Here is a 228916-nt window from a genome sequence, read left to right as displayed (position 1 = left end):
ACACTCAGTAATGGTGCGCTCACCCTGCAGACAGCTGCCTTCAGGATCAACGATCATGCGACCTGACATTGCCTCACGACCCAGCAGCATTCTGTAACCCATAGAGTCGCGGTTAGTGAGTGTTAACTCAGCCTCGAACGTTTGATCTGCCAAGGTAATATTGGTTTTTACAACGTAACGTCTCTCCGCTGTTCCGCTTGATGACTTTACAGTACGGCGATCAACCACCTGAGCTTCACAACGAACCACTAGCTCATCATTTTTCTGCAGAGGGTGGATCTCGAAAGAGACCCAAGTGTCTCGATTACGAGTGAATTTACGAATGTTAAACGCATGCAGTGATGAGGTTTTCGCCCCCGAATCGACACGAGCTTTAACAGCGGGTAGGCCCAATAGAGGAAGGCCACACCACTCCTCAGAACCAACGATCAGTTTGTCCATAATGTTCTCCATTTAATGGGGCGAACCATAGCTCATAAATCCCCAATCACGTAGCTTTTTATAGCGACGATTGGTGAAAAATACTCAGCCTTTATCTGTATATTTTTTAGCCATATTTAATACCACTTTCAAAAAATAGGCCTATATTGAAGGAGATAGAGTTAAGTTACTGAATTCAGGAGTTGTAAATTGCGACGTAGGCAATTTATTAAAAACGCTGCGGGTATTGCTCTGCCTGCTGCAATTGGGGGCTTCCCTGCGATTTTAAAAGCAGAGAATGCTCGCCCGACCATTCGTGTCATGGGAACTCACGTTACCCTGCAGGAAGAGCTACGTCTGCGTGCCGAAAAAGAGCTCGGGATTAATATTCAGTTCTACCCAGGCGGTAGTGCTGAAGTACTCATGCGTGCAACAACCAACCCCTCCTCATTTGATCTGTATGAGCAGTGGTCAAACTCCATAAGAGTTCTATGGAATGCCGGTGCGATTCAATCAATCGATACAAAACGAATTCAGTACTGGAATGAGATCAACAACCTCTCGAAAACCGGTCAGATTTCAGAGGACGCCAAGATCGGCCGCGGCGATGCACCACACCGTATTCTCTATGTACAGAAGGATAAAACTTTAGGCCGTGAGCCTAGCCAAAACGTTAGTTTCCTACCCTATGTGCACAACACCGACTCCTTTGGCTATGACTCACGCTACATTGATGTTGGCAAACCCTACATCACAGAGAGCTGGGGCTGGCTCTTAAACGATAACTATTCCGGTAAGGTCGCCATTGTGAACGAACCTACGATCGGCATATTTGATTTAGCCTTAGCCGCTCAAGCTAAAGGACTTATGACCTTTAATGACATAGGTAACATGAGTATCAGTGAGATCGATCAGCTGTTTGAGATCGCAATAGATTATAAAAAACGCGGCCACTTCAGGGGGGTATGGTCATCCGTCCCCCACTCCGTCGAGTTGATGGCGAACAACGAAGTCATCATTGAGAGCATGTTCAGTCCTGGTGCTTCTGCACTCCAAGGGCAAGGGATCCCGTGCATTTACGCTGCGCCGAAAGAGGGCTATCGAGCATGGCATGGGGTCATGTGTCTCTCTAGCCAAACGCAGGGTGAGCAAGAAGATGCAGCTTACCAATTTATGAATTGGTGGTTATCGGGTTACCCAGGAGCCTTTATTGCAAGACAGGGGTATTACATCTCCAACCCAGAACGCTCTAAACAGTTTATGAGTCCAGAGGAGTGGGACTATTGGTACGCGGGCAAACCCGCCGCTACATCGCTAAAAGGGACAGATGGCTCGATTTCAGTAGCAGAAGGTTCCATAAGAACGGGCGGATCCTACGAACAACGCTTCAGTAATGTTGCCGTTTGGAACAGTGTCATGGACACCTATGACTATACACTGCCCAAATGGAAAGAATTTGTGCTGAGTTAGGGGATTTGAATGCCTGCTCAAAGAGTTCCTTTTACCACTCGAATTTATACCGGTTATTTTTTAATGGGGCTGATTACCCTTGCGCTGGGGATTATTGCTTTTATCGGGCTCACAACCCTTAACAAACAGTTTGATCAACAAAACGATCTATCGAGCAATTTAAAACATGCAACGCAATTAGGTTTTCATGCAGCCGAGATGCAGAGCCGCGCTGAAACCTTTTTAAGAGTTGGTCAGACCCAAGCAGCCGACTCTGTCGACATTGCCTACCGATCTGCACTGTACGAGCTATCAACGCTCTCGTCATTAGAGAGCGAAACAGCCAAACCGATCATAAAACGAGTGGATGAACATCTTCATACTTTTCAAAAGGCGTTTAAGGCAGCTAAAACTCAGCGATCGCGCCGACAACAGCTTGTAAAGACAACACTTCCCAGTGTCACGAATAGTTGGGGCGCTCTAATCGAAGCCTATCAAAAGCAGACCATATCGGCCGGCTCTTTAGCGATTAGCAACAATATTTGGCGAGACCTATTAATCATCGAAAAACACATGGGGCAATATTTTGAGTCACTCAACCCAGCCGAGCTGGAACTGGTGGATGAGTACTATCAACACGTAATGGGGTTGATAGAAGATCTCTACATTCTAGAGAGCTACCCCCCACAAATCACCCGTTTAGATATCATCCATGACTCATTGGCTCGTGGTTACTCAACATTCAATGAGGGTGTTCAAACCACCCGAAACTATCTCTTTTTAATTAATGTTGTCATGGCGGCCGAGAGTTATGAAATTAAATATCTTTCTGAGAAATTAACTCAAGAGTTCAGGCAGGCCCTAAGCAGCACTCAAGAACAATCTTCAAGCATAGTCAGTTCTTTATCACAGCAGCTAATTGCACTCTGCATTCTCTTCATCTTGATGACGGTCATTATCGGAATGGTCGTCGGCAGAAGTATAGAGAGACCCATTGCCAGACTGAGAGAGATTTTTGATCGACTATCCAATGGCGAGCGAAAAGTACCCATCCCAACTTACCACTCTAAAGACGAGATAGCGGCCCTGGCTGTTTCAGCAGAGGCATTTAGGGAGGCCAACGAAAACACACAGAAGTTGCTCGATAAGTACCAAGAGCTCAGTTCGCAACTCGATGAGAAGGTCAAACAACGAACCAAAGAGCTCGAGAAAGCGAATCACCGATTAAAAGATCTATCAGTAAAAGATGGACTTACGCAGATCTATAACCGACGCTTCCTCGATGCAAGCTTGGTCGAAAACTTTAATCGTGCCCGACGCAGCGCCCTTCCACTATCGGTTATTATCTTAGATATCGATTACTTCAAAGCGTACAACGATACCTACGGCCATCAGGCGGGCGATACCTGTATTCAACGTGTCACCCAAGCGATGAGTCATATATTTCATCGCTCTACTGATACCGTCGCTCGTTACGGTGGAGAAGAGTTTGTTGCTCTCCTTTTCGACACGCCTGCACCAGCGGCACAAGCGCTTGCTGAAAAACTGCGTAAAGAGATTGAATCGAAAAACATTCCGCATCGTGCATCACCCATTGGTTGTGTCACGGTGAGTTTGGGCTGTTGCACCTGGACACCTGATACAGAATTCATGAGTGGCGAAGAGCTTTTAAATCAGGCAGACAAAGCGCTGTATCGATCTAAAGATAGCGGGCGAAACCAATTAGGCATCTGTTCTACAAAACCGCCATCAGAAGGGAGTAGCTGAGTATTCCTGCTAGTAATGAGTAGAGTAGGCTTCGCGTCCAAGCGCCAACCAACAAGGTTAAACACGCAGCGATCAGTCGAGTCGGCTCTAACTCTCCGCTGCTGCTACTTAACACCATAGGCATAGCTATACCCGGCAAAATAGCCACCGATGTATAGCCCAAAGCTCGCTCAACCGGTTTGGGAAGTTGACGATCACCAATTAGCCCTAAGAAAGAGAAACGAATCGCAAAGCTGCCCAGACTTAAGCCCGCTATGATCATCCAAACATACAGATCAGAGTGAATCATACAGCCTCCTTCGAACGGCGCTTTTCAAGCCAAACTTCCGATAGATAGCCCACCGCCAACGCCATGACTCCGGCCACCAAAAGTCCTGAACTGAATGGGAAATCTGCAAATAACAAGGTAAACAGGACTGAGGTAAATGCTGCAAGTAGGTGTGGAATACTTCTTAAAAGTGGTGCAACCAAGGCTAAAAAGGTGACGGGGACCGCAAATTCTAGCCCTAATTCGGATGGAATTTGATTGCCCACCACCGCTCCAAGATAAGTGCCGAGATACCATAGAGAGGAGACCGGAATCGCAACCCCAAAAAAGACACCTAACCGCTCATCCAACGAAAGGTTGGGGTTTTTATTGTGCTCTAGCGCTGTCACAGCGTATGACTGATCAAAAATCCAATAGCTTGCTAGGACTCTCTGCCAGAGTTTCGCTTTCCCAATCAGTGGCACTAGGGCAGCTGAGTACATGCCCATCCTCAGGTTCACCGCAAGCGAGGTGGCTAGAATAATGACGGTAGGGGCATTCTCCTCCATAAGTGTCACGGCTGTAATTTGCGCAGCGCCTGCTAAGACCGCAAAGCTAAACCCCATCACTTGAAGCACATTTAAACCTGCTTCTGTGGCTAAAAGCCCAAACAGTGTGCCAAATGGAACCATGACGATATAGAAAGGGAGCGACGAGATAAAACCACGCCTAGCGCCTTGCCAAAATAGCTTATTACGACCAAACAACAGAGGTTTCCTTATGGGACGGAAAAAGTGAGAATAGTGTTTCAGTTAGGTCCACTATTGTGATCTTTAGCCAACGCGACAACAAGTAAAAAGAGGAACTAAGTGCTCGACAAAATCCTGAATGCATTTCGCAATTCAAAATGGCGAGGCTCAAGTTTCATTATCGTGGGTATCGATTTTGTAGAACATCAACTCGCCCAAGCACTGATTGAGAGAGGTGGAAAAATAATAGCCTTTGTCGATGATGAGCCATGGAGCCATAAAACCGAGATGCTTGGAGCCCCGCTTCGATATCCAAGCGAAATAGAAGCACTGGCTCAGCGACATCATGTTCAAGCTGTGGTTACATTCAACCAAAGATCTGAGCTGCTGCCTGATGAATGCGTTAAGCAACTTAGCTCAATGAACATACCCACTGTCCAAATGGACCCAAACCTGAGTTTGGAAGAACAACTGAATACGATCTCTTCAACGCTGGACTCATATGAACAGAAGTAACGCGACACTGATTGGTTTTTCAGCCATAGCGCTCTGGGGTGCCTTGGCTCTGTTAACTCGGTTAACGGATAACCAGATCCCACCCTTTCAATTAATGTCGATGACCTTCGCCATTGCTTTTCTACTGATGCTTACCAAATGGCGTAAAGAGGGTCACTGGGGTGTCCGTTACGCAAAACAGAAAAAGCCTGTCTGGCTATTAGGCGTAAGTGGCTATTTTGGTTACCACTTCTGCTACTTTTTAGCGATGTCGAAAGCGCCGGCTGTGCAGGTCAGTCTATTAGCCTACCTTTGGCCCCTACTGATTGTTCTATTCTCTACCCTACTTCCAGGCCACCGTTTTAGATGGGCGCATCTAGTCGGCGCTCTATCAGCTCTAGCGGGCTGTTGGTTATTGATTGGGGGTGGCAGTGACGCCTTCGAACCGCAATACACGTCAGGCTATCTAATCGCCCTAGCCTGCGCTCTAATCTGGTCTAGCTTTTCTGTCACCAGCCGTTTGGCCGCCAATGTACCGACCGATGCGGCTGGCTGGTTTTGTGGTGCCACAGCGGTATTGGCCTTCTTCTGTCACCTCGCCTGGGAGACAACCGTCATGCCAGCCAATCTGATTCAATGGATAGGAGTGATTGGCCTTGGCCTGGGGCCAGTCGGCATCGCCTTTTTCACTTGGGATTACGGGGTAAAGCACGGCAATATTCAACTGCTGGGGGTACTAGCCTATTCGGCACCGTTGATCTCGGTCGTGCTGTTGGTTCTGTTTGGATTAGCGGAACCGAGCTGGACTCTTGCCTGGGCCTGTCTGGCTATTGTCGGTGGGTCACTGATTGCAGGTTTTGAACGCAACAAAAAAGCCGCTTAATAGAGCGGCTCTTCAATCACTTAGCGGAACTTAAAACGCTGTACCCGCTTTACCGCCTAGCTTCTTCAGGATAATTGCCAATGGGCAGAATCCAGTAAAGGCTGTTTGGAATAGGTTCGCACCAACAAAGGCTGTGAACCACAACCAGTACTCACTGACAAACAGTGGGCTAGCCGCTACGCCCAGTGCCAAGCTCAACAAAACCATAAAGCCAGCAAAGGCAAATACCATACGTTCTACAGACATGTTCCGTCCCTCTCAAAATTGAAATTAGGTGGTTCAACTCGAACCAATTTCTATATATTAGTTTTTACTAATTAAACAAGCAACTAATTTATAAAATGCACAGCGACCTCTAACCAAACCGTGTAAAATATTCAGATCGAAAATTTTTAAGGAGTGGGCGATCCCATGAACGAAATCACCATCAAAACACCCGATGATTGGCACCTTCACTTTCGTGATGGCGATATCCTTGCTGAGACAGTAGCAGCAACCGCTCGCTGTTTTGATCGTGCGATTGTCATGCCCAACCTTGCACCACCGGTTCGAAACGCTGCTGACGCAGAGGCCTACAAACAGCGCATTCTAGCTGCACGACCAGAGGGTTCGAACTTTGAGCCTTTAATGACGCTTTACCTCACCGACAGAACCACCGCTGAGGATATCAATGAAGCGGCTAAAGCGGGCATTAAAGCCGTTAAGCTATACCCTGCCGGTGCGACCACAAACTCGGATGCTGCAGTAACAAACATCGATGGCTTAGCCGATGTGTTCGCTGCGCTGGAAGCGAACAACATGCTTCTACTGGTCCATGGTGAGGTCACTGATTCGCATATTGATATTTTTGATCGTGAAAAAGAGTTCATCGATCAACGCATGGGTCCAATCACTCAGAAGTACCCAACGCTTAAAATTGTATTTGAACACATCACCACTAAAGACGCAGCTGAGTTTGTGCTTGCTGCGGGCGGAAACATTGGTGCCACCATTACACCGCAACATTTGATGCTGAACCGAAATGACTTGTTAGTGGGTGGTATTCGCCCACACAACTACTGTTTACCTGTCTTAAAGCGCAACATTCACCAGCAAGCGCTACGTGATGTCGTTGCATCAGGGTCAGATAAGTTCTTCTTAGGCACTGACTCAGCACCTCATGAACAGGCTAAAAAAGAGACCGCCTGTGGCTGTGCAGGCTGTTACAGCGCTTGGGCAGCCATTGAGCTATACACCCAAGTGTTTGATGAGTTAGGGGCACTGAACAAACTAGAGGGTTTTGCGAGCCTACACGGCCCTAAATTTTACGGCCTACCGGAAAACAGCGGCACCATCACACTGTTAAAAGAGTCCTGGACACTACCAGAGAGCATCACTCTACCGAATGGCCGCCCCATCATCCCATTCATGGCCGGAAGTGAGGTTCAGTGGAAGCTGAAAAGCTAGAACTCACTTGCAAAGCGAGGCGGTATCAGTAAGATTCACGCCTCAAGATAAAGCGCCCGTAGCTCACCGGAGCGCCGGCCGGCTAGATAAAGTAACAGCTTCAGATCCTGTTGGTCGGGGGTTCGACAAATTGTGGCAAGAATTTGGACCGCTGTAAGCGCCCGAAGGGGCGTTGAATCGCTTAAGCGATTCAACGAGTCTATCCCGATGATGGATAGCACTATACAATTCAACAACTCAACGCGCCCGTAGCTCAGCTGGATAGAGTAGCAGGTTCCGATCCTGTTGGTCGGGGGTTCGAATCCCTCCGGGCGCGCCATCTTTACCTGAAAGGCCGAGGTCAGGATTGACCGAGTAATCCCGGGCGCGCCATCACACCAAATCACTCCCTACCGACGCTTACCTCGACCTCCCGTCGCACTAGAAGGCTTACCATTTTTAGAAGCGCCACCGCGTTTTGCTCCTCGATCAGGATGTTTGGTTGTCGGTTTACGCACGATCGGTTTGCCTGCAGCATTTCGTTTTGGTCCGTTGGAATTGGGTTTTTTACCCTCTCCGTGGCTATTACGATTTGCATGCCCTTTCTTGTGTGTGGATTGAGAGGGCTTTGATCTGTTCGGGCTGCGTGACTTACGTGTTCCGGGCTTCGCCTCTGACGAGGAGTGCTCTACTGATTTTAACAGTGTTGTTAACTCTTTTTGTGTCAGATCTCGCCAATCGCCAAGCGCTAGGCCCTTCAGGTCGACGTTCATAATGCGGGTACGCTCTAGCTTTACGACCTCATAGCCAAAATGTTCACACATACGGCGAATCTGTCGGTTAAGCCCTTGAACAAGCGTTATGTTGAACACACGAGTATCTAACTTTTTCACGGGGCACTTTTTGGTCATTGTGCCAAGAATGGGGACTCCGCCCGCCATCCCTTCTATGAACGCCGGAGTGATCGGTTTATTAACCGTGACCACATACTCTTTCTCGTGGTTATTACCCGCGCGCAGGACTTTGTTAACCAAATCGCCATTATTGGTCATAAAAATCAGACCCTGAGAGTCTTTATCTAGACGGCCGATTGGGAAGATACGCACACCGTGATTAACGAAATCAACGATATTGTTGGGACGTGAGCTCTCTGTAGTCGATTCAATCCCTACAGGTTTATTCAGGGCTATAAAGACGAAGTCATCGGGCTCTGGTGGGTCGATCATCTGACCATTGACGCGAACCTGATCTCCAGGGTGTACTTGGTCTCCAATCTGAGCCCGTTTACCGTTAATAAAGACATTACCCTGTTCAATAAAGCGATCGGCTTCTCGTCGAGAGCAGATACCACTCTCACTGATAAATTTATTGAGTCGCTTTGCTGAACCGTTGAACATGGCTTAGAGTAATCCTGATTAATTGATCGTCTATTGTATCGATCGAACCAGGCTTCACCAACTTAGACCGCAGATTCATAAGTGAAAAAATGACAAACATAACCGCTTTGCTCTTGGCCCTGTCTGTAACAGCACCGGTATTAGCCGATACAGATAACTACACCTTTATATCGGGAAGTGATATTTACGAAGCTTTATCACAGGAGTCGATGGTCGTTCAGGGGTATGTGTTAGGCGTGACCGATGCACTGAAGCACAGCACAGATTCCAGTAGCTGTTTTGTGATTCCTATGCGTCCCGATGCGGATGCCGTTATCTATTCAACCTATTTAGACTATTGGCAGAACCGCCAAATTCCCGACAGTGGAACTGAGGCAATCACTCAGATGATGCTAAACAACTTCCCTTGTGCGACCAACGTCGAAAATAACTGATATCTCTTAACAATTTACGTTAATTACTAATCAATATACGTTTTCAGGCCGTAAACTTTGAAAATTGATAAATATCAATCTATTGTTATGGGAGAAGTCAGAAATTGACTGCAAAGTTAATTCTGATACTTCTAAAAATGGAGAACATCATGAATCTTAAATTTCTAGCCGCAATCCTTACATCGTTGATGATGGCTTTCGCATTTGTATCACCAGCTCATGCAGCTGATGAGGGCGAAGCAAAGTCTATCTACTGCGATGACGGTTCACTTTGTGTACCAGAGGGTGAGCCAGAACCAGAGTGTGATTAATTTCAACACTCAATAATTATTAAAAAAGAAACATCACTGAGGAATCAAACATGATCCGTAAATCTCTTGTAATGGGCCTAGTTGGCGTAGTTGCTACAGGTATGGCGAGTCTTTCAATGGCTGGCTCTCACTCGGACGACAAACCAGTCGGCATCACTGGCGACCTATTGTCGATTGAAGTCATGCACAACGGCAGCAAAGTGACTGTTGAGCGTAACGCTGACAACCAGAACACTGTAAACCCATCATTCGCATTGACTTCACGTCCTTGTCCTCCTTTCTGTATCCAACCAATGAAACTTGCACCTGGTGTCGAAACCATTGGTGAAGTAGAGATGATTGGCTACATGGAGAAAGCGTCTGCAGGTGACGACTCTATCCTAATCATCGACTCACGTACTCCAGACTGGGCTGCGCGTGGCATGATCCCTGGTGCGATCAACCTACCATGGACAGCACTATCAACTCGTAAAGGTGCTGACCCAATCTCTATTGGTGAGATCTTCACTGACACATTCGGTGCTGAAGAGTTCGACGGTCTTTGGAAGTTCGGTAACGCTAAAACTCTAGTAATGTACTGTAACGGTATGTGGTGTGGCCAGTCGCCAACTAACATCAAAGCACTTCTAGACTTCGGCTACCCAGCGCACAAAATCAAGTGGTACCGTGGTGGTATGCAGAACTGGGAAAACCTTGGCCTAACAACTGTTAAGCCTTAATTGGGGTTTTATACCTAGTTGAACAAAAAAGCGTAGTTATTAACGACTGCGCTTTTTTTTGCCTAAAAATAAGGAAGATACAATGAAAAAAATTCTAATCGCGTCACTGGCCGCTCTCACACTGGCTGGCTGTAACTCTGCAGCAACTAAAACAGAGTCGGCTGCAGCAACCAAGCCTGTGGGTATCACTGGCAGCCTAATGTCGGCTGAGGTCATGCATAAGGGTGAAAAAGTAACCGTCATGCGTAACCAAGATACTAAAAACACCGTGAACCCTTCTTTCGCAATGACATCACGCCCTTGTCCGCCATTCTGTATTCAGCCAATCGTACTGGCACCCGGTGTTGAGACCATTGGTGAAGTAGAGATGGTCGGCTATATGGAAGCGGTCTCTGCAGGTGATGACTCAATCCTTATCATCGACTCACGCACCCCAGACTGGGCTGCTCGCGGCATGATTCCTGGAGCAGTAAACATTCCATGGACTAAGCTGTCGACTCGTAAAGGGGCAGACCCTATCTCTATCGGCGAGATCATCGTGGAAGATTTCGGTGGTGAAGAGTTTGATGGCCTATGGAAGTACGGTAAAGCTAAAACTCTAGTGATGTACTGTAACGGTATGTGGTGTGGCCAATCGCCAACCAACATCAAAGCGCTGCTTGATTTCGGTTACCCAGCTGACAAGATCAAGTGGTACCGCGGTGGTATGCAGGATTGGGAAACACTCGGTTTCACAACCGTTAAACCCTAAGTCGTGCGTCCCTAAGGATAAGGATAAGAGAGCTTCGGCTCTCTTATCCTTTCACCTTTAATCTTCTCATCTTTTAGTCTAAAGCCAATCCCACCGATCATCTCTGATCCTCGATAAAGCACTAAAACAGTCACAAGTTGCCCCTATATGCTAGTTATACCAACCCCTTACATCTTTAAACGATAAGAACCAAAGATAGCGTTATTTCGAATAAAACTAATAATCGTTATAATGCGCGCAGAATTTTTAGCCTTCGGTCTAGGTTACCCACAAGGTAGCAAGTAGAGCCGACTTCAATACAGAGAGGAGCAGCCAATGAAAGCAATCATTTCTAAGGCTTCAACAGCACTATGTACTCTAGGTCTAACGTTTGTAGCTCTATCAGCGCAAGCCGTTACTTCTGAAGATGTCATCGCAGAACGTCTAATGCCAGTAGGCAAAGTGTGTCTACAAGGTGATGAAAGCTGTGGTTCAGCTTCTGCAGCACCAGCGGGTGGTGCCCGAACTGCAGCGGATATCGTCGCGGTTTCATGTAATTCTTGTCATGGTGCAGGTGTATTAGGCGCTCCTAAGATCGGCTCTGGTGAATGGGCTGCACGCCTAGATGCTAAAGGTCTAGACACCTTGGTTAGCAATGCAATTAATGGCATCGGTGCAATGCCTCCCCGCGGTACATGTTCTGACTGTACTGATGATGAGATCAAAGCATCAATTGAGTACATGATCGCTCAATAAGCGATACTCGATAAAAAACAGCGCCTGAGGGCGCTGTTTTTGTGTGTACTATCAGAAATCATCCAATAGATTTTTTAATCCAGCCAAGGTCTGTTTGCCTCTGACTCGGTTTCGTTCTGGATCGACTTCGCCATGCCCTTCACGCTCAATATCCTCATCGGGCAGTTCGTCTAGGAATCGACTCGGTTCACAACTCTGCCACTCCCCAAACTGTTTACGCTTCTTCGCTAACGTCATCGCTAACGTGCGCTGCGCTCGGGTGATGCCCACATAGGCGAGACGACGTTCCTCTTCGATGGTGTCCGACTCGATGCTATTTCGGTGCGGTAACAGATCCTCTTCCATACCCATTAGGTAGACATGGGGGAACTCCAATCCCTTAGAGGCGTGTAGCGTCATTAACTGAACACGATCGGAGTCATCCTCCTCCTCTTGGCGTTCTAGCAAGTCGAGCAGCACAAGTCGCGCAATCGCCTCTTCAATGCCCGCATCTGGATCATCTTCTTGGATACGCTCCAAGGAGGCACGAAGGGAGTCGACTAGGAACCAGACATTCTGAATACGCTTTTCCGCGATAATATCGCTTGAGGCGTTAGCGGTAATCCACTCTTCGTAGCCAATTTCGGCGATCAGTTCACGAATCGCCCCAATGGGATCCGACCCCAAACAGAGTGAGTGCAAACGCTCTATCATCTCAGTAAAGGCACGCAGCCGAGCCAGCGCGTTGGGCTTCATAACCTGCTCGATACCCAACTCATCGACCGCTGCAAACATGCTGATATGTCGCTCGGTTGCATACTCCCCGAGCTGCTGCAGTGTGGTAGGTCCGATCTCTCGACGCGGCAAGTTGATGATACGAAGGAAGGCGTTATCGTCGTCGCGATTGATCAACACTTTGAAGTAAGCCATCAAATCTTTGATCTCGGCGCGAGCAAAGAACGAGGTGCCGCCGCTGAGCTTATAAGGCACCTTAAAGTTCTGCATTTTAATCTCGAGCAACCTGGCTTGGTGATTGCCACGATAGAGCACAGCAAAATCTTTAAAGGGTGCGCGCTCTCGCAGGTGTCGTTCCAGAATCTCGGTCGCGATGCGCTCACACTCCGCATCTTCACTGGGTAGGTGTATCAGACGCAGCGGATCACCCATGCCCATTTCGCTCCACAGCGTCTTATCAAACACGTGGGGGTTGTTCGCAATCAAGGTGTTAGCCGCCTTGAGTATGCGGCTTGTAGAGCGATAGTTCTGCTCTAGCTTTACTAGTTTTAAACTTGGAAAGTCGTGCTGCAGTTGGGCCAGATTCTCTGGACGAGCACCACGCCATGCGTAGATCGACTGATCATCATCACCTACGACGGTTAAACCTGTACGATGCCCCACCAGCTGTCGAACTAGACGGTACTGTGACAAGTTGGTGTCTTGGTACTCATCGACTAACAAGTAGCGAATGCGGTTTTGCCAACGCTCTAACACCTCTGGCTTTTGATCAAACAGCCGCACAGGCACCAAAATAAGATCATCAAAATCGACCGCGTTATAGGCACGAAGGTGGCGCTCATATGCCTCATAGGCTCTGGCGCAGAGAATGTCGATCGGCTCTGAGACAGTCTCCAGAGCCTGTTGAGGCGTGATCATCTCATTCTTCCAAGAGGAGATTTGGCTCTGAACGACATTGATCTTATCCGTGTCCTCATCGTGATGGACTAGAAGATCTCGAATTAAGATGCGACTGTCTTGGTCATCAAACAACGAAAAGCCTGGCTTCATTCCGAGCGCTTTATGCTCACGGCGCAAGATGGTTAGACCAAGATTGTGGAAGGTTGAGACAATCAAACCGCGTGCCGCTTTACCCTCCACCAGCGACATGACTCGCTCTTTCATCTCACGCGAGGCTTTGTTGGTAAAGGTAACCGCCGCAATGTGGCGCGCCTCAATGCCGCACTCTTCAATGAGATAAGCGATTTTTCGCGTGATGACACTGGTTTTACCTGAGCCAGCGCCAGCCAATACCAGCAGTGGACCACTGATGTATTCGACGGCTTCTTTCTGACGGGGGTTAAGGCGTGACATGTTTGATGAGCAGACTCGATATTAGGGCGCACAGTGTACACCCTGACATCAGCAAGCCCAAGATCTGCTCATCAGTTAAAGCTGTCGATAGCTGAGCGCCTCCATAATGTGGCTGTTTTCGATCGCCTGATCTGCATTCATATCCGCCAGTGTGCGAGCCACGCGAAGTGCTCTATGGCAAGCCCTAGCGGAGAGCTGTAAGCGTGTCGCTATCACCATAAACTCTTTTGATAATGACTCTGAAGCATTCAGCTCTTTTTGGACTTCACTGCCTGTTAGCTCAGAGTTGAGCTTGCCCTGCCGATCATACTGTCGCTGCTGACACTGACTAACTCGCTTACGAACTGCGTCAGAGCACTCCTCATGCGATTCGCCCAGTAATAGCTCCTCTGTGGGCACCGCACTCAAAGCCAGACGCATATCAAATCGATCCAACAATGGGCCAGAGACTCGACCCTGATATCGATCGATTAGAGCCTGAGAACACTGACATCGCTCAGTCCCATCAGCGTAGTAACCGCAGGGGCAAGGATTCATCGCCGCCATCAAAGAGAAACGCGCAGGGTAGGTCAGCGTGCCCGCCACTCTAGAAATACTGACCTCACCGGTTTCAAGCGGCTCTCGCAGAACTTCCAGAACAGAACGGGGAAATTCTGGCAGCTCATCCAGAAATAGAACCCCTTGATGCGCCAGTGAGATCTCACCCGGCCTAGGGGAAGATCCACCCCCCACCATCGCCCGTGATGATGCACTGTGGTGCGGTGCTCTGTAGGGTCGTTCACCCCGAAACAATCGCTCGACCGGCAAACCCGAGACCGAATAGATACTGGCCGTTTCGATACAACTGGATTGCGAAAGTGGCGGTAGGATCGATGGCAGTGCTTGGGCCAACATACTTTTACCACTGCCCGGAGGACCGCTCAAAAGCAGGTTATGCATTCCACTGGCGGCCACTTCCAAGGCACGACGGGCCATCGGTTGTCCCCGAACTTCTGAAAGATCTACGGGGTAACTCGGCGGATAATGAACTGGGGGTTGAGGGTCTATTTCAGGTAGCTTTTCAGCACTCAACGCCTGACATAGATCGTACAGCGTCTTAGCTGAAAGTTGTTGCTTAGCACCCGCGAGAGAGGCTTCTTGGCTATTATCGGGGGCAATAACAATCAGTGAATCCGCTTCAGCACAGGCATAGGCGGCCGGAAATAGGCCTCTAATAGGGTGCAGTTTGCCGTCCAAGCCCAATTCTGAGTAGAGCTCTGCCTGCTGCAGGTGAGTTGTTTTAAGCTGATTGGATGCCAACAGAATGCCAAGCGCAATGGCTAGGTCATAGCGTCCGCCCTCTTTGGGGAGATCGGCCGGTGATAAGTTAACGGTGATTCGTCGTTGCGGGTATTCAAAGCCGGCGTTTAACAGTGCACTGCGCACACGCTCGCGGCTTTCACGCACCGCGGTCTCTGCCATACCCACAATTGCAAAGGAGGGTAAGCCTCCTGAAAGGTGCACTTCAACGCGAACGCGAGGTGCCTCGATACCGAGCTGAGCTCGGCTATAAAGAGTTGCCAATGCCATGACGCCATCCTTGGGTCCTGCAGTTGGCCTAGCGTTGCTTTAGGACTCTTTTGACTCCAACTCAGCAACCATCGCTTCCAACTGCTCTAATTTTTCTCGAGTTCGCTGAAGTACAGCGGCCTGAGCGTCAAACTCCTCCCGAGTGACTAAATCCAGTTTAGCAAAACTTGATTGAAGTACAGTTTTAATTTGCTGCTGCATCGCCTCCTGACCTGGAAGTGATGAGTTACCCTGAAGGAATTGGGTCATCGTCTGACTTAGGTTTTCAAACATCTTAGGATCAAGCATCTCAGCCCCCTTTAACATCGATATGCGTCTCAATAGATGCACTATACCAGAACCCTTTTAAGACAAGCGTCTATGATGACTATTTTAGCCTCAATATGGCGCACCAAAGTAGTGCATGCACTTTTGTGGTGCATACTGGCGTGCACTATAAAGGTTGATAAAACGGTAAAGAGACCCATGAAAAATTTATAAGTCAATGTTTTATAAGTTATTTTTAAAAGTTGGCACAAGTTTCGCAAATAGAGTTCACAGGAAAAAATTAATCCTCCCTTTTCACATTAAGGAGAAATCTGATGAAACTAGTGTCAGCCGTAATTAAGCCATTCAAGCTTGACGACGTGCGCGAAGCGCTATCAGAGATCGGTGTACAAGGTATCACCGTGACTGAAGTTAAAGGCTTTGGCCGTCAAAAAGGCCACACCGAACTCTACCGTGGTGCAGAGTATGTTGTGGACTTCCTACCTAAAGTTCGCCTAGACGCTGCTGTCTCTGATGAGATCGTAGATCAGGTTATCGAAGCGATCACCAATGCTGCGCAAACCGGCAAAATTGGCGACGGTAAGATTTTTGTTTCAGCGCTTGAACAAGTGGTTCGCATCCGTACCGGTGAGACCGGCGACGAAGCTCTATAACGTTTTGATTTTTGGCCTTATTGGAGGGCATAACAATGGAAGAACTTTTGAATACAACAGCTGGTGATGTTACCCAGCTGAAGTACGCACTCGATACCTTCTACTTCTTGGTGTGTGGTGCGCTGGTTATGTGGATGGCGGCAGGCTTCTCAATGCTAGAAGCAGGTCTTGTTCGTTCTAAGAACACCACTGAAATTCTAACTAAGAACATCGCGCTATTCGCGATCTCTTGCATCATGTACTTCGTTTGCGGTTACGCGATCATGTACGGCGGTGACTACTTCCTATCTAGCATCACGGGTGACGGTGTTGCCGATGAGTGGACCTACGCGCCATCAGCTGACTTCTTCTTCCAGGTGGTATTCGTTGCAACAGCAATGTCTATCGTATCGGGTGCAGTGGCTGAACGTATGAAACTATGGGCGTTCCTAGCGTTCGCGGTTGTGATGACAGGCTTCATCTACCCAATGGAAGGTTCTTGGACTTGGGGCGGCAACGCTGTATTCGGCATGTACACTCTAGGTGATCTTGGTTTCTCTGACTTCGCGGGTTCAGGTATCGTCCACATGGCAGGTGCTGCAGCAGCACTAGCAGGTGTCCTAATGCTTGGCGCACGTAAAGGCAAATACGGTAAGAACGGTGAGATCAATGCGATCCCTGGTGCTAACCTACCAATGGCAACACTGGGCACATTCATCCTTTGGATGGGTTGGTTCGGCTTCAACGGTGGTTCGGTTCTAGCAACGTCTGACGTTGAGAACTCAAACGCAGTTGCCGTTGTCTTCATGAACACTAACGCAGCTGCGGCTGGCGGTGTAGTAGCAGCACTAATCACAGCGCGTCTACTGTTCGGCAAAGCGGACCTTACAATGGCACTTAACGGTGCACTAGCAGGTCTAGTAGCGATCACAGCAGAGCCTTCAACCCCTTCTGCACTACAAGCTCACATCTTCGGTGCGATCGGTGGTGTTCTGGTTGTCTTCTCTATCCTAACGCTGGATAAACTAAAAATTGACGATCCTGTCGGTGCGATCTCTGTACACGGTGTTGTAGGTCTTCTTGGTCTACTACTGGTACCAGTAACTAACGACGGTTCTACTTTCTCTGGCCAGATCATCGGCGCCCTAACAATCTTCGTATGGGTATTCGTTGTCAGCCTAGTGGTTTGGGGCATCATCAAAGCTGTGATGGGCATCCGAGTGACTGAAGAGGAAGAGTACGAAGGTGTCGATATCTCTGAATGTGGTATGGAAGCCTACCCAGAGTTCGTCACTTCACGTAAGTAATAGGAAACTCAGTTTCTGTTGAAACCCGGGGTGTAGCGATACACCCCTCTTCTCAGCCCTACCCCCAGGTAGGGTTTTTTTCGTTTCTGGACAAACAGGTTGATCAGGAAACTTGAAGGTTAAACCATCCATGTACATAATGGATGAAAATTTACAGCGAATTGGGACAGTTTTGCCTGCCCAGTTCAACAAGGAGAAACTATGAAACTGGTATCGGCAGTTATCAAACCGTTCAAACTGGATGATGTGCGCGAAGCGCTGTCTGACATTGGTATCCAAGGTGTTACAGTGACTGAAGTTAAAGGCTTCGGTCGTCAGAAAGGTCACACAGAACTTTACCGTGGTGCCGAGTACGTAGTGGACTTCCTTCCTAAGGTAAAAATTGAAGTCGCGATCGACGACGACATGCTAGATCAAGTCATTGAAGCGATCAGCTCTACGGCCAATACTGGCAAGATCGGTGATGGTAAAATCTTCGTTATGCCAGTTGAGCAAGTGGTACGTATTCGTACTGGCGAGACGGGTTCAGAAGCGCTTTAAGCTTCGATCCATTTCAAAAATGCCGCTACCGATCAGTTCGCTAGCGGCATTTTTATATCTACTTGAAGCCCCGTTGGCGCGAGGTTTTGGAACTGAACCTCCCCACCGACGCGTTCAGTCGCTCGAGTCACGATACTCAAACCCAAACCGTAACCGCCTGAGTTGGCCCCACGTCTAAATGGCTGCCCAATCGAATCTAGAATCGATTCTGGTAATCCGGGTCCATTATCAACCACTCGAATCGTTAGCCTGCCGTTATCAGTAGCGACAGATACCTTAATCAACGTACCCTGTGGCGTGTGATTGATGGCGTTATTCAACAGATTGCTGACGACTCGACTCAGTGGTTCACTCCGAATGGTTGCTCCATCAGTGACATCAAGTGATAGGTCGAATTGATGCTGTGGGCCGCTGACACGGGCGTCCTGCACCAGATCCCGACACAGCAGTGCCAGATCCAAAATTGGTGCAGTCGCTTCGGCATCTCGAGCTCGGGCCAGTGTGAGTATTTCAGAGATTAAACCGTCTAATTTAACGCACTCTTTATTAATGCGTTGCAGGGTACGATCATCCTCACCCCACTTCTGCTCTGCCAAACCTGCTGCCGCCTGAAGACGGGCTAAAGGTGCTCGTAGCTCATGAGAGACATCCTGCAGAAGATGCCGTTGGCTATCGAGCGTCTGCTCAACGTAATCAACCATCTGGTTAAACTCACGTGCCAGCTGGCCCAGCTCATCGCCTCGTTTGACGAGCTTACCCTCGGCTCGACTGCTTAAATTACCCTGTTGATGAAGGCGGCGAACAAACCCCTTCAAGTCGTTAATCGGTCTGACGACTAACCACGTGACCAGAAGGCTGCTGCCAAAGGAGACCGCAATGACCCACAAAACTTGGAAGGAGAGTAAGAACCCCCACATCCGTTCAAACAGCTCTTCATTTCGTTCGGGTGGGAAGTAGACGAGGTATGGGGTGCCATCAGCAGCGATGATCTCTGTCACCATTGCATCCTTGGGTTGTGACCGTCTACCTGACGAGTAGATCAGTTGATTGGATCGCTTCTCATAGATCCAAAGCGGTAGACGTCGGCGCTGCTCTTTACGTTGCATCCCATACTGATAATCGGAGATTAACTGCTCTGCGATGATGGTCGCTTTCTGCTTTTGGCTCTCGGTGCGATCGGGAGTATCAGTGACAGAGATGAACAGGGTCAAGCTGATAAGAATACCAAGCGTGCTGACCAGCCAGACGGCGCCGAAGATGCGCCAGAATAGATGTTGATACCAGCGCATTAACCCTCCACCCCAACGACCATCTGGTAGCCTTCACCACGGACTGTTTTAATCATCTCGGCTAAGCCAGGCTTTGCCTGCTCAAGCTTCTGTCTAACACGGCTGACGTGGACATCGATCGATCGATCGTAAGCCGTTAATTTGCGGTGCAGTACCTGTTCGGTCAGCCACTCTTTTGACGCGACCTGCCCAGCACGCTCCATCAACAAAGCCAGCACATTAAATTCAGCTGCGGTTAGCTGTAACTCTATCTCATCAACACAAGCCACTCGACGAGCTGGGGTAAGATTCACTGCCCCAACCGAAAGCGTCTGTTTGTTAGTCTCCTCTTTAACGGGAACAGACCTGCGTAACACGGCACGAATACGCGCCAGCAGCTCGCGCGGGTTGGCCGGTTTAGACAGGTAGTCATCAGCCCCCATCTCTAGTCCCAGGATGCGATCAATATCATCCCCTTTACCGGTCAACATGATGACAGGTGTAGAGACCTTAGGACGAACCTGCTGCAGCAACTCAAGTCCAGATAGGCCAGGCATCATGATATCGAACACACAGAGATCAAACTGATTGCCAGCATCAAACAACTCGATAGCCTGCTCTGCTGACCCTGCTTGAGTCACTGAGAACCCCTCATTCTCAAGGTATTCACCCAGCATGTCCGTCAGATCAAGATCGTCATCAACTAACAGTATTTGTGTGCTCATATTCACTCCTATTTGGGCCCAGTTTACGCTTGGCTGCGTCAAACTCCCAAAACTTTACGCAACTTTACGAACTCGCAACCCAACTTAGCATTGCCATCATCAATAATGGATACATCGAAACGAACAACGAACGGAGAGTTCACATGAAAAAGACAATCATCGCTTCAATTACTGCTGTAACACTAACAATCGGTGCACTATCAGGCGCGGTATACGCACATGAAAAAGGGGGTAAAGGTGGCCCAAAAAGCGCTGAAGATCGTGTTGAGAAACTGACTCAGCGTCTGGATCTATCAGCCGACCAACAATCACAGCTTTTAGCTATGTTCACAAAACGTGATGCGGATCGTGAACAGATGCAAGCGACCCTAACGGCAGAGCAGCGTGAAAACATGAAAGCCAATGCGCGTGATGGCATGCGTGACCAGATGCACAAAGATATAAAATCGCTGCTGACAGAAGATCAAATCGCTAAGTTCGAAAACATGCACTCTGGTAAAGACGGCCACGGCAAAGGTGGTAAAGGCGGCAAACACTAAGAGACACCACTGCAGGCTCTGAATGAGTTTTTGAAACCAACAATAGGTTAGAACCTTTTGCAGTGTGGGGAGCTTCGGCTCCCTTTTTAGTTTCTCTTGACCTGACTAGGTCCGCATAGTTAATTAGGCCTAAACTATAAGGAGCTCCTAATGAAATTGTTACGAGTCGGCGCCATAGGGCAAGAGAGACCTGCCATTCTGGATAAAGATCAACAGATTCGAGACCTCTCTTCTGTTGTTCCAGATATCAACGGCGATCTATTATCGAATCAAGCGCTCGAGAGATTAAGAGCGGTAGATCTCGATTCACTTCCCATTATCGATTCATCAGAAAGAGTCGGCCCCTGTATTGGTGAGGTTGGCAAAATAGTCTGTATCGGCTTGAACTACTCAGATCATGCCGCAGAAGCGGGCATGGAGCTTCCCTCAGAACCCGTTCTCTTTATGAAAGCCACCAGCGCGATTTCAGGCCCAAATGACCCTATACAAATTCCACGTGGTGCCGATAAAACAGACTGGGAAGTCGAGCTGGCCATCGTCATTGGCAAAAAAACAAAATACATTTCAGAAGATCAATCGATGGATCATATTGCTGGCTTTTGTCTTGCCAACGACCTATCCGAACGAGCTTTTCAACTTGAGCGTTTAGGCAGCTGGGACAAAGGGAAATCCCATGACAGCTTTGCTCCTATCGGGCCCTACTTAGTGACCAAAGATGAAATCGTTGATCCGCAAAATCTAAGGATGTTTACAGAGATTAACGGTGAGCGTTTCCAAGACGGAAATACCAATACGATGGTGTTTGATGTCAAAACGATCGTCGCCTATTTGAGCCAATTTATGACCTTAGAAGCTGGCGACGTCATTATGACGGGGACTCCCCCTGGTGTCGGTATGGGTCAATCACCCCAAAAGTATCTTATGGCTGGTGATAGGGTGCGAATTGGCATCGAAGGGCTCGGTGAGCAGCACCAGCTCTGCATCGATGCTTAAAACGCGTAACTAATGACCGACTCACCTGAGTTACTAACCGCTAACACGGGGAAGCGCTCAGGGTGAGTTTTGGCCTCATTAAGCTCTGACTCACTGGTGGGTAGTAGATTCGCCTGCAAAAAGTAACCGATCAGCGCTTTACGAATCTCAAACGCTTCAAGCTGCTCCAGGTCAAAATCATCGATGACCAGTCGTTGTTGTGCCGCTGTAAGCGCGTCATTAACGACCAGTCGAACAGAGAGTGATTCATTCCACGCATTGTCGACCGGCAGCTCATCTCCACCCTCTTTAAGAGTCAGAGCACCGCGGAAGCGACTTAACACAAAGTCACGATAAGCTTGTCGCTCCCAACAATAGGCACGTACATGCAATCGATTGCTGGCACTGATGATGGCACAGGGTGTAATCGATCGAAGTGAACCCTCTGGATTCTGCATCGAAACATAGACCGCCTCTATACGGCTTCGATTCTCAATGCCTGCCAAAATAGTGGCTAACGCGCCGGGCGCAGTCGATCGATTCAATACGGGTACAGAGAAGAAGTCGGGGTTCGCCGGAGTCGATAGGCGGGAGATGGTGATCAACGAGTCAGCCGAATCTGGAATCAGCTTAGGCTTAAACCCCTGAGTGGGTTTGTAACTGCGATCAGATGGCGAATAGGAGCGAACATTTTCAGGCGCGAACTCACAGTAGGTATTAATCGCCTCTTGCGCCTCTGGACGAGCAATACCAAAGGCCCCAACCAACATAGGCGCGGTGACTTCACGCTCCCACAACAGCTGACGCTCAATAAACCTTAAGCGCTGCAGCTGCGGCCAAGATGTCTCGTTAATTGTGACTGCCATTTTATCTATTCCATCCCATTTTAGGTAAAGTCTAGCGCATTCAGAATCAAAGTTGGGGATATTCTAATACCCTCTCAGATCTCCTGTTAGCATGGTAATATGGAGTAAAAATTTTAGGAGTCAAAAATGTTAGGTACCGCTCTTTGTAACAGCGCAACACGCGTCATGATGTTGGGTTCTGGTGAACTCGGTAAAGAGGTTGTCATCGAACTTCAGCGCTTGGGTTTAGAGGTGATTGCCGTAGATCGATACGCAAATGCGCCTGCTATGCATGTCGCTCACCGAAGCCACGTCATCAACATGCTGGATGGTGGTGCACTGCGTGCCGTTGTTGAGAGCGAAAAACCGGACTATATCGTGCCCGAGATTGAAGCCTTAGCAACCGAGACACTGCTTGAGCTTGAAAGCGAAGGATTCAAGGTAGTCCCTACCGCACGGGCCGCGCGTCTGACAATGGATCGTGAAGGTATTCGTCGCCTAGCGGCTGAAACACTAGGAGTACCGACTTCAGCTTATCGCTTCGCAGATACTGAGGCTGACTATCAAGAGGCTATCAAAGAGATTGGTATTCCCTGTGTCGTGAAACCGATCATGAGCTCATCCGGCAAAGGGCAGTCGTTGGTTCGTTCTGAAGCGGATGTGGCACCGGCCTGGCAATATGCTCAAGAGGGTGGCCGTGCCGGGAAAGGCCGTGTCATCGTTGAAGGGTTTGTCGATTTTGATTACGAGATCACACTGCTGACGGTCAACGCCGTTGATGGCATCCACTTCTGTGCACCGATTGGCCACCGTCAGGAAGGGGGTGACTACCGTGAATCTTGGCAACCACAAGCGATGTCAGATCTTGCACTACAACGCTCACAAGAGACCGCTCGCAAAGTGGTCGAGAACTTAGCGGGTTTTGGCATTTACGGTGTCGAGCTGTTTATCAAAGGCGATGAGGTCTACTTCAGCGAAGTGTCACCCCGACCACACGATACGGGATTGGTCACACTGATTTCCCAGAATCTCTCTGAATTTGCGCTGCATGCCCGTGCCATTCTCGGCTTCCCTATCGGTAACATTCGCCAGCTTGGTGCTTCTGCATCAGCGGTCATCTTGGGTGATGGACACTCTACAGACATTCAATTTGATGGGGTTAGGGAAGCGCTGAGTGATAACGACACGCAACTGCGTCTATTCGGAAAACCCGAAATCGCTGGAAGTCGCCGCCTAGCTGTGGCGCTTTGTCAGGCTGACAGCGTTGAAGCGGCCATCGAGAAGGCGGTAACCGCTGCCGGCAAAGTTAGTATCAACTACTGATCAGAGACTCAATATGTCACGACACGGCGGCGGCCGGCACTACAAGAGCGACTCCAATAGCAGCAACACTGTTGGCATGAGCGAGGCTTGGTCGGTCATTAAAATGATCTGGCCATACTTATGGGAGTATCGCCGTCGCATGGCGGTCGCGTTTCTGTTGTTGATCTCCGCCAAGCTTGCAGTGGTTGCTATGCCACTGGCTTTGAAGCAGATCGTTGATGGTCTAGATGCCTCTCTGAATCCATTGATTACAGTGCCCATTGCGATGGTCGTAGCCTATGGGATGCTCCGCTTTGGCTCGGTCTTCTTTGCAGAAGCTCGCGATGCGGTGTTTAGCCGAGTCACAGAGAGAGCGATGCGCCGGATGGTGCTCAAAGTCTTTCGCCACCTCCACTCATTAGAACTCGATTTCCATCTCTCTCGGCAGACCGGTGGTATCTCTCGCGACATTGACCGTGGCAGTAATGGCTTCAGCTTTTTGATGAGGATGATGGTCTTTAACATCGTACCAACGCTGATTGAGATCAGCCTCGTTGCTGCCATTTTGCTGTTCAACATCAGTGTCTGGTACGCATTGGTGGTTGTGGTCTGCGTTGGTATCTACATCTACTTCACCATACTCACTACCGAATGGCGCAACCGCTACGTGCGAGAAACCAATCAACTCGACTCTCAAGCCAATACTCGAGCCATTGATAGCCTGCTCAACTATGAGACCGTAAAATACTTTGGCAATGAGGAGTATGAGGCCAGCCAGTACGATAAAAACCTAGCCAGCTGGGAAACGGCTCGTTTAAAAACGCGCATGACGTTGATGATCCTCAACAGCGGTCAGGCATTCATCATCTCGCTAGGGATCATCTTAATGCTCTGGCTGGCCGCAGAGGATGTTGCAAGCGGAGCCATGACCCTGGGTTCGTTAGTCATGATTAATGCCTACATCTTACAGCTATTCATGCCGCTTAATTTCCTTGGCATGGTCTACCGTGAAGTGCGCAAAGCCCTGACAGACATTGAGAATATGTTTGGGTTGTTGAAGAAGCAGCCTAAGATTGTCGACCGCCCCGATGCAACCGACTTGATAACTCAAGGGGGCGCCATTTGCTTTGACTCCGTCAACTTTGCTTACCACCCCGACCGTCAAATTTTGAAAAGTGTCAGCTTCAAAGTAGAAGCGGGTAAAAAGGTCGCCATCGTCGGGCCAAGTGGATCGGGCAAATCGACCTTAGCGCGACTGCTGTTTCGATTTTATGATGTTCAGTCGGGGCAGATCAGCATAGATGGCCAGCCGATCGACCAAGTGACTCAGCACTCATTACGACAAGCGATTGGCGTGGTTCCGCAGGATACCGTCCTGTTTAACGATACGATCTACAACAACGTGGCTTATGGACGCCCAGGTTCAAGCAGAGAAGAGGTTCTCAAAGCGATTGAGCTGGCCAACCTAAACGACTTCATTGCGGCACTCCCTGAGGGGGTGGATACCCTGGTTGGCGAACGTGGCCTAAAAGTCTCTGGCGGTGAAAAACAACGCATTGCGATTGCCCGCGTGATTCTGAAACGCCCACCCATTTTGCTCTTTGATGAAGCGACCTCAGCGTTGGATAGCGACAATGAGCAGGCGATCCTTAACGCCTTTACATCACTCTCGAAAAACCATACGAGTTTGGTGATCGCGCACCGTCTGTCGACGATTATCGATGCCGATAACATCCTAGTGATGCGCAAAGGCGAAGTGGTGGAACAGGGTACTCACACAGAACTCCTTGCCCAACAGGGCGTTTATGCTGGTATGTGGTCTCTACAGCAACAATAGAGAGCAATCGCCTCATCTTCGATAAGGCTCCAATCCAGTGCTGGAGAACTATTGGCGCTCTGTTGGAGCGGTCTTAAAAAGGCCGCGATAAATGCACTCAGGCACCAAAACGAATCTTAAAGCTTTCCATCAAAGATTAATCTGAATCTATGTACTATGCTAAGTAAAACAGTATCAATTTGGAGTGATCAATGAACGGTGAATTCCTTAGTGGCGGCATGATCGTCACCTTAGCTTTTGCAATCTTCTTCCTCGTACTCGCCTGGTCTGCCGTTAAGGTTGTTCCACAGTCACAGGTATTTGTCGTTGAACGTTTTGGTAAGTTCTCCAAAACCCTGAACGCAGGGATCAACTTTATTGTCCCTATGATCGACCAAGTGCGTCACCGCATCTCTATACTTGAACGCCAGCTACCGGCCTTTGAGATCAGCGTCATTACCAAAGATAACGTTGAAGTGATCCTAGAGGCGACCAACTTCTACCGTATTACCGATGCGGCCCGCTCGGTCTACCGTATTCAGAACATCGATCAAGCCATTCAGACGACAGCCGAGTCGATTGTTCGCTCTGCAGCGGGCAAGCTGGACCTTGATGAGCTGCAATCATCACGCGCTCAGATGAACGAAGAGATCCTGACCAATCTGCAAAAAGCAGCTGAAGTCTGGGGAATTGAGATTACTCGTACTGAGATCACCGATGTTCAAGTGGATGAGCAGACCAAAGAGGCGCAACGTCAGCAACTCAATGCAGAACGTCAGCGTCGGGCACAGGTTGCGCAGGCAGAAGGCCAAAAACGCTCTGTGGAGCTGAATGCAGAGGCACAACTCTACGAAGCACAAAAGCAAGCTGAAGCGGTAAGAGTCGCGGCCGATGCAGATGCCTATGCGATAAAAGTGAAAGCCGAAGCGACCGCCGAGCAGACGCGCATGATAGCCGATGCTATTAATAACGGCGGGCAATCGGCGATCAACTTCGATATTCTACAGAAACAGGTTGCAGCACTGTCTGAGGTTGCAGCAGCTGATAACAGCAAAACAGTGATCATGCCGACAGACATCACTAAAGCAATTGGCTCATTAGAGCTATTAGCACAGACCGTTGGCGACGGATTAAAGAGTAAATGATGGATTTTTTTACAAACGGAAACGGCTGGCTGATTCTTGGATTGGGGCTCATCATCATTGAGATGGTGTTGAACCTCGCTTACATCTCTATCAGCTTCGGTATCGGGTCAATCCTAACGGGCCTATTGATTAAGTTGAATCTGATCCCGACCCTATTGGATTCTGGCGTAATCGATGAGCTACTGATCGTCGGTATTATCTCAGTGATCACGCTGATTGCTCTGCGCGCACTGTTCAATAAAAAGAGTGATCAGGATATCAACCAGTACTGATCTATCGCCTCATCCTCGATAAGGCTCCAACCCAGTGTTGGAGCTCTGTCGGCGCACTGTTGGAGCGGTCTTACAAAGGCCGCGAATAAGACTGATCAGAAATCATCTTCTGAGTGCGGTGTAATGTAATAATCGCCATACCCATCCACTGAGACAGAAAAGTGGATGGGGTGGCAACAGACCGTACAATCACAGACAAACATCTCAGCCTCATCGGGCTCGTAGACAATCTCGATCATCTCCCAACAATAGGGACACTGTACATTTTGACTGGGCAGCATGGGCGATCTCAGCTTAAAGAGTTAACTTCTATAAGTGAGCTTTAACCCGTTGGATCACCCAATGACTACTCGGAATCTTTACTGCGCTTTTTCGCAAAGCTGGCAGAGACGTAGTAGATCAGCAGCAGAAAGGCGCCAATACCGTACTGAAGCAGGGACACATCAAAGCGTGGCGGACCGCCGTTAGCAATGGCGTAACCCCCAGCAATTGAGGCCACCATCCAAGCTAATGGTAGCGAGAAGAGCTCTTTTTGCGGCGAGCTCTTTTTCTTAAACAGCAGATTACCAATTAACCATACCAACACCCACACACCAATTAACGAAGAGAGTATTGAGAGGAGTATTGCTGTCATATCGGCTCCTTAATTAAGTTGAGAAGTGACTCGAGCGATCAGTCCGCTCTCTCTTCCGCTTTTTTTACACGAATCATATTACGGCCAACCAGTGTGTGGTTTAGATTTTTAACCGCCGCTTTCGCTTCACCTGGCTTAGGCATTTCAACAAACCCAAAGCCCTTCGATGAGCCCGTTTTCTCGTCCATCACCAAGGTGCAGTACTGAACGCTACCGTAACCTTCAAAGAGCTCTTTAATCTCAGCTTCTGTGGTTGAACGATCCAAATTACGGACTAACAATTTCATAATTAACTCTCTCTATTCAGCAGAAGGTATCAATGTAGAGCTGCTCTACCTTATCGCGAGCCCACTGCTGTTTGCGTAAAAATTTTAGGGATGACTTAACGGATGGATCGATCTGAAAGCAGTTAATATCGATCCGCTCGCCCAACTCATCCCAGCCGTAATGATCCACAAGACGCTCGACAACATCAGCCAACTTAACGCCGTGCAGTGGATTATTCGGTTGATTGTCCATCTTAGTTGACGCGCTCGAACATCAGATCCCAAACACCGTGACCTAGCTTTTCACCCCGTTTTTGGAACTTAGTCACAGGGCGGAAGTCTGGCTGTGGCGAAAACTGACCTTCGCCCATCTGGTTTTGATAGCCCTCTGCCGCACTCATCACTTCCATCATATGCTCTGAGTAGGGCTCCCAGTCAGTCGCCATATGGAAGACACCGCCAATCGCCAGCTTTTGACGAATGGTTTGAGCAAATTCAGGTTGTACAATGCGGCGTTTATTGTGCTTCTTCTTATGCCAAGGGTCTGGGAAGAAGAGCTGCACACCCGCCAAAGAGCCATCCGGTATGCACTGTGCCAGTACCTCGATCGCATCTTCACAATAGACGCGAATATTGTCGACCCCTTCGGCACGTGCATCAGCTAACAAACGACCAACACCGGGAGGATGCACTTCGATTCCAATAAAGCCCTTCTCAGGTGAGCGGCTCGCCATCTCTACCAGCGACGCGCCCATACCAAAACCGATCTCTAGAGTGACGGGGCGATCATCGCCAAACAGAGTTTTAAAGTCGACCATGCCATCTTCAAGTTCTAGCCCATACAGAGGCCAGTTCTCTTTCATTGCACGCTCTTGCCCTTCTGTCATGCGTCCAGCGCGTACGACAAAACTTCTAATCGTACGGTGTGGGCGCTGCTGTTCTGTGTCACTCATTGTTCTATCCGTAAGGTTCGTAACGACCAGGCAAACAGTGCCCAGCCAATAATCATTAATATACCACCGATGGGGGTGATCGCTCCTAACCAACCAGTATCAGTTGCGATTAGCAGATAGAGGCTGCCACTGAAGATCAACGTCCCTGCCAACAGCGAATACCCAGCAAGGCGCCAGCTTTTACTATTGAGTTTAAAACCGGTAATACCGACCACCATCAAACCTAGAGCCTGCCAAAACTGGTAATCCACAGCGGTGCTGAAGGTTTCAAAGCGAGCAGCTGACAGGGTGCTTTTCAGTAAATGGGCACCAAAAGCGCCAAAAATCACCGAAAACATCGCTAAAAGCGCACCAATCATCAAAAAACGTTTCGCGTGCATCATCACCTCATTTGGGCCGCAAGCATACACAAAAAAAGCCGCTAATGCGGCTTTTTCACAACACTTTCATCCGTTAGATAACGACTAAAGCGTTTTTAATTTTCTTCATCGCGTTCTTTTCAAGCTGACGGATACGCTCTGCAGAGACCTCATACTTAGCGGCCAACTCGTGCAGCGTTGCTTTTTCATCAAGCAACCAACGCTGCGCCAAGATATCTCGACTGCGCTCGTCCAACTGGCCCATCGCTGCGGCTAACTGGCGGTTAGAATTATCTTCCCAATCCTGCTCTTCAAGTAGCTCGGCTGGATCGGCAGACTTGTCTTCCAAGAACAGTGCCGGTGCAACAGGCGCACTCTCTTCAGAATCATCAGCAGCAGGCGCATCAAAGGCCATGTCAGTGGCGGCCATGCGACCCTCCATCTGACGCACTACTGCAGCATCAACGCCTAGATCTTCTGCGATCGCTTCAACTTCATCGTTGTTCATCCAACCTAGGCTCTTCTTCTGTGAGCGTAGGTTAAAGAACAGCTTACGCTGAGCTTTGGTCGTCGCAACTTTAACAATACGCCAATTGCGAAGAATGAATTCATGCATTTCGGCTTTGATCCAGTGAACAGCAAAGCTCACCAGACGAACACCGACGGTTGGATCAAAACGTTTAACCGCTTTCATCAAACCAACGTTACCCTCTTGGATCAAATCACCGAGAGGAAGGCCGTAGCCTTTGTAGCTGCGCGCAATGTGCACAACAAAGCGCAGATGTGACATAACCAACTGGCGAGCCGCATCAAGGTCTTGCTCAAAATGCAGACGCTCGGCAAGCTCCCGTTCTTCCTCTGGAGTGAGGATAGGGATAGTGCTGACATTCTGAACGTAAGCGTCAAGATCGCGCCCCGGAGTCAGATGTTCAACTAATTGCAAGCTAGTGCCCATTTCTCTTTAAACCTCAAAAACTTTCGTTTTTTACACTGTTTTAAATCGTTTTAACTGTCTAGTTAGACCCAGTTTTGACAAAAAAGTTCATTAGGAATTACTAATATTTACCAACACTGGACCCAAAAAGATACCAGAGTGACAGATAAACGCAAATCCGGCTAAATCCGATCAATCAGAGCCTTGATTTAACTGCCCCATCTGTCTGGATACAGCAATGAATGCCCCTATCCATCCTAGTATAGTCCCGCCCACTAACAGCGCCATGATTAATGACAAATCAGGTCCCTGAAGATCAAAACGACCAATATAGAGCTCTGTTAACTCAGCCAATGGCGCTTCGACAAGTGCCAGTGAGAAGTAAACCAATACTAGGCTCAACAGTGCACCAAAGAGTCCGTACAGCAGTCCTGCATAGAGGAATGGGCGTCTCACCCAAGCAGCGGTAGCGCCTATCAACAAACTGACCTCAATCTCCTCTTGGCGACTGCTGATCATGGTACGAATGGTGTTAGCGATCACCAGAAGCACGGTCATACCCAATAACAGCGCCAGCACAAAACTGATGCTGGAGAATGAGCCTAAAATCACTTCGAGACGCTCTAACCACTCTACGTCTAACTCGGCGACATCCACCTCTGGCAAGGCTGCCATGCTTTCACGCAGTGCTTTCATGGTCGCAGGATCTTGATCACGCGGCGTCGCGAGCACAACCGCTGGGAGTGGATTCTCATCCAATAGGTTGATCAGCTCACCCAGTTCAGAGTGGCTTTTAAACTCGCTGGCACCTACATCGCTACTGATCAATTCAACCGAAAGTAGATCATCACGCAGCAGGAGTGAACGGCTGAATCGATCTAACTCGTCGGCTTTGAGTTCTGGGCTTAAATAGAGTGCAAGCTGAGGCTCAAAGTCAGTACCCGGTGTCAGCTGTTTCAAATTACCCAACAGCGAATACATAAAGGTTGGCACAGCGAGTACAACCGCCAATAGCAGCAGTGTCACCAGCGTCGACAGTCGATTATGTAGAAGACGCTTAACGGCATCGGCACTCTCTAGACGGTGCTGTACCGCCCAGTGTTTAACGCGTTGCCAACGGCTGACGCTGATATCAGAGGCGCCGCGTGATCGAGTCTCACTACTGGACATGACGCAGTCGCCCCTTATCTAAAATCAGCACTCTATGACGCATTCGCTTGATCAACGCCACATCATGGGTCGCGATCAAGACGGTCGTTCCAATGCGGTTGAACTGCTCGAATAGACTCATGATGTCGAGAGAGAGTCTAGGGTCGAGGTTACCGGTCGGCTCGTCGGCAATCAGCACCCTAGGCTTATGAACAATGGCACGCGCAATACCGATACGCTGCTGCTCGCCACTCGATAACGCCTGTGGGAGCTTCTGCTCTGACTCCAACAGTCCTACTCGATCGAGTGCCGCGCGTACGCGACGACCAATATCCTCTTCGTTATAGCCTGCGATACGCAGTGGAAGTGCAATGTTCTGGTAAACAGTGCGATCTTCTAACAGACGATGATTCTGGTAGACCACACCCAGGGTTCGGCGATATTGCGGAATCTCGCTGCGAGACAATTCAGATAGATTTTGATCACCGACCCACACATCACCACGGCTAGGTTGCTCAACGCGCGTCAGCAGTTTTAACAGGGTACTCTTCCCTGCTCCCGAGTGGCCTGTCAAAAAGGCCATCTCGCCCGACTTCAATGTAAAGTCGACAGACCTTAGGGCCTCTTGACCAGAGTCATAGCGCTTACTGACGTTAGTGAATTGAATAGCCGCCATAGGAGTTAGTCGAACAACGCCTCAACAAAAGCTTTCGCTTCAAAAGGACGTAGGTCATCAGCTTGCTCACCGACACCGATGAATCGAATAGGCAGACCAAACTGTTTGGCGATGGCAAAGATAATACCGCCCTTCGCTGTGCCATCGAGTTTCGTTAGGGTAATGCCCGTCACGCCCACCGCCTCTTTGAACTCTTTAGCCTGGCTGATGGCGTTCTGACCCGTACCCGCGTCGAGTACCAACATCACTTCATGTGGCGCCGAAGGATCTAACTTCTGCATCACACGAACAACCTTCTGTAACTCTTGCATCAGGTTATCTTTGTTCTGCAAACGACCCGCTGTATCTGCAATCAATACATCAACGTTTTTCGCTTTAGCTGACTCAAGCGCATCAAATAGAACAGAGGCTGAGTCTGCACCGGTATGTTGAGCAACCACTGGGACGTTATTTCGCTCACCCCAAACCTGAAGCTGTTCAACCGCCGCGGCACGGAAGGTATCACCCGCCGCTAACATCACCGACTTACCTTCACCCTGATACTTCTTGGCCAGTTTACCGATGGTCGTTGTTTTACCGACACCGTTAACACCCACCATCAGAATCACCATTGGGGATTTGTCACTCTGTAATTCAAGCGGTTGATCAACGGGTTCTAATAGCTCGGCCAGCTCCTGTTTCAGAGCCGCCTGCAGAGCGTCGCCATCCGAGAGCTGTTTACGCTCTACACGATCGGTTAAACGTTCGATAATCTCTGTCGTTGCCTCAACGCCAATATCGGCCATCAGCAACAAGGTCTCGATCTCTTCCATAAGATCTTCATCGATCTCAGGGTTACCGGCGAAGAGGGTTGTAATCTGCTCAGTCAGGCCGGCTTTCGTGCGACTTAGACCGGATTTAACACGATCGAAGAAGCTTTTTGTTGGCTCTGGCTCTGGCTCTGGCTCTGGCTCTGGCTCTGGCTCTGGCTCTGGCTCTGGCTCTGCAGGAGTCTGTTCAACCTCCACTTCGGTCTCAACAGCTTCTGGCTCAACCGTCTCTTCTGCAGCTGCTGGCTCAACTACCTCTTCGACTGCGTCTTCAGCAACAGGCGGCTCTTCAACGGGCGCTTCGTCAACCGATGGTGTTTCAACTGGGGCCTCTGTAACGCTCTCTTCAACGCTTTTTTCTGAAGCAGAATCCTGAATAGCCTCAGTTTTATCCCCTTTCAGATAACGCATCATCACAATCAAAATGACGACGGCAAAAGCGGCCGCAACGTAAGGGATAATGGCTGGATCATAGCCGTTATCAAGCATCCAGTTGTAGAGAGATTCCATAGTCTAAACAGTCCTAATCAGAGGGAACTAAACAGTCAAAATATAAGTCCAGAATTCTACCACATCAGACGCTGTGAAAGCCTATCTATTAGCCTAAGCTGAGGTTAAAATTTCTGTTTACCTAAAACTGCTTTGGCAGAGACCTTTTTCAATGAGCCCTAGACGCAACAGAAACAGCAAACCCGCCCCTCATAATCGAGCAAATGACTCGTTCGTTCGCATCATCGGCGGAGATTGGCGCTCACGAAAACTGACCTTTCCAGAGAGTGAAGGACTTCGCCCAACACCGGATCGGGTTCGAGAAACGCTATTCAACTGGTTACAAGCTTACACACCAGCAGCCAAATGCCTGGATCTGTTTAGCGGCAGCGGTGCGCTGGCGTTTGAAGCGCTGTCGCGCGGTGCAGCTCACGCCACACTGATTGATGCATCGCGCTTGGTCTGCAATTCACTTAAACACAATCTGCAAGAGCTGAAGGCACAAAACGCTGAAGTGCTCGAAACAGACGCTACTCAATGGCTCCTGCAGCAAGCGAGCCGTGAATTTCGATACGACCTGGTCTTCTTAGACCCCCCCTTCAACAAAGACTTAGTTTCAGGCATCTGTCAGCTACTTGAGGAAAATCAAGTTCTTGCAGATGGATCGATGATATATATAGAGACTGAGAGATCGCTAAGTACCCTATTAGTTCCAGATAACTGGCAACTGTATCGCGACAAACAGGCAGGTGACGTCAGCTACCGCTTGTATAAAAGAAATTAATTTTAGTTATAGATAAATAATTTAATATATCTATTAATTATTAAAAGTTTCTCCTATAATTTGTCGCCTTGACGCAATTCCGTTACCATCCGCGGGAATATTACCGCTATTAGGAGTAGCTGGGATGAAAAGGGTAGCTTACCCAGGAACGTTTGATCCTATTACGAACGGCCATGTAGATTTGGTGGAGAGAGCCTCCAAACTGTTTGGTCAGATTGTAGTAGCTGTGGCAGAGAGCCCAAAAAAACGTCCCCTGCTGGATTTGGATGTTCGAGTAGAACTTGCACGCGAATCCTTGGCACACCTCGACAACGTAGAAGTGGTTGGCTTTAACAGCCTACTGATCGATCTTTTGAAAGATCATCAATGCGACGTCATTTTACGAGGTTTGCGAGCGGTTTCAGATTTTGAATATGAGTTTCAGCTTGCCAATATGAACCGAAAGTTGGCTCCACAAGCTGAGAGCCTGTTTTTAACACCGGCTGAACACTTGTCGTACATCTCATCGACGCTGATTCGCGAAATCGCGTCATTAGGTGGAGACGTGACAGAGTTTGTTCATCCGGCTGTCGATGCGGCATTGAAACGACATTTTTCTAACTAGTTTAGATTTGAGCCTAGAGTGAGGTAGACACGATGGCACTAATGATTACCGACGAATGCATCAACTGTGATGTGTGTGAACCAGAATGTCCTAACGAGGCGATCAGCCCAGGGGATGAGATCTACGAGATCGAGCCAAGTAAATGTACTGAGTGTGTAGGCCACTACGACACGCCACAGTGTGTTGAGGTTTGTCCGGTTGACTGTATTCCAAAAGATCCTGATCACGTTGAAACTGAAGAGCAACTGATGATCAAGTACGAGAAGCTGGTTGGCTAATCGAACTCAAAGACAAAAAAACGCGACCTTGGGTCGCGTTTTTTTGTGCCTGATTAACCTAAAACTCCGGCGCCAGCTCGTTCATCTGAAACTCTTGATCAAGACGCTGGCCAACCACATTGGGCTCCACCAAGTGGTAGGCGTAGTTCATGTGCAGACAACGAACTTTGTCCCAGTTAGCAATACCGCCAATGCCTACCTCGTTGAACATCTTAGTGAACCCAAGAGTTTCGATTCGCTGTCTGTCCTCCGGACGCATCAGTTCCCAGCGGCGCTCCATGTAGTGTTTCTGCTGCGCCATGTAGGTATCACGAAGCTCTGCATCCTCTTGCAGCTCCTCCTCAAAACGCTTAATCCAGCCCGTCATCTCGACACGACTGATCTCAACACTTAAATCCTTACTGCTCAGCCAATAGAGGGTTGGGAAAGGCTTATCATCGATCAGGCTTCGCATCTGTAACACCAATGGCACACCACTAGGGGTTTGTGCCGCTATCGCCTCGATACCGCGAGGCTCGCGACCGATCTGCTGGCGTACTATTTGAAGCTGTCTCTCTGTTGGTTGCATCTTAAACCTGTGCGTATTGATCAGCATTGAGGATCCATCGATCACACAGCTGACGGGTTAATTCTGTTGATGTCTCTATGCGCTCTGCTGTCTGCTGGACACTGTCGAGCATGTCAGCGTCACGTTGCAGATCGGCGATTCTGAAACTCATCATGCCTGTCTGGCGGGTGCCTAACACCTCACCCGGGCCTCGCAACTCAAGATCACGCTCTGCAATACGGAAACCGTCACTGGTCTCACGCATGATTGCCAAACGGTCGCGACCCTGCTGCGAAAGAGGCGCATGATACATCAAAACACAAAAACTCTCTCGCGACCCTCGACCTACACGGCCGCGTAACTGATGCAACTGTGATAATCCCAGTCGTTCGGGGTTCTCGATGATCATTAAACTCGAATTCGGAACGTCTACGCCGACCTCAATCACCGTCGTAGCCACCAAAAGATCCAACTCATGCGCTTTGAATTGCGCCATCACATCCGCTTTTTCGGCCGGTTTCAGACGACCATGCACCAGACCAATTCTAAGATCGGGCAGAGCCTCGCGCAGCTCTTCGGCAGTCGTTTCGGCTGCCTGACACTGCAGCGCTTCGGACTCCTCTACCAGCGTACAGACCCAATAAGCCTGCAGGCCCTGTTTGCAGTTCTGTTCAACGCGCTCAACCACTCGATCGCGACGACTGTCATCAATCACGACCGTTTGCACTGGCGTTCGGCCCGGTGGTAGCTCATCGATGATGGAGCAGTCCAGGTCAGCGTAAGCACTCATTGCTAGTGTACGAGGGATGGGGGTAGCGGTCATTATGAGCTGATGAGGTATTTTACCGTCATTTCGCCCCTTTTCACGCAAACTTAGCCTCTGATCGACGCCAAATCGATGCTGCTCATCAATCACAACCATCGCCAGATCATGGAAGGCGACCTCATTTTGAAACAGGGCGTGGGTTCCGACAACCACCTGAGCCTCACCACCACTGATCTCAGCTAATGCCGCTTCCCGTGCTTTACCTTTTACCTTACCCGCCAACCACGAGACCTTTATCCCAAGCGGCTCCAGCCAACTTTTAAAGTTGATTAGATGCTGTTCGGCCAGAATTTCTGTCGGAGCCATAACCGCCGCTTGTTTGCCGTTTTCAACCGCTTGTAACGCGGCCAATACAGCAATCATGGTCTTACCTGAGCCCACATCACCCTGCACCAACCGCAACATCGGCAAAGGGCGCCCCATATCACGGGCCACCTCTCGTGCCACACGAAGCTGAGCCTCTGTAAGTGAAAAAGGCAGCCGATCTAGAAACGGCAGCGTGAGTCGACCCGTCGATTTCAGCGCTGGCGCACCTTGCGTCTGCATCTGATGACGTACCACGCGAAGCGATAGGTTATGTGCCAATAACTCTTCGAAAGCTAAGCGTCTCTGCGCTGGATGCTGCCCTTCAAGTAGCGACTCCAAATCCACACCAACAGGAGGCTGGTGAAGAAAGCGCACGGCATCGATTAGTGAGGGGTAATGGTTGCGCGCTAGCTCAGAGTCCGGCAGCAACTCATCTAAGGGTTCAGAACCCAAAGCGGAGAGTGCCTGCCCTACCAGGCTTCTAAGGCGCGGTTGAGTCAAACCTTCAGTCAATGGATAGATTGGGGTCAGCGTCTCTTCCAACTGATCAAAGCCATCGCCCTTCATCAGCTTGTACTCGGGATGAATCAGTTCTAAACCATTTGCACCAGGGCGCACCTCGCCAAAACAGCGAATATCCGCATTGATCAAGCCGCTCTTTTGCGCAGCGCTGAAGTGGAAAAAACGCAGAGTTAGGGTACCCGTGCCATCCTGAATACGGCAGACCAGGCTTCGGCGGCGCCCCATCACGATGTCACACGCGATTACACGCGCCTCAACCACCACCTCATCACCGGGGCGCATCGCTCCTATCGCAGTGATGCGCGTTCGATCTTGGTAGCGCAACGGCAAGTGAAACAGCAGATCCTGAAAGTTATGAATACCTAGCTTGCCAAGTTTGGACGCTAGCGCAGCGCCAACACCCTTTAGCTCAGTGACCTTTCGATGGGCTACCTGAGAAGACACGGCCAGTTAACTATCCAACGCTCGGCACTTAGCGATGGCATCAACCAACACATCAATCGCCTGTGGACGAGGGAAGCTGGCACGCCAAGCAACAGCAACCGATCGCATCGGTTTGGGATCATTGAACGGCACAATATCAACCAACGCATTGGAGGGGTGGTTCGCTAAAGCCGACTCTGGTAACACGCTGGTTCCTAAGCCAGAGGCGACCATCATACGAATGGTCTCTAGTGAACTGCCTTCAGTGACTCTGTGTTGATCATGGAACGACTGATTCAAGCTTGGGCATGCCTCTAGTACCTGATCCCTGAAACAGTGCCCCTCACCTAGCAGCAGCATATCCAGCTCGTTCAACTTCTGAGAGTCCACTGAGCCCGCTTTGCTCAGCTCATGCCCTTTTGGAGTAATTAAACTGAAGGTCTCATCATAAACCGCCCGAGTCAGCACATCGGGCTCATGGAAAGGCAACGCGATGATGATCGCATCCAACTCACCAGTGCGTATTTTGCTTCGAAGAACTTCGGTCAAATTCTCCTCGATGTAGAGAGGCATTTGCGGAGCAATCTGCTGAACTTCGGGAATTAGACGAGGGAAAAGGTAGGGACCGATGGTGTAAATCGCACCCACACGTAACGGGGTAGCCAGCTGATCTTTACCTTCACGGGAGAGCTCTTTAATCGCTTCAGCCTGCTCTAATACGCGCTGTGCTTGACGCACTACTTTGTCACCTATGGGCGTCACGCGTACGGCGTTTTTACTGCGTTCAAACAACGCGACACCGAGCTCATCTTCCAGCTTTTTAACGGCGATAGAGAGCGTCGGCTGACTGACAAAGCATTTTTCGGCGGCATGGCCGAAGTGCTGTTCACGAGCTAGCGTGACGATGTAGCGAAGTTCTGTAAGCGTCATTTTCGATCCTCTGGTAATCTTTAACGACTAAAGGGAGAACACTACCGTGTCGAAACGTTTTCTAATCATTGGCTGTGGTGACTTGGGCAATACCATTGCAACCAAGCTCATCAGTCAACAACATAAGGTCTATGGTCTTAGACGTAATATAGACCAGCTATCGGAAGGCGTACAACCAATAGCGTGCGACTTTTATGAAATTGAAAATCTCCCGCCCCTTCCAGAAGTCGATTACGTCATCTTCTCGGCCGCCGCAAAATCACGCGATATTGAGCACTACCGACAGATATACGTCGATGCCCCGGCTGCCATATTAAAAGCACTGCCAACTGCACCGATACGCTCTTTTGTGGTTAGCTCAACCGGCGTCTATGCTCAAAACCGTGGTGAGTGGATTGATGAATTCAGCGCTGCTGAACCTAACACGGCGCACTCCGTTCTACTTTTGGAAGGCGAATCACAGTTTAAACAGCGATCAGCTTGCACCCTGATCCGCAGCAGCGGCATATACGGCCCTGGCCGTACCCACCTTCTAAAACGCATCCTCAGTGGAACCATTGCGTTAGAGACGCCGACTCATTTTAGCAATCGTATACACAGTGACGACTTGGCCGATTTTGTTGTGCACTTAATTGGCAAAGCGATCGACCAACAACCACTGAAAGAACTCTATTTAGCCAGCGACGGTCACCCAGCACCGATTCATGAGATTACCAAGTGGCTTGCAGAGCAACTGGGCGTGGCAGCCCATCATCAGGAGCCGATACAGCGTGGCGGGAATAAACGCATCGCTAACAGAGCGATGAGGGAGAGTGGCTTTGTCTGTCGATACCAGGACTACAAAGCCGGATTTGCGCCTCTGCTGGATGATTTCAAATCGCAACAGAGGCAGATCACTTAACAGCGGTTAAGCCTTCGATTTAAGCAGGCGTGCCGCTTTAACGGCAAAGTAGGTCAAGATGCCATCGGCACCTGCTCGTTTGAATGCCAGCAGTGACTCCATCATCACCGACTCCTCATCCAACCAGCCATTTTGAAACGCCGCCATGTGCATCGCATATTCGCCGCTCACTTGGTAAGCATAGGTAGGCACACGTAGCTCAGTTTTCACACGGCGCACGATATCAAGATAGGGCATACCCGGTTTTACCATCACCATATCAGCACCCTCAGCTAGATCGAGAGCAACCTCGTGCAGGGCTTCATCGCTGTTAGCAGGGTCCATCTGGTAGCTGTATTTATTGCCTTTGCCAAGATTACCGGCAGAGCCTACTGCGTCACGGAAAGGACCGTAGTAAGCACTTGCATACTTGGCAGAGTAGGCAAGGATGCGAGTATTGACATGACCACCGGCCTCTAGCGCTTCACGGATCGCCTGAATACGGCCATCCATCATATCACTCGGGGCCACCACATCAGCGCCCGCTTCAGCGTGTGAGAGCGCCTGCTTCACCAATACATCAACAGTGATGTCATTGAGTACGTAACCCTCTTCATCGATGATGCCGTCCTGTCCATGGGTAGTAAATGGATCCAACGCAACGTCAGTAATCACACCCAGTTCTGGTAATTTTGCTTTGATCGCTCGCACGGCACGCTGTGCCAAACCCTCTGGATTGAATGCCTCTTCGGCCATTTCAGACTTAGCGGATGCAGGTGTGACTGGGAATAGAGCCACGGCAGGAATACCTAGTTCATAAGCTTCCTGACAGGCATCAACAAGCAGATCAATGCTGAGTCGCTCAACACCCGGCATAGAGGGGACCGTTTCACGCTCACCTTCGCCCTCAATCACAAACATTGGGTAGATCAGATCTTGGGCTGTCAGCTGGTTCTCACGCATCAAATCACGAGAGAAAGTGCTAGCACGCATACGACGCATGCGAGTGAGTGGAAAAATGCGTTGGCTAGGATCGAATGCCACGAGACACCTCATTAGTAGATGATTTTTAACAAGTATAACGCTCAAGATGGCGGCAAGACTAACCCGCCGACCAACAAATCGACACAAAAATGGCTTTGGTTATTTACATATAACTAAATAATATCTAAATAACCTCTTTTTAGCTGTTATGACTATATACAAACCCTATCTCAATCCCTAAAGTACGCACCACGGAATAACTGAGGTCATGGATTGACCCGGTGAGACCAAGGATTGGTTTCAATGGAAGTAAAGCAACACAGGGACATCGCAGGACGCGACTAGGTTGCAAGGAAAGTCTTCCAACAGGGCGTGCCATGGAGTGGCCGCCCTATTTTTTTGCCTGCTATTTGCCCAACAGCAATGCGATGCGATGCGCCAGATCCTCGGGATCATCCCAGGGCATCATATGCCCAGCCCCTTCAATGAACTCCAAATGCATCGGCTGCTTAATCCTATTAGCCACACGTAGCGCATACTCTTTGGATAACACCTCATCATGATCACCTTGCAGATTGATCAATGTAAATGGGAACACCGAATCAGCAATCCCAGCTTGATGGGTAAACAGTGAAGCAAGCGTTGCCAGAGGGTAGTCAAAGATAATCAATGGATCGTCATTGATGTAGGGCCCTGCGGGGTGATCACCCAGAAGCGACTCAAAATCGATAAAGCTCTTAAGTGGCAGGCGCATATTGGGAAACCACAGAGCGCTGAAGCGAGTCCAGCTCCAACCCAAGGCATACATCATATCGGGAGGCTCTTGCCCTAACAGCAGCGTGGTACAGAGCACCGATTGAATGCGCTGATCTAGCTCAGCCAACGCAACCGCCGTGACAGCCCCTATCGAGTAACCATAGACGGACCATGGACCGGTAAAGCGGGATTCAAGGGCATTCAGCACATGGGAAAGGTGATGCTGGAACTGTTCAACAGTATATCGACCGCGATTACCTGCAGAGTAGCCGTGTCCCGGAGGATCGACCGCAATCACATTAAAACCCTGCTGATTAAGGGCTACAGCTAATTCAGCATAGAGCTCGACATAGGTGCCGATCCCTGCGAGAAACAGAATATTGGGGGCGCTGTGCGAGACAGGGTAGATCTCGACATTAATGCTGGCATCCAATCGCCACACTTCACGATGTGTCAGCGCATCCGAAATACCCAACCCCTGACGACGAGCCTTCTGCTCTACCGTCTCAACGGGGAACGCCTGCCTAAAGCTCATTAACGCTGACACCTAGGACAAAATACCGTCGCCCGTTGACCCTGACGAATCTCTTTAAGCGTCGAGCCACAGGATTTACAGGCCTCACCGCCTCGACCGTAGACCGAGAGCTCTTGCGCAAAATAACCTGGCTTGCCGTCACTGGAGAGGAAATCCCTTAAGGTAGTACCACCGCGCGTGATGGCGTACTCAAGCACGCTCTTAATCTCGCCGACCAAACGCTCATAACGCTGTTTTGACACCTTACCCGCCGGCTTACGCGGATCGATACCCGCTCTAAAGAGAGACTCATTAGCATAAATGTTGCCAACACCGACGACGACTTCAGAGGTCATGATGAACTGCTTGATGGCTAGAGAGCGATTACGTGACGCCTTAAACAGATAATCCACGTTAAATGCATCGGACAGAGGCTCTGGGCCTAGCTTCTCCAATAACTTGTGCGTCTCACCTTTGGGTTGCCAGAGCACAGAACCGAAACGGCGAGGATCGGTTAGGCGCACCAACAAGCCATTTTCCATCACGAGATCCACATGATCATGTTTGGCCGGTTCTGTTCCTTTGGGAAGAACTCTCAAGCTACCTGACATACCCAAGTGCACCATGAGATCGCCCTCATCAAAACGTATCAGGATATATTTTCCTCGACGTTCGACGCTATTAACCTTTTTTTCAACGATGTTTTTAGGAATTTCACTAGGCACAGACCAACGCAAACGAGGCTCACGCACCACAAAATCGGCCACACGCTGCTGATCAATGTGCGGCTCTATGCCTCGTCGTGTTGTCTCTACTTCGGGTAACTCTGGCACTTAACTCACCTTAGCCGCACGTTGGGTTAAAAAGACACCTAGCACCGTCACAGCCACACCCACCAAGGTTAGCATCGACAGACGCTCATCAAACAGATACCAAGCTTCTAGCGCTGTTGCGGGCGGAACAAGATAGAAATAGCTGGCTACTTTGGCTGACTCACCTTCACGAATCATCAACATCAATAGCAAAATAGCAGAGAGCGACAGACCAAGCACCAACCAGGTCAACGCGCCAATTAACTCAATGTGCCAAACCACCTCTTGAGTCTCAAAAGCGAAGGTTAAAGCGCCCATGATAATCGCCGTCATCACGTATTGAATGAACGATCCAGTAAGAAGATCCGCCCCCCCACCAAAACGTTTCTGATAGAGGGTGCCAATAGAGATCGCAAAGAGTGCCACCAAGGCGGCCGTGATCGCTCCCGCCGTAAGGGTAATCTCCTCATCCGCCACACCTGACCAGAGCACTGTCACGACGCCGATCAAGCCAAGCCACAACCCAACCCAACCCATAGGGCTCAACTTCGACTTGAGCCATATCTGTGAGATAAAGGCGGTCAGTAGCGGCTGCAGACCGACAATAATCGCCGTTACACCGGCCGGCATATCCAACTTGATGGCTGCAAATACGCCACCCAAATAGCCTGCATGAATCAACGATCCCGTAACCAACTGATGTTTAGCGACATCCCAGCTCGGCCAACGTCCACGGAAGATCTGAATCAATAAAAAGAAGACCGCCAACGTGAACAGCATACGGATAAATAGGTAGTTAAACGGTTCAATATAGGGCAAACCGTATCGAGCACCGATAAAGCCGGTGCTCCAAAGCAGAACAAATGCAAAAGGTACAACACTCATCCATGACTTAGTCATGCGAACATCCTTAAATGGGTAAACGCTGGGCAAAAAAATACCCGCATCAGTGTAACCGAATGCGGGTATCTTTGGGATGCTGTATCAATTACTTGATCTTAGCTTCCTTGTAGATAACGTGCTTACGAACAACCGGATCGTATTTCTTGAATTCGAATTTGTCCGGAGTGTTACGCTTGTTCTTATCTGTAGTGTAGAAGTGACCAGTACCTGCAGAAGAGACTAGTCGGATCTTTTCGCGTGCGCCTTTAGCCATGACTTAGCTCCTTATGCTTAGACTTTGTTGCCATTTTTACGAACGTCAACAAGAACAGCGTCGATGCCTTTCTTGTCGATGATGCGCATACCTTTAGAAGATACGCGTAGACGAACGAATTTGTTTTCGCTCTCTACCCAAAAACGGTGCCAGTGCAGGTTTGGTAGGAAGCGACGACGTGTTTTACGTTGTGAGTGGGAAACGTTGTTTCCTGTTACTGGGGATTTGCCAGTAACCATACATACTCGAGACATTTTAAAACCTCAGTTAATAGTGTTTTCTTTTACTCTGTCAGATATTTATTGAATGCCACTTTCATAACGAAAACCTTGGCAATCTCAGGCGGAGCGTCCGAAAACGAGACAGAAATCCCGTACCAATGAGACAGAGGCGCGTGATATTACAGAAGAACCACCCCAAACGCCACCTTTTTGTCTGTTTTTTGTTCAATCTTAGGAGTGATGTGAGATCGTGGTTTTGCGGTTTTGTTCGCGGTTTTTAGATTTCGCGGTTTTTCGCTTCGCTCAAATTCGCTCCTACAACGCCACCCCGTAAGAACGAATTACCGCAGGTAAACCGTGACACATGATCGCAACCCCCACCCCGCAAGAACGAATTACCGCAGGTAAACCGTGACAAATCATCGTAACCCACACCCCGTAGGAACGAATTGCCACAGGCAAACCGTGACAAATGATCGTAACCCACACCCCGTAGGAACGTATTACCGCAGGTAAACCGTGACACATCATCGTAACCCACACCCCGTAGGAACGAATTGCCGCAGGTAAACCGTGACACCCAATCGAAACCTCCACCCTGTAGGAACGAATTGCCGCAGGCAAACCGTGACACATCATCGTAACCCACACCCCGAAGAAACAAATTGCCGTAGGCAAACCGTGACACGTCTAATCAAGCCATATGGCATCCCAATGCGGATATTCTCTGACTGTTGTTACCAAACCCGCTCTTACTGGGTTCATCACAATGTATCTAGCAATACTCTCAATATCATCCGATCGCCTAATCGCTCGATCATAAAAGCCTTTTTCCCAGCTGATACCCTGACCTTTAACCAAACTCAGCTTAACTTTTCTCATCACATGTGAAATTGAACCTGAGTGTTCATTGAGTTGAATTAGCCAATGGAAATGATCGGGCATTATGACATAGGCCAGACTCTCAATCTGTTGACTGTGCAGGCATTTAACTAGAGATCGAGCCACATGAAAATCTTCAAAAAAGCACTGGCGCCCCAGCGTCACCGTGGTTAGATGATAAATCTGCCCTGGAATCGAAACACGGCCTTTTCTTAACGAACTGTAACCTGGTTTTTTAATCATGACTCATCCTTGAGTTATGTAATTTATGTTTGCGGTATTTGTTTGTGTTTTGCGATTTTATGCGCGGTTTTTTATTTTCGCGGTTTTTCGCTTCGCTCAAATTCGCTCCTACAACGCCACCCTGTAGGAACGAATTGCCGCAGGCAAACCGTGACACATCATCGCAACCCACACCCCGAAGAAACAAATTGCCGTAGGCAAACCGTGACAAATGATCGTAACCCACACCCTGTAGGAACGAATTGCCGCAGGTAAACCGTGACACATCATCGCAACCCGCACCCCGCAGGAACGAATTGCCGCAGGTAAACCGTGACACCCAATCGAAACCTCCACCCTGTAGGAACGAATTGCCGCAGGCAAACCGTGACCTACAACAAACCCCGCTCTGCAAAGCTCATCGATTGGCTGCCCGCTATGATCAGATGATCGAGCACTTTGATGTCGATCAGAGCTAGCGCTTCTGAGATTCTTTGGGTAATGGTTTGATCGGCCATCGAGGGCTCGCAGACGCCTGAGGGGTGGTTATGGGCGAGGATAATGGCTGAGGCGTTGAGCGACAGCGCCGCTTCAACAATAACTCTGGGGTAGACCGCAGCCGCATTTAACGTACCAGAAAAGAGCACCTGCCATTTAATCACTCGATGCTGTGCATCCAGAAACAGACAGCCGAAGTGCTCTCGGCTGGCGCCGGCCAGCTCATGGCTAAGATAGGCCTTAACCGATTCCGGACTCTCGATCACCGAACGTTGTGCTATTTCACTGGCTAGGTAGCGTTTCCCCAGCTCCAGAGCTGCCTGAAGCAGAACGTACCGAGCAAGGCCGGCGCCGGCCAAATCGATAAAGCTTTCACACTCTCTATTGAGCAGTGCATTTAAGCTACCCGCTTGATCCAACCATTGACGGCCAAGATCGACGGCATTGCAGCCCGGTAACCCCTGCCCTACAAAAACGGCCAGGAGTTCAGCATCACTCAGCGCCGATGCGCCCTGTTGTAATAGCCTCTCACGCGGCCTCTCTGAACTTGGCCAATCCAAAATTTTCATATCACCTCCCTGTGATGAACGATATTTCGCTATACTCTGATCCCAGTATAGAAGATAATTCAATTTAAACATTGTCACTGTTTATAAGGCTTTCGAGGTATGCATAGACTTACTAACCGCCACATTTTGATCGGTATCACTGGCGGTATTGCAGCGTATAAAGCAGCTGAATTGACGCGTCTATTCAAAGGAGTCGGCGCGGATGTACGCGTTGTTCTAACGGACGCTGGTGCCGAGTTCATCACCCCGCTGACCCTACAAGCGCTATCGGGCAACCCTGTGCATCAGTCTCTGCTCGATCCGGAAGCTGAACAGGGCATGGGGCATATTGAGCTGGCCCGTTGGGCGGATCTCATCATCGTAGCGCCAGCGACGGCTGACTTTATGGCTCGATTTGCAGGCGGCATGGCAAACGACTTGCTGACAACCCTCTGTCTAGCGACGGACGCGCCTATCGCGTTAGCGCCAGCCATGAACCAGGCTATGTGGCGTGACCCTCGCACCCAGCAGAACTTAGAGACGTTGCTATCTCAAGGCGTCAATATCTTTGGACCTGGTTCGGGTGAACAGGCCTGTGGTGACACTGGGCCTGGTCGCATGATTGAGCCCACTGATATCCTAGCCAGTTGCGCCAATCTAATTGCGAACGGTCCGCTCAATGAGAAGAGCGTTGTGATTACCGCTGGTCCTACCCGTGAACCGATCGACCCTGTTCGTTTCATCTCGAATCACAGCTCAGGCAAAATGGGATTAGAACTGGCTTCAGCAGCCGCTAAAGCGGGTGCCAATGTCACCTTGATCGCAGGGCCTGTATCACTGCCAACGCCTAAAGGGGTTCGACGAGTTGATGTCGAGTCAGCAGAGCAGATGCTTGAAGCCGCTTTGGTTGCTTCAGAACAAGCTGACATCTTCATTGGCGCCGCTGCTGTGGCCGATTACCGTCCGCAACTGGTCGCAGAGCAGAAGATCAAGAAAGGGGCCGAAGAGGTGATGGAGATTCTATTAACCAAGAATCCAGACATCATCGCTACCATTGCCGCGCAACCTGAGCGCCCACTGATGATTGGCTTCGCTGCTGAGACTGAAAATCTTGTTGAGTACGCTCGCAGCAAACTGGTTCGCAAAGGGCTGGATCTGGTGATTGCTAACGATGTTTCGCAAGCCGATATTGGTTTTAATGCTGATCAGAATGAAGTCATTCTGGTCGGACCTAACGGCGAGCTTCCTCTACCCAAAGCCGGTAAGAGCGAATTGGCCGAACAACTCATTTCACACATTTCACAATTGATGGATTGATATGCAAAAGCTACAAGTAAAAATCCTAGATAAGCGCCTAGGTGACTCGATTCCCATGCCAACTTACGCCACCACAGGATCAGCGGGTCTGGATCTACGTGCCTGTGTTGAAGCACCGCTGACTCTAGAGCCAGGCCAAACCGAACTTATTCCGACTGGCATGTCGATCTTTATTGAGGACCCTAGCCTCTGTGCGATGATTCTTCCACGTTCTGGCTTGGGACATAAACACGGCATCGTGCTTGGCAACCTGGTTGGTTTGATCGATTCTGACTACCAGGGCCAGCTATTTGTATCGTGCTGGAACCGTGGTCAAACCAGTTTCACTGTTGAGCCAGGCGAGCGCATCGCACAGTTAGTTTTGGTTCCTGTGGTTCAAGCTGATTTTGAATTTGTTGAAGAATTTACTGAAACGGATCGCGGCGAAGGCGGCTTTGGCTCTTCGGGTCGTCACTAATTTTTATATTTGATTTAGAGGTTTTTTCACCATGCCATTAACACGCCAACAAGCGATCTCGACCGCCACCGTCCTTTCTGAAGCGCTTCCCTATATTCAACGCTTCGTCGGTAAAACCATCGTCGTTAAATACGGCGGCAACGCCATGACCGATGAGAAGCTAAAAGCCAGCTTTGCACGCGACATCGTTATGCTGAAACTGATTGGCCTGAACCCCATTGTTGTGCACGGTGGTGGCCCGCAGATTGGTGATCTACTCGACAAATTGAAGATCGAATCTCACTTCATTAATGGCATGCGTGTCACCGATACGGCAACCATGGATGTGGTTGAGATGGTTCTCGGCGGCATGGTCAACAAAGAGATTGTCGGCCTCATCAACTCCGCCGGCGGTAAAGCGATCGGCCTGACCGGTAAAGATGGCGACCTGCTTCGTGCACGTAAGCTGAAAGTGAAACACAAGACGCCTGAGATGGAAGCACCTGAGATCATCGATATCGGTCACGTCGGTGAAGTTGAGCGTGTTAACGTCAGCGTTCTAGAGATGCTGGTGGATTCGGACATCATTCCAGTCATCGCCCCAATCGGCGTAGGTGCTGACGGTGCCTCATACAACATCAATGCGGACCTAGTCGCGGGTAAAATTGCAGAGGTTCTTCAGGCAGAGAAACTGATCCTACTGACCAACATTGCAGGTTTGATGGACAAAGAGGGCGAAGTGTTAACAGGCCTCTCAACCCAACAGGTCGATGCTCTAATTGCCGACGGTACTATCTACGGCGGTATGTTGCCTAAAATCGACTGTGCATTGAGTGCGGTAAAATCAGGCGTGACTTCAGCGCACATCATCGACGGTCGTGTCGAGCACTCCTGCATGCTGGAGATCTTCACTGATGAAGGTGTCGGCACTCTGATCTCTAACAAATCGTTGAAGGTGGAAGCATGAGCGAGACCAAAATTTCACGACGCGACCAGATTCTCCAGGCACTCGCCCAGATGCTGGAGGTCAATCCAGGACAACGCATTACAACGGCGGCCCTTGCAAAAGATGTTGGGGTATCAGAAGCGGCTCTCTACCGCCACTTCCCAAGTAAAGCGCGCATGTTTGAAGGGCTAATCGAATTTATCGAACAGACCCTATTCACACGCATTAAGACCATCACACAATCCGATGTCAGCGCCGTTCGTCAGGTTGAGCAGATCATTACCCTGCTACTCGTCTTTTCAGAGCGCAATCCAGGGATGTGCCGACTGCTTGGTGGTGATGCTCTTTCGGGCGAAAATGAGCGCCTGCGCGGTCAAATTAATCAACTGTTCGAGCGTATAGAGACGCAAATCAAGCAGACCTTACGCGAAGCCGAGTTGAAAGAGGGTATTCGCACCCAGCTGCCAGCCGGCTCTACCGCCAACTTGATTTTGGCAACGGCTGAAGGTCGCATTCGCCAGTACGTTAGAACGGACTTCAAGAAACGCCCCACGGAGTTCTGGCCAGAACAGTGGTCCCGCATGTCGATCGGTCTCTTCAGAAGCCCATCGAACTGATGGGTAATAACTACTTCAAAGATCGCCTCAGTTTTTTTGCGGCGATCTTTGCATTGATGCTGGCCGCAGCCAACCTTCGCGGCGGCTTAGTCGTTATCGGTCCGCTGGTCGAAGATATTCGGTCGGACCTGGGGATTTCAGCTGCCGCGTTCGGCTTCTTGATGACACTCCCTTTGCTCTGTTTTGCCTCATTCTCTCTGGTCGTGCCCTGGGTTGCTAACCGTTTAGCACCGATGAAAGTCGTGGCACTTGCTCTGCTGACTCTTGGCATAGGCGCAGCGGCGCGCCTCTTTGGCGACTATGGGATGATGGTCTCTGGCACGCTAGCACTAGGAGCCGGCATCGCCATTTTGAATGTACTGATTCCATCACTGGTTAAGGGACTCTTCCCAGAGAACGCGAGCTCACTGACCGGTGTCTATACACTGGTGCTAACCACAGGGGCCGCGTTTAGCTTCTACTCCGCGATTCCGATGCGAGATGCCTTTAATGATTGGCATGTGCCTATGATCGTCTGGGCCATCTTGCCGATTATTGCTCTATTGGTCTGGCTGCCGATGTTGCGGGTTAAGTTTAAACCGGCTGCACCGACCAGCGTCAGCAGCAGCGTTTGGCGTTTACCACGAGCTTGGTCTTTGGCCTCTTTCATGGGACTGCAGTCTATTCAGTTCTATGTATTGGCTACCTGGCTTCCACGCATCTTTATGGATGCAGGGTTAAGTGATGCAGAAGCGGGATTGATGACCGCCATCTTCACCATGATCGGTATACCGGCTGCACTGTTAACCCCGATGATAGCGGCTAAGTTGCCGACGCAACGCAGCATTGTCGCGATCATCACCTTAATCGGATTGGTGGGCGTTTTTGGAATATGGCTAGCGCCCATTGAAGGTCGCTACTTGTGGGTCGCTTGTTTAGGTACCTATGGTGGGGCTTCGCTCTCACTTGCGTTGGCTCTGATCGCGATGAAATCGCATGATATGCGCCAAGCAACCGCTCTGTCAGCCATGGTCCAAGGGGTCGGTTATCTGCTCGCTAGCATTGCACCGAGTTTGATCGGCGCTCTTTACGACTGGCAACAAGCTTGGACTCTGCCGATGCTCACGCTTGTCTTGCTGCTCATTGCACAAGCGGTAGCAGGTTGGCCCATCAGTGGCACCGGCAAGGTCGATGAAACGCGTTAAATGTTGAAGGCTTCGATCTCATGGCAGAGATCGAAGCTGTGATGCAGTGATTTAGAGCATTCAGAAAACTCTGCAATGATTTGATCTTCCACCCCAGGTTTTAGGTGCATGATATGCACCTTGCTGGGCTCGTCTAACTTGGCCAAATCCTCTGCCAAAGTAACCGATGTGTAGTGCTTACTGATTCCAGCCAGTTCGGCAGAGTCATTTCGGTAGGAGAGCTCTATGAAGATATCTGAGACCGGCTGCTGATTCAGGGTTTGCCACACCAGCTCGGTTGGTCCGGTATCACCAAAAAAGCAGAAAGCACCCTCCACTCTGCTGATCCGGTAGGCAAAACTCGGCACCGTATGCGACAGAGGGATCGGCATCACCTGATAGCCGTTTAACTCCAATGTTTGAAAAGGTTCTAGCTCTAGATATTCAAGAACCGGTGTCTGCTCGTTGGGTATTTTTGAAAAGTCTGGCCAGATCACCCAGTTCAATATGTGCGCCTTAACCGCCTCTAAAACCTCTTTAGGTGCCGCTAAGATAACTGGCTTTTTTCGATGCTCGGAAACAGAGGCGAGCATCATGGCGACACCGGCGATGTGATCCATGTGAGCATGGGTCAGCAGCACCGTTTCGATCTGGTTCATCTGCGCTAAGCTAAGCCTACCAACCCCAGTGCCACCATCTAAGAGTGTGCGCTCATCCAATAGAAAGCTGGTGGTGAACAGCCCCTCTGCCAAGCCTCCTGAACAACCTAAGTTTCGAACCTTCATCGCTGATCAATCATCGATTAAGGATGTTCAACGCTTTGAGCATGGTCAGCGCTTGATAGAGCTGGAAGTCATCACCCGCTAAATCGGTCTGCACCGAGGATTGAACCGTCTCTTCTGACTCGTTCTCAAGGTGTCCTGCCAAATCCACTTCGCGTACCTGATCTAGATTAGGGGCTTTGCGATCCAACTGAAGGTCTTCGACTACCACATCAGGGCTAATCCCTTGCGCCTGAATGGATCGTCCATTGGGCGTAAAGTAGCGTGCTGTCGTAATCTTAACGGCACGATCTTCTGACAGCGGAACAACCGTTTGTACAGAGCCTTTACCAAAACTCTGAGTACCCATAATTACCGCGCGTTTTTGATCCTGTAGAGCCCCTGCGACGATCTCTGATGCTGAAGCGGACCCGCCATTAATCAGCACGATTAACGGCACATTACCGATCGCCACATCATCCGTGGCATTAAACTCCAACTCAGATCGAGCAATACGCCCCTCTGTATAGACAATCAGACCTTCATCCAAGAATGCATCCGACACCGCAACAGCCGCCTGAAGCACGCCACCAGGGTTATTTCGCAGATCCAAGACAAGCCCTTTAAGCGCCTCATCTTTTTGCAGCTTAGCCAGAGCATCTAACAGATCCTGACCTGTATTGGCTTGAAACTCGCTGATACGCACATACCCAAAGCCAGGCTCTAACAGGCGGCTTCTGACGCTTCGAATCTTGATTGCTGCACGAACCAACTCAACTTCAAAAGGAGCATCGACGCCTTCACGCATGATGGTGATGCGAATCGACTCACCAATTTTGCCGCGCATCAATTTCACTGCGTCACTGAGAGACATACCTTGAACCGGCGTATCACCCAATTTAGTAATTAGGTCACCCGCTTTGATACCGGCCTCTTGAGCAGGGGTATCGTCCAGCGGCGTAATGACATGAACAAAGCCATCCTTCATGCCAACTTCGATGCCCAATCCACCGAACTCACCGTTCGTGTGTTCTTGCAGGTTATCGAACGCCTCTTTAATTAAGTAGTCCGAGTGCGGATCTAAGCCACGTACCATGCCGGCAATGGCATCTTCTAATAACTGCTGATCGGTAACAGGCTCGACGTAACTCTTTTTGATACTGCTAAACACCTCCGCAAAACGGCGCAACTCATCAAGAGGCAACTGATTCTCGGAGGACTCTTCACTGGTCTGTTCTGTCGGGTAGGCAAAGACGTTCAATGATAAGAGGCTTGAAAGGAGCAGAAAGCTAACGGAACGGAACAACATAAAACCACCTATCACTGATTCGAATTATCTCTTTTTATTTAGCCAGGGAACCGGGTTAAAACTCTTACCATTATGACGTAATGAGAAGTAGAGACCCGTCTGATCATAGCCACCACTGCTACCGGTGAGTGATATGGTCTCGCCCGCTTGCACCCAATCACCTGTGTTACGCAATAGACTCTGATTGTGACCATAGAGGCTGAGGTAGTCATCCCCATGATCCACAATAATCAACAGCCCATAGCCTCTTAACCATTCAGAAAAGACAACACGACCTGGATGAACCACTCTAACAGCCTTACCTGAATCGGAACTGATGAAGATACCATCGGTCGAAAGCGTGCTCTTTTTACTGCCGTATTTAAGTGCCAACTTACCCGACACCGGCCAATCTAACTTCCCTTTGCGCTTGGCAATCTGCGGCGTATCGATATCGACGAAGTTATCTTTGAGCGACTGCTCTATCTCAACGAGTAGAGACTCAAGCTGTTTGCGATCTTGCTCGAGTTTGGCCAACTGATTTTTCTCACTACCGATGTCTCGCTTGATCTCATCCAAGGTTTTTAAGCGCTGCTGGTAGGCTTGTTTTAAGCGATCTTCCTGCTCAACTAGCGCCTGCTTTTCAGACACTAGTTGTGACTCTGTTGCACTGAGGTCGGCGCGATTCTGATCAAAGTCACCTAATAGCCTTTGGTAGTTAGTCACTCGCGTTTTTAAAACATCGCTGAGGTGATCGTAGTAGCGCAGCATGCGATCAACCGTCTGTGGCTCTGTACCACTCAAAATCATTTTCAGTCTTGGCTGACGACCTTTACGGTACTGCTCTTGCAGCAGCGAGATTAACAACGCCCGCTCTTTTTCGACCGCCTGTTTTAGACGAGTCTGATCACTGGTTAGCGTATTCGCTCGACCGGTTAGTTTATTGATAGATAGGGAAACTTCGCGTTTTTTCGAGGAAATTTCAGCAATTTTACGCTCATCTTCACGAAGTTTTTTCTGAAGCGCTTGCTGGTCGCCCTGTTTTTTAGCGACACTTTTTTGCAGTGACTGCATCTGTGCAGTCAGCTGTTTGATTTTCTTCTCTGTCTCTTCCGCTGTTCCCGCCAATACGGGGGAACTACAGAAGAGGCAAAGTAACAGCCAGTGGCGCAACACGGATTAGAGTGACGCCAAGCTAGAACCGGTCATTTCAGACGGCTTATCAATATCCATTAGATCCAGCAGCGTCGGTGCCAGATCACATAGCGCGCCATCCGCTAGGGTTAGCGACGCTTTGCGTGGACCATCATAGATCAAAGCGACTGGCCAGTTGGTGTGTGACGTATGAGGTTGCCCAGAGTTTGGATCGACCATCAACTCAACGTTACCGTGATCGGCTGTGATCAGTGTCTCACCGTCCACTTCTGCCATCGCCGCCAGCACCTTAGCAAGCGCTTCGTCGACCGCTTCACAGGCTTTAACCGCCGCATCGAATTTACCAGTATGACCTACCATATCACCATTGGCGAAGTTGCAGACAATCAGATCGTATTGACGGCTTCGGATAGCATCACACAGTTTCTCACTCACCTCTGGCAAGCTCATTTCAGGTTTCAAATCGTAAGTGGCCACATCAGGAGAGGGCACCAAGATACGCTCTTCACCTGGGTAGACCTCCTCCTGACCACCGTTAAAGAAGAAGGTGACGTGTGCATACTTCTCGGTTTCAGAGATACGCAACTGAGTTTTACCCATACCTGAAAGGTACTCACCCAAATCGTTACTGATCTTTTGTGGAGGGTAAGCACAAGACGCCGGTATGTCAGCTGCATACTCGGTCAACATAACAAAGTCGGCAAGTGCTGGACGTTTAGCGCGTTCAAAACCATCGAATGAGTCATCCAGAACAAAGGCACGCGTAATTTCACGAGCACGATCCGGGCGGAAATTCGCACAGATTAGGGTATCACCATCATTGATCGTACCCACTGGCGCACCTGATGCATCAGTAATCACAGTGGCTGCGACAAACTCATCGTTCTCATCACGAGCGTAAGCAGCAGAGAGCGCCTCTTGAGCGGACTCAGCCGTTTGAACACCTTTACCCATTGTCATGGCATCGTAAGCCATCTGCACACGATCCCAACGGTTATCACGATCCATTGCGTAGTAACGACCAACAACGGTGGCGATGGCGCCTACGCCAAGATCTGCAAACGCCTTCTCAGCGACGGCAATCGACGGCTCTGCAGAGCGAGGCGGCATATCACGACCATCCAAAATAGCGTGTAGGTAAACCTGCTTCGCACCGCGTTGAACGGCCATTTTAGCCAACGCAACAATATGATCTTCGTGGCTGTGGACACCGCCAGGGGATAACAAGCCAGTAATGTGCACAGCATTACCCTTTGAAATTGCGGCATCCATCGCGTTAACGAGTGCGCTGTTCTCGAAGAAATCACCATCGGCAATCGCTTTGGTAATACGCGTCAGGTTTTGGTAAACCGTTCGGCCTGCACCGATATTCATGTGCCCTACTTCAGAGTTACCCATCTGACCATCTGGAAGGCCCACGGCCATGCCCGATGTTTGAATACGTGAGTTTGGATTATTGGCCAATAGACCATCCCAAACAGGCGTATTAGCAGCGGCTACAGCTGATGATTCAGTGGCTTCGACTCCGTACCCATCTAGGATAAGAAGCGCTCTTGGGGTGCGCATATCACTCATAGTTATGAATATTCCGGTTATAAGACTTTAGATTGATAGAGATTTTAACCGCTGAGGCCCGTTAAAACCATTAAACATTGGTGATTTTTCAGTCAGCCCCCTTATCCCTTGAGGCTCTGCAATGTATACTTTCGCGCATTAATTTTTATTGCATACACAGGTCTGAAATGGAAAACGTAATCGAATTTATCGGCAATCACACCATGATGGTTGTTGCTTGGGCATTTACCCTAGCCATGCTGATCTTTACTGAGCGTATGAAAGGCGGTAAATCAGTAACAGCTGCTGAAGCAACGCGCCTAATCAACAAAGAGGATGCTGTTGTTCTTGATATCCGTGCACACAAAGATTTCAGCACTGGCCACCTAACTAACTCGATCAACATTCCACTGGCAGATTTCGATCGCCGCATGACTGAGTTGGATCAGTACAAAGAGAAGCCGATCATTGTAGTGTGTAACATGGGTCAGACAGCGGGCACCGCGTGTCGCAAAATGAAATCGGCTGGATTCACCCAGGCGATGCGTCTTACGGGAGGCATCTCTGAGTGGCGCCACCAAAGCATGCCAGTGGTAACAAAATGACAGTAGAAATTTACAGCTCAGCTCTATGCGGTTTTTGCACACGTGCAAAGATGTTACTTGATCACAAAGGTGTTTCATTTAACGAGATCAGCGTAGATCAGGATCCAACGAAACGCGCTGAAATGATGGAACGCAGTGGTCGACGTACCGTTCCTCAAATCTTTATCGGCGAGCACCACGTTGGCGGATGCGACGATCTGTTCGCACTTGAGCGCAATGGTGAACTGGACGGACTGCTGGCGAACAACGCCGGCGAATAATTAGAACGATTAAAAGTAAGGAAGCAACATGTCTGAAGAGAATCAGCAACCAGCACCACAGTTTGGTATGAAACGTGTCTACCTAAAAGACGCATCACTTGAAACACCTGCTGGCCCAGAAATTTTCAACAAAGCTTGGCAGCCACAGGTTGGTCTAGATGTTAATTCGGCTAGCCGTGTACTGGGCGATGATCACTACGAAGTGAACCTAACACTGACTGTGACCGTTAAGACAGAAGATGAAACAGCCTTTCTGATCGAAGTACAGCAAGCAGCTATCTTCCAGATCAGCGGCTTTGAGCCAGCACAGCTGCACCACACTCTAGGTGCATACTGCCCAACGCTTCTATTCCCATACGCACGTGAAGCAGTAGACAACCTAGCGACTAAAGCTAGCTTCCCTGCACTGATGCTTGCACAGGTGAACTTCGATGCTTTGTACGCACAGAAAGTTCAGCAAGTAATGGAACAGCAGAAAGCAGAGCAAGGCGAAGCTGAAGCGGCTGAATAAGCACGCACTGCACACAATATAAAAAGGAGGCGAATGCCTCCTTTTTTGTTGTCTAAAGATCGGTGTTTTACGATCGATGCTCCACCCAATACTCGAACATATCATTCATCGTTTCAGAGAGTGGACGATACTCAATACCTAATACCTCCCGACTCTTACTGTTGTCCGCTCGCCATTCGATGTTGACGTTGTTAGCAATAAACTTTCGATCCAATTTAATGAACGGAGCAAGCAACCAAACCAACCATTTAGGTGCAGCTCTCTTGGGAAGTTTGTAGTCCTTTCCGAATCGCGCTTGCAGTGTCAGTAGTGCGGTTAGTAGGTCGCTACAGTGTCCAGAAAGAATAAAGCGCCCTACTGCCTCAGGGGTGAAGGCTGCACGTAGATGAGCTTCTGCGACCTCTCGAACATCAACAAAACCAATACCTAAACGTGGCGCACCCTGTTTGAACTCACCCGAACCCACACGTTCGATGATCGAGAAACTCTCTGACGTTGGAATGCCACCTATCGCTGGCCCCATCACTAAACAGGGATTGATCGTCACCAAGTCAAACGATGCATCCTCAGCGATGCGCCAGGCTTCACGTTCGGTCACAGTTTTTGAATACGAATAGGGCTGATAGTCTATGGATGCGGTTTCATTCCAGTTTGCTTCCGTTAGCACGCCGCCCTCGACCGAGTCACACTCTGTCGCATCAGTATAGATTGCAGCACAAGAACTGGTGACCACCACCCGCTTAACGGTTTCGAAGGATTTAGCCGTCTCGAGCACATTGCGGGTACCGATCAACGCAGGATCAATAAGTTCCCGCTGCGGGTCTTTAAAATTTGAGGTAAAAGGCGATGCGGTATGAAATACAACACCACACCCCTCGATCGCATCGGCAAACCCCTCTTTGGAGAGCAGATCGGTTTTGAAGAATTTAAGCGTACCCGGGCTTCCATCAGCTAAGGCGTTCAACGCTTTAAGTTTATCGGTGGCCTCGGGATCACGCACCGTGGCATGTATAGTTAACCCCTCTTCCAATAAGCGCTTAATAATCCAACCAGCAACATAGCCTGTAGCACCCGTCACTGCGACGGAAAGAGAACGATCTATGTTCATATAAAGGACTCTTCTAAATTTTAATTAATGTATCACGTACGCTAGTGTTTTAGACCTAGACCGCTTTAATCCTATTAACTGCCATCAATCATTGATAAGCTGTTTCTAATATAAACTAAACATTAGGAGAGCAACATGGCGGTTATTGAGCTAAACCAAGAGAATTTTGAATCGACCATTACGCAAAACAACTTTGTGATTGTCGATTACTGGGCGCCTTGGTGTGGTCCTTGTAAAGCCTTTGGCCCAACCTTTGATACCGTCTCTGAAGAGTTCCCAGACGTTGTCTTTGGTAAGGTGAATACTGAGGTTGAACAGCAAATTGCAGCAGAGTTCCGCATTCGCTCGATTCCAACACTGATGATCTTCCGCGACAACATTCTGATCTACAACGAAGGCGGTGCACTGCAAGCGGGACAGCTTCGCGAACTGCTGACCAAAGCGGCTGAACTTGATATGGATACCGTTCGTGCAGAGATTGAGCAACAAGCCGCAGCTAAAGCTGAATAGTCTTCAGGCTCAACAGGCGTCCAATTTGGGCGCCAGTTCTTTCTAAATTTTCAGCGCCATTAGCAAGCGCCTCTTCCAAGCTACAAACACCTGGAACCACTGAGAAAAGTGCATCTATCCCCACGTCATGCACGCCCTCTGCCCCCTCACCAATTGAGCCACAGAGTGCAATCACAGGCAGGTCGTGCTGTTTAGCCCAACGTGCAACGCCAACCGGGGTTTTACCGCTTAGACTTTGACCGTCCATGCGTCCCTCACCGGTAATCACCAGATCGGCACCCTCAAGCGTTTTATGGAAATCGACCGCCTCCAGCACCAGATCGATACCTGGTGCTAAGCGAGCATCTAAAAACTGAACCAACGCGTAGCCAAGGCCACCCGCTGCGCCAGCGCCGGCACGATCTCGTAAATCCTTACCCAACAAGTCAGCACTCACGTCGGCCAATCGAGTTAGGGCGTCATCCAACTGTTGAACCTGTTCAGGTGTCGCCCCCTTTTGCGGACCAAAAATAGCAGAAGCCCCCCGCTCACCTAACAGCGGATTATCAACATCACAGGCGACTAAGAACTCTGTCTCGGCTAAACGTGGGTCAAATCCGGTTAGATCTATACGATCCAGATCAGCCAGTGCCGCACCCCCTTCGGCAAGTTCATGACCTGCCGCATCAAGAAACTTAGCACCCAGAGCCCTTAACAATCCCGTTCCACCATCATTGGTGGCACTGCCTCCTAAGCCCATAATGATGCGACGCGCGCCTTGATCCAGGGCTTTAAGGATCAGCTCACCCGTACCATAGGTTGAAGCTGTTAGGGCATCACGCTGTTCAGGCAGTATCTTATCCAATCCTGAGGCTGCCGCTGTTTCGACCACCGCTGTCAGTGGCACACCCTCTTGGTGACCCAGTACGCCCCAGATAGCATTGAGGGAGCCCCCTAATGGCCCCGTCACTTCGGCCGTGTGTTGCTTCCCAGAGGTTGCTGCAATCAGCGCTTCCGTCGTTCCCTCGCCACCGTCCGCCACAGGTACGCAGTGAATGTCGACATCCGTTAGCGTTGACTCAATGCCTTTGGCAATCGCACGTGCGACGCCTTCTGCATCTAGGCTCTCTTTGAACGAATCAGGGGCAATGACTAGCTTCATCAACAAGGCTCCAGAAGTTGGGACTCACCCAACTATCGCATTGTGCACTGCATCAAGCAATAAAAAACCCAGCACATGGCTGGGTCTTATTACAGAACCGGTCTTAAGAGGGCTGCTTAGTGGTGCGTAGGTAAGGCAGCTTGATGTCTACATCGCCAAAACGCTCTTTAGCCTCTTCATCGTTAAGTGATAGAGCTACGATGACGTCCTCACCTGGCGCCCAGTTTGCTGGCATCGCAATTGGCACACCGTAAGAAGCTTGAAGTGCATCTAGGGCACGCAAAACCTCAGCAAAATTACGACCTACAGACATAGGGTACGTCATCGAAAGCTGTAACTTTTTATCTGGGCTAAAAATGAAAACAACTCGAACACTAGCAGAATCAGCTGCTGTTCTGCCATCAGGGAGGTATGCTTCCGCTGGCAACATATCCAGTGCTTTAGAAACCTCTAGCGACTCATCAGCAATGATTGGGAAATTAGCCTTTGCATTGGCAAAGCTCTCGATATCGCACTTCCACTCTTTGTGCTCATCAACACCGTCAACCGATAGACCGATCACTTTTGTGTTGCGCTTAGCCCATTCATCAGCCAGTTGAGCAACTGCGCCAAATTCAGTTGTACATACTGGAGTAAAGTCTTTCGGATGGCTGAAAAGGATTGTCCAGCTATCACCAATGAAATCATGAAGCTTGAATTCACCCTAATCAGTGACAAGATCAAGATTTGGAACAGTATCATTAATACGTAAAGCCATGGTTTATCTCCATTGTTAATTTAATTTCGACTTGTCTTCAGTCGATATGGTTATAGTTACATAACAAAAATACATAATAAATTTTATTATGTTTATGGCCTTGATAAATTATATCTATGTTGGTCATCGAAGAGCTTGGCGAAAAAAGAACTTAAACCAGTTCGCCTGTGTCACGATCACGCTTGGCTAATCGACCACGACTGGCAACGTAGTGCTGATTAAAGCGTTTGAAATAGGCATTGAGGTGGTTAGCGGCAGGTTCATCGCCAAGCTGCTCAAGCAGTGCGATGGCCACTTCGGCGGTGCAGAGTTGTCCTTCATGAATCGCTTTGCGCAATCCATAACTCGACTCGCGCACTTCATCCAGACTGATCACTGGAAGATGTTGTAGGTAGTCTGAGTGGCGGAAGATTCTGCGCGCTTGTCGCCAGGTACCATCCAGCAGAATTAAAAGGGGCTTAGCCGAATTCTGTTGTACCTGAACGGGCGTTGTCATTCGCTCGAGGTAGTCCTCTGCGGGTGGGAAGACAATGATAGGCTGGTAACTGGGATCGTTCAGCAAAGCCGTTAACTCGTCACCGGGCTCTTTACGACCTTGCCACTCTATGACGCGGGTTTTAGCGATGCTGTCGGCGATTAGCCTACCGGTATTGGTGGGTTTATAGGTTTCGTAACGATGCATCAACACCACAAATTCAACCTGTGATTCCACTTCAGATCGGTACTCACAGATACAGGCGGTGATTGGCAGACGGCACTGTTCACAGCGCTTTACATTAGCACCACGCGTAACAAAGGGTTTACGAGGGGGATTGTCGACCTGAGGCATTGAGCAGCGTTAAAACTTAGCTTTTAGCGCTGCTATCAGTCTCTTCTGAGTCTGAACGGTTTGCGTCGTCTTCCGCTTCAGCCGCAGCGAACTCATCTTCAAACTCCTCCTCATCCGTGTTGCGGACAAAGACACGGCCCATAATCAGACCCACTTCGAACAGCAGCCACATTGGCAGTGCGAGCAGAGATTGAGAGATGATATCTGGGGGTGTCAGCAGCATGCCGACAACAAAACAGCCAACGATCACATAGGCACGTTTTTCACCCAGTGATTGCGCCGTTGTCGCGCCTGACCAGATCAATAACAGCGTCGCGATAGGGATCTCGAAGACCACACCAAAAGCGAAGAACAGTTTTAGTACGAAGTTCAAATAGCTGCTGATGTCCGTCATCACCGCAACGTTCTCTGGACCTACGCTGGTAAAGAAGCCAAATACCAGTGGGAAGACCACAAAGTAGGCAAAGGCAATACCGGCGTAGAAGAGGAAGATCGATGAGATCAGAAGAGGCACGGCAAGGTGCTTCTCATTTTCGTAAAGACCTGGTGCGATGAAGCTCCAGATCTGATGCAAAATGTAAGGGATACCGATGAATACCGCTAACACCAATGCCAATTTAAAGGGCGCAAAGAACGGCGACGTGACGTCTGTCGCGATCATGCTGGTCCCTTCAGGCAGCAACGCAGTCAGCGGTGCCGATAGGTAGGCATAAAGATCATTCGCGAAGTAGAAAAGCCCCGCAAAAATCACCAACACGAACAACACGATGCGCATGACGCGCTGGCGTAACTCGATTAGGTGGGCAATTAATGGCTGCTCTTTATCAGCTGTGTTTGTTTGGCTCATTCTGCTCTGTATTGTCCGCTAGCTGCTCAGCTGGTTCAGCAGTTACCGGCTCGGCAACATCTGATTCAGCGACTTGGGCAGCGCTCTCTTCTTGAGCGTTCTCTTCGGCTACGGCGGTTGGCTTGTAAGCTTCGTGAACGGAAGGGTCACTGGTAAATGAAGTTGGGTCAAAGTCGGTTTTGGGGGCGTCAGGTGCTGCTTTTTCTGCAGGCGAATCCTCACCAAAAGGACGCTGGAAAGATTCGGTAACATCACCAAGCTCTTTCTCTAGCTGATCTTTGCTCATCGCCGTGGTGCGTTTTAGCTCGTCAACGCGCAACTCTTCATTGATCTCGCGTTGAATCGAACCGATAGAGCGGCGAATACGACCTACCCATAGGCCAACCGTGCGAGCTGCTGTCGGCAGTTTCTCTGGACCAAGTACGACCAGACCTACTACACCAACGATGAGCAGCTCGGCAAAACCGATATCAAACATCTTAAATTAAGACTTAGATTCGGTTTTATCTTCAGTTTTTTCAGCGTCTGCAGCTTTGAACTCTGCATCACTCTCTTGAGCGATTGATTTAGGCTCTTCTTTTGCGCCTTCATCAGACATTGCTTTTTTGAAGCCTTTTACAGCTGAACCTACGTCACCACCCAGGTTACGAAGTTTCTTAGTACCGAACAGCAGAATGATAATGCCGAGTACGATAACCAATTGCCAAATGCTGATACCACCAAAACCCATTACAGTTCTCCTAACGCGTTGTTGTTCTGTTTTAGTTTGTTATACACCTATTATTTGGTGCGATTTGCTTTTTCTTCAAGGCCTGACAGACCAAAACGTCGTGCCAGTTCCTCTAAAACCTGTTCCGGTGACACATCTAAGTGCTTTAACGCCACCATGGTATGGAACCAAAGATCAGCAGTTTCGTAGATTAGCTCCGAATTGTCACCACTCTTTTCTGCATCTTTAGCCGCAAGGATGGTTTCAGTCGCCTCTTCGCCCACTTTCTCTAGGATCTTATTTAACCCTTTAGAGTAAAGACTGGCTACATAACTCGAGTCAGCTGACGCCCCTTTACGTTCTTCAAGAATAGCGGACAGTTCGCCAATAACGTTATTCACCTTTGGTATCCTCTTTCGCATACAGCAGCGCTGGATCCTTCAGCACGTCCGTTTCAACTTGCCATTCGCCGGTCTCACTATTGAGCTTACGGTAAAAACAGCTGCGGCGACCTGTATGACAAGCCACTTCGCCAATTTGTTCAACGCTCAACTGAATGACATCTGCATCACAGTCCAAACGGATCGCGTGCAGCTGCTGAACATTACCCGACTCTTCACCTTTACGCCAAAGCTTTTGACGCGAACGCGACCAATAAATGGCACGCCCTTCGGCCACACTCAACTCTAATGACTCGCGGTTCATCCAAGCGACCATTAGGTTTTCACCGGTTTTGTAATCTTGAGCGATCGCCGGTACTAAACCACGATCATCCCACTTAATTTCATCTAACCAAGACATCTCTCTTTCCTATGCCCGCCACACAAGCAGCCAAGCCAAACCGGCTGGCAGCCAAGCATAACCGGGTAGGGATTCTACCCAAGCCAATACGGTTGGCTCTGCCAATGCTGTCGCAGCTGCTAAAGTGGCTGCCAACAGTAGGGTACGGCGTGTATTACGTGATCGCTGCTCTTGCGCTTGCTGCAAAGCCAGCATGCGTTGGTACTCTAACTCACCCGCTTGACGGTTTTGTTGCAAGTTATCAAATACCAGTTGTGGAATTTGCGGTAACTTCTCAATCCAATCCGGTGCCTGCTGCTTGATATTCTTGATCATCGCTTTGACACCCATACGCTCTTTCATCCAGTTCTCTAGATAGGGTTTACCCGTTTTCCAAAGATCCAATTCTGGATAGAGCTGCCGACCCAGCCCTTCAATATTGAGCAAGGTTTTTTGTAGAAGAATCAGCTGAGGTTGCACGACCATATTAAAGCGACGCGCCGTCTGAAACAGTCCTAACAGCACCATTCCAAAGGATATGTCCTTCAATGGCTTTTCAAAAATCGGCTCGCAGACACTGCGAATCGCGGTCTCGAAAGCGTGAACATTGGTATCAGCAGGTACCCAACCGGAGTCGATGTGTAGCTGTGCCACCAAACGGTAGTCGCGCTGGAAGAAGGCCAAAATATTACGGGCCAGGTAGCTCTGATCTTCAGGTGAAAGCGATCCCACAATACCAAAATCAACGGCAATGTATTGTGGGTCGTCAGGATTTTCACGCGACACAAAGATATTGCCTGGGTGCATATCAGCATGGAAAAAACTGTCACGGAAGACTTGGGTAAAGAAGATCTCTACGCCACGTTCAGCCAGCTTCTCCATATTGGTACCCTGAGCTTGCAAAGCGTCGACATCCGCTACAGGAATACCGGATATACGCTCCATCACCATGACGCTTTGACGCGTGAAGTCCCAATAAACTTCGGGCACGTAAAGAATATCTGAGTCGGCAAAGTTACGTCTTAGCTGAGTCGCATTGGCCGCCTCTTTACGCAGATCGAGCTCATCAAAGATGGTCTGTTCGTACTCTTCAACCACCTCAACGGGGCGCAGGCGCTTACCCTCGGACCAAAGATTCTGCACCATGCGTGCCATGACATAGAGCAGCGCAACATCCTGGCGTATGACACGTTCAATGCCAGGGCGAATCACTTTAACAACGACAGCACGGCCATCTTTCAGTCGGGCTGGATGAACTTGGGCAACGGATGCCGAGGCTAAGGGTTCGGCATCGAACTCTGCAAAAAGCTCATCAACACTGGCACCCAGTTGTTTCTCTATCAACTGACGCGCTTGCGCGCCTTCGAATGGAGGCACTCGATCTTGCAGCAGGGCCAATTCATTGGCGAGATCTGGCGGTAGTAAGTCACGTCGGGTTGATAGAGTCTGTCCAAACTTTATAAATACAGGGCCTAAAGCGATCAATGCGCCGCGTAAACGCGCCTCAGAGCTACCCTTAGCTCGGAAGAAGAGACGCCAAGGCAGAAGCGTAACCACAAGGCGAAGGTACCAGGGCAAGCGGGTCGTGTTGATGAAGGTATCAAGACGAAAACGGGCAATAACCCAATAAATTTTGATGATTCTAAGAATGCTTTGCACGAAACGGCCGCCAGCACTGATCGATAATGAAGCGGCTATTATGCCACCTTAGAGGAGCACAAAAAACAACTGCTCCAAAAGGAGCAGCTGTTAGAAGGTTATTGTGCCTTTATTGAGCGTTGCGCTCTTTCTCGATTAGGTGTTCTGCCACTTTCAACATGTTGGCGTGTGAACCCGTTAGAGTAGAGGTGACTAGGTATTTACCGTTAACGATGATGCTTGGTACACCCTGAATCTGGTATCCACGGACACGCGCATCACTCTGCTTCAACTGCATGCCAACCGCAAAGGAGTTGTAGGTCTTAAGGAAGTCCTGCTTCGACACGCCATGCTCTTCAAATACTTCAGCGATATCTTCTGGACTACGGAAGCGACGACGCTCAACATGAATCGCATCAAACATCGCTTGGTGAACCTTATCTTTAACGCCCAATAGCTTACCTACGTAGTATGCACGAGCGAGTGGCTCCCAACTGCGGCCAAACACAACTGGCATGTTTTCAAACGTCACGTCGTCTGCAAGCTTCTGGCTCCAAGCGTGAAGCATCGGCTCAAAGGCATTACAGTGCGGACAAGAGTAACCAAAGGCCTCAACCACCTCGATTTTGCTCGCATCCGCTGTGGGTACAGGCTGTTTAAGAACGGTGTAGTGCTCACCCGCCTTCCACTCTGTCGCATGAGCAAGTGTGGCGCCAAGCGACAAAACGGCAACAGCAAACAGATTGAATGAACGTCTTAACATGGTTTAGTTCCTTGGAAATTATCTTTAATAACTAAAGTAATGGTCATGGCTGAATTGAAGCTGAAATCAAAAAAGGCAGCCGAAGCTGCCTCTTTATAGAAGTCTACGATTACTCGTAAAGACCCTGGATGTAAGCGGCTACCGCTTTCATTTCGTTCTCTTTCATCTTCGCAGCGATCGTACGCATCATCGCGTTTGGATCGTTGTTACGCTCACCTGAGTAGAACTTCTTAAGTGTGCTCTCAGTGTATTGAGCGTGCTGACCCGCTAGAGCTGGGTAGCCTGCAGAGGTAATGCCTTTGCCTACAGGACCGTGACAGGCAGTACACGCTGCAACACCACTCTCTGGGTTACCTGCGCGGTAGATCTTCTGACCAAGCTCAACCAGTGCTGGATCTGCCTGACCACCAACCATCGTTTTACCTGCGTAGTGAGCGGCAATCGCAGCAAGCTCATCATCGCTCATCGCATCAAGAAGACCAGTCATTTCAGGAATAGCACGTGCACCTGACTTGATCTCTTTAAGCTGCTTTAGCAGGTATGGCTGGCCTTGGCCGGCAATCTTAGGAAAGTTACCCACCATGCTGTTACCATCTGCACCGTGACAGCCAGCACAAACAGCCGTTAGTTGAGCGACATCTGCCGCATTCGATCCGCTAACCAGACCAACGCTGATCAACATTCCGAGTAATACTTTTTTCATGCTCTCTACCCACATTTCATCTTTGAAAAGTTTGAAACCAGTGGTACTGGCTTCGTCGAATCCGTTCAACGCGCTCGTTTTTTTCACTTTTGGTGGTTACGAGTTGACGACAGCGCTAAAATTGCGGTGCATTATAAACCTAATCATCTATAACGAAAACCGATAAACCCCGTACTTATATAGTACTAAAGGCCAGATATGACTGAAGAGTTAGAACAAATTCATTACAACACAGCACGTTTTCTTATAAGCGCGGCAAAACTCAGTCAATGTCCAGAAGATGTCGGTGCAGAAGTTGCCTTTGCTGGACGTTCCAATGCGGGCAAGTCGAGTGCCATTAACTCGCTAACCAATCAAAACAGTTTAGCGCGCACTTCTAAAACGCCAGGTCGCACACAGCTGATCAACTTTTTCGATCTGAATGTCGAAGGTGTGCGCATTGTCGACCTTCCAGGGTATGGCTATGCGAAAGTGCCGATCGCGATGAAAGAGCACTGGCAAAAGCATCTCGATGACTACTTACAGCGCCGTCAATGTCTGCGCGGGGTGGTATTGGTGATGGATATCCGCCATCCGATGAAAGAGTTCGATGAGATGATGATCGACTGGTGTGAATCTACGGGCGTGCCACTGCACATCCTTCTCACCAAAGCCGACAAGCTAAAACGCGGCCCAGCTCAGGCAACACTGTTGAAGATTAAGAAAGAGACCAAAGAGCGTCTGGCCGACAAAGTCAGTGTCCAGGTCTTTTCAGCACTAAAGAAAACGGGCGTCGATCAGCTACGTAACCGTCTAGACAGCTGGCTACTGCCTGAGCCGTTCGACGCAGAATAGAGCTATTTGTGTCAACGGGAGCACGCTTAGTGCGCTTGCTCCCAGTTATCACCGACACCCACTTCGACCAACAGCGGCACACTCAATTCAGCGGCCGACTCCATCAGACGTTTAATCTCTGCATTAAATGCATCAACCTGATCTTCAGCCACTTCAAAGACCAATTCATCGTGCACTTGCATGATCATTCTGGCATCAAAGCCGCTCTCTGTTAGCCAAGCATCCACCGCCAACATCGCGCGCTTAATGATATCGGCGGCGGTACCCTGCATCGGAGCATTGATCGCAGTTCGTTCAGCCCCCTGGCGCAACATTGGGTTACGGGCGTTGATCTCTGGCAAGTAGAGACGGCGACCAAAGATGGTCTCAACGTAACCCTGCTCGCGAGCCATTTCGCGGGTGCTCTCCATGTAGTTTTGGACACCTGGGTAGGTTTCGAAATAGTGCTCAATGTAGGTTTGCGCCTCTTTACGCGACGTACCCAACTGCTTAGCCAAACCAAACGCAGACATACCGTAGATCAAACCGAAGTTGATCGCTTTAGCACTGCGGCGCTGATCGGTGCTGACTTCATCCGGTGAGACCTTAAAGACCTCGGCAGCCGTCGCTTTGTGAATGTCATCGCCATTGGCAAAGGCATTGACTAACCCCGCATCACCAGAGAGGTGAGCCATAATGCGCAGTTCGATCTGTGAATAGTCTGCTGCCACCATGCGGTAGCCCTCTGGAGCGACAAAGGCGTGTCGAATGCGTCGACCTTCGGCCGTTCTAACCGGAATATTCTGCAGGTTAGGGTCGGTCGAAGAGAGACGTCCTGTAGCCGTCACCGCTTGATGGTATGAGGTATGCAGACGACCCGTATTGGGATCAACCATCGTCGGCAGCTTGTCCGTGTAGGTCGATTTCAATTTGGTTAGACCGCGGTGCTCAATAATCAGCTTGGGCAGTGGGTACTCCAGCGCCAACTCTTGCAGCACCTCTTCTGCCGTCGACGGGGCGCCTTTCGGAGTCTTCTTAATCACCGGCAGCCCCTGCTTTTCAAACAGAATGGTCTGCAGTTGTTTAGGTGAGGATAGATTAAACGGCTCACCCGCCGCTTCAAACGCGTCGTTCTCTAACACCTTAAGGCGCTGCTCGATCTCAGCACTCTGTTGCGCCAGCAGTACCGATTTAATCAGCGCACCGTTGCGTTCAATGCGTGACAGAACCGGAATCAGTGGAATCTCGATCTCGTCTAGAATCGGTTTCACCGAAGGCACTTCATTTAGAGCTTGCTGCAAGGTCTCATGCAGACGCCACGTAATATCGGCATCTTCAGCGGCATAAGGGGCGGCCTGCTCTATCTCGATCTGATTAAAGGTCAGTTGCTTCTTGCCTTTACCCGCCAAGGATTCAAAGCTGATGGTACTCTCATCTAGATAGAACTTAGCCAAACTGTCCATATCATGGCGTGTCGCGGTGCTGTTCAGTACATAGGATTCCAGCATGGTATCGGCTGATACGCCTTGAACATTAATGCCATATCGCGCCAGCACATTCATGTCGTACTTAATGTGCTGACCCACTTTATTGAGGGAGGCATCCTCGAGCAGCGTTTTAAGCTCAGCTAACGCCCAATCAAAATTAACTTGCTCCGGCACGCCGACGTAATCATGGCCCAGTGGCAAGTAGGCCGCTTTGCCCTCTTCACAACAGAATGAGACACCCACTAACTGAGCTTGCATGTAGTTTAGGCTGGTCGTCTCGGTATCAAAGGCAAAGGTGCCCGCAGCGCGCAGTTTGGCAAACCACGCAGAGGCCGTCGCCTGATCCAAAATGGTTTCGTAGTGGCGTTCAACACTGGGCTTAGGAGCAACGGGCTCGTTTGAAGGCGCAGAGTCTTCAACAGCTTGCCCATCGGGGCCCTCTAATAGCGCCACCCATGAGCGGAACTCGTAATCCTTAAACAGCTCAATCAACGAAGCGTTATCAGGTTGCGGAAGGTGCACATCCGATAGAGAGATCGACAGTTCAACATCCGTTTTAATAGTCGCTAACAGATAAGAGAGCTCAGCCGCTTCACGATGCTCTTCAAGTTTCTTGGCCATGGTTTTAGAGCCACGGAAGGTTAGATCGGCAATCTTATCGAGATTTTGGTAGAGGTCACTGATACCGCCAATACCTTGCAGAAGCGCCAGTGCTGTCTTCTCGCCCACGCCAGGCACACCTGGAATGTTATCGACCTTATCGCCCATCAGAGCCAGATAATCGATGATCAATTCTGGGGGAATACCAAACTTTTCGACCACCCCGTCGCGATCCATCTTAGTGTCAGTCATGGTGTTGATTAGGGTGACCTTATCATCGACCAACTGCGCCATATCTTTATCGCCCGTTGAGATCACAACCTCTAAATTGTGCGCTTCGGCCTGGCGCGCCAGTGTACCGATCACATCATCCGCTTCGACGCCCTCTTCCACCAACAGTGGCAATCCCATTGCCTTAATAATGTTGTGAACCGGCTCAATTTGCTCACGCAGATCATCGGGCATCGGAGGACGCTGTGCTTTGTATTCAGGATAGATCTCATCACGGAAGGTTTTACCCTTAGCATCGAAGATGACCGCCACAGGAGAGTTTGGATAACTCTTTAGCAGACTGCGCATCATTGAGGTGACCAGTCGCACCGCACCGCTTGGACGTCCGTCGGATGTTCTTAAATCAGCCTGTTGTGACGCAAAGAAGGCGCGGAACAGATAAGAGGAGCCATCAACGAGAACTACGGGGGCTTTTGTGTCGGTCATAATAAGATATCTATTGTATTTTTAAGCAAGGCACACAATCATAGACAAAAGCGCTGCTGCACCCAAGCTTTAGCAGCAGATAGCCCCTGATCATTGAGAACCAACCATGGCTGTATACACTCAGGTGTCTGACACCGACCTCGACAAACTGCTCGCTGATTTTGATATTGGCCAGGCCGTGGCACTTAAAGGCATTGACGGTGGTATTGAAAACACCAACTTTTTCTTAACAACAGAAAAGAGCGGCCAGCAGGCGGAGTATGTACTCACTCTCTTTGAAGAGCTTGACAGAGATGAGGCACCTTTCTTTGTTGAACTGGGCAGCTGGCTAGCGAAACGTAATGTTCCCGTCTCTTATGCCATCGAAGATCGCAATGGCATTGGTCTGAAACAGATCTCAAAAAAACCGGCCATTATTCAACCGCGATACCCCGGTGCACACCTAAAACGCGAGCTTATGACGGCCAATCATTGTGCTCAAATCGGCACAGCCCTTGCACACTACCACCAAGCCTCTAAGGATTTTTATCTAAAGCGTCAGGCACACCGTGGGGTATTTTGGTGGCGCAGAGAGAGTGAACGACTCGCGCCTTTTATCGATTCAGAGTCTCGTGATCTGCTATCCGAAGAGGTCGCTCGGTTTGATGAGCTACGCGACACCTACACCAACCTGCCGATGGGCATTACCCATGGCGATCTTTTCCATGACAACGCGCTGTTCCATGAGGATAAGCTGACGGCAATTCTGGATATCTACAATGCGGCAACCGCCTACTGGCTCTATGACCTTGCGATTGTCGCCAATGATTGGTGTCTGGATGAGAATCTGCAGATTGATCCGGTGAGAGAGCAAGCGCTGTTAAAAGCCTATTCAGCGATTCGCCCCTTTAGTGCAGAAGAGCATGAGGTTTGGCCGCAGCTGACTCGTACCGCCGCGATGCGTTTTTGGCTATCACGCCTTGAGCCTTGGGTTGATGCCCAGCAAGGCAACGGCAGCGATAAGACACTGAAAGACCCTGATGAGTTTAAACAGGTGCTGATGCACCGAATTAAATCGCCGAGTCAGCTGTAGGAACGAATTTCTACATTTAAAAGATAGTGGTGTCAGACCGGAGGTCAGACACCTGTGAGGAACCGGTGGGTCTGACCTCTGGTCTGACCCATCTATCTATGCCAGTGATAATAAAGCTTCCGCCAACTTAATCTCGTCGTAGCGATCTGTGCGTTCAGGATTAGCCAGATCAACATCCAAAAGCTGAATGCCACGCTTACCAAGCCAGTTTAGAAACTCTGCATCAATGCCACTCAACAGTGTGGAATCGGTCAGCAGAATATCGATACAGCGCTCCGATCCACCTTGAAAACCACCGCCTGCATCTCGAGCAACAAATCGTTCCAACTGCTCAACCTGCTCCTGCAAGGTCATACCAAACTGCTCAGGATCCATACCTAAATTTGGGACATACACTTTGCTGGCAGGGTTATCCATGATCGCTTTACCCACCCCTTTGGGGAGTAGGTTAGCCAGAATACTGCTATAGAAACTACCGGGCGGGAAGACGACCAGATCTGCTGAATTGATCCAACCTCTCTCTTGATCAGCCAAATGCGATTCCGTGCCCTGCGGCAAATGCAGATCAAGTAAGGCGATACGCTCATTTAATGGCTGGGACTCTTTTCCTGTCATCCGATGCTGCCCGATGATCTCTCGCCCACTCTCTGTCGTCACTTTCAGTTCACCGCACTCGTCCGTAACAGTGCGTACTTGGCCTCTAACATGAACCAGACGACTAAACAGCAGAGCAATAGGATCTAATGATCGATTATGGCTCAGGTAGCCCCCCGCCAATATCAGATTACCAATACTGGCTCGCCTGAAGTCAAAATCCTTGGGAGCTGACTCAAGAAAGTAGTTTAAAAAATCACAAATAATGCTCTGGACAGGCTCGGGGATGGACTGGACGCGCTTGTCGTTGCGTTGTTGCATCGCCTCGACCCTTGCACGCAATAGCAACTGCGACTCATCAGTCGGCAGGCGGTACGCAAACAGCTCGATCACTTCAGGGTGACCGGCGAGTGAAGCGTCAGCTAACGCCATCATGCGGGAGCGCAAATCGCCAACAGCAGGCATATCAAATGCGTTTCGCAACACAGCGGAGCTGCCGCCAGAGTCATAGGGAGTCACTAAATGAATAGAGTTATGGGTATAGCGTTTGAGAATCTGCGAAAAGCCATTCAACGCAGTGCCACCGCTAAAAAAAAGCAACTTAGGCCCGGTATCAGGGTTGGCTTGATACTCAGCCAAACGGGCAGTCGTATGGTCAGCAGATAAGGGCATTCACTACTCAATAAAGGTGGATATGTCATCCCAGTGTAAGTTTGCTGCGTAGGAATGCCAAGACTCCCATAATAATTATGCGTATACTGTACGCCCATTCAGTAATTTCTCTTTTTGAGCAGTGCGGCACTATGGATGTAACTCACATTATCGACTCCCTCAACGATGCGCAGCGTGAAGCGGTTACCGCGGATATCAGCAACCTTCTGGTGCTGGCCGGTGCAGGATCAGGCAAGACGCGTGTCTTGGTTCACCGAATCGCTTGGTTGATAGAAGCCGAGCAGATTTCACCCTATTCGATATTGGCGGTTACCTTTACCAATAAAGCGGCTAAAGAGATGCGTGGACGTATCGAGAGCCTGCTCAACGTCAATGTGCATGGCATGTGGGTCGGTACTTTCCACGGCTTGGCGCACCGACTGCTTCGCTCGCACTGGCAAGAGGCCGGGCTGCGTGAGAACTTCCAGATCATGGACTCCGATGACCAGTTACGTTTGGTTAAACGCATCTCTAAGGAGATGGGATTAGACGATTCACGCTGGCCGCCGAAACAGATTCAGTGGTACATCAATGCACAGAAAGATGAAGGGCTACGCAGTAAACATCTAGAGCGCACCGGTGACCTGGTACAAGACACCTTAATACGTGTCTATGAGGCGTATGAACAAGCCTGTGATCGCGGCGGCATGATCGATTTTGGTGAACTCCTGCTGCGCTGCCTTGAACTGCTGCGTGATAAGAACCCACAACTGCTGCAGCACTACAAAGAGCGCTTCCGTTACGTCTTAGTAGACGAGTTCCAAGACACCAACGCCATTCAGTACGCTTGGTTGCGCCTGCTCTGTCAGGGTGAACACAAACTGATGGCCGTGGGCGATGACGATCAGTCGATTTACGGCTGGCGTGGCGCACGTATTGAGAACATTCAAAACCTTGAGGCACACTTTGGTGGGCTTAAGACCATCAAGTTAGAGCAGAACTACCGCTCGACAGACAACATTCTGTCTGCGGCCAATGCCGTCATTCGCAACAACTTTGGACGACTGGGTAAGGAGCTGTGGACCGAGGGCAATCAAGGCGATCCTATCAGCCTCTACGCAGCCTTTAATGAACAGGATGAAGCGCGATTCATTGTCGATCGCATCGCACAGTGGGTATCGGATGGTAATCGTCGTGACGAGAGCGCCATTCTCTACCGTTCCAACGCACAATCCCGTGTGCTTGAGGAGATGCTGATCCGTGCCGCAATTCCCTATCGCATCTATGGCGGCCAACGATTCTATGAGCGTTTAGAGATTAAAAATGCCCTCGCCTACCTGCGCCTAATAGCCAACCGCGATGACGATACGGCGATGGAGCGCGTCATTAACGTGCCAACCCGAGGCATCGGCACCCGCACCATTGAAGAGGTACGCGATTACGCGCGAAGCCAAGGCATATCAATGTGGCGAGCCTCGAACGAGATTATCGAGCATAAGAAACTACCTGCACGTGCCGGCAATGCACTGCAGGCCTTCTTAGATCTGGTCAATCAGTTGACGGTTGATACAGAAGAGGCATCCCTGCAGGAGCGGACAGAACATACCATTCGCTTCTCTGGACTGATTGCTCACCATGAAAAAGAGAAAGGTGAAAAAGCTCAATCACGCATCGAAAACTTAGAAGAGCTAGTGACCGCAGCGCGCCAGTTTGAGCAGCAGTGGTCCCAAGAGGAGAACCCTGAGTTCCCTTCCGTGCTGGCAGCCTTTCTTGATCAAGCTGCACTGGATGCCGGTGAATCACAGGCGGATCCCAATACCGACAGCGTACAACTGATGACTCTGCACTCAGCGAAAGGCTTGGAGTTCCCGCTGGTCTTCCTATGCGGCATGGAAGAGGGGCTATTCCCGCACAGCATGTCGGCCGAAGAGCCTGGACGTTTAGAAGAGGAGCGCCGCCTCTGTTACGTAGGTATTACGCGTGCCATGCAGAAACTCTACATGACCTACGCTGAGTCCCGCCGCCTTCATGGCCAAGACAACTACAACCGCCCTTCACGCTTCATTCAGGAGATTCCATTGGAGTTGATAGAAGAGGTGCGCCTGAATGCTAGCGTTCGCCGACCGCTTTCGAGTGGCTCGGATATGGAGGTCAGCTTCACACCACAATCCGCTTTTGCCAGCGAAGTGCCCGACACTCAACTCAGTCTAGGCCAGAGGGTCAACCACCCTAAATTTGGTGATGGCATGGTCATAAACTTCGAGGGGTCCGGACCGAAAGCCCGAGTACAGGTGAACTTCGACTATGAAGGCACCAAATGGCTGGTCGTTGGTTTTGCTAATCTTACGACGCTGTGAGCAAAACATTTCAGTTTGTTTAAAGAAAAATTACACCTGTGTAACATTCTTGTAACAAAAGTGTATTTAAATAGCGTCAACTTAAATTAGCGACTACTTTAAGTAGTGGTAAATCAATGAACCAAGCAAGAGGAGCTTCTCTTGGAAATCAAAGATATGAATAAGCTTGATAAAGCGACAGCATCTAACCGTGGCGATGTTATGCGCATCGGTTACGCCCTACTCTTCCTAGTAGGTATTGTTCTCTTTATCTCAGCACAAGTTGGGGATATCCCAGGAAGTTACATCCTTGTCATTGCCGCAATGATCGGTGGTTACATGGCAATGAACATCGGCGCTAACGACGTAGCCAATAACGTCGGCCCAGCAGTAGGTTCAAAGGCGCTTACCCTAACAGGCGCTATTATTATCGCGGCTATCTTTGAAGCATCTGGTGCTTTAATTGCAGGCGGTGACGTAGTCAGCACAATTAAAAAAGGGATCATCAACCCTGAAGTGATTGGCGATGCCGATACTTTTATCTGGTTGATGTTAGCCGCACTACTCGCCGGTGCGTTATGGCTTAACCTAGCAACGGCTGTTGGTGCTCCTGTCTCTACTACTCACTCTATTGTTGGTGGTGTATTGGGTGCTGGTATCGCTGCAGGCGGTTTTGGTATTGCTAACTGGGACAAGATGGGCGCGATCGCAGCAAGCTGGGTGATCTCACCTGTACTTGGCGGTCTGATTGCAGCTGGTTTCCTATACCTAATCAAACGCACCATTACTTATAAGTCGGACATGCGTGTTGCAGCTAAGAAGATGGTACCTCTGCTGATCATGTTGATGGCTTGGGCATTCTCGACTTACCTAGCACTTAAAGGCGTTAAGAAGCTGATCAAACTCGATTTTGTGACAGCTCTTCTAATCGGTCTAGCCATTGCGGTTGTTATCTACTTCATTGTTAAAGGTCTGGTTGCTAAAGCAGCTGACCGCTTGGATAACGACAAAGCGGGTGTTAACAAACTGTTCACCATTCCTCTAATCTTCGCTGCAGCACTTCTAAGTTTCGCACACGGTGCAAACGACGTTGCAAACGCCATTGGTCCACTAGCGGCGATCAACGATGCGATCGTTAACCACGGCATTTCAACGAAAGCAGCAATCCCACTTTGGGTCATGATGATCGGTGCTCTAGGTATCGCGTTGGGTCTAGCACTATTTGGTCCAAAACTGATCAAAACTGTTGGTTCTGAGATTACTGAGTTGGATCAGACACGTGCATTCTCTATCGCTATGGCGGCAGCGATCACGGTTATCATCGCTTCTCAGCTAGGTCTTCCAGTCTCTTCAACTCATATTGCTGTGGGCGGTGTATTCGGTGTGGGCTTCCTTCGTGAGTACTTGAAATCAAGCCACGCACGCATGATCAACGAGATCAAATCGCACCACCAAGGCGCCGATCAAGAGGAAGTAGAAGAGTTTCTTGCTAAGTTTGAAAGTGCATCAATCGATGACAAAGCTAAAATGCTTAAGCAACTTAAGAAGAAAACAGCCTCTGCAGAGCTGAGCAAAAAAGAGCGCAAGCAGCTTAAGAAAGCTTACAAACAGGAGTTGGTTAAGCGTTCAGCTGTTTACAAAATTGCCGCTGCATGGATTATTACAGTTCCAGCATCAGGTACATTGGCTGCGATTCTGTTCTACGTAATCCGTGGAATCATGGTCTAATAAACGCCAAACTATCCATCAAAAAGCCCCTTCGTGGGGCTTTTTTGCGTCTTATATCTATCATTAAATTGTCATAAACGCTTCACAGAGTTGTAACAAAGCAAACGTCTAATAGTTATCAAAGAGGTAAGCGACAGCCTACCGACTGATTTAAAAACTAAGGAGTTTGAAATGTTCCTACGACTCGCAACAACAGCTGCTACTTTAACCGCTCTAATGAGCACTCCAGCAATGGCTCGTGATAACGTGAGCATTGCTGGTTCATCAACCGTTCTTCCATTCGCAACAATCGTTGCTGAGCGTCTAGGTCGTAACCCAGCGTTCAACACACCTGTTGTTGAATCAGGCGGTTCTTCTGTTGGTAAAAAAGGTGTTTGTGACGGCATCGGTACTGAATTCATCGATATCGGTAACGCTTCTTCACGCATGAAGACTGGCGAACTAGAGTACTGTGATGCAAACGGCGTGAAGATCACTGAGATCAAAGTCGGCTACGACGGTATCGTATTTGCTAACTCTAAAGACGCTGCTCAACTTGAGATCTCTCGCTCAGATCTTGGTAAAGCGCTAACAGCTAAAGTAGCCGTTAACGGTGAGCTAGTTGATAACCCATTCAAAACTTGGAAAGACGTTAACCCAGCGCTTCCAAATGTTGCCATCCGTGTCTACGGCCCACCAACGACTTCTGGTACTCGTGCATCATTCGCTGAAATCATCAACGAAAAAGCGTTCTGTAAGAAAGACGACGAGATGAAAGCAGCGCTAAAAGCAGCAGGCAAAAAAGCAAAATCTTGCCGTGCAATGCGTACTGACGGTGCATACATCGAAGCTGGCGAGCAGGACAACCTGATCGTTCAGAAGCTACAAGAAGACTCAGAAACTTTCGGTATCTTCGGTTTCTCTTACCTTGATCAGAACTCTGACACTCTACAGGGTGCGAAACTGGATGGCGTAGCACCAACATTCGAAGCGATTGCTGACGGTTCTTACAAAGCATCACGCGCACTGTTCATGTACGTTAAACACCAGCACGTTGGTGTTGTACCAGGCATTGCTGAGTACATAACTGAGTGGACTAAACACTGGGACGAAGATGGCATCCTAGCGGACGCAGGCATGATCCCAATGCCAACTGCAGAACGTGAAGAGATGGCTGCTCGCATGACAGCACTGCCAGTTCTTACTGCTGATGCTCTTAAGTAACCCAATCCTAGATTGAAATTAATCCGGCCTGTATTACAGGCCGGATTTTGCAGCATTTGAGATACTGAAATGACACTGACTTCGTTGCTAATTATTTTAACAGTCATCAGTCTCGCCTTTTACTTCATAGCTAAAAGGACGGTTCTTATCGCTCGATCAAATGGGCAGGTATTCCACTCACTTCCGAACTACTATGGCCTTTGGGCTGGCTCTTTAGCCTTCTTCCCAGCGGTTGTTGTATTGATTCTCTGGTCTATCATCGATATTCAGCTGTTCCAGAGCTGGGTGCGTGATTTCTATCCTCCTGAAATCCTTGCTGCCGGTGGCTCACAAGCCATTGTGGCGCTCGCCAAGGTAGAAAACATAGTCGCAGGCATCCGTTTTGGTGAACCTGAAGCATGGGTTCTGCAAGCAGGAGATGCTTGGATTGGCTGGGCTGCAACCTCTACGATGCTGAAATCAGCCGTGGTATTAGGCCTAGCAACTGTGTGTGGTCTAATCGCTTACCGTCAGATCGATTCCGATTTTCGTGCACGTAACGGTGTAGAAAAGCTGATCTCATACGGTCTGATTGCAGCATCGACTATCGCGATACTAACAACCATTGGTATCGTACTGTCTGTACTGTTTGAAACCATTCGATTCTTCCAACTGGTACCGCCAACTGATTTCATCTTTGGTACCGAGTGGAACCCTCAATTCGAAGGCGCAGAGCGCGCTGGATCGGGTGGAGGTGAAGCTAAATACGGTATGCTTCCGATGTTTGCCGGCACCTTATTAATCTCATCTATCGCGATCATCGTTGCAGTGCCTGTCGGTCTAGCCAGTGCGGTCTATCTAGCAGAGTATGCATCACCCAAAGTACGCTCTACTGTTAAACCGCTTCTTGAGATTCTTGCCGGCGTACCCACTGTGGTTTATGGCTTCTTCGCAGCCTTAACTGTTGCACCTGCTATCAAAGGGTTGGGGGAATCATTAGGTCTTACTGTTGCGTCTGAATCAGCACTCGCGGCAGGTCTCGTCATGGGCGTTATGATCATTCCATTCGTCTCATCACTTTCAGATGACGTGATTAACGCTGTACCTCAATCACTTCGTGATGCAGCTTACGGACTGGGCTCAACAAAAAGCGAGACGACTCGCCAAGTAGTTCTTCCTGCGGCCCTACCGGGTATTGTTGCGGCCGTCATTCTTGCGGTGTCTCGTGCAGTCGGTGAGACCATGATCGTAGTAATGGCTGCGGGCCTAGCGGCTAACCTTTCGTTCAACCCTCTCGATGCTGTCACAACGGTGACATCTCAGATCGTTACAATTCTGGTCGGTGACCAAGAGTTTGAGTCGGCGAAAACACTATCAGCATTTGCGCTATCTACGATGCTGATTATTTTGACCTTGGGTCTAAACTTCTTCGCCCTTCAAATTGTTAAGAAGTACAGGGAACAATATGACTAACAAGGCATTCAAAGGCCTCTCACCTCAAGAGGCGACTGCGCGCGTTGAAGCGTCACTTAAACAACGTCGCAAGAAAGAGAAGCGCTTTCGTCTGATGGGCTTATCGGCTGTTGGCTTAGCGTTAACATTCCTAGTCATTCTGTTCTCGGGCATCTTAACGAAAGGCTTGCCAGGTATGTTCCAGCACTACGTTCAGCTGGATGTGGTATTGGACAAAGCGCGTCTTGACCCACAAGGTGATATGTCAGATGCCTCGCTTTTCTCGGGCGATGCCGACAAAATTATTTTGGAAGCCTCACTGGCCTCTATTGGTGAAGAGGGAGGCCGAAAAACCAAGAAGGCCCTTCGTAAGATGGTCTCTTCGGGTGGCTCACAGCGCCTGATCGATTTCGTAAAGGCGAACCCTGAACTGATGGGGACAACCCAAACGATTAAGTTTGCTGTGGATGATGATATCGACTCGTTCCTGCGTGGATTCATTAAACGTGAGACCCCAGAAAAGGATCGTCGAATCAACGACTTCACCATTGAGATCGTAGATAAGTGGCAAGAAGCCGGTTTAATCAGCTACGAGTTAAGTGACTACCTGTTCTTCGGTTCTGCATCGCGTGATGCAGAGATGGCAGGCATCAAAGGAGCGCTTTTTGGATCGCTCCTGACCCTGGCTATCTGTGTCAGCATCGCCTTCCCTCTTGGGGTTGCAGCAGCCGTCTATCTTGAAGAGATTGCTCCGAAAAACCGCTGGACTGAGATCATCGAGATCAATATCAACAACCTAGCGGCAGTGCCTTCAGTGGTGTTCGGTATCATGGGCTTGGCGATCTTCATCGTCACCTTTGGTATGCCACGATCTATTCCGCTAGTGGGCGGTATCGTACTGGCACTGATGACTCTGCCGACGATTATCATCTCCTCGCGCGCGGCGATTCGTGCAGTACCGCCGAGTATTCGTGATGCCGCACTGGGTATTGGCGCGTCGAAAATGCAGACCATTTTCCACCATGTCATCCCATTGGCGATGCCGGGTATGCTGACGGGTACCATCATTGGTATGGCGCAAGCTCTAGGTGAGACCGCACCACTGTTGATGATTGGTATGGTCGCCTTCATTGTTGATATTCCTGGTGGCTTTACCGACCCTGCGACAGTATTACCGGTTCAAATCTTTATGTGGGCTGACTTTGCAGAGCGAATGTTTATTCAGAAAACCAGTGCTGCAATCATCGTACTACTGGCCTTCCTTATCACGATGAATGCTGCTGCAATCTTGCTTCGTAAGAAGCTAGAGCGTCGTTGGTAAGCGAAAAAATGAACGAATCTAAAGACTTAAACAATTCAACGGACAAGAAGATGGAAAACAGTAATATCAAAACGACGGGTAATGTGTTTGTTGAAAACCCGCGCATGACTGCTCGTAATGTTGACGTTTACTACGGCGACAAACATGCCATCAATGATGTCACCATCGATATTGGTGAGCAGGAAGTCATTGCTTTCATCGGCCCATCCGGCTGTGGTAAATCAACCTTCCTTCGTACCTTGAACCGTATGAACGATACCATCGATATCTGTCGAGTAGAGGGTACTATCGCATTGGATGGCCAGGATATTTACGCGCCATCCGTGGACGTTGTACCACTTCGTGCGCGTGTCGGCATGGTTTTCCAAAAGCCAAACCCATTCCCTAAATCGATCTACGACAACATTGCTTACGGTCCTCGTATTCATGGCTTAACGAAAAGCAAAAGTGAATTGGACGACATCGTAGAGTCAGCACTAGAGAAAGCGGGCCTTTGGAACTAAGTTAAAGATCGTCTAGATCAACCGGGTACAGGCCTATCGGGCGGTCAACAGCAGCGTCTATGCATCGCACGCGCTATTGCGGTAAGCCCAGAGGTCATTCTTATGGATGAGCCTTGTTCCGCACTGGACCCTATTGCGACAGCAAAGGTTGAAGAGTTGATCGAAGAGCTTAAAAGTCAGTACACCATCGTTATCGTCACGCACTCAATGCAACAGGCAGCGCGTGTCTCTGATCGTACAGCCTACTTCCACCTGGGTGATCTGATTGAGGTGGGTAATACTGAACAGATCTTCACCAACCCATCACACCAGCTAACGCAGGATTACATTACAGGCCGTTTTGGTTAGAGCAGAAATTCAATTCGCATATCGATGCCGTACTGTTTACAGAAAGACTCTTCCCGCTCCAGATCCGCAATCAGGAGTGGATATTCATCACTGACCTCTGCATCTAATGAGAGGGTGAGTCGTTCGCCATCGAATTCAATTTTAGGTACTTCAGGGTACTCGCTGCTTCGACTTAGGTGCCAGATAACAGAGATACGTAAAATCAGAATCAACGCGATGGCATGTTTTTTGGATAGCATGCCAAGGTTGGTCACTAGGGACTTTTTAATCTTTTTACGATGCAATCGAACCATTAGCGCGACCAGCTTTTGCTGGTCGAAACTAAAACCGGCTAGGTTTGAATGCTCTAAAATATAGGCTGAATGCTTCTGCAAACCACTTGAATTTAGGTTTAGTCCTACCTCATGTGTCAGTGCCGCATATTGCAGGTAACGACGAGTAAAAACCGGAAGTCGTAATTCTGGAGCTAACTGCCGCCAAAGTTTCGTTGCGGTATCACTGACTCGCTCCGCATGCTTGGTATCAACGTGGTAACGTGCCATCAATGAGCGAATCGCACGCGTTCTAGTATCCTGCTGATCACCCGATGACGCCGTAAACTCTCCCAGCAAACCTTCACGTAACGCACCAGAGGAAAACTTGGCTTGCTCAATCTCGAGGCTAGAGAAAACGGCATCTAGAATCGCCAAACCACCAGCGAAAATCTGCAATCGTTGCTCACTAATGCCTTTTACAACTTTACTGGATAACTCATTTTTGACGACTAATTTACGTAAGGCTTTTATCGATTTAGCGGAAATCTCTTTCGGATCATAGCCCAAGTTTTCACTGGCTGTCGCTATCGCTTGTGCTGAACCTGAAGTACACCGGACTTGATTCCAACCGATGGATGCAAAGAGGGCAGAAAAGCGTTCCAGCTGCTGTTGCGCATAGAGCTTCGCTTTTTTATAAGAGGCCTTATCAACGCCTTTACTGAAGAAGGCCTCGGTAAAACTCACCGAACCCATAGTATGAGAGCGACCTAATTCCAAGCTATTCTCACGACCGAGTGCAACCTCAGTGGACCCGCCACCAATATCAATGACCAAGGTGTTACCCGCTAAGTGCTCTGAACTTGAAACACCCAAATGAACCAGGCGAGCCTCTTCTTGACCACTGATAATCTCGATGGGGTATGGAAAGACTTGTCTAGCAGAGGCAAGAAATTCACTGCGATTCTTAGCAATTCGCAAGGTGTGTGTACCGACCACGCGCACAGTACAGTTTGGAAAGGGCGTTAGTTGTTCAGCAAATGTCTTGAGTACTGCGACTCCTCGTTCGATAGCCTCTTCAGAGAGGTTATTTTTAGCGTCTAAACCCTCAGCCAAGCGAACACGCTCTTTGTGTTTAAAAAGGGGCTGCACATCATCGTGAAGTTGACGCACGACCAACATGTGAAAACTATTAGAACCTAGATCAATCGCTGCAAAGTGTCGTGATTCAGAGTTATGCTTGTCGTTCACGAGAGCGCTCCAGCTGTTTTAAGTAGTCGTAAATCGCCATCTGTGAGCGTATTTTCTTACGATTGCCACGAGTTACATAATGATTGGCCTGCTCCGGGTCTAAGGCTCTAGCCTTAGTGTTATCTCGCCATTGTAGGTCGAGCTGGTCCTTAATGAGCTTACGAACATTTTTATCCAAAATTGGGCAACCGACTTCAATTCGGTGGTCGATGTTGCGAGTCATCCAGTCAGCAGAAGTTAAAAACATCTTTCGTTTACCACCAGCATAAAACAGTGACACACGAGCATGCTCAAGATAGCGATCGACAATACTGATGATTTTGATATTGTCACTCACGCCTGGTATACCGGCTAAAATGTTACACATTCCGCGAACAATTAGACGTATTTTGACTCCCGCCTGGCTCGCTTCATAAAGTTTATTAGAGAGTCCTTCGTCGACTAGATTATTCACTTTCAAAAAGATCTCGGCACGGTTGCCATTGCGTGCCGCTTCAATCTCATCATCAATCAATTGATTGATTGGGTCACGGCTGTAATTTGGACTAACTTGAAGATGTTTGAACTTGAAATTTTTGTAAGGATTGATAATAAAATCAAAGACTTTATCGAGCTCTTCTGTAATCTCAGGTCGTTTAGTAAACAGACCAAAATCAGTGTAAATTCGAGCAGTTTTCTCGTTCAAGTTACCGGTACTGATGTAACCATAAGCAACCTCTTCACCCTCCTCTTCTCGGACGACGTGAATTATTTTTGCATGACACTTAAGTGAGGCAACACCAAACTCAACAACAACCCCTGCCTCAGTAAGTTCACGTGCCCATTCAATATTCGCCTCTTCATCAAATCGTGCACTGAGCTCGACAATGACAATCACTTTTTTACCGTTCTTAACAGCCTCGATCAGTGATTTGAGAATCTGACTATTGTTCGCTACTCGATAAACCGTTACCTGTATCTGCTTAACAGCGGGATCGAACGACGCCGCACGCACAAAATCAGTCAAATAACGAAATTTATAGTAGGGGTAGTGGAGCAGAATGTCCTCTTTAGAGATCGCTTCGAATACATTCGATGCACTATCAAATTGATGACTATTCAGAGCCGAGAGCTTTTCGTTCTCTAGATAGCGAGGACCAACATTTGGAAAATTAATAAAGTCTTTAAAGTTTCGATAACGTCCGCTCGCAGTGGTTTCCGCATCGGGTTGTAGCCCCAAATTCTCACACATGAAGTCAAACATGTAATCAGGCATCATTTCGTCATAGACCAGTCGCACAGGCCTATTCGTATCACGCTGTTTGATGCCTTGAGACATTTTCTCTAGTAGGGATAACTCAACATCACGCTCTAAGTCATAATCCGCATCTCGCGTCACCTTAACGGCAAACATTTCGGTCGAGTCAAAATCGATAAAACCATCAAAGATATCGTCAACGCAATAGCGAATGGCGTTATCGAGCACGATGATTGGCTTTCGCCGCTGACCTTTGATTCGAGGCAGTTGGATAAATCGGTTGGTTTTATCAGAAGGAATTTCAAGAAGTGCATACTGAACTGAAGTCCCTTTTTTTAGGGCACACATCAGGTACGCATCTTCGTCATTCATGACGCTAGCAAGCTTGGTGTTCTCATTCACTAAGATGGGTGTGATGTGGTGCAGGACCTCATCTCGGAAGTATTTCCGTAACCAGCCACCCTCTTTCTCGTTCAACTGATCGTTATTGATCAGAAAGATATTGCGACGGGCGAGTCCCTTGATGACATCAATGTGGATGTCATTAAAACGATCTGCGAGAGTTTGTACCTTCTCATTCACTAGATGTAACAGGTTTTCAGCCGACATCCCTTTGGGTTCGACCTTGCCTAGTTGCTCAAGACGTAGGCGACGGTGCAAGTCTGCAACCCGAACTCTGAAAAACTCATCTAAATTGCTGGAGTAAATACCCAAAAAACGGACACGCTCAATGATGGGTACGTTTACATCCGCAGCTTCCTGCAGTACGCGTTCATTGAACGATAACCAACTTAACTCTTTTTCAATTAACTGCATTGCGTGTCCATTGGGCTTATCTCAACAGCCTAAAAAGCTTATTTCTTTGATAATCATAAGTTTTATCGCAAGGTAAGCCTACCCTTTAGAGATATATTTTCCTTTAACCAAATCGACACGAAACTGTCACAAATCTCTAACATTCTTTTGAAATACTAAAGGTAATTAGACCTATTTGACCTAAAAAGAGGGTTTGTAATGCGCGACAGTGGCGAGATCTATTCGCAACACACATCAAATAAGTTCAACGAAGAGCTTGAGAGGCTTCGTTCCGAATTTTTAGAGATGGGCAGAACCGTTAAGCAGCAAGTCACTGACTCTTTGCATGCACTGCTCAATCAAGATATCTCACTGGCTGAATCAACTCGTGAGCTGGATCGAGAGACCAATCGCTTCGAAAATCAGATAGATAAAGCGTGTGAACAGATCATTGCGCTTCGCCAGCCAGCAGCCGTTGATTTAAGGCTGGTTCTGTCAATCAACCGTGCCATTGTTGATCTGGAGCGTATCGGAGATGAAGCCTCTCGCGTTGCCAAACAGGCCATCGATCTGTCAAATAATGAATCGAGTAGCAAAAGTCTTCATGAGGTCAGCCACATTGGTGAGATGGTCACAGACATGCTCAACTCAGTATTAATCGCTTTTGAAAATCGTGACATCGAATTAGCGTACAAAGTGGTCAAGAGTGATAAACATGTTGATCGTGAATACCAGTCGACCATGCGAGCTTTAATCACTTTCATGATGGAAGACTCACGCTCTATCAGTGGTGTGCTAAATATAATCTGGATCCTTCGTGCACTAGAACGAATCGGTGACCATGCCTGCAATTTGGCTGAGCAAGTCATCTACCAAGTCAGCGGTACCGATGTTCGTCACATGAAGACTAAAGAGATCAAAAAGATCGTTCGAGAGTAAGCTTGCGACTCTGCTTCTAACAAAGCCACCTTCAGGTGGCTTTGTTGTTTTAAGCACTCCCTCACTTCATACTACCACCTTAATTTAAAGATACTTGAGTCACTTGTGATCACTGCAGATAAACTCCATGCCGCATGGCAATTGATGCGAGCAGACAAACCGATTGGCACCTATCTCTTGTTATGGCCAACTCTCTGGGCTTTATGGATCGCCGCAGGTGGCTTACCCAGTTTGGATCTACTGTTTATCTTTACCTTTGGGGTATGGGTGACTCGTTCAGCCGGCTGCGTCATTAACGACTTTGCAGACCGCAAAGTGGATGGCCATGTAAAACGCACCTCCGAAAGGCCGCTACCAACGGGCCGCATTACTAGCAAAGAAGCCATTGGCTTGTTCGTCGGATTAATGCTGATCGCGTTTATCTTAGTGCTATTCACGAACAAAGCCGCGATCTTGCTATCGCCCATCGCTCTGTTATTAGCCTTCAGCTACCCCTTTATGAAGCGCTACACCCACTTCCCCCAAGTCGTTTTGGGTATGGCGTTTGGTTGGGGAATTCCGATGGCCTTTGCTGCAACCTTAGGCGAAGTGCCATTAGTCGGCTGGTTAGTCTTCCTTGCTAAAATTTTATGGACGGTCGCTTATGACACCATGTACGCCATGGTCGATCGGGATGATGATTTAAAGATAGGCATCAAATCGACAGCTGTATTTTTTGGCCAATACGATCGCATGGCTATAGCCGGCCTACAGATTGCTGCTCTTGCTGTACTGGTTTGGATTGGAATACTGGAATCCCTTGGAATCTATTTCTATCTTGGACTGATAGGTGCTGTAGGGTTCTTTATCTACCAGCACTGGCTGATAAAAGATCGTGAACGCATGCCCTGTTTCAAAGCATTTTTAAATAATCACTATGCTGAACTAGTTGTTTTGGTGGGATTAGCTGCTGATTACGCACTGTAAAACGTCATTGTCATCTTTTTGTAACGAAAGCATCATTTAATGAGGTCAATGAAACAGATGAGAGAGTTACCATGAGTCGTTCCAGACGCATACTGATCGTTGATGATGAATCCGCTATTCGTGAAATGATTGTAATGGCACTAGAGCTCGCCGGCTTTGAGACACTAGAGGCCTGTGATGCAAAAACAGCCCATGCCATGGTCATTGATGAAAAGCCTGACATGATGCTGCTCGATTGGATGATGCCTGGTACCAGCGGAATAGAGCTAGCCAAACGCCTTCGCAGCGACCCTACCACCAAAGACCTACCGATCATCATGCTGACGGCGAAAGCTGATGAAGACAATAAAATTCAGGGCCTTGAAGCGGGTATAGATGATTACATTACTAAGCCTTTTTCACCCAAAGAGCTGATCGCTCGCTTAAAAGCGGTTCTTAGAAGAAGCCTTCCCGAGAGTGATGAGGGCGCCATCTCAATCGGTGGGATTATTTTAGATCCAGTCTCACATCGGGTTTCGGATGCTTCCGGCCAGTCGCTCAATCTAGGTCCAACAGAGTTCAAACTGCTTCATCTGTTTATGACACATCAAGATAGAGCCTATTCCCGGGGCCAATTATTAGATATGGTTTGGGGCGGGAATGTCTATGTGGAGGAGCGAACAGTGGATGTGCACATTCGACGTCTTCGCAAAGCACTAGGGCCAGACCTTGGTAATTTAATCCAAACAGTTCGTGGTACAGGATACCGTTTTTCAACCAAACTCTAGGATAGATTTGTGACCGAATCGATAGCACGCCAACTACTTGGCCTTCTCAGCTTTACTCTTGCTGGTGCAGTTCTCGGTTTTTTTACAAGTCACAACCTAATACTGGGTGCATTATTTGGCTCTTTGCTTTGGTCGATATTGAGTTCGCTGCTGAACGCAAAGTTAGTCACTTGGCTAGACCAAAATCTCAGCTCGCCAGATCCTAAATTACCCTTTGAACAGGGGCGTATTGTTCGCTCGATAGCCAACTATCGGAATAAGACGGAAGCAGAATACGATGAGATCCATGCCGATATGGATCAGTTTCAAGCAGCCACCTCTGCCATGAAAGACGCCATCGTCATCATTGATAATCAAGACAATATTGAGTGGTGGAATAATGCCGCTGAAGAGATATTAGAGATAACCATTGAGCAGAAACATAAAAGGGTACAGGAGGTCTTTTCTGAACCTAATTTCTTAGAATTTTACTCTCAATCGTCTCATATCGCTTCATTCAAAGCAGACTCAGCAGACCAGAAAAGAGTGCTTGAGTACCGTGTAGAATCCTTTGGTGAAGGTGACAAAGTTCTCATTGTTAGGGATATCTCTGAGAGCGAAAAAATTGGCCTTATGCGTCATACCTTCTTAGCCAATGCGTCACACGAACTGAGAACTCCCATCACAGTAATTCACGGCTACCTAGAGACTCTGCAAGAGCAAGAACTTCCTAATCCGATACAAAAAGCGATCCACTCTATGCAGTCTCAGAGCAGTCGTATGGCTGCTCTGATTGCTGACCTTCTAACCCTTTCTCGCTTGGAAACCAGCTCAGAAAATAAGAGCCGAAAGCCCATTTTCATTAGAGAAATGCTAGAAAGGATCACAGAAGAAGCAAAAGAGGTGTCAGGGCCAAAACAGCATCAAATCTCACTCGAAATGGACCAAGGCTTTGAGATTCTTGGTAATGAGGGCGAGGTACGCAGCGCTCTATCCAACCTCGTGTTCAATGCGGTCCGATATACTCCGGCTAACGGAGTAATTGATATAAAACTGAAATCCGTCGACACCAGTGTACTGTTTTCGGTGACCGATACCGGTGTCGGTATACCAGCAGAGCACATTCCAAGAATCACTGAACGCTTCTACAGAGTGGATGAAGGGCGATCCCGCGACAGTGGTGGTACAGGACTTGGACTGGCCATAGTGAAACACGTGTTGGTTCGGCACAATGCTAAGTTGGGAGTTACTAGTAAACCGGGTGAAGGCAGCCGATTTAGTGTGACCTTCCCTGAAAGTCGAGTGGTTAAGATTTAGCTGCGCTTACTTTAAACGCCCCTGCTCACCATCAGCTTCATACTCTTCCACCCAAAAGATCGTCGCACCAATCACGGCCGCCGGCATCAAAATCAGATTCAATAGCGGCACCAACATACCAAGCTGAATCACCGAGCCTAGACTTAACGCAGACCAACGGCGCTCTTTCAATAACCCCTTCATTCGCTTGAAAGTCAGACCGTTATTATCCATCGGGTAGTCGATGTACTGAATCGCCATCATCCACGCACTGAAGATGAACCAAAGCACTGGGGTCGCTAGGTTGATGAGCGGTATAAAGCCTAGAATCAACAAGAGCAAAACCCTTGGAATAAAGTACGCCAACTTAGCTAACTCACGCGCGAGGGTGCCGGGAATCATCTGCAATAGGCTGAGTTCATTGCTGATCGCATCGCCTCGCAGACGCTGCTCAACCCGTTCTGAAAGGATACCGTTGAATGGCGCGGCTATAAAGTTCGCAACAACCGAGAAGCCGTAATAGACCATCAGCACCAAGACCAGTGCGAAGATAGGCCATAAGAAGTAGATCAGATAATCCAACCAACCCCAATCAGGTAACCAGAGCGCGATTAGAGCATCAACCCAAGCAGAGAAGTTGGTCACCAGAAGATAGATCGCCCCAACAAAGATGACTGTATTGATCAGCAAAGGTACCAATACAAAGGCGCGAAGACCGGGCTCCGACAGCATTTTGAAACCGCGGCCTAGATAGGCCAACCCTGAGAAAGGCGAGTTCGTGCGCATGGTGAATTACGCTAGGAAGTTTAGGTAGACTCGAATCACAACCGCCAGAATCATGCCGCTCAGACCGATGCGGTTGATACGAAACTCGGTTGGGTTAAGTTTGAGTAGCGGCTCCCAAAAGCGAATGATCGCTTTCCAATCGCCACTGCGAGTTCCATACATGGCCAGAGAGATGATGTAGATGCCCAAGCCACCCCAGAATAGGAAGGGCTCCATCGCTGCTAAATAGTAGTTCATTCAATTGTCCTTATTGTGTTGCGCAGTGCTGCTGCTTTTGACGCATCAGAAGACGGCAGCCATCGCCGCGACTGTTCAGATCGTAGCAGGCAAAACGAGCCCACTCTTTCTCATCTTCAGTCTTCTCTTCTTGGAACTCAGGCACCCCATCACAGAAGCTCTCTGCACGTTCGGCAACGCCCCAACAACCGCGTAGATACTGACCGGCATCGACCGTACACGAGATGCTTAAGCACTCAGCAATCTGACCAATGGCATCATCAAAACAAGCTGCGTCCGTTTTTACCCTACCCTGCTCTTCACCTTTAGCAAAGAACTCGGCAGCCGCCTGTTGTCGCTCTGAGTTAAACGCTTCTAGCCAATCATCACCGGCAAACTCTGCCCAGAGGTAGAAGCCGATGCCTGACATTAAAATAAGAGCCCAGATGATCTTTTTAATCACGCAACGTCTCGCTTATTGGGTTTATAGAGGCCAACGATGGTTAACAGAAGACCCAACACACTCAACAGCATGCCGCCGTTCACCAACAGTGGGTAGCGCACCATAAAAGGAATAAAAGGTTGTTCTGTCTGTGGATCACACTCTGAGAGAGCATAGTCGTAGAAACCACCGGTCGCCGTGCAGCTCTCGATCAAGTGCTGCTCGTACATGTAAGCCCCCATCAGTGCGAGGCTTGGAACAATCAGAAGAATAAGACCCAGTCTAAGCATTACTCTTCGTCGCTGATCCCTATGTTTGAGATGCCTTGGTTTTCACCAAGCTCACGCAGTGCTGTGATGGTTGCAGCATTCTGTTTAGCGCCGTTTAGCTGTTCCAGAACTTCGCTCTGAAACGCATCTTCATCCAGCATCATGTCGTGTGAGTTGATCATGCGGATCAGCTCTTCATCAGACATCTGATCGTCCGCTTCAGCAAACTCAATGTAAGCCGATACGGTCTCGTAAGAGAGGTTCGATACCGCAACCGCGTCGCTCGCCTCTTTCTCTAGCTTACACATCAGCGTTGAGTAGAGCGCCAGCATTGCATCGCGGGCAGGAATGGCACCAAAGGTGTCGAACTCATCGAGATCCACCAGGTTATCGTCAACATGGCCAAGCTGAACGTCGTAGTTTAGCTTGCTGCCGTTTTGAGCCAATTCACCCCATACGCCATCAAGCACTGTGCGCATGCGATCTAAATCGCCAAACTCCATCAACTTGGAGAACAGCGCGAAGTTATTGAACATACGCTCGGTCAGCGCAGCAGAGAAGGCAACCTGCTGCCAGTGCTCAAGGTTACGAATCTCAGTTTCTAGTTCATTGGGATCTAGCATCGATGCCTACCTTTGCCGTTGATTAAAGACGTACTTCAATACCGCGCTCACGCATGTACGCTTTCGCTTCGGGTACTGTGTATTCGTTAAAGTGGAAAATAGAGGCGGCCAGCACTGCGTCGGCTTTGCCTTCGATGCAGCCATCAACCAAATGATCTAGGTTACCAACGCCACCTGATGCGATGACAGGAATGGTCACCGCTTCAGACACTGCGCGAGTCACGCCTAAGTCATAACCACTTTTCACACCGTCTTGGTCCATGGAGGTCAGTAGAATCTCACCCGCACCAAGCTCTTCCATCTTTTGCGCCCATTCAACAGCATCTAGGCCGGTAGGCTTGCGACCACCGTGGGTAAAGATCTCCCAGCGGCCTTCTTCATCTGGAGCAGAGACTCGTTTCGCATCAATCGCCACAACAATACACTGGCTACCAAAACGATCCGCGGCCTCTTTGACAAACTCGGGGTTAAATACGGCCGCCGTATTAATAGAGACCTTATCAGCGCCAGCATTTAACAGCGTACGAATATCATCACAGGTACGAACACCACCGCCAACGGTCAACGGGATAAACACTTGCGACGCCATACGCTCAACCGTATGCACCATCGTGTCACGGCCTTCATGGCTGGCTGTGATATCCAAAAAGGTGATCTCATCAGCCCCCTGTTCGTCGTATCGACGGGCGACCTCAACTGGATCACCAGCATCACGAATATCGAGGAACTTAACGCCTTTAACGACGCGTCCGTTTTCGACGTCCAGACAAGGGATAATGCGCTTCGCTAGTGCCATCTATAAATCCTTACTTAGCCGTCAGCTGATCGCTAAGAGCCTGTGCTTCAGCCACATCCAGTGTGCCTTCATAAATAGCTCGGCCAGTAATCGCACCCAAAATGCCTTGGTCAGCCACTTCCGCCAATGCACGGATATCGTCGATGTTCGTGACACCGCCTGAAGCGACAACAGGAATACCGCCCTGTACCGCCAGATCAACGGTAGCCTCTACGTTAACGCCCTGCATCATGCCGTCACGAGCGATATCGGTGTAGACAATTGAAGAGACACCGTCATCACGGAAACGTTTAGCCAGATCAACCGCCATTACATCAGTCACTTCCGCCCAACCATCAATCGCAACGCGGCCATCTTGCGCATCAAGACCCACAATGATGTTGCCTGGGAAGGCTTTACACATCTCGGTAACAAACTCAGGCTCTTTAACCGCTTTAGTACCGATAATCACGTAAGAGACGCCGGCATCTAGGTAGGCTTCAATGGTCTCTGCAGAACGGATACCGCCACCGATCTGAATCGGTAGATCAGGGTATGCTTTAGCGATCTCACGAACGATACCACCATTGACTGGCTCGCCTGCGAACGCGCCATTCAAATCGACAAGGTGCAAACGTCGACATCCCGCATCGACCCACTTTGCCGCCATATCAACGGGGTTGTCAGAGAATACGGTTGAGTCATCCATACGGCCCTGACGCAGGCGCACACATTTACCGTCTTTAAGATCAATCGCAGGGATAATTAACATTGAAGCTTTTCCTATGGGTGAACGACTTATGCTTGGCCGTTCCAATTTACAAAATTCTTTAGAAGCTGAAGGCCCGCTTTCGAGCTCTTCTCTGGGTGGAACTGCGTAGCAAAGACATTGTCTTTTGCCAAAGCCACATCAAAGTCGACACCGTAATTTGCGGTACCGGCAACCAATGACTGTTCCGCCAACTTAACGTAGTAGCTGTGCACAAAGTAGAAACGTGTGTCGTTTTCGATGCCCTGCCAAAGTGGGTGATCAATGCTCTGCTGAACCTGATTCCAACCCATGTGCGGCACTTTGAGCTTGTCGCCATTGTCGTCTTTAAGATCTTTACCAAAGAAGTTAACACGGCCTTCAAACTCGCCTAAACACTCCACACCGCCATTCTCTTCAGAGAAGTTAGTCAGTGCTTGGTAACCCACACAGATACCTAGGAAGGGCTTTCCAGAGCTGATCGCTTCGCTCACCTCTTGATCCACACCCAGACGGCGCATCTCTGCTACACAATCGCGAATAGCGCCAACACCTGGCAGAAGGACGCGATCCGCATCGCGAACCTTCTGTGGATCAGCCGTCAACACGACCTGAGTGCCGTCGTCGGAAACCAGTTCAAGCGCTTTGGCAACCGAGTGCAGGTTACCCATACCGTAATCAATAACGGCAATCGTGCTCATAACTTATAGACACCCTTTAGTTGAAGGCATCATGCCAGCAGCACGATCGTCAAACTCCAATGCCATACGCAGAGCGCGGCCAAAGGCTTTGAATACAGTCTCCGCTTGGTGGTGAGTGTTCTTACCGCGCAGGTTATCAATGTGCAGCGTGACACCCGCGTGATTCACAAAACCGTGGAAGAATTCGCCAAACAGATCAACATCAAAACCACCCACAGAACCACGCACGAAATCGACGTGCATCTCTAGACCTGGACGACCTGAAAAGTCGATTACAACACGTGACAAAGCCTCATCAAGTGGCACGTAAGCGTGGCCGTAACGACGAATGCCTTTCTTATCACCAACAGCCTGCTTAAACGCTTGGCCCAGTGTAATGCCGATATCTTCGACCGTGTGGTGATCATCGATGTGTGTATCGCCATTCGCTTTGACGTTGATATCAATCAAGCCGTGACGCGAAATTTGGTCCATCATGTGTTCAAGAAAAGGGACGCCAGTATCGGCTTTAAACTCGCCGGTACCGTCCAAATTGATCTCAACACTGATCTGAGTTTCTAGCGTATCGCGTGATACGTTTGCTGTGCGTGCAGCCATGTTTCTCTCCGCTAGTCATGCGCAAAGCGCAAGTATAGCGAAATCGCGCTGGAAACGGCAGGTTAACTGGCTTTTTTTAATTTTCGACTACACTGAATGTAAATCCCTAATTTGGAAAACACTATGAAAGTCGCTATTCGAATAATCGTCGCCCTACTATTGCTGGCTGTTTTAATGGTTGGTGCACTGGCAGGCTACATGGCCTACCTGTTTGATCCCAACGAATACAAAGCCGAAATCGAGCAGCAAGCCAAAGAAAAAGCCGGCATTGAACTGGCAATAAATGGCCCGATCGGTTGGTCGCTCTACCCTACGCTTGCGGTTGAGCTGAGCGACATCTCTGCACAAACGAACGACTCACAACAACAGGCCACCCTCGAAAACGCACGAGCCGTTATTAGTATCCCAGCACTGTTGGGCGGCAAAATTGAAGCGGACAGCATTCAAATCACTGGGCTGATGCTCTCTATGCCCAATCAAGATCAAGGCAACCTCGATCTAGCCATCGATCTGACAACCGCCCTGCAATTCGATACCGAGAAGCAGATTTTGACTCTCTCCAACATCGATCTACGATTTGATGAAAGCCGCTTTAAAGGGTCAACAACCGTCGATCTGAACAGCTTTGCCATGCAAGTCAATTTAGCAGGGGACAGCATCGATTTGGATCGCTACCTCCCATCAAGCGACACTGAAGCAAATAGTAGTTCTTCCGAAAAAGGCTGGCCAACAGATCCAATCGAGATATCACTGCCCATTGCTGATAACTCTTCTTACCAGCTATCGCTCGATACCCTTATCGTGAAAAAGCAGACCATTTCTGACATAAAACTCAGCGCCAAAACCAAAGGGGGCGTGCTGACCGTCGATCAGTTAGATGCTAAAGCCTTTGGTGGCTCTTTAAATGCCACTGCCGAGATTCGAGCAGATAACAAAGCGCCAACCTTAACGTTCAATCCAAGGTTTAAAGACATTGCCGCTGAACAACTGATGGCACTGGCTATGGAAGATCCCATACTCTCGGCCAAAGTCGACCTAGCAGGAACGCTGAGCACTAAGGGGACATCCGTTAAGGCATTCATCGAAAACCTCAACGGCAAAATGACACTGACCGCTGAAGAAGGGGTAATCAAAGGGATCGATATGGCACAAGAGCTTTGCCAAAAGATCGAGAACATCACTTCGTTCGGCTTCAACCCTGACCAGGTCGACAAAACCACCCCGATTGCTAACCTGAGCAGCGATTTCATTATTAAAAATGGCGTTGTGACCAATCCTGAACTTCTAGCTAGTGTCGATGCCGCCAACCTAGATGCCAACGGGACCGTTAACCTGCCCAAACAGTCACTGGATTACACCCTTGGGCTTACCATAAAAGAGGACCTCTTCCAGAAGAGCTGTGGCATCAATCCAGCACTGCGTGGCACCCGTATCCCCGTCAATTGCAGAGGCACATTCGACACCGACCCTGTTAAACTCTGCAAACTGGATACCCGCTTTGTTGGTGACATGCTGAAGAAAGTAGCTGGCGAGAAGCTGCAAGCAGAGATCGACAAGAAAAAAGAAGCACTCGAACAGCAAGCCAAAGAGAAGCTACAAGACTCTCTTAAAGATAAATTGGGCGAACAGCTGAAAAGCCAAGACGCCAGATCTCTGATTAAAGGGCTGTTCGGTAATTAATAAAGAGACCGAATGGATAACAGTCACTTCTCTGCGATCGTGTTGAAATGGTTTGATCAACACGGTCGCAAACACCTCCCTTGGCAACAGACAAAAAGCGCATACAACACTTGGATCTCTGAAATCATGTTGCAGCAGACCCAAGTAGCGACTGTGATTCCTTACTACAACGCCTTTATGGAGCGTTTCCCCACAGTCGAAGCCTTAGCCAAAGCACCGATTGATGAAGTTTTGCATCACTGGACCGGTCTGGGTTACTACGCCCGCGCCAGAAACCTGCACAAAGCAGCCAACATGGTCGTTAATGAGTTTAAAGGTCACTTCCCGCAAGACCCTCACCTGCTCGAGCAACTTCCAGGTGTAGGACGATCAACCGCTGCCGCGATCAGTTCCATTGCTTATGGCACCAAAGCAGCCATTCTGGATGGCAATGTAAAACGCGTCTTAGCACGATACTTTGCTGTCGAAGGTTGGCCCGGCAATACCCAAGTCGCTAATCGGCTTTGGGATCATGCCGATTCATTGACCCCGAATAGCCGCAATGCCGACTACACCCAAGCGATGATGGATCTTGGTGCGACACTCTGCACTCGCTCCAAACCCCGTTGTGCAGATTGCCCAATTAGCGACGGTTGTTTAGCTCTAAAAGCAGATCGCGTTACAGATTTTCCTGGATCAAAACCCAAAAAAGAGAAGCCCACAAAACAGACCTTTATGTTGTTGATAAAAGAGGGTGAAAAGTTCCTTCTCGAGCAACGGCCTGCGGCAGGCATATGGGGTGGACTGTGGAGTTTTCCAGAAGTCACAGACCTACGGGATATAGAGATGCACTGGGCGATTGATCAAGAGAAACTTGAGATCCTAGAGCCGTTTAGACACACCTTCTCGCACTACCACCTAGAGATCACACCCGTCGTCATCAATGCAGACTACCTGCAAGTCGAACACGTCATGGAAGAGCGAACCACACTCTGGTATAACAGCGTACAACCTAGCGAAGTTGGCTTAGCGGCGCCTGTTAAGACACTGATTGATACACTCAGCGCCGCACACAAGGAGAGTTAAATGTCACGCACTGTATTTTGTCGTAAGTACCAAGAAGAACTAGAAGGCCTAGAGCGCGCACCCTACCCCGGCCCAATCGGCCAAGATGTGTTCGACAACATCTCTAAAAAAGCATGGCAAGAGTGGACCGATCACCAAACCATGTTGATCAATGAAAAGCACCTCAACATGATGGATGCAGAATCGCGCAAATTCTTACAAGGCGAAATGCAAAAGTTCTTCGCTGGAGAAGATTTCGAGAAAGCCGAAGGCTACGTACCCACTAAATAAAGATTTTTTAAATCAGACTGTTGACACCCAAAGCAGATCTCGGTTTAATACGCGCCTCCAATGAGTTGCCTCGATAGCTCAGTTGGTAGAGCAGAGGATTGAAAATCCTCGTGTCGGTGGTTCGATTCCGCCTCGAGGCACCAATATTAAAGGCTTGCAGAGATTGCGGGCCTTTTTTATTTCTCCCTTGCGGGAGTTTTGCGGGACCTACCCCACTAGCCTCAACCTTCTCATCACGACCAAATCTGGCTTATCGCTCTTAGAGCAGACCTTATTAGCCGCCTCGATAAGTGACGTTAACTCTGCTGCCGAATAATGTGTTGTTATACGACCAGAGCGATGACCTAAAAGATCCTGTCGATCCTCAAAGCTCACACCTGCTGCTCTCAATCTTCTGCCAAAGGTATGCTTCAGGTCATGTACCCTCACCATATCTAAACCAACTGATTTTCGAGCACGCAGCCAAGCTCCATTGAGCATGCGTTGTACCGGTCTATCTTGGTATGGAAACACATAGGTGTTATTCAAACCTCGCTGTTCCTCTACAACACTCTTAGCCACGTCGTTCAGAACGATGAGGCGCTCATCTCCGTTCTTTACGTGCTCGCTGGGGATAATAAATACTGAGGTTTTGAGTTGAGGCACCTGAACTTCCCAATCCCATCTGAGATTACAAACCTCAGCGTCTCGACAACCCGTATTCACTGTAAACAGTGCCATTTGCTTAAGGTGCTTAGGTAAAGCCTCAAACAACTTCTCCTGCTCATCCCAGCTAAGTGGATAAGGCTGGCGCTTATCAACATCTGGCAACAACTTAATTCTAGGTGCTGTCAGAAGCCAACTCAGGCCATACTCATCTACCCATTCGTGTGCCGCAAGGTTGAGTATACGACGCACGACTTTTAAGCCGTGGTTTATGGTGCCAGCGGCAGCACCCTCTGCTCGTCTGTGGTCAATCCACGGCTGCAAAGATCCTAGATTCAGACGGCTGATTGATGTATCACCAATCCACGGCATAAGCTGTTTCAAACGGCTGATATCATTCTTCAGACTCCGCTTGTGAGTGTTTTCCAACACATACTTAGCAGCAGCTTGCTCAAATGACCGCTCAGGTCTTACACCGTATATTTCCGCCTGGCGAGCTTCTTCGATCACTCGCGCTAGGAGTTTTTCGGCCTCTACAAGTTGATCTGTTCCAGTGCTGCGGCAAATGCGCCGCCCTGAGATTTGCTTGTCGATGTGCCAGACACCGGCTCTTTTGATGAGTCCGGGTATTTTTTTACGTCCCATATGGCCTCTCCTTTCGGTTGACCAGGACGCCCGTTGCGAGCCTTATATTGCTCCGCCCAGGCATCTAGTTCAAGTCTGTCGAACGCTACTCCTTGCACCCCCATCTTTATTTCAGTCACAAAGGGCCGCACTTCGGCACTGAACCTATTGCGATCCATACCTAGATAAAACGGAGCATCCCGTAACCTAATTAAACGAGGGAGGAGGATTTGTTCAGCAGACATCTGAACACTCCAATACTGTTACAACAGGGCTTTTGCCTCGGCCTTGCTCTACAGATATCAAGTCAGCACTTATAAGTTGTCTAAGTGCTCGTCTTTTAGAGTATCGATTGACCCCAAATTCGCTCAGCAACTTGTTCGACAACTGAACAGAATTTGTATTCTTTACTCCAGTTAAGAACCAGATAGCTATAGCCACATGAAGCGCCTGACCAGACAGCTGGCTGGCTTTCATAAGCCATTCCAAGGGGATAGGCCCTCTTAGAAAACGCCCTGTGATTCGCTTCCTTGATGCCTTATCGACAACCTTCTCCTTAGTCGGAGCTGATTCGGGGCGAAGCCCATCAGGTAAAGCAATCTGTTTAGGGTCAATCGACATGCCGCTACCCTCAGCCTTCGACGTCAGCCGCTAGCCCAATAATGGTCTCCCACAAATGAGCTCCGCGTTCGTCGGTATAGCGTTCGGGGTATTTCACAACATCCACGTCCGAGCTCAGCCGGAATCCACTCAAGATGTAGTCACTTACATCCGCCATGATGACTTGAGCCTTGCTGATGACTTCATCTAGTTCATCGAGAGGCGCTTCGATAAGGACAGCGTCATGAATGGGGGCACATACCTTGATACCCTCATCAAGCAAGACACTAACCGCCATCCGTAGCATCTCAGCTCCGTTTGCTTGCATGGGGAAGTTCCTCAAAAAACGAGGGTTCGGGTTTGTGCCAACGTTGATCTTCCATCCAAAAACGGTGTGGAGCTGATTACTGAGCATCGCTCTATCCACAGCCGCGTCTGACCATGCCCAGAACTCTCTGTAGGTCTCTCTGTGAAGTCGAAGGAGCTCTCTTGCCCTAACAACCGGTTGATTAATACGAGCCGCTAGTGACTCAGCTCCCATGCCATACTGGACGGCCAAGACACATGCCTTAAACTGGTCTCGTTCTGATTTGTGACTTTGTTTAGTCGCACTTTCCGGAACGGCGCCAGCTTGCTTGGCAAAGGCCAGGTATGGATCTCCGGACTTGTAAGCCGCTTTCATCTTCTTGTCACCTGAAAGAGCAGCAGCTATGCCAAACTCTTGCTGCGACCAGTCGATGTAAGCAATACCAAATCCTTCTTTAGGCTTGATGAGGCTTCTTAACCAAACCGAGGGCCCAAATATGAACCGAGAATTGCTGGGCTGATTGCGGCCTGTTCGAGCACTAAAAGGCGAGAGCAGGCAACGATTGCGACCATCTTCTCCTACAGGTAGGTCCGACAGCCGCATCTTGGAAAGCAGATACCTAAGCTCACGAAGTGGCGACACCTCAGGGTATGACTTAGCCATATCTCTGAACGTGTCATCACTTAGGTCAAGATTACCTGTCGGTAAGCGAGGCCAAGGTATTTCGCGATCAATCAGGAACTGAGCGAATCGATCTTGTTTAAATGTCCGCCCTTCATAGATTCCTGTTTCACCGGCAATTCGTTCGATAAGTGCATCTTGAATGGATTCCCAAGAGCCTTTGAGAAGGTCAAGGGACTCTGTATCTATGGGCACCCCATTGAACTCCATGCGGGCTACAGACTTCATGTAAGAACCGCGTATGAAGGCATAAGGTAGCTCTAGATCAGACTCCATTGCTGGATATAGTCTTTTAAGCGCTTGAACATCAGACTCGCAATACGCAAGAATCTGTCGGCGCTGGAATTCACTCCAAGGTCCACCGCTTAGAATAAGCTCACGCATAGAATCCTTCTCAGAACCCTCTAAGGCATCCAGGCCATAATATGACAGTGCGCCTATTAAACCCCTCCCACAGGGCGTATCTAGGCCGTTAGTAAGGTTTCTGAATTCAACATACAGGTCAACCACCCTTTCCGGCATCTCCCAGCCTAGAGCAAGGTGGCAGTTCATCTCTGCAGACGCATAATAGGCAACAAAGACCGAGTCTTTACCTATGTCATAAGGAGGCTCTTCCATCTGTGCGAGCTCATCCTGCCAGTAGCGCAATGTTCGCCCAGAGAGGTATTCATGAGCAACTAGGCAAACCACCTCAGGGTTGTTGCCGTTGGTTGCGATGAACTCAAAATCAACAAACCAAATAGACTTGATGGGCGTCATGAACTTGCTCATAGCTCACCTCCTAGCAAGTCACGAATCACTGCATGGTCAGTTGATTCGATGTACTTACCCTTGAACGCAATCTTAAGGATCTCCTCAAACGAGAGGTCGGGCCATTCTGGAGGAGGGATATCACCTAATGCAGTAAACGTATCGTATGCACCCAGTGACATATTCGCCGACACACGCACCCAAGAGTCTTGAGCGAGTTGAGCAGCAACACGAGCGGAATCATTCCAACTGTTTGTGCGCCCCTCTGCATTAGGAAGTCCGATTGGCCAGAGTGCTAAAACGCCCTGCCTGTTTATGAAGGTGATTAAAGATTTAGCCACCCATTCAGATGGAAGCTCTGGTAGCAGATGAGGAGCGAGAAGGTAGATCTCGCGCTCTTCTTTTAGCTCGATAACAGCTGTATCAACGCGATACTCCTGGCTTGGATGGACCCTAACAAAATCCTGTTTACCAGGTTTTCGGACGGGTATGGTTGTAAGGTGCTTTTTAACTCCTGTGTTCTCTCGAAAGTTCTGAGATAGTTTTAGTAAATTTGGATCAAAGCAAGAAGGCTCTTGCTGGCTCTCTCCATTACCCTGGATTGCTGATTCTTGAATTGTATCTGTAGGCATAAGTGTGTCCTCCATTTACAAGCAGCACCGCGCCACTTGTTACACACTTAAATTCGGTGAGCAATTTTAAGAACACAAGCCAGACAAATCCTAGACCTTGCTATATAAAACAATGACTTAAAGTGAGCAAAACTTTATTCTTTTGCGCAAATTTATTACCCCTTTTTGCGCATGCTAAACAGTTCGTGCATTCCAGACACAGTAATCTTTGCTCATCCCTAATAAAGATATTTGCGCAACTTTTTTACGGTTTTTTAACAGAACGACCACCTATTTGCTTTCTTATATAAGAATCAGTGGCACCTTCCGCGATATCCTCTTTGGAAATTTTACGCGAATACCATACATTGCCCATGCCTGGAAACTCTTGTCGTAAGGCATCCGCCCTTTTTCTCCAACGCGTGTATTTCAATTGCGTTTGAGCCTTGCTTTTGTCTCTTACGCTTTGAGCCTTCTTCTTTTTTTCTGGAAGAGATTGCCTAGGCGGCCAAATCGAAACCGCCTCCTCAACTGAGAAAAGTAGATTTTCATATCGGGACTTCGAAACGCCTGAATCAAGCACTTCAACTGCGACATCCGGGGAAAAGTTAAACTCCCTCCCGATCCAGCCTTCTGGAGGAATAGATACTCGCCCCTCCCTTCTGTTTGGGATATTAACTGGAGCATTAGGGCAACGGTCAAATTTGTTAGAGATCCAACCTTCTGAACGACTAATTTCATGCCTCTCCATACTGTTAAGGCTAGCAAAAGCGCTCAAATGACCTTTCACTAATGCACTTAATACCTCGGAAACAGCTTGCTCAAAATCCACAATGCAGTCTAATCCAGTTAGCCAATTAGAAGTTATGAGGCCTACTTCAACCGCCGAACCACGGTAATCCGCTTCACCATCTGCAAAAATCTGATCTCGGTGCATAATCCAAACTAGTAAACCAGTAAGGTTCCAATAAGTCTTATCGGTTTTCATATATCCCACCTATACTTATTAAAGATATACATAAATATATTGCACGGGAGGGCATGGATGCACGGGTTATGTTGCACCTGTGCACAGGTAATGGATTGACTATTTAATCAATTAGCTCTTTTAGAATGGCCTCAAGCTCACGCAGATCAGCACTGTGAGCGCCTGTTTTTAGGGCATTCATTGAACTGACAGTCTTACCTTCATCAGTCTTAGGACCTGTCGACTTCAACCAAGGCTTCCACGTCTTGATCCGCACTGCCTGCTTTGCGCGAGCTTCTTCTGTCCATCTCATGAATATCACCAGTGTTTAGTTCGTTTTCGAGGTTTGTTTCTGAATAGTTGATCTGCTGATTGGTTGCCACGTTGGCTGTGTCAGTACGGATGTAGTTGTTGGCCACCTTGGGGTGGGTGAGATCGTTGATCGTGCTAGCCGTTCGACGAGTATTATTTTGAACCTTCAGAGCCATATCCATAAGCGCCAGCATTCGCTCAGGAGTGCTTTGGTTAACAGCGAGTTGCATTGTGCGTGTAAACAAAACATCTAAAAGGTGAACTTGAGAGGCTAACTTATCAACGAGAGGCTGGCTGTCGCCGGACTTTAGCTGCTGAGCCATTTGGCGGGCTTGTGAAGCGAATTCGCAGACATCTAGGGTAGTTTTATCCTCAGTACTAAAAAGCTCCTCAGCGAGCTTTGCAGAGGCGAACACACTGCCTTCACCAGCGATGATGGATTGTTCTAGTTTCGGATTCTTGGACCCCATAGCGGCACACCATTAACTGTTTAAATATACAGTTAATGGTAGCATACATCGGTGCTGACTAAATTAGCCTCAATGTCTCATTACGGCACATAGCGGACACTTATTGAAGGATAGCAAAACTAAGACCTGAAGAACCCTGTCTCTTGAAGACAAGACAACATGTGCTCACGCTTTTTCTGCTGTAGAGCTACAGCAACCGACTCACTCCAGTTCGTTGTAGATGATGGATCTCTATTCAAGTAGTACTGCGACATCATTTCATCGAAGTCATCAACTGAGCTTGGAATTTTATCAAGGTCGTAAGTATCCGTATGAAGAACCGCGTTGATTGGTAATCTTGGTTTCAGTTCATTTTTATTCTTTGGGATACCCAGACACATACCAAAGAGTGGAAAAACAAACTCTGGTAGTTCCAACTGAGCAATGACTTTGTCTGGAGCGTTTCGTATACCACCGATGAAAACGCCACCAAACTCTAACGACTCAGCCGCCAGCAGCACGTTTTGAGCAAAAAGTGCCGCATCGATACTCGCAGCTAGCGAATGTTCAGTAATGCCATCAAGCTCTCCCATCCCTGCTTTCAAACAGGCATAATTGAGACGGCGAAGATCCGCGCAAAATACCAAAAATTCCGGCGCACTGTTAACCCACCTCTGTCCACCAGCCGCTTCACTAATCGTCTGGCGTTTTGCCGGATCGGTAACACGAATGACCGAATAGGCTTGGATATGACTGGAAGTTGAAGCAGATTGCCCCGCTTCAATAATTTTGATCAGAGACTCCTCAGGTATAGGGTCATCCAAAAATGCTCTAACCGATACATGCGACTTCATCAGTTCTGTCACTAGGTTCATCTACAACGACTCTCTTTTTGAAAAGTTATAAAAGGCCCCGACGGTCCCAAAAACCGACTTAACCGCTCAACCAAACCGGTTAGACGCGCTCCAACGAAATTGCTATTCAATGTCCGACCCCGACGCACATGGTGGACAAGGTCTTCTCACCGACTTTGGCCAGAAGCGCTGCGTTACCCGTATTTCACGTACCCGACATACTCAGCGGGTGGCCCAATGCGAAGGCGCCACCATTTGGATTTAAAGGCAGATCTTAATTGACAATGCCTAGGTTATGGAGAGTCTTCAGACCTTGCGAGGCAAAAATTTCATTTTTTTCATTAGGTTAAACTTGGCAATTTAAAAATTCAGCAACAAAATGACCGCTTTGGGTCTCCTTTGAGCACTAAATTAGTACTTGGCTATATAGGCACACAGCATTTTAAATGATTAGATATAACCTAAAATATTTAACCAAAAAAAAGACGGACTGCTCAGCAATCCGCCTTAAAAAGGACAAGGAACTTAATCCTCCATATGTCCCCCAAGGAACAGTTGACCAACCTTTGGATCATTTAAAAGTACGTCAGCTTTGTCATGCATTCGAGTTTGGCCTAGTTCAAGAACCAATCCATAATCTGAAATTCCTAGAGCAGACTTAGCATTCTGCTCAACCATTAGAATAGTCACACCATCATCTCTTAAAGCTTGCAGAGTTTTAAAAACATCTTGAACAAGGTTAGGAGAAAGACCAATTGAAGGTTCATCGATTAAAATTAGTTTAGGGTCAAGTAGAAGCGCTCTAGCGACCTCTAACTGCTTCTGCTGACCGCCAGACAGCTCAATCGCTTTTCGATCCTTGAATTCACGAAGAATAGGAAATTGGTTCATTACCTCTTCAATTCGACTCTTCACTTTTGCTTGGTCCGGCGACGTAATCCCCCCCATTTCCAAGTTGTGGTAAACAGAGAGCTGAGGTACTACGTTTCGCCCCTGAGGCACATAAGTAATGCCTTTGTTAATAAGCTGTTTGGGTGTCATTCCTACAATATTTTCACCGTTAAGAAGGATTTCTCCTGAGTGAATATTGAGCAATCCAAAAATAGCTTTGAAAAGGGTCGACTTACCTGCGCCGTTTGGACCAATTACGGTTGTAATCGATGCCTTTTCTATTTCGCAGTTGGTGCCGTTTAGAATTGTTGTTTTACCATAGCCGCCATAGAGGTCTTTAATTTCTAACATGTTTACCCCCCTAGGTAGGCATCGATAACTTGCTGATTATTTCTAATCTCGTCAGGTGTACCCTCGGCGATGATCTGACCTTCAGCTAAAACTATAATTCGTGTGCACAAAGACATTACAAATTCCATATTGTGCTCAATAACAACAAAAGTGGTGTTATGCGTCTTGTTGTAAGCAATTAAACGCTCTTTCAAGTTACCCAACATGGTTAGGTTTACACCACCAGCTGGTTCATCCAATAGCACTAGACGAGGTCCGCCCATAAACGCCATTGCGGCATCTAGTAGTTTTTGTTGCCCGTATGATAGAGACCCTGCCAGCTCATCTATCAAGTGCGACAAACGGAAGAACTCAATCATCTGTTTGGCCGCCTCTGTCAAACCTGCATCACTCGGTCCAAATAACCGTGAAAGCATAGTGCCCTGGTGTTCTTGACCCGCAAGAATGACATTCTCTAGCACTGTCATGTTCGGAAACACTGAAAGCTGTTGGAAAGTTCGAGCGACACCCTCTTTATTGAGTTTGGAGGGCGGCAAACCAGTAACATCATGACCGTTGATTTCGACGCTACCATTGGTTGGGCTGTACTGACCCAGAACACAGTTGAACAGGGTCGATTTACCAGAACCGTTAGGCCCGATCAAACCAAGAACTTCACCTTCAGCCACATCAAAAGAGACGTCTTGTACGGCTTTAATACCACCAAAATGTTTGCTGATATTTTTAACAGAGAGTACTGCCGAACTCATAGCTGTGCTCCTTGTTCAAAATCTTTTCGCTGCTGCTTCTTAGAGCTAAAACGTTCTGTAGTTTTCTTGGCAAAACCAATTAGACCTGAAGGTGAATAGACCATCAGCACGATGACCAAAATCGCGTAAATCATCAGGTAGTACCCTTCTGTAAAACGCAGGAACTCTGGCAAAATCAAAACTATCGCGGCTCCAAGAATAGGGCCATAGAAGAACCCTGCCCCACCTACTACCACCATCAAGAGTAGCTTTAACGACAAAACTAAGTTAAACGAATCTGGGTCAATGAATTGAACCAGTGGAGCCATTAAAGCACCAGCCAGGCCAGCAAAAGCGGAGCCTATTGCAAACGCTAACAAGGTTATTTTAGTAGTATCGACACCAAGGCTTGAGGCACGTACTGCATTCTCACGAAGACCTTTAAATGCTCTGCCCCAAGGCGAATTTATTATCCATGCAAATACCGCCGCTGATAGGACGAAAACGATCAAAACAAAGTAGTAGAAGGGTAAATTCTTCATAGTACTAATGCCGAAAATTTCCGGCCGAGGCATTCCCACTAGTCCAAAAGAGCCACCTGTTAACCAATCTTCATTACGCAGTACTAGAAATACCAAACCGTTAAAAGCTAGGGTAACAAACGCCAGAAAGTGGTGCTGAACTCTTAACGCTGGATAACCCAACAGAAGACCGATGAAGAAAGTAACAACCATCGCTATAGGTGCGGCGGCAAGCCAGTGCAGCCCTAATCCACCAATGCCTGAATCTGCCGGCGGCAACGTCAACAAAGATGCAATGTAAGCGCCTATACCCATAAAAGCAGCCTGCGCTAGTGAAACCTGACCTGCATATCCAAGCGTCAGGTTAAGGCCCATCGCCGCGATTGAGAAAACCAACCAAGAGGCAAGAAGATAGATGATGTAGTTACCTTGACCAAGAGGTGCAACGATAAGTAGTACGATAAAAATCGCAAAAAATATGATGTGCTTGTTCATACCGTGCGCCCCTCAGATTGGCCCATGATGCCTTGTGGACGCAACATGATAATTAGAATAAGTAGAATCAGCGGGACAGCTTGTCGATACTCAGCTGAGAAATAAGCAGCAGACAAATTATCAACTACACCAATGATTAACCCGCCCACTAATGCGCCTTTGATCTGGTTAAATCCACCTACAATTGCAGCAGTAAAGGCAACAAGTCCTAATATTTCACCGTTTGAGAACTTAGCGAGATAAACCGGCGTAATAAGCAGAGACGCTATTGCTGCTAAAGCACCGTTGATAAGAAATGTGTACATAATCATTTTCTTAATATCGACGCCTAAAACCTGAGCAACTTCAGGGCTTTGTGCCGTTGCCTGCATGCATCGCCCGGTTTGGGTTCGATTTAGAAAAAGTTGGAGAGCAACGATTGTGCCGATAGCTATGACGAAATTCACTAGGTCGCCAATAGAGATCGCCGCTCCAAAAATAGAGATAACGTCATGAGAGAACATGGTTGGAAACGGCTGCCCTAGAGGAGAGTAAAACTCTTTAGCCGCCTCTTTAAGTAGAATACCCAGCGCGATGGTTGTGATAACCAGAGGCAAAACACCGTGCGAAAGCATAGGCTCTACAATCAATTTCTTGAATATCGCACCCAACAAAAAGATGGATAGAACGACACCCAATGCGAATGCGATCCACATAGGCAGACCCAATTTGGTCATTAACGCCAGCACTATGAATGCCGGAATCATCACAAACTCACCTTGTGCGAAATTAATTGTTTGAGACGCTTGCCACAGCAAGGTAAAACCTACTGCAGCCAGTGCATAGATTGCGCCTGCAGACAGACCAGACACAATGATCTGAATAAACTCAACCATAAGAAAATACCATTATAAAAAGAGGAAGCGGGCTGAAATAGCCCGCTTTGGTAGTGCAGTTTTAGTTAGCAGGAAGTTCTTTTGTGATCTTCTGCTTACCATCAACGACTTCGACTAGGAAGCTCGCACGAGACATTTCACCGGAATCATCCCAACAAACATCCATAAGGACGCCTGGGTGATTAGCTACATCTAGACAAAGACCGTGCATAGTATCTGCGAATTTTTCTTGATCAAACTCGCCAATCTTCTCAGTCACATACTTAACAGTGTAAGCACCTAGGTAACCTTTGATGGCATTGTGGTCAGCGCCGTAGCCGTATTTAGCTTCGAACTTAGCCGCCATCTCTTGGATCGCAGGAACCGGAGCTTCAGCTGTAAGGCCTACGTGACCAAAAGCACCATTTGCAGCACCGCCAGAAAGGTCAATTACTTTCTGAGAGATCAATACTGTGTCACCAGCGATTGGGACACTCAGACCTTGTTTCTGAGCTTCGATTAGGAAGCGAGCAGACTCTTCCTCTGTCATGTAAGCAAATACAGCATCAACACCTGAGGACTTAATCTTCGCAACATCTGCAGCAAAGTCCACCTGACCTTGTTCAGTCGGAAGATCCACAGCAACATTGATTCCTGAGTTGCCAGCTACTTTAACAAATGCGTCATGACCGCCTTTACCAAATTCAGTGTTCGCCCAAATAACAGCGATGTTTTTAACACCAAGGCCATCTTTTAAGTAAGAACCGATTTTAGGCATACCCTTTTGAGCACCGAATGCGGTGCGGAAAATATAAGGGTTGCCTTTAGCCGTGATGGTTGGGGACTCAGAACCTGTGATCTGTGGTACACCATTCTGCTGAGCAACCAACATATTCACAACGGTTGAAGATGAGTAAACAGTACCCATCAAAACATAAGCGCCCTCATCGATGGCTTTTTGAACCATTGCGCGGGAATTCTGTGGGTTTGTCTGACTGTCATAAGCAACTAGGTCAACCTGTTCACCAAGAATACCGCCAGATGCGTTAATCTCTTCGTAAGCCATTTTGAGGCCATCGTGCCATACAGCACCAGCAGCAGCACCAGCACCTGATAGCTCAGCCACGCTTGCAATACGAACATCTGCACTAGCCATTGATGAAGCAGCAATTGCAACTGCTGCTGAGAGAGTCATTGTCTTAAACATAATTTCCTCCCGGTTATACCGGTTTTATTGTTATTCCTTAAGGAACTATTGCCGCCTTAAAAAGACGTCGGAATCAATCTAATACGTAATCGAAAAGATCAATTAAGAATATTTAGCTGTATTTAGAGATTTGTTGAAATGGATATTCTGTACCAATAACAGGACAAAACGAACATTTCAATTTCAAAGAAAAACACAGAATCAGAGCATGATTCAATTGAAACGCAGGTTCTATAAGAATTTTTACTAAAAGCAAAGAACACTAAAACAGGACTATTTTTATCTAATCTTCTAAGCCAACCGTTCTGATGAATTCTCTGAACTGGCTGGGCGTCTTGCCGGAGTGTTTTTTAAAGAATCTAGAAAAGTAGGCTGAATCATCAAAACCCAACATATAAGCGATTTGTTGCACACTCATTGTCGAATAGGCCAGCTCTCTTTGGGCAACTACAATCAATCGTTTGTTAATTACACTTAGTGGACTTTGGCCAAGCACCTCATGACTCAACCTACGGAGGTGACTAGGGGTTACACCTAGTTTTTCTGCATAGTCATTGACTGAAAGTGCGCTGGTGCTTGATTTATTAACTAAAGTCCTGAACTTTTCCACCAGATCAGTTTTTCTATTTGCGGATACGCTTTCATCCGCTTGTTGATTTTCTGCAAGACGAGAGATCAGAACAAAAATTGACGCCACTAAATGTATTGAAGCATTGTTCAAATAGCGTTCAGCGAAACGGCTTTCAAAAATCACAACCTCAAAAAGCTCTTTCAAATGAGCCAACAACGAGCTGTCACTTCCTCCGGCTATTACTGATCCTTTATGGAGAATCGATGCAACAGAGTTACCAGAAATTGGCAGAGCTGCCTCCACTTGCTCTTGAGGGATAGTAATGACATATCCATCAATACCTTCATCAAAAGTGAAACCGTGAACGATCCCTGAAGGGATCACGATAAAGCAAGGCGCATCGAAACCTACTTGCTGCCCATCAAAAAAAGTGACACCGCCTTTTCTTTCGACAAACAAGAACTGCAATAAGTTTTCATGCTGATGTGGTTGAATATTCCATCCATTAGGCTGAGCGCGCTTTTGAATTCTTTCGATATTAACAGGAGGAAGTCCTTTAGAATCAAATACTTCTCCATAAAGCGCGTAACTTGGAATATTATTCATAGCAATATATCTGAGTTTTTATGTTCATTTTGTCCAACTATAGGCTCGTTTTTTAACTTTGCAACTAGCCTTTTGAGGCATAACGTAAACAGCCTAATAAAAAACAGACTCAAGAGCTTTTATCATGACTTCAGATCCAGTCGATTGGCTAAAAATTTCTAATAAAACCTTCATAGTTACCGGGGGCGGTAGAGGCATTGGCAAAGCTATTGTGGACACACTTTTAGCAAGTAATGCAAAAGTGGGGGTGATTGATAAAGATGTTGAAGATATTGAAACGATCACTGGCCGACTTTCTGCTCAAAGCGCAGACATAACCGATATAAAATCAATAGAGCAAGCTGCTGAGCATTTCCAATCCACTCTTGGTTTGGCAGATGGCTTAGTTAATTGTGCAGGCCTTTTTTCACCTGGCTCAATTAGTGAAGTCGATCTGAGCGAATGGGATCGTGTCATTAATACCAACCTCAAGGGCGCTCTGATTTGTAGTAGAACTTTTATTAAACAAATGCTGCAGAAGGGTCATGGCTCAATTGTTCACATCTCATCGATTGCTGCTCACTTCCCACAAACAAACTCTGGAGCTTACAGCGCAAGTAAAGCTGCAATACTACAACTGTCGAAACAGATTGCAGTTGAACATGGGGCAAATAAAATTCGAAGCAATGCTGTATGCCCAGGGATGATCCGAACCCCTCTTTCGGAACCATTCTATTTAGATGACTCCATTAGAACCGCACGAGAATCTATGACCGCATCTGGCAGAATTGGTGAACCTGAAGACATCGCCAATGCTGTAGCATTCCTGCTAAGCAGCCGTGCTGAATATGTTAATGCAACAGAAATGGTCGTGGATGGTGGATTTGAAGCAACGCCTATGCACTTGGTTCCAAGACCAGGTTACAACGCCAAATAATTTGAGAGCATGACTATGAACATTAAAAAAGAGTGTGATCTACTTGTTATAGGTTCAGGAGCTGGAGGCCTATCCACAGCTATTACAGCCAAACACAACGGTTTGGATGTACAAGTCATTGAAAAAGCAGATGTTTATGGTGGAACTACAGCGTTTGCTGGGGGCGTTCTTTGGATCCCGTGTAACCACCACGGGTTGAAGCAGAATCCAAACGATACGCTTGAAGCTGCTGAAGAGTACATGAGAACCGAAGCCGGCGAAGCATTCGATCAAAAATCTGCCAGAGCTTTCCTCGACAAAGGCGCTGAAATGGTCGATTTCTTTGAACAAAACACCAGTGTTCAATTTATACCAACTCTCTACCCTGATTATCATCCAACCTACTCAGGTGGCGTAGATATTGGTCGTTCGATTCTAGCGAAACCCTTTAATATCACCGAGCTTGGCAAGGAGATGAAGCGTCTTCGTCCGCCACTAAGAACCATCACGTTTATCGGCATGATGTTCAACTCTTCCAATGCTGACCTTAAACACTTTTTTAAAGCGACGAAGTCATTCACCTCGTTCATATACGTATGCAAGCGCCTCGCTAACCATATGGTTGAGCTTATTCGCTATGGAAGAGCAATCAATGTAACTAGTGGTAATGCTCTAGCTGCTCGATTAGCTAAAAGTTCATTTGATTTGAATATCCCTATTCACACCTCAACAGCGGTCGAAAAACTTCTCATTGAAGAGGGCAAGGTTGTTGGTGTTTTAGCGAAAACTGCGGGAGGGACTGTAGAACTTAAAGCACGCAAAGGCGTAGTGCTTGCTGCAGGTGGTTTTGCTCAAGAAATTGAACGTATCAAGAAGGTTTATCCGCACCTACAGCGCGGCGGAGAACACCATTCACCTGTACCCGTCGATAACACTGGGGACTCAATGCGAATGGTAGAAGAGATTGGTGTTGAGATCTCCTCCGATTACAAAGAACCTGCAGCTTGGATGCCTACTTCGGTAGTACCTTTTAGTGACGGCACTAAAGGCATGTTCCCTCACCTTTTAGACCGCTATAAACCAGGTGTCATTGGTATTTCTCCTAAAGGTGAACGATTCTGTAATGAGAGTGAGTCATACCATGATGTAGGTACATCGATGACTAATGCTTGTACTGATAGTAAAGAAACCTACATGTGGCTAGTATGTGATAGCACCTGTCTTGGTAAATATGGTCTTGGCTACGTTAAACCTGCCCCGCTTCCTTATGGCTCTTTTGTTAAGAATGGATATCTTAAAAAAGGTAGTAGCCTAGAAGCACTGGCGGCTGAGATCGGTGTAGATACTGACACATTAAAGTCAACAATCGACACATACAACAAAGATGCTGTGAATGGACAGGACCCGATGTTTAACAGAGGCGCCACTAGCTTTAACCGATATTTGGCTGACCCAGATAACCAACCAAACCCTTGTGTAGCTCCTATACTTAAAGCACCTTTCTTTGCACTGAAAGTGTACATGGGCGACCTTGGCACATTCAGTGGCATTCCAACTGACAATTATGGTGCAGTTCTTCGTCCCGATGGCACAAAGGTTGAGGGGCTGTTTGCAGTAGGTAATGACCGCCATAGTGTAATGGGTGGCACCTACCCTGCAGCTGGCATCACATTAGGACCTATTATGACTGCAGGCTATGTGACTGGGCGTCATTTAGCTGGTATTGATGATCATTTAGAGTAAGGAAATCAGATGAAAACTATGCCAATAGTAGATCATCGTATCTATACAATTGCGCCAAGAAAAATGGGCGAATTCATTGAAGTGTTCAACACACTTGCTATGCCCATTTTGAAAGAGACCCTTGGCAATCCCCTAGGGTTTTATACGACATGGGTAGGTGAACAAAATCAGTTCGTACACCTATGGGGGTATGAGTCACTGGACGACTACGAAAAGCGATCAGCAGCTCGAGACAGCCATCCAGAGTTTGGCAAATATCTAGCGGCGTCAGGACACTTAATTGTTTCACAAAGCACATCTCTGATTAGGTCGATTGATACTCTCAATACAAACTAATCAAAAACGGGAGCTTATTGCTCCCGTTTTTGATTCAAATAGTGACTGGTTAATTTATAAAGCTCACTTAGCACAGATTGTTCACCCAATTCGGCTGTTTTGGCAATCTGAGGTACTTCCAGCGAGATAGGAGTACACTTAGGCAAGGCCTCTACAATCTCTTTTAATGGGATCTCACCAAGGCCTGGCGCCAGCCGTTCATCTCTGCCTGCATATATCAGCTCATCAAAGGTATAACTCTCTTGCACAGGAGCATCACACAGCTGTGCGAAGGGAAGTCGTTCAGCAGGAATCGTCTTTAATAGCTCTATGCTTGAATTCGAACGGTTGAAGTGAAGTGAATCAACCAAGATACCTAGATGCTCTGAACTGTTTTGCACTAATTTCCAGCAACTCGCCAAGTCATCAATTACAGTCCAAGGGAAAAACTCTAAGACAGTTTGAACACCCTTAGAAGCCGTCAGATCAGCAAACTCACCAAGATTATCACCAAGACGAGAGAGGTCTTCATCATACGGCGCCGTAATAATGCTCTTGGCACCAAGTTCAGCGGCTGTATTAATAAGCGCTTCAAATGAGCCAGGGTCAGTAGTGGGTTCAAACTTTAAAAACTCTACATCGTTTACCAGAAGACCGGTTTCTGCCAGAGCCGATTTGGTTTCTCGAAACATCTTGGCATCAGACATCAACGGATAACCAGGGGTCACATCGTTAACCGCTACAAAGCGAAGTCCAACGCTCTCAAAACCCGCCTTCGCTGCAGCACGAATAAACTGTGGCGGCGGCAAATCTAATGCGGATAGGTGCGCCAGCCCCAATGGGAAGTCATTCATTCGCTGTGCCAGCTACATAATTACCCACCACATAACCAAAGGTCAGTGCTGGACCAATTGCGATACCACCAGCTGGATAGAACCCACCAAATACACTGGCAGCATCTGTTCCAACAGCAAATAAACCGTCAATTGGTGTCTGATCCGCACTTAGGACACGACATTTCTCATCAACATCAATCCCTGCAAAAGTACCAAAGCTTCCTGGAACTACTTCAATAGCAAAGAAAGGAGCCTTCACGATTGGTGCAACACAGGGGTTAGGCTGAATTTCAGCATCACCCTGAAGACGCATGTATGGCGTAGTACCACGGCCAAACTCTGGATCTTCACCTTTCGCTGCTGAATCATTGAAAGAGTTTACAGTTTCAACAAACGCTGCTGAATCAATCCCACACTGGCTTGCCAACTCCTCAAGAGAGTTAGCCTCTTTGAGATACCCTGATTTAACCCAGGGTGAGTATGGAACCGGTGTTGGGCGAACAATGCCAAGTCCATAACGACGCAAGAATCGGTGATCACAGATCATCCAGGCCTTTGCAGGCTCATCAGCATCTAATTGATCCTGAAGGTCGGTAACAAAGTCGTGGTATCCCAGCCCTTCATTACAGAAACGTCTACCATTACGACGTACAGCAATAATTCCAGGCTTACCGCGGTCGATAATATGCGGGAAAACACCAATACGACCGCTCTGCCATGGAACCAATGAAACGGGGCAATAGGCTGCCGGAGCTGCCGTGTCTGATTTAAAATGTCCACCAACACTTTCAGCAAGCGCCGCACCATCACCAGTTGCTAGTGGCGTTGCCAAAGTTGAATGTTCAGAATTTCGAACAAACAGTTTTTCTCTACGATCTTTATCGTGCGGATAGCCTCCGCTAGCCAACACCACACCCTTATTGGCCAAAATCTCCTGCTCGCCCAGTTTAACACCAACAACCTTACCTGATTGCTGAATTAGGGCTGTAACCTGAGTCTCTAACTTGAATTCAACACCGAGATCTAAAGCGGATTTAAAAAGACGACCGATAAGCGCGTTTCCATTTCTAAGATCTGTACTGCGTCTGAAGCGCAACATATCAAGGAAGAAGCGCGCCATGCGCTTGCCCACATGCACCATCGACTTAAGTGAACGGGTCATCGACATAAACGCTTTCAAGTCGGGGCCTGATTGAATCATCAATCCGTAAAACGTGGTTTCGTTAAGAGGTCTCTTCAACGCAGCAAAATGGCTGCCCAGATTTTTGGCGTCAAAAGGCTCTGCAATCGCCGAACGTCCACCCATTCCAGCACCTGGCAGATGACCATAGGTATCTGGAATACCTGGATCACCTTGAAACTGGAGTGACGTATTATTGTGAAAGAAGTCGATCATTTTTGGCGCATTCTCAATGAAAGCATCCACTCGCTTCTCATTAAAATAGGGCCCAGTAACATTTTTCAGATACTCACGAATCTCTGAAGGCTCATGATGAATACCACGTGCCGTGGCGAACAGATTTCGAGGCGACCAGATCCACCCACCTGACCAAGCAGTGGTCCCACCGACGTCCTTGTCCTTTTCAATAACTAGAACACGTAAGCCATTTTTGGACGCCGTAACAGCCGTCGACAGACCCGCCGCACCAGAGCCAAGAACAATCAAATCGAAGTGAATGTTATCCATTCTCGGCCCCATTAAAGCAATTCAAATCCAGCCAGAAATTTGGTCTCGTCATCAGTCATAAAGTTAACGAGTGTTTCTGCCTGCGCATCAAACATATCTGCGCCAGCCATCGCTTTACAACCAATAGAGCGAGCATACTCGCCCGTTTTAGAGATAGCAGGCTTAGTCAGCGCATCACCAAACATCATATCTGACGTCAGCTCATCCAATGGAACGGGCGTAGGGTCGCTCTCTTTCATACCTACCGGCGTAACATTGGCAACGATATCCATACCTTTAGGGGAGTTACTCTCTGCAGCCCGAACACGACCAGGGAACACCGCATCTAATTTGGTAACTGCCTGCGATAAACGAGCAGCATCAAGATCGAATATAAAAAGAGTTGCTACACCCTGAGCCAAAAACTCATAAGCCACAGCACTGCCAGCACCGCCAACACCGATTTGCAGTACCTGTTTACCTTCTGGCTCACCACCCCGATTTCGAATGGCAGCAACATAGGCTTCGCCATCAGTGTTGTCACCATAGAAGCTGCCATCTGCCATTCGACGAGTCACATTCACAGCACCAATCACTGATGCGCGCTTTGTCACTCGGTCACAAAACTTAAGAGAGTCGATTTTGTGAGGCAGGGTAATAACGATGCCATCCAGATTTTGTAACGATTTAGCGGTTATAAAGAAACCAGAAAGATCTTTGGGGGCTACGTGGACTGGCGGCACAATGCCATTGATACCACGAACCGCCATAATCTCTGTTAGATACTTAGGCGAGCGTACCTGAGCAATTGGATCACCAACGATTGGGAATAGGCGAGTTTCGCCAGATAGTTCAAAACCCATTAGTTCAACTCTCCTGCTGCATGCTTAGTAGCAATGTATGCAAATGTAATGCCTGGTCCGATAGTAATGCCGGGGCCTGGGTATACACCTCCCATAATTGACTGAAGGTCATTACCAGCAGCATACAATCCCTCAATCACTGTTCCATCATCCTTAACTAACTGTCCTTTCTCGTTACCTGAGAATCCTTTGGCGGTACCTATAACACCAATTTCAAGCTTCACTGCGAAAAACGGTCCTTCAAGCGCTCGAATCGTTGTATTAGGCGCATTCTCTGGATCACCGTTATGTTGCTGATACGGCGTAGAGCCTCGACCAAACTCAGGATCTTCGCCACGAATGGCATCTGCATTATATTTAGTTAGCGTTGCAGCAAGATTTTCTGCAGGAACTCCAATCGCTTCTGCTAAACCTTCGATTGTAGTCGCACTCTTCAGGTAGCCCTCTTTGATCAGAGGCTTAGGGTTATCTCCACCTGGACGCAATAGACCGAGTCCAAATTTATTTGCTGCTTTTTGATCTCCAATCAACCAGATAGGTTCTTGACCCATCTTTTTACCGAGCACTGTTCGGCCAAAATCGTGGTATGAAATTGTTTCGTTTAAGAAGCGCTGACCGTCACTATTTACACAGATAGTACCTGGCTTGCTGCGATCAAATACGAAGTGAGGATAAACTGCAATTGATCCGTCTTTGCGAGTAAGCGTTGAACAAGGCGCATAAAAAGCAGGATGTTTATCTGCACTTCCATAGTGTGCGCCTAAACTTTCCGCCAGTGGGTGCAAGGTAGCTTTATTGTCTGCACTTGCCGGTGAGATACCTGAACAGGTCTCTTCATAGTACTTAGACTGACGCTCTTTATTTGCACCAAAACCACCCGTAGCAAGTAACACTCCACGTTCAGTAGTAGCCTCTTGATTGCCTCCGTTATCAGAGTACTTAACTCCAACAACCCGACCTGAATCTTCAACTAGCTCGGTTACCGACGCATTAACTTTTATATCAACGCCTAGCTCACTAGCTGAATGAAGCAGACGAGCAATCATCGCCTGCCCCATTACATAACGAGAGTGACGGCCATAAAAAATTCGATCAAGCACATAGGTCGCAACCAAACGCCCTACATAGAAAAATGATTTAACCGATTTGTAACGATCAAGAAGGTTACGAATATCGATACGGTCAACCTGCATACCACCGAGAACCGTAAACTCTTCGATAGGCGGGCGCACCAAATCACGCAACTTACCCATAGGGCCAGTTTTGTAGGGGACTGGCTCAATCGCACGACCATTCAATGTCGCGTGTCCTGCATCCCACATATAGTCTGGATGTTTGGGACATGGACGAAATTCCATTCGAGTCTGACTTTGCAGCGTTTCAACCGCAGTGGCCGCGTGTGCCAGAAAACTTGCTCGAACCTTGGCATCTGAAGCATCGCCGACCGTTCCATCTAGAAAAGCTGTTGCCTCTTCTAATGTGTCGCTGTCGTTAACTTCACGCCCAATTGAACTGAGCGGTGTCCAAGTCGTGCCACCAGATAAGGCGCTGGTACCGCCAACATACTGACTCTCTTCTAGCAGCAATACCTTCCAGCCTTTAAGCGCTGCAAACACGGCACCAGAGAGGCCTGCCGCACCAGAGCCACAGACAATAAAATCGTAATTAGAGTTTAAATTAGACACGCGAACCTACCTCGATCGCTTAAATTGATAATACAAAAATCTCATAAATTTGAATTTCATTCAACTTTTTAAAAATATTCCACTTCTGTTATAGTCCAAATTCACAAAACAAAATTTTTACCAGTAGTCGAAATGAGTAGTGCATTAGAGAAAGCCTTTAGCCTAATCGAATACCTAGCCCAGAACCCGCATGGCAGTTCAGTCTCTTCATTATCAGAAGCGCTCGGACAACCCGCCAGTGGTATTCATCGCTCACTAAAAATGCTTGAGGAGCTGGGTTATGTGCGACAGTTAGATCAAGGTAAACACTACGCACTCACCATTAAGCTATCGGCACTCGGGCTCTCATATCTTGGAGGACTCGGTCTCAACGACGTGACTCAGCCAATATTGGACAAACTTGCTGAGCAGACAGAAGAGCTGATTCGCATGGCAATTATTGATGGCGAGGACCTAGTTTGGGTGGGCGTCTCCCAAGGAACAAAATCAGGCCTAAAATATGATCCAAGCTCGGAGCAAGGTCAGACAGCTCATCTTGCCTCGTCAGCATCAGGCATTGCGCTTCTAGCAACGATGAGTGACGAAGAGGCCGTCTCAAAAGTTATGAAGCAGGGCCTGAGCCGTGAAGGTCAAGGCTCAGGCGCACCAATGACTATTCAACAACTGTTAGATGTACTTGGCACGACTAGAAAACGTGGCTACAGCATCAACTGCAACTCTTTCCTCGACGGAATGGCCGCTATGGCGCGAGTGATATACGACCCGGTGACAGGAAAACCATTCGGAACCGTCAGCATTGCAGGGCCTGCAGTAAGACTGACTAAAGAGCGCATGGATACATTCGAAAAGCGTCTAGAGAGTGCCTCGAAAGAGCTTAGTGAAGCAAGCAGAGCGTCCAATTACTTTAAGCATCTTGAGGTTTAGCGAGTGCCTGTATCGTCTATTAAACACACAAAGCCCAAAAACGATTTCGATGTTGTCGTCATTGGCTCTGGTGCTGCAGGTCTATCCACTGCATTAAGCTCTGCTCAGCAAGGTTTGAAAGTTGCTGTTTTTGAAAAGAGCTCAGTTATTGGAGGCACGTCTGCTTGGTCAGGTGGCTGGATGTGGCTGCCACAAAATCCCTACGCAAAAGAGGCAGGTATCGCAGACTCAAAGGAAGAGGTTAAACGTTACCTTACCTCTGTCGCAAAAGGGTCTGATCTTGATCCTAGAGTTGATACTTTTTTAGACGCTGCACCAAAAATGGTGGAGCACTATCGCTCAACTACCAGTGTCAATTTCATTGCTGGTAATAAAGTACCAGACATGCAAGATTTGCCTGGTTCAGTTACGGGTGGAAGATCTTTATGTGCGGCCCCTTTTAATGGCCGCAAACTGGGCAAGAATATTCACTTTCTTCGACGCCCTTTGGATATCGCTTCAGTTTGGGGGATGGGTATTGGCTCCTTTGAACTTCGCCAATTTTATGATGCTCTAAGAAAACCAACTGCTTTCATCCATGTTTGTAAAAGATTCTTAACCCACTTCAAAGATTTGATCCTGTTTCGACGCAGCATGTACCTCCAAAACGGTAATGCGTTAGCTGCCTCACTATTCAAAAGCACACTCGATCTTGGCGTTGAACACTTCACAGACGTGGAGATAGAAACATTTATCTCGAATAAAAACGGTATTTCAGGCGTAACTATTCACAGAAATGGTGAATCCATCGAGATTAAGGCCAAGGCTGTCGTATCGGCTGCTGGTGGATTCCCTCATAACCAAAAACTTCTGAATAAATACGTTGCACCCAGAGCGGGAGCCAAACATTTTTCAGCGGCTGTCCCGGAAAACACTGGCTCAATAATCGAGTTGGCGGAAAAGATCGGTGCTGCAATCTCTTCAGATTATCGCGAGGGTGCTGCTTGGGCACCTTGCAGTAGAGTTAAAAGAGCAGATGGCAGCGTTGGTAAATATCCTCATCTATTAGAACGCGGCAAACCTGGCATTATTGCAGTTGGCCCAGACGGCCATCGTTTCACAAACGAAGCCAACTGCTACCACATGTTCCAACAAGGTTACTTTGACACCTATTCTGATGAGCAACCAGTAAGCTGGGTAATAGCAGATCACAAGGCTTATCGCCGCTGGGGACTAGGCTGGGCAAAACCAGCTCCTTTCCTAAACTTACGGGCACTTAAAACTGGCTACCTTTTGAAAGCAAATTCACTTAACGAGCTTGCACAGAAAATGGGGGTACCAAGTGACTCGTTGAATGAAACGGTGGCGCGTTTTAATGACTTTGCTGCCAAAGGAAAAGATCTAGATTTCAATCGTGGCGAGTCAACCTACAACAAAGGTGTGGGCGATTTTGAACACAAACCGAACCCATCGTTAGGTGAACTCAAAAAGCCACCCTTCTATGCGGTAAAGCTGGATTCAGGCAGCCTTGGCACCTTTATTGGACTCAAAACTAATCATGAGTGCCAGGTCGTTAATGCAGCAGACGAACCCATACCAGGGCTATATGCCGTTGGTAATGAGGCAGCCAGTATATTCAGAGGAGACTACCCTAGCGGCGGCATTACCCTTGGGCCAGCCATGACCTTTGGTTATCTCTGCGGTAAAGCTATCGGCAAACATTTTAACAACAAACCAGACAATTAATTTTGGAGCGAAGATGAAATACTACGAATTAATCACACTAAAAACAGTGATATTTGGTGCCGGAAAAATGGCCGATGGCATTCAAGCTTTCCTAAATGCACCGGAAGCAAAAGGTACTCTATACGGCGCATGGTTCTCAGACGTGGGCAGCCTGAACGAAGTTTACCTACTTCGCGGCTTTAACTCGCTTGAAGAGATGTATGAAGAACGTGATCGTATCCGTCTTTCTTCTGATCCATTTAACGGCGGCGAAAACCTGCTTCACTATAGCTGTGATTCATATAAAGCGCTTGATTTCATGCCTGAAATTGAACCAGGTGAATTTGGCAAAGTTTATGAGATCCGGACTTACCAACCAACACTGAATGGCCTAGCCCCAACCATTGAGAAATGGCGCGAAGCAGTACCTAAGCGCGAAGAGTATTCTCCACTAACCATCGCAATGTACTCGATTGATGGCCCAACTCGCTTTACACAGATCTGGCCATATGAATCTGCCAACGCACGTGCAGAGGCTCGCGGAAAGAGTGTTGCAGATGGTGTTTGGCCACCAGCGGGCGGACCTGCTTTCCTTCGTCCTGAAATGGAATCAACTATGGCTATTCCAATGCCATTTTCACCTCTGAAATAAGTCTATGAGCAATAAATTTTCACTCGCTTATTTAACAACCAAAGATTTATCTCCAGATGAGGCTGTACTTGTTGCAGCCGAAACTGGATATGACATGGTTGGTTTTCGACTATTACCTGCTGGTACTGAAGATCCATTCCCAATTCTGACTGATAAAAATCTACAACAGAGGACCCTCTCTGCAATGAATGAAACCGGCATCACGCTCGCTGACATTGAAATTGTGCGGATTAACGACACATTTGATCTTGCGCGTTTCGATCAGTTCTTAGCAGTGGGAGCAGAGCTCGGAGCAAAACATGTACTTGTCGCAGGTGATGACCTAGATCGAATCCGTCTGATTAATAACTACGGGAATTTCTGTAAACGTGCAGCAGAGTTTGGCATGACCGCAGATTTAGAACCGATGCCTTGGACTGCAGTGAAACACATTCGTGACGCAATCGAAATAACTAGTGCTGTGGACTATCCAAATGCAGCTATCCTTGTTGATGCTCTGCATTATGACCGCTCAGACAGTTCGTTAGATGATTTGCGCCTAATAGACCCAAACCGGATCAACTACATCCAAGTTTGTGATGCTCCTCATATTGAAAACCCAACACTGGACCAACTCATTCACAACGCAAGGGGTGAACGCTTGCTTCCAGGAGATGGGGATATTGATATAGCGTCGATGCTTAGAGCACTGCCGTGGGACAGGGTAATCAGTGTAGAAATTCCTCGAAGCGCTGAAGAGGAAACTATAAGCGCAAAGGAAAGAGCGCTAGAAGCACTAGAGAGAACAAAGAACCTTCTGAGAGAAATCTAATGACATTTTTGTGACGATTTGAGGCGCACGATCGTCTTCTTTTTCATTGCGGAGTTTTGCGTGAATAAGTGATGATTAGTAATGCACTGTAGTGAAAGACACGCAACGGACGTCCCAGTAACATATTGAAATTAAAGGAAGTTATACTTCCATGTGATTATTGAAAATCCTCGTGTCGGTGGTTCGATTCCGCCTCGAGGCACCATCTCATTTCAATTAAGCCATGTAAATCAAATGATTACGTGGCTTTTTTGTTTCTGATACCGTAAATAATACCGTTTTTACGATTGGTTTTTAGAGGGCTTTACTGGACTTCTGAGGAACAAAATCCAATCGAATCAATTCTGCATATAGCAAAATTAAAATACCGACCGAATCTAATCACGTTTAACATAAACTAACAGATCGGACACCTCACAATTGAAGTAATCACAAAGCTTATCAATAGTCTCTAAGCTTGCATTATATCCGTTGTTTTTAGCAATTTTAGATAATGTCACTGGATGAATGCCTGTGCCATAAGCAACATCTTTCATGGTAGTAGATTTACCATCCTTGAAAGATCTCTCTAATAGAGCTTCTTTTAGCATAACTCTGATCATAAATATGCGTATAGGCTAATTAGTTAGTTGATAGGCTATATAAATGGGTATATAATAATTACTCACGTATTGAGTGTGAAGTATACTGGCTGAATATTGATGTAAGCAATTTGCTTTCCATTTTCAATGCACCTAATCATCAAATAAATCAAACCAAGACGTAAGTGACCATGGATCTAAAGATTCAAGAATTAGCAAGTGTAAGCAACCCAAAATCAGTTCATGGCATTTACCCATACCGAGGTAAAATCTCTGCATTAGATGCCATTCAGGTAGTTAATCAACTTCCAAGCAATAAAGTACTTCTGGATCCCTTCTGCGGATCAGGCACGATAGTCTATGAAGGCGCAAAAAAGGGCATGTCGGCTATAGGCGTAGACTTAAACCCAGTTGCTCAAGTGATTACTGCAGGCAAATTAAATATAGATCAAAATTTAAGTAATGAACTGGAATCAATACAACATGTAATTGATCTAGCTAAAGGCCTAACAACCGTAAAAGCAATGCCTGAAGCAGCCTCAAAACATTTTCATACAGAATCTGCTGATCAAATAATGAGAATACTGGAGCATAAAGAGGAATTATCAGCATACGGGTTAGCGTGTGTGTACGGTGCAATTTGCCTTACAGCCAGAGGCTGTAATGATTACAAATGGACCTCTAGTACTGTTGGCAAAGATATCATCCCAAAACGAAACATTAACTTTTATGAAAAGTTAGTATTGAAAGTAAAGAAACACCATTACCCCCTAGGCAACACCTCTAACTCGAGGTTAATTTCTTCTGATGCCAGAACATTAGCAGATCATATACAATCGGATAGTGTAGACTATGTGTTTACAAGCCCACCCTACTTTGATTGCTTAGATTACACAGCCTACTATGCAAAAATCATTATGGAAATCTTAGGCAACGACCGATCTGAAATTAAAAGTGATCTAATTCAGAACTTTGGCACCTACGAGCAGTCAATGAAAATCGTTCTTGAGCAACTTCACGAAGTAGTAAAAGAGGGGGGGAAAGTTTTATTTGTTGTTGGTGACAAGAAAGTACATGGGTCCGTTATAAATGGGGCTGATTTTTTTAATGATATAACCCCATTCAAGAAAGTTAAAACAATCGAAAGATCCTATACCGGATCGAGTTCACAAATATTCGATACCTTAAACAAGACAACTAGAAAAGAACAAATTGTAGTTTGGACAAAATGAAGTTAGTAGAACCCGTTATTTTTGGCGACGCAAAGGTTTTTGTTAAAAGCTCAGAAACCATGAGTGAAATTGAAGACAATAGCGTCAATCTTATTATAACAAGTCCGCCTTACTGGACCTTAAAAGATTATGGGACTGAAGACCAGATAGGCTTAGGTAGTAACTCATACGAGAGCTATATCGAAAATCTGAATAAGGTGTGGAGTGAATGTGTTAGAGTTTTAGCGCCAGATGGAAAGATTTGCATAAATATCATGCCATTTCTGTTGACCGGTAAGGCTGCGAAATTCGATCGCAGGGAAACAAAGCTAGTACTCCCCGACATTGCAAATTTCATGGAAACTACCGGTGAAATGTATCAATTCGCGATGTACATATGGGATAAAAGAAAAATCGCTCGATTTAGCTCTTTTGGAAGTTACCCGTACCCTACAAATATTTTTTCTACATACCCTTATGAATGGATCACAGTATTCTCAAAAAAAGGTAAACGACCTAAAGTTCCTCAAGAAATAAAAGATCAATCAAAGCTTACTACGAAAGAATGGCAAGATTGGGCGATAAATTCGATCTGGGAAATGCAGCCAGCCAAAGCAAAAAGCGAAGGACATCCCGCACCATTTCCTGATGAACTACCTAAGCGGCTTATCAAACTACATAGCTTTTATGGCGACACGGTATTAGATCCATTTCTAGGCACAGGGACTACTGCAAAAATGGCTCTTCAGCTAGGTCGTAAAGCTATAGGATATGAACTCAATAAAGAATATCTGCCATTAATTGAGAGAAAATTAAACCTCCTCCTCTAATATGCATAAAGAAATAGTGAGCATTCATTGCAAAGCAGATTTAGACGCAATTATTTACAAAAACGATTTAGGAATCTTACGTAAGTACCTACTTGTTGAGTCGCCGATTAGCAAATCAGATAGAATAGTTAAGTTAGCGCATGAAATTGAGAATTCATCAAATGCCACATGCATTCTAGAAGCAAAGCTTGATATCGGCAGAAGAGCAAAACGTATAGAGATAGTTGCAAAGGACAAGAAACAATTAAGAATTTTTAAAATTACTAGCCAGAAAAGCCTTGATAGAGATGCTCTAGATTTAGATCAGTCTCTTACTTTTATAAATGAAAGATATGAAAGTTCAGGTTTAGTTTTCTTTGCAACCTTAGTTACAGATGTGATGCCTTCATCCACAATAGTAGACTCGATCAAAAAAAGCCTTTTAAACCAAATGGAATTCATTCAGTATGGTTAGCTTTAAAGTCAGAGTCTGTCTTTATGGCGTATTTAGTAAATCGAAATCCCCCTGCTCGAGCACAATGTTTACATGCTTTGTGTAAGCTTTCTGGTGAAAAATTCCCTGATCGGTGCGAAAAGTTTCAAATTAAGGACATAAAGTACGATCCGTCTGCACTCAATATATTCAAACACTGTCAAAATTTATTGGTAGATGAAGATCTAGGCCTAAGTTACTGTCCTTACAAAGAAAACCCTTTAAGCGAGGCTGGCTGTTCTCTAACTAACGGAGTTGAAGAAGACTCAACCAAGTCCAAAGAAGCCAGCAACACGGTAAACTCCCTCCACTCGCTGGGACTTTTCACACGAGAAAAAAACGGCATAAACCTTACTGAATTAGGTAAAAAATTTGCTGAAACTGAGATTAATACCGACGAATTCTCAAGAGTTTTCCGTGATGCTGCACTTAATAGTGGGCTAATGGTGGGTTTTCTCGGCCAAATATTTAATGAACAGAACCAAAGTTTTAGTACTTCAGACATATATGTAGGATATCCAAATACCGGGCAAGAGAAGATGCTGGTCAATGGTGAAACTATCGTAATTTCATCCGGCTCAGAAAAAGACAGCAATACAAGAACTAAAAGCTGTCTACTTGCATGGGGAGTTACCGCAGGTTTTTTTGCACCTAAAGCGCTAGCAAAAAAAGATCTCAATACTTTGCAGGATTACATATCAAAAAAAAGTCGTAATTTACAGGACTACGTATTAAAAGATTTTCCTTATGAGATCTTTGAGTCCGGCTTCATAACAGCCCGGCCTTTAGACTACAAAAACTTAACAAAGAGCACCAAAGCCTTAAGGGAAAGAAATCAAGACGAGATCAGAAATGCCACATTATCTGTAGAGCCAAAAATTAGAAATCGAAGACTTGCGATTATACTAGCTTTATCTATCTGCTTTAAAAAAAATCTACAACTTAACTATGCAACGTTCATTAATCATTTAGCAAAATACGAAGATTTTTTTGTTATTAACAAAAAATCTTTCGAAGAAATCATGCTAGATGAAATCAAGATATCCTTCGTTGCCGGAATACCATACAGACTCGCTGAAAATTTCATGGTGGTACCGCTTGTCGGCATCAATGAGAATGAGCTATTGATAGATGCCCCTGCAGATGTTGTAAAGGCTATAAATGAGTACTTCAATGAATAACTGTAAATACAAGTACATCGACTCCCTTCCTCCATGCATAAATTTTAAAACGCCAAAATATAGTTATTTAAATGATTTCCTAGAAAATAAATCTACTCGAACTCAAAAAAACATGATCACTCATAGCATCAATTGCATTAAGAAGGTAGATGGTGGTATCGAGATCAAAGAAACAAACTGCATCAGCTGTATGCTTTGTTTATTCAACTGCCCAGGAAATTTAATTCAACTTAAAGACAATCTTAACCTGATAGCGAAATGTGATTCTTATGGTCAAGATGTAAATCTGCACAATTCATCGTTGCAGCTTTTCAACGGAGAGCTTATTGAGCTCCCCAAAATTCTTACTTTGAACCCAGCAATCAAATACAAGAAATTTGAAGATTTTACTGCTGTTGATGAAACTAAAAATATCTCAATTTGGGGCGCTGGAATATTAAGATTTTTAATGAGTGAGCAAAACCCTAGGCTGGCTCTCGAGGTTGGAATGCAAATTAAAAATAGGGATCGAGGCGGAAGACTAGATATAGTAGCAATGAGCCAGAATCAAATTTTTGTTGCTGAGGCCAAAGTGTCTTTCCAAAAAATGATCGATGAACAACGATATCTTGCTCAAATGTTAGCCTATGAAGATGAGTTATCAGAAGCGATTCCAAGTCACAACACCACTATAAATTTCCATAAGTTTTTATTGATTGGTGGAAATGAGTCCGATTTATTACCCCCTGCACACCTTGAATGTACAAGCAACACTGGTAACCAAGCAGCAACTTTTTACAAGAATATCGACGAGCACGAAATATTTTTTATCTCAGCCAATGCACTATTATGCCTTGGCCTATTAAAAATCATGAGTGGCAACAAACTTTCTTTAGACTACTTATCTGAAAAAATTTTTGTTAAAAATGCAGTCGGTTTACTTTCAAATGGGTTAATTGTTAAAACAGGTGACACCTTTAAGATTGTCGACCTAATAAACTGAAGCTAACTCAATACACTTCAATCTTTCCAGCGTTCGATATAAAGATAGACTTCTCACGTCTTGGCTTGTGAACTTTTAGAGGAAGTAAACGTTAATACCGAGGATATGAACGTCTATCTTGATGTCGTCTAACTTAAGCATACTTCTTATCCGCTATTTGACTGGGTTGCATGGAAGAATCAGCTCCAGTGGGCCGGTAGATCAATATCAAGTGACTTTGCCACGTAGTGAAGTGTCCGGAGGATTTCGCTATGACGTTCGGCGTCGAACTGCTCACCGTTTTTTCTTCGTTCAAGCAGAAGCCTCAGCTCATCAAGGTTGTAGAGACCAAGCCTATGTAGGTTCGACCAAGTTGGCTCTCCAAAAAGATTGTAGATGACAACCGTTGAGTCACGTTCACTTGCCAGCCGTTTCTCGCCTACTAATTTTTCGAGAGCATCTTCTCCAGACTCTTTATCATCGTATGTATAAAGTAATTTCATAATGCAAATTTAAAGCAATCCAGAACTATTTACAGTCCAATAAACAACCAATTTCTGGATATTTTTCAGAATGCCACACTCCATCCACATATTTCGATAACAAAATCACTAATAGAACCTGCAAGCGCTCCTCCAACCATTAGCGGCATCAACCAAAAAAGTGGCACATGGGCTAACTGGAGGATGTGGATAGTCCAGCGTTGAATAGGCATACTTTTTCGAGCATAGCGCCAAGATCCTACTTGTAACCCAACAATAAACAGAATCACACAATACAGATACGCAACTTCGGTTATCAGACTAGTCACTGTTAACGGTCTATTAGATAAATCCATCGCCCCGAAACTGATTAGGCTGAAACCAAGTAGAGCAAGCCCCAGCGATCCAAGAAGACCTATACCAACATAGGTCGTCCAGTAACTATGCCCCGTGGTAAAACGATAGAAGAATTCTTTAATAGCGGCCATCAAAACACCTGCTGAGTCACTGCAGTTAGATTGCGAACTAGAAGCGGAGCCATCAATAATAAATGCATCAACAAGACGGGAAATGATAGCCATCTCACGATGCGTGTCTGTCGAATTACCCAGGCAAAACTACTGATGTATAAAACACCTAATGAAATTGCTGCACTGATCAACAAAAGTATCTTTAAGGAGAATAAAATCGAGGCATTTTCTTCAATCAAGGGGTAGTCGAGATAGATTCCTGTATGGATGTAGATAGACCAAAGACCCAGTAGAAGAGTGCTCAAAACTCCATATATGAGGTATGCCCAAAATGGCTTTTCACCACGCATGAAGGTGGTTGAGAAGCTCGGTCCCTTGTCAAAGGTTAATCCGTTTTTCAAATCTATTCGCCTACTAGGTTCGACACCAATTCGATCAGTTCGATTGCTGCCATCACTTTCGATTTCTCTGTTTGCTTTTCAAGTTGAGACAAAACAGGTGTGTGGAATGAACCATCTCGCCACCGCTCCACACGTCCTCTAAAGTAATGTCTCATAAAATGTACAACCTCAGGATAGCTTCTCTCTACAGAAATAACACCACTACTTCTGGAAAAAGGCATCTTATTTTCGCTACTTAATAGCTCAGTGATATCTAGAAACTCATCCTCAGGTGTATCTAAGCGTCTTTCGGAAAATACCAAAGAACTCATATCAAGACTTTCGAGTGAGTAGGAGTCTGTATGCTCCTCAATATTTACTGGACCAATCCTTCGCTGAATCTCTCTATAAATTTGGTTTGATGCTAATGATCGTATGCGAAGTGTTTCTATTATGTCGCTGACTTCCACTTGAACATGTTTTGGGATCGGCTCTTTTGAGCGACTTCGAATTAACCATCTATGTCGAGCGGCTTCATCACTTTCACTCATAGATTCTCGAAGCATATGAAAACGTCTCTTTAACATGCTGACCTGATGGTAGTTACGACGTAACTCAGGATCACTAGCTACCAACTTCTCGCATGCAATTGCACGATCATCTGGCAGGGATTCACCCCAAAAATAAAGTTCAAGATCTTCATATACTGGATTCATCATAATCCCATTACCTCGGTTAGTTTTCTTCTACAACGGGATAACCAACTACCAATTGTTCCTATTGGCTGATTTAAAAGATTTGATATCTCTCTTTGGGTATTACCCAAACCTGCTAAAGAGAGCACGCTTTGGCAGTTTTCTCCCAGCTGCCCAAGGGCTTCGAGTAATCGCTGTACTTCAATATGAAATTGAGAATTATCTTCAATCTCCTCAAACTCTATGAGTTCATTTGGTCTAGCGCGGTAGTGGTCAGCAATCAAATTTTTAAGAACTGTAAATGCATAAGGTCGTATCTCTGCACGCCTAAACTCACGATCTAATTCGAGCATTTTTGTAATCGTCTCTTGAACTAAATCTTCAGCTAAGTCCGAGCTGGGAGCCCGAACTCTAGCGAACACCATTAGATCGGGGATCATCCTAATAAGTTGCTCTGACAATCCATTTGGATTAAGCATAAGGACTCCTTATTTATTCGACATCGAAGATTGGGGTTCGTCTTCTGCGCAATCGATGTTTGTTATCATCTGGAGCTATGAATGTATGGAGGATTACTCCCTCATACTCAGCAGACATGCCCGTACAATGAGTAACAGCTAACCATTGATCCTCATCCCCAACAGACTCTCTTTTTATCCAGTCAGATTCAAGTATAGACAGCGGGAGAAGGTTTTTGTTTGAAGATGTGTTTTTAGCTTCCAACTGCCATTCAACAATGGACTTTTCTAAAGCCGACTTCGCCCACTCTTTCAAACCGAATAGTTCTATAAATTCGAACGGCCCGCCTGAAACTTTATACCCATACCCATCAAAATCTCCTATTAACTGTTTTAACTGATGTGTCTCAAATTCATTACGGATAGAGGCCTGCTCAATAACTTCACACATATCATCAGTAGATGAGTAGGATTCGAATCGATGACTCATCTCAGCTACTTCAGCCCAAACCTCTGATTGGATCATAGATTCACTTATCTTCATGGCAGATGCTTTGCGCATTTTTACTGATGGGCCAGCACTATATTTAGCGGGTTTGAACTCTGCGCTTTTATAGTTCCAACGACCTTTTTCAACACAGTTAACAGGAACTGTAATGGTTGTTTTTGAAGGTACTACAACAGTTTTTTGAACCACCCTATTCTGCTTAGCACCTTCAAGCCCCTGGCCTTCAAGAATAATCAAAGGCACGTCAGAGTTATTAGTAATCAAAATTTCTTGAACAGATCCCATCTCACCAATCTCACGGATCGAAACGCACGATTTTTCATATGCAACATCGAGGGTTATAAGGTTTGAAAGAAACTGATCTGAATGTGTTGCACCAAGTGAAGTTATTGGCGTTATTGTTAAAGTGCCTAGTGTTAAGTCTGGCCCAAAAGAAAGTTGCGAATAAAGAGCTTGAAGGTAGTGCATGATTTTCTCCGTTTGCATGTTTTGTAATACAACGGATGAACATCAGTTTTTATTGCAATGTTAATGAAATTTTTATTTTCCCCACCAAAACCACACAATGGTTAGCATCCAAAAATTTGCATACCCTACTGCACCAATAAAACAGAACTGAAGCCCCCAGAGCAAAAGCTTGTTTGCTCTCATCCTAATCCATCTCTTATGAAGCTTTATAAGTCTCCATACTGCAATGAGATCAAAGATACCGAGAAGTAGCAGTGTATAAAGTGTAATAGCACGTGGACTTGGCCCGACTTCATCCCCAAAAAATGGCATCCCCCAAAAAGAATGAAATACGGAATATACAAGAAATACAAACGCAAACAGTGCATTAATTACAACGATACCAGTCAAACCTAACGGCTGTCGGTATCGAGATGGCCCCCAAACTTTGCTGTCTAATTTGTTCATTTCTTAAAATCTAAAAGTTTCATTGACCATATCTCTTTGGCACCTTTAAAACAATGTCTTATTTGATAGACCTAAACCCTCTCAGATGATTAACTTGTCTCAGGTCGACTAAGGAAATTTGATGAGCATTGATAAAGCCCTAGGCGCATTTATCGGGTTAGCAGTTGGTGATGCGTTAGGTGCGCCAGCTGAGTTTTGCCAACGTGGAAGGTTTCAGCCATTAACTGGTATGCGCGCTGGCGGAAAGTTTCAAATGCAACTTGGTGAGTGGACCGATGATACCGCTATGGCCCTTTGCCTTGCTGACAGTTTGATTGCTTGCAATGGGTTTGACCCTAAAGATCAAATGGAGCGTTATTGGCGCTGGGGAAACGAAGGCTACAATTCCACTCGCTCGAGAGCTTTCGGGGTAGGCAAAACCGTTGCTAAGGCTATGGCACATTACAAACGAACTGGAGAACCATACTCAGGTTCTATTGATCCACGATCCGCTGGTAATGGATCAATTATGCGACTTGCTCCTGTCATCCTTTTCTACAATGCGAATTACGAAGAAGCTATACATTACGCTGCTGAGTCATCACGAACAACGCACCAAGCGCCTGAAGCAATAGAGTGCTGCAAAATTCTTGGGCACATTCTTCATACAGCGATAAACAAAGAATTAGATAAAAGCGCCCTTTTCGATAACCTACCGCCCATTGAACTAACCCCTCCGCTTCAGGAATTGTGTCATAGAGAGTACATCAACAAAGATGAAGCAGCTATCAAGGGGAGCGGTTACGTCGTTGAAACATTAGAGGCAGCTTTATGGGCTTTCGAAACAACTAACAGTTTCGCAGATGCAGTTCTTAAAGCAGCAAATCTAGGTGATGATTCGGATACAACTGCAGCTGTGTGCGGTCAGATTGCTGGAGCGTATTATGGTTTATCAGCCATCCCAACAGATTGGCTTAATGTGCTCTTTGAATACCCTCGAATGATGGAAATTGGGCATAGGCTTCTAAGGATTTAATATGGACTACAAATTACTCAAAGCATATCAGCGCAAACATCGTGACGGTTTCCATCAGAACTTAGCATTAAGAACCCACCGCGCCTTGAGTTGGTTAGATAGAGCTGAACAAGCTGAAGACCAAGATTCAAAGTTCATATTCCTTTGGATCTCTTTCAATGCTTGTTACGCAGTTGAAATCGATCAGCAATACAAGGAGGCTGAGCGAAGTCAGTTTACTCAGTTTTTTGCAAAGATATGTGAGTTAGATACCGACAAAGCTTTATACAACAACCTCTGGACTAACTTCAGTAGCAAGGTCAGAGCCCTACTGGATAACAAGTTTGTGTATCAGCCTTTTTGGGATTTTCAGAATGGTCGAATTGAGAAAGCAGTTTGGCAAGATAGTTTTAAAGCGGCTAAAGCAAAAGCAGGGATCTGCCTAGCTAACCAAGACACAGTGGATGTCTTATCTATTATTTTCAATCGCCTTTACACACTCAGAAACCAATTGATGCATGGCGGTGCAACCTGGAATAGCGGTGCTAATCGAACACAGGTAAAGGATGGTGTAGAAATGTTAAATACTCTAGTGCCTATCATCATAGATATCATGATGAAAAATCCCAACACCCTATGGGGTGATGCCTATTACCCGGTTGTTAGCGACTAGTGCAGTGCTTGGACTGACCTTGAATTGAATCGAATGGAATTTAGATGATTATGAGAAAAACAGTCTATTTATCCGGGCGCGGCGGTAATGCCTATGAGGGCTTGGGCGGGTATGTCGAAAGCCAGTCGGATAAATACATAGGACTCTCAATGAGCCCGGCGTTTCTCAAACAAGACTTTCGTGCTCAGATCCAAGATATTCGACAGGTGCTCGGTCAATGCCAGGGATTTGATGCCGTCGCCAACTCCTATGGCGCTTATTTGTTACTGCATGCGCTCATTGGGTTTGAGCATGAACTCGCTTCCGTGAAGTTACTCTCGCCTGTACTGGGCAAAGGTTTATCGAAAGATAAAATGTTCAGTTCACGCCCACCCTCCGTCAAAGCGCTCATGACTAGCCTCGAGGATGAGACGCTAAACTGCCCAGATAAAACGTTCATCTACATTGGTGATCAAGACGTTGGCTACTGCCCTGAGCTAACCCAGCATTACATCAATTACCTTGGCGAGCATAAGGTGTTTGTGCTGACCGGTGAACGTCACAATCTGGCAAAATCCACGGTAAGAGACATACTTTCTTATGAGTACTCCTAGTATGTCGACACCTGAACCAAACTCAGTGATACGCCATCTAGTGTTGGCGGGGATTATCGCAATAGGTGGGTTAATTACGCTCAACGTGTTACCTGAGAGCAATGATGTGGATCTCACTACGCCGGTAGTCGCCGCCGTCTCAACCGTGCGTAAACCGATCTCCAAAGACTTCTATGAGATTTTGAAAGCCAATGAGGTCGTGATCAAAGACACTAACTATGTCTCAACCCCTAAAAACGCCGTATTGGATTACTCTACTCTGCTTCAAATCTCGGCCTTTGGTGACAAGAAACACGCTAACAGTTTGGCAGCCAAACTGAAGAAAGCCGGCTTAACGTCGGTTCGTGTGATTACGCGATCCAACGACCGTGGTCAGGTTCATCTGGTTCGTACATTGCCCTACGGCCGATACGATGAGCTAAAAGCCGCGCTGCAAATCGCTGAGCGCTTCAATCAGCACCCACTCCAGATTCAAATCAAATAAGCCTCAAAAGCTCTTTATTACATTGGCACAAACCAATATACTGTATAAATATACACATTAGAGCTTTTGTATGATTAAAGTAAAACCACATAGCTACATCGAGTCCCTTAGGTCTTACGCGGAACTATGGACACCTGAACAGCTTCGCGAAGCGATCAGAGACGAGAAAGTCATTATGGCTAAGGAAAGTTTGTCTGATGTCGCAAGAGAGCATAGCCAAACAATCCTTGAGCTCTACGAGGATGTCCTTGAGAAAAAGAGCATTGGCCGAGACTTTATGTAATGGTGAGGAGATTCACCTCCTCACATTAAATTAATCAAGCTGCCTTCTCTCTAATCGCTAATTCAACAAGAGCAGCTCGCAAGGGTCCATTCTCGCAATATTGCTCAAAAGCACCTGGTCGCTCCTCATCTTCACGAACCATCATTGCAATAAATCTAAGCAGCTCCACTTCAGTAAACCTAGATACAAAGTATTCATTAGTTAAAGCGCCTCGCCCTGCTTCCCAACGCCACCAGTAAAAGAAATCAACATGCTTAGTCATTCTTGCGCAGCGGACTTTCAACTCATCCGTTGGCATTGGCTTAAAATCCATAAGTGATAAGGTATCAATACTCTGCATTACTAGATCAGTCATTCTTGTTCTCCAATCCCACATAATTTTCAGATAATCTTTTTTAAAGGACCGCGTTCGCTTGGATAGGCACTGCTGTCACAACAAACCGTTCATCTCCGCTAGCAGACAAAGCATCAAATGGATAACAGGTCACTAAGAAAAGCCCTTCAGGATTGGTGGCTGGCTGTATGCGAGTCTTTTTTGAATCCACTACATCTGTATTCACAACTTTGAAGCGGTGGACTCCTTGTTGATCCTCCAGAACTAACTCATCGCCCAAACTAATATGTTTAAGAAAACGAAAGTGCGTATCTCGGTGTGCTGAGATGATGCGTGCACCACCTTCAACACTTTTTGCTTCCAAGTTTTCACCTGGGGCGAACGCAAGAACAGCTCCTGAATCCCCTCCCAATACAATTTGATCTATATCGAATGCAGGTGCTGAAAAGCGAGCTACAGGGTAATGATCTGCCCAAGGCCAAGGTTGTTGTGGCTCTCCTGTTCTTTGAGTTACTTCCCAAGCTGCGTCTAATAGAAGCTGAGCAACCTGAGCTTTCGCAGGAATCCAGAGCGCGTCTATCAACAGAATGAAAGCGCCAGCAAGCAATCCCAAACCTAAACGACGTTTAATGCGAGAGTTCATATCAAACTTCCTCTCGCTTAGTCATGACTAACAATGCTCCAAGGAGTGCGATAAGCGCGGCGATCATTAGGGAAAGCTCATAACCACTGGCGCCTTTGGCAAGCTGAATCTCTAAGCCTTTAGGACGCGTAGGTGGAACTGATTTTGAATCCAGACCATCTGCCATGGGGCGAACTGGCGTTACATCAACCGCGACTAAACTTGTGTACTGACTTACAAGGTGATGTTCAAGGGCTAATTCCAGTACCTCTTCACGCACTCGTTTACGTTCAACGCCTTTAAACGCTGCACGCTGCCATTGAGCAATCATCTTTCTCGCCCAATCCACACCGATACCCGCCTGGTGACCTACAGAGTCTATAACCGCTGTTTGTTTCCATTCTGTATCACCTAAACGACCCGTAATTAAAATGCGTTTTACGCCTCGATCCATTTTCATAGCGACTGTTAATGGTTCGCCTGCATAGAGATCAGGAATGACATTTGGCGTAATGTCGGACACTCCGTAACCCATCACCTTAATATTCGTAAGCGCTGGCTTAGAGATCTTTTCAAACAGAGCTTTCATAGCCTGTTCTGCAAAGTTGAGATCGGCGATATAGGTATACGTACCTCGACCGACACGTGCTGACTCTTCCATGAAGTAGGTATTGGGAGCGCTGCCTATTCCAACGGTGAACAGTCGGCGACTTCCTAGTTCTCTATTGATCTTGGCAAACAACTGAGCTTCGTTAGACACGCTGCCATCAGTAATAAATATCACTTGTTGTAAACGATCAGCTTCACCTGGCATGTTGAGAGCCATATCCAGTGCAGGCTCCATCTCAGTGCCGTCTCGCGCTTCAAGGTTGCGAATAAACTTACGAGCGTTACTCAATGAGTAGCCATAAGCCTCTTGTGGGCGTGCAAACAACGAGTAACTGTTTGTATTGAACTCAATGATGTTGAAGGTATCGTCTTTACTCAGACCATTTACGCCAGCCATCAGGGCATCACGGGCTGCAACGATCGATTGTCCAGACATGGATCCAGAAGTATCAATCACAAAGATCACTTCTCGTGGTGGTACTTTCCATCCATCTACTGTTGGCGGAACTAGTGTCAAAAGACCATAGTCACCTTTAGATGTTGACTCACTGAAAAACGAAGCGGTTGGTTTCACTGAATCAATTGGCTTCCAACGAAGAACAAAATCCTGATCTGCTCTTACATCCTGATCCACCAATGAAACGACCTGAGTTCCATCGGTTTTACCTTGTATGGAAACGTTGTGGTGAAGACTTTCTATTTCAGAAAGTTGGAAACCAGGTTTAAGAACGACTTCAATACTGGTTGAGTTATCTGGAGTGTTATCAGCCTCTTCCAATGGAATTGCTTGTGGGCGCTCCTTGGGAAGAAGTGACCAACCATCGTTTAATTCCACCGTAGACGATACTTCAAACTTAGCGGGTGTATTGACCGAATATCTAGGCGTAATCGTCAAAGGAAATCGGATAGAGAACTCACCATCCCGCCACTCAATGCTCTGCTGGTACTCAAGCGTAATGGTCACATAACCATGTGGAGGGATATTAGCTACTGACGTACTGAATATGTTTGGTCGATCTTGCTCAACTAGAGCAGCCTGTTTACCTTCGCTTTTCGCCTTCTCGTAGGTGGCTTTAGCCTCTTCCCGCTCTTTGATTTGACCTTCGATGATACGGTCCCCCACCGTCATCTTCATTTGGTCTACCGCAGCATCGTGCGGCAACGGGAAGAGGTAAAGCGCTTCTATCCAGGAGGCAGCTGGATTCTTAAAATGCTGAACGATTGTTGTTCGAGCGATCTGTCCAGTCACTTCTGAGTGAATCTCAGAATTAAGAAGAGGAATATCTTCCAACTCTCCTTGTTCATTTCTCGAGATTAAAGTTCCTCGTGTGATATCTTTGAGTGATACAGGCTCAGCAGATGCAAACGCCTGAAATGAATAAACCAACGCCATGATTGCGAACATTCGTGGTTTGTAGATTCTGTTAATTAGTGAACTCATTTCACTGTCCTCAGCTTTTGTTAAGTGAGGTTAGGATCTACTACTCATATGAGTGGAGTTTGAAGTGAATGTGAAGTTTCAAACTTTTTTAGGTTTTTATTAGAGGATTTAGCTTGCACGTTTTACTTGTTGAAGATGAACCAGCCATTGCGGAAACGGTTGTCTATTCGCTTCAGTCGGAGAATATTGAATGCGAATGGGTATCGACAGGACAAGCGGCATTGGAATCCATTCAAAAACAAACTCCTGCTCTTATTTTGCTCGATATTGGTTTGCCCGATCGAAATGGGTTTGACCTGTTTAGAGGCATTAGAGAGATATCCAACACATCCATTGTATTTCTAACTTCACGACATTCAGAGATCGATCAAGTTCTTGGACTTGAGCTCGGCGCTGATGATTACATTACAAAGCCTTTTAGCCCTAGAGTGCTCTCTGCAAAAGTAAGAGCCCTTCTCAGAAGGGTTGAGCAGACTGGTAATGTCTCACCAGAAACGACCGAGTTTTTTACTCATGACAAAGAGGCGTCTCGAATAAGAGTAAAGGGTCAGACGCTAGACCTAAGCCGATATGAATACGGTGTTCTGGCGCTATTAATAAGTCACCCTGAGCGTATTTACTCCAGAGAGCAATTGATGGATATCGTATGGCAGAGACCCGAAGAGAGCTACGATAGAACGATAGACACCCATATAAAAACCATTCGTCAAAAGATCAAAAACGTGGATAGCTCACTAAACCCAATCAAGACGCGACGTGGCTTGGGATACTGCTTTGAGGTTCCGAAACAATGAAGATACGTACTCGCTTATTAGCCGTTTTTGTAGCGTTTATATTCACGTCGTTACTAGGCTATGTTTACCTGATCGAGGGGGAGATTCGACCAAGGTATCTCGAAGCAACCGAGGAAGCGCTTGTCGACTTTTCTGAAATGTTTGCCGCAGTTGTTAGTGAAAGTGCAGTAACAACTGATGATAAAGGCAATATCATCATTGACCCTCAAATGATTGAAAGAGCTTTCAACGCACTTCCAAACCGCAAGCTCGATGCACTAATCTACGATTTAGAAAAGACCCAAGTCGATACACGAGTTTATGTCACCGACGTAAAAGGCACGGTAATCTTTGATTCCGACAATAGTCGTGATGTGGGTGAAGACTACTCCCAATGGCGAGACGTCAACAGAACACTTAATGGTGAATATGGTGCACGAGCCACCTGGGGTGACCCCATTTATCCAGATGGAGACACTCTTTTCATTGCCCGTCCTATTCTTTCTAAAGGCGATATTATCGGTGTTATCTCTATCGGCAAGCCAACACGTAATGTCGATCAATTCATAGATAATCTAAGTCAAAACCTATGGTTTACAGGCATTGCTGTGGCCATCTTTCTTGCTTACATAGGTTTTACTCTTAACCTGTGGATCACTAAACCACTGGATGAAATTCAACAATACGCGCTTGCCGTGAGTCGCGGTGAAAAGGCCGCTCCCCCTGAAACGGGTGATAACGAAGTGGGCGACGTTGCTAAGTCCCTTGAATCAATGCGGGCTGCTTTAGATGGTAAAACGTACATAGAAGAGTATGTACAGACGCTTACCCATGAGATCAAAGCCCCCGTGGCAGGCATACGTGGCGCATCTGAACTTCTGAAGGAGGATCTACCAGCTGAAACACGTGATCGTTTTCTAGATAACATCGTAAGCCAAACAGAGCGTATCCAGGGACTCATTGAACGCCTTCTCGATCTAGCAGAACTTGAGAATGCCAACGCACTCAAAACTGTTGAAAAGATCAATCTCAATGAATTATTAAGTAACGTTTTAGAGAGCCTATCAACCTATGCTAAAACTCACGAAGTATCGATTACCGCTATCGGCAATGATCTTTCCATAAAGGGCGATCCTTTCCTCATAGAGCAGGCACTGAGCAACCTAGTAAAGAACGCCATAGAGCATGCTGACTCGGGTACCGACGTTCAGATATCCGTTTCCAAACATGACAATGAAGTCGATATTTCTGTTTCAAACATTGGTCCCGCCATACCCGATTTTGCCTTGGCAAAAATCTTTGATCGGTTTTTTTCGCTACCCAATAGAGCGGGACAAAAAGGGACCGGTATTGGCCTAAGCTTTGTAAAAGAGATCGTCGAACTTCATGAAGGAAAGATCGCTGTCAACTCCAACTCAGAAAGCACTACTTTCACACTGATTCTTTAGGGTGCGATTAGCTTTAGAACACTAAACTTTCTTATCTGTTAGTTGATATGGCTCGTATTAGCTTTCAACTGAATACAGGACACAAACTAATAAAAGCTGAATTACCTACACGACCATACACCTAGCTCTCACGTATCCATCTAAGAACCTTTACATACAAGCGTCTACACAGAACGTGTTTTGACGTACACGAAAGCACACATAACCTTGTGTTGTAACTATTAGTGAGAAGATGGTGGGTATCTATTGATGATTCGTTTTACGGATAACCGTAAATCCATGACCTGAGTTAGAACGTTTTATTGTGCAATATGGATGTTGCTTTGCGTAATCAGAAGCGGCACTAAAACTTTCAAATACTTGATGATCTTCATTGTTATTAGAACTAGCATCTGGGAGTTCTTCAACAGGTACTAAGCCATTTGGACCAGCCTGGTAAACTTGTGTTTGGGTTCGTCCATTGAGTCTTCGGTTTTCTGTGAGTCTATGTACGACGTAAAAATTATCTCCTCCATGATCACATCCTCCTTTTAAAGATGCGAGACAAGCAGTTATGCTGTTTTTGCCTGCACCAAAGCACTTAGTTGCATTGCCACACTCAGTACATACAGCCCTGGTCGTGTCGTATCTACCCGCCTTGTGCCTCTCCCATATTGTTTGGACGATATTGCATTTTACATAGTGCATATTCACAACATTTAAGTTGGTTGATCTTAAGGTCTTCAATTAGATAAGAGCAGATAAGTGGACCATCCTCAAGTATTTGATGCCATTTGTTGTAAACCAAGCTTAATCTTAAAATTCTCAAATTTTGTTTAGAGGTATTACCTTCTGTCCCTGTTTAACTAGCAGGCATACCCCCCCTAGTTGTATTTATCCAGGGGGCTCATTTCCCTAAGTCCGGTTCTTGAGGATGGAATCTAACAACTAGGGGACAAGCCCATGAGTAAATATACAAACCAAGAACAGCAGGTCATCAATGCTGCGTTACACGTCATACACAACAAGCTCAGCAAAGAGAATGGCCTAGCATTACCAGTAGAGATGCAGAACTATCTGCGGATCAGGCTGGCATGTGACAAGGACGAATGGCTTTGCGCCATGTTCATGAACAATCAGTACAGAATGATCGGCTTCCAGAGGCTCTTTAGAGGCCCTGTGAGCGTATCTAGTGTCATGCTAAGAGTGATTGCTCGTAAGGCGCTAGAACTAAATGCTGGGGCTGTAGTGCTGTGTCAGAATCATGTAGAAGGTGACGTAGTACCTAGAGATGAAGATCGAGTGTTAACAAGTAAAGTCAGAGATGCACTGGCGTTGTTTGGAATACAGCTACTAGATCACATCTTCGTATCTAGGAAGGATTCGTACTCGTTAGCGGAGTATGAGTTGTTGTAACGAACAAACCCAGCTGAGGAGGCTACGGCTGGGTTATTTCTAACTTTAAATCATTTCCATGTATAACGAACAAATGCCGAAGCAGTAGTATTACGATCAATACCATCAACGTTTATTGGGTCAATCTGACCGAAACTCACTCCAGCAGAAATTGTCTCACTTATTGTTTTTGTTACTTGAATCGAGGTGTGATTGTAATCAAAGCCAACATCAGAAATTTCTGGAAAATGTTGAAATTCTAGGTCTGCTACCCACCCGTCAGAAAATTCATGATTTACACCCAACTTATAGATTAAATGTCTACCATGAATAGAGGCCTTACTGCCGCTAGATTTATTTCTAGCATCCAGTGTGTAGTCCATATACCCGATACCGTAGTGCAGGTCACTGTTTCCACTTATCTCAAATCTAGACTGTATCGATGCTTCATAAGATATCTGACTGTATTCTGAGGTTGTCTCATCCGCAGCAACAGAATAAACATACCCTTGAAGATACACTTGCTCCGACACTGACATTGAAACTTTGAAATAAGGGCCATACCAAACGCGATCCTCTGAACCCACCCTACCTGCATCTATATGCGAGTAGCCAGCCTCCAGAAAGTTATATCGAGCATCGTTAACAGCTTCTGCTTTAGCATTGAGTGAAATTATCGCAAATACTAAGAAAAGTGTTTTGATCATTTTATTAGCTCTCTTCGACTCAGTATGAATATCTGAAATAAACAGCAGTGAAGTTCAGGTCACCACCAGTTGCCTTATAGTTACGCTGACGCAAACCAACCTTCACATCGTCAAGCACTGGATATGACAGATCAAACTCATGTGAAGAATCACTTGTCCAAAATGTGCCATTCAGATCATTAATTGCAGTGTACTGTCCTGAGATTGTAAAACCGTTCTCTGCAACATAGCGAAGCCCTAAGGTCCCTTCTAATGCAGTCCCTTCAGGTTTTTGATTTGAGTAACTAGAGTTCACACATCCCGATATACAATTAAATTTAGAAAATGAGCTGTTATACCCTGCGCCAATAAACGCTTCTGCGTTGTCGTTAAGCGGGAATAGCTTGTAGATATCAAAGAGAAAAGAATGGGTTGTAAACTCTTCATGCTCGCCTGGATCTCGCCAATCTGCATAAGTTGTGTTGTATTCCAAATTCCCAATAACATCATCCGTGAGCTCTTTTGATAGCTTTAAATGATAGGTCTTGTTGTAAAATTTAGATGTATGCCCGGCATAACCTAGGTCAACATAATCATCGGATGCTATTACAGCATTTGAAGTGGCAGCGATTGCAAGCGCCAAAAAGATAGGAGTTTGTTTCATTTAGGAATTCCAAATAGCTTCCAGTAAGTATATCAAGGTGGATTTATGTATTCATCCTCACTATTTAGAAAAATCATACCTAGCTACCGCGCTTCGCTTGCTGGATACCTTCACAAGCACCATTAGAAATAGTGCATGTTCGGCATCAGATATTTTACTCCCTAGTTTAATGAACAGGACCTAGGCGATGTTTTTGATTTCTTCAAGATAGATGGCATAGCCATAAGAGCGTTCTCAGCCTCTGCCGAGGCTTCGTCATCTTTACCCCTTAGTCTTTTGCTTGCGGAACATCGAAGCACTTCGCTTCGCTTGGGTGCTTCTAGTTCCGACGCAACGACACGGGGTAAATCTGACCACTCGGTTTAGGAGGGTTATGATTTGGTTGTCATATCCTTCCAGATTGCTGCAACCCTCTTAAATTCATAAGGCGGTATGAACATGTAAGGATTTAGCATGTAAGTGCCTGGCTTGGGTTGCTTCAGTACTCCTAGTTCCTGAAGTTTGGCTCCGTTTCTGTTCTCACTCATCCTAGTTCTAATGCTCTTATGCAGCTCGTTATCTTTGTTTTTATCTAGAACGATTAGATTAGGATTATCCACTCGTCGCTTTTTATAGTGGTTAATAATAGTTTGGTTAACTAGGATGTCTTTAAGCTCCGCTATCAGGCCAACCTGTGTTGGTGATAGTTTGCTTAAAACTCTAATGGCATCAATGGCTACATCTTCAGGAAAGTCCTTCGTTGCTTTGCCATTCCCTATAACTAGGAAGGGAGGTACCTTTTCATTTTTCTTTTTGTTAACTAGGATCTCGTAGTGTTCGTTTGAGTTTAGATCTCCTAGTTTCTGATCAAGTTCAATCATGCTGGTCATAAATAAATTCCTATAATTTCAATAGATTTTGATCCTAAAAATCGATAATTATTAAAGGTTAAAACTATATTAAGTATCTGTTTTATAAGTGTTTTTATATATTATTTTAAATAATATATAAGGGTTCGTTATCCAGAAGGTGTTGGCCGGGGAGTGGAGTGACAGCAATTTCCAGCTTCTGTTTCGCAAAAAAGTTAACTGGAATTTGCCGTCACTCGTGTCACCCTCATTCGATCAAGCGGTATTGATCATCGAATTGAATGCCCTGGTAACCGCGATCTTTGTTAGATCTGTATGGGCTCACCTGGCCTTTCATGTTGGTATCGAAGTACCAAGCAATGCGTTTGCTAAAGCCTTGTTTGGTTTCTGGGTGTTTAAGGTTGGTCTCGCACCATTGTTGGTAATATTCAAAAAGCTGTTTGGTCGTTAGCTTCTGGCCGGGTACTGACTTGGTGTTTTCTTGAAGGAATTCAGAAATTGAATCCAGGTCACGTCTGTAGTTGTCACGCTCATCAAGTACCTTTTTAGGGGTCTGAATACCGTTTTTACGCCAGTCAGCAAGTCCAGCAAGCGCCCAGTTAAGGATACCTGGTAGTTCGTCTTTGAGCTTCACAAGGAGGTTTTTATCCTTTTGTGAGTCAGGCACTACATGCCCGAATTCAATAAAGCGGAATCGACGCCAAAAACCCTCATCATTAATGTTGCCGTATGGCTTATCATTGCCGTACATCACTACCTTTGCGGTAGATTTGAACGTGATTGGATTGCCACGAAGGAACCTGCCAGTAATCTCTTCATCACCAGAGATTGATTTCAGCATCTGTGCATTGAAGGTTTCGTTATCGTTGGTTTCATCTGTAATAGCTAGTCGTGCACCAGCTAGCGATGCTAGGCTTGCATGAGCGCCTAGGTTTAGTGCACTGCTTTTCTTCTGCATGAAACTATCAGATGAAACTTTAACGCCGTAGGTTCCTAGCAGTGATTTTACCAAGTCGATAAAGGTTGATTTGCCGTTAGCGCCTGTTCCATAGAAGTAGTAGATCTCCTGTTCTTTTGTGCTAGCGGTTAGGAAGTACCCAACAAGGCGTTGAAGGTACTTGATCATATCCTGATCACTCTGCATCGAGGTATCCAGGAAGCTTTCCCATAGCGGGCATTTAGCGTTTGGATCGTATGTTGTACCCAATGACTTCATGACTAAGTCGCTTGCTAGTGCTGGTCGAACTGACCCTGCTCCAATATCAAATACCGAGTCTTGAATGCCGATGAGGTTATGATTTGCGTTTAGCTTTTTTACACCCTTTGCTGTTCTGATTTGGACGACCTTCAATACAGCATTCACCTTGCTTTGGTTCATTTGGCTCTTAAGCCAAGTAGGCTCACCTGCCTCAATCTCTGGGTATTCACCGTGGAAAATATCGAGAATGATTTGGTAGTAGAAGTCCCAAACTAGGTTTGCTGCATCTTCAGCTTCATGCCATACCCCGTTCTGGAAAACTTTCCACTCCTTGCGAGTGGTATCAAACAGAATGTTGTCCTTATGCTTTGCTACAAGTAGCTCGGCAATGATTATGTTGTGTTCCCCGTCAAGAAGCTTTTCAGTGATCTGGTCAGTGTTTACTCCAGTTGTTGGAGCTACTTCTAGGATGCTAGTTGTGTTTAGAGAGTTCATTACGCTGCCTCCTGATCACGAAGGGCGATACGAGAGTCAATCCACTCTTCTAGTTCTGATTGAAGCCATGCGCTTGAGCGCTCGCCTAGTTTGATTGGTTTTGGGAATGCGCCTTGTTGAGCAAGGGCGTAGATGTATGAACGTGATAGGCCGGTAGTGGCGATTACGTCTTTAAGCTTTAGTAGTTTAGGCATGATATGCACCTTTTCCTTTTTAAGTTGCGCCGTCATTCGGCGTAGGTGCATTACAAATTTTTAGAGGGTTTGCTCCCTCACAGGTGAGGGAAGAGGATTCCCCAGGTGGGGAAATTCCTAATTAGTTCTTCTGAGTCTCCAGATACTTCATCGCATCAACTAGAAGACGTTCATCGACTTTGCTGAGACGGTAATTGTTAATGTCTAGCTCATTGGCTAGCTCCAACAAAAGCTCTTTGATTTGGCTCTTGTTTGGACTTCCGCCTGATGCGTATTTAGGGCTTTTAGCTAGGTGGTGCATTAGTAGCCCGATTACTTTTAGAGCAGTATCGCTTGGTTTCTTGGTTGTAGTGGTGGTCTCGGATTTTGATGCGGTTAGCTTGGCTGCAATATCGCTTTCAAGTACAAAAACATCTTCAATATTAAGGTCTTCGTTCAATTCCGTTTCTGTAATCCAGCGCAGCTCACCGCCATGGTAATTTGATCTAGCCGTTGACTTCATTGCCAGATCAGCATCCAACTGGGCAACAAGCAAATCAAACGGTGAAAAATTGCCATTGAGAAGCAGGGAGGCAATGCACTTGTAGTCCAACTGGAAGGGGTGGCCAATTTTAAGATGAATTGTCTTGGATATAGATCCCTGGTCATTATCGTAATCAATTACTGGGGCCCAGAACTGATTCTGCATTCCTAAGTTCTCTATCTGGGCCAGCTCAAAGATTATTGATCCTGGCTTTTTAGATGGGTGAAATAAGCGAAGCTCTTCGGCCATACCGGCCCGCAGAAGCTCTTGCTGGGTTAATTTAAGATTTGCTGCCGCTTCAGTAAAAGTGACCAGATCAAGCAGGCTGATGCCCATAAACTTACTCCGCTTAGTTAATTATGCCTTAGAAAGCCGTGCAATTAGCTCTATTGTTGTTTTGCTTTGCCTAGTGTCTTACGCAAGCTGTTTGAGCGAATATAAATAATCGGCCCACTCTTGCATCATCTTTGTTCGCTCTGGCATGTACTCTGCTTTGTTATAAACAGCTCTAATCCTATCTTTTGGTGCATGCGCTAGCTGCATTTCAATGACATCTGGATTGTAACCTAGCTCGTTGAGTTGTGTGCTGGCGGTATGCCTTATGCCATGCGAAGTAATGAACCCTCTTCCAAACTGCTCGCCAGTATTAGGGTTTATCAACCTAGTGATTGCTACGTTAAGGGTGTTCTCCGTCATAGGCTGCTTATTGTTATTAATGCTTATGGAGCTCATGAACACATACTCAAACCTGCCTGTGAGCTTTTGCATATCCTTTAGGATACTAATCGCCTGCTTAGACAATGGAACCTTATGCTCTCGATCAGTCTTCATCTCTTCTGGTGGAAATGTAATTAGCTTGTTCGCAAAGTCGACATACTTCCATCTCAAGAACCTGATGTTGTGAGGGCGCAAGAAAACTAGGGACATAAATTGTAGTCCCTTCTTAACAGCGTAGTCTCCAGTATGGGTATCGATCGCCTTCAGGAATAGCGCCACATCCTCTACTTTTGTTAAGTGGGCAAAGTTCCTAGTTTCCTTAACTTTCGGCAGTGTGCGTCTAACAGTATCAGCTGGATTGTTTTCAATTAACTGTAGACCGATCATGTAATCAAATGTCTGACGGCAGTAAATCGCTAAACGTTGGGCTGTCTCACGTTTACCAGATTCAGCGATGGGTTTAAGTAACTGACTCAGATCCTGGGCTGTGATTTGAGTAGCGTCTTTTTTATCTAAGACAGGGAAGAGATACTTCTCCATTCGACCTATACGCTTAGAATAGGTAGACCCCCTTAGATCTAGAGTCTTCATTTGCTCATGTGAGTAATAGCTGAAGCAATTTTTATCCGGTGTAGCGTCTTTTGGATTAATGCCCTTAGCAACTAGCGCATGTGCTTTCTCATGCTCTTCTCTAGCTTCTGCGAGTGACATGGCAGGATAGGTACCAAAGGTGATTGTCTTCCGGCTACCGTCTATTTTTGCGTCATAACGAAAGGACTTTGTTCCGGTCTTGGTAACGTAGACATACAAGCCGCCCCCATCAGTGACCTTATACCCCTTCTCCTGGGGCTTTAGGTTCTTGACCTTTGCATCTGATAAAACACGCTTCACTTTTGTTGTCCTGTACCGTCTGATACCGTAAACGATACCGTTTTTTATACGGTATTTCAATGGATCTTACAGGTCGCCAGAAGACGTAAAATTACTATAAGTTATTGTTATTAATACTATATTGGACTTTATAGGATATCTGTTCGTAATCGCCTCGAGGCACCATTCTTTAAGGCTTGCATACTCTGCAGGCCTTTTTTGTTTCTGAGCGATAACAGCACTCTTATTGGCCAAGCTACTAATCACTCAACAACTCAATAACGTCAGCCACTGATTGAGCAATCTCTTCTGACGTTGCAGGTTCTTTCCCCAGCAAGGTATGGGCCGCCCTGTTTAGTTTTCGAATTTGATCAACTGTCTCTTCAGATTGATCACCATCCATGACTCTTTGTTTGAGTTTGCTTGTCGGGATATCACTGGCTGTGATGGTGGTGATATCAGTTGAGTTTAATCCGCCCAATAACCTATGAAGCTGGCCACGATTTTTTAGCCCTAACTCCTTAACAAGCTGATCGACAGCCTCCTGCTTGGCGGCACCTGTTTTGTGTGCTTTATTTTTCTTGGCTTTCTCTTGGTGGTGTTCAGGCTTTTCTTTCCCTTTCTCTGCAACAGCAATGGGGGAAGTTGTCCATAATGAGATAGACAGAAGCGAGGCTAAAACTTTACGAGTAATCATAACAATCTCCAATTTGTAAATGACTTAAGGGTAGTCGCAAATTCCCATATGACAATGAATCACCCATTTACACATTAGAAAGGTCTCATCAATTCATTGCCGCTGATAGCACAGCCAAGATGTGTTAGCCTCTATCCAAATATTGGATCAATGATTTGTTATGACACGTTTTTTAGCTTTGCTTTCTGTGCTGTTACTTGCTGGCTGTGCCACCTCTCCTCCCCGTAATGTGGAGAACGCCTGTTATATTTTTAATGAGAAGCCTGATTGGTACAAAGCGTCTATGGCAGCGGAAGATAAATGGGGGCTTCCAATGCAGGTGCAGTTGGCGATTATGCGTCAGGAGTCGAGCTTTAAGCACGATGCTGCCCCTCCACGTGATACCTTTTTAGGCGTACCTATGTGGTGGCGCATATCCTCAGCTTATGGTTATGCGCAAGCTAAAGACTCCACGTGGGATTGGTATAAAAGTAAAACGGGTAGATTCTGGGCGAGTCGCGAGAACTATGCCGATGCGGTCGATTTTATGGGCTGGTATGCCAGTATTTCCCAGCGCACTCTAGGTATTTCTAAATGGGATGCTTACAACCAATACCTTGCCTACCATGAAGGCCATGGGGGCTGGAAAAAGCAGACCTATAACAAAAAGGCTTGGTTAATCGGCGTGGCAAAAAAAGTCGATGCCAATGCGAGAATGTATGGCAGTCAACTTCAAGGTTGCCGCGACAGTCTCAAATCATCTTGGTGGCCGTTCTAGGCCACGTATACTAAAACCTTATCCCAAGGTTTCGATCTGAAGAATTCTCGTTCACGTAGACCAATGCATGAATGAGAAAACGTTAAGCACCGCCTCACCCGTACCCAAAAGTAGAACCTCACGCTTATTAAGCATGGGTGGTTTGGCCACCAAATTAGCTGGCAACGTTTTAACTGAAGGCTCTAAACGCTGGATGAAAGGTGAAGCACCTTCGTTAAACGAGTTGGTTTTAACCCCCAAGAACATGAGCGATGTCGCCGATAAGCTAGCGCGTATGCGTGGCGCTGCGATGAAACTCGGCCAACTGTTATCTATGGATGCCGGCACCCTGTTGCCGCCTGAACTGGCTGCTGTCTTAGCCAGGCTTCAATCACAGGGTGTCATCATGCCAAAAACCCAGCTGATTAATACGCTTGAAAATAGTTGGGGCAGCGATTGGATGGATCGATTTAACTACTTTTCATTCGATCCAATAGCCGCCGCCTCAATTGGCCAGGTCCACAAAGCACGAACTCTGGATGATCAAGAGTTGGCGGTCAAAATCCAATACCCTGGTGTCGCGCAGAGTATCGATAGCGACATCGATAATGTCATTTCACTTCTAAGGTTAAGCGGTTTATTACCCAAAGAGTTGGAGATAGAAGACTTGGTTGATGAAGCAAGGCGCCAGCTTCATTTAGAGGCTGATTACCATGCAGAATCCCGTCATTTAAAAGAATTTACCAGCAAGATAAGTGATTTTCGTATCAACAATGACCTTCTAATGCCAACTCATTTTCCCGAGTTATCGGAAACGAACATCATGGCCATGAGCTACTTAAACGGAGTTGGGGTTGAACAATGGCTAAACGCTCACCCAGAGAGCTCAAGTCATATCATGGGGCTCATGCTGGAACTGTTTTTTACTGAGCTACTCCAGATGCATTTAATGCAAACCGACCCCAACCCTGCCAATTTCCATGTATGCCCAGACACCGGGAAGCTGATTCTGTTCGATTTTGGTGCGGTAAGGGCGTTTAATCCACAGTTTGTTAGCCGCTATAAACAAGCAATAGATCAAGCTGTGGATCAAAATCGAGCGGGCCTTGAAGAGGCTTTAGAGGTGCTAGGATTTTTCAAAAATGGTACCGATGTGGCAAACAAAGCCGCGGTAATCAACATTTTCACCATTGCTGCCGAACCTCTAAGGTCAGACGAGGCGTACCATTTTGGCAAAAGTGATATTGCTAAGCGAATACATGAAATAGGTATGAGTGTCAGCAAAGATCCAGACGCCTGGCATACCCCGCCTGCTGATGTTCTGTTCTTACATCGAAAAATGACAGGGCTTTATTTGATGGCTGCAAAACACAACGCAGTGGTTGATACGCGGTCTATATACCAACAGGTAGGCGCTAACCCCTCACTGGCTCTCTAATTCTTGAATTTTTTTATAGGCGGCCTCGGCCTTAGTGGTAAGTTGTGAGTACCCCTCAATATCGCCCTTTCGCTGCAGTTGCATTGCTTGTTCTGTGAGCTCTGCATACTCTTTCTTTAACTGTTTCAGTGGATCTTTTTTAAATAAACCAAACATCGTTACCTCCTAATTTTTGAAGTCTACGCAACAGACATTCGATAGGTTTGGTATTAATATCCATTGCTCTTATGTTTCAACGGTGATGCCACGCAATGTCCAAATCAGCTTCCACAATCAAAGCCGTTCCTACCAATATCATTACGGGATTTTTGGGTGCCGGCAAAACCTCTGCAATTAGTCATCTGTTGCAAAACAAACCGAAGCACGAACGTTGGGCTGTTTTGGTCAACGAGTTTGGTGAGATCGGTATCGATGGAAGCTTGATGCAAGGTCAATATTCTGAAGATCAGGGTGTCTTTATTAGGGAGGTACCCGGCGGTTGTATGTGTTGCGCCGCAGGCTTGCCAATGCAGATAGCGCTAAACATGCTACTGGCAAAATCAAAGCCAGACAGATTGTTGATAGAGCCCACAGGCTTAGGCCACCCTAAGGAGGTACTAGAAGTCCTTTCCAGCGAGCACTACCAAGAGGTCTTGTCGATTCAAAAGATCATAACTTTAGTGGATGCGCGCCAGCTTCATGATGCACGTTACACCAACCATGACACGTTTAATCAGCAATTAGCGATCGCCGATATCGTCATAGGCAATAAACAAGATCTTTACGCGGAAGATGATAAGCAGCGTCTACGATGCTATTTGAGTGAGCATTTTTCGCCCACCAAACAACTCTTGTTTACCGAACACGGAAAGATCGATACAAACTTACTGACGGGCAGCACCAATGCTAAAGCAGGTCATGCCCATCACCACCATTCAGGCACGTCTGTTCTTGCAAGCGACCAACCTCTACCTGATACAGGATTTCTTAAAGCTGAAAACCAGGGCGATGGATTCCTAAGTGTTGGATGGCGCTTTGATCAACACTTTCTGTTTGATCGCTCAAAACTCTATCTCTTTCTATCGGGTTTAGAGGTGGAGCGCATGAAGGCGGTGTTTATCACAACCGAAGGTGTGTTTGGTTACAACTTAGCCGATGGATCGCTAAAAGAGCTCACTCTGAGTGAGTGTGAAGAGAGTCGCATTGAAATTATTGCCGTGAGTCTTGAAGATCAGTGGGAAACACAAATTTTACACTGTGCCGTGAATAGTGATTGACCTGATTTACCCTGTTGGCCGTAAACGGTTGAAAGGAGATTATTATGAGTAACCATGCACCACTTCCCTGCCGAGGCTGTTTACCAAACTGCCCAAACCTTAAAACTTGTAACGGAAAACCTTGGACAGTACAAAAGCCAAACACAACGAAACCGCATTAATTCCCTATGGTAAAAGCAATAACTACGCTGCTGCTAAGCGTTTTTATAGTTGGCTGTAGCTCCCAAGATTGGCGAACCGCCAAACGGGATAGCGCTAACATTGCTCCGATACCCAGTGAGCACCCTGAAGCGGTCATTCAGGTATACGGTGCCGATCTTTTCGGTGTTCGTGGGTACTTTGCGGTCCACACCTGGATTTCTACTAAACAAAAGGGTGCACAAGATTACACGGTGTATGATGTTGTGGGATGGAGAACAGGTCGCGGCTTACCTGCGCTACAAATTAAACAGGATATCCCGGATCGTTACTGGTACAACTCCAAACCGGAGCTTCTGTTGGATATCCGTGGCGAAGAGGCCGAACGGCTAATTCCTAAAATTGATGCAGCCGCTAAGCGCTACCCTTGGGCCAATGAGTACACTCTATTTCCCGGACCGAACAGCAACACCTTCCCCGCATGGATTGGAAAACAGGTTCCAGAACTTGGTTTAAAAATGCCCTTTAAAGCTTTTGGTTCTGGATACGCTGAATAAAAACCATTGTGTAACAAAAATTTAACACAGAACTGTTGATCCTCGACTAACCTTAAGGACGTAACTGTCTGAAATAATTAAAAAAGAGGTAGATATGATTTCAGTATCGGTAGGTCGTGGACTGATTCAATCCACAGAAAAACTAGCTCAATATGAGTTAACACAAGAGAAACTTCAAAAGTCAGCCATCAAAGATGTGGGCAAACACAACTGGTTTGAACGCATAGTACTAGGCATAAAGCACTAAAAAGCCGGGCTCTGCCCGGCTTATCTTAAACTAAGTAAGTAATTACTTAGCTTTCACTTCCGTAATAGAAACGGTGTTGCTCATTTCAGAGCTGATCATCAACCAACCTGTATTGGCATCACGTGAGATGAATGACAGACCTTCCGGTGATACGTTATCCATCGCATTGTTGATGAACTGAACGTAGCTCGGAGATTCTGGGTTCGTCACATCATAAACAAAGATACCACCGGTACGCTCTTGGCCAATGAAAGCGTAATGACGGTCGTTTAGTGTGCCTACAGTCACTGACTCAGGCTCGCCGCCCTTATCATCAGAACGGTCATCCATCTGATATTTGCCATCTTCTAACTGACCGTTGAAGTCATTTGGACGAAGTTCAGCCATTTTCTTAGCAAACTGATTTGCGCTATCCCAAACCATTTCGCCATCTGCACTCCAAACAGTGAATGAACGGCCACCGTAAGAGAAGATCTGGTCGATATCACCATCGCGGTCAATGTCGCCCATAGAGGTCGTCGTTTTAAGACGGCCAAGTACTTTTTTATCCTGAAGCTCTGCTGCATTTGGGTAAGCCGTAGGATCTAGCTTCAGGTCAGCGACACGAACCTCTTCACTGTAACCGTCGTAGTCACGTGAATCACCTTCGTTTGCAGAAAGAATGTACGTTTTGCCATTTGCTGTCATTGAAGCAATAGCGTCCGGCATATACATGCCCATTACAGGGTAAGTGGTGATGTTGATCTTGCCATCTTTGTTGCTGGCATCGATCGCGTTTTCTGGCTTGCTGTGATCTTTGAAGCCAAGTCCAACAACCTCAGTAATTTCAGCAGAGGCAAGATCTACAATAGCAAAGGCGTTGTTCTCTTGAAGTGCTACCCATGCTGTTTTTGAATCGCTAGAGATCGCTACATACTCTGGCTCAACATCCTGTTGGAAAGAGGCATTAGGACCAAAGACGCGAACGCCATTCACACCTTCTGCGAACGCATCGAAGTTTGCGTTACGAGCAGTCCAAGTTTGCGTATCAGTTACCGTTACTGAACCAACAGGGTCAACCGTGTACTCATCATTCGGCTCACCTTCGTTTGCAGCTACAAGGTAACGACCGTCAGGTGAAAACGTCACCATATCAGGTAGAGCGCCAGCTTCAATCACATTGCCGTTTAGACCAGCCAGTTTTGCTGGCTTACCATCAAGATCAAACAGAACGATTGAACCATTAGCTTGCTTGTTTTTAGCTTCCACAGCGACTGCAACCACATCACCAAAGGTAGTGACTGAGTTAGGTCCACCGCCGTACTGGCTAAGATCAATAAAACCTGCATCTGATAGCGCGCCAGATTTTGCGACGTTTAGCATGCGAATGCCGTTTGAGTCAGCATTAGTAACGTAGATACGGCTTGCTTTAGAGCTAAATGCAGAGATCTCTGTACAGCTTTCTTTCTCAACACACTTCTCAGTTTCAGTGAAAAAACCGATCTGTTTTACGTTTAATTCAGATGCCAATGCTTGACCCGCAGTAGCAAACGCAACGGACGCAATGGCTAGTTTCAGTGAGGTAAGTTTCATGTTGTTGTCCCTTCATTAATCAAAAGATCCAATCAATATGCAGGTTGAAGGTGACAAAATTATGGCCAGTAAATGACGCTTATATTGCAAGAAAATAAGCACCTGACAGTATAAAGTGCATACTTTCGGCGCTGAGTTAAAGAGGCGATACTCCATTGCACATTAACGGTTAAACGAGAACTCATTCCGTTAACTCGTTCAAAATACAATTCCTGTAACAAATAAGTTTTAATATTCTTAACTTAAACAAAGGTCGCGACTTTGAAAAAGTATTTTGAATTACTTCTAATTTTCTTTCGTTTAGGAATCACCTCTTTTGGTGGACCGGTTGCGCATATTGGTTTCTTTCGAGAAGAGTTTGTGCAAAGACGCCAATGGTTTTCTGAAGAGCAATACGCCGATAAAGTAGCTCTGTGCCAACTCATTCCTGGGCCGGCATCCAGTCAAATTGGCCTGTTAATTGGGTTTGAGCGTGGTGGTTATATAGGCGCTTTTTTGGCTTGGCTAGGTTTCACACTACCGTCGGCTATACTGTTGGGGACTCTAGGGATCTCGCTCATTCACTTCAGCGAGATCATTCCGCAGACCGTTTTTATTCTGCTTAAATCTGTTGCACTGGCCGTTGTTCTTCACGCTGTGATTGGTATGGGGAAAACGTTTTGCACAGGGCTTCTCGAAAGATCCCTGATGCTATCGACAACAGCCTTAATGCTATTCGTTTCAGCACCTTGGACGGCTCCCCTTGCCATTATATTGGCCGCAAATGTGTTTTTATTGGGTAGTAATAAAGAGGTAACCACTCAACACATTCCATCCAAAATAGCTTGGGATCAGTCAGTTGTTTGGTTAGTTCTATTTGTCGTTGGGCTAATAGGTTTACCTCTAGCGGCTAACCTTTTCCCAGAGCTCACTGTCCTATCCGATTTTTATCGCAGCGGTGCACTGGTGTTTGGTGGTGGGCATGTGGTGCTCCCTCTACTTGCAGACTCATTTGTAGCAACCGATAGGATGCAGAAAGAGGTATTTCTAGCGGGTTATGCTGCAGCACAAGCGGTTCCAGGCCCACTATTTACCTTTGCCAGCTACATCGGTGGATCGGTGTATGGCAACTTTGCTGGTGCGTTAATCGCCACTCTTGCCATTTTTGCCCCGGCCGTAATCATTCTGTTTGGCGTCTATCCCATCTGGAAATACATTCAACACAAACCCGAAGTTCGCTTAGCCGTTTCTGGGGCTAATGCAGCTGTCGTTGGGCTGCTACTTTCAGTTTTCTTATCAATGAGCGTTACAACAATCGATTCTATTTTGGCAGGGAGTGTGTTCATTGCCTTTTACACTCTTATTGCTGCCTTCAAATGGGCACCTTGGCTCCTTGTATTAGCGTCGGTGCCACTTGGGTATATTATCGAGGTGTTAGCGACTGGCTAAACACTCTGTGAACTCATCCACCAAACCCTGCATCTGATAGCGAGCCAGATTTTGCGACGTTTAGCATGCGAATGCTTGACCCGCAGTAGCAAATGCAACGGACGCAATGGCCAATTTAAGTAACGTAAGTTTCATGTCGTGGTCCCTTCATTAATCAAAAGATCCAATCTATATGCAGTTTGAAGGTGACAAAATTATGGACAGTAAATGACGTTCAGATTTCAATTTAGTGAATACTTCTTTCGTAAAGAAATCGTCAAAGATTAATCATTTTTTTGTAATAAAAAACTCAGATATTAGGCGGACACATAAAACCACCTAATTGAGGTTTAAAATGAAAAACGATATGCCTTCTTTTAACGAATGGGATGATATGCAGCAGCCTGAACGTGCAGCTGATACTGGATTTGACGCGGTCATGTCGCGCCGCTATTTCCTGCGTGGTGCAGCTATGTTGGGTGCATCGGCACTTGTCATGAGCGCTGGTGTCATGCCTTCCATCGCAACAGCCGCTAGCCGAGCAGGATTTAAGTTCAATCCAATTGCAGCAAGCACTGCAGACACTATTTCTATTCCAGATGGATTTGTCTCCCAGGTTGTTGTTCGTTGGGGTGATACCCTTAACTCATCGACGCCAGAGTTTGACCACAACACACGTGGCACAGCAGCTGTTCAAGCCGAGGCTGTGGGCGATAACAATGATGGTATGGACATGTTCGTTGTAGATGGTCGCAATGTCTTAGTCTTCAACAACGAATACACTAACCGCAATATCATCTTTGGTAACCGCGCATCAGAGCTTCCCGAAACTGACGACGACGTCAATAAAGGAAAGATGGCACACGGATTGACCTTTGTTGAGTTGAAAGAGATTAACGGCCAATGGGTGATTGTTAAAGATAGTCCTCTTAACCGCCGCATCACGCCAGACAGTGCGTTTGAGGTTGTTGGTCCTGCTCGCGGAAGCGATCTACTTAAGACATCGTCGGATGCATCAGGTACTCGCATTCTGGGTACATTCAATAACTGTGGTAACGGCAAAACACCTTGGGGCACATACCTAGCCTGTGAAGAGAACTTCAATGGTTATTTCTCATCTTCAGAAGGTGAGAACTACCAACAGACAGATGCTGAAAAACGCTACGGCATTGCCAAAGGTGGTAAAGACTGGGGTTATGCTTGGGCACAAACAGATGCTCGCTTTGATGTTTCTAAAGAGCCAAACGAGCCAAACCGTCACGGCTGGGTCGTTGAAGTTGACCCAGCGGGTCGCCAGCAACCTGTAAAATTGACAGCTCTTGGACGTTTCAAGCATGAGAATGCTGAGTGTGTGATCGCCAAAGATGGCAAAGCCGTTGTCTACCTGGGTGATGATGAACGTGGTGAATACCTATACCGTTTCGTCAGTAAAAACAGCTACAACCCACAAGGCGATAACAGCACACTACTTCACGAAGGCGAGCTATTCGTAGCGAAATTTAATGATGACGGAACAGGTGAGTGGTTAAACCTTAAAGATGCAGGCATGAGTGCTGATGAGACGCTTGTCTTTGCTCGTATGGCAGCCAGCAAAGTAGGTGCTACCACGATGGATCGTCCAGAGTGGGTTGCTGCTAATCCTCATAAAGTTGAAGCCTATGTTGCTCTGACAAACAACAAGTACCGTGGCGAAAAAGAGAATCAACCTCTAAATGCTGCAAACCCACGTGTTAAAAACCCTTATGGTCAGATCGTCCGTTGGACGCCTGCTAATGAAGATCATGCGGCCGATACGTTTAACTGGGATATGTTTGCAATGGCGGGCAACCCAACTCAGCACTCTGATCTAATGGCCGGTTCTGACAATATCAATGAAGCCAACATGTTTAACAGCCCTGACGGACTTAAATTCGACTCTGCCGGTAATCTTTGGATTCAAACCGACGGTAACTACTCTAACGACAAAGGGTTTGCTGGTATGGGTAACAACCAGATGTTGATGGGTGATCCTGAAACGGGAGAAATTCATCGTTTCTTAGTCGGCCCCAAAGAGTGTGAAATTACGGGTCTAACTTGGAGTGCTGATCGCAAAACCATGTTTGTCGGTGTGCAGCACCCTGGCGAAAAAGGGAACAGTCACTGGCCGGAAGGTGGTAATGCCGTACCACGCAGCTCGATTGTTGCAATAAAGCGCACTGATGGCGGCCTGATCGGCTAATTTCGCAACATTTATCGACAAAAGGCCTCAATAGAGGCCTTTTTTATGCTTATTTTTGGGGGGGGCTAATATCAGCGTTTTGCTAAACACTCCGTAAACTCATCGACCAAGCCCTGCATGAAGTTGACGTAAGCGCCTTGAGCAAGGGTAACATCACCTGCGAGTGGATCTAATTCACCAACATGAACATCAAATCCACGCGTGATCGAGTCGATCAATGCAGGTCTGAACTGTGGCTCTTTGAAAACACAAGAGACGCCACTGTGCTCTAATTTTTCGCGCAGTTCAGCGAGGTGTTTGGCACCGGGTTTAAGTTCGGGGCTTACCGTGAAGTAACCAACTTGGTTTAAGTCAAAGTGATTAACGAAACCGTCATAAGCATCGTGAAAAACCAAAAATCGGTTTTCATGAACAGGTTCCAGTTGCGCTTTTGCCTTGCTTTCAAACTGTTCCAATGACGCTAGAAAAGCAGCCTCGTTCTCTTTAATTGTAGAGGCTTGTTTAGGGAAATGCTGCTGCAGTTCTACAGATAGTTCCTCAGTAAAATGCTCGACAGCCTCAATATCTAGCCAAGGGTGAAGGCCGGCATGATCGTGGCCCTCATGTTCATCATGTCCGTGACTTTCGTGGCTTTCGTGATCATCATGATCTTTGTGATGTGCTTTATCATGGTCATGATCTTTGTGCTCTTCATGATTCTCTTCATGGTCATGCTCGCCTTCATCATGACCTGCTTGCACATTAAGCATCGCCATGTGCTCGACCTTAGAGGCCTTAATCACTTGTTCAAGATAGGGCTCTATCTCGGGGCCAACCCAAATCAATAGATCCGCGTTGTTCAAGCGCTTACGATCGGAAGGGCGAAGTGCAAAATCGTGTGGTGATGCTCCATCAGGTAGCAGTGTATCGACCTGAGCAACGTCAGCTAAAAGTTCTGAAGCGATCAAGGTTAGCGGTTTAACGCTTGCTATAACGGTATCGGCGTGAAGTTGAGTCGATGCCAATAAAAGAGAGGTCGCAATAGAGGCGGTAAATTTATGTGTCATTGGGTACAATGCCTATAAACCAGAAAATGTATTGTTATAATATAACAATAATTGAGATAAAGCATGCTTGAAATCAACGACGCATTCAATTCAGACCACAACCACGATCACTGCGTCAGTGGTGCGTTAGATAACGCCAAGGCGATCTGCCAAGAGAGTGGCCAGCGTCTGACTCCTATTCGCGAGTTAGTGTTACGACTCGTCTGGAGCTCCCATAAGCCACTGGGTGCCTATGAGTTGTTACCCGCGCTGGCTGACGCGGGCTTTAACTCAGCGCCACCGACGGTCTATCGGGCATTGGATTTTTTGCATCAGCTGGGGCTCATTCACAAAATCGGATCACTCAACGCTTTTGTTGGATGCTCAAATCCAGAACACCCACATCCATCGGCATTTATGATCTGCAGAGAGTGTAAAACCGCAGCCGAAATTGAGACCAGTGAGCTTCAAGAGAGCTTTAATCGAGTAGCTAATACGCACGGCTTTCAGCTTGAGGAAGAGAATATCGAGCTGTTAGGTCTTTGCAGCGATTGTCGTGGGAGTGAATCATGAGTAATCCAGATCTGGCCAGATTGGACGGGGTCAGTTTGCGCTTTGGTAATAAATCGGTGCTCAACAATGTGAACCTGCCACTGCATAACGACTGCATCACCACACTGATCGGACCCAACGGCGCGGGTAAGTCATCACTGGTAAAGGTGTTACTTGGACTGGTGAAACCGACCGAAGGCACTGTTTGGACGAAACCGGGCCTGCGCATCGGGTATATGCCGCAAAAAATTCAGATCGACCGGACACTACCGTTAACCGTTAAACGCTTTTTGCAGATTCCCCATGGCTATAACCAAAACGACATCGAGGCTGCATTAGCTTCGGTGGGTGCTGAACACCTGGTCGATTACTCGATTCATGATCTTTCCGGTGGTGAAATGCAGAGAACCCTTCTTGCTAGGGCTCTGTTAAGAAACCCCGATCTACTCGTGCTAGATGAGCCGGTTCAAGGTGTCGATATTAATGGTCAAACCGAACTCTATCGGCTGATCACGGATATCCGTAAAGAACGAAAGTGCGGTGTGTTAATGATTTCACACGATCTGCATCTGGTTATGTCATCGACCGATCACGTCGTCTGTCTGAACAAACATGTCTGCTGCTCGGGACATCCAGAAGCCGTCAGCGCAGACCCTGCCTATATAGAGTTGTTTGGCGCTTCTCACGCGTCAACGCTGGCGCTCTATAATCACCATCACAACCATAGCCACGATATGCATGGTAACGTCGTTGAAGGTGACTGCTGTGGGGGTGATCATGCTTGATTTCATCATCTATGCGTTGATTGCCGGCATAGCAGTCGCCATTGTTGCCGGCCCTTTAGGTGCATTTGTTGTGTGGCGCCGTATGGCCTACTTCGGTGACACCTTGGCTCACTCAGCTCTACTCGGCATCGCACTGGGCATTCTGTTTGATATCAACCTGAGCCTAGCCGTCGTGCTCTGCTGTGTAGCGCTGGCGCTTGGTTTAGTCGCAATGCAGCGCCAACACTGGATAGCCACCGATACGCTGTTGGGGATTATGGCGCACAGTGCGCTATCACTGGGTCTGGTCGCGATATCACTGTTGGATAACGTACGCATCGACCTTCAGGCCTACCTGTTTGGAGATCTATTAGCGATCACTCCCGAAGACCTTAAGTGGATTCTGTTGGGAGGCATAGCTGTCTTAGCCGCGATCTACTGGCTTTGGAAACCACTGCTAGCCATCACTATTAACGAGGAGCTGGCCCAAGTAGAGGGGATACAGGTTGCTCGCTATAGACTCGCCCTAATGTTGTTAATCGCCATGGTGATTGCTGGTGCGATGAAACTGGTTGGTGTGCTGCTCATTACCTCTCTATTGATCATGCCGGCTGCAGCGGCGCGGCGAATGTCTGCCACGCCAGAACAGATGGCGATTTTTGCCAGTATGCTTGGGTCTATCGCGGTTGTTGGAGGTATTGCGCTCTCTTGGTTCGCGGACACTCCAGCGGGCCCGAGTGTCGTTGTCTGCGCACTGGTGATCTTCTTATTGATCTTCTTCGCACCCCGGGCAAGGGCATGATTCAACTGAATGATTGGAGCATGCATCAGCGTGTTTGGGCGCTGGCCTGGCCGATGCTGCTATCCAACATCACTGTTCCCCTTTTGGGTCTTGTCGATAGCGCCGTTGTCGGCCATTTGGATGATCCGAAGCATTTAGGGGCGGTGGCAATTGGAGCCACACTGTTTACCACCATCTACTGGGCGTTTGGATTCTTACGAATGGGAACCACTGGGCTGATTGCACAGGCTGTGGGACGCCAAGATGGCAATGCAAATAGGACCTTTTTAGCGCAAGCAACCCTGATCGCACTGGGTCTCGGCAGCCTTATGTGGCTCGCACAAATCCCCATACTCACTTTGGGTTTAGAGTGGATGGGTGCCGATTCCGATGTCCACGAAACCGCTCGAAGCTATGCCGATATTCGTATCTACGGTGCTCCAGCGGCGCTGTTCAACTACGTCTTAGTGGGCTGGTTTGTCGGTAATCAAGATACACGATCACCCCTGATCATTATGAGCGTCGTCAACCTGACGAATCTGGTGTTAGATCTGCTGTTTGTGCTCGGTTTCGGCTGGGGCGCAGAGGGTGTTGCCAGTGCGACACTGATAGCTGAATATACCGGTGTGGTTCTCGGGTTACTGCTGATGAAGCGTCATCTGAAGGTTATTGATGGCTCGATACTGCCAAATTCGTTACGACAGCTATCAGCCTATCGCGCGATTTTTACCGTGAATAAGTACCTATTTGTTCGAACCGCGTCACTGCTCTTTATGTTTGCTTTCTTCACCTCACAAGGTGCGCGACTTGGTACGGACATACTCTCTGCTAACGCCCTCTTGCTGAACTTCCTGATGCTGATCTCGCACGCTCTCGATGGATTCGCCCACGCTGCTGAGGCGATCTGTGGTCGCTATGCAGGTGCCAAGGATCGTGACAACTTCTACCGCGCCATGAAGAGTTCCGCTCTCTGGTCCTTGTTGTTTGCGCTAGGGCTTACACTCACGTTTATGTTTGGTGGGCACTCTATTCTGAGCCTGATGACCGACATTGAATCGGTATTGGATGTCGCACACGACTATTTAATCTTTATCTGGGTGCTTCCATTGATCGCTGTATGGAGCTATTTCCAAGATGGTGTTCTTGTCGGTACGACTCAATCTAAAGCGATGCTACAGATCATGGTTGTCACTGTGTTTGGCACGTTTTTACCCCTCTGGTGGCTAACACAAGATCTAGGTAATACCGGCCTATGGTTATCATTCACCACGGCATTTTTGATCAGAGCATTGATGGGGTTCTGGATTTTCCACCGCTATAACCAACGTGGGGTTTGGTTTAGGGCTTCATCCAATCCTGAGTAAAATTTGGCAGTGGTGTCAGGCTGAAGGCCAGACACCGTGACAACAAAACCCTCTGCAAAGTCCCCGTGTCTGGCCTTCAGCCTGACACGACTATTTCTGCGTCACGGTTTGCCTTTGGCAATTCGTTCCTACAGGCGGGCGCCTTTTAAAAAGTTGTATCAAACTGAAATAGTGATACCCTATCCGTACTGACGTTTGTCATGACAAATATCGAGGTTTCTATGGAAAGTCGAATTCAGTTCCGCGTTGATGAAGAGACAAAACAACTTGCGCAGAAAATGGCTGCAAGCCAAGGTCGAACTTTGAGTGATGCATGCCGAGAACTTACCGAACAACTTGCTGAAGAGCAGAGAAAGGTTGCCAATCAAGAAAGCTGGCTTGCCGATCAAATCAATGAAGCTTTTGCTCGATACGATGCCGGCAGTACTACTTTTTATACTGGAAATGATGCCGAGATCGAAATGGACAAGCGCAAAGCTAAAATCCGTGCGGCTAACAAAGCATGATTCTATGGGAGCAAGAATCGCTTAATGATCGTGAGAAGATATTCGCCTATCTTTACCAATACAATCCCGAGGTGGCTGAGAAAACTGATGATTTAATCGTTAAGCAGGTTTCTAACCTCTTAGATCATCCTAAGTTGGGTATTAAACGAGAGGGAGTTCGCGGACGTCGGTTAATATTGCCAGAGCTTTCTTTGATTGTAGCTTATGAAATCTCAGATCGAGGTATTCACATATTAAGAGTTCTGCATCAAAAGCAGCAATTTCCTCACCTATCTGTTTAACCTGACCGTAATGTGGTGTCAGGCTGAAGGCCAGACACCGGGGCATAAGTCGATGCAGCGCTGGTAGGCGGGGCAGGTCTCTAAATGATCGTTAACAAAGCCGGTGGCCTGAAGGTAGGCGTAGACGATGGTTGAGCCGAAGAAACGAACGCCACGTCTCTTTAGATCTTTCGCAATCTGCTTTGAGAGATCGGTTTCTGCAGGTATATCGGCTAGCGTTTTGGGTCTGTTTACGATCACTTTAGCTTCCATAAATGACCACAAGTAGCTAGCAAAACCACCGAACTCCGTCGAAATAGCCAAAAATTGCTTAGCATTATTAATAGAAGCTTCGATTTTGGCGCGATTACGAATAACGCCCGCGTCAGCTAGCATCGCCTCTATCTCTTTCTCCCCAAACTGAGCCACTCGCTCGGGTTCAAAATTACGATAGTGGTGACGATAGCCTTCGCGTTTATTTAATACAGTGCGCCAGCTTAAACCCGCTTGAGCGGACTCTAGAACCATAAACTCAAACAGTGTTCGATCATCGGTTCGCAACAAACCCCACTCTTCGTCGTGGTAACGATGCTCTATCTCGGACTGACGTGCCCAGCCACAGATATCAGCATCTTGGCTCACGTCAGTGATCCTTTTTCTGCAAATTAGGGTTGGTAAAGAACTGCAGTGGCTGAGCTTCAACTTCGGTTGCTGGTGTATTCTTTAGCGGGTCCACACCCTCTTTAGAGACTCGGGTCTCTAGCTCTTTGGGTTCTGGACGGCCATCAAGGCGCATGCTGTCTTCAAACCCACATTTAACACATTCACGATACTCACGCTCTTCGTCGCGGTACATTCGTGTACTATCCATAGCGGCACAGCGTGGACAGACCACACCGGCGACAAAGCGTTTAACTGGTTTCATATCAGCTCCTTCGCTGAATTAAGCGGCAATACCTGAGTGGCGAAGCAAAGCATCCACTTCAGGTTCACGGCCACGGAACGCGACAAATAGCTCCATTGGCTCTTTAGAACCGCCCTTCTCAAGAATTTCGGTTCTGAAGGATGCACCAGTCTCCTGATTAAAGATACCCTCCTCTTCGAAACGAGAGAAAGCGTCGGCCGATAGAACTTCAGCCCATTTATAGCTGTAATAGCCGGCCGCATAGCCGCCTGCGAAGATGTGGCTAAAGCTGTGCTGAAAGCGGTTGAATGCAGGTGGGTTCAATACTGCCACCTGTTCACGAACACTGTTCAAAACAGACTGTACTGACGTTTGGCCAGGCTCAAAATCACGGTGTAGGATGAAATCGAACAGTGAGAACTCAAGCTGACGCACCATCATCATGCCCGATTGGAAATGCTTAGCCGAAAGCATGCGATTCAGCATATCTTCTGGCAGAGGCTCACCTGTCTCATGGTGACCTGAGATCAGTGCCAACGCTTCTGGCTCCCAACACCAGTTCTCCATGAACTGACTGGGCAGTTCAACAGCGTCCCAGGCCACACCATTGATTCCACTGATATCGGCATGCTCCATTTGCGTCAGCATGTGATGTAGACCGTGGCCAAACTCGTGGAATAGTGTCGTTACCTCATCATGGGTTAGTAGCGCAGGCTGGCCCTCTAACGGCGCCGTGAAGTTACAGACTAGATACGCCACGGGCAGTTGAATATCACCATTGATGTTACGGCGTACACGACAGTCATCCATCCATGCGCCACCACGTTTACCGGCACGAGCGAATGGATCTAGGTAGCAGTTAGCTAGAACCTGACCATCACGCTTCAACTCAAACAGTCGAACATCGTCATGGTAGGTATCAAACTCTTTCAGTTCAGTAACGCTGACACCAAAAAGTCGCTCAGTCACTGCGAACAGTCCATCCAACACTTTAGGGAGTGGGAAGTAGGGACGCAGCTCTTGCTGGGAAATGTTGAAGCGTTGCTGTTTCAGCTTCTCTGCATAGTAGGTGATATCCCAAGCTTGCAGATCGCTCATACCCTCTTCTGATTGAGCAAAAGCGGTCAGCTCTTCTAACTCTTTAGCGGCTTGAGGACGGCTTTTAGCTGCTAAGTCCTCAAGGAAGTTCACCACCTGATCGGTAGATTGAGCCATTTTAGTGGCCAGTGAATATTCCGCGTAATTACTAAACCCAAGCAGCTTCGCCAACTCAAGGCGCAGTGTCAGGATCTGCTCAATGAGATCGGTGTTATCCCACTCACCCGCTTTTGGCCCCTGATCAGAAGCACGAGTCGCATAGGCCGTATAGAACTCTTCACGCAGCTGACGATTATCAGCCTGCAGCATCACGGCATGATAAACAGGGAAGTCGAGTGTTAGCACCCAGCCCTCTAACTGTTCACTTTCAGCCGCCTGCTTAGCCGCTTCAAGGACATGATCGGGCAACCCAGCTAACTCGGTCTCATCGATAATATGCTTGGTCCAACCCTGCGTCGCATCCAAGACGTTTTCAGAAAACTTCGTGGTCAACTCAGAGAGTTTTAGTTGAAGCTCGGCGTAACGTTTTTGCTGCTCTTCTGGCAGACCAATACCCGCTAGACGGAAGTCACGAATTGAGTTAGTAATCACTTTCTTTTGAGCATTTGAAAGTTCAGAGAAGGCCGCACTTTGACTAAATTGTTCGTACGCTTCATAGAGTTTTTTATTCTGGCCAAGCTCAGTAAAGTATTCAGACAGTTTAGGTAGGCAGGCGTTATACGCTTCGCGCATCTCATCGGTATTCGCCACGGCGTTGAGATGAGAGACCGGAGACCAGGCTTGAGCTAATTCATCATTTAGCTGTTCCAGTTCACCCACTAAACTCTGCCAATCCATCAGTGGTTGTTCAGTCATCTTTGCAATACGCTCACGGTTACGCTGCAATAGCTCATCGACGGCGGGAACAACATGCTCAGGTTTGATGGTACTGAATTGTGGCAGTGAAGATGGTTCTAACAGTGGGTTACTCATCGGTCTCTCCGAGATCAAAAACTCTATACGCTTTACTATACAATGGGGTGAGCGGATCAGTTATTCAAGGAATGCGATATGAAACTACGTCCTTTTAAAGGCATCAGCCCAACCCTAGGTGATAAGGTATTTGTTGACCCCAGTGCGGTTGTCATTGGGGATGTGGTGCTGGGTGATGACGCATCCGTTTGGCCACTGACAGCGATACGTGGCGATATGAACCATATTCGTATCGGCGCTCGCACCAATGTTCAGGACGGAGCAATCCTGCACATCACTCATGCCAGCAGCTATAACCCTGACGGCTATCCGTTGATTATTGGCGATGAAGTGACCATCGGTCACATGGCGATGCTGCACGGCTGCACCATAGGCAACCGTGTCCTGATTGGTATGTCAGCGACGGTAATGGATGGCGCAATCGTTGAAGATGATGTCGTTGTCGGTGCCGGCGCGCTTGTACCGCCAGGTAAGCGTCTAGAGAGTGGCAAGCTCTACATGGGCCGCCCTGCCAAAGCAGTTCGCGACCTGACCGAAAAAGAGATGAGCTACTTCAGCTACTCTGCTGCCAACTATGTGAAGCTGAAGAATGAGCATCTGGCCGAGGATTGGGCAAATTAAAAATTTGCTGGAGCTTTATTGAGCGAAGCGAAATGAGGCGATATCTCATCGTCTCCTCTGCGAGAAGACTCCAACAGGGGTCTGACCTGTGGTCTGACCCCACTCTAAGAAACGGCAGAGACTAAATAGACTAAGCCTTCGCCTTAGACAACTCACGCAAGCGTTTAACCACTTCAGCACCAATAGAGCGTTGGGTGAACACGCCGTCGGCTTTCTCTTTACCTGCGCTGCGACCCATTAGAAGCTCCAGCGCTTCATCAACGGTTGCGACTGAGTAGATTGAGAAGAGCCCCTCTTTCACGGCATCCACCACTTCCTGTTTCAGCATCAAGTTGCGTACGTTCGCTTTGGGAATGATCACACCCTGTCTACCGGTTAAACCGCGAGACTCACAGAGTTGATAGAAACCTTCAATCTTCTCGTTAACACCACCAATCGCCTGAACTTCACCGTATTGGTTGATGGATCCGGTCATCGCGAACTGCTGTTTGATCGGTATGTGCGTTAACGCTGAGATCAGGGTACAGATCTCCGCCATTGAGGCACTATCACCGTCCACATAACCGTAGGATTGCTCCATCGCTATGCTGGCCGAGATCGCTAACGGGAACTCTTTAGCGTAACGGTGACCCAGGTAACCGGACAGAATTAACACCCCTTTTGAGTGAATCGGTTGGCCGAGTGTGACTTCACGCTCAATATCGACGATGCCACGACTACCGGGGTGTACCGTTGCGGTAATACGCGCCGGCGAACCAAAGCTAACATCACCAACCTGCAGAACCGTCAAACCATTGGATTTACCGATCGCTTCACCATCCGTGTCGATCAAAACGGTCTCGTTGGTAATACCCTCTTGGATCTTTTCAGAGAGACGCCCGGTTCGACGCTCTTTGGACGACAGTGCCGCGTCGACGTGTGCCGCATCGATGTATTTGTCATTCGATTTAGCGCGACGGTAGTCCGCTTCACAGAGTAGATCGACTAATTCACCGATATGCGCCGATAGAAGATCTTGATCACCCGCCAGTCTAGAGGAGTGCTCAACCAGTCGCGCTACCGCTTCACGAGTTAACGGTGCTAGCTTCTCCTCTTTGGCCAGCGTGCTCATTAGACGGGCGTACTGGCGAATGGTCGCCGGTGTGCGCTCGACATCCTCTTCAAAATCGACCACAACACGGAACATCTTTTCGAAGTCATGATCGAGCTCTTGTAAGAGGTAGTAGATGTTACGGGCGCCAATGAGGACGATCTTCACATCCAGATCGATCTCCTCAGGTGAGAGCGTTACGGTGCTGATACCGGCATACTCACTGACTGGGTTTTCGATGCGAATCGCATGCGCTTTTAACGCTCGCTTCAAGGCGCCATAGACAAAGGGTTGCTCAAAGAGTTTTTCCGCTTCAATGATCAAGTAACCACCATTGGCTCGATGCAGTGCACCCGGACGAATCAGACGGTAGTTGGTGATCATAGCACCCATTTCACTGTTGTACTCGATGCGCCCAAACAGATTTTCGTAACTTGGATGCGCCTCATAGACCACTGGTGCGCCTTTGGTCTTCTCATTATCCACGAGCAGATTAAGACCGTAGTTCTCGTTCATGAATTCGCGACGAGCCGTCTCGGATTTGTTCTCAAAAATCCCCTCCGCAATCATCTCACCGGCGTTACGAATCAGATCACGCTCTACATCTTCAAGGTAGCTGTTCACCCCCTTCAGGTTTGAATATTCACCTCGCACCTCTTCAAACAGGGGTTTAATTGCGTGACGAGCGGTGTCACGATCGAGGTAACGTAGTGCTTCAGCGGCCTCACGGCGCCAGCGTGGCATCTCTGTCAGTTGCTCATTAAGCAGCTCTTCCAGTTCGGATATGTGTGTTGAAAAGGCGTCACGGATCTCTTCCGGAAGCGCCGAAAAGACCGCCTCATCGATGGCTTGCCCTTCCGCTACGGGCGTAAATCCAATCGTGCCCGCATCACGATAAACGGCGATGGAGTATTCACGCCCCTGCTTCTCGACCGTCTCTACTGCTTTGTCATAGAGACGGTTGAAGTCACGTTCAATCTTAGATTTTTCACGCTGATAGGCGGGACTTTCAAAGGCAGCAGGCAGCTCAGTGACGACACGGTTAAGAAGCTTACTAAGATCGTGCTGCAACTTAACGGCTTTACCGGCTGGGAGGCGCAGCGCTTGTGGATGACGGGTGTCTTGGATGTTCTTCAGGTAACACCAATCGTATGGCTTGGATTGGCTTTTGGCTGCCTCACGCAGATTCTCCATCGCAAAAGAGAATCGCCCTGTGTGCGGGTTACCCATCACAAACAGATTGTAGCCGGGGCGGTTCATACCTACCCCAAACTCCATCGCTTCAAGCGCACGATCTTGACCAAAGAAGCCGGCGAAGCCCTCTAGGTTATCGGTGGTTTTAAACGGGAGAAGATCGGTATCGCAGGTACGGTAGAGTTGATCGACTGAGAGCGGGGCTAGCTTTTCCATGCGGGGCATCCAATACAGCGAATTGATACCCTTAGACTGAAGCGCTCCCCCCTCTAAGTCAATGCTATTTGTGTTGCAGTTCGGATCTGAGCTGATTAAGAATCTCGGCTGTTTCGGGTTTTACCCCTCGCCAAATTGCGAAGGACTCTGCCGCTTGTTCAACCAACATACCCAGACCGTCTATGGCACGTGCACCATGCTGTTCGCACCAGGCACAAAATGGCGTCTGTTCGGCACCGTACATCATGTCGTAACCACAACTGTTGGCATCGATCGCTTCAGCAGGCACAGGGGGCAAGTCACCGCCAATACTGGCCGAAGTGCCATTGACGATCAGATCGAAAGCCGGCCCAGTAATGTCTTCATAGCCGCAAGCAGAGACGGGAGCGCCCGCAAAGACATCGGCAATAACCTGAGCTTTTGATACCGTGCGATTCGCTATCACAACGCTAGCAACCTGAGCTTCTAACATCGGCTGAATGACACCACGCACAGCACCACCTGCACCCAGTATCAAGACGCGTTTGCCGGCTAATTCCAAACCCAAGTTGTTCTTTAGATCAGTTAACAGACCAATGCCGTCGGTGTTATCAGCACAAATTTCGCCCTGCTCATTTAACCAGAGAGTATTGGCTGCACCGGCTGTCTCTGCGCGCGCCGTGCGCTCCTGTGCAAGCTGCCAAGCCAGCTCTTTAAACGGCAGGGTCACATTAGAGCCCTTGATCTCTCCAGAGGTCAGTTGAACCCTCAGCGTGTCCGTAAAGGTATCCGCCTCTAACAGCTGAGCGGTGTAGTTCAGAGACTCACCCGTTGTCTGAGCAAAGTGGCTATGAATTCTGGGTGACAGGCTATGTTTGATCGGATTGCCTGTCACTCGGTACTGATCGATCATGCTTCTAAGCCTAACCAGTCTCTAGATTGCAGGTAGTAATCAGTCAAACGCGCCTCTTCTGTACCGGGTTCAGGCGCCCAGTTGTAGTCCCAGCGCACTTCCGGTGGAAGCGACATCAGAATCGATTCGGTTCGGCCACCGGTCTGCAATCCAAACAGAGTGCCACGGTCAAACACTAGGTTGAATTCAACGTAACGGCCGCGACGGTGTAATTGGAAATCACGCTCGGCTTCACCATAACGCTCATCACGACGGCGCTCGACAATCGGTACATAGGCTTTAGTGTAGGCATTACCAATGGACTGCATCAGCGCAAAACTTTGATCAAAACCCAACTCATTCAGGTCATCAAAGAAGAGGCCGCCGATACCGCGAGGCTCACCACGATGCTTCAAGAAGAAGTAGTCATCACACCACTTTTTATAGCGAGGGTAGACATCGTCACCAAAAGGGTCACAAGCGTCTTTAGCCACTTGGTGCCAAAAAACACAATCCTCTTCATTGCCGTAGTAAGGGGTCAAATCAAATCCGCCACCGAACCACCAAACTGGCTCTTCGCCCTCTTTCTCCGCAATGAAGAAACGAACATTGGCATGTGAGGTCGGCACTTTAGGATTTTTAGGGTGCATCACAAGGCTGACACCCATCGCTTCAAAGTTACGGCCTTGAAGCTCAGGACGGTGCGCAGTTGCCGATGCAGGCATCTGATTACCGTGAACATGCGAAAAGTTAACGCCGCCCTTTTCAAACACCGCACCGTTGGTAATGACTCGGCTTCGGCCACCGCCGCCTTCGGGTCGATCCCAAGAGTCCTCAACAAACTCAGCGCCACCATCGGCTGCTGCCAGTTCATTACAGATACGATCCTGAAGATCCATTAAGAAGGCTTTTACTTCTGCTACGCTCGGTTTGCTCATTCGCAATCTCCGTCTCTAAACTCGTAGGGTCTGTCCAGTCAGTGCATCACGAATCACGGATGGTCGATCCGAATCGCCTAATGCGCCCTGAACACGATAATTAATTCTATTTCCAAAGTAAGTACTTACTCTCAACTTACTCTTTGCAGGTACTGCAGATGAGGGGTTAGCCGAGGTTGATACCAACGGCATATCGGCACGGTTGCAGAGCGCCTGCACGATGGGATGTGCAGAGACACGAACAGCAACAGAGCTGTGCTGGCCTTTAACCCACTCAGGGATCATCTCGTCGGTATCCGGTATCAACCAGGTATTGGGTCCAGGCCAGCTTGCCTCAACAACCTGACGCTGCTCGGCTGTCAGATTCTGCAGCAGTGGTTCAACCTGTCCAATATTGGCTGCCACTAATATTAAGCCCTTATGCATAGGGCGGCGTTTAACCGCTAACAGATGTTTCACGGCATGCTCGTTCCAAGGGTCACAACCTAACCCCCAAACCGCCTCTGTAGGATAGGCAATTACGCCACCCTGCTGGACCACTTCTACGGCCTGTTTAATGCTCCAATCATTCACCATAATCAGAATCTTACTTTGGAAAAAACGCTATTCTACCGAAGAACGACGTAACGGGCTCCCTCTCGGCCAATAATTCCTGAGATTTCTAGTTCCACGAGCAGACGTTGAAGCTGCCCAATCGGAATACTGAGCTTTGCTGCAAGCTGATCGGCAGTTAACGGCTGCTGATGCAGTGCACGGATTATGGGATCCTCAGACTCAATGGGCGGCGTCTCAACACGATCTGTAGTAAGCGGTAGATAGAGTGACGCCAATATTTCGGAAACCGTTTCAACCAACTGAGCTCCCTCTTTAATGAGATGGTGACAGCCTCTTGCAAGCTCATTGGTAATCGCACCCGGTATGGCAAATACCTCCCGCCCCTGCTCCAGCGCCAAACGCGCCGTGACCAGTGATCCACTCTTAATAGCGGCTTCAACGACTAGGGTTCCCAAACTCATACCACTGATGATGCGATTACGCTCTGGAAATAGGTAGGGCCTGGGCTGGATACCGGGCAACTGCTCAGTGACTAACAGCCCGCCTGAGTCCAATATCTGCTGGGCCAGCCGTTGATGCCGTTGTGGATAAACCAGATCTGGGCCGTTTGCCATAACGGCGATTGTTGAACCGGGGCCGGCTTGTATTGCGCCGAGATGAGCTGCGTGATCAATGCCTATGGCTAATCCACTGGTGACATGTACGCCGGATTGGGTTAACTCTTGAGCAAATCGCTGTGCGGTTGCACGGGCCAAGCTGGATGATTTTCGCCCACCCACCATAGCGACTTGAGGGTCGCTCAATGCTTGCACATTGCCTTTTGAGAAGAGCACCACGGGCGGATCGTAGATCGATTTAAGCAATTCGGGATAACGGCTATCTTCAAAGCAGATAACGTCACAATCTATGTTTTTAATGACATTTAGATGCTTTTCGGCATGATCGTAGAGTGACTTTATCTGCCTGACAGCGAACTGACTTTCGTTAAAAAGCTCTAACTGCTCTATTAAGCACTTAGAGTCTTTTAGCCGATCAGGCCAGTCAGTGTGTTGAATGAATTTTAAATTGGAAGCGGGTCGCATAGCCAAAAGGCGCAGTGCAACCCAGTCGATCGATTCGGCTGGCATCCTTGCTCCTGACACTGCACATCCATGTGCAGCGATTGTCTAATATTGTGACGTTAAGGCTGACGAAGCGGGTCGCCAACCTGAATCACTTCGGTTGCACGCATCACCAGTGCATAACTGACCTTGTCGAAGGTTTTGTAGACCATCAACTCACCGGCACGCTCGGCTGGTAGTTGAAGTTTTTCACCTGTTTTAGGGTCACGAATCTCTTCGCCACGATTGTAGATCGCGTAGACACTGCCTGGTTCGATTCCTTCGCGCTCGCCAGCATTGATTGTGACACTGTTAAACTGACCAATGTTGGCAACGCCATTTAATACGGCGATGACTTCAACATTTTCGAGCTCTGGACCCGGGCGCGGCATAAACCGAGTCACCAACGGCGCTTCGCCGGTTGGAATCAGAATATCTTTTAAACGCACCTCTTCAGTACTGTTGCGAATATCAACACTGATTGTGTCGCCTTCAGAACCACGTACCAGCGCATCAGCGACGCGGTGTAGCTCATAACCTAAAGACTCACCGGTGTTGGGATCTACATACTCGATCAAAGGACGGTAGAGAGATTGCTGACGACTGTCATCTAATAACTCACCTCGAACATAGACTCGATCATCATTGGCAGCGAGGATGCGTTGGTTTTTACCACCCAGCACGTAGGGCGCATCCGCTAACATTTGATTATCAACCACTCGGCTATCATTGAGAAAGGCTTGTACATCACGCAGAGGGATCGAAGCGATAGCCTCTTCGCGTGGCACGACTTTAACCTCAGGCGTTAATACCAGAGTACCTGGTTTACGACCTAGGCGTGGCTCACCATCTTCCCAGTAGAGGTAGATGACATCTCCAGGATAGATCAGATGAGGGTTGTAGATCTGCGAGTTTACTTCCCAAACCTTAGGCCAGAGCCAAGGGCTTTTGAGAAAACGCGCGGAGATATCCCACAGGGTATCCCCTTTAACAACGGTGTATTCCGAGGGGGCATCTTGCGCCAACTTGATGGTGTCAGCTTGCACCAGCATAGAGGTTAAACCCAATGCAACGGCAGCGATCTGTTTTATCCGTTTAAACATACTGTCCTTCAGCGTTTGACGCTTATCTATTCGATTGCACTGCTTAACGTGTACCACATGCAAACAGAGTCCTAATAGGTATAATAGACAATATTAACAATGTTACTAGTTATCCGATTGAGAGAGATCACTAAACGGTATGGCACTGCTTAAAATTTTAGAGTTCCCAGACCCGCGCCTTCGCACCATTGCTGAACCGGTTGAGACGGTCGATGATGAGGTACGCAAGATCATCGATGACATGTTTGAAACCATGTACGACGCTCCGGGCATTGGTCTGGCCGCAACACAGGTCAATATTCATAAACAGATCGTCGTAATCGATATATCCGAAGAGGGCAATGAGCCACTGGTTCTAATTAACCCCTCTTTTGAAGTGTTAACCGACGAGACTGAACAGATGCAAGAGGGTTGCCTCTCTGTCCCTGGCTTCTACGAAAACGTCGTTCGCCCAGAGCGCGTTAAGCTGAATGCGATTGGTCGTGATGGCGAACCTTATGAGTTAATTGCTGACGGTTTGCTAGCGGTCTGTATTCAGCACGAGCTGGATCATCTGAATGGTAAGCTATTTGTTGACCATATCTCTCGATTAAAACGTGATCGAATCCGCGGAAAACTCGAGAAGAAACATAAATTAGAAGCCGCTCAGGCTTAAAGATCAGACAGGCTTGCCGCTCACCTTGGCAAGCCTGTTTCATTTTAGGATATCGAATTGTCTAAAATTATTTTTGCCGGAACCCCAGATTTTGCCGCCTCTCATCTACAGGCTCTGATCGATTCCGGCTTTGATGTGGTAGCCGTTTACACCCAACCCGATCGACCAGCGGGCCGTGGTAGGAAGTTACAAGCGAGCCCCGTTAAGCAGATTGCACTGCAAGCAAATATTCCCGTGTTTCAACCACTCTCACTGCGTGATGAAGCGGCTCAGGCGGAACTGGCTGCGATCGACGCTGATTTAATGATTGTTGTTGCCTACGGCTTGATACTGCCGCAGGTTGTATTGGATACACCAAAACTGGGTTGCGTTAACGTACACGCCTCTATTCTACCGCGTTGGCGTGGTGCTGCTCCGATCCACCGTGCACTGCTGGCAGGTGACAAAGAGACCGGTGTGACGCTGATGCAGATGGAGGCTGGGCTGGATACTGGGCCTATGCTGGCTAAGGTGTTTACGCCAATCGATAAACAGGAGAGTAGCGGAGAACTGCATGATCGATTAGCAGTACTCGGCTCCAATATGCTGGTTGAGCAACTACCTGCACTGTTAGCAGGCGAGTTAACTCCAGAAATTCAAGACGATGCGTTAGCTAACTACGCCAATAAGCTTGAGAAAGCTGAAGGTAAAATCGACTGGACTGAGTCGGCAGACGCGATCGCCCGTCAAGTTCGCGGCCTCTCTCCTTGGCCGGTGGCTTACACATCCCTTGATGATAAAAGCGTCCGCATCTGGAGAGCGGAAGCACAATCAGAAGCCGGTGATGCTGGTGCTCTGATCAAAGCCGATAAACAGGGCGTCCTGATCGGGTGTGGCGAAGGCTCTTTGCTGATCAAAACCATTCAGATGCCAGGCGGTCGCGCCACTGAAGCGTCGGCCCTTCTCAATTCAAACAACCACCCGTTTGTAGAGGGTATGCGCTTTGAGTAATACCGCTAACCTAAGGGTGCAAGTGGCTGTTTTTCTATCGCAGCTGTTACAACACAACGGTTCACTCTCTAGCCGACTGCCAGGCATGCTCTCTCGAGTTGAACCTCGTGACCGCGCTCTGTTTCAAGAGATCTGCTACGGCACGCTTCGTTTCTATCCACAGCTTGAAGCGCTCAGCCGTGAGTGTCTGCGCAAGCCTTTTAGAGAAGAGGACACTGACGTCTTTGCCCTACTGTTGAGCGCGCTCTACCAATTGAGACATCTCTCGACGGCTGAACATGCTGTCATCAACGAAACCGTTGAAGGCGCTAAGCAGATGGGTAAGCCTTGGGCCGCCAAACTGTTGAACGCCGTGTTGCGTCGTTACCAGCGTGAAAAAGATAGTTTAGAAGCTGATATCCAGCAGACCGAGACTGGCCGCTGGAATCACCCTGAGTGGATAATCGCTAAACTCAAGCACAACTGGCCCGATCACTGGCAAAGCATAATGACCGAAAACGATCAGAGCCCACCGATGTGTCTGCGGGTCAATCGTTCGAAAAGCGATCGTGATTCATACCTTAAGATACTGAACAGTGCAGAAATCGAAGCAACCGCTGGATTGTTCTCAAGCGATGCCATCTACCTAACGTCGCCCTGCTCTGTGGATAAGCTTCCACACTTTGCTGAGGGGCATGTCTCGGTTCAGGATGAAGCGGCACAATTGGCTGCAAAACTGCTGGGTGTAAAAGCGGGCGAACGCATACTCGATGCCTGTACCGCTCCCGGTGGAAAACTCTGCCACCTTCTTGAACTGGAAGATGATATTGAGATCGATGCGCTGGAGTTAGAGCCTCGACGAGTCGCGCGCATCGAAGAGAATTTAGAACGACTAGAGCAGAGTGCGGGTGTCATTGTCGGTGATGCCGCTCAACGGGATTGGTGGAGCGGTGACGCTTACGATCGCATTCTGGTGGATGCGCCCTGTAGTGCTACCGGTGTCATTCGTCGTAATCCTGACATCAAAGTACTGCGTCGTAACGAAGATCTCCTGGGTCTTGCAACCACTCAACTTGAGATCCTTAATAACCTATGGGATATGCTCAAGCCTGGTGGTACATTGCTGTATGCAACCTGCTCAGTGTTCACACAAGAGAACGAGCGTGTTGTCGAACGATTTTTGAAAGAGCACTCGGATGCTAAAGAGTGCAAAATAGTCGCAGAATGGGGCATAGAGAGACCTGCCGGTCGGCAGCTGTTTCCACAAAATGGAGGCCATGATGGCTTCTACTACGCCCGCATCAAGCGAATAGAAGAGGCTTAAGCTCTACATGAACGTTGTTATTCTGGGTGCAGGACAGGTGGGTGGCTCTCTAGCAGAGCATCTCGCCAGTGAATCCAACGATATTACTGTCATTGATGTCGATGGCCCAAGACTCAGAGAACTTGCAGACCGCCTAGATATTCGTACGGTTGAAGGTCAAGCTTCGCTGCCAACTATTCTGCATAGCGCTGGCGTAGAAGATGCCGACATGTTGATCGCAGTGACTAACTCAGATGAGATCAACATGGTTGCCTGCCAGGTCGCTTGGTCGCATTTTCGCGTACCAAAGTTGATTGCCCGAGTTCGTGACCAAGCTTACAACTATTCAGAAGGTAAGCTCTTCAATACGCAGAAAGAGAACAACGTTGCCGGCATCCCAATAGATGTTTTGATCAGCCCTGAGCACTTGGTGACACAACACATTGCTAGGATGATCCATCACCCAGGTGCCCTTCAGGTTCTCGATTTTGCCGATGGCGCAGCGCAATTGGTTGCCGTGAAAGCCTATTACGGTGGCCCGCTGGTGGGTCGTGAGATCGCACTGCTTAGAGCGCACATGCCCAATGTCGACACCCGTGTGGCAGCCATTTTCAGACAGGATCGCCCTATTATTCCAACCGGTGACACGGTCATTGAGGCGGACGATGAGGTCTTCTTTATTGCCGCTGCCGGCGATATACGTTCGGTTATGGGCGAACTGCGCCGATTAGATAACCCTTACAAACGCATCATGATTGCCGGAGGTGGCAACATCGGATTCCGACTAGCTGAATCGATTGAGGATGACTTCCAGGTCAAACTGATTGAACGAAGCCTAGATCGATGCAACCACTTGGCACGCGATCTAAATCGCACCATTGTTCTGCATGGCAGCGCTTCTGATTCGGAACTGCTTCTCGAAGAGAACATTGATGATGTCGATGTCTTCTGTGCCCTAACCAACGACGACGAAGCTAACATCATGGCATCGATGCTGGCCAAACGTTTAGGCGCCAGAAAGGTGATGACGCTGATCAACAACCCGGCCTATGTTGACCTTGTCCAGGGTGGCGTTATCGACATTGCCATATCACCACAACAGACCACCATTGGCGCCCTACTGGCCCACGTTCGTCGCGGCGATGTGGCAGCGGTTCACTCACTGCGCCGTGGTGCTGCAGAGGCGATTGAAGCGATCGCCCACGGTGACCCGTCAAGCTCTAAAGTAGTTGGGCGCGCCATTGAGGATATTGCGCTACCCGCGGGTGCGACCATCGGTGCCATTGTGAGAGACAACCAGGTATTGATTGCCCACGATGACGTCGTGGTTGAAGATGGCGACCACGTCATTCTGTTCCTTATCGATAACCGTCAAATTGGCGAGGTAGAGAAGCTCTTTACCGTCGGCCTAACCTTCTTCTGAGGCTCCCATGCACTTCAAAGTGATTCTCAGAATACTTGGCCTGCTGTTGATGATATTCAGCATCACTCAGCTTCCGCCAGCCCTCGTCTCGATGATCTACGACGATGGCAATATTCAAGCATTTGTTGGGGCTTTCTTCGTCACTCTGTGTACCGGTTTCTTAATCTGGCTCCCCTTCATGCGAGTCCACCAAGACCTTAGAACACGCGACGGATTCTTAATTACCGTTCTATTCTGGACGGTACTGGGCTTCTTCGGTTCGTTACCTATCTACTTTTCGGCCGAAACAAACCTTACCTTTACCGACGCTCTGTTTGAGGCCGTCTCTGGTCTGACGACAACAGGAGCGACCGTCATCACTGGACTGGATACGCTTCCCAAGTCCCTGCTCTACTATCGACAGCAGCTGCAGTGGTTGGGTGGTATGGGTATCATCGTACTAGCCGTCGCGATACTGCCAATGCTGGGCATCGGTGGGATGCAGCTCTACCGCGCTGAAACACCTGGCCCGGTTAAAGATTCAAAGCTGACACCTAGAATCACCGAAACTGCCAAAGCGCTTTGGAACATCTACCTGACGCTGACGATTGCCTGCGCACTGGGCTACTGGGCGGCAGGAATGGAGCTGTTCGATGCGATTGGCCACAGTTTCTCTACTGTTGCCATTGGCGGGTTCTCAACACACGATGCCAGTATTGGATTCTATGACAGCGCACTGATCGAGATGATTTGTGTACTCTTTATGGTGCTTTCGGGGATCAACTTCGGCCTTCACTTTGCCGCTTGGCGACAGCATAGTGTCGCCCACTACTTCTCAGATCCAGAGTTCAAGTTCTACCTCTTCTCTCTGATCAGCCTGTCGCTGTTTACGCTGTTTGTACTCGACTTTACCGGCACCTACGAATCGATTGAGGCGCTTCGCAAAGCGGTCTTTATGGTTGTCTCCATTGCAACGACGACCGGCTTTGCCGTCGCGGACTTTGCACACTGGCCCGCCATGCTGCCCTTCTTACTCTTCTTGGCAGCCTTTGCCGGAGGCTGTGCAGGATCGACGGGTGGCGGTATGAAACAGATACGTCTACTGCTGATTCTAAAACAGGGTTACCGTGAGATTGTGCGCCTAATTCACCCGAACGCGATCATGCCTGTGAAGCTGGGAAGACGCCCAATTTCGAACAAGGTGCTTGAAGCGGTTTGGGGATTTTTCTCGGTCTACTTGATCGTCTTTGTGGTGATGCTAGTTGCACTGCTAGCCACTGGACTGGATCAGGTAACCGCCTGGTCGGCAGTGGGCGCTACGCTCAACAACCTTGGTCCAGGCCTTGGTGATGTTGCGGCACACTATGGTGACATACCGACTACCGCCAAATGGATTTTGGTCTTTGCGATGTTGCTAGGACGTCTTGAGGTGTTTACCTTATTAGTCCTACTAACACCGGCTTTCTGGCGCCGATAACCCTATTAAATGGATAGGGTTACGCCCCTCTTAAATTCTTAAGGAATGCTGTATAATTCTCGGCTAATTTTTTGCAAAAAATCCTAGCCGAGGACTTCTGTCGTGACCGACACTGTCAAACCTGATGTAAGCACCTTCCAAGGTCTTATCTTTGCCCTACAACAGTATTGGGCCGAGCAAGGCTGTGTAATTGTTCAGCCACTGGATATGGAAGTGGGTGCTGGTACTTTCCACCCTTCTACCACTCTGCGTGCTATCGGCCCAGAGAGCTGGAACTCAGCTTACGTTCAACCAAGCCGACGCCCAACCGATGGCCGTTACGGTGAGAACCCAAACCGTCTTCAACACTACTACCAATTTCAGGTTGTGATGAAGCCTCACCCAGACAATTTCCAAGAGCTCTACCTTGGTTCGCTTGAGCGTCTTGGCTTTGATCTTTTGACACACGATGTACGCTTTGTAGAAGACAACTGGGAATCACCTACATTGGGTGCTTGGGGTCTTGGTTGGGAAGTCTGGCTGAATGGCATGGAAGTCACTCAGTTCACTTACTTCCAACAGGTTGGCGGTCTTGAGTGTTACCCGGTCACTGGCGAAATCACCTACGGTCTAGAGCGTCTAGCAATGTACGTTCAAGAGGTAGACAGTGTGTACGATCTGATTTGGTCTAAGGCACCGGACGGTACCGTTGTAACCTACGGCGATGTATTCCACCAAAATGAAGTCGAGCAGTCGACTTACAACTTTGAATACGCCGATGTGCCACACCTATTCAGCAACTTTGAGCACTACGAAAAAGAGTGTCAAAAACTGCTGGATGTCGGCTTACCGCTACCGGCTTATGAACAGGTCATGAAGGCATCGCATACCTTCAACTTACTGGATGCGCGTCACGCGATCTCTGCGACTGAGCGTCAACGTTACATTCTTCGTGTTCGTACCTTAGCTCGCGGTGTTGCCGAAGCTTACTACAACAAGCGTAAAGAGCTTGGTTTCCCAATGGCAGAAGAGTCTATTCGCCAAGAAGTCCTAGCATCACTGGAGGGAGCCGAGTAATGAGTAATCAAGATTTCCTATTTGAACTGGGTACTGAAGAGCTACCACCAGGTGCACTTCTCTCTCTGTCAGACGCACTGGGTAAAAGCCTCACGGCTCAACTGAACGATGCTCAGCTTAACTTTTCATCTTTAGAGCTATTTGCTGCTCCACGTCGCTTGGCCGTATTGGTTAAAGAGCTAGACAGCCAACAGCCTGATCGTAACATTGAAAAACGCGGACCCTCTGCAAAAGCACCTGAACAAGCCGCTAAAGGTTTTGCTGGCAGCTGCGGTGTCTCTCTTGAAGACCTTGTCATTGAGAATACTGACAAGGGTGACTACTACGTCTACCGCGGTACTGAGGTTGGTAAACCTGCTGCAGAACTTCTACCAGGAATGCTTGAGACCGCTTTGAGCGGGCTGCCGATTCCTAAGCGTATGCGTTGGGCGGCTAGCCGTACTGAGTTTGTCCGCCCTGTTAAATGGATCGTTGCGCTGCTGGGTGATGAGGTTCTACCTTGTACTCTACTTGAGGTTACTTCAGGCCGTAAATCACGTGGCCACCGCTTCCACTACCCACACGACATTGAACTGATGACTGCAGGTGAATACGCTGCCACGCTTCGTAACACCGGTAAAGTTGTGGCTAGCTTCGCTGAGCGTCGCGAAATGATTCGTGAACAAGTGCTAGCTGAAGCAGCTCGTATTGGCGGAACTGCTGATATCGATGAAGATCTTCTGGACGAAGTCTGTGCACTGAACGAATGGCCTGTTGCATTGGCTGGACGTTTTGAAGAGCGCTTCCTTGAGGTACCTGAGCAAGTCCTAATCCTTTCAATGAAAGAGAACCAGAAGTACTTCCACCTTGTCGATAGCAACAACAAGTTGATGCCGTACTTCATTACGATCTCAAACATTGAGTCTAAAGATCCTCAGCAAGTGATTGCAGGCAACGAGAAGGTGATTCGCCCTCGCCTAGCTGATGCTGCTTTCTTCTTTGAGACGGACAAGAAGGCGCCTCTTATTGATCGCCTAGAGAAGCTAAAGAGTGTCGTATTCCAAAACGAGCTTGGTACAGTCGCCGACAAGGCTGCTCGCATTGAAGCAACGGCCACTGCCATTGCCAAGCTGATTGGTGGTAATGAAGCGTTTGCCGCTCGTGCTTCACAGCTTGCTAAGTGTGACTTGCTAACAGATACCGTTTATGAGTTCACAGAGCTTCAGGGCCTTATGGGTTACCACTTCGCACTGCACGATGGTGAAGAGCAAGAAGTTGCACAGGCGATCTACGAGCAGTACATGCCAAAGTTTGCCGGTGACGATCTACCTGCCTCTAAAACGGGCATTGCTGTAGCCTTGGCAGATCGCTTGGACACACTAGTCGGTCTGTTTGCGATCAACCAGCCGCCTACAGGTTCTAAAGATCCATTTGCACTGCGTCGTGCAGCATTGGGCGTGCTTCGTATTATCGTTGAACATGAGTTAGATCTTGATCTTAAAGAGCTTCTTCAGACTGCAGCATCAAACTACCAAGCACTCCCTGCTTTGGACAGTGCTGCTGATAATGTCTTTGAATTCATGCTGGAACGCTTCCGTTTCTGGTTTGAAGAAGAGGGCATTAGCGCTGAGATCTACCTGTCGATCCACGGTCTTCGCCCAAGCAAACCATTAGACTTTGTGCGTCGTGCTCATGCTGTTGCGGCCTTTACACAACTTGAAGCGGCCTCAGCACTGATTGCTGGCAACAAGCGTGTTGGTAATATCCTTGCGAAACTAGATTCTACACCGTCTACCGCTATCAACGATGCACTGCTATCTGATGAGGCTGAAAAAGAGCTTGCTCAAGCACTCAAGGGTTTAAGCAGTTCAGTTGCATCAATGACAGGTGAAGGCGATTACCAGGGCGCTCTTCAAGCTCTAGCTGATCTTCGTCAGCCAATCGACCGCTTCTTCGAAGAGGTTCGTGTCATGGCAGATGACGCTGACGTTAAGCAAAACCGTCTTGCGATGCTGCAACAACTTAAAGAGCTATTTGGTGGAATCGCCGATATCTCCGAATTGGCTGGCTAAACTTAATTGGCCATCAAAAAACCCGAGCACTGCTCGGGTTTTTTATTTGTAAATATCTGCTTTTCTACTACTTTGCATAGTGTTGAATCAAACCACTGACTGCAAGGATGCAAGATGCAAAAAGTTAATCCCAAACTCACCGCCATCGCCTATTTCATTATTGGCCTTTTAGTGTTTTACACACTTTTCCTAGATAAACCCATAACCAATGAGGATGATCGAATTATCATTTTTAACCAGCACCCGAATGGTGAAGAGATCAAATATGCACTTGGTTTGAACAGTTATATTGGGTTCGAAATGATTCCATTTAATATGCTTAACAAGCCTCTCTCTGCGACACATCTCCACCGAAGCATTAATGAATTTGATAAATATGCGGTGTATTTTGGTGATGACACGGATGGAGCTCTAACAACCGGCTTCATTCTCAGCGTCAGTGATTGCCTTAGCAGCCCTTCTATTTATCACTCACTCGTCAATCAGATACCTATCTCTTTTACTGCCAGTTGTGACGATAAGCGGGCCGATCTTCAATTTGTCACACCGACCATCCCAAATGACAACCAGCTACTTTTAAACATGTTTGAAAGCCATACGTTCATCGACTATCAACCGAAGTCTAGTTCTGATTTTACTATTAGATTTTCAATGGACGGATTCACTCAAGCGATGCACAGTGAATTTAGCGACGATTGATTCAAATGTTTCACGTGAAACTTTTTATCAAATAAGATTGAAACTTAGAAATAGAAACAAGGAGTTTGTTTCACGTGAAACAAATTAAAAAGGCGCCTATAGGCGCCCTTTCTCTAAAATACTAAACATTAAACATCTAGGTTAGAGACATTCAGTGCGTTGGACTCGATAAAGTCACGACGAGGCTCAACCTCATCACCCATCAACGTGGTAAACAACTGATCAGCAGAGATAGCATCTTCGATCGTCACTTTAAGCATGCGGCGCGCATCAGGATCCATGGTTGTTTCCCAAAGCTGATCAGGGTTCATCTCGCCCAATCCTTTGTAGCGTTGAATGTTACTGCCGCGACGCGCAAGACCCATCAACCATTCAATGCCTTCGCCCAACTCTGTCACATCCATACGACGTTCGCCACGCTGAAGGTAAGCACCATCCGCTAACAGACCAGAAAGCTCTGCCCCAAGATCAACGATCAAGTCGTAATCTTTAGAGCGGAAGAAGTCAGCCTCAAAACGGAACGCATTCGTAATACCGTGAAGCAATACATTAACCACCGGCACATAAGAGCTGTGCTCTTGGTCGTACTCAACATCCACTGTGTAGACTTCTGAACCCGACGTAACAATAGAATCTAGCTTAGCTTGTAGCTCTTTAGCCCAACCCTCTACCGTCGCTTTATCACCCAGCGAATCGGCCGCCAAACGCGGGACATAGAGTGACTGCATCAAAGCCTGGCTTGGGTAGATTCGCGAGAGACGGTTGATCATTGCCATCACCTTACGGTAGCGACCAAATAGCGTCTCAAGCGCTGCACCAGTGATAGCAGGCGCATCTTCAGCAGGATAGAGTGAAGTACCTTCCAAAGCACCTTGAAGCAGGTACATATCCATCGCTTCATCATCTTTTAGGTACTGCTCTTGCTTGCCCTTCTTCACTTTGTACAGAGGCGGCTGAGCAATGTAGATGTAGCCACGTTCAATCAACTCTGGCATTTGACGGAAGAAGAAGGTCAATAGAAGGGTACGAATGTGAGATCCATCGACGTCCGCATCGGTCATGATAATGATGCTGTGGTAACGAAGTTTTTCAACGTTGAACTCATCTCGGCCGATACCACACCCTAGTGCAGTAATCAGAGTACCGACTTCAGCTGAAGTCAGCATCTTGTCAAAACGTGCTTTCTCGACGTTAAGAATCTTACCTTTAAGCGGAAGGATGGCTTGAGTTCGACGATCACGGCCCTGCTTAGCAGAACCACCCGCCGAGTCACCCTCCACCAAGTAGAGTTCAGAGAGTGCCGGATCTTTCTCTTGGCAGTCTGCCAATTTACCCGGTAGACCAGCGATATCCAACACACCTTTACGACGCGTCATCTCACGCGCTTTACGCGCGGCTTCACGGGCACGCGCCGCATCCATCATCTTCTGCACAACCGCTTTCGCTTCAGATGGGTTCTCTAGCAAGTAGTTATTGAAGTGCTCTGCCATCAACTGCTCGACTGCTGTCTTAACTTCAGACGAAACCAGCTTATCTTTGGTCTGTGAAGAGAATTTAGGATCTGGCACTTTAACAGAGATGATCGCCGTTAGACCTTCACGACTGTCATCACCACTGGTGCTGACATTGCCTTTTTTGTTTAACGACTCAGAATCTATGTAGCTGTTCAAACCACGCGTCAAGGAGGCGCGGAAGCCCGATAAGTGGGTACCACCATCACGCTGTGGGATGTTGTTGGCAAAACAGTGAATCGACTCTTGGAATGAGTCATTCCACTGTAGAGAGACCTCAACGCCAACACCATTTTCATGCATCGCATTGAAGTGGAAGATACTGTTAATAGGCGATTTGTTCTGGTTAAGGAAATCAACAAAGGCTGCTAGACCACCTTCGTATTCAAAGACTTCTTCACGGCCAGAGCGCTCATCTTTAAGACGAATACGAACGCCTGAGTTAAGGAATGAGAGTTCACGAAGGCGTTTAGCAAGAATGTCGTACTGGAACTCGATGTTGGTGAAGGTTTCAGGGCTAGGCCAGAAGCGCACGATCGTACCACTGGTATCCGTCTCACCGATCACTTTTAGAGGCTCTGCCGGTACACCGTGGTTGTAAACCTGCTCGTGAACCTGACCAGCACGACGAATGGTCAAACGCAACTCAGTCGACAGGGCGTTTACCACCGACACACCAACACCGTGAAGACCACCTGAGACTTTATAGGTGTTGTCATCGAACTTACCACCGGCGTGGAGGACCGTCATGATAACCTCGGCCGCAGAGACACCCTCCTCTTCGTGGATATCCGTCGGAATGCCGCGACCATTATCGCTGACGGTAATACTCTCGTCAGCATGGATGGTTACGCCCACCTCACTACAGAAACCTGCGAGTGCCTCATCAATGCCGTTGTCGACCAGCTCGAACACCATGTGATGCAAACCACTACCGTCGTCGGTATCACCGATATACATCCCTGGGCGCTTGCGCACGGCATCAAGGCCTTTAAGAACCTTAATACTGGACGAATCGTAATCTTGGTTTGATTCACTCATAGATCTCTCCAAATGTCTGCTTTGCAGTTAACTGACCTGAATCGACGTTCAATAGGGCACCGTCAGTAGTTGCGCCCCATACCTCTAGCATTGAGCTTGGCTCAACACAGGTTACAAAACTTTGGCTGTTGCTCTGTTTCAAGAACGAGCAAAACGTTGCCAGGTGCTCTTTATCTAACTCAGCAGGGAGGTCATCGATCAAGTAGATACAGGAGTGACCTCGGGTAGCCTCGTAGAGCTGACCCTGCGCAAGTTTAAGTGCACTAACGACCAATTTCTTCTGGCCTCGTGATAAGTGCTCAGCGGCACTGCGACTTCCAACCTTGAATTTAAGGTCAGCACGCTGTGGCCCAAGGGAGGTAAATCCCTGACGCATATCACGTTCAAAACTCTCATTTAACAGAGTCTGTAGATCCTGATCTCTGTCCCAACCCGGGCTAAAACGTAGATCCGTAACGACCTCTCGAACCAACTGCTCAGCAATGCCTGTAAAGTGCGGTAAAAGGGCATCAACATAAGCGCTTCGAAGCTCTGTAAGTCGTTCTGCGTGAAGGATAAATTCTCTATCCCAAACCTCGCGTAACGACCGATCAATATTACCACGTTTTAGCAGTGAATTCCTTTGTTTTAACGCTCTTTGAAAGCCTCTCCAGACGGAAATAAACCCCGTAGAATGGTGAAATCCACCCCAATCGATAAATTGTCGTCTAACAGACGGTGAACCGTCTAAAAGTGTGAAACTTTCAGAGTCGATCACCTGCATCGGGACTAAGCCAGCAAGGGCCGTTAAGTCGATCTCTTCACCTCTGAAACGGGCACGCACATCGCCCTGCTGGGTTCGTTCAACACCTAGACCACCGGAATCAGATTCACCCTCAATCTTCGCAAAACAGGTCAGTTGTTGTTGGCCCTCAGAGATGACATATCGGCTCTGGTGCGTTCTGAATGAGCGGGCCACAGACAAGAAGTGAAGACCTTCCAGAATACTGGTTTTGCCGCTGCCGTTTTGACCGTGAATGATGTTGATATCCGCTGACGCATCAAAGGCCAGGGATTGAATGGATCGAAGATTAGAGAGTTGTAGTCGCTTGATGCGCATAAACAGAAAAGGCCGCCCTAGGGACGGCCTCTATTGAAGCGTTAATTACATGCGCATTGGCATGATGACGTAGGTTGAGTTTGGATCATCGAAGCCTTGAATCAGCGCACTGCTGTTTGCATCAGCTAAGGTGAAACGAACCACATCGGAACCAAGAATAGAGAGTACATCGAGCAGATAGTTAACGTTGAAACCGATATCGATCGAAGGACCTTCGTACTCAACAGCTACAGTCTCTTCTGCCTCTTCCTGCTCTGGGTTATTTGCCGTCACTTTAAGGTAGCCATCGCTGAGCGTCAGACGCACACCTCGATATTTCTCGTTCGATAGAATCGCAATACGCTGGAATACCTGACGCAGCTCTTGGCGATCACCAAGAACGACCTTGTCACCGTTTTTAGGGATCACTCGTTGGTAGTCAGGGAACTTGCCATCAACCAGCTTCGACGTGAAGGTGTAGTCACCGACATTGGCACGAATGTGTGATGCACCAATAACCAGTGTAACCGGTGAGTCACCACCTTGGAGTAATCGAGCTAGCTCAAGAATACCTTTACGAGGCACGATGATCTGATGCGCACCACCCGCTGGCACATCCGCTGCAGAAGCCGAAGTAGCCAGACGGTGACCATCGGTCGCAACCGAACGAAGTGAGTCTTCACTTACTTCCAGTAGCATGCCATTTAGGTAATAACGGACATCCTGTTGCGCCATAGAGAAGCCTGTCTTTTCGATCAACTGACGCAGTTCTGACTGTGGCAAGCTTAACTCGAAGGCTTGTGGGCTATCTTCAACATTCGGGAATTCAGACGCCGCCAAGGTTGTTAGTGAGAACTTAGAACGACCCGACTTGATGATCATCTTCTGACCGCTCAACTCCATCTCGATACGAGCGTCATCAGAGAGCGATTTACAGATATCCATCAGCTTGCGTGCTGGAACGGTCACTGAACCTGGTTGTGCCGGCTCTTGAAGCTGCACGCGCCCTACCAACTCGACTTCGAGATCGGTACCGGTTAGTGAAAGTTGATCACCCTCAGCCACCATCAGAATGTTCGAGAGCACAGGCAGTGTCTGTCTGCGTTCAACCACGCCGGCAACAAGCTGTAGTGGTTTAATCAAAGCCTCACGAGTGATGACGAATCTCATGCGTATTCCTATCTCAGTCTGTCAGTTAGGTCGTCAAATGACGAAGCAGGTTTTTGTAATCTTCTGCGATCTCAGCATTGCTGTCACGCAACTCTTTAATTTTTCGTGTCGCGTGCAAGACCGTGGTGTGATCTCGACCGCCAAATGCGTTGCCTATCTCTGGTAGGCTGTGGTTAGTAAGCTCCTTAGACAAAGACATAGCAACTTGTCTTGGACGAGCGACTGAGCGACTGCGGCGTTTTGAGTGAAGATCGGCTACACGGATCTTATAGTACTCAGACACCACTCGCTGAATGTTATCAATACTAACCTGTTTGTCCTGTAATGCCAGTAGATCCTTCAGCGACTCTTTGACAAAGGTCGTGGTGATCGGACTACCAGTGAAGTGAGCGTTCGCTATAACTCGCTTCAAAGCACCTTCTAACTCTCGGACATTACTACGAATCTTCTGTGCAAGGAAGAAGGCGGCATCATCTGGAAGCTTAATTCGCGCTTCGTGCGCCTTTTTCATAAGAATAGCGACGCGCGTCTCAAGTTCTGGCGGCTCAATAGCCACGGTTAGACCCCAACCAAAACGAGACTTCAAGCGCTCTTCCATGCCACCGATCTCTTTAGGATAGCGATCACTGGTCAAGATCATCTGCTGGCCACCTTCAAGTAGCGCATTAAAGGTGTGGAAGAACTCCTCTTGCGAGCGATCCTTGTTGGCAAAGAACTGAATGTCATCGATCAACAGTGCATCGACCGAGCGGTAGTAGCGCTTAAAGTCATTAATCGCATTCAGCTGAAGTGCTTTAACCATATCGGCTACGAAGCGCTCTGAGTGCAGGTAGACAATCTTAGCGTTGGGATTACGCTTAAGCATTTCTGCACCCACAGCATGCATCAAGTGAGTTTTACCTAAGCCGACACCACCATAAATAAAGAGTGGGTTGTAACCACCACCCGGGTTATCGGCCACCTGTTGAGCCGCAGCAGAGGCTAGCTGGTTTGATTTACCTTGAACAAAGGATTCGAACGTAAAGCTGGGGTTTAAACTGGTCTGATGGCGCAAACCACCCTCGACCTGCACCGTTCGCTCCATCACCTCTGGCTGAACCTCAAGCTCAGGCTGAATAATATCAGTAGAGGGGGCAACAATAGAGGTCGACGTGAATTCAGCTTGGGACTCTTGAGCCTCAACACGCATTGGCTTTGCTCGAGCCACTTCTGGTCGAGTACGAGTGACGGGTGAGGCAACGGACCCTGCTATGCTTATTTCGATAAGTGGCGCAGATTCACCACTCAAGCGTTCAACGACATCTTGAAAGCGGGTAACGAACTTATCCGCGACCCAATCCTTTACGAAACGGTTTGGGGCCAGTAGAACAATGTGCGACTCGGTCTCTAGATCCAAACGCAATGGGCGAACCCAAGTGTTGTACTGCTGTGACGGCAGTTCATCTTTTAGCGTTTCTAGGCATTGTTGCCATAGATCTTGAAACATTTGTTGAGTCCCAGTGGGTTTTTAGAAGTATGGTTGAATCTTATCCCCAATGGGTGCAATTATCCACAGAATTTTCAGATAAATAGCTGCAAGGTTTTTAAATCAATAGGTTACAAGCCCTCACAACCTTTGACCTATATCCGACTTTTTCCAGAACTTAACAACTAAATGACAGCTTTTTCATAAGTTATAAACAGACTTATTCACAAAAAACTGACAATCAACGTAAAAACAGGCACAAAAAAGGCTGCCGAAGCAGCCTTTTCAACGTAGATAGTATTACTCAGCCCATGGGTCCGACGCGTCAGCGCCCCATGGGTCGTCACCACCACCCATACCATCGATAGTGATCTCTATCGTATCCAGATCAACATCCAAAGGTGCATCAAGATTGTAGGTCACTATCTCTGGGAAGATGATGATCAACGCCAGTGATGTCAGCATAATCAGGATGAATGGAATAGCCCCTCGGTAGATCTCCATGGTCTTCATGCCATGTACCAAACGACCGGTAATCTCATCCTTGTAATCGCTCTTTGGAGCCACACTTCGCAGGTAGAAGAGTGCAAAGCCAAAGGGAGGTGTTAAGAACGACATCGACATGTTCAATCCAACCACGACGAGGAACCACACCATGTTGATGTCCATGTTTGCCGCAACCGGGCCAATTAGTGGCATCAAGATGAATGCTATCTCGAAGAAGTCGATAAAGAAGCCGAGTACGAATACCAATAAGCTGACAAATAGAACAAAGCCAAGCTCACCACCAGGGATAAAGCTAAACAGGTGCTCAATCCATAGGTCACCGTTTACTGCTCGGAAGGATAGAGCAAAGATAGATGAACCAACCAAAATAAACATGACGAAGGTCGACAGTTTGGCCGTTGAGTCCAGAGCCCCTTTGATAACCTCCAGCGTCAGACGACGACGGATGATCGAGAGCAATAGAGCCCCCACAGCACCCATTGCCCCACCCTCGGTCGGTGTTGCCCAACCAACGAAGATGGTTCCCAATACCAAGAAGATCAAAATGATCGGTGGCAGCATCGCGGTCAGAACCGACACCATCAGCTTGGTGCCCTGAAGAGTACGCGCCTCTGCTGGCAGTGGTGGAACCATCGCCGGTTTGAAGATCGACAATGCGAACATGTATAGAAGTAAGAAGCTCACAACCATTGCCGCCGGTAGCATAGCACCCATGTAAGCATCTTTAACTGACAGTGAAAGCACATCGGCCAGTACGATCAACACCAGTGAAGGTGGGATGATCTGTGCCAGCGAGCCGGCACTGGTCAGAAGACCCGCCGCTGTCGGGTAGTGATAACGGTATCGCATCATAACCGGCAAGGAGATAAGGCCCATTGAAATCACCGATGCTGCCACAACACCCGTCGTTGCCGCGAGGAGCGCACCGACAAGAATGACAGCATAACCAAGACCACCCGGTACTCGCCCAAACAACTGCCCTGCCGATTCAAGCAAGTCCTCTGCCATGCCTGAGCGTTGCAGGATAATCCCCATGAAGGTGAAGAACGGAATCGCCAGCAAAGTGTCGTTCTGCATAATGCCGTAGATACGTTCAGGTATTGCCTGAAGCAGCACCCAATCCAATAGACCAAGCTCATGACCAATGATCGCAAACAGAATGCCGTTAGCTGCCAAACTAAACGCAACTGGGAAGCCCGATAGAAGGAAGATGATCAGAGTGCCGAACATAATCGGCGCGATGTTATCCGCTAGAAATTCCATTTACGCCGTCTCCTGCTCGTCGTCCATGTTTACGTGACCACCTTTACTCAGCGGATCTTCGATATAGCCTTTTAGAAAAGCCCAGCGCTTAATCAATTCGCTGAATGCTTGGATGAATAACAAACCAAAACCGAGAGGAATCATTGCACGCACTGGCCAACGCAGCAGGCCACCCGCATTTTGACTCACCTCTTGGTTAGCATAGGTCTCTAAAAGATTGGGAATGGATTGTAGGCAGATGTAGAGGCTGACCGGCATCACACAGAAGAGCAGACCAATAACGTCAATCCAGTTGCGGGCTCTTGGTGAGATGCGCTGACTCACCACATCGATGCGTACGTGCTCATTTAGTTTAAGCACATAGCCCGCTGCCGCCGTAAACACAGCAGCGTACAGGTACCACTGCAACTCCAGCATTGCATTAGACGCGATACTGAACAGATAACGAGTTGTTGCGTTACCTGCACTGACCAATACCGCTGCAAGAATTAACCATTTAATGTAGTTGCCAACCCAGCCATTGATTGCATCAATGCCCGCTGAGAATTTCAGTAAAGCTTTCATTCCTTAAACACGCTCTCTGATCTATTTGTTCTAGCCTCGCAGTGTGACCGGTTTTCAAGTGTGGTACAAGAAGAGGTTGCAACTGGTCATACCAGAACAAACGATAGATATAGACTTAAGTCTTAATTTCAGATCGAAAAGCCTATTAAATGGCCATGTTTGAACCATCAAAGAGAAATTTAAGGGTTAACTGGTCCTACCAGATCACCTGATTAGTTAGACCAAAGTAGCAGGTTGATTCAGGCAAATAATTAATACTCTTGCATGGTGGCTGGTTATAGCTAGTATTAGCTGTGTCCTAACTAACAATAAACGCCGAAAAGGCAAACACAAGGAAATATCATGAAACGTAGAGATCTGTTTAAAGGTGCTGTACTAGCAGCAGCCGTTTCAGCAGCAACTGCAGCTTCAGCTGCTGAGCTTCCAGAACTTAACTGGCGCCTACAGTCGGCTGTACCTCCAGGTATCGGCTTCTACATGGGCGGTGTCTACTTCGCTGAAGAAGTAGAGAAGATGACCAACGGTAAATTCAAGATTCGTGTATTCCCTGCGGGCGAAATCGTAGGCACTATGCAGATCTTTGACGCAGTATCAGACGGTACGATCGAAGCAGGTCACACAGCGTCATACTACTACTTCGGTAAAAACCCAGCATTCGCTCTAGATACAACCGTTCCTTTCGGCCTTAACTACCGTCAGTTCCAAGCTTGGTACAACTTCGGTGGTGGCGGCGAAATGATCAAAGAGCTTTTCGCTAAATCGAACATCGTTCCATTCCCATCAGGTAACACGGGTGTACAGATGGGTGGTTGGTACAACAAAGAAGTTAAATCACTAGACGATCTTCAGGGTCTGAAGATGCGTATCGGTGGTATGGGCGGTAAGATCATCGAGAAGCTAGGCGTTGTGCCTCAGTCTATCCCGGGTGGCGATATCTTCCCATCACTAGAGAAAGGCACTATCGATGCAGCTGAATGGGTTGGTCCATTCGATGACATGAAGATGGGCTTCAACAAGGTTGCTAAGTACTACTACACTCCAGGTTGGTGGGAAGCGGCTCCAAACCTTTCTGTCTACATCAACAAAGAGAAGTTCGACGCTCTACCAGTTGAGTACCAGAACATTGTTGCAGCAGCAGCTGAGCGTGCAAACGTTAAGACAACTGCCTTCTACGATGCGAAGAACCCAGAATCACTTAAGACTATCCTAGCGGGTGGTACTAAGATGAAGGTCTTCCCGAAAGACGTAATGGATGCTGCTTGGGAAGCTGCACAGGAAACTTACAAAGAGCTTTCTGCTGAACACCCAGACTTCAAACGCATCTACGACAGCATGGCTGCGTTCCAGAAAGACCAGAACCAGTGGATGTCTGTTTCAGAAGGTCCTCTAGACGGCTACATGCAGCGTAAAATGCGCTAATAGCTCGTTTAGCTGATAAAAAACCAGCTCTCGGGCTGGTTTTTTTATGGATAGCAAACAAAAGGTTTGCAACTGCTTAGCGATTTCTATAGAATTTTGCGTCTCGATTTTTAGGCAGATGTCCATACAACATCTGTGACGTATAAATGACTTGTAATAGGACAAGGCAATGAAAAGAACATTTCAACCAAGCGTACTAAAGCGTAAGCGCAACCACGGTTTCCGTGCTCGTATGGCTACTAAAAACGGTCGTAAAGTGCTTGCTCGTCGTCGTTCACGCGGCCGCGCTAGCTTGTCTGCATAATTAAGCGGACTTGCTGAATGCCAAATGGCTGAGTTCGAATACCCTCGCCAGTTAAGACTTTTAACTGGCGGTGATTTCAAAAGGGTATTCGACAAAGCCGATTTTAAGGTCAGTGATACTCATCTACTGATTCTTGCCCGCCACTCCCAATCTGATCATCCCCGCATCGGATTCGTTTTTTCCAAAAAAAATATTCGCAGAGCCGTGAATCGAAACCGCGTTCGTCGTATCATTCGCGAGTCTTTTCGTTTTAACCAGCATCAGCTCCCTAATGTCGACATTGTTGTTTTATCTCGACGTGGTATTGATGAGCTGGAAAACGAGCAATTACATGCGCTCATAGCGAAAAGTTGGAAACGTTTAAACAAGCAGGCTTTAAAAGCCCAAACCTCAAATAAAGGTAATGGTTAATTCGCCATGGATATACAGCGAGTCATTCTACTCGGCGCACTCGGTCTAATCTCATACATGCTGGTTCTCCAGTGGAATGCTGATTACAACACTCCCGTCGCAGCACAACAAACTCAAACTGAATCAGTTTCAGCGTACCAGCCAGCCGCAGGTAACGACCTGCCAAGCGCAGCGCCAGCAGCTGAAGCTGATCTACCCACCGCAGGTGCAGCAACGTCCACACTGGCTGCAGCAACAGGTGATCTGGTCAGTGTAACCACTGATAAGTTCGGCATTCTGATCGATCCACGCGGTGGTGACATCATTGAAGTCAAACTGCTTGATCATAAAGCGACGTTGGAAGGCGAAGATCCATTGGTTCTGCTTGAGCAGAACGCTAACCGTACCTACGTAGCCCAATCAGGCTTAGTTGGCCCTAATGGCCCAGATGCGTCTAAAGAGGGTCGTCCACTCTACTCAGTTGCTGAAGCTAGTTACGACATGGGCAGTGCCGATACACTGGCTGTAGATCTGAACCTAGTCGATAACGGCGTAGCCATTACTAAGCGATTCACCTTCACACGCGGTAGCAACGCCATTGCGATGGACTACCTGATTGCCAACAACAGTGACTCAAACTGGCAAGCGACTCTGTTCGGTCAACTTAAGCGTGATCGCAGTGCTGATCCTTCAGAAACAACCGATATGGGTATGCAGTCTTACCTAGGCCCTGTGTTCTCAACTCAAGAGAACAACTACAACAAAGTCAGCTTCGATGATATCGACGACGGCCGTTACAGCGAGAAGAGCCAAGACGGTTGGGTTGCAATGATTCAGCACTACTTCATGAGTGCTTGGATCCCTAATCCAGGTCAGGAGTACACCTACCAGGCCCGTCAGCTTAACGGTAACTACATTGCTGGATTCTTAGCACCCTCTGCTGTTGTTGCTCCAGGTCAGACAGGCCAGATCTCGGCAACGCTGTATGCGGGTCCTAAAGATACTGATCAGCTGGAGAAGATCGCTCCGAACCTAGATCTTACGATTGACTTCGGTATTCTCTTCTTCATCGCTTCACCGATCTACATGGTTCTTAAGTGGCTCTACTCGATCGTTGGTAACTACGGTCTTGCCATCATCTGTGTCACGATTTTGGTGAAAGCTGCCCTATTCCACTTGAATGCTAAAGCGTTCAAATCGATGGCAAAAATGCGCAAGTTCGGTCCAGAGATGGCTCGTCTTAAAGAGCTCTACGGTGATGATCGTCAGAAGATGTCTCAGGAGATGATGAAGCTCTACTCGAAAGAGAAGATCAACCCTCTCGGTGGCTGTCTTCCTATCGTTGCTCAGATGCCGATCTTCATCGCACTTTACTGGGTATTGATGGAAGCGGTTGAAATCCGTCACGCGCCGTTCATTGGTTACATCCAAGACCTGTCGCAGATGGACCCTTACTTCATCATGCCTATCTTGATGGGTGCGACCATGTTCATTCAGCAGCTGCTGAACCCAACGCCTCCAGATCCAATGCAGGCGAAGATCATGAAGATGCTTCCAATCGTCTTCACCTTCTTCTTCCTATGGTTCCCAGCGGGTCTGGTTCTATACTGGTTGGTGAACAACGTCCTATCGATTGCACAGCAGTATGTAATCAACAAACAGATCGAAGCGGGTGATTCTAAATAAGCAACTTGCAGCTTAAATCCCCACGCGACACACTAGGGCTCTTCGGAGCCCTTTTTATTGATTGGAGAAAGACTTCAGATGATCAGCAGCAGTAAAGATACGATCGTTGCAAAAGCAACCGCCACTGGCCAAGGGGGCGTCGGGATTGTTCGTCTTTCAGGGCCTAAGTCTGCTGAAATTTTAGAGGCATTTATCGGGTTTAAAGCCAAACCCCGTTACGCTCACTACACCCCTTTTCATGAAACTGATCAACAGATCGACGAAGGCATCGCCCTGCTTTTTCCTGGACCCAATAGCTTCACCGGTGAAGATGTTGCCGAACTTCAATGTCATGGTGGTCCCGTTGTCATCGATCTCATCATTCGCCGCGCCATTGAGCTAGGTGCTCGCATGGCTAGACCAGGTGAATTCTCAGAACGAGCATTTTTAAACGATAAGCTCGATCTCACTCAAGCTGAAGCCATTGCTGATCTGATTGAAAGCTCTTCAGAACAGGCAGCTCGCTGTGCGTTAAAATCACTGCAAGGCGCTTTTTCGCGTGAAGTTGATCAATTGGTCGATCAGCTAACCAACCTGCGCATCTATGTAGAAGCAGCCATCGACTTCCCTGATGAAGAGATCGACTTTTTAAGCGACGGCAAAGTGCGTGGTGATCTGGTCAACATTATTGAGCAACTCAATCAGGTTCAGAGCCAAGCGCAGCAAGGCAGTTTAATGAGAGAGGGTATGACTGTCGTGATTGCTGGCCGTCCTAATGCCGGAAAATCGAGTCTTCTCAATGCGCTATCGGGGCGTGATTCAGCAATTGTCACCGACATTGAGGGGACAACACGAGATGTCTTGAGAGAGCAGATACACATTGATGGCATGCCACTGCACATTATCGACACCGCTGGCTTACGTGATGCACCTGATCGAGTCGAACAGATCGGTATTGATCGCGCTTGGCAGGAGATCAAAACGGCTGATCGTATCTTAATGCTCGTGGATGCTAGCCACTCAGAGACAACGGATCCACAAACGCTGTGGCCTGAGATGGTCGAAAAACTCAACGGTGATCTGAGCCATGTCACCTTAGTTCGCAATAAAATCGACCTAACAGACGAAAGTACTAGTCTTGAACAACAGGGTGAAAACACACTGATTAGACTCTCAGCCAAAGATGAGCAAGGCATTGATCTGCTTCGGGAGCATCTAAAGTCCATTATGGGCTATCAAGGCAATGCTGAAGGCGCTTTTATGGCGCGTAGACGCCATATGGAGGCTCTAGAACAAGCACAGGAGCTATTAAACACCGGTCTTTGGCAGTTAGATACCCAAGGTGCTGGTGAACTTCTGGCGGAAGATCTGAGGCAGACACAGCAGGTGTTAGGTGAAATAACCGGTAAAGTTTCAGCGGATGACCTGCTTGGAAAGATTTTCGGCTCTTTCTGTATCGGTAAATAGTTTTCCACAATCCAAAAATAGAGTTACTCACAGATAAAAGGCGAATGCTGAGCATCTGTTGTGGATATATTCAATAGTTATCCAAAGAATAGCTCACAAAACGCGGTAATAATTCTTCGATTGTGGAAAAACTGTCAGCCTAACCCCGAGTAATTGGACGATTAAACTGTGAATAAAATAAATTGTGTATAACTAGCCTACTTATACACAACTCACACACAACAAATGTTCAAGCTATTCGCGCTTTATAAGCGGGTTATAATTTCTACAAACTACTGTTTTTATTGATTTTTAATCAGTTAATAACAGAAATCAGCCTACTTAAATAATATTAAAAATAATAAACTCTCTTTATATATTTATTTTATTTTTTATTTATCTACTCTCACTCTACAAACAGCAGGTTGGCTATTTTTTAACCATTTCTTCAATGGCAATCCCTAGGTATAATCCGCGCCATATTTCTGTCTAGGTTTGAAAAGGCAGCTAAGAGGTAGAGAGTGGATTATCCAGATCGTTATGACGTGTTGATTATTGGTGGCGGTCACGCTGGCACTGAAGCGGCATTAGCATCAGCACGTAAAGGGGCTAAAACCCTGCTATTGACTCACAATATTGAGACACTGGGTCAAATGTCATGTAACCCGGCCATCGGTGGTATTGGTAAGAGTCATCTTGTTAAAGAGATTGATGCACTGGATGGTGCGATGGCTCGTGCTACCGATAAGGGCGGTATTCAGTTTAGAACGCTTAATGCACGCAAAGGTCCCGCTGTGCGTGCCACACGTGCACAAGCGGATCGTATTCTTTACAAAGCAGCCATCCGCTCGATTCTTGAAAACCAACCTAACCTCGATATCTTTCAGCAGGCGGTCGATGATCTCATCGTAGAAAATGATGAAGTTCGCGGTGCTGTGACCCAAGCTGGCATTCGTTTCTTTGCAAACAGCGTTGTCTTAACAGCAGGTACCTTCCTTGGCGGTTTGATTCACATTGGTATGCAAAATTATCAGGGTGGTCGTGCCGGTGATCCGCCTTCATTACGACTCGCAGAGCGTTTACGTGAGTATCCTCTTCGCGTTGACCGTCTCAAAACGGGTACACCGCCACGAATTGACGCACGCAGTGTCGATTTCTCAGTGATGCAAGAACAACCTGGTGATACACCAACGCCTATCATGTCGTTTATGGGCCAGGCGAGTGACCAACCAGAACAGATCAGTTGTTACATCACGCATACCAATGAGCGGACACACGAGATTATTCGAAATAACCTTGATCGCTCGCCGATGTACTCTGGGATTATTGAAGGGATAGGACCGCGTTACTGCCCTTCCATTGAAGATAAGATTCACCGCTTTGCGGACAAAGACTCCCACCAGGTTTTCGTTGAGCCGGAAGGGTTAACCACGCACGAGCTCTACCCAAATGGTGTCTCAACCAGTTTGCCATTTGATGTGCAGCTTGAGGTCATCCGTTCAATGCGCGGTTTTGAAAACGCTCATATCACACGTCCGGGTTATGCCATCGAATACGATTATTTCAATCCTCAGGATTTGAAACACACACTTGAGACCAAAGTGATCTCTGGTCTCTACTTTGCCGGTCAAATCAATGGCACAACAGGCTACGAAGAGGCGGGCGCACAAGGGTTGTTGGCCGGTATGAATGCCGCTGCTCGTGCACTGGATCAGGATCAGTGGTATCCGCGTCGTGACGAAGCCTACATCGGTGTCTTGGTTGATGATTTGATTACGCATGGCACATCAGAGCCCTACCGTATGTTCACCTCCCGTGCTGAATACCGTTTGGTGTTGCGAGAAGATAATGCGGATATTCGTTTGACCGAGATCGGCCGCAAACTGGGTGTGGTTGGTGATGATCGCTGGACCGCCTTCTCGACTAAACGCGATCAGATTGATTGTGAAATGGCACGACTCTCATCGACTTGGATTCAACCAAAGTCAGCAGAAGCGGCTGCATTGGAACCCAAGCTGAGTTCACCCTTGGCACGTGAGTACAACCTTGCTGATCTGGTAAAACGTCCTGAACTTAGTTATGCCGATATCAAATCCATTAAACCTTCTGAGGTTGAGATTGAGGCGGCGGCTGAAGAGCAGATTGAGATCTCGATCAAGTACGCCGGTTATATTGATCGTCAGAAGCAAGAGATTGATCAGATGCGTCGTCAAGAGAATACCTCTTTGCCTGAGGACTTCGATTATGATGCCGTTGGTGGTCTCTCAAACGAATTAAAATCTAAGCTAGAGCATGTCCGCCCGGTGACTATTGCTCAGGCTTCAAGGATTCAGGGCATGACGCCAGCGGCTATCTCGCTGTTATTGGTTCATTTGAAGAAACTTCAGCTTCAAGCTAAGGCGGCCAGTTAATGGATTACAATCCAAAAAACGATTTAGAGTCAGGTCTAAGTCGGTTAAACCTGTCTGTATCTGAATTACAGGTTGAGCAGCTGTTGGCCTACTTAGCGTTGTTACAGAAATGGAACAAAACCTACAATCTGACGGCGATACGCGATCCAAAACAGATGCTGATAAAACATATTTTGGACAGTGTCGCGATTGCGCCCTACGTAGAAAAAACCGACCTTATCGACGTCGGTAGTGGTGCTGGGTTACCTGGAATTCCTATGGCCATTCTTAATCCTGATATGCCAGTTGTTACTCTGGACAGCAACGGTAAAAAAACTCGGTTTCAGCATCAGGTAAAAGTTGAGTTGAATCTATCGAATTTAGAGGTGGTTCATGGTCGGGTTGAGGCGTTTGCCGGTCGTACTTTCCAACAAGTTACCTCTAGGGCCTTTGCTTCTATCGAAGATATGGTAACGTTAAGCGCTGAGCTATTAGCCGATCAGGGTCTGTTTCTTGCGATGAAAGGCCGTTATCCTGATCAGGAGTTGGCAGATCTGCCAAATCAGTACCATTTAATCGAGAGTTACCCCCTTCAAGTGCCCGGTCTTGATGAAGAGCGACACCTGTTGAAAATTGGGAGAGTGTAAGTTGGCCAAGATTTTAACGGTCACCAATCAGAAAGGTGGGGTTGGTAAAACCACCACCAGCGTGAACTTAGCGGCATCACTGGCTGCTATGCACAAGCGCGTTCTGCTTATCGATCTAGATCCTCAGGGTAATGCGACCATGGGCTCTGGTGTTGATAAGCATGATCTTACACTCTCGGTCTATGAGCTATTAACCGATCAAGCGAGCGCCAAAGAGTCGATCATCACCAATTTAGAAGTAGGCTACGATGTTTTAGGGGCCAATGGCGACCTAACGGCGGCAGAAGTTGAACTTCTGCAGATGACACGTAGAGAGTTTCGTCTGAAGATGGCGCTCGATGCTGTGGCTGACCAATACGATTTCATTCTGATCGATAACCCACCTTCGCTGAGTTTGCTAACGGTGAATGCACTGGCTAGCTCTGACGGGGTTATTATCCCTATGCAGTGTGAATACTATGCTCTCGAAGGGATCAGTGCACTGGTGGGCACCATCGATAAGATCCATGAACGTCTAAACCCTCGACTGAAGATTGAGGGTATTTTACGCACCATGTTCGATCCACGCATGAGTTTGACCAAAGATGTCTCTGATCACCTCTTAGAGTACTTTGGTGATCAGGTTTACCGTACGGTTATTCCACGTAATGTCCGTTTAGCAGAGGCCCCCAGCCATGGTCTTCCGGCGATCATGTACGATAAAAATTCTCGAGGTGCGATTGCTTACCTAGCACTGGCGGGTGAACTGGTTCGTCGTACCGACAAAGAGCAAGCCCAAGCGGTTTCTTAAGGAGTTGAAATGAGCACAAAACGTCGTGGATTGGGTCGTGGTTTAGACGCCCTACTTTCCGGTTCTGCACCGACTGTCGCGAACGACCAATCGAGTGACTCTACGCAACTCACTGAACTGGCGGTTGAGCGCCTAAGTCGTGGTCGTTACCAACCCCGCCGTGATATGGAGCCTCAAGCGCTTGAAGAGCTAGCCGCTTCGATTAAAGCGCAAGGCATTATGCAGCCGATTGTGGTGCGTCCCATCGGTGGTGATAATTTTGAAATCATCGCGGGTGAGCGTCGCTGGCGTGCAGCCCAGATGGCTGGTTTGGAGCGTGTGCCTGTTGTCATTCGAGATGTTCCTGATGAAGCGGCCATTGCGATGGCACTCATCGAAAACATTCAACGTGAAAACCTAAACCCGATCGAAGAGGCCATAGCCTTGCAGCGCCTTCAGCAGGAGTTTGAACTGTCACAGCAAGAAGTGGCTGATGCCGTTGGTAAATCGCGTACCGCCGTTGCCAACCTTCTGCGTCTTCTTAACCTGACCGACGAAGTCAAACGTATGTTGGAGCATGGAGACCTTGAGATGGGTCATGCTCGTGCGTTACTGCCTCTCACAGAAGCGTTACAGATCGATGCCGGTCGAGAGGTTGTGGCTAAAGGCTTATCGGTTCGTCAAACTGAGTTGTTGGTGCGCACTTTGCAAAATCCAACGGAGCCTAAAGCGAAGCCAGAGCTTACCAGCAAGCATGAGCGTATCGTTGAAGATCTGACTCGACTGCTATCTACCAAAGTGACACTGAGCGAAAACGCAAAGGGTCAGGGTAAGATTGTGATCAGCTACAATGATGCTAAAGAACTCAAAGCGATCGTTAAACAACTTCGCGATTAACCCGAACAAGACCTTAGTCATAGTTAGACTACTCTGTGCTTGATGCTTATTCCCTTTTCACCTACAATTGCGCCCGCATTAGCTGGGATAAACGCACTACTTTTGGGCAAAGATGATGAATCCAAACCTCATTGGTAAGCGTTCTGATAGGGCGAAAGCTCGATATTTCACCGTTTTGAAATATCAGTCAGGCATCCTGTTAGTGCTAAGTGCAGTCGCTGTATTTATTGATTTTGTAGCAGCGTACTCAATGCTTATAGGTGGTTTAATCTACTTGATTCCTAACGCCTATTTCGCAAACAAGCACTTTAACAAGCAGACACAGAGGTCTGCACAAGGGACACTCGCAGAGTTGTATGCGAGTCAAATATGGAAAATGGCATTGATGGCCATCAGTTTTTCACTGGCGTTTGTGCTGGTAAAACCCATCAGTGTTTTTTCCTTATTTGCGATGTTGATTCTGCTTCAGGTCAGTAATCTGATCATGCAGTTCGGCGTTAAAACGGATTCTTAACCTTCGATAAAGAGAGAAACTGAGAATGGCATCTGGAACAGTTACCTCCTCAGAGTATATTGCTCACCACTTAACCAACCTTACCTTTGGTAACCACCCTGTTAACGGTCTTGGCTTTGCGCACAGTGCGCAAGAAGCTGCTGAGATGGGCTTCTGGGCGATCAACGTAGACACAATGTTCTGGTCGATTGCTCTTGGTCTAGCGTTCGTGTGGTTCTTCCGTAAGGTGGCTAAAAGTGCGACAAGTGATGTACCTGGCGGCGCTCAAAACTTTGTAGAAACCATCATCGAGTTCATCGATGACAACGTGAAGAGTATCTTCCACTACAAAAATGCACTCATCGCTCCATTGGCGTTGACCATCTTTGTATGGATCTTCCTAATGAACACCATGGACTTGGTTCCCGTTGACTGGATTCCATTCCTAGCAGCAGAGATGGGTATCAACTTCATGAAAGTGGTTCCAACGACTGACGTAAACGCGACCGCGGGTATGGCGTTGAGCGTCTTTGCACTTATTCTTTACTACAGCATCAAGCAGAAAGGTCTTGGCGGGTTCCTAGCAGAGCTTAGCTTCCAGCCTTTAGGCAAATGGTTGCTGCCATTCAACCTCTTCCTAGAAGTGGTTGGTCTACTGGCTAAGCCAGTATCATTGGCACTACGTCTTTTCGGTAACATGTACGCAGGTGAGATGATCTTCATCCTGATTGCACTGCTGCCGTTCTGGGCTCAATGGATCCTGTCGGTTCCATGGGCAATTTTCCACATTCTAGTTATTACGCTTCAGGCGTTTATCTTCATGGTCCTAACAATCGTCTACTTGGCGATGGCCCACGAAGATCACTAAGCGGAATAACAAGAGTTTACTAACTGTAATAACCTTAAATTAACTAAATCGGAGAAAAACGATGGAAATGGCATTGCTGTACATTGCTGGTGCACTGATGATGGGTCTAGGCGCTGTAGGCGCTGCGGTCGGTATCGGCGTTCTAGGTGGCAAATTCCTTGAAGGTGCTGCTCGTCAGCCAGAACTGATCCCACTACTACGTACTCAGTTCTTCATCGTAATGGGTCTTGTCGACGCTGTTCCTATGATCGGTGTTGGTCTTGGTCTATACGTACTGTTCGCTGTTGCTGGCTAACAAGTAGTTTTTTAACTAGATACCCCATGGGTTTCACTACTTTTAATCAGACAACCGCGAGGATAATGGCGTGAATATCAATCTCACCATCATTGGTCAGGCTATCGCGTTCTTCATCTTCGTCGTATTTTGTATGAAATACGTATGGCCACCACTAACAAGTGCACTGGCTGAACGTAAGAAGAAGATTGCAGATGGTCTTGATGCGGCAGAACGCGCTGAGCGCGATCTGAAGCTAGCTCAAGAGAAAGCGACAGATAATCTGCGCGAATCTAAAGAGCAAGCAGCTGCCATCATTGAACAGGCCAACAAGCGGGCTAACCAGATTGTTGACGAAGCTAAAGAGCAAGCGCGCGAAGAAGCTAATCGCGTTAAAGCTGCTGCTGAAGCGGAAATCGAACAAGAGATCAACCAAGCGAAGGAAGCTCTTCGTGCACAGGTTGCAGCACTAGCACTAGCTGGCGCTGAAAAAATTCTGGAAGCCTCTGTTGACGAGAAAGCACACGCACAGTTAGTTGAAAAACTAGCTGCGGAGCTTTAAGCGAGGTTTACGATGGCTGAACTCAATACAGTCGCTCGGCCCTACACAAAAGCTGCATTTGAATATGCAGCTAGCAAGGGCAGCCTCGATCAGTGGGCTAACATGCTGTCAATCGCTGCCTCTTGTGTAGCGGATGCGACAGTAGCCCAGGTGCTGGCAAACCCAGCCCTAACGTCTGAGCAGAAAGCTGGGACGCTGAATGGCCTTTTAGAAGGCGACATCGACCAAGCGGGCCAAAACTTTATGGCTCTATTGGCAGAAAATCAGCGCTTGGCTCTGTTGCCAGAGATCGCTGCACAGTTCAAAAAGCTGAAGTCAGCTCAGGAAGCTTCAATTGAAGTGGATCTGACAACTGCCTTCGATCTTGCTGATGAACAGCAGCAGAAATTGGCTAAGGCGCTTAGCACCAAGTTGGGTCGTGAAGTAGCAGTCACTGCACAGGTAGACAAGTCTATCCTAGGCGGTGTAATTGTTCGTACAGACGACCTTGTGATCGACGGTTCGGTTCGTGCTCGACTTGCGAAACTGGCCGAAGCGATGAATTCCTGAGAATGAGGAATAGAAATGCAGCAACTGAATCCATCTGAGATCAGCGAGATTCTCAAGAAGCGCATCGAGTCACTTGATGTGTCTTCAGAAGCCCGTAACGAGGGCACAATCGTTAGCGTATCCGATGGTATCATCCTGATCCACGGTCTAGCTGACGTAATGTACGGCGAAATGATCGAGTTCCCTGGTGGCGTCTACGGTATGGCGCTTAACCTTGAGCGTGACTCTGTCGGTGCCGTAGTTCTTGGTGATTACCAAGGTCTTAAAGAAGGCATGACGGCTAAATGTACTGGCCGTATCCTTGAAGTACCAGTAGGTCCTGAGCTACTTGGTCGCGTTGTAGACGCACTAGGTAACCCAATCGACGGTAAAGGTGCTATCGACGCAAAAATCACAGACGCAGTAGAGAAGGTAGCGCCAGGCGTTATCGCTCGTCAGTCTGTTGACCAGCCAGTTCAGACTGGTCTGAAAGCGATCGATGCAATGGTACCAATCGGCCGTGGTCAGCGTGAGTTGATCATCGGTGACCGTCAGATCGGTAAGTCGGCAATTGCGATCGACGCGATCATCAACCAGAAAGGTACTGGTATCAAATGTATCTACGTAGCAGTGGGCCAGAAACAGTCTACTATCGCTAACGTAGTACGTAAGCTTGAAGAGCACGGCGCAATGGATCACACGATCGTTGTAGCAGCAGGTGCAGCAGATCCTGCAGCAATGCAGTTCCTAGCTCCATACGCAGGCTGTGCAATGGGTGAGTACTTCCGTGACCGCGGTGAAGACGCACTGATTATCTACGATGACCTAACTAAACAAGCTTGGGCTTACCGTCAGATTTCACTTCTTCTTCGTCGTCCACCAGGTCGTGAAGCATACCCAGGTGACGTATTCTACCTACACTCACGCCTACTAGAGCGTGCAGCGCGTGTTAACGCTGACTACGTAGAAGAGTTCACTAAAGGTGAAGTTAAAGGACAAACAGGTTCATTGACTGCTCTACCTGTAATCGAGACTCAGGGTGGCGACGTTTCGGCGTTCGTACCAACCAACGTTATCTCGATCACAGACGGTCAGATCTTCCTTGAAACTGGTATGTTTAACTCAGGTATTCGTCCTGCGATCAACGCAGGTCTGTCAGTATCACGTGTAGGTGGTGCGGCTCAGACTAAAGTCATCAAGAAATTGGGTGGCGGTGTACGTCTAGCACTTGCACAGTACCGTGAATTGGCAGCGTTCTCGCAGTTTGCTTCAGACCTTGACGAAGCGACTCGTGCACAACTAGAGCACGGTCAGCGCGTTACAGAACTGATGAAGCAGAAGCAGTACTCTCCAATGTCTGTCGCTGAGATGGGCTTGAGCTTGTACGCTGCGAACGAAGGCTTCCTGAGCGACGTAGAATTGAACAAAATCGGTGCATTCGAAGCTGCATTGGTTGCATACTTCAACTCGGAGCATGCTGACCTGATGGCTAAAGTGAATGAATCAGGCGATTACAATGACGAAATCGCTGCTGGATTCAAAGCTGGCATCGAGAAGTTCAAATCTACCCAGACTTGGTAAGCGCTCGAGTTATGAGCAGAACGGCTGAACAGACTCTGTTCAGCCGATACTAAGTCAAGGAATAGAGGCGGATTTATGGCAGTCGGAAAAGAGATTAAGACGCAGATCGCGAGTATCGGTAGCACACGTAAGATTACCAGCGCCATGGAAATGGTTGCTGCATCTAAGATGCGCCGTGCCCAAGATCGCATGGAGTCTTCTCGTCCATACGCACGCAGTATCCGTGGTGTGATTCAGCACTTAGCGAAAGCTAACCCTGAATACAAACACCTTTACATGCAGAACAACGACCTGAAACGAGTAGGTTTCATTGTTGTCGGTTCTGATCGCGGACTCTGTGGTGGCCTGAACGTTAACTTGTTCAAGGCTGCTATTGGCAAAATGAAGGAGTTCAATTCACAGAATGTCGAGATCGATTTCTGTGCAATTGGTGGTAAAGCAGTTAGCTTCTTCCGTAACTACGGCGGTAACGTTAAGGCAGCAACAAGCGGCCTAGGCGATGCACCAGAGTTGGAAGCGCTAATCGGTTCAGTAAAAGTGATGCTTGATAGCTTCAACGAAGGCAAACTTGACCGTCTATACGTGGTATCGAACGAGTTCGTTAACACCATGACGCAAAAGCCGACTATTGAACAGCTTCTGCCCCTTCAGGCTGAAGAAGACGACGACACTCTCAACCACCACTGGGATTACATCTACGAGCCAGATGCTCGTGATCTACTAACAGGTCTTTTGACTCGTTACGTTGAATCAATGGTGTACCAAGCAGTTGTTGAGAATAACGCCTGTGAACAGGCAGCGCGTATGTTGGCAATGAAGAATGCAACCGACAACGCCGGCAACCTAATCGACGAGCTTCAGTTGATCTACAACAAAGCGCGTCAGGCAGCGATTACACAGGAAATTTCTGAAATCGTAAGTGGTGCTGCTGCTGTTTAAAGCAGTTAACAGGCTAATAAGTTAAGAGGATCCGAACATGAGTAGCGGACGTATTGTTCAGATTATCGGTGCAGTAGTTGACGTGGAATTCCCACGTGAAGATGTACCGAAGGTTTATGACGCACTAAACGTCACTAAAACCAACCTGACACTAGAAGTTCAGCAACAGCTGGGTGACGGTGTCGTACGTACTATCGCAATGGGTCAGACTGAAGGTGCAAGCCGTGGTCTGGACGTTGTAAACACTGGTGCTCCAGTATCTGTACCTGTAGGTACAGCGACCCTAGGTCGTATCATGGACGTACTAGGTAACCCAATCGATGAGTGTGGCCCGATCGGTGAAGAGGAGCGTTACCCAATTCACCGTAAAGCACCTTCTTACGCAGACCAAGCAGCGACTAACGAACTGCTTGAGACAGGCATCAAGGTAATCGACCTTGTTTGTCCTTTCGCTAAGGGTGGTAAGATCGGTCTGTTCGGTGGTGCCGGCGTAGGTAAAACCGTAAACATGATGGAGTTGATCAACAACATCGCAACTCAGCACTCTGGTCTATCTGTATTCGCAGGTGTAGGTGAGCGTACTCGTGAGGGTAACGACTTCTACCACGAAATGCAGGAAGCAGGCGTAGTAAACGTTGAGCAGTTCGACAAGTCGAAAGTAGCGATGGTTTACGGTCAGATGAACGAGCCACCAGGTAACCGTCTACGTGTAGCGTTGACTGGTCTTACAATGGCTGAGAAGTTCCGTGACGAAGGTCGTGACGTACTTCTATTCGTCGACAACATCTACCGTTACACACTTGCGGGTACAGAGGTATCAGCACTGCTAGGTCGTATGCCTTCAGCGGTAGGTTACCAGCCAACTCTTGCAGAAGAGATGGGTGTACTTCAGGAGCGTATCACGTCGACTAAGACTGGTTCGATCACTTCTATCCAGGCGGTATACGTACCAGCGGATGACTTGACTGACCCATCACCAGCGACAACCTTCTCGCACCTTGACGCAACAGTCGTACTGTCTCGTCAGATCGCAGAGCTAGGTATCTACCCAGCGGTAGACCCACTAGACTCTACTTCTCGTCAGCTTGATCCGCTAGTAATCGGTTCTGAGCACTACGAGACTGCACGTGAAGTGCAGGGTGTCCTACAGCGCTACAAAGAGCTTAAAGACATCATCGCGATCCTAGGTATGGACGAACTTTCTGAAGAAGATAAGCAGACGGTAGCACGCGCTCGTAAGATTCAGCGTTTCCTATCTCAGCCATTCTTCGTAGCAGAAGTCTTCACTGGTGCACCAGGTAAATATGTCTCTCTTAAAGACACTATCAGTGGCTTTAAAGGCATCCTGAACGGTGAATACGACTCTCTACCAGAGCAGGCGTTCTACATGGTTGGCGGCATCGACGAAGCAGTCGAAAAAGCCAAAGGCATGTAATCCCTTAAGCGGAACCTGAAGAGGTAATTGAAATGGCTATGACTGTTCATTGTGACATCGTAAGTGCTGAGGAAGAGATCTTCTCTGGCCTTATCGAATTCGTCTCTGTGAGAGGTAGCCTGGGTGAGCTGGGTATCTACCCAGGTCACACTCCGCTTTTGTCGGAAATCAAACCAGGCCCTGTCGAGCTTCGCAAGCAGGGCGGTGAAGAGGATATCTTCTACGTATCTGGTGGCTTCCTAGAGGTTCAACCACACAAGATTACTGTGTTGGCTGATACTGCACTTCGTGCGGGTGACCTTGATGAAGCAACCGCTGTAGAAGCACAGAAGCATGCTGAACAAGCAATGGCTGACAAGCAGGGTGAGTTCGAATACTCACGTGCTGCGACTCAGCTTGCTGAAGCAGCTGCACAGCTTCGTACCCTCGATGCAATTCGCCGCAAACTCGGCAAATAAGATCTACACGATCAAAAAAGGCAGCTTCGGCTGCCTTTTTTTGTGCTTTGAAAAAGCACCGTGTCTGACCTTTAGTCTGACACGACTCAGGAGTTACGCTACAGTCTCTGGTAGACGCTGACAAAGCCGATGACAGGCTGAAAGCCTGTCACGGTCACTCCGTAGCTGGTTTAGTACACAGTGACAGGCATTCAGCCTGTCATCTGCACTCATAAGCTACCTCTCATCTGAACTAAAACACATACGCTGGCGTACACAACGACACCTGCTTTATTTTTCAGAGGTTTAGATGTCACAAAAGCTAGCACACGCCGGCCTGTCAGAAGAGGCGATTTCGCGAGTCATTGAGATGGCTTGGGAAGATCGCACACCCTTTGAAGCGATTGAGGGGTTGTACAGCTTGTCAGAGCCACAAGTGATCAAGTTGATGCAGCGTGAGATGAAGCCCAGTTCGTTTCGTATGTGGCGTGAACGGGTCTCTGGTCGCAACACTAAACATCTTAAAAAGCGTCCAGAAGGGATTGATCGCGGCTACTGCTCTCGCCAGTACAAGATGGTTAGTAAGCCTAAACGTTAAAGCAGGCGCCAGAGTGTATCGAATATGATCTGCTGTGCTGCTGCTACTTCACTTGAATCGATAACCACCGCAGTTGGGTAGTTATCAGACGCTAAAGAGATGATGGCAATTTTTGGTGGATAGATCGCTATATAAGCGGCGTCTACTGGCCCCTCGGTTTTGATCCATTTACGTTCTGACAGATCAGCACTTTCACCCCCATCCCCAATCGCAATAACCCGTACCTTGATCTTTCGAGCAACACGCTGCGCCGTGAAGTTTGGGAAAGGGCGGTAGAGGTGCTTTCGAATCGGTTTTGATGAGAAGACAGAGTAGATCGGTTCAGGGTTTGAGCTAACACTGTTAAGGATATCTCTGAGTACCTGCTCAATCCCCTCGTCACCCTCATACCACTGAACATTGGCTGCGCTAAAATCAGGCGAGAGTTGATGCAGCTCGGGTATGACACGACGCTTTAACTCTTCAACAGCGAGATCTAAGCGTTTACGGCGTTCTTCAGCCAGTTCTACCAACACTTCAGGCTCACGTGCTGTGAAGATGCGGCGCTTACCTTTTGGCAGATAGCTGACCACACCTAACGCCTGCATCTGCTTCAGTGCTTCATAGGTTGTGCCGCGATTGACCCCTGCACGCTCAGCAATGGTACGAATCGAACTGGGGCCAAGCGCTAGCAGGGCCTTGTAGATTGAGACGTCACGGTCGCTAAGACCGATCTCTAAAAACAGCGAATTATCCATATTTGTCAATTTTTTTATGACATTTAACCTTGCAGCAGTGTGCGCTTAGGTTAAAGTATCGTCAAGTGGATAAATTTTGTTTTTGGAAACACCCGTTAATGTCGATAGATGTAGTCATTCTTGCGGCCGGTCAAGGCAGCCGTATGAAATCTAAACTCCCTAAAGTCCTTCACCCTTTGGCAGGAAAATCGCTGGTAAAGCACGTCATTGATCAAGCGAGTCAGTTAAACAACAGCGCGATGCATATTGTGGTTGGCCATGGTGCGGATCAGGTTAAAGAGGCGTTGTCCGATCTATCTTGCCAATTTTATACACAGGCTGAGCAGCTAGGCACGGGCCATGCCGTTGCACAGGCCTCAGCGGGTCTTCGTGCAGGCGGTGTTACGCTAGTGCTTTACGGCGATGTGCCATTAACGCCGGCGAGTGTGCTAGAGCAGATGGTACAGGTCGCTCAAACGGGTAAAGTGTCGCTTCTGACCGTTAACCTAGACGATCCGACGGGATACGGCCGTATTCTTCGAAGTGCGGTTAACGATGTTGTGGGTATAGTGGAACAGAAGGATGCCAATGAAGAGCAATTGGCGATCACTGAAGTGAACACTGGCATTATGGCGATGCCAACCGATCATCTAAACGAATGGTTGCCGCAACTCTCTTCCGATAACGCACAGGGTGAGTACTACCTAACTGATTTGATCGCAATGGCGGCGGAGTCGGGTGTAACGGTTCAGGCACTTCATCCTACATCTGAGTTCGAAGTACAGGGTGTGAATAATCGTCGACAACTCGCTGAATTAGAGCGTTGGTATCAACTTCAGCAGGCCAATGCTGCGATGGATGCTGGTGTTACCTTGGCGGATCCTGCTCGATTCGATGTGCGAGGGCAACTGAGGGTAGGGCAAGATAGCCACATTGACGTTAACTTCGTTGCAGAAGGCGAGGTACGCATTGGCTCAAACGTTGTGATTGGGCCTAATTGCAGCGTTAAAAATTCTATCATTGGCGATGGTGTAGAGATCCTTGCGAACACCCACATTGATGGTGCTGTCATTGCCGAGGCTTGCCAGCTGGGCCCCTTCGCTCGTATCCGTCCTGGCTCACAACTGGCGGCTGGAGTGAAAGTCGGCAATTTTGTTGAGACGAAGAAAGCTTTAGTTGGTAAAGGGTCTAAGTTGAACCACCTCTCTTACATTGGCGATGCACAGATCGGTGAAGAGGTAAATGTTGGTGCCGGAACCATTACCTGTAATTACGATGGTGTGAATAAATCTCTGACCGAGATTGGCGATCGCGCATTTATTGGTTCAAACAGTTCATTGGTTGCACCCGTGAAAGTGGGAGCAGGAGCAACCGTCGGCGCAGGCTCCACTATTACTAGCAAAGTGGAAGAGGATCAGCTCTCCGTTGCACGTGGTAAGCAGAGAAATATTTCGGGCTGGAAACGCCCAGTGAAGAAAGGTTAATTGTTATGTGCGGTATTGTAGGTGCAGTCTCTGAACGCCAGGTCAGCGGTATTCTATTAGAGGGTCTTAGTCGATTAGAGTATCGTGGCTATGACTCAGCGGGCATGGCCATTCATGATGGTCAATCGGTGAATCGTCTACGCCGTATTGGCAAAGTACAGGCTCTTAAGGATGCACAAGAAGCGTCACCGATCACAGGTACACTTGGCATTGCGCATACGCGTTGGGCCACCCATGGTGTGCCTGCAGAGCACAACGCTCACCCGCATATGTCAGGGGACAGTGTTGCAGTTGTTCACAATGGTATCATCGAAAATTTCGAAGAGCTAAAAGCTGAATTGCTTGCTGATGGTTTTCAATTCTCATCTGAGACTGATACAGAAGTAATCGCTCACTTACTTGCCAAGCTCCTTAAAGATGAAGATTCACTTCTAGCAGCCTTGCCAAAAGTCATCGCCCGTCTTGAGGGTGCATTCGCCTTGGGCGTGGTACACAAGGATCTACCAGACCAGCTCTATACCGCACGTAAAGGCAGTCCGCTGGTTGTTGGTGTCGGCATTGGTGAGAACTTTATCGCATCCGATCAGCTTGCACTGCTTCCTGTTACAGACCGTTTCATGTTTCTTGAAGATGGCGACATTGGCTGCCTAACTCGTGATGAGATTCGAATTTGGGATGCGACAGGTCAATCGGTTGAGAGAGCTGTGTCGCGTTACGAGCACTCAGCAAGTGCAGCTGAAAAAGGCGAATTTAAGCACTTTATGATGAAAGAGATCTATGAGCAGCCGACTGTAATGGCGGATGTGCTTGAAGGTCGTTTAACCGGAGATCGTCTTCTTGAGCAGTGCTTTGGTGCAGAGGCTGCAGAACTGTTTGATAACACTAAGCAGGTTTTAATTCTTGCCTGTGGTACTAGCTATCATGCCGGTATGGTGGCGCGTTACTGGATCGAAGAATTAGCTAATTTGCCATGTTCGGTAGAGGTGGCATCTGAGTTTCGTTACCGCAAAGCCGTTGTACCCGAAGGCACTCTATTGCTGACGATTTCTCAATCGGGTGAGACCGCTGACACCTTGGCCGCACTGCGTGATATTCAATCTCGAGTGGCGGGTTCATTAGCTATCTGTAACGTTCCTGGTAGCTCGCTGGTCCGTGAATCACAACTTTCTCTGATGACACAGGCAGGTCCAGAGATTGGCGTAGCGTCTACTAAAGCGTTCACGTCACAGCTTGTTGCTCTGATGCTGACAACGGTCGCGCTGGCCCGCCGACAGGGGCTGACCGATGAGAAAGAGGCCTACATCATCCACTCACTGCGCCAACTACCTGGTTTACTTGAGCAAGTGATTGGCTTGGATGATCAGATTCAGAAGATGTCAGAAGCGTTTGCTGAGAAGCACCACTCGCTCTTCCTAGGTCGAGGCGCGCTCTATCCAGTTGCAATGGAAGGCGCACTTAAGCTCAAAGAGATCTCCTACATTCATGCTGAAGCCTACCCTGCCGGTGAGCTAAAGCATGGTCCACTGGCTCTGGTCGACAAAGAGATGCCGGTCATTGCCGTTGCCCCGCGTAACGACATGCTGGATAAGCTGAAAGCGAATCTTCAAGAAGTTCGAGCGCGTGGCGGTGAGCTATTTGTCTTCGCGGAAGAAGGTACTATCCAAGAGGAAGAGGGTATTCATGTCATTGAACTGCCCGTTGTCGATTTCTGGTTAGAACCGCTGGTTTACACCATTCCTCTTCAGCTACTCTCTTATCATGTAGCTGTTCTAAAAGGCACCGATGTCGACCAACCCCGCAACCTTGCGAAATCAGTAACCGTAGAGTAGCAAACTACCTTGGGGCTAACCGCCCCATGGCAATCAAACCACCCACAACGATGATGGCGCCGCCAAGTAGCGTCATCAGTGTGGGTACCTCGCCCAGTAGAATTAATGCAGCCAGAGTGGCAAAGAGTAGCAGCGTGTAGTTAAACGGCTGCAGGGTGCTCGCATCTGCATAGTCCATCGCTTTAATGTAAAAAAGCTGGGAGCCAATATTCATAATGGCTAATGCGATTAGCAGTGCACTCTGCTCTGTCGATGGCTGAATCCACTGAAACAGGCCAAATGGCAGCGCCAGCACCAAACCTACTAGCCCCATGTAGAGGGTGTGTGTTTTGAATCCATCTCTGCCACTCAGGTATTTGGTTAGAATCGAGAAACTGGCTAATGCAATGGCGCCACTCAGCGGCATCAGTAACTCGATCGAGATACCGGCACTGCTCGGCTGAATGATAATCATCGCACCGGTAAGACCGATCAAAACCGCTATCACCCTTCTTCTCGTCAGTTCCTCTTTCAGGATAAATCGCGCCATAACCAACGTAATCAGGGGAAAAAGCGCGACGATCGCGTGTACCTTTGCCACCAACATCAGCGTGAATGACAGGTTAATAAAGATTATCTCGGTAATCGACAGCGCCGCACGACCCAGCTGCAGCATCGGCTGTGCCGATTTAAGTCCCACAACAGATTGCCGCAACCCTCCGGCAAGCATGACGGCAAACAGGGTAAAAAACAGGTATCGCACCAGTAACAACTGACTTAGGGGCAAACCCCCTACTAGCAGGTGTTTAGTGATGATGTCCTGAATAGCAAACGACAACATGGACGCTAAACAGAACAGAATACCGATGGTTGATGGTTGCATGATGGGCTTTGATACCTAGGGGATAATCTACTGAAGAGTTATAGCAAATCACCCCCTTGCCTGTCTTGAGTTAACGATACTATTAACTCATTAGCAGTGCTGCATTTCCCCCTGAAGCGGTGGTGTCTTCGCAAATATGTTGCTCTTTACGGTGGTAAACCGAGTGCCCTTTAGACTTGAGAAGTGGAATGATCGCCCCCTCCCTTTGACTGAGAGTAATACGAATCTGCTTACATAACGCTTCGTGAGCGCTAACAGATACGCCTGCCAAGTCTGCAAGCTCAGTTAACAGTCCTGGATCCAGATCGCCGGCCAAACAGATAATGGGTAGATCTTTCATGATGTCACTGTCAGGAATCTTTTTGGTTAGCAGTAGCGTTGGGTTGCCGGTTGATGCACTTGCAATGGCTTGCTGCCAAGCTTGCTCGTCGCCAGCGACTAACCAATAACCTCTAGCTGATGTGAATAGCTGATTATCTTCACCCGTAACACTAGGGCATTGTGTTAGAAGTTCACGAGCAAGAGGTTTAAATTGAGATCGCAGAGTCTGCCATGCTGATTGCACCTGTTCTGCTGATAGCAGGTCTAAGGGGTTAGGTTGATACTGACTCTCAATTGTCTCCGGTTGTGTTAGATTGACGAGATAGTTTGGCCCACCCGCTTTAGGTCCGGTCCCTGACATACCTTCCCCGCCAAAAGGCTGAGACTCGACTATAGCCCCAATCTGGTTGCGGTTGATGTAGCAGTTCCCCACGTTGAGTTCAGCACAGAGCCGCTCAGTTCTGTTCTGTATGCGTGAATGCATTGCGAAGGTTAGGCCATATCCACGCGCGTTAATATCGTTGACCACATCATCAAGTTGATCCGCATTGTATGGAGCAATATGTAAAATCGGGCCAAAGCGCTCGAAGTCCAAATCATGGATACCATCAACTTCAAGCAAGGTTGGTGTAACAAAATGACCGTCGAGCTCTTGAGTTTTAGTTTGATACACAATTCTTGAGCGTTGTTCTTCAATATAAGTATTCAACGCTTGCGCAGCTGTAGCATCAATAACAGGACCCACATCGCACTTCAGTTCGCTTGGATCGCCCACCTTTAACAGCGCCATGGCGCCGGTGATCATCTCGAGGATCTGCGGGTAAACCTCTCGCTGGACGTAGAGCATACGCAGCGCTGAACAGCGCTGGCCGGCGCTCTGGAAGGCTGATGCCATAACCGCTTTAACCACTTGTTCTGGTAGCGCAGATGCATCGGCAATCATCGCATTCAGGCCGCCAGTTTCAGCGACCAGCAGAGTATCTGGCGCAGCGTTATGCGCAAGTGCCTTCTCAATACGTTTCGCTGTGGCTGTCGAGCCGGTAAAGATCACTGCGTTCACGTCTGGGTGTGAGACCAGTGCATTACCCTGTTGTGCGCCTGTGCCGAACACAAGTTGTACTAGGTCAGTTGGCATGCCCGCTTCTTTCCAGAGTTCTATCGCTTTGCGAGCGACTAAACTGGTCTGTTCGGCCGGTTTAGCCAACACCGCATTGCCGGCACCAACAGAAGCCGCAATTTGACCGGTAAAGATCGCCAGCGGGAAGTTCCAAGGTGAGATGCAGACAGCCACACCTCGTGCCTCAGTTTGTTGATCAAGTCCGTCGCTCTCATCGGCGTAATAACGCAGAAAGTCGACCGCTTCACGAATTTCATTGATTGCATCAGCAAGAGTCTTTCCTGCTTCTCTGGCCAGTAGAGCGAGTAACTCAGGAGTGTCGCGTTCATAAAGATCTGCGATCTGTCGCAAGAGTTTTCCTTTGAGTGGCTTGTCTGCCCAAGCCGTTTGGGCAACCTTGGCCTGATTGAACAGCTGATCGACTGAGCTCAGATCAGTCGTTTGATAGTGCCCCAATAGCTCTTGCGAGTAAGGCTCTACAACAGGGACGTCACCTGTCTCGCCCCAAATTGTCTGCATAAAGAGTGAGCGGCTTGCTAAAAGCGCATCGACTTCTGCCTGTTCGCCAAGGTCAAAACCGCGAGAGTTACTCCTATCAGTGAATATTGCGCTGCCGGGTGTTACCGCTTGCTCGATGAGTTTCTGATGCACCGGACTCGCAACGACCTGCTGTGGCGGGATAGCCTCGTCAGCAAGCTGGCTAACAAATGAGGAGTTGGCTCCATTTTCAAGCAGACGACGCACGAGGTAGGCGAGTAGATCTTTATGCGTTCCAACGGGCGCATAGATACGACAACCTGTCTGGTGCTTCTCCAAGAGCTCTTGATGCAGCGCCTCTCCCATGCCATGAAGACGTTGCATTTCGAATGCAATGCCGGCCTCTTTGGCCCAGTTGAGTACACAGGCTGCTGTCTGGGCATTGTGAGTAGCAAATTGTGGGTAGATGCGGTCGCCGTAACGCACCAGTTTGCGCGCACAGGCGAGGTAGCTGACATCGGTGTGATGCTTTGCGGTGAACACCGGGAAATGGTCCAGCCCTTGCTCCTGCGCAAGTTTGATTTCGGTATCCCAGTAGGCACCTTTAACCAAACGCACCATCAGTTTGCGATTGCTCTGATCTGCCCAAGCGTAGAGTTGATCCAGTACCGAATAAGCTTTGCGGTTGTAAGCTTGCACAACAATACCCAGACCATCCCAACCGGAAAGCTCAGGCGCTTCAATCAGGTTGCGAATGATATCGAGCGATATCTCAAGGCGTGCGCACTCTTCAGCATCAATATTGAGGCCAATATTGTGCTCCTTAGCAAGTGAGCAGAGTGACAGCATGCGCTCACTTAATTGGGTAACTGCCTCGTCCTCATTGAATAGCTCGTAACGCGGATGCAGCGCCGACAACTTTACTGAGATGCCTGGATTCTTTTCGATCTGGGTTGATTTCGACTGCTCGATCAGTGCTAGCAGGGCGTTGCGGTATGAATTGAAATAGCGATCGGCGTCGGCCTGAGTATAAGCCGCCTCACCCAGCATATCGTAAGAGAAAGTGTAACCTTGGAACTCAAGTTTGCCGGCGCGCTCTTGGGCGCTTTTAATGCTTTCACCTAGGACGAAGGCACGACCCATCAGCCGCATACCTGCACCCACTCCGATTCGCATCGCGGCGAGTATTGCGCTGCGAAGGGGTTTCATCTTGAGGCTAGCGCTGCCCAGTTGCAGTCCCATGCTGGCGCCGCGAACAAGTGCACTGGTCTGCGCCGTTTTAACGGACCAGTCGCGGTTAGCGAGCTTATCAATAATCAGTTCGTTAGCCGTCTGTTTGTCCGGTACGCGTTGGTAGGCCTCAGCCAAAGTCATCAACGATAGTCCCTCTTGCGTGTCTAAAGGATAAGCACGAAGGAATTGCTCAAGGATAGACGGCTTAAAATTGTTACGAATCGCAGTGACTAGGTTGCTCGCCACTGTCTGGAGGTCAGGCGTGACCCACTGCAGAAGTTGCTCTTTCTCGATGAGCTGTTGCAGTTGATCTAATTCTGATTGGTCGCAATAGGGTATCTGGATGTGTGTGTTTTGAGCGTTCATGTTTAGCCCCTCTAAATTGATAATGCAATTATAGATTTAGACTTATAGGGCTTCTGTCTATTTTTATAGGTATATATAGACTTTAAAACTTATTATTTGCTTTAATTTAGATAACTAATAGTTAAATAATTTTATTGGTAGGCGATATGACTAATGTGTCTTTAGATAATTATGATTTGGCGATATTAAAAACCTTAGAGCAAAACGGGCGGATAACGGTCACTGAGTTGGCTGATAGAGTGGGATTATCTAAAACCCCCTGCCAAATTCGAATGAAGCGGCTAGAAAGCAATGGAGTGATACGTGGCTATACCGTAATCATGGATTACGGACTGCTCGATACTAATCATATTGCCTTTGTGCAGGTTAAGCTCAGTGACACCAGGGCTGCTGCTCTTGCTTCATTTAATGATGCAGTTGGCGCTGTGTCTGAAATAGAGGAGTGCCATATGATGGCTGCAGACTTTGATTACATCCTTAAAGTGCGTACACGCGATATCGCGAGCTATCGAGAGGTTCTGGGTGAAACTATTTCAGAGCTACCCTATGTCTCTAGTACCTCTACCTTTGTCTGTATGGAGGCTGTTAAAGAGCATGGCCAAGTCTTTGATGGTTAGCAAATCACCTAAATTTCTCTAATTTCTAGGAAAATTGATTTTTATAATATGAATAAAAAGAATATTTTCCAGTTTCTGTTCAATAAATAGGCAAAATCACCCATCAGGTCTGTTCTATAATTGATTAACCATCAATTGATCAGATGGTCTGACCAATACGTAACTGAAATCTGTTGTCTGAATGGTCAACATTCGATAATGTTAATGCGTTGCCAGTTGAAAAACTGCAGACACTGATCGCTACTACTTAATCGATAAAGTGGTGTGATGTTTCATTATAAGGAGAAGAGAATGAAAAAATTAGCATTGGCTGTAGCTGCAGCTTCAATGATCGCGGGTGCGGCGCAAGCTGGCAGCCACATGCCAAGCGAAGTTCGTCTTGGTGTTGCTCTAGGCTTTACAGGTCCTGCTGAATCACTTGCTGCTGATATGGCTGCAGGTGCAGAGATGGCTATGAAAGAAGTTGCTGATAGCGGCAAGCTTCTTGGTGGTGCTAAGGTTACTCCAGTTCGTGCTGACTCAACCTGTGTTGATGCTTCTGCTGCCGCTGCAGCCGCTGAGCGTCTAATCTCAGCTGAGAAAGTGGATGCGATTGTGGGTGCTCTTTGTTCTGGTGCAACGATCTCAATCCTACAGAACGTAGCGATGCCAAACGGTGTTCTTCTGTTCTCTCCTTCAGCGACTTCACCAGCGCTTTCAACTCTTGAAGATAACGGTTACTTCTTCCGTGCATCACCATCTGATGCTCGTCAGGGTCAAGTAATTGCTGAAATGCTTCAGGAGAAAGGTTACAAGTCGATCGCAATGACTTACACCAACAACGATTACGGTAAAGGCCTAGCGGACAGCATTCAGTCAAACTTCGAAGCGGCTGGCGGTAAAGTGACTATCAACACTCCACACGAAGATGGCAAAGGCGATTACGGTGCGGAAGTGGGTGCTCTTGCTCAGGCAGGTGGTGACATCCTAGTGGTTGCTGGTTACCTTGACCAAGGTGGTAAAGGCATCATTCAGTCATCTCTAGATGCGGGTGCATTTGATCACTTCTTCCTACCTGATGCGATGATCGGTGACAGCCTAACAGCTGCAATCGGTCCGGATCTAAACGGTTCAATCGGTACGGTTCCAGGTACTGACAGCCCTGGATCAGACTCTTACAAAGAGATGTTCACTGCGGCTACCGGTGCGGCACCTGGCCCATACTCTGACTACTCTTACGATGCAGCGGCTATGACGCTTCTAGCGATGCAGGCAGCAGGCACTAAAGATTCTAAAGTCGTTAAAGATCACGTCTTTGAAATCGCAAACGCTCCAGGCGAGAAAATCTACCCAGGTGAGCTAGCGAAAGGTCTTGAGATCCTAGCTAACGGCGGTCAGATTGACTACGTTGGTGCGACTGCGGTTGAGTTGATCGGCGGCGGTGAGTCAGCAGGTAGCTACCGTGAGATTCTGGTTAAAGACCAGCAGAACACAACTGTTCGTTACCGCTAAGCGATAGCGCATAAAACAGGCTCGGGGTTCACTGAATCTCGAGCCGTTTTTACATTTGAGCATTATGATTGTTGTAGAAAATCTCCATAAGCGCTTTGGCGGTGTTCATGCCGTGAATGACGCGTCCCTTCACATTAAGAAGGGCTCAATTACCGGTCTAATCGGTCCAAACGGTGCAGGTAAAACGACGCTGTTTAACGTGATCGCAGGCCACCACTCGCCCACTTCAGGTCGCATCACCCTTGATGGTGAAGACATTACCGGACTTAAGCCACATGAGCTGTTTGGTAAGGGTCTATTGCGCACCTTCCAGTTGGCTCACGAATTCTCTTCATTAACGGTTCGCGAAAACTTGATGATGGTACCACCTAATCAAGCTGGCGAAAGCTTAATGAATACCTGGTTCCGCAAAGATCTAGTGCGTGCTGACGAGCAGCGTGTGCGTGAGAAAGCGGACGAGGTGATCGATTTTCTAGAGATTGGTCACGTTGCAGATGAACTGGCTGGCAACCTGTCAGGTGGCCAGAAGAAGCTTCTGGAACTGGGTCGCACCATGATGGTGGATCCTAAAATTGTCTTCTTGGATGAGGTCGGTGCCGGTGTAAACCGTACGCTGCTCTACAAGATTGGCGATGCGATTAAAAAGCTGAATCAGGAGCGCGGTTACACATTCTGCCTGATTGAGCATGATATGGACTTCATAGCGCGTCTTTGTGACCCGGTTATCTGTATGGCGGAAGGTACTGTTTTAGCCGAGGGTACGGTTGATGAAGTTAAGAACAATGAGCAGGTGATCGAGGCTTACCTCGGTACCGGTTTGAAACATAAGCGGTAAGCGTACATGAGTTTTTTAATAGGTCAGAGTATGACCGGCGGCTACGGTGCTGCGGATATCCTCAAAGAGTGCACCATTGGTGTGGATCGAGGTGAGATCGCGGTTATCGTTGGCCCTAACGGTGCTGGCAAGTCGACGGCAATGAAGGCTACCTTTGGCATGTTGCCGCTGCGAGAAGGCCAGGTGATGTTTGATGGTGAGGACATTACCCACCTTAAACCTGAAGAGCGTGTGGTTAAAGGGATGGGGTTTGTGCCTCAAACCCACAACGTATTCACCTCGATGACGGTTGAAGAGAATCTTGAGATGGGCGCCTTCATACGTGAAGATGATATCTCCGATTCGATTGAACAGGTTTATGAACTCTTCCCCATTTTGAAAGAGAAGCGTCGCCAACCAGCCGGTGAGCTTTCAGGCGGTCAGCGCCAGCAAGTCGCGGTGGGTCGTGCCATGATGACGCAACCTAAGGTTCTGCTTCTGGATGAGCCCACAGCCGGTGTATCACCCATTGTGATGGATGAGCTATTTGATCGCATCATAGAGATTGCTCGCACAGGTGTAGCGATTTTGATGGTTGAGCAGAATGCGAAACAGGCGCTAGAGATTGCCGATAAAGGCTACGTGCTGGTGCAAGGCTCTAACCGATTCACAGATACAGGCGAAGCGTTGTTGGCTAACCCTGATGTTCGTCGCTCGTTCTTGGGGGGTTAATCGATGACTGACTTTATTAATGCCCTAATTGTTCTGGCTAACTTTATTCTTGTTCCTGCACTGACTTACGGCAGTCAGTTGGCGCTCGGTGCACTGGGTGTCACTCTGGTCTACGGTGTGTTGCGTTTCTCCAACTTCGCACACGGTGAAATGATGGCTTTTGGTACCATGATCACCATCTTTGGTACCTGGGGTTTACAGGCGCTGGGTGTCTCTATTGCACCGCTGCCAACAGCCCTGCTGGCGCTACCTTTGGGTATTGCCGGTGCTGTCGCACTCTCGTTGATCCTTGATAAAACCGTTTACAAATATCACCGCCAGCGCAAGGCGAGTCCGGTGATCTTCCTGATTGTCTCAATCGGTTTGATGTTCTTTATCGGTGGTCTGGTGCGATTCATTATCGGTCCTGGCGATCAGATCTTCTTTGACGGAACTCGTTTCATCTTCTCGGCGCGTGATTTCAAACGTGCGACGGGCCTTGATGAAGGGTTGGCTCTTAAGATGACTCAAGCGGTGACCATTATTACTGCGATTATTGTGGTAGCTGCCATGTTCTGGTTCCTGAACAAAACACGTACCGGCAAATCGATGCGTGCTTTTTCAGACAACGAAAATCTAGCACTGCTGTCGGGTATCAACCCAGATCGTGTCGTGATGATTACTTGGATCCTAGTGGGTGCGCTGGCGACCATTGCCGGTACTCTATACGGATTGGATAAGAGCTTTAAACCATTCAGCTTTATGCAGCTGCTCTTACCAATCTTTGCCGCAGCGATTGTCGGTGGGGTTGGTAACCCATTGGGTGCCATTGCGGGTGGTTACGTGATCGCCTTCTCAGAGATTGCCGTCACCTTCGCCTACAAGAAAGTCGTAACCTACTTGGGGCCTGATAGTTTCCAACCTGATTCGTTGGTTCAGCTGTTGGGCACCGATTACAAGATTGCGGTTTCATTCATCATCTTGGTTATCGTACTGATTGTGCGACCTACCGGTATTTTTAGTGGGAAGACCTTGTAATGAATCAGACATTTTTTAATCAATATCGCACTCCGATTCTCTACTCGGTGATGGCGCTTCTGCTTGTCATCGTCGGTGTGGGTCAGGGGTGGTCTGTCGCCTTTACCATTCTTAACCTCTGTTTGATCAGTGCCATCATGTCACTGGGTGTCAACATGCAGTGGGGTTATGCCGGTCTCTTTAACGTTGGTGTGATGGGCTTTGCAGCACTGGGTGGTTTGGCCGCGGTTCTGGTCTCTATGCCACCGGTTGAAGAGGCGCGTGCTGCGGGTGGTCAGGGCATTTTAGTCGGCCTGTTGATTCTAATTGCGACCATTTTCGTGTCGATCCTGGCGTGGAAACAGTTTGGGGCTAAGAGTAAGAAGACTGGCTATTGGATGCTGTTTGTCATCATAGCTGTGGGTTATGCCCTGATGCGTCTATTTTTCCTCCCTTCCGTTGAAGCAATCGAAGCGGTTAACCCCTCAGTGACTGGATATCTTGGTGGCTTAGGTCTGCCAATCATCCTCTCTTGGCCTGTGGGTATGGTGTTTGCGGCCGGTGCGGCTTACGTCATTGGTAAAGTTGCTTTGGGGCTTCGCTCTGACTACCTAGCGATTGCAACGCTGGGTATTTCTGAGATCGTTCTCTACTTCATTAAGAATGAAGAGTGGCTGACACGCGGTGTTAAAAACGTCAACGGTCTACCTCGTCCGGTTCCTTATGAGGTGGATCTACAACAGGCAACTTGGTTCCAGCAATTTGCTGCAGACTGGGGTATGGAAGTGGCAGAGGCCTCGTCTCTATTCGTTAAAGTATGTTACGCAGGGCTGTTTATCGTTGTCATTGCGATCTTGATGTACTTATCTGAGACGGCACTTAAGTCACCTTGGGGTCGTATGATGCGCGCTATTCGTGACAACGAAGTAGCCGCTGCCGCAATGGGTAAGGATGTTGTTAAACGTCACCTGACGATCTTTGTGATTGGCTCAGCGGTTATTGGCCTTGCTGGTGCAATGCTAACGACTCTGGATGGTCAGTTTACACCGGTTGGTTACCAGCCATTGCGTTTCACCTTCCTCATTTGGGTCATGGTGATCATTGGTGGCTCGGGCAATAACTGGGGTGCAGTCTTGGGCGGTTTCTTCATCTGGTTCTTCTGGATCGAAGCGGAGCCGATTGGTCTTTGGTTAGTGGATACCCTAACCTCTTTCATGGAGCCAACTCACTGGCTACGTCTGCACTTGATGGACAGTGCCGCTCACATGCGTCTGATGACGGTCGGTATCGTGCTTCTGATTGCATTACGATATGCCCCAGAGGGATTAATCCCCGAGCGAACGGCTCGTAAGCACTGATTCATAGCACTACTATGAGTGGGGTTGGGCTTCTAGTCCGGCCCCATTTTCATTTTTGTGACCTATCTTTTCTCAACTAGCGTAGACTAGGGTAATAACTTTTATTACTTGTAGGTCAATTGTGCAGCAGAAACCAGAACACTTCGGCTTTTTCCTAATGCCCGGTTTCTCGATCATCTCCTTTGCGGCGACGATTGATCCGCTGCGTCTTGCGAACCAGTTAAGTGGTCAAACTCTTTATGAGTGGCACTTTTATGGTCCAGCCGATCAGACCGTTACCTGCTCGACAGGTATGCGTTTCCAACCGACACGTCGCATGAACGATACAGAATCGATTGATCGTATGTTGGTGGTTGGCGGTATCGGTGCTCAACAAGAGTCCGAAACCTACTTGAACGATTGGCTACAGAATTTGGTTCGCAATGGTATCAGTTTAGGTGCAACCTCGACGGGCTCTCTGTTATTGGCTGAAGCCGGTGTGTTAGAGGGTAAAACCTGTACGGTCCACTGGGAGGAGCGTGATCAGCTGACGGAGCTCTACCCAGATCTTAACGTCAGTGAAGAGCTTTATGAGATTGATGGCAACCTGATGACTTGTTCTGGTGGTTTGTCGGGTTTGGATATGATTCTTCAGCTGATTACGATTCGCCATGGTGAATCTTTAGCCCACCAAGTCGCTGAGCACTGTATTCACCCCAACATCCGTCCTGCTCATGATAAGCAGCGTATGAAGCTGCAGCTTCGCCAACACGGCAGTCACCCTCGCCTGACACAAGCGCTGGAGTTGATGCGTGAGCACATTCAACCGGTTCTAAGTTGTGAGCAGATCTCCGATCGAGTTGGGCTCTCAACCAGACAGTTGGAGCGACTGTTTAGACAGCACCTGAACTCATCACCGACAAACTACTACATGAGTTTGCGTCTTGAGTTTGCACGTCAGCAGTTGAAGGCGACTCGTCTTCCGATTCAAACGGTTGCGAAAAAAGCGGGATTTACATCCACTAGCTATTTTTCACGTTGTTACAAAAAGCAGTTTGGATTGACGCCAAGAGAGGCAAGAACGGGTGTGCACCGCATGATTGAACTGGGTGAAAAAGCGTAAAAGAGAGATCAAATTTCCAATAGGCTCTGCCTCGATCTCTCTTTTTATTGTGAGCGGTTGCGACTATTTTTCGTCGAACCAACTCTCTTCATTGAAATAGGTCGAGAGCTCTTGCTCTTCGCGACGCTGCTCTATGGCTCTGCGAGCATTAAGCAGTCGCTGTGATTGACACTTTTGCTCCTCTTGCGTCTTCTCCTCTTCGAAGCCCACAAGCAGATCAAAAATTTGAGTTTTTACTGGATCTAGTTCTTCTTCACGAATCAGCATAGGTCAACCTCCTAAGCAAACGTCCATGAACGGATCGCTCATGGCTACACTGTTCTAATCTCTTTTTACTGAAAGCGTCTCAGTAATGCAACCGCGACGATTGTCGTAAAAAAGTGTTACGAAAAAGTGAAACGTAAAATGCGTTAGTCAGGTCGGCGCATCATCAGGCGACGATCGTTTTGACGAAGACTTCTAAGACTGCGTTTGATCGTCTTAAGATGCTCGACGGCATTAGGTCCCAACCGCATCGCAACTCCAACAGCTATTACGTCGATGACAACAAGGTGGACCACGCGAGATGACATCAGAGTACTTAGGTCTTTGTCCTCTTCTACGTCGATAAAGATCGGTATGGTTGCCAGTTCAGCTAGTGGGGTGTTGGCTGGGCAGAGCGTGATAACGGTTGCGCCAGTATCTCTAACAAGCTTGACACTGTGTAGAAGGTCCTTGGTGGTACCCGTTTGTGAGATGGCAACCACCACATCCCCTTCGCCAAGTGTGACGGCTGAGATGGTCTGCATGTGAGGATCTGAATAGGCGGCTGCAGAGATCTTAAGGCGGTAGAGTTTGTGTTGTGCATCGGCACAGACCGGCGCAGATGCACCCAGGCCATAGAACTCCACTCGACGCGCTGAAGCGATCGCCTGAATGGCCTCCTCTAGCGCTCGGTCATCTAACTGCTCTCGTGCTTCGACCAGATTACCCATCATTGAGTCAAAGATCTTGTGCTTAAACTCTAGAACGGTGTCGTCATGGTTCATTGAGAACTGTTCGAAGGTTGAGTTACTGGCCAGCGCTTGCGCTAATGTCAGTTTAAAATCTTGGAACCCATCGTATTGAAGCGCTCGACAGAAACGAACCACCGTTGGCTCAGAGACCATCGCTTCTGATGCCAGATCAACAATACGCATATGAATGATGTCATTCGGCTGTGCTAGAACGTAATCAGCCACTTTCTGTTCTGATTTACGCAGCTTGGCTTTGGCATCGCTGATCTGTTTAAGAAGGTTAGCTGAGTTCACGCTAGGATCCATTTCTATAGAGTGTTGCGAGATAGTATATCAAGGCATACAAATCTTGCAGTAGCTTCGGTATCCTAATAACAGATATTAGGATTTGTTGGTTCATGCGATCTATTTTTACCCTATTTTTTGTTCTATTTAGCGCGACGGCTGTTGCAGCCCCTGACCCCGCTAAACTAGACCTTGCCTCTGTCAGTGTTATGATCAAAGACCTAGACACGCAAGAGGTGCTCTATGAGCGCAACGCCGATCGCGTTCAACCGATCGCGTCGTTGACGAAGTTGATGACAGGATTAGTAACTTTAGATGGCCGCCTTCCGATGAAGGAGCGGATCACGATTGAAGTGAATCAGATACCGGAGATGCGCAATGTTCACTCTCGCATTCGTGTTGGAAGTAATCTTCCGCGAGCAGATGTACTACACATCGCTTTGATGTCATCGGAAAACCGCGCAGCGGCCACTTTGGCTCACGCTTACCCTGGCGGTGCTAAGCAGTTCATCGATAATATGAACTGGACGGCACAGGGCTTGAGTATGACCAACACGAGATTCCAGGAGCCTACCGGACTCTCCGAAAAGAACGTCTCTACTGCAAGTGATCTGATGCGTCTGCTGGAGGCGGTGAGTCTCTATCCAACTCTCTCCAAAGTAACGACCTCTTCTAAACGTGATGTGATCTTTAAACGGCCACGCACGGCCATGGCGTTTTTTAATACCAATACCTTGGTTAATAAAAAGAGTTGGTCCATTCAGATCAGTAAAACCGGTTATACCGATGATGCAGGCCGGTGTTTGGTTCTTAAAACACGCATCAAAGGTCGTAATCTAGGCATTGTCCTATTGGACTCCTACGGTAAACGCACCCACCTAGCCGATGCGCAACGCATCAAACGTTGGCTTGAAAAGGGTAGCAGCGGCAAGGTACCAAGAGGTGCTGCGAATTACCGAGATCAGAAATTAAAATCATTGATGACAGCATCGCGCTGATCCCAGAGGTAGCTATGGCTTATCGTGTCATTCCCGTCACCCCTTTTGAACAGAACTGCACTCTCTTCTGGTGTACAGAGACTAAAGAGGCGGCCGTTGTGGACCCAGGTGGTGATCTGCAAAAAATCATGGCTGCAATCGAAGAAGAGGGCGTGACGCTGACGAAGATTCTACTGACTCACGGCCATATTGATCATGCCGGTGCATCGGCCACCCTAGCAAAATCGATGGATGTTAAGATCATTGGCCCCCAGCAAGCTGATCTGTTCTGGATCGAAGGGTTAGAGCAGCAGAGTCAGATGTTTGGTTTTCAGCAGGTGCAGGGCTTTGTGCCGGATCAGTGGCTCAATGATGGTGACACCGTTATGGTTGGTAATATCACACTGGATGTCATTCACTGTCCGGGTCATACCCCAGGGCATGTGGTGTTTGTTGATCGTAAGGCAAAAATTGCTCAGGTGGGTGATGTCCTGTTTAAGGGCTCGATTGGTCGTACCGACTTCCCACAGGGTGATCATGCAACGTTAATCAGCTCTATTAAAGAGAAGCTGTTTCCTCTTGGCGATGATATCCGCTTTATACCGGGGCACGGTCCTGAATCGACCTTTGGTGATGAGCGACTCACCAACCCCTTTGTGGCCGATCGCTGGGGCTAGTGATTCTTAGTGTTGTAGCTCGTTGATGAGGTCCATCACTTCAACGGGCAACCCTTTCTTCTGGGTAATGACGGCTTCTAGGGGTGTGGTGCTCACTGCACCTTTTGTTACCCCCACCATCACATCCGTTTTCCCTTCAAGCAGTGTATGAATGGCGCAGTTACCCAGCGTAGCAGCAAGCAGGCGGTCATGCGCTGTTGGCTTTCCACCACGCTGCAGATGACCTAAAACACAGACTCTAGGGTCTTCACCTAGCTGTCTCATCTCTTCAGAGAGTTGATTAGACCAGCCACTCTTTCCAGCTTCAGCGACGACAATAATGCCACTGGAGCCAATGCCCTCTTTGCGTCGCTGTGCCAGCTGTTGGCTGATATCGGTAATATCAGACTGGTGTTCGGGAACAATGACCATTTCCGCGCCGGCGGCAATGGCAACATGACAGGCAAGCAGGCCGTAGTTACGCCCCATTACCTCAACTAAGAAGTGACGATCATGTGAATAGGCAGTATCACTGATTTTATCGATGCCTTCGACGGCGGTCGTTACAGCGGTATCAAACCCAATACTGTCATCAGTACCATAGATATCATTATCAATGGTGCCTGGTAGACCAATAACGGGAATGGAGAACTCTTGATAGAGTGCATGGGCACCTGAAAGTGAGCCGTCACCCCCAATGACAATTAATGCTTCGATGCCGTGCTTCGAGAGAATATCGAAAGCGCGTTGTCGTGTGGCCGGTTCATGAAACTCAAGACAGCGAGCACTCTTTAGATAGGTTCCCCCTCTATGACAGAGTCCACTGACACTTTTGGAATTAAGTGTTTCGAACTCCTCATTCAGCAATCCTGCATATCCACGATGAATACCGATCACCTCAATACCAAAAGAGGTCGCCGTTCTAACCAATGCCCGAATAGCAGGATTCATTCCAGGTGAATCTCCGCCACTGGTTAAGATGGCAACTTTAGAAAAGGAAGTAATGTGGGAGTACTGAGGTAACTGATACATAAAGAGTCCAAAAGTGCTTATCCCTGAATACTAGCGATAATTTGGGTAAAAAATGAGCAAAAAATAGGGGCTTTTGTACAGTTAATGATCAGTTTTAATCTTTTTTTAAAAAAAGTGAAAAAAAACCAAAATAGGCGTTGACCCTAAGTCTAATATCGGTAAGATACGCACCTCGCTTGAGACGAGTACTCAAGCAGCCACCAAGAGATCGGTGGCACGCTCTTTAACAATTAATCAGGTAATGCGTGTGGGCGCTTGTTGAGGTTGAGCACAAAAGCTTAACAAGACAAGCAACCTATATGTGAATTCATTTAGCGTAATGTTTTTCTTGAGCAAGATTTAGATAGTCATTTATGACTGTCGAACTTTTTAACTGAAGAGTTTGATCATGGCTCAGATTGAACGCTGGCGGCAGGCCTAACACATGCAAGTCGAGCGGTAACAGAGAGAAGCTTGCTTCTTTGCTGACGAGC

General features: G+C 47.8%; 235 protein-coding genes, 2 tRNA genes, 1 rRNA gene and 3 pseudogenes. 122 read left to right on the top strand and 119 right to left on the bottom strand.

All coding sequences use genetic code 11. The features are described from left to right. Positions 1–36 precede the first annotated feature (36 nt). Positions 37–441: pseudogene (locus tag XMM383_RS11635) on the bottom strand (ATP-dependent zinc protease); the annotation flags it as partial. 189 nt (positions 442–630) lie between these two features. Between XMM383_RS11635 and XMM383_RS04775 the strand changes: the two are divergent. Together XMM383_RS04775 and XMM383_RS04770 are read left to right on the top strand one after the other, a co-directional pair. After that, positions 631–1890, top strand: coding sequence for a PotD/PotF family extracellular solute-binding protein (locus XMM383_RS04775; protein WP_254443078.1), 1260 nt, complete (start codon positions 631–633; stop codon positions 1888–1890). A 9-nt stretch (positions 1891–1899) separates the two neighbouring features. After that, positions 1900–3636 (top strand): diguanylate cyclase, encoded by a 1737-nt coding sequence (locus XMM383_RS04770; RefSeq protein WP_173484135.1) that lies wholly within the window; start codon positions 1900–1902, stop codon positions 3634–3636. Here the strand turns inward: XMM383_RS04770 and XMM383_RS04765 are convergent. Further along, a complete protein-coding gene (locus XMM383_RS04765; RefSeq protein WP_173484136.1) occupies positions 3605–3925 on the bottom strand; it encodes an AzlD domain-containing protein in 321 nt (106 codons plus the stop codon). The genes XMM383_RS04770 and XMM383_RS04765 overlap by 32 nt on opposite strands. After that, positions 3922–4650 carry an AzlC family ABC transporter permease gene (locus XMM383_RS04760; protein WP_217362110.1) on the bottom strand — a complete coding sequence of 243 codons (729 nt, stop codon included), beginning with the start codon at positions 4648–4650 and terminating at the stop codon, positions 3922–3924. The genes XMM383_RS04765 and XMM383_RS04760 overlap by 4 nt, the downstream gene beginning before the upstream one ends. A 102-nt stretch (positions 4651–4752) precedes the next feature. Between XMM383_RS04760 and XMM383_RS04755 the strand changes: the two genes are divergently transcribed. After that, positions 4753–5148, top strand: a complete 396-nt coding sequence (locus XMM383_RS04755; protein ID WP_173481922.1) for a nucleoside-diphosphate sugar epimerase/dehydratase — start codon at positions 4753–4755, stop codon at positions 5146–5148. Continuing rightward, the gene (locus XMM383_RS04750; RefSeq protein ID WP_173482612.1) at positions 5135–6010 is read left to right on the top strand and encodes a DMT family transporter; all 876 of its coding nucleotides are present in this window, start codon (positions 5135–5137) and stop codon (positions 6008–6010) included. The genes XMM383_RS04755 and XMM383_RS04750 overlap by 14 nt, the downstream gene beginning before the upstream one ends. 30 nt (positions 6011–6040) lie before the next feature. On the opposite strand, the gene XMM383_RS04745 is transcribed toward XMM383_RS04750, so the two are convergent. Further along, positions 6041–6256, bottom strand: a complete 216-nt coding sequence (locus XMM383_RS04745) for a DUF2892 domain-containing protein (protein ID WP_173481920.1) — start codon at positions 6254–6256, stop codon at positions 6041–6043. A gap of 165 nt (positions 6257–6421) precedes the next feature. Between XMM383_RS04745 and pyrC the strand changes: the two genes are divergently transcribed. Together pyrC and XMM383_RS04735 are read left to right on the top strand one after the other, a co-directional pair. Continuing rightward, positions 6422–7456 (top strand): dihydroorotase, encoded by a 1035-nt coding sequence (pyrC, locus tag XMM383_RS04740; RefSeq protein WP_173484137.1) that lies wholly within the window; start codon positions 6422–6424, stop codon positions 7454–7456. Positions 7457–7698: 242 nt separating this feature from the next. Next, positions 7699–7775: transfer RNA gene (locus XMM383_RS04735), tRNA-Arg, on the top strand. A 70-nt stretch (positions 7776–7845) separates the two neighbouring features. Here the strand turns inward: XMM383_RS04735 and rluF are convergent. Then, on the bottom strand, positions 7846–8832 hold the full coding sequence (gene rluF / locus XMM383_RS04730) for a 23S rRNA pseudouridine(2604) synthase RluF (protein ID WP_173484161.1): 987 nt from the start codon (positions 8830–8832) through the stop codon (positions 7846–7848). Between the two features lie 89 nt (positions 8833–8921). Between rluF and XMM383_RS04725 the strand changes: the two genes are divergently transcribed. The 5 genes from XMM383_RS04725 (at position 8922) to XMM383_RS04705 (ending at position 11782) form a co-directional block, all read left to right on the top strand. After that, positions 8922–9266: a hypothetical protein gene (locus XMM383_RS04725; RefSeq protein ID WP_173481912.1), complete on the top strand. Its 345-nt coding sequence runs from the start codon at positions 8922–8924 to the stop codon at positions 9264–9266. A gap of 149 nt (positions 9267–9415) precedes the next feature. Then, a complete protein-coding gene (locus tag XMM383_RS04720) occupies positions 9416–9577 on the top strand; it encodes a hypothetical protein (RefSeq protein WP_173481911.1) in 162 nt (53 codons plus the stop codon). A 50-nt stretch (positions 9578–9627) separates the two neighbouring features. Further along, a complete protein-coding gene (locus tag XMM383_RS04715; RefSeq protein WP_217362111.1) occupies positions 9628–10296 on the top strand; it encodes a rhodanese-like domain-containing protein in 669 nt (222 codons plus the stop codon). 82 nt (positions 10297–10378) lie between these two features. Next, the gene (locus XMM383_RS04710) at positions 10379–11047 is read left to right on the top strand and encodes a rhodanese-like domain-containing protein (RefSeq protein ID WP_173482616.1); all 669 of its coding nucleotides are present in this window, start codon (positions 10379–10381) and stop codon (positions 11045–11047) included. 315 nt (positions 11048–11362) lie between these two features. Then, entirely contained in the window at positions 11363–11782 is a 420-nt protein-coding gene (locus XMM383_RS04705; protein WP_173481909.1) for a cytochrome c5 family protein, read from the top strand. A 51-nt stretch (positions 11783–11833) separates the two neighbouring features. Here XMM383_RS04705 and rep read toward each other — a convergent pair whose 3' ends face one another. The 3 genes from rep to XMM383_RS04690 form a co-directional block, all read right to left on the bottom strand. After that, complete coding sequence (rep, locus tag XMM383_RS04700; RefSeq protein WP_173481908.1) at positions 11834–13849, bottom strand: DNA helicase Rep; 2016 nt, start codon at positions 13847–13849, stop codon at positions 11834–11836. 75 nt (positions 13850–13924) lie between these two features. Then, positions 13925–15418, bottom strand: a complete 1494-nt coding sequence (locus XMM383_RS04695; RefSeq protein ID WP_173481907.1) for a YifB family Mg chelatase-like AAA ATPase — start codon at positions 15416–15418, stop codon at positions 13925–13927. A gap of 39 nt (positions 15419–15457) precedes the next feature. Next, positions 15458–15706, bottom strand: coding sequence for an accessory factor UbiK family protein (locus XMM383_RS04690; RefSeq protein ID WP_173481906.1), 249 nt, complete (start codon positions 15704–15706; stop codon positions 15458–15460). Between the two features lie 293 nt (positions 15707–15999). Between XMM383_RS04690 and glnK (XMM383_RS04685) the strand changes: the two genes are divergently transcribed. The 3 genes from glnK (XMM383_RS04685) (at position 16000) to glnK (XMM383_RS04675) (ending at position 18164) form a co-directional block, all read left to right on the top strand. Continuing rightward, positions 16000–16338, top strand: a complete 339-nt coding sequence (gene glnK / locus XMM383_RS04685; RefSeq protein ID WP_173481905.1) for a P-II family nitrogen regulator — start codon at positions 16000–16002, stop codon at positions 16336–16338. Positions 16339–16373: 35 nt separating this feature from the next. After that, entirely contained in the window at positions 16374–17624 is a 1251-nt protein-coding gene (locus XMM383_RS04680) for an ammonium transporter (protein WP_173481904.1), read from the top strand. Between the two features lie 201 nt (positions 17625–17825). After that, the gene (glnK, locus tag XMM383_RS04675) at positions 17826–18164 is read left to right on the top strand and encodes a P-II family nitrogen regulator (protein WP_173481903.1); all 339 of its coding nucleotides are present in this window, start codon (positions 17826–17828) and stop codon (positions 18162–18164) included. Between the two features lie 32 nt (positions 18165–18196). Here glnK (XMM383_RS04675) and XMM383_RS04670 read toward each other — a convergent pair whose 3' ends face one another. Both XMM383_RS04670 and XMM383_RS04665 read right to left on the bottom strand, forming a co-directional pair. Continuing rightward, positions 18197–19453: a HAMP domain-containing sensor histidine kinase gene (locus tag XMM383_RS04670; RefSeq protein ID WP_173481902.1), complete on the bottom strand. Its 1257-nt coding sequence runs from the start codon at positions 19451–19453 to the stop codon at positions 18197–18199. Further along, positions 19453–20157 carry a response regulator transcription factor gene (locus XMM383_RS04665; protein ID WP_173481901.1) on the bottom strand — a complete coding sequence of 235 codons (705 nt, stop codon included), beginning with the start codon at positions 20155–20157 and terminating at the stop codon, positions 19453–19455. Before XMM383_RS04665 ends, XMM383_RS04670 begins: the two co-directional genes overlap by 1 nt. 143 nt (positions 20158–20300) lie before the next feature. Between XMM383_RS04665 and XMM383_RS04660 the strand changes: the two genes are divergently transcribed. Together XMM383_RS04660 and XMM383_RS04655 are read left to right on the top strand one after the other, a co-directional pair. Further along, positions 20301–20696, top strand: coding sequence for a hypothetical protein (locus tag XMM383_RS04660; protein WP_173481900.1), 396 nt, complete (start codon positions 20301–20303; stop codon positions 20694–20696). 150 nt (positions 20697–20846) lie between these two features. Next, positions 20847–21689, top strand: a complete 843-nt coding sequence (locus XMM383_RS04655) for a fumarylacetoacetate hydrolase family protein (protein WP_173482617.1) — start codon at positions 20847–20849, stop codon at positions 21687–21689. Here the strand turns inward: XMM383_RS04655 and XMM383_RS04650 are convergent. Then, positions 21686–22534 (bottom strand): WYL domain-containing protein, encoded by an 849-nt coding sequence (locus XMM383_RS04650; protein WP_173481899.1) that lies wholly within the window; start codon positions 22532–22534, stop codon positions 21686–21688. The two genes, XMM383_RS04655 and XMM383_RS04650, sit on opposite strands and share 4 nt — an antisense overlap. Before the next feature lie 126 nt (positions 22535–22660). Here XMM383_RS04650 and purT point away from each other — a divergent pair, with 126 nt between their 5' ends. From purT to XMM383_RS04630, 4 genes are all read left to right on the top strand, one after another. Then, a complete protein-coding gene (purT, locus tag XMM383_RS04645; protein ID WP_173494614.1) occupies positions 22661–23836 on the top strand; it encodes a formate-dependent phosphoribosylglycinamide formyltransferase in 1176 nt (391 codons plus the stop codon). 13 nt (positions 23837–23849) lie between these two features. Then, entirely contained in the window at positions 23850–25652 is a 1803-nt protein-coding gene (locus XMM383_RS04640) for an ABC transporter ATP-binding protein/permease (protein ID WP_254443077.1), read from the top strand. Between the two features lie 191 nt (positions 25653–25843). Further along, on the top strand, positions 25844–26776 hold the full coding sequence (locus XMM383_RS04635; protein ID WP_173481897.1) for an SPFH domain-containing protein: 933 nt from the start codon (positions 25844–25846) through the stop codon (positions 26774–26776). Continuing rightward, positions 26776–27048 carry a hypothetical protein gene (locus XMM383_RS04630; protein ID WP_173481896.1) on the top strand — a complete coding sequence of 91 codons (273 nt, stop codon included), beginning with the start codon at positions 26776–26778 and terminating at the stop codon, positions 27046–27048. The genes XMM383_RS04635 and XMM383_RS04630 overlap by 1 nt, the downstream gene beginning before the upstream one ends. Before the next feature lie 95 nt (positions 27049–27143). Here the strand turns inward: XMM383_RS04630 and XMM383_RS11775 are convergent, their stop codons facing one another. From XMM383_RS11775 to ftsY, 10 genes are all read right to left on the bottom strand, one after another. Further along, the gene (locus XMM383_RS11775; protein WP_173481895.1) at positions 27144–27329 is read right to left on the bottom strand and encodes a CPXCG motif-containing cysteine-rich protein; all 186 of its coding nucleotides are present in this window, start codon (positions 27327–27329) and stop codon (positions 27144–27146) included. Between the two features lie 65 nt (positions 27330–27394). After that, positions 27395–27682 (bottom strand): hypothetical protein, encoded by a 288-nt coding sequence (locus XMM383_RS04620; protein WP_173481894.1) that lies wholly within the window; start codon positions 27680–27682, stop codon positions 27395–27397. Positions 27683–27720: 38 nt separating this feature from the next. Then, a complete protein-coding gene (locus XMM383_RS04615) occupies positions 27721–27969 on the bottom strand; it encodes an RNA-binding protein (protein WP_173481893.1) in 249 nt (82 codons plus the stop codon). 16 nt (positions 27970–27985) lie between these two features. Then, positions 27986–28201: a VF530 family DNA-binding protein gene (locus tag XMM383_RS04610; protein ID WP_173481892.1), complete on the bottom strand. Its 216-nt coding sequence runs from the start codon at positions 28199–28201 to the stop codon at positions 27986–27988. 1 nt (position 28202) lies between these two features. Further along, positions 28203–28901 carry a tRNA (guanosine(46)-N7)-methyltransferase TrmB gene (gene trmB, locus XMM383_RS04605; protein WP_173481891.1) on the bottom strand — a complete coding sequence of 233 codons (699 nt, stop codon included), beginning with the start codon at positions 28899–28901 and terminating at the stop codon, positions 28203–28205. Next, the gene (locus XMM383_RS04600; RefSeq protein WP_173482620.1) at positions 28898–29281 is read right to left on the bottom strand and encodes a DUF423 domain-containing protein; all 384 of its coding nucleotides are present in this window, start codon (positions 29279–29281) and stop codon (positions 28898–28900) included. The genes trmB and XMM383_RS04600 overlap by 4 nt, the downstream gene beginning before the upstream one ends. Positions 29282–29354: 73 nt before the next feature. After that, positions 29355–30215 (bottom strand): RNA polymerase sigma factor RpoH, encoded by an 861-nt coding sequence (rpoH, locus tag XMM383_RS04595; protein ID WP_173482621.1) that lies wholly within the window; start codon positions 30213–30215, stop codon positions 29355–29357. Between the two features lie 171 nt (positions 30216–30386). Continuing rightward, positions 30387–31364, bottom strand: a complete 978-nt coding sequence (gene ftsX, locus XMM383_RS04590) for a permease-like cell division protein FtsX (RefSeq protein ID WP_173481888.1) — start codon at positions 31362–31364, stop codon at positions 30387–30389. Beyond that, entirely contained in the window at positions 31354–32019 is a 666-nt protein-coding gene (gene ftsE, locus XMM383_RS04585; protein ID WP_173484164.1) for a cell division ATP-binding protein FtsE, read from the bottom strand. The genes ftsX and ftsE overlap by 11 nt, the downstream gene beginning before the upstream one ends. Before the next feature lie 5 nt (positions 32020–32024). Further along, positions 32025–33242: a signal recognition particle-docking protein FtsY gene (ftsY, locus tag XMM383_RS04580; RefSeq protein WP_371744228.1), complete on the bottom strand. Its 1218-nt coding sequence runs from the start codon at positions 33240–33242 to the stop codon at positions 32025–32027. 247 nt (positions 33243–33489) lie between these two features. Between ftsY and rsmD the strand changes: the two genes are divergently transcribed. The 3 genes from rsmD to XMM383_RS04565 all read left to right on the top strand — a co-directional run bounded on the left by rsmD (position 33490) and on the right by XMM383_RS04565 (position 34983). Continuing rightward, entirely contained in the window at positions 33490–34101 is a 612-nt protein-coding gene (gene rsmD, locus XMM383_RS04575; protein ID WP_173494613.1) for a 16S rRNA (guanine(966)-N(2))-methyltransferase RsmD, read from the top strand. Positions 34102–34225: 124 nt separating this feature from the next. Next, positions 34226–34705 carry a pantetheine-phosphate adenylyltransferase gene (gene coaD / locus XMM383_RS04570; protein WP_173481885.1) on the top strand — a complete coding sequence of 160 codons (480 nt, stop codon included), beginning with the start codon at positions 34226–34228 and terminating at the stop codon, positions 34703–34705. 32 nt (positions 34706–34737) lie between these two features. Further along, positions 34738–34983 (top strand): YfhL family 4Fe-4S dicluster ferredoxin, encoded by a 246-nt coding sequence (locus XMM383_RS04565; protein WP_173481884.1) that lies wholly within the window; start codon positions 34738–34740, stop codon positions 34981–34983. Between the two features lie 58 nt (positions 34984–35041). Here the strand turns inward: XMM383_RS04565 and XMM383_RS04560 are convergent, their stop codons facing one another. The 3 genes from XMM383_RS04560 to XMM383_RS04550 are packed head-to-tail and all read right to left on the bottom strand — an operon-like array spanning position 35042 to position 38537. Continuing rightward, entirely contained in the window at positions 35042–35578 is a 537-nt protein-coding gene (locus XMM383_RS04560) for a DUF501 domain-containing protein (protein ID WP_254442848.1), read from the bottom strand. Then, the gene (recG, locus tag XMM383_RS04555; protein ID WP_173494612.1) at positions 35553–37628 is read right to left on the bottom strand and encodes an ATP-dependent DNA helicase RecG; all 2076 of its coding nucleotides are present in this window, start codon (positions 37626–37628) and stop codon (positions 35553–35555) included. The genes XMM383_RS04560 and recG overlap by 26 nt, the downstream gene beginning before the upstream one ends. Before the next feature lie 6 nt (positions 37629–37634). Then, complete coding sequence (locus XMM383_RS04550) at positions 37635–38537, bottom strand: hydrogen peroxide-inducible genes activator (RefSeq protein ID WP_173482624.1); 903 nt, start codon at positions 38535–38537, stop codon at positions 37635–37637. A gap of 46 nt (positions 38538–38583) precedes the next feature. On the opposite strand from XMM383_RS04550, the gene XMM383_RS04545 reads away from it, so the two are divergent. Beyond that, a complete protein-coding gene (locus XMM383_RS04545; RefSeq protein WP_173482625.1) occupies positions 38584–39438 on the top strand; it encodes an NAD-dependent epimerase/dehydratase family protein in 855 nt (284 codons plus the stop codon). A gap of 6 nt (positions 39439–39444) precedes the next feature. Here the strand turns inward: XMM383_RS04545 and hemB are convergent, their stop codons facing one another. From hemB to radC, 8 genes are all read right to left on the bottom strand, one after another. Further along, positions 39445–40461 (bottom strand): porphobilinogen synthase, encoded by a 1017-nt coding sequence (gene hemB, locus XMM383_RS04540; RefSeq protein ID WP_371731467.1) that lies wholly within the window; start codon positions 40459–40461, stop codon positions 39445–39447. 346 nt (positions 40462–40807) lie between these two features. After that, positions 40808–41692, bottom strand: coding sequence for an alpha/beta hydrolase (locus XMM383_RS04535; protein ID WP_173481879.1), 885 nt, complete (start codon positions 41690–41692; stop codon positions 40808–40810). Next, positions 41692–42504 carry a bifunctional DNA-formamidopyrimidine glycosylase/DNA-(apurinic or apyrimidinic site) lyase gene (gene mutM / locus XMM383_RS04530; protein WP_173481878.1) on the bottom strand — a complete coding sequence of 271 codons (813 nt, stop codon included), beginning with the start codon at positions 42502–42504 and terminating at the stop codon, positions 41692–41694. Before mutM ends, XMM383_RS04535 begins: the two co-directional genes overlap by 1 nt. Beyond that, positions 42505–43383, bottom strand: a complete 879-nt coding sequence (locus XMM383_RS04525) for a DMT family transporter (RefSeq protein ID WP_173481877.1) — start codon at positions 43381–43383, stop codon at positions 42505–42507. It abuts the gene before it with no gap. An 88-nt stretch (positions 43384–43471) separates the two neighbouring features. After that, positions 43472–43639, bottom strand: coding sequence for a 50S ribosomal protein L33 (gene rpmG, locus XMM383_RS04520; protein WP_027854336.1), 168 nt, complete (start codon positions 43637–43639; stop codon positions 43472–43474). Between the two features lie 17 nt (positions 43640–43656). Then, positions 43657–43893, bottom strand: a complete 237-nt coding sequence (gene rpmB, locus XMM383_RS04515) for a 50S ribosomal protein L28 (protein ID WP_173481876.1) — start codon at positions 43891–43893, stop codon at positions 43657–43659. 657 nt (positions 43894–44550) lie between these two features. Then, a complete protein-coding gene (locus XMM383_RS04510) occupies positions 44551–44985 on the bottom strand; it encodes a transposase (RefSeq protein ID WP_173481875.1) in 435 nt (144 codons plus the stop codon). 371 nt (positions 44986–45356) lie between these two features. Then, the gene (gene radC / locus XMM383_RS04505; RefSeq protein ID WP_173481874.1) at positions 45357–46031 is read right to left on the bottom strand and encodes a DNA repair protein RadC; all 675 of its coding nucleotides are present in this window, start codon (positions 46029–46031) and stop codon (positions 45357–45359) included. A 99-nt stretch (positions 46032–46130) separates the two neighbouring features. Between radC and coaBC the strand changes: the two genes are divergently transcribed. The 5 genes from coaBC to XMM383_RS04480 are packed head-to-tail and all read left to right on the top strand — an operon-like array spanning position 46131 to position 50510. Further along, positions 46131–47327: a bifunctional phosphopantothenoylcysteine decarboxylase/phosphopantothenate--cysteine ligase CoaBC gene (gene coaBC, locus XMM383_RS04500; RefSeq protein ID WP_173494611.1), complete on the top strand. Its 1197-nt coding sequence runs from the start codon at positions 46131–46133 to the stop codon at positions 47325–47327. Between the two features lies 1 nt (position 47328). Further along, positions 47329–47784 carry a dUTP diphosphatase gene (gene dut / locus XMM383_RS04495; RefSeq protein WP_173494610.1) on the top strand — a complete coding sequence of 152 codons (456 nt, stop codon included), beginning with the start codon at positions 47329–47331 and terminating at the stop codon, positions 47782–47784. A gap of 31 nt (positions 47785–47815) precedes the next feature. After that, positions 47816–48730, top strand: a complete 915-nt coding sequence (argB, locus tag XMM383_RS04490; RefSeq protein ID WP_173481871.1) for an acetylglutamate kinase — start codon at positions 47816–47818, stop codon at positions 48728–48730. Next, complete coding sequence (gene slmA / locus XMM383_RS04485; protein ID WP_173494609.1) at positions 48727–49326, top strand: nucleoid occlusion factor SlmA; 600 nt, start codon at positions 48727–48729, stop codon at positions 49324–49326. The genes argB and slmA overlap by 4 nt, the downstream gene beginning before the upstream one ends. Beyond that, complete coding sequence (locus tag XMM383_RS04480) at positions 49326–50510, top strand: MFS transporter (RefSeq protein WP_173482629.1); 1185 nt, start codon at positions 49326–49328, stop codon at positions 50508–50510. The genes slmA and XMM383_RS04480 overlap by 1 nt, the downstream gene beginning before the upstream one ends. Here XMM383_RS04480 and XMM383_RS04475 read toward each other — a convergent pair. The 4 genes from XMM383_RS04475 to gpmI are packed head-to-tail and all read right to left on the bottom strand — an operon-like array spanning position 50507 to position 55268. After that, positions 50507–51274 carry a 3',5'-cyclic-nucleotide phosphodiesterase gene (locus tag XMM383_RS04475; RefSeq protein ID WP_173494608.1) on the bottom strand — a complete coding sequence of 256 codons (768 nt, stop codon included), beginning with the start codon at positions 51272–51274 and terminating at the stop codon, positions 50507–50509. The genes XMM383_RS04480 and XMM383_RS04475 overlap by 4 nt on opposite strands. 10 nt (positions 51275–51284) lie before the next feature. Further along, positions 51285–52559, bottom strand: a complete 1275-nt coding sequence (locus XMM383_RS04470) for a S41 family peptidase (RefSeq protein ID WP_173494607.1) — start codon at positions 52557–52559, stop codon at positions 51285–51287. Positions 52560–52583: 24 nt separating this feature from the next. Continuing rightward, positions 52584–53714 carry a peptidoglycan DD-metalloendopeptidase family protein gene (locus XMM383_RS04465; RefSeq protein ID WP_173494606.1) on the bottom strand — a complete coding sequence of 377 codons (1131 nt, stop codon included), beginning with the start codon at positions 53712–53714 and terminating at the stop codon, positions 52584–52586. Positions 53715–53717: 3 nt separating this feature from the next. After that, positions 53718–55268, bottom strand: coding sequence for a 2,3-bisphosphoglycerate-independent phosphoglycerate mutase (gene gpmI, locus XMM383_RS04460; RefSeq protein WP_173494605.1), 1551 nt, complete (start codon positions 55266–55268; stop codon positions 53718–53720). 167 nt (positions 55269–55435) lie between these two features. On the opposite strand from gpmI, the gene XMM383_RS04455 reads away from it, so the two are divergent. Genes XMM383_RS04455 through secB form a run of 3 tightly spaced genes read left to right on the top strand, consistent with a single transcriptional unit; the run spans position 55436 to position 56623 of the window. After that, positions 55436–55852, top strand: a complete 417-nt coding sequence (locus XMM383_RS04455; RefSeq protein WP_173481864.1) for a rhodanese-like domain-containing protein — start codon at positions 55436–55438, stop codon at positions 55850–55852. After that, positions 55849–56112 (top strand): glutaredoxin 3, encoded by a 264-nt coding sequence (gene grxC / locus XMM383_RS04450; protein WP_173481863.1) that lies wholly within the window; start codon positions 55849–55851, stop codon positions 56110–56112. Before XMM383_RS04455 ends, grxC begins: the two co-directional genes overlap by 4 nt. A 28-nt stretch (positions 56113–56140) precedes the next feature. After that, entirely contained in the window at positions 56141–56623 is a 483-nt protein-coding gene (gene secB / locus XMM383_RS04445) for a protein-export chaperone SecB (RefSeq protein WP_173481862.1), read from the top strand. Between the two features lie 67 nt (positions 56624–56690). On the opposite strand, the gene XMM383_RS04440 is transcribed toward secB, so the two are convergent. Beyond that, a complete protein-coding gene (locus tag XMM383_RS04440) occupies positions 56691–57731 on the bottom strand; it encodes an NAD-dependent epimerase/dehydratase family protein (RefSeq protein ID WP_173494604.1) in 1041 nt (346 codons plus the stop codon). A 135-nt stretch (positions 57732–57866) separates the two neighbouring features. Here XMM383_RS04440 and trxA point away from each other — a divergent pair, with 135 nt between their 5' ends. Further along, complete coding sequence (gene trxA / locus XMM383_RS04435) at positions 57867–58241, top strand: thioredoxin (protein WP_173481860.1); 375 nt, start codon at positions 57867–57869, stop codon at positions 58239–58241. Here the strand turns inward: trxA and XMM383_RS04430 are convergent. The 11 genes and pseudogenes from XMM383_RS04430 to XMM383_RS04380 form a co-directional block, all read right to left on the bottom strand. Beyond that, on the bottom strand, positions 58228–59382 hold the full coding sequence (locus XMM383_RS04430) for a glycerate kinase (RefSeq protein WP_173481859.1): 1155 nt from the start codon (positions 59380–59382) through the stop codon (positions 58228–58230). The genes trxA and XMM383_RS04430 overlap by 14 nt on opposite strands. 103 nt (positions 59383–59485) lie before the next feature. Then, positions 59486–60139 (bottom strand): annotated as a pseudogene (locus XMM383_RS04425) (peroxiredoxin). A 151-nt stretch (positions 60140–60290) separates the two neighbouring features. Further along, entirely contained in the window at positions 60291–60968 is a 678-nt protein-coding gene (locus XMM383_RS04420) for a tRNA-uridine aminocarboxypropyltransferase (protein ID WP_173494603.1), read from the bottom strand. Between the two features lie 16 nt (positions 60969–60984). Then, complete coding sequence (gene tatC / locus XMM383_RS04415) at positions 60985–61815, bottom strand: twin-arginine translocase subunit TatC (protein ID WP_173494602.1); 831 nt, start codon at positions 61813–61815, stop codon at positions 60985–60987. After that, a complete protein-coding gene (tatB, locus tag XMM383_RS11865; protein WP_173481855.1) occupies positions 61793–62293 on the bottom strand; it encodes a Sec-independent protein translocase protein TatB in 501 nt (166 codons plus the stop codon). Before tatB ends, tatC begins: the two co-directional genes overlap by 23 nt. 6 nt (positions 62294–62299) lie before the next feature. Further along, a complete protein-coding gene (gene tatA / locus XMM383_RS04405) occupies positions 62300–62545 on the bottom strand; it encodes a twin-arginine translocase TatA/TatE family subunit (RefSeq protein WP_173481854.1) in 246 nt (81 codons plus the stop codon). A gap of 50 nt (positions 62546–62595) precedes the next feature. After that, the gene (locus XMM383_RS04400) at positions 62596–62925 is read right to left on the bottom strand and encodes a phosphoribosyl-ATP diphosphatase (RefSeq protein WP_173481853.1); all 330 of its coding nucleotides are present in this window, start codon (positions 62923–62925) and stop codon (positions 62596–62598) included. Next, positions 62918–63325, bottom strand: coding sequence for a phosphoribosyl-AMP cyclohydrolase (hisI, locus tag XMM383_RS04395; protein ID WP_173481852.1), 408 nt, complete (start codon positions 63323–63325; stop codon positions 62918–62920). The genes XMM383_RS04400 and hisI overlap by 8 nt, the downstream gene beginning before the upstream one ends. Positions 63326–63334: 9 nt before the next feature. Then, positions 63335–64963, bottom strand: a complete 1629-nt coding sequence (gene ubiB / locus XMM383_RS04390; RefSeq protein ID WP_173494601.1) for a ubiquinone biosynthesis regulatory protein kinase UbiB — start codon at positions 64961–64963, stop codon at positions 63335–63337. A gap of 109 nt (positions 64964–65072) precedes the next feature. Next, complete coding sequence (locus tag XMM383_RS04385; RefSeq protein WP_173481850.1) at positions 65073–65705, bottom strand: thiol:disulfide interchange protein DsbA/DsbL; 633 nt, start codon at positions 65703–65705, stop codon at positions 65073–65075. A gap of 109 nt (positions 65706–65814) precedes the next feature. Beyond that, complete coding sequence (locus XMM383_RS04380; protein ID WP_173494600.1) at positions 65815–66408, bottom strand: cytochrome c; 594 nt, start codon at positions 66406–66408, stop codon at positions 65815–65817. A 198-nt stretch (positions 66409–66606) separates the two neighbouring features. Here XMM383_RS04380 and yihA point away from each other — a divergent pair, with 198 nt between their 5' ends. Next, entirely contained in the window at positions 66607–67242 is a 636-nt protein-coding gene (gene yihA, locus XMM383_RS04375; protein ID WP_173481848.1) for a ribosome biogenesis GTP-binding protein YihA/YsxC, read from the top strand. A 26-nt stretch (positions 67243–67268) separates the two neighbouring features. Here the strand turns inward: yihA and polA are convergent, their stop codons facing one another. Continuing rightward, positions 67269–70025: a DNA polymerase I gene (gene polA, locus XMM383_RS04370; RefSeq protein WP_173494599.1), complete on the bottom strand. Its 2757-nt coding sequence runs from the start codon at positions 70023–70025 to the stop codon at positions 67269–67271. Between the two features lie 106 nt (positions 70026–70131). Between polA and XMM383_RS04365 the strand changes: the two genes are divergently transcribed. After that, complete coding sequence (locus tag XMM383_RS04365) at positions 70132–71097, top strand: homoserine kinase (RefSeq protein WP_173481846.1); 966 nt, start codon at positions 70132–70134, stop codon at positions 71095–71097. Positions 71098–71193: 96 nt separating this feature from the next. Here XMM383_RS04365 and XMM383_RS04360 read toward each other — a convergent pair whose 3' ends face one another. After that, complete coding sequence (locus tag XMM383_RS04360) at positions 71194–72363, bottom strand: GAK system CofD-like protein (protein ID WP_173494598.1); 1170 nt, start codon at positions 72361–72363, stop codon at positions 71194–71196. Positions 72364–72494: 131 nt separating this feature from the next. Here XMM383_RS04360 and uvrD point away from each other — a divergent pair, with 131 nt between their 5' ends. The 6 genes and pseudogenes from uvrD (at position 72495) to pstB (ending at position 81212) form a co-directional block, all read left to right on the top strand. Further along, positions 72495–74699 (top strand): DNA helicase II, encoded by a 2205-nt coding sequence (gene uvrD, locus XMM383_RS04355; protein ID WP_173481844.1) that lies wholly within the window; start codon positions 72495–72497, stop codon positions 74697–74699. Between the two features lie 156 nt (positions 74700–74855). Then, the gene (locus tag XMM383_RS04350) at positions 74856–76406 is read left to right on the top strand and encodes an inorganic phosphate transporter (RefSeq protein WP_217363589.1); all 1551 of its coding nucleotides are present in this window, start codon (positions 74856–74858) and stop codon (positions 76404–76406) included. A gap of 171 nt (positions 76407–76577) precedes the next feature. Next, the gene (locus XMM383_RS04345; RefSeq protein ID WP_173494597.1) at positions 76578–77609 is read left to right on the top strand and encodes a substrate-binding domain-containing protein; all 1032 of its coding nucleotides are present in this window, start codon (positions 76578–76580) and stop codon (positions 77607–77609) included. 69 nt (positions 77610–77678) lie between these two features. Further along, the gene (gene pstC, locus XMM383_RS04340) at positions 77679–79061 is read left to right on the top strand and encodes a phosphate ABC transporter permease subunit PstC (RefSeq protein WP_173484184.1); all 1383 of its coding nucleotides are present in this window, start codon (positions 77679–77681) and stop codon (positions 79059–79061) included. Then, positions 79054–80361 (top strand): phosphate ABC transporter permease PstA, encoded by a 1308-nt coding sequence (gene pstA / locus XMM383_RS04335; RefSeq protein WP_173484185.1) that lies wholly within the window; start codon positions 79054–79056, stop codon positions 80359–80361. The genes pstC and pstA overlap by 8 nt, the downstream gene beginning before the upstream one ends. Before the next feature lie 50 nt (positions 80362–80411). After that, positions 80412–81212 (top strand): annotated as a pseudogene (gene pstB / locus XMM383_RS04330) (phosphate ABC transporter ATP-binding protein PstB). Here pstB and XMM383_RS04325 read toward each other — a convergent pair. Together XMM383_RS04325 and ppk1 are read right to left on the bottom strand one after the other, a co-directional pair. Continuing rightward, positions 81209–82714, bottom strand: coding sequence for an exopolyphosphatase (locus tag XMM383_RS04325; protein ID WP_173494596.1), 1506 nt, complete (start codon positions 82712–82714; stop codon positions 81209–81211). The pseudogene pstB and the gene XMM383_RS04325 overlap by 4 nt on opposite strands. After that, complete coding sequence (gene ppk1, locus XMM383_RS04320; protein WP_173481837.1) at positions 82698–84767, bottom strand: polyphosphate kinase 1; 2070 nt, start codon at positions 84765–84767, stop codon at positions 82698–82700. Before ppk1 ends, XMM383_RS04325 begins: the two co-directional genes overlap by 17 nt. A 198-nt stretch (positions 84768–84965) precedes the next feature. On the opposite strand from ppk1, the gene phoU reads away from it, so the two are divergent. The 4 genes from phoU to phoR all read left to right on the top strand — a co-directional run bounded on the left by phoU (position 84966) and on the right by phoR (position 88714). Continuing rightward, entirely contained in the window at positions 84966–85685 is a 720-nt protein-coding gene (phoU, locus tag XMM383_RS04315; protein ID WP_173481836.1) for a phosphate signaling complex protein PhoU, read from the top strand. 105 nt (positions 85686–85790) lie between these two features. Then, entirely contained in the window at positions 85791–86651 is an 861-nt protein-coding gene (gene ubiA / locus XMM383_RS04310) for a 4-hydroxybenzoate octaprenyltransferase (RefSeq protein WP_371744227.1), read from the top strand. Positions 86652–86722: 71 nt separating this feature from the next. After that, the gene (gene phoB, locus XMM383_RS04305; protein ID WP_173481835.1) at positions 86723–87418 is read left to right on the top strand and encodes a phosphate regulon transcriptional regulator PhoB; all 696 of its coding nucleotides are present in this window, start codon (positions 86723–86725) and stop codon (positions 87416–87418) included. A gap of 9 nt (positions 87419–87427) precedes the next feature. Next, positions 87428–88714, top strand: coding sequence for a phosphate regulon sensor histidine kinase PhoR (gene phoR, locus XMM383_RS04300; RefSeq protein ID WP_173494595.1), 1287 nt, complete (start codon positions 87428–87430; stop codon positions 88712–88714). A 6-nt stretch (positions 88715–88720) separates the two neighbouring features. Here the strand turns inward: phoR and cysZ are convergent, their stop codons facing one another. From cysZ to hisB, 9 genes are read right to left on the bottom strand one after another with little or no spacing between them, the layout of a single operon-like run. After that, complete coding sequence (gene cysZ / locus XMM383_RS04295) at positions 88721–89479, bottom strand: sulfate transporter CysZ (RefSeq protein ID WP_173481833.1); 759 nt, start codon at positions 89477–89479, stop codon at positions 88721–88723. 6 nt (positions 89480–89485) lie between these two features. Then, a complete protein-coding gene (locus XMM383_RS04290) occupies positions 89486–89716 on the bottom strand; it encodes a hypothetical protein (RefSeq protein ID WP_173481832.1) in 231 nt (76 codons plus the stop codon). A 10-nt stretch (positions 89717–89726) separates the two neighbouring features. Next, a complete protein-coding gene (locus XMM383_RS04285; RefSeq protein ID WP_173481831.1) occupies positions 89727–90158 on the bottom strand; it encodes a hypothetical protein in 432 nt (143 codons plus the stop codon). Continuing rightward, a complete protein-coding gene (locus XMM383_RS04280) occupies positions 90155–90427 on the bottom strand; it encodes a hypothetical protein (protein WP_173481830.1) in 273 nt (90 codons plus the stop codon). The genes XMM383_RS04285 and XMM383_RS04280 overlap by 4 nt, the downstream gene beginning before the upstream one ends. Then, positions 90427–91029, bottom strand: coding sequence for a DUF416 family protein (locus XMM383_RS04275; protein ID WP_173494594.1), 603 nt, complete (start codon positions 91027–91029; stop codon positions 90427–90429). The genes XMM383_RS04280 and XMM383_RS04275 overlap by 1 nt, the downstream gene beginning before the upstream one ends. 22 nt (positions 91030–91051) lie before the next feature. Next, the gene (gene hisF, locus XMM383_RS04270) at positions 91052–91825 is read right to left on the bottom strand and encodes an imidazole glycerol phosphate synthase subunit HisF (RefSeq protein ID WP_173481828.1); all 774 of its coding nucleotides are present in this window, start codon (positions 91823–91825) and stop codon (positions 91052–91054) included. A 10-nt stretch (positions 91826–91835) separates the two neighbouring features. Then, on the bottom strand, positions 91836–92576 hold the full coding sequence (gene hisA, locus XMM383_RS04265; protein WP_173481827.1) for a 1-(5-phosphoribosyl)-5-[(5-phosphoribosylamino)methylideneamino]imidazole-4-carboxamide isomerase: 741 nt from the start codon (positions 92574–92576) through the stop codon (positions 91836–91838). Positions 92577–92602: 26 nt separating this feature from the next. Continuing rightward, positions 92603–93253 (bottom strand): imidazole glycerol phosphate synthase subunit HisH, encoded by a 651-nt coding sequence (gene hisH / locus XMM383_RS04260; RefSeq protein ID WP_173481826.1) that lies wholly within the window; start codon positions 93251–93253, stop codon positions 92603–92605. 3 nt (positions 93254–93256) lie between these two features. Further along, a complete protein-coding gene (hisB, locus tag XMM383_RS04255; protein WP_173481825.1) occupies positions 93257–93850 on the bottom strand; it encodes an imidazoleglycerol-phosphate dehydratase HisB in 594 nt (197 codons plus the stop codon). Between the two features lie 123 nt (positions 93851–93973). Between hisB and XMM383_RS04250 the strand changes: the two genes are divergently transcribed. From XMM383_RS04250 to XMM383_RS04235, 4 genes are all read left to right on the top strand, one after another. Then, complete coding sequence (locus tag XMM383_RS04250) at positions 93974–95530, top strand: AsmA family protein (protein ID WP_173481824.1); 1557 nt, start codon at positions 93974–93976, stop codon at positions 95528–95530. Positions 95531–95542: 12 nt separating this feature from the next. Continuing rightward, on the top strand, positions 95543–96595 hold the full coding sequence (mutY, locus tag XMM383_RS04245) for an A/G-specific adenine glycosylase (protein WP_173481823.1): 1053 nt from the start codon (positions 95543–95545) through the stop codon (positions 96593–96595). Further along, positions 96596–96865, top strand: a complete 270-nt coding sequence (locus XMM383_RS04240) for an oxidative damage protection protein (protein WP_173481822.1) — start codon at positions 96596–96598, stop codon at positions 96863–96865. 67 nt (positions 96866–96932) lie between these two features. Further along, positions 96933–97008, top strand: a tRNA-Phe gene (locus tag XMM383_RS04235). A 64-nt stretch (positions 97009–97072) separates the two neighbouring features. Here the strand turns inward: XMM383_RS04235 and XMM383_RS04230 are convergent. From XMM383_RS04230 to XMM383_RS04165, 12 genes are all read right to left on the bottom strand, one after another. Next, a complete protein-coding gene (locus XMM383_RS04230) occupies positions 97073–98155 on the bottom strand; it encodes a site-specific integrase (RefSeq protein WP_173494593.1) in 1083 nt (360 codons plus the stop codon). Positions 98156–98765: 610 nt separating this feature from the next. Then, the gene (locus XMM383_RS04220; protein WP_217363588.1) at positions 98766–100493 is read right to left on the bottom strand and encodes a DNA polymerase; all 1728 of its coding nucleotides are present in this window, start codon (positions 100491–100493) and stop codon (positions 98766–98768) included. After that, complete coding sequence (locus XMM383_RS04215; protein ID WP_173494591.1) at positions 100490–101104, bottom strand: hypothetical protein; 615 nt, start codon at positions 101102–101104, stop codon at positions 100490–100492. The genes XMM383_RS04220 and XMM383_RS04215 overlap by 4 nt, the downstream gene beginning before the upstream one ends. 244 nt (positions 101105–101348) lie before the next feature. Further along, positions 101349–102071 (bottom strand): hypothetical protein, encoded by a 723-nt coding sequence (locus XMM383_RS04210; protein WP_173494590.1) that lies wholly within the window; start codon positions 102069–102071, stop codon positions 101349–101351. A gap of 209 nt (positions 102072–102280) precedes the next feature. Then, positions 102281–102832, bottom strand: coding sequence for a hypothetical protein (locus tag XMM383_RS04205; protein WP_173494589.1), 552 nt, complete (start codon positions 102830–102832; stop codon positions 102281–102283). Positions 102833–102951: 119 nt separating this feature from the next. Further along, positions 102952–103686: an oxygen-insensitive NADPH nitroreductase gene (nfsA, locus tag XMM383_RS04200; protein WP_173484197.1), complete on the bottom strand. Its 735-nt coding sequence runs from the start codon at positions 103684–103686 to the stop codon at positions 102952–102954. Positions 103687–104190: 504 nt separating this feature from the next. After that, a complete protein-coding gene (locus XMM383_RS04190) occupies positions 104191–104907 on the bottom strand; it encodes an ABC transporter ATP-binding protein (protein ID WP_173484198.1) in 717 nt (238 codons plus the stop codon). 2 nt (positions 104908–104909) lie between these two features. After that, positions 104910–105656: an ABC transporter ATP-binding protein gene (locus XMM383_RS04185; RefSeq protein ID WP_173494588.1), complete on the bottom strand. Its 747-nt coding sequence runs from the start codon at positions 105654–105656 to the stop codon at positions 104910–104912. Next, entirely contained in the window at positions 105653–106651 is a 999-nt protein-coding gene (locus XMM383_RS04180) for a branched-chain amino acid ABC transporter permease (protein WP_173484200.1), read from the bottom strand. Before XMM383_RS04180 ends, XMM383_RS04185 begins: the two co-directional genes overlap by 4 nt. Continuing rightward, positions 106648–107526: a branched-chain amino acid ABC transporter permease gene (locus tag XMM383_RS04175; protein ID WP_173484201.1), complete on the bottom strand. Its 879-nt coding sequence runs from the start codon at positions 107524–107526 to the stop codon at positions 106648–106650. The genes XMM383_RS04180 and XMM383_RS04175 overlap by 4 nt, the downstream gene beginning before the upstream one ends. Positions 107527–107587: 61 nt before the next feature. Further along, positions 107588–108712 carry an ABC transporter substrate-binding protein gene (locus XMM383_RS04170; protein WP_173484202.1) on the bottom strand — a complete coding sequence of 375 codons (1125 nt, stop codon included), beginning with the start codon at positions 108710–108712 and terminating at the stop codon, positions 107588–107590. 283 nt (positions 108713–108995) lie between these two features. Further along, the gene (locus XMM383_RS04165) at positions 108996–109889 is read right to left on the bottom strand and encodes a helix-turn-helix domain-containing protein (protein ID WP_173484203.1); all 894 of its coding nucleotides are present in this window, start codon (positions 109887–109889) and stop codon (positions 108996–108998) included. A gap of 124 nt (positions 109890–110013) precedes the next feature. Between XMM383_RS04165 and XMM383_RS04160 the strand changes: the two genes are divergently transcribed. From XMM383_RS04160 to XMM383_RS04150, 3 genes are read left to right on the top strand one after another with little or no spacing between them, the layout of a single operon-like run. Next, positions 110014–110805 (top strand): SDR family NAD(P)-dependent oxidoreductase, encoded by a 792-nt coding sequence (locus tag XMM383_RS04160; RefSeq protein WP_173484204.1) that lies wholly within the window; start codon positions 110014–110016, stop codon positions 110803–110805. A 15-nt stretch (positions 110806–110820) separates the two neighbouring features. Beyond that, positions 110821–112527, top strand: coding sequence for an FAD-dependent oxidoreductase (locus XMM383_RS04155; RefSeq protein ID WP_173484205.1), 1707 nt, complete (start codon positions 110821–110823; stop codon positions 112525–112527). 9 nt (positions 112528–112536) lie between these two features. Beyond that, positions 112537–112863, top strand: coding sequence for an NIPSNAP family protein (locus tag XMM383_RS04150; protein WP_173484206.1), 327 nt, complete (start codon positions 112537–112539; stop codon positions 112861–112863). A gap of 14 nt (positions 112864–112877) precedes the next feature. On the opposite strand, the gene XMM383_RS04145 is transcribed toward XMM383_RS04150, so the two are convergent. From XMM383_RS04145 to XMM383_RS04130, 4 genes are read right to left on the bottom strand one after another with little or no spacing between them, the layout of a single operon-like run. Further along, positions 112878–113696 (bottom strand): sugar phosphate isomerase/epimerase, encoded by an 819-nt coding sequence (locus XMM383_RS04145; RefSeq protein WP_173484207.1) that lies wholly within the window; start codon positions 113694–113696, stop codon positions 112878–112880. Beyond that, on the bottom strand, positions 113689–115365 hold the full coding sequence (locus XMM383_RS04140) for an FAD-dependent oxidoreductase (RefSeq protein WP_173484208.1): 1677 nt from the start codon (positions 115363–115365) through the stop codon (positions 113689–113691). Before XMM383_RS04140 ends, XMM383_RS04145 begins: the two co-directional genes overlap by 8 nt. Before the next feature lie 11 nt (positions 115366–115376). Continuing rightward, the gene (locus XMM383_RS04135; RefSeq protein ID WP_173484209.1) at positions 115377–116207 is read right to left on the bottom strand and encodes a shikimate dehydrogenase; all 831 of its coding nucleotides are present in this window, start codon (positions 116205–116207) and stop codon (positions 115377–115379) included. Further along, the gene (locus XMM383_RS04130) at positions 116207–117892 is read right to left on the bottom strand and encodes an FAD-dependent oxidoreductase (protein WP_173484210.1); all 1686 of its coding nucleotides are present in this window, start codon (positions 117890–117892) and stop codon (positions 116207–116209) included. Before XMM383_RS04130 ends, XMM383_RS04135 begins: the two co-directional genes overlap by 1 nt. 132 nt (positions 117893–118024) lie before the next feature. On the opposite strand from XMM383_RS04130, the gene XMM383_RS04125 reads away from it, so the two are divergent. Genes XMM383_RS04125 through XMM383_RS04110 form a run of 4 tightly spaced genes read left to right on the top strand, consistent with a single transcriptional unit; the run spans position 118025 to position 121983 of the window. Further along, positions 118025–118816 carry an IclR family transcriptional regulator gene (locus XMM383_RS04125; protein WP_173484211.1) on the top strand — a complete coding sequence of 264 codons (792 nt, stop codon included), beginning with the start codon at positions 118025–118027 and terminating at the stop codon, positions 118814–118816. A gap of 3 nt (positions 118817–118819) precedes the next feature. After that, positions 118820–120541, top strand: coding sequence for an FAD-dependent oxidoreductase (locus tag XMM383_RS04120; RefSeq protein ID WP_173494587.1), 1722 nt, complete (start codon positions 118820–118822; stop codon positions 120539–120541). Between the two features lie 13 nt (positions 120542–120554). Next, the gene (locus XMM383_RS04115) at positions 120555–121172 is read left to right on the top strand and encodes an NIPSNAP family protein (RefSeq protein ID WP_173484213.1); all 618 of its coding nucleotides are present in this window, start codon (positions 120555–120557) and stop codon (positions 121170–121172) included. 4 nt (positions 121173–121176) lie between these two features. Next, positions 121177–121983, top strand: coding sequence for a sugar phosphate isomerase/epimerase (locus XMM383_RS04110; protein ID WP_173484214.1), 807 nt, complete (start codon positions 121177–121179; stop codon positions 121981–121983). Positions 121984–122360: 377 nt separating this feature from the next. Here the strand turns inward: XMM383_RS04110 and XMM383_RS04105 are convergent, their stop codons facing one another. Next, positions 122361–122573 (bottom strand): helix-turn-helix transcriptional regulator, encoded by a 213-nt coding sequence (locus tag XMM383_RS04105; RefSeq protein ID WP_217363587.1) that lies wholly within the window; start codon positions 122571–122573, stop codon positions 122361–122363. Positions 122574–122755: 182 nt separating this feature from the next. Between XMM383_RS04105 and XMM383_RS04100 the strand changes: the two genes are divergently transcribed. Genes XMM383_RS04100 through XMM383_RS04080 form a run of 5 tightly spaced genes read left to right on the top strand, consistent with a single transcriptional unit; the run spans position 122756 to position 127240 of the window. Next, complete coding sequence (locus tag XMM383_RS04100) at positions 122756–123796, top strand: hypothetical protein (protein WP_173494585.1); 1041 nt, start codon at positions 122756–122758, stop codon at positions 123794–123796. Then, on the top strand, positions 123793–124605 hold the full coding sequence (locus XMM383_RS04095; RefSeq protein ID WP_173494584.1) for a site-specific DNA-methyltransferase: 813 nt from the start codon (positions 123793–123795) through the stop codon (positions 124603–124605). Before XMM383_RS04100 ends, XMM383_RS04095 begins: the two co-directional genes overlap by 4 nt. 16 nt (positions 124606–124621) lie before the next feature. Continuing rightward, on the top strand, positions 124622–125059 hold the full coding sequence (locus tag XMM383_RS04090; protein ID WP_173494583.1) for a hypothetical protein: 438 nt from the start codon (positions 124622–124624) through the stop codon (positions 125057–125059). A 23-nt stretch (positions 125060–125082) separates the two neighbouring features. Next, positions 125083–126258: a hypothetical protein gene (locus XMM383_RS04085; protein ID WP_173494582.1), complete on the top strand. Its 1176-nt coding sequence runs from the start codon at positions 125083–125085 to the stop codon at positions 126256–126258. Beyond that, positions 126251–127240, top strand: coding sequence for a hypothetical protein (locus XMM383_RS04080; protein WP_173494581.1), 990 nt, complete (start codon positions 126251–126253; stop codon positions 127238–127240). Before XMM383_RS04085 ends, XMM383_RS04080 begins: the two co-directional genes overlap by 8 nt. A gap of 179 nt (positions 127241–127419) precedes the next feature. Here the strand turns inward: XMM383_RS04080 and XMM383_RS04075 are convergent, their stop codons facing one another. From XMM383_RS04075 to XMM383_RS04050, 6 genes are all read right to left on the bottom strand, one after another. Further along, positions 127420–127722 carry a hypothetical protein gene (locus tag XMM383_RS04075; protein ID WP_173494580.1) on the bottom strand — a complete coding sequence of 101 codons (303 nt, stop codon included), beginning with the start codon at positions 127720–127722 and terminating at the stop codon, positions 127420–127422. Positions 127723–127787: 65 nt separating this feature from the next. Further along, positions 127788–128282: a hypothetical protein gene (locus XMM383_RS04070; RefSeq protein ID WP_173494579.1), complete on the bottom strand. Its 495-nt coding sequence runs from the start codon at positions 128280–128282 to the stop codon at positions 127788–127790. Positions 128283–128574: 292 nt separating this feature from the next. Beyond that, positions 128575–129270: a hypothetical protein gene (locus tag XMM383_RS04065; protein ID WP_173494578.1), complete on the bottom strand. Its 696-nt coding sequence runs from the start codon at positions 129268–129270 to the stop codon at positions 128575–128577. Next, positions 129267–129725: an RNA polymerase sigma factor gene (locus XMM383_RS04060; protein ID WP_173494577.1), complete on the bottom strand. Its 459-nt coding sequence runs from the start codon at positions 129723–129725 to the stop codon at positions 129267–129269. Before XMM383_RS04060 ends, XMM383_RS04065 begins: the two co-directional genes overlap by 4 nt. A gap of 13 nt (positions 129726–129738) precedes the next feature. Next, positions 129739–130680 carry an ARPP-1 family domain-containing protein gene (locus XMM383_RS04055; protein WP_173494576.1) on the bottom strand — a complete coding sequence of 314 codons (942 nt, stop codon included), beginning with the start codon at positions 130678–130680 and terminating at the stop codon, positions 129739–129741. 72 nt (positions 130681–130752) lie between these two features. Next, the gene (locus XMM383_RS04050; RefSeq protein ID WP_173494575.1) at positions 130753–131127 is read right to left on the bottom strand and encodes a hypothetical protein; all 375 of its coding nucleotides are present in this window, start codon (positions 131125–131127) and stop codon (positions 130753–130755) included. Between the two features lie 121 nt (positions 131128–131248). Between XMM383_RS04050 and XMM383_RS04045 the strand changes: the two genes are divergently transcribed. The 5 genes from XMM383_RS04045 (at position 131249) to XMM383_RS04025 (ending at position 134154) form a co-directional block, all read left to right on the top strand. Next, a complete protein-coding gene (locus XMM383_RS04045; protein ID WP_254443075.1) occupies positions 131249–132142 on the top strand; it encodes an ADP-ribosylglycohydrolase family protein in 894 nt (297 codons plus the stop codon). Between the two features lies 1 nt (position 132143). Further along, positions 132144–132794, top strand: a complete 651-nt coding sequence (locus tag XMM383_RS04040) for a HEPN domain-containing protein (RefSeq protein WP_173494573.1) — start codon at positions 132144–132146, stop codon at positions 132792–132794. A 149-nt stretch (positions 132795–132943) separates the two neighbouring features. Beyond that, positions 132944–133387 carry a hypothetical protein gene (locus XMM383_RS04035; protein WP_173494572.1) on the top strand — a complete coding sequence of 148 codons (444 nt, stop codon included), beginning with the start codon at positions 132944–132946 and terminating at the stop codon, positions 133385–133387. Further along, entirely contained in the window at positions 133374–133871 is a 498-nt protein-coding gene (locus tag XMM383_RS04030) for an SPOR domain-containing protein (RefSeq protein ID WP_173494571.1), read from the top strand. The genes XMM383_RS04035 and XMM383_RS04030 overlap by 14 nt, the downstream gene beginning before the upstream one ends. Positions 133872–133941: 70 nt before the next feature. Continuing rightward, on the top strand, positions 133942–134154 hold the full coding sequence (locus tag XMM383_RS04025) for a hypothetical protein (RefSeq protein WP_173494570.1): 213 nt from the start codon (positions 133942–133944) through the stop codon (positions 134152–134154). Positions 134155–134188: 34 nt separating this feature from the next. Here the strand turns inward: XMM383_RS04025 and XMM383_RS04020 are convergent, their stop codons facing one another. From XMM383_RS04020 to XMM383_RS04010, 3 genes are read right to left on the bottom strand one after another with little or no spacing between them, the layout of a single operon-like run. Next, positions 134189–134509: a hypothetical protein gene (locus tag XMM383_RS04020; protein WP_173484235.1), complete on the bottom strand. Its 321-nt coding sequence runs from the start codon at positions 134507–134509 to the stop codon at positions 134189–134191. A 40-nt stretch (positions 134510–134549) separates the two neighbouring features. After that, positions 134550–135131 (bottom strand): class GN sortase, encoded by a 582-nt coding sequence (locus XMM383_RS04015; protein WP_173494569.1) that lies wholly within the window; start codon positions 135129–135131, stop codon positions 134550–134552. Between the two features lies 1 nt (position 135132). Continuing rightward, a complete protein-coding gene (locus XMM383_RS04010; protein WP_173494568.1) occupies positions 135133–137160 on the bottom strand; it encodes a marine proteobacterial sortase target protein in 2028 nt (675 codons plus the stop codon). A 113-nt stretch (positions 137161–137273) separates the two neighbouring features. On the opposite strand from XMM383_RS04010, the gene creB reads away from it, so the two are divergent. The 3 genes from creB (at position 137274) to XMM383_RS03995 (ending at position 140776) form a co-directional block, all read left to right on the top strand. Then, complete coding sequence (gene creB / locus XMM383_RS04005) at positions 137274–137954, top strand: two-component system response regulator CreB (RefSeq protein ID WP_217363586.1); 681 nt, start codon at positions 137274–137276, stop codon at positions 137952–137954. Next, on the top strand, positions 137951–139381 hold the full coding sequence (gene creC / locus XMM383_RS04000) for a two-component system sensor histidine kinase CreC (protein WP_173494567.1): 1431 nt from the start codon (positions 137951–137953) through the stop codon (positions 139379–139381). The genes creB and creC overlap by 4 nt, the downstream gene beginning before the upstream one ends. Positions 139382–140323: 942 nt before the next feature. Continuing rightward, positions 140324–140776 (top strand): JAB domain-containing protein, encoded by a 453-nt coding sequence (locus XMM383_RS03995; protein ID WP_173494566.1) that lies wholly within the window; start codon positions 140324–140326, stop codon positions 140774–140776. Positions 140777–140826: 50 nt separating this feature from the next. Here XMM383_RS03995 and XMM383_RS03990 read toward each other — a convergent pair whose 3' ends face one another. The 8 genes from XMM383_RS03990 to XMM383_RS03955 all read right to left on the bottom strand — a co-directional run bounded on the left by XMM383_RS03990 (position 140827) and on the right by XMM383_RS03955 (position 147647). After that, entirely contained in the window at positions 140827–141462 is a 636-nt protein-coding gene (locus XMM383_RS03990; RefSeq protein ID WP_173494565.1) for an outer membrane beta-barrel protein, read from the bottom strand. A 19-nt stretch (positions 141463–141481) separates the two neighbouring features. Then, positions 141482–142105: a hypothetical protein gene (locus XMM383_RS03985; protein ID WP_173494564.1), complete on the bottom strand. Its 624-nt coding sequence runs from the start codon at positions 142103–142105 to the stop codon at positions 141482–141484. Between the two features lie 371 nt (positions 142106–142476). Beyond that, positions 142477–142974, bottom strand: a complete 498-nt coding sequence (locus tag XMM383_RS03980) for a hypothetical protein (protein ID WP_173494563.1) — start codon at positions 142972–142974, stop codon at positions 142477–142479. A 226-nt stretch (positions 142975–143200) separates the two neighbouring features. Beyond that, positions 143201–144646 (bottom strand): phage/plasmid primase, P4 family, encoded by a 1446-nt coding sequence (locus tag XMM383_RS03975; protein ID WP_173494562.1) that lies wholly within the window; start codon positions 144644–144646, stop codon positions 143201–143203. Next, a complete protein-coding gene (locus XMM383_RS03970; RefSeq protein ID WP_173494561.1) occupies positions 144646–144840 on the bottom strand; it encodes an AlpA family transcriptional regulator in 195 nt (64 codons plus the stop codon). The genes XMM383_RS03975 and XMM383_RS03970 overlap by 1 nt, the downstream gene beginning before the upstream one ends. A 121-nt stretch (positions 144841–144961) precedes the next feature. Then, positions 144962–145699, bottom strand: a complete 738-nt coding sequence (locus tag XMM383_RS03965) for a hypothetical protein (protein ID WP_173494560.1) — start codon at positions 145697–145699, stop codon at positions 144962–144964. 78 nt (positions 145700–145777) lie between these two features. Continuing rightward, on the bottom strand, positions 145778–146971 hold the full coding sequence (locus tag XMM383_RS03960) for an integrase arm-type DNA-binding domain-containing protein (protein ID WP_173494559.1): 1194 nt from the start codon (positions 146969–146971) through the stop codon (positions 145778–145780). Positions 146972–147209: 238 nt separating this feature from the next. Then, positions 147210–147647, bottom strand: a complete 438-nt coding sequence (locus tag XMM383_RS03955; RefSeq protein ID WP_173494558.1) for a hypothetical protein — start codon at positions 147645–147647, stop codon at positions 147210–147212. A 160-nt stretch (positions 147648–147807) separates the two neighbouring features. Between XMM383_RS03955 and XMM383_RS03950 the strand changes: the two genes are divergently transcribed. Further along, a complete protein-coding gene (locus tag XMM383_RS03950) occupies positions 147808–148404 on the top strand; it encodes a transglycosylase SLT domain-containing protein (protein WP_173494557.1) in 597 nt (198 codons plus the stop codon). A gap of 67 nt (positions 148405–148471) precedes the next feature. After that, on the top strand, positions 148472–149821 hold the full coding sequence (locus XMM383_RS03945) for an AarF/ABC1/UbiB kinase family protein (protein WP_173494556.1): 1350 nt from the start codon (positions 148472–148474) through the stop codon (positions 149819–149821). On the opposite strand, the gene XMM383_RS03940 is transcribed toward XMM383_RS03945, so the two are convergent. Further along, positions 149807–149977, bottom strand: coding sequence for a DUF6435 family protein (locus tag XMM383_RS03940; protein ID WP_173494555.1), 171 nt, complete (start codon positions 149975–149977; stop codon positions 149807–149809). The genes XMM383_RS03945 and XMM383_RS03940 overlap by 15 nt on opposite strands. Positions 149978–150072: 95 nt before the next feature. Here XMM383_RS03940 and XMM383_RS03935 point away from each other — a divergent pair, with 95 nt between their 5' ends. The 3 genes from XMM383_RS03935 (at position 150073) to XMM383_RS03925 (ending at position 152019) form a co-directional block, all read left to right on the top strand. Further along, positions 150073–151077: a GTP-binding protein gene (locus XMM383_RS03935; protein ID WP_173494554.1), complete on the top strand. Its 1005-nt coding sequence runs from the start codon at positions 150073–150075 to the stop codon at positions 151075–151077. A 167-nt stretch (positions 151078–151244) separates the two neighbouring features. After that, positions 151245–151772: a DUF3750 domain-containing protein gene (locus tag XMM383_RS03930; protein WP_173494553.1), complete on the top strand. Its 528-nt coding sequence runs from the start codon at positions 151245–151247 to the stop codon at positions 151770–151772. 94 nt (positions 151773–151866) lie between these two features. After that, positions 151867–152019: a hypothetical protein gene (locus tag XMM383_RS03925; protein ID WP_173494552.1), complete on the top strand. Its 153-nt coding sequence runs from the start codon at positions 151867–151869 to the stop codon at positions 152017–152019. 42 nt (positions 152020–152061) lie between these two features. Here the strand turns inward: XMM383_RS03925 and XMM383_RS03920 are convergent, their stop codons facing one another. Further along, positions 152062–153591 (bottom strand): choice-of-anchor I family protein, encoded by a 1530-nt coding sequence (locus XMM383_RS03920; protein WP_173494551.1) that lies wholly within the window; start codon positions 153589–153591, stop codon positions 152062–152064. Between the two features lie 261 nt (positions 153592–153852). Here XMM383_RS03920 and chrA point away from each other — a divergent pair, with 261 nt between their 5' ends. Further along, positions 153853–155019, top strand: a complete 1167-nt coding sequence (gene chrA, locus XMM383_RS03915) for a chromate efflux transporter (RefSeq protein ID WP_173494550.1) — start codon at positions 153853–153855, stop codon at positions 155017–155019. Positions 155020–155365: 346 nt separating this feature from the next. Then, a complete protein-coding gene (locus XMM383_RS03910; protein ID WP_254443073.1) occupies positions 155366–157216 on the top strand; it encodes a PhoX family phosphatase in 1851 nt (616 codons plus the stop codon). Between the two features lie 71 nt (positions 157217–157287). Here the strand turns inward: XMM383_RS03910 and znuA are convergent, their stop codons facing one another. Beyond that, a complete protein-coding gene (gene znuA / locus XMM383_RS03905) occupies positions 157288–158262 on the bottom strand; it encodes a zinc ABC transporter substrate-binding protein ZnuA (protein ID WP_173494548.1) in 975 nt (324 codons plus the stop codon). Between the two features lie 63 nt (positions 158263–158325). Here znuA and XMM383_RS03900 point away from each other — a divergent pair, with 63 nt between their 5' ends. The 6 genes from XMM383_RS03900 to XMM383_RS03875 all read left to right on the top strand — a co-directional run bounded on the left by XMM383_RS03900 (position 158326) and on the right by XMM383_RS03875 (position 162489). Next, the gene (locus XMM383_RS03900) at positions 158326–158814 is read left to right on the top strand and encodes a Fur family transcriptional regulator (RefSeq protein ID WP_173483723.1); all 489 of its coding nucleotides are present in this window, start codon (positions 158326–158328) and stop codon (positions 158812–158814) included. Beyond that, positions 158811–159578 (top strand): zinc ABC transporter ATP-binding protein ZnuC, encoded by a 768-nt coding sequence (znuC, locus tag XMM383_RS03895; protein WP_173489240.1) that lies wholly within the window; start codon positions 158811–158813, stop codon positions 159576–159578. Before XMM383_RS03900 ends, znuC begins: the two co-directional genes overlap by 4 nt. Beyond that, positions 159571–160359 (top strand): zinc ABC transporter permease subunit ZnuB, encoded by a 789-nt coding sequence (znuB, locus tag XMM383_RS03890; RefSeq protein ID WP_173482193.1) that lies wholly within the window; start codon positions 159571–159573, stop codon positions 160357–160359. The genes znuC and znuB overlap by 8 nt, the downstream gene beginning before the upstream one ends. Further along, positions 160356–161702 carry an MATE family efflux transporter gene (locus tag XMM383_RS03885; RefSeq protein ID WP_173494547.1) on the top strand — a complete coding sequence of 449 codons (1347 nt, stop codon included), beginning with the start codon at positions 160356–160358 and terminating at the stop codon, positions 161700–161702. The genes znuB and XMM383_RS03885 overlap by 4 nt, the downstream gene beginning before the upstream one ends. 221 nt (positions 161703–161923) lie before the next feature. Further along, positions 161924–162208: a damage-inducible protein J gene (locus XMM383_RS03880; RefSeq protein WP_173494546.1), complete on the top strand. Its 285-nt coding sequence runs from the start codon at positions 161924–161926 to the stop codon at positions 162206–162208. Further along, entirely contained in the window at positions 162205–162489 is a 285-nt protein-coding gene (locus XMM383_RS03875) for a type II toxin-antitoxin system RelE/ParE family toxin (protein WP_173494545.1), read from the top strand. The genes XMM383_RS03880 and XMM383_RS03875 overlap by 4 nt, the downstream gene beginning before the upstream one ends. 18 nt (positions 162490–162507) lie before the next feature. On the opposite strand, the gene XMM383_RS03870 is transcribed toward XMM383_RS03875, so the two are convergent. Genes XMM383_RS03870 through prlC form a run of 3 tightly spaced genes read right to left on the bottom strand, consistent with a single transcriptional unit; the run spans position 162508 to position 165442 of the window. Further along, entirely contained in the window at positions 162508–163110 is a 603-nt protein-coding gene (locus XMM383_RS03870; RefSeq protein WP_173494544.1) for a DNA-3-methyladenine glycosylase I, read from the bottom strand. A 1-nt stretch (position 163111) separates the two neighbouring features. Next, entirely contained in the window at positions 163112–163393 is a 282-nt protein-coding gene (locus XMM383_RS03865) for a YheV family putative zinc ribbon protein (protein ID WP_173482188.1), read from the bottom strand. 18 nt (positions 163394–163411) lie between these two features. Then, positions 163412–165442: an oligopeptidase A gene (prlC, locus tag XMM383_RS03860; protein ID WP_173494543.1), complete on the bottom strand. Its 2031-nt coding sequence runs from the start codon at positions 165440–165442 to the stop codon at positions 163412–163414. A 78-nt stretch (positions 165443–165520) separates the two neighbouring features. On the opposite strand from prlC, the gene XMM383_RS03855 reads away from it, so the two are divergent. After that, positions 165521–166063 (top strand): gamma carbonic anhydrase family protein, encoded by a 543-nt coding sequence (locus XMM383_RS03855; RefSeq protein WP_173484673.1) that lies wholly within the window; start codon positions 165521–165523, stop codon positions 166061–166063. A gap of 130 nt (positions 166064–166193) precedes the next feature. On the opposite strand, the gene XMM383_RS03850 is transcribed toward XMM383_RS03855, so the two are convergent. The 6 genes from XMM383_RS03850 to XMM383_RS03825 form a co-directional block, all read right to left on the bottom strand. Continuing rightward, positions 166194–168563, bottom strand: a complete 2370-nt coding sequence (locus tag XMM383_RS03850; RefSeq protein WP_173489244.1) for a Lon protease family protein — start codon at positions 168561–168563, stop codon at positions 166194–166196. A gap of 64 nt (positions 168564–168627) precedes the next feature. Beyond that, a complete protein-coding gene (gene aroE, locus XMM383_RS03845) occupies positions 168628–169455 on the bottom strand; it encodes a shikimate dehydrogenase (RefSeq protein WP_173494542.1) in 828 nt (275 codons plus the stop codon). Continuing rightward, positions 169452–170372: an oxygen-dependent coproporphyrinogen oxidase gene (gene hemF, locus XMM383_RS03840; RefSeq protein WP_173494541.1), complete on the bottom strand. Its 921-nt coding sequence runs from the start codon at positions 170370–170372 to the stop codon at positions 169452–169454. Before hemF ends, aroE begins: the two co-directional genes overlap by 4 nt. A gap of 15 nt (positions 170373–170387) precedes the next feature. After that, positions 170388–170948, bottom strand: coding sequence for an L-threonylcarbamoyladenylate synthase (locus XMM383_RS03835; protein WP_173482183.1), 561 nt, complete (start codon positions 170946–170948; stop codon positions 170388–170390). Positions 170949–170980: 32 nt separating this feature from the next. Further along, positions 170981–172054, bottom strand: a complete 1074-nt coding sequence (gene dprA, locus XMM383_RS03830; RefSeq protein ID WP_173489247.1) for a DNA-processing protein DprA — start codon at positions 172052–172054, stop codon at positions 170981–170983. A 53-nt stretch (positions 172055–172107) separates the two neighbouring features. Continuing rightward, positions 172108–173130, bottom strand: a complete 1023-nt coding sequence (locus XMM383_RS03825) for a LysM peptidoglycan-binding domain-containing protein (protein ID WP_254443072.1) — start codon at positions 173128–173130, stop codon at positions 172108–172110. 139 nt (positions 173131–173269) lie between these two features. On the opposite strand from XMM383_RS03825, the gene def reads away from it, so the two are divergent. From def to XMM383_RS03785, 8 genes are all read left to right on the top strand, one after another. Next, a complete protein-coding gene (def, locus tag XMM383_RS03820) occupies positions 173270–173785 on the top strand; it encodes a peptide deformylase (protein WP_173482181.1) in 516 nt (171 codons plus the stop codon). 57 nt (positions 173786–173842) lie between these two features. Then, the gene (fmt, locus tag XMM383_RS03815) at positions 173843–174775 is read left to right on the top strand and encodes a methionyl-tRNA formyltransferase (RefSeq protein WP_217363584.1); all 933 of its coding nucleotides are present in this window, start codon (positions 173843–173845) and stop codon (positions 174773–174775) included. Continuing rightward, positions 174768–176078, top strand: a complete 1311-nt coding sequence (rsmB, locus tag XMM383_RS03810) for a 16S rRNA (cytosine(967)-C(5))-methyltransferase RsmB (protein WP_173494540.1) — start codon at positions 174768–174770, stop codon at positions 176076–176078. The genes fmt and rsmB overlap by 8 nt, the downstream gene beginning before the upstream one ends. A 7-nt stretch (positions 176079–176085) precedes the next feature. Continuing rightward, positions 176086–177480 (top strand): Trk system potassium transporter TrkA, encoded by a 1395-nt coding sequence (trkA, locus tag XMM383_RS03805; RefSeq protein WP_173484674.1) that lies wholly within the window; start codon positions 176086–176088, stop codon positions 177478–177480. 7 nt (positions 177481–177487) lie between these two features. Beyond that, positions 177488–178936, top strand: a complete 1449-nt coding sequence (locus tag XMM383_RS03800; RefSeq protein WP_173494539.1) for a TrkH family potassium uptake protein — start codon at positions 177488–177490, stop codon at positions 178934–178936. 102 nt (positions 178937–179038) lie between these two features. Next, positions 179039–179992 (top strand): glycine--tRNA ligase subunit alpha, encoded by a 954-nt coding sequence (gene glyQ / locus XMM383_RS03795; protein ID WP_173482177.1) that lies wholly within the window; start codon positions 179039–179041, stop codon positions 179990–179992. After that, complete coding sequence (glyS, locus tag XMM383_RS03790) at positions 179992–182043, top strand: glycine--tRNA ligase subunit beta (RefSeq protein WP_173482176.1); 2052 nt, start codon at positions 179992–179994, stop codon at positions 182041–182043. Before glyQ ends, glyS begins: the two co-directional genes overlap by 1 nt. A gap of 114 nt (positions 182044–182157) precedes the next feature. Continuing rightward, positions 182158–182742, top strand: coding sequence for a hypothetical protein (locus XMM383_RS03785; RefSeq protein WP_173482175.1), 585 nt, complete (start codon positions 182158–182160; stop codon positions 182740–182742). Between the two features lie 128 nt (positions 182743–182870). Here the strand turns inward: XMM383_RS03785 and gyrB are convergent, their stop codons facing one another. From gyrB to XMM383_RS03755, 6 genes are all read right to left on the bottom strand, one after another. After that, the gene (gyrB, locus tag XMM383_RS03780; RefSeq protein WP_173482174.1) at positions 182871–185294 is read right to left on the bottom strand and encodes a DNA topoisomerase (ATP-hydrolyzing) subunit B; all 2424 of its coding nucleotides are present in this window, start codon (positions 185292–185294) and stop codon (positions 182871–182873) included. Further along, positions 185287–186393, bottom strand: a complete 1107-nt coding sequence (gene recF, locus XMM383_RS03775) for a DNA replication/repair protein RecF (protein WP_173483711.1) — start codon at positions 186391–186393, stop codon at positions 185287–185289. The genes gyrB and recF overlap by 8 nt, the downstream gene beginning before the upstream one ends. Positions 186394–186438: 45 nt before the next feature. After that, positions 186439–187542: a DNA polymerase III subunit beta gene (dnaN, locus tag XMM383_RS03770; RefSeq protein WP_173482172.1), complete on the bottom strand. Its 1104-nt coding sequence runs from the start codon at positions 187540–187542 to the stop codon at positions 186439–186441. Positions 187543–187567: 25 nt separating this feature from the next. Further along, entirely contained in the window at positions 187568–189028 is a 1461-nt protein-coding gene (dnaA, locus tag XMM383_RS03765) for a chromosomal replication initiator protein DnaA (protein ID WP_173482171.1), read from the bottom strand. A 279-nt stretch (positions 189029–189307) separates the two neighbouring features. Continuing rightward, positions 189308–190777 carry a TRAP transporter large permease subunit gene (locus tag XMM383_RS03760; protein WP_173482170.1) on the bottom strand — a complete coding sequence of 490 codons (1470 nt, stop codon included), beginning with the start codon at positions 190775–190777 and terminating at the stop codon, positions 189308–189310. Then, entirely contained in the window at positions 190778–191341 is a 564-nt protein-coding gene (locus XMM383_RS03755) for a TRAP transporter small permease subunit (protein WP_173482169.1), read from the bottom strand. Positions 191342–191683: 342 nt separating this feature from the next. Between XMM383_RS03755 and XMM383_RS03750 the strand changes: the two genes are divergently transcribed. From XMM383_RS03750 to XMM383_RS03660, 19 genes are all read left to right on the top strand, one after another. Then, positions 191684–192760, top strand: a complete 1077-nt coding sequence (locus tag XMM383_RS03750; RefSeq protein ID WP_173494538.1) for a TRAP transporter substrate-binding protein — start codon at positions 191684–191686, stop codon at positions 192758–192760. A 169-nt stretch (positions 192761–192929) separates the two neighbouring features. Then, complete coding sequence (rpmH, locus tag XMM383_RS03745; RefSeq protein ID WP_173482167.1) at positions 192930–193064, top strand: 50S ribosomal protein L34; 135 nt, start codon at positions 192930–192932, stop codon at positions 193062–193064. A 24-nt stretch (positions 193065–193088) separates the two neighbouring features. Then, a complete protein-coding gene (gene rnpA / locus XMM383_RS03740; protein WP_173482166.1) occupies positions 193089–193475 on the top strand; it encodes a ribonuclease P protein component in 387 nt (128 codons plus the stop codon). A gap of 6 nt (positions 193476–193481) precedes the next feature. Then, complete coding sequence (yidC, locus tag XMM383_RS03735; protein ID WP_173494537.1) at positions 193482–195140, top strand: membrane protein insertase YidC; 1659 nt, start codon at positions 193482–193484, stop codon at positions 195138–195140. Between the two features lie 78 nt (positions 195141–195218). Next, entirely contained in the window at positions 195219–196586 is a 1368-nt protein-coding gene (gene mnmE, locus XMM383_RS03730) for a tRNA uridine-5-carboxymethylaminomethyl(34) synthesis GTPase MnmE (RefSeq protein WP_173494536.1), read from the top strand. A 500-nt stretch (positions 196587–197086) separates the two neighbouring features. Further along, positions 197087–198976: a tRNA uridine-5-carboxymethylaminomethyl(34) synthesis enzyme MnmG gene (mnmG, locus tag XMM383_RS03725; RefSeq protein ID WP_173482163.1), complete on the top strand. Its 1890-nt coding sequence runs from the start codon at positions 197087–197089 to the stop codon at positions 198974–198976. Further along, a complete protein-coding gene (gene rsmG, locus XMM383_RS03720) occupies positions 198976–199602 on the top strand; it encodes a 16S rRNA (guanine(527)-N(7))-methyltransferase RsmG (protein ID WP_173482162.1) in 627 nt (208 codons plus the stop codon). Before mnmG ends, rsmG begins: the two co-directional genes overlap by 1 nt. A 1-nt stretch (position 199603) precedes the next feature. Beyond that, on the top strand, positions 199604–200392 hold the full coding sequence (locus tag XMM383_RS03715) for a ParA family protein (protein ID WP_173489252.1): 789 nt from the start codon (positions 199604–199606) through the stop codon (positions 200390–200392). Between the two features lie 9 nt (positions 200393–200401). Then, entirely contained in the window at positions 200402–201268 is an 867-nt protein-coding gene (locus tag XMM383_RS03710) for a ParB/RepB/Spo0J family partition protein (RefSeq protein WP_173494535.1), read from the top strand. Between the two features lie 112 nt (positions 201269–201380). Continuing rightward, on the top strand, positions 201381–201782 hold the full coding sequence (locus XMM383_RS03705) for an ATP synthase subunit I (RefSeq protein ID WP_173484678.1): 402 nt from the start codon (positions 201381–201383) through the stop codon (positions 201780–201782). 25 nt (positions 201783–201807) lie between these two features. Continuing rightward, the gene (gene atpB / locus XMM383_RS03700; RefSeq protein WP_173494534.1) at positions 201808–202629 is read left to right on the top strand and encodes a F0F1 ATP synthase subunit A; all 822 of its coding nucleotides are present in this window, start codon (positions 201808–201810) and stop codon (positions 202627–202629) included. Positions 202630–202690: 61 nt separating this feature from the next. Beyond that, a complete protein-coding gene (gene atpE / locus XMM383_RS03695) occupies positions 202691–202924 on the top strand; it encodes a F0F1 ATP synthase subunit C (protein ID WP_169451839.1) in 234 nt (77 codons plus the stop codon). 70 nt (positions 202925–202994) lie between these two features. After that, positions 202995–203465 carry a F0F1 ATP synthase subunit B gene (locus XMM383_RS03690; RefSeq protein ID WP_173482157.1) on the top strand — a complete coding sequence of 157 codons (471 nt, stop codon included), beginning with the start codon at positions 202995–202997 and terminating at the stop codon, positions 203463–203465. A 12-nt stretch (positions 203466–203477) separates the two neighbouring features. Next, positions 203478–204014 carry a F0F1 ATP synthase subunit delta gene (locus tag XMM383_RS03685; protein WP_173482156.1) on the top strand — a complete coding sequence of 179 codons (537 nt, stop codon included), beginning with the start codon at positions 203478–203480 and terminating at the stop codon, positions 204012–204014. A gap of 15 nt (positions 204015–204029) precedes the next feature. Next, the gene (gene atpA / locus XMM383_RS03680) at positions 204030–205574 is read left to right on the top strand and encodes a F0F1 ATP synthase subunit alpha (RefSeq protein ID WP_173482155.1); all 1545 of its coding nucleotides are present in this window, start codon (positions 204030–204032) and stop codon (positions 205572–205574) included. Positions 205575–205649: 75 nt separating this feature from the next. Beyond that, the gene (gene atpG / locus XMM383_RS03675) at positions 205650–206513 is read left to right on the top strand and encodes a F0F1 ATP synthase subunit gamma (protein WP_173482154.1); all 864 of its coding nucleotides are present in this window, start codon (positions 205650–205652) and stop codon (positions 206511–206513) included. 37 nt (positions 206514–206550) lie between these two features. Further along, positions 206551–207948 (top strand): F0F1 ATP synthase subunit beta, encoded by a 1398-nt coding sequence (gene atpD / locus XMM383_RS03670; RefSeq protein ID WP_173482153.1) that lies wholly within the window; start codon positions 206551–206553, stop codon positions 207946–207948. A gap of 32 nt (positions 207949–207980) precedes the next feature. Then, positions 207981–208406 carry a F0F1 ATP synthase subunit epsilon gene (locus XMM383_RS03665; RefSeq protein ID WP_173482152.1) on the top strand — a complete coding sequence of 142 codons (426 nt, stop codon included), beginning with the start codon at positions 207981–207983 and terminating at the stop codon, positions 208404–208406. A 289-nt stretch (positions 208407–208695) separates the two neighbouring features. Then, positions 208696–208983 (top strand): TIGR03643 family protein, encoded by a 288-nt coding sequence (locus XMM383_RS03660; protein WP_173482151.1) that lies wholly within the window; start codon positions 208696–208698, stop codon positions 208981–208983. On the opposite strand, the gene XMM383_RS03655 is transcribed toward XMM383_RS03660, so the two are convergent. After that, positions 208980–209720 carry a TrmB family transcriptional regulator gene (locus tag XMM383_RS03655; RefSeq protein ID WP_173483708.1) on the bottom strand — a complete coding sequence of 247 codons (741 nt, stop codon included), beginning with the start codon at positions 209718–209720 and terminating at the stop codon, positions 208980–208982. The genes XMM383_RS03660 and XMM383_RS03655 overlap by 4 nt on opposite strands. Before the next feature lie 98 nt (positions 209721–209818). Between XMM383_RS03655 and glmU the strand changes: the two genes are divergently transcribed. Further along, the gene (glmU, locus tag XMM383_RS03650; RefSeq protein ID WP_173494533.1) at positions 209819–211183 is read left to right on the top strand and encodes a bifunctional UDP-N-acetylglucosamine diphosphorylase/glucosamine-1-phosphate N-acetyltransferase GlmU; all 1365 of its coding nucleotides are present in this window, start codon (positions 209819–209821) and stop codon (positions 211181–211183) included. 5 nt (positions 211184–211188) lie between these two features. After that, positions 211189–213012, top strand: coding sequence for a glutamine--fructose-6-phosphate transaminase (isomerizing) (glmS, locus tag XMM383_RS03645; protein WP_173494532.1), 1824 nt, complete (start codon positions 211189–211191; stop codon positions 213010–213012). 4 nt (positions 213013–213016) lie between these two features. Here the strand turns inward: glmS and XMM383_RS03640 are convergent, their stop codons facing one another. Then, positions 213017–213874: a DMT family transporter gene (locus XMM383_RS03640; RefSeq protein ID WP_173483705.1), complete on the bottom strand. Its 858-nt coding sequence runs from the start codon at positions 213872–213874 to the stop codon at positions 213017–213019. Between the two features lie 82 nt (positions 213875–213956). Then, entirely contained in the window at positions 213957–217388 is a 3432-nt protein-coding gene (putA, locus tag XMM383_RS03635; RefSeq protein ID WP_173494531.1) for a bifunctional proline dehydrogenase/L-glutamate gamma-semialdehyde dehydrogenase PutA, read from the bottom strand. 146 nt (positions 217389–217534) lie between these two features. On the opposite strand from putA, the gene XMM383_RS03630 reads away from it, so the two are divergent. From XMM383_RS03630 to XMM383_RS03600, 7 genes are all read left to right on the top strand, one after another. Then, positions 217535–218005, top strand: coding sequence for an Lrp/AsnC ligand binding domain-containing protein (locus XMM383_RS03630; protein ID WP_173482145.1), 471 nt, complete (start codon positions 217535–217537; stop codon positions 218003–218005). Positions 218006–218296: 291 nt separating this feature from the next. Beyond that, the gene (locus tag XMM383_RS03625; RefSeq protein WP_173482144.1) at positions 218297–219496 is read left to right on the top strand and encodes an ABC transporter substrate-binding protein; all 1200 of its coding nucleotides are present in this window, start codon (positions 218297–218299) and stop codon (positions 219494–219496) included. A 64-nt stretch (positions 219497–219560) separates the two neighbouring features. After that, a complete protein-coding gene (locus tag XMM383_RS03620; RefSeq protein WP_173482143.1) occupies positions 219561–220331 on the top strand; it encodes an ABC transporter ATP-binding protein in 771 nt (256 codons plus the stop codon). 6 nt (positions 220332–220337) lie between these two features. Then, on the top strand, positions 220338–221042 hold the full coding sequence (locus tag XMM383_RS03615; protein ID WP_173482142.1) for an ABC transporter ATP-binding protein: 705 nt from the start codon (positions 220338–220340) through the stop codon (positions 221040–221042). 3 nt (positions 221043–221045) lie between these two features. Then, positions 221046–222059: a branched-chain amino acid ABC transporter permease gene (locus XMM383_RS03610; protein WP_173482141.1), complete on the top strand. Its 1014-nt coding sequence runs from the start codon at positions 221046–221048 to the stop codon at positions 222057–222059. Further along, positions 222059–223396, top strand: coding sequence for a branched-chain amino acid ABC transporter permease (locus XMM383_RS03605; RefSeq protein WP_173482140.1), 1338 nt, complete (start codon positions 222059–222061; stop codon positions 223394–223396). Before XMM383_RS03610 ends, XMM383_RS03605 begins: the two co-directional genes overlap by 1 nt. A gap of 121 nt (positions 223397–223517) precedes the next feature. Continuing rightward, the gene (locus XMM383_RS03600) at positions 223518–224498 is read left to right on the top strand and encodes a GlxA family transcriptional regulator (RefSeq protein WP_371731475.1); all 981 of its coding nucleotides are present in this window, start codon (positions 223518–223520) and stop codon (positions 224496–224498) included. A gap of 63 nt (positions 224499–224561) precedes the next feature. On the opposite strand, the gene XMM383_RS03595 is transcribed toward XMM383_RS03600, so the two are convergent. Together XMM383_RS03595 and XMM383_RS03590 are read right to left on the bottom strand one after the other, a co-directional pair. Then, complete coding sequence (locus tag XMM383_RS03595; RefSeq protein ID WP_173482139.1) at positions 224562–224765, bottom strand: PA3496 family putative envelope integrity protein; 204 nt, start codon at positions 224763–224765, stop codon at positions 224562–224564. Positions 224766–224908: 143 nt separating this feature from the next. After that, positions 224909–225787, bottom strand: a complete 879-nt coding sequence (locus XMM383_RS03590) for an SIS domain-containing protein (RefSeq protein ID WP_173482138.1) — start codon at positions 225785–225787, stop codon at positions 224909–224911. Between the two features lie 104 nt (positions 225788–225891). Between XMM383_RS03590 and pbpG the strand changes: the two genes are divergently transcribed. Further along, the gene (pbpG, locus tag XMM383_RS03585) at positions 225892–226776 is read left to right on the top strand and encodes a D-alanyl-D-alanine endopeptidase (RefSeq protein ID WP_173482137.1); all 885 of its coding nucleotides are present in this window, start codon (positions 225892–225894) and stop codon (positions 226774–226776) included. A gap of 14 nt (positions 226777–226790) precedes the next feature. Continuing rightward, entirely contained in the window at positions 226791–227432 is a 642-nt protein-coding gene (locus XMM383_RS03580) for an MBL fold metallo-hydrolase (RefSeq protein ID WP_173482136.1), read from the top strand. Positions 227433–227438: 6 nt separating this feature from the next. Here XMM383_RS03580 and pfkA read toward each other — a convergent pair whose 3' ends face one another. Beyond that, positions 227439–228443, bottom strand: coding sequence for a 6-phosphofructokinase (gene pfkA / locus XMM383_RS03575; protein ID WP_173482135.1), 1005 nt, complete (start codon positions 228441–228443; stop codon positions 227439–227441). Between the two features lie 370 nt (positions 228444–228813). Between pfkA and XMM383_RS03570 the strand changes: the two genes are divergently transcribed. Then, positions 228814–228916: ribosomal RNA gene (locus XMM383_RS03570) — 16S ribosomal RNA — on the top strand; the annotation flags it as partial.

Source organism: Marinobacterium sp. xm-m-383 (assembly GCF_013283255.1).
Classification (GTDB): domain Bacteria; phylum Pseudomonadota; class Gammaproteobacteria; order Pseudomonadales; family Balneatricaceae; genus Marinobacterium_E.
Note: the sequence above shows the minus strand (reverse complement) of the source record. Positions and strands in the feature narration are given on the sequence as shown.

Bases quoted from the DNA above. Each gene is read 5' to 3' on its own strand.
- XMM383_RS03925 (WP_173494552.1), top strand. From the start codon at position 151,867: ATGATTTCAGTATCGGTAGGTCGTGGACTGATTCAATCCACAGAAAAA.
- znuB (WP_173482193.1), top strand. From the start codon at position 159,571: ATGCTTGATTTCATCATCTATGCGTTGATTGCCGGCATAGCAGTCGCC.
- XMM383_RS03950 (WP_173494557.1), top strand. From the start codon at position 147,808: ATGACACGTTTTTTAGCTTTGCTTTCTGTGCTGTTACTTGCTGGCTGT.
- ftsX (WP_173481888.1), bottom strand. From the start codon at position 31,364: ATGTCCAGTAGTGAGACTCGATCACGCGGCGCCTCTGATATCAGCGTC.
- rsmG (WP_173482162.1), top strand. From the start codon at position 198,976: ATGGATTACAATCCAAAAAACGATTTAGAGTCAGGTCTAAGTCGGTTA.
- atpE (WP_169451839.1), top strand. From the start codon at position 202,691: ATGGAAATGGCATTGCTGTACATTGCTGGTGCACTGATGATGGGTCTA.
- atpB (WP_173494534.1), top strand. From the start codon at position 201,808: ATGGCATCTGGAACAGTTACCTCCTCAGAGTATATTGCTCACCACTTA.
- ftsY (WP_371744228.1), bottom strand. From the start codon at position 33,242: ATGATGCGTTATCTGAAAGGGGATAAAACTGAGGCTATTCAGGATTCT.
- glyS (WP_173482176.1), top strand. From the start codon at position 179,992: ATGAGTAATCAAGATTTCCTATTTGAACTGGGTACTGAAGAGCTACCA.
- XMM383_RS04560 (WP_254442848.1), bottom strand. From the start codon at position 35,578: ATGCTGATCAATACGCACAGGTTTAAGATGCAACCAACAGAGAGACAG.
- secB (WP_173481862.1), top strand. From the start codon at position 56,141: ATGTCTGAAGAGAATCAGCAACCAGCACCACAGTTTGGTATGAAACGT.
- mnmE (WP_173494536.1), top strand. From the start codon at position 195,219: ATGATCAGCAGCAGTAAAGATACGATCGTTGCAAAAGCAACCGCCACT.
- XMM383_RS03825 (WP_254443072.1), bottom strand. From the start codon at position 173,130: ATGTTTAAACGGATAAAACAGATCGCTGCCGTTGCATTGGGTTTAACC.
- XMM383_RS03655 (WP_173483708.1), bottom strand. From the start codon at position 209,720: ATGGATAATTCGCTGTTTTTAGAGATCGGTCTTAGCGACCGTGACGTC.
- XMM383_RS04015 (WP_173494569.1), bottom strand. From the start codon at position 135,131: ATGAACTCTCGCATTAAACGTCGTTTAGGTTTGGGATTGCTTGCTGGC.
- pyrC (WP_173484137.1), top strand. From the start codon at position 6,422: ATGAACGAAATCACCATCAAAACACCCGATGATTGGCACCTTCACTTT.
- phoU (WP_173481836.1), top strand. From the start codon at position 84,966: ATGCGCGACAGTGGCGAGATCTATTCGCAACACACATCAAATAAGTTC.
- XMM383_RS04695 (WP_173481907.1), bottom strand. From the start codon at position 15,418: ATGGCATTGGCAACTCTTTATAGCCGAGCTCAGCTCGGTATCGAGGCA.
- XMM383_RS04085 (WP_173494582.1), top strand. From the start codon at position 125,083: ATGGCGTATTTAGTAAATCGAAATCCCCCTGCTCGAGCACAATGTTTA.
- XMM383_RS04080 (WP_173494581.1), top strand. From the start codon at position 126,251: ATGAATAACTGTAAATACAAGTACATCGACTCCCTTCCTCCATGCATA.
- XMM383_RS04720 (WP_173481911.1), top strand. From the start codon at position 9,416: ATGAATCTTAAATTTCTAGCCGCAATCCTTACATCGTTGATGATGGCT.
- XMM383_RS04470 (WP_173494607.1), bottom strand. From the start codon at position 52,559: ATGTTGTTCCGTTCCGTTAGCTTTCTGCTCCTTTCAAGCCTCTTATCA.
- XMM383_RS04040 (WP_173494573.1), top strand. From the start codon at position 132,144: ATGGACTACAAATTACTCAAAGCATATCAGCGCAAACATCGTGACGGT.
- XMM383_RS04115 (WP_173484213.1), top strand. From the start codon at position 120,555: ATGAAATACTACGAATTAATCACACTAAAAACAGTGATATTTGGTGCC.
- hisF (WP_173481828.1), bottom strand. From the start codon at position 91,825: ATGGCACTAGCGAAGCGCATTATCCCTTGTCTGGACGTCGAAAACGGA.
- trxA (WP_173481860.1), top strand. From the start codon at position 57,867: ATGGCGGTTATTGAGCTAAACCAAGAGAATTTTGAATCGACCATTACG.
- XMM383_RS04690 (WP_173481906.1), bottom strand. From the start codon at position 15,706: ATGCTTGATCCTAAGATGTTTGAAAACCTAAGTCAGACGATGACCCAA.
- purT (WP_173494614.1), top strand. From the start codon at position 22,661: ATGTTAGGTACCGCTCTTTGTAACAGCGCAACACGCGTCATGATGTTG.
- XMM383_RS04020 (WP_173484235.1), bottom strand. From the start codon at position 134,509: ATGACTGATCTAGTAATGCAGAGTATTGATACCTTATCACTTATGGAT.
- XMM383_RS04160 (WP_173484204.1), top strand. From the start codon at position 110,014: ATGACTTCAGATCCAGTCGATTGGCTAAAAATTTCTAATAAAACCTTC.
- XMM383_RS04705 (WP_173481909.1), top strand. From the start codon at position 11,363: ATGAAAGCAATCATTTCTAAGGCTTCAACAGCACTATGTACTCTAGGT.
- trmB (WP_173481891.1), bottom strand. From the start codon at position 28,901: ATGAGTGACACAGAACAGCAGCGCCCACACCGTACGATTAGAAGTTTT.
- tatC (WP_173494602.1), bottom strand. From the start codon at position 61,815: ATGAGCCAAACAAACACAGCTGATAAAGAGCAGCCATTAATTGCCCAC.
- XMM383_RS03710 (WP_173494535.1), top strand. From the start codon at position 200,402: ATGAGCACAAAACGTCGTGGATTGGGTCGTGGTTTAGACGCCCTACTT.
- ppk1 (WP_173481837.1), bottom strand. From the start codon at position 84,767: ATGCAGTTAATTGAAAAAGAGTTAAGTTGGTTATCGTTCAATGAACGC.
- XMM383_RS04565 (WP_173481884.1), top strand. From the start codon at position 34,738: ATGGCACTAATGATTACCGACGAATGCATCAACTGTGATGTGTGTGAA.
- XMM383_RS04765 (WP_173484136.1), bottom strand. From the start codon at position 3,925: ATGATTCACTCTGATCTGTATGTTTGGATGATCATAGCGGGCTTAAGT.
- XMM383_RS04630 (WP_173481896.1), top strand. From the start codon at position 26,776: ATGGATTTTTTTACAAACGGAAACGGCTGGCTGATTCTTGGATTGGGG.
- XMM383_RS03580 (WP_173482136.1), top strand. From the start codon at position 226,791: ATGGCTTATCGTGTCATTCCCGTCACCCCTTTTGAACAGAACTGCACT.
- XMM383_RS03875 (WP_173494545.1), top strand. From the start codon at position 162,205: ATGATTCTATGGGAGCAAGAATCGCTTAATGATCGTGAGAAGATATTC.
- XMM383_RS04030 (WP_173494571.1), top strand. From the start codon at position 133,374: ATGAGTACTCCTAGTATGTCGACACCTGAACCAAACTCAGTGATACGC.
- XMM383_RS04710 (WP_173482616.1), top strand. From the start codon at position 10,379: ATGAAAAAAATTCTAATCGCGTCACTGGCCGCTCTCACACTGGCTGGC.
- XMM383_RS04155 (WP_173484205.1), top strand. From the start codon at position 110,821: ATGAACATTAAAAAAGAGTGTGATCTACTTGTTATAGGTTCAGGAGCT.
- dprA (WP_173489247.1), bottom strand. From the start codon at position 172,054: ATGCCAGCCGAATCGATCGACTGGGTTGCACTGCGCCTTTTGGCTATG.
- XMM383_RS04725 (WP_173481912.1), top strand. From the start codon at position 8,922: ATGACAAACATAACCGCTTTGCTCTTGGCCCTGTCTGTAACAGCACCG.
- dnaA (WP_173482171.1), bottom strand. From the start codon at position 189,028: ATGTTTCAAGATCTATGGCAACAATGCCTAGAAACGCTAAAAGATGAA.
- coaBC (WP_173494611.1), top strand. From the start codon at position 46,131: ATGCATAGACTTACTAACCGCCACATTTTGATCGGTATCACTGGCGGT.
- XMM383_RS04070 (WP_173494579.1), bottom strand. From the start codon at position 128,282: ATGGCTATCATTTCCCGTCTTGTTGATGCATTTATTATTGATGGCTCC.
- XMM383_RS04165 (WP_173484203.1), bottom strand. From the start codon at position 109,889: ATGAATAATATTCCAAGTTACGCGCTTTATGGAGAAGTATTTGATTCT.
- XMM383_RS04475 (WP_173494608.1), bottom strand. From the start codon at position 51,274: ATGAAGGTTCGAAACTTAGGTTGTTCAGGAGGCTTGGCAGAGGGGCTG.
- znuC (WP_173489240.1), top strand. From the start codon at position 158,811: ATGAGTAATCCAGATCTGGCCAGATTGGACGGGGTCAGTTTGCGCTTT.
- XMM383_RS04610 (WP_173481892.1), bottom strand. From the start codon at position 28,201: ATGGACAATCAACCGAATAATCCACTGCACGGCGTTAAGTTGGCTGAT.
- XMM383_RS03850 (WP_173489244.1), bottom strand. From the start codon at position 168,563: ATGGAAAAGCTAGCCCCGCTCTCAGTCGATCAACTCTACCGTACCTGC.
- XMM383_RS03965 (WP_173494560.1), bottom strand. From the start codon at position 145,699: ATGGGCATCAGCCTGCTTGATCTGGTCACTTTTACTGAAGCGGCAGCA.
- XMM383_RS04050 (WP_173494575.1), bottom strand. From the start codon at position 131,127: ATGAACAAATTAGACAGCAAAGTTTGGGGGCCATCTCGATACCGACAG.
- XMM383_RS03980 (WP_173494563.1), bottom strand. From the start codon at position 142,974: ATGACCAGCATGATTGAACTTGATCAGAAACTAGGAGATCTAAACTCA.
- trkA (WP_173484674.1), top strand. From the start codon at position 176,086: ATGAACGTTGTTATTCTGGGTGCAGGACAGGTGGGTGGCTCTCTAGCA.
- XMM383_RS04150 (WP_173484206.1), top strand. From the start codon at position 112,537: ATGAAAACTATGCCAATAGTAGATCATCGTATCTATACAATTGCGCCA.
- hisH (WP_173481826.1), bottom strand. From the start codon at position 93,253: ATGAGCACGATTGCCGTTATTGATTACGGTATGGGTAACCTGCACTCG.
- XMM383_RS04025 (WP_173494570.1), top strand. From the start codon at position 133,942: ATGATTAAAGTAAAACCACATAGCTACATCGAGTCCCTTAGGTCTTAC.
- XMM383_RS03665 (WP_173482152.1), top strand. From the start codon at position 207,981: ATGGCTATGACTGTTCATTGTGACATCGTAAGTGCTGAGGAAGAGATC.
- XMM383_RS03855 (WP_173484673.1), top strand. From the start codon at position 165,521: ATGAAACTACGTCCTTTTAAAGGCATCAGCCCAACCCTAGGTGATAAG.
- pstA (WP_173484185.1), top strand. From the start codon at position 79,054: ATGACTAACAAGGCATTCAAAGGCCTCTCACCTCAAGAGGCGACTGCG.
- XMM383_RS04280 (WP_173481830.1), bottom strand. From the start codon at position 90,427: ATGCTTAGACTGGGTCTTATTCTTCTGATTGTTCCAAGCCTCGCACTG.
- XMM383_RS04010 (WP_173494568.1), bottom strand. From the start codon at position 137,160: ATGAGTTCACTAATTAACAGAATCTACAAACCACGAATGTTCGCAATC.
- tatB (WP_173481855.1), bottom strand. From the start codon at position 62,293: ATGTTTGATATCGGTTTTGCCGAGCTGCTCATCGTTGGTGTAGTAGGT.
- rep (WP_173481908.1), bottom strand. From the start codon at position 13,849: ATGTCACGCCTTAACCCCCGTCAGAAAGAAGCCGTCGAATACATCAGT.
- XMM383_RS03955 (WP_173494558.1), bottom strand. From the start codon at position 147,647: ATGATTACTCGTAAAGTTTTAGCCTCGCTTCTGTCTATCTCATTATGG.
- XMM383_RS04440 (WP_173494604.1), bottom strand. From the start codon at position 57,731: ATGAACATAGATCGTTCTCTTTCCGTCGCAGTGACGGGTGCTACAGGC.
- hisI (WP_173481852.1), bottom strand. From the start codon at position 63,325: ATGTCTTGGTTAGATGAAATTAAGTGGGATGATCGTGGTTTAGTACCG.
- XMM383_RS04290 (WP_173481832.1), bottom strand. From the start codon at position 89,716: ATGAACTACTATTTAGCAGCGATGGAGCCCTTCCTATTCTGGGGTGGC.
- XMM383_RS03755 (WP_173482169.1), bottom strand. From the start codon at position 191,341: ATGAAAGCTTTACTGAAATTCTCAGCGGGCATTGATGCAATCAATGGC.
- def (WP_173482181.1), top strand. From the start codon at position 173,270: ATGGCACTGCTTAAAATTTTAGAGTTCCCAGACCCGCGCCTTCGCACC.
- XMM383_RS04180 (WP_173484200.1), bottom strand. From the start codon at position 106,651: ATGAACAAGCACATCATATTTTTTGCGATTTTTATCGTACTACTTATC.
- XMM383_RS03970 (WP_173494561.1), bottom strand. From the start codon at position 144,840: ATGCCTAAACTACTAAAGCTTAAAGACGTAATCGCCACTACCGGCCTA.
- glnK (WP_173481903.1), top strand. From the start codon at position 17,826: ATGAAACTGGTATCGGCAGTTATCAAACCGTTCAAACTGGATGATGTG.
- grxC (WP_173481863.1), top strand. From the start codon at position 55,849: ATGACAGTAGAAATTTACAGCTCAGCTCTATGCGGTTTTTGCACACGT.
- XMM383_RS04275 (WP_173494594.1), bottom strand. From the start codon at position 91,029: ATGCTAGATCCCAATGAACTAGAAACTGAGATTCGTAACCTTGAGCAC.
- XMM383_RS04535 (WP_173481879.1), bottom strand. From the start codon at position 41,692: ATGAGCTTTAGGCAGGCGTTCCCCGTTGAGACGGTAGAGCAGAAGGCT.
- XMM383_RS04250 (WP_173481824.1), top strand. From the start codon at position 93,974: ATGAAAGTCGCTATTCGAATAATCGTCGCCCTACTATTGCTGGCTGTT.
- XMM383_RS04210 (WP_173494590.1), bottom strand. From the start codon at position 102,071: ATGAAAACCGATAAGACTTATTGGAACCTTACTGGTTTACTAGTTTGG.
- XMM383_RS03610 (WP_173482141.1), top strand. From the start codon at position 221,046: ATGACTGACTTTATTAATGCCCTAATTGTTCTGGCTAACTTTATTCTT.
- tatA (WP_173481854.1), bottom strand. From the start codon at position 62,545: ATGGGTTTTGGTGGTATCAGCATTTGGCAATTGGTTATCGTACTCGGC.
- rnpA (WP_173482166.1), top strand. From the start codon at position 193,089: ATGGCTGAGTTCGAATACCCTCGCCAGTTAAGACTTTTAACTGGCGGT.
- glmU (WP_173494533.1), top strand. From the start codon at position 209,819: ATGTCGATAGATGTAGTCATTCTTGCGGCCGGTCAAGGCAGCCGTATG.
- glnK (WP_173481905.1), top strand. From the start codon at position 16,000: ATGAAACTAGTGTCAGCCGTAATTAAGCCATTCAAGCTTGACGACGTG.
- XMM383_RS04110 (WP_173484214.1), top strand. From the start codon at position 121,177: ATGAGCAATAAATTTTCACTCGCTTATTTAACAACCAAAGATTTATCT.
- nfsA (WP_173484197.1), bottom strand. From the start codon at position 103,686: ATGAACCTAGTGACAGAACTGATGAAGTCGCATGTATCGGTTAGAGCA.
- XMM383_RS04665 (WP_173481901.1), bottom strand. From the start codon at position 20,157: ATGAGCACACAAATACTGTTAGTTGATGACGATCTTGATCTGACGGAC.
- XMM383_RS04105 (WP_217363587.1), bottom strand. From the start codon at position 122,573: ATGCTAAAAGAAGCTCTATTAGAGAGATCTTTCAAGGATGGTAAATCT.
- XMM383_RS04640 (WP_254443077.1), top strand. From the start codon at position 23,850: ATGTCACGACACGGCGGCGGCCGGCACTACAAGAGCGACTCCAATAGC.
- XMM383_RS04525 (WP_173481877.1), bottom strand. From the start codon at position 43,383: ATGACTAAGTCATGGATGAGTGTTGTACCTTTTGCATTTGTTCTGCTT.
- znuA (WP_173494548.1), bottom strand. From the start codon at position 158,262: ATGACACATAAATTTACCGCCTCTATTGCGACCTCTCTTTTATTGGCA.
- XMM383_RS04770 (WP_173484135.1), top strand. From the start codon at position 1,900: ATGCCTGCTCAAAGAGTTCCTTTTACCACTCGAATTTATACCGGTTAT.
- slmA (WP_173494609.1), top strand. From the start codon at position 48,727: ATGAGCGAGACCAAAATTTCACGACGCGACCAGATTCTCCAGGCACTC.
- XMM383_RS03630 (WP_173482145.1), top strand. From the start codon at position 217,535: ATGACTAATGTGTCTTTAGATAATTATGATTTGGCGATATTAAAAACC.
- gpmI (WP_173494605.1), bottom strand. From the start codon at position 55,268: ATGAGTGATATGCGCACCCCAAGAGCGCTTCTTATCCTAGATGGGTAC.
- XMM383_RS03660 (WP_173482151.1), top strand. From the start codon at position 208,696: ATGTCACAAAAGCTAGCACACGCCGGCCTGTCAGAAGAGGCGATTTCG.
- mutY (WP_173481823.1), top strand. From the start codon at position 95,543: ATGGATAACAGTCACTTCTCTGCGATCGTGTTGAAATGGTTTGATCAA.
- argB (WP_173481871.1), top strand. From the start codon at position 47,816: ATGCCATTAACACGCCAACAAGCGATCTCGACCGCCACCGTCCTTTCT.
- XMM383_RS04100 (WP_173494585.1), top strand. From the start codon at position 122,756: ATGGATCTAAAGATTCAAGAATTAGCAAGTGTAAGCAACCCAAAATCA.
- XMM383_RS04135 (WP_173484209.1), bottom strand. From the start codon at position 116,207: ATGGGTTTTGAACTATCTGGCGAAACTCGCCTATTCCCAATCGTTGGT.
- XMM383_RS04600 (WP_173482620.1), bottom strand. From the start codon at position 29,281: ATGCACGCGAAACGTTTTTTGATGATTGGTGCGCTTTTAGCGATGTTT.
- dut (WP_173494610.1), top strand. From the start codon at position 47,329: ATGCAAAAGCTACAAGTAAAAATCCTAGATAAGCGCCTAGGTGACTCG.
- XMM383_RS04660 (WP_173481900.1), top strand. From the start codon at position 20,301: ATGAAAAAGACAATCATCGCTTCAATTACTGCTGTAACACTAACAATC.
- XMM383_RS04145 (WP_173484207.1), bottom strand. From the start codon at position 113,696: ATGAATGACTTCCCATTGGGGCTGGCGCACCTATCCGCATTAGATTTG.
- XMM383_RS04205 (WP_173494589.1), bottom strand. From the start codon at position 102,832: ATGGGGTCCAAGAATCCGAAACTAGAACAATCCATCATCGCTGGTGAA.
- XMM383_RS04620 (WP_173481894.1), bottom strand. From the start codon at position 27,682: ATGACAGCAATACTCCTCTCAATACTCTCTTCGTTAATTGGTGTGTGG.
- pstC (WP_173484184.1), top strand. From the start codon at position 77,679: ATGACACTGACTTCGTTGCTAATTATTTTAACAGTCATCAGTCTCGCC.
- XMM383_RS04385 (WP_173481850.1), bottom strand. From the start codon at position 65,705: ATGTTAAGACGTTCATTCAATCTGTTTGCTGTTGCCGTTTTGTCGCTT.
- recF (WP_173483711.1), bottom strand. From the start codon at position 186,393: ATGCGCATCAAGCGACTACAACTCTCTAATCTTCGATCCATTCAATCC.
- cysZ (WP_173481833.1), bottom strand. From the start codon at position 89,479: ATGCGCACGAACTCGCCTTTCTCAGGGTTGGCCTATCTAGGCCGCGGT.
- hisA (WP_173481827.1), bottom strand. From the start codon at position 92,576: ATGTTAATTATCCCTGCGATTGATCTTAAAGACGGTAAATGTGTGCGC.
- XMM383_RS04060 (WP_173494577.1), bottom strand. From the start codon at position 129,725: ATGCTTAATCCAAATGGATTGTCAGAGCAACTTATTAGGATGATCCCC.
- glmS (WP_173494532.1), top strand. From the start codon at position 211,189: ATGTGCGGTATTGTAGGTGCAGTCTCTGAACGCCAGGTCAGCGGTATT.
- XMM383_RS04550 (WP_173482624.1), bottom strand. From the start codon at position 38,537: ATGACGCTTACAGAACTTCGCTACATCGTCACGCTAGCTCGTGAACAG.
- XMM383_RS03865 (WP_173482188.1), bottom strand. From the start codon at position 163,393: ATGAAACCAGTTAAACGCTTTGTCGCCGGTGTGGTCTGTCCACGCTGT.
- uvrD (WP_173481844.1), top strand. From the start codon at position 72,495: ATGGATGTAACTCACATTATCGACTCCCTCAACGATGCGCAGCGTGAA.
- XMM383_RS04360 (WP_173494598.1), bottom strand. From the start codon at position 72,363: ATGCCCTTATCTGCTGACCATACGACTGCCCGTTTGGCTGAGTATCAA.
- polA (WP_173494599.1), bottom strand. From the start codon at position 70,025: ATGACCGACACAAAAGCCCCCGTAGTTCTCGTTGATGGCTCCTCTTAT.
- phoB (WP_173481835.1), top strand. From the start codon at position 86,723: ATGAGTCGTTCCAGACGCATACTGATCGTTGATGATGAATCCGCTATT.
- rluF (WP_173484161.1), bottom strand. From the start codon at position 8,832: ATGTTCAACGGTTCAGCAAAGCGACTCAATAAATTTATCAGTGAGAGT.
- XMM383_RS04655 (WP_173482617.1), top strand. From the start codon at position 20,847: ATGAAATTGTTACGAGTCGGCGCCATAGGGCAAGAGAGACCTGCCATT.
- XMM383_RS11775 (WP_173481895.1), bottom strand. From the start codon at position 27,329: ATGCTGCCCAGTCAAAATGTACAGTGTCCCTATTGTTGGGAGATGATC.
- XMM383_RS03750 (WP_173494538.1), top strand. From the start codon at position 191,684: ATGAAACGTAGAGATCTGTTTAAAGGTGCTGTACTAGCAGCAGCCGTT.
- XMM383_RS03605 (WP_173482140.1), top strand. From the start codon at position 222,059: ATGAATCAGACATTTTTTAATCAATATCGCACTCCGATTCTCTACTCG.
- XMM383_RS03800 (WP_173494539.1), top strand. From the start codon at position 177,488: ATGCACTTCAAAGTGATTCTCAGAATACTTGGCCTGCTGTTGATGATA.
- XMM383_RS03940 (WP_173494555.1), bottom strand. From the start codon at position 149,977: ATGTTTGGTTTATTTAAAAAAGATCCACTGAAACAGTTAAAGAAAGAG.
- putA (WP_173494531.1), bottom strand. From the start codon at position 217,388: ATGAACGCTCAAAACACACACATCCAGATACCCTATTGCGACCAATCA.
- atpD (WP_173482153.1), top strand. From the start codon at position 206,551: ATGAGTAGCGGACGTATTGTTCAGATTATCGGTGCAGTAGTTGACGTG.
- XMM383_RS03945 (WP_173494556.1), top strand. From the start codon at position 148,472: ATGAATGAGAAAACGTTAAGCACCGCCTCACCCGTACCCAAAAGTAGA.
- yidC (WP_173494537.1), top strand. From the start codon at position 193,482: ATGGATATACAGCGAGTCATTCTACTCGGCGCACTCGGTCTAATCTCA.
- XMM383_RS04240 (WP_173481822.1), top strand. From the start codon at position 96,596: ATGTCACGCACTGTATTTTGTCGTAAGTACCAAGAAGAACTAGAAGGC.
- XMM383_RS04680 (WP_173481904.1), top strand. From the start codon at position 16,374: ATGGAAGAACTTTTGAATACAACAGCTGGTGATGTTACCCAGCTGAAG.
- rpmG (WP_027854336.1), bottom strand. From the start codon at position 43,639: ATGGCTAAAGGCGCACGCGAAAAGATCCGACTAGTCTCTTCTGCAGGT.
- coaD (WP_173481885.1), top strand. From the start codon at position 34,226: ATGAAAAGGGTAGCTTACCCAGGAACGTTTGATCCTATTACGAACGGC.
- XMM383_RS04615 (WP_173481893.1), bottom strand. From the start codon at position 27,969: ATGAAATTGTTAGTCCGTAATTTGGATCGTTCAACCACAGAAGCTGAG.
- XMM383_RS04185 (WP_173494588.1), bottom strand. From the start codon at position 105,656: ATGAGTTCGGCAGTACTCTCTGTTAAAAATATCAGCAAACATTTTGGT.
- radC (WP_173481874.1), bottom strand. From the start codon at position 46,031: ATGAAAATTTTGGATTGGCCAAGTTCAGAGAGGCCGCGTGAGAGGCTA.
- XMM383_RS03990 (WP_173494565.1), bottom strand. From the start codon at position 141,462: ATGATCAAAACACTTTTCTTAGTATTTGCGATAATTTCACTCAATGCT.
- XMM383_RS04170 (WP_173484202.1), bottom strand. From the start codon at position 108,712: ATGTTTAAGACAATGACTCTCTCAGCAGCAGTTGCAATTGCTGCTTCA.
- pbpG (WP_173482137.1), top strand. From the start codon at position 225,892: ATGCGATCTATTTTTACCCTATTTTTTGTTCTATTTAGCGCGACGGCT.
- aroE (WP_173494542.1), bottom strand. From the start codon at position 169,455: ATGATCGATCAGTACCGAGTGACAGGCAATCCGATCAAACATAGCCTG.
- XMM383_RS03595 (WP_173482139.1), bottom strand. From the start codon at position 224,765: ATGCTGATTCGTGAAGAAGAACTAGATCCAGTAAAAACTCAAATTTTT.
- XMM383_RS03625 (WP_173482144.1), top strand. From the start codon at position 218,297: ATGAAAAAATTAGCATTGGCTGTAGCTGCAGCTTCAATGATCGCGGGT.
- prlC (WP_173494543.1), bottom strand. From the start codon at position 165,442: ATGAGTAACCCACTGTTAGAACCATCTTCACTGCCACAATTCAGTACC.
- hemF (WP_173494541.1), bottom strand. From the start codon at position 170,372: ATGAGCAAACCGAGCGTAGCAGAAGTAAAAGCCTTCTTAATGGATCTT.
- XMM383_RS04220 (WP_217363588.1), bottom strand. From the start codon at position 100,493: ATGAGCAAGTTCATGACGCCCATCAAGTCTATTTGGTTTGTTGATTTT.
- atpA (WP_173482155.1), top strand. From the start codon at position 204,030: ATGCAGCAACTGAATCCATCTGAGATCAGCGAGATTCTCAAGAAGCGC.
- XMM383_RS04430 (WP_173481859.1), bottom strand. From the start codon at position 59,382: ATGAAGCTAGTCATTGCCCCTGATTCGTTCAAAGAGAGCCTAGATGCA.
- XMM383_RS03995 (WP_173494566.1), top strand. From the start codon at position 140,324: ATGAGTAAATATACAAACCAAGAACAGCAGGTCATCAATGCTGCGTTA.
- XMM383_RS03640 (WP_173483705.1), bottom strand. From the start codon at position 213,874: ATGCAACCATCAACCATCGGTATTCTGTTCTGTTTAGCGTCCATGTTG.
- XMM383_RS04480 (WP_173482629.1), top strand. From the start codon at position 49,326: ATGGGTAATAACTACTTCAAAGATCGCCTCAGTTTTTTTGCGGCGATC.
- XMM383_RS03685 (WP_173482156.1), top strand. From the start codon at position 203,478: ATGGCTGAACTCAATACAGTCGCTCGGCCCTACACAAAAGCTGCATTT.
- XMM383_RS04670 (WP_173481902.1), bottom strand. From the start codon at position 19,453: ATGCGCTGGTATCAACATCTATTCTGGCGCATCTTCGGCGCCGTCTGG.
- XMM383_RS03760 (WP_173482170.1), bottom strand. From the start codon at position 190,777: ATGGAATTTCTAGCGGATAACATCGCGCCGATTATGTTCGGCACTCTG.
- XMM383_RS04510 (WP_173481875.1), bottom strand. From the start codon at position 44,985: ATGATTAAAAAACCAGGTTACAGTTCGTTAAGAAAAGGCCGTGTTTCG.
- XMM383_RS04095 (WP_173494584.1), top strand. From the start codon at position 123,793: ATGAAGTTAGTAGAACCCGTTATTTTTGGCGACGCAAAGGTTTTTGTT.
- XMM383_RS04380 (WP_173494600.1), bottom strand. From the start codon at position 66,408: ATGAAAAAAGTATTACTCGGAATGTTGATCAGCGTTGGTCTGGTTAGC.
- gyrB (WP_173482174.1), bottom strand. From the start codon at position 185,294: ATGAGTGAATCAAACCAAGATTACGATTCGTCCAGTATTAAGGTTCTT.
- pfkA (WP_173482135.1), bottom strand. From the start codon at position 228,443: ATGTATCAGTTACCTCAGTACTCCCACATTACTTCCTTTTCTAAAGTT.
- hisB (WP_173481825.1), bottom strand. From the start codon at position 93,850: ATGGCTGCACGCACAGCAAACGTATCACGCGATACGCTAGAAACTCAG.
- XMM383_RS04745 (WP_173481920.1), bottom strand. From the start codon at position 6,256: ATGTCTGTAGAACGTATGGTATTTGCCTTTGCTGGCTTTATGGTTTTG.
- XMM383_RS04215 (WP_173494591.1), bottom strand. From the start codon at position 101,104: ATGCCTACAGATACAATTCAAGAATCAGCAATCCAGGGTAATGGAGAG.
- XMM383_RS03930 (WP_173494553.1), top strand. From the start codon at position 151,245: ATGGTAAAAGCAATAACTACGCTGCTGCTAAGCGTTTTTATAGTTGGC.
- XMM383_RS03705 (WP_173484678.1), top strand. From the start codon at position 201,381: ATGATGAATCCAAACCTCATTGGTAAGCGTTCTGATAGGGCGAAAGCT.
- XMM383_RS04125 (WP_173484211.1), top strand. From the start codon at position 118,025: ATGAGTAGTGCATTAGAGAAAGCCTTTAGCCTAATCGAATACCTAGCC.
- XMM383_RS03835 (WP_173482183.1), bottom strand. From the start codon at position 170,948: ATGGTGAATGATTGGAGCATTAAACAGGCCGTAGAAGTGGTCCAGCAG.
- XMM383_RS03885 (WP_173494547.1), top strand. From the start codon at position 160,356: ATGATTCAACTGAATGATTGGAGCATGCATCAGCGTGTTTGGGCGCTG.
- XMM383_RS03785 (WP_173482175.1), top strand. From the start codon at position 182,158: ATGCAAAAAGTTAATCCCAAACTCACCGCCATCGCCTATTTCATTATT.
- XMM383_RS04420 (WP_173494603.1), bottom strand. From the start codon at position 60,968: ATGCCTCAGGTCGACAATCCCCCTCGTAAACCCTTTGTTACGCGTGGT.
- XMM383_RS04140 (WP_173484208.1), bottom strand. From the start codon at position 115,365: ATGGATAACATTCACTTCGATTTGATTGTTCTTGGCTCTGGTGCGGCG.
- XMM383_RS04635 (WP_173481897.1), top strand. From the start codon at position 25,844: ATGAACGGTGAATTCCTTAGTGGCGGCATGATCGTCACCTTAGCTTTT.
- XMM383_RS04175 (WP_173484201.1), bottom strand. From the start codon at position 107,526: ATGGTTGAGTTTATTCAGATCATTGTGTCTGGTCTGTCTGCAGGCGCA.
- XMM383_RS04750 (WP_173482612.1), top strand. From the start codon at position 5,135: ATGAACAGAAGTAACGCGACACTGATTGGTTTTTCAGCCATAGCGCTC.
- yihA (WP_173481848.1), top strand. From the start codon at position 66,607: ATGACTGAAGAGTTAGAACAAATTCATTACAACACAGCACGTTTTCTT.
- dnaN (WP_173482172.1), bottom strand. From the start codon at position 187,542: ATGAGATTCGTCATCACTCGTGAGGCTTTGATTAAACCACTACAGCTT.
- XMM383_RS03975 (WP_173494562.1), bottom strand. From the start codon at position 144,646: ATGAACTCTCTAAACACAACTAGCATCCTAGAAGTAGCTCCAACAACT.
- XMM383_RS03935 (WP_173494554.1), top strand. From the start codon at position 150,073: ATGTCCAAATCAGCTTCCACAATCAAAGCCGTTCCTACCAATATCATT.
- XMM383_RS04365 (WP_173481846.1), top strand. From the start codon at position 70,132: ATGGCTGTATACACTCAGGTGTCTGACACCGACCTCGACAAACTGCTC.
- XMM383_RS04345 (WP_173494597.1), top strand. From the start codon at position 76,578: ATGTTCCTACGACTCGCAACAACAGCTGCTACTTTAACCGCTCTAATG.
- rpmB (WP_173481876.1), bottom strand. From the start codon at position 43,893: ATGTCTCGAGTATGTATGGTTACTGGCAAATCCCCAGTAACAGGAAAC.
- ftsE (WP_173484164.1), bottom strand. From the start codon at position 32,019: ATGGCGGCTATTCAATTCACTAACGTCAGTAAGCGCTATGACTCTGGT.
- XMM383_RS03900 (WP_173483723.1), top strand. From the start codon at position 158,326: ATGCTTGAAATCAACGACGCATTCAATTCAGACCACAACCACGATCAC.
- XMM383_RS04035 (WP_173494572.1), top strand. From the start codon at position 132,944: ATGAGCCCGGCGTTTCTCAAACAAGACTTTCGTGCTCAGATCCAAGAT.
- XMM383_RS04455 (WP_173481864.1), top strand. From the start codon at position 55,436: ATGGAAAACGTAATCGAATTTATCGGCAATCACACCATGATGGTTGTT.
- XMM383_RS03620 (WP_173482143.1), top strand. From the start codon at position 219,561: ATGATTGTTGTAGAAAATCTCCATAAGCGCTTTGGCGGTGTTCATGCC.
- XMM383_RS03910 (WP_254443073.1), top strand. From the start codon at position 155,366: ATGCCTTCTTTTAACGAATGGGATGATATGCAGCAGCCTGAACGTGCA.
- rsmD (WP_173494613.1), top strand. From the start codon at position 33,490: ATGAGCCCTAGACGCAACAGAAACAGCAAACCCGCCCCTCATAATCGA.
- XMM383_RS04230 (WP_173494593.1), bottom strand. From the start codon at position 98,155: ATGGGACGTAAAAAAATACCCGGACTCATCAAAAGAGCCGGTGTCTGG.
- XMM383_RS04055 (WP_173494576.1), bottom strand. From the start codon at position 130,680: ATGCACTACCTTCAAGCTCTTTATTCGCAACTTTCTTTTGGGCCAGAC.
- XMM383_RS04350 (WP_217363589.1), top strand. From the start codon at position 74,856: ATGAATAAGCTTGATAAAGCGACAGCATCTAACCGTGGCGATGTTATG.
- XMM383_RS04045 (WP_254443075.1), top strand. From the start codon at position 131,249: ATGAGCATTGATAAAGCCCTAGGCGCATTTATCGGGTTAGCAGTTGGT.
- XMM383_RS03615 (WP_173482142.1), top strand. From the start codon at position 220,338: ATGAGTTTTTTAATAGGTCAGAGTATGACCGGCGGCTACGGTGCTGCG.
- XMM383_RS03880 (WP_173494546.1), top strand. From the start codon at position 161,924: ATGGAAAGTCGAATTCAGTTCCGCGTTGATGAAGAGACAAAACAACTT.
- XMM383_RS04715 (WP_217362111.1), top strand. From the start codon at position 9,628: ATGATCCGTAAATCTCTTGTAATGGGCCTAGTTGGCGTAGTTGCTACA.
- XMM383_RS03985 (WP_173494564.1), bottom strand. From the start codon at position 142,105: ATGAAACAAACTCCTATCTTTTTGGCGCTTGCAATCGCTGCCACTTCA.
- XMM383_RS03920 (WP_173494551.1), bottom strand. From the start codon at position 153,591: ATGAAACTTACCTCACTGAAACTAGCCATTGCGTCCGTTGCGTTTGCT.
- rpmH (WP_173482167.1), top strand. From the start codon at position 192,930: ATGAAAAGAACATTTCAACCAAGCGTACTAAAGCGTAAGCGCAACCAC.
- creC (WP_173494567.1), top strand. From the start codon at position 137,951: ATGAAGATACGTACTCGCTTATTAGCCGTTTTTGTAGCGTTTATATTC.
- rpoH (WP_173482621.1), bottom strand. From the start codon at position 30,215: ATGGGCACTAGCTTGCAATTAGTTGAACATCTGACTCCGGGGCGCGAT.
- XMM383_RS04075 (WP_173494580.1), bottom strand. From the start codon at position 127,722: ATGAAATTACTTTATACATACGATGATAAAGAGTCTGGAGAAGATGCT.
- XMM383_RS04650 (WP_173481899.1), bottom strand. From the start codon at position 22,534: ATGGCAGTCACAATTAACGAGACATCTTGGCCGCAGCTGCAGCGCTTA.
- XMM383_RS04065 (WP_173494578.1), bottom strand. From the start codon at position 129,270: ATGATGAATCCAGTATATGAAGATCTTGAACTTTATTTTTGGGGTGAA.
- XMM383_RS04190 (WP_173484198.1), bottom strand. From the start codon at position 104,907: ATGTTAGAAATTAAAGACCTCTATGGCGGCTATGGTAAAACAACAATT.
- atpG (WP_173482154.1), top strand. From the start codon at position 205,650: ATGGCAGTCGGAAAAGAGATTAAGACGCAGATCGCGAGTATCGGTAGC.